225 protein-coding genes, 12 tRNA genes, 9 rRNA genes, 1 pseudogene, 3 riboswitches and 3 other annotated features (1 of these 253 running past the window's edge) are annotated in these 230686 nt (G+C 45.5%); of the genes and pseudogenes, 55 read left to right on the forward strand and 192 right to left on the reverse strand.

Annotated elements, in window-relative coordinates:
• Positions 1 to 747, reverse strand: the 5' portion of a protein-coding gene (locus ACQ4XT_RS03780; RefSeq protein WP_446852568.1) for an alpha/beta fold hydrolase. It extends 18 nt beyond the left edge of the window; only the first 747 of its 765 coding nucleotides appear in the window; the start codon lies at positions 745 to 747; its stop codon lies off the left edge, out of view.
• A gap of 155 nt (positions 748 to 902) precedes the next feature.
• Between ACQ4XT_RS03780 and ACQ4XT_RS03785 the strand changes: the two genes are divergently transcribed.
• Entirely contained in the window at positions 903 to 1481 is a 579-nt protein-coding gene (locus ACQ4XT_RS03785; RefSeq protein ID WP_446852569.1) for an SCO family protein, read from the forward strand.
• A 55-nt stretch (positions 1482 to 1536) separates the two neighbouring features.
• Here the strand turns inward: ACQ4XT_RS03785 and ACQ4XT_RS03790 are convergent, their stop codons facing one another.
• Positions 1537 to 2439 (reverse strand): DUF1002 domain-containing protein, encoded by a 903-nt coding sequence (locus ACQ4XT_RS03790; protein ID WP_446852570.1) that lies wholly within the window; start codon positions 2437 to 2439, stop codon positions 1537 to 1539.
• 364 nt (positions 2440 to 2803) lie between these two features.
• Here ACQ4XT_RS03790 and ACQ4XT_RS03795 point away from each other — a divergent pair, with 364 nt between their 5' ends.
• Together ACQ4XT_RS03795 and ACQ4XT_RS03800 are read left to right on the forward strand one after the other, a co-directional pair.
• Positions 2804 to 3190, forward strand: coding sequence for a DoxX family protein (locus tag ACQ4XT_RS03795; RefSeq protein ID WP_226594324.1), 387 nt, complete (start codon positions 2804 to 2806; stop codon positions 3188 to 3190).
• Positions 3191 to 3235: 45 nt separating this feature from the next.
• Positions 3236 to 3757: a type 1 glutamine amidotransferase domain-containing protein gene (locus ACQ4XT_RS03800; protein WP_446852571.1), complete on the forward strand. Its 522-nt coding sequence runs from the start codon at positions 3236 to 3238 to the stop codon at positions 3755 to 3757.
• Between the two features lie 37 nt (positions 3758 to 3794).
• Here ACQ4XT_RS03800 and ACQ4XT_RS03805 read toward each other — a convergent pair whose 3' ends face one another.
• Together ACQ4XT_RS03805 and ACQ4XT_RS03810 are read right to left on the reverse strand one after the other, a co-directional pair.
• The gene (locus ACQ4XT_RS03805; protein ID WP_446852572.1) at positions 3795 to 4961 is read right to left on the reverse strand and encodes an acyl-CoA dehydrogenase family protein; all 1167 of its coding nucleotides are present in this window, start codon (positions 4959 to 4961) and stop codon (positions 3795 to 3797) included.
• A 654-nt stretch (positions 4962 to 5615) separates the two neighbouring features.
• Positions 5616 to 5819 (reverse strand): annotated as a pseudogene (locus ACQ4XT_RS03810) (helix-turn-helix transcriptional regulator); the annotation flags it as partial.
• Positions 5820 to 5950: 131 nt separating this feature from the next.
• Here ACQ4XT_RS03810 and ACQ4XT_RS03815 point away from each other — a divergent pair.
• Entirely contained in the window at positions 5951 to 6802 is an 852-nt protein-coding gene (locus ACQ4XT_RS03815; protein ID WP_446852573.1) for a dimethylarginine dimethylaminohydrolase family protein, read from the forward strand.
• Between the two features lie 127 nt (positions 6803 to 6929).
• Here ACQ4XT_RS03815 and ACQ4XT_RS03820 read toward each other — a convergent pair whose 3' ends face one another.
• Positions 6930 to 7400 carry an acyl-CoA thioesterase gene (locus ACQ4XT_RS03820; protein ID WP_446852574.1) on the reverse strand — a complete coding sequence of 157 codons (471 nt, stop codon included), beginning with the start codon at positions 7398 to 7400 and terminating at the stop codon, positions 6930 to 6932.
• Between the two features lie 138 nt (positions 7401 to 7538).
• Positions 7539 to 7718: riboswitch (cobalamin riboswitch) on the reverse strand.
• Between the two features lie 138 nt (positions 7719 to 7856).
• A riboswitch (purine riboswitch) is annotated at positions 7857 to 7958 on the forward strand.
• Between the two features lie 132 nt (positions 7959 to 8090).
• Between ACQ4XT_RS03820 and ACQ4XT_RS03825 the strand changes: the two genes are divergently transcribed.
• Both ACQ4XT_RS03825 and ACQ4XT_RS03830 read left to right on the forward strand, forming a co-directional pair.
• Entirely contained in the window at positions 8091 to 8678 is a 588-nt protein-coding gene (locus ACQ4XT_RS03825) for a xanthine phosphoribosyltransferase (RefSeq protein WP_446852575.1), read from the forward strand.
• Entirely contained in the window at positions 8675 to 9967 is a 1293-nt protein-coding gene (locus tag ACQ4XT_RS03830) for a nucleobase:cation symporter-2 family protein (protein ID WP_446852576.1), read from the forward strand. Before ACQ4XT_RS03825 ends, ACQ4XT_RS03830 begins: the two co-directional genes overlap by 4 nt.
• Positions 9968 to 10060: 93 nt before the next feature.
• Here the strand turns inward: ACQ4XT_RS03830 and ytvA are convergent, their stop codons facing one another.
• From ytvA to ACQ4XT_RS03845, 3 genes are all read right to left on the reverse strand, one after another.
• Positions 10061 to 10852 carry a YtvA family blue-light photoreceptor gene (ytvA, locus tag ACQ4XT_RS03835; RefSeq protein WP_446852577.1) on the reverse strand — a complete coding sequence of 264 codons (792 nt, stop codon included), beginning with the start codon at positions 10850 to 10852 and terminating at the stop codon, positions 10061 to 10063.
• A 95-nt stretch (positions 10853 to 10947) separates the two neighbouring features.
• Positions 10948 to 11517 carry a nucleotidyltransferase family protein gene (locus ACQ4XT_RS03840; protein WP_446852578.1) on the reverse strand — a complete coding sequence of 190 codons (570 nt, stop codon included), beginning with the start codon at positions 11515 to 11517 and terminating at the stop codon, positions 10948 to 10950.
• A complete protein-coding gene (locus tag ACQ4XT_RS03845; protein WP_446852579.1) occupies positions 11514 to 12362 on the reverse strand; it encodes a LysR family transcriptional regulator in 849 nt (282 codons plus the stop codon). Before ACQ4XT_RS03845 ends, ACQ4XT_RS03840 begins: the two co-directional genes overlap by 4 nt.
• A gap of 105 nt (positions 12363 to 12467) precedes the next feature.
• Between ACQ4XT_RS03845 and ACQ4XT_RS03850 the strand changes: the two genes are divergently transcribed.
• Positions 12468 to 13673, forward strand: a complete 1206-nt coding sequence (locus ACQ4XT_RS03850) for an MFS transporter (RefSeq protein WP_446852580.1) — start codon at positions 12468 to 12470, stop codon at positions 13671 to 13673.
• 278 nt (positions 13674 to 13951) lie between these two features.
• On the opposite strand, the gene ACQ4XT_RS03855 is transcribed toward ACQ4XT_RS03850, so the two are convergent.
• Both ACQ4XT_RS03855 and ACQ4XT_RS03860 read right to left on the reverse strand, forming a co-directional pair.
• The gene (locus tag ACQ4XT_RS03855) at positions 13952 to 14425 is read right to left on the reverse strand and encodes a GNAT family N-acetyltransferase (protein ID WP_446852581.1); all 474 of its coding nucleotides are present in this window, start codon (positions 14423 to 14425) and stop codon (positions 13952 to 13954) included.
• Positions 14426 to 14479: 54 nt separating this feature from the next.
• Positions 14480 to 15370 carry a LysR substrate-binding domain-containing protein gene (locus tag ACQ4XT_RS03860; protein ID WP_446852582.1) on the reverse strand — a complete coding sequence of 297 codons (891 nt, stop codon included), beginning with the start codon at positions 15368 to 15370 and terminating at the stop codon, positions 14480 to 14482.
• Between the two features lie 111 nt (positions 15371 to 15481).
• Here ACQ4XT_RS03860 and ACQ4XT_RS03865 point away from each other — a divergent pair, with 111 nt between their 5' ends.
• The 3 genes from ACQ4XT_RS03865 to ACQ4XT_RS03875 all read left to right on the forward strand — a co-directional run bounded on the left by ACQ4XT_RS03865 (position 15482) and on the right by ACQ4XT_RS03875 (position 18130).
• On the forward strand, positions 15482 to 16474 hold the full coding sequence (locus ACQ4XT_RS03865; protein ID WP_446852583.1) for a YeiH family protein: 993 nt from the start codon (positions 15482 to 15484) through the stop codon (positions 16472 to 16474).
• Positions 16475 to 16655: 181 nt separating this feature from the next.
• The gene (locus ACQ4XT_RS03870) at positions 16656 to 17558 is read left to right on the forward strand and encodes a DMT family transporter (RefSeq protein WP_446852584.1); all 903 of its coding nucleotides are present in this window, start codon (positions 16656 to 16658) and stop codon (positions 17556 to 17558) included.
• Between the two features lie 17 nt (positions 17559 to 17575).
• Complete coding sequence (locus ACQ4XT_RS03875) at positions 17576 to 18130, forward strand: cysteine dioxygenase (protein ID WP_446852585.1); 555 nt, start codon at positions 17576 to 17578, stop codon at positions 18128 to 18130.
• A 30-nt stretch (positions 18131 to 18160) separates the two neighbouring features.
• Here the strand turns inward: ACQ4XT_RS03875 and ACQ4XT_RS03880 are convergent, their stop codons facing one another.
• The 10 genes from ACQ4XT_RS03880 to ACQ4XT_RS03920 all read right to left on the reverse strand — a co-directional run bounded on the left by ACQ4XT_RS03880 (position 18161) and on the right by ACQ4XT_RS03920 (position 29094).
• On the reverse strand, positions 18161 to 19312 hold the full coding sequence (locus ACQ4XT_RS03880; RefSeq protein WP_446852586.1) for an AI-2E family transporter: 1152 nt from the start codon (positions 19310 to 19312) through the stop codon (positions 18161 to 18163).
• Between the two features lie 60 nt (positions 19313 to 19372).
• Complete coding sequence (locus ACQ4XT_RS03885) at positions 19373 to 20284, reverse strand: DMT family transporter (protein ID WP_446852587.1); 912 nt, start codon at positions 20282 to 20284, stop codon at positions 19373 to 19375.
• Between the two features lie 111 nt (positions 20285 to 20395).
• A 5S ribosomal RNA gene (gene rrf, locus ACQ4XT_RS03890) occupies positions 20396 to 20509 on the reverse strand.
• A 90-nt stretch (positions 20510 to 20599) separates the two neighbouring features.
• A 23S ribosomal RNA gene (locus tag ACQ4XT_RS03895) occupies positions 20600 to 23515 on the reverse strand.
• A 170-nt stretch (positions 23516 to 23685) separates the two neighbouring features.
• Positions 23686 to 25250 (reverse strand): 16S ribosomal RNA (locus ACQ4XT_RS03900).
• The 16S, 23S and 5S rRNA genes sit together here, the layout of an rRNA operon.
• Before the next feature lie 384 nt (positions 25251 to 25634).
• Positions 25635 to 25727, reverse strand: coding sequence for a small protein YxzF (gene yxzF, locus ACQ4XT_RS20530; RefSeq protein WP_514132554.1), 93 nt, complete (start codon positions 25725 to 25727; stop codon positions 25635 to 25637).
• Between the two features lie 63 nt (positions 25728 to 25790).
• Complete coding sequence (locus tag ACQ4XT_RS03905; RefSeq protein WP_446852588.1) at positions 25791 to 26810, reverse strand: thiazole biosynthesis adenylyltransferase ThiF; 1020 nt, start codon at positions 26808 to 26810, stop codon at positions 25791 to 25793.
• A 21-nt stretch (positions 26811 to 26831) separates the two neighbouring features.
• A complete protein-coding gene (locus ACQ4XT_RS03910; RefSeq protein ID WP_446852589.1) occupies positions 26832 to 27632 on the reverse strand; it encodes an SDR family NAD(P)-dependent oxidoreductase in 801 nt (266 codons plus the stop codon).
• 193 nt (positions 27633 to 27825) lie between these two features.
• Positions 27826 to 27981, reverse strand: a complete 156-nt coding sequence (locus ACQ4XT_RS03915) for a hypothetical protein (RefSeq protein ID WP_202410145.1) — start codon at positions 27979 to 27981, stop codon at positions 27826 to 27828.
• Positions 27982 to 28320: 339 nt separating this feature from the next.
• Positions 28321 to 29094, reverse strand: a complete 774-nt coding sequence (locus ACQ4XT_RS03920; protein ID WP_446852590.1) for a 3D domain-containing protein — start codon at positions 29092 to 29094, stop codon at positions 28321 to 28323.
• Between the two features lie 394 nt (positions 29095 to 29488).
• On the opposite strand from ACQ4XT_RS03920, the gene ACQ4XT_RS03925 reads away from it, so the two are divergent.
• A complete protein-coding gene (locus ACQ4XT_RS03925) occupies positions 29489 to 30547 on the forward strand; it encodes a class I SAM-dependent methyltransferase (protein WP_446852591.1) in 1059 nt (352 codons plus the stop codon).
• Positions 30548 to 30720: 173 nt separating this feature from the next.
• Here ACQ4XT_RS03925 and ACQ4XT_RS03930 read toward each other — a convergent pair whose 3' ends face one another.
• Complete coding sequence (locus ACQ4XT_RS03930; protein ID WP_446852592.1) at positions 30721 to 31488, reverse strand: MerR family transcriptional regulator; 768 nt, start codon at positions 31486 to 31488, stop codon at positions 30721 to 30723.
• A gap of 227 nt (positions 31489 to 31715) precedes the next feature.
• Between ACQ4XT_RS03930 and ACQ4XT_RS03935 the strand changes: the two genes are divergently transcribed.
• Entirely contained in the window at positions 31716 to 32186 is a 471-nt protein-coding gene (locus ACQ4XT_RS03935; RefSeq protein ID WP_446852593.1) for a DinB family protein, read from the forward strand.
• Positions 32187 to 32318: 132 nt separating this feature from the next.
• On the opposite strand, the gene ACQ4XT_RS03940 is transcribed toward ACQ4XT_RS03935, so the two are convergent.
• Positions 32319 to 33011, reverse strand: coding sequence for a Type 1 glutamine amidotransferase-like domain-containing protein (locus ACQ4XT_RS03940; RefSeq protein WP_446852594.1), 693 nt, complete (start codon positions 33009 to 33011; stop codon positions 32319 to 32321).
• Complete coding sequence (locus ACQ4XT_RS03945) at positions 33008 to 33916, reverse strand: formate/nitrite transporter family protein (RefSeq protein ID WP_446852595.1); 909 nt, start codon at positions 33914 to 33916, stop codon at positions 33008 to 33010. The genes ACQ4XT_RS03940 and ACQ4XT_RS03945 overlap by 4 nt, the downstream gene beginning before the upstream one ends.
• Before the next feature lie 112 nt (positions 33917 to 34028).
• On the opposite strand from ACQ4XT_RS03945, the gene ACQ4XT_RS03950 reads away from it, so the two are divergent.
• Positions 34029 to 34202 (forward strand): hypothetical protein, encoded by a 174-nt coding sequence (locus ACQ4XT_RS03950; RefSeq protein ID WP_446852596.1) that lies wholly within the window; start codon positions 34029 to 34031, stop codon positions 34200 to 34202.
• A 130-nt stretch (positions 34203 to 34332) separates the two neighbouring features.
• Here ACQ4XT_RS03950 and ACQ4XT_RS03955 read toward each other — a convergent pair whose 3' ends face one another.
• Genes ACQ4XT_RS03955 through ACQ4XT_RS03965 form a run of 3 tightly spaced genes read right to left on the reverse strand, consistent with a single transcriptional unit; the run spans position 34333 to position 36671 of the window.
• Positions 34333 to 34785, reverse strand: coding sequence for a DUF4064 domain-containing protein (locus ACQ4XT_RS03955; protein ID WP_446852597.1), 453 nt, complete (start codon positions 34783 to 34785; stop codon positions 34333 to 34335).
• A 16-nt stretch (positions 34786 to 34801) separates the two neighbouring features.
• Positions 34802 to 35758, reverse strand: a complete 957-nt coding sequence (locus tag ACQ4XT_RS03960; RefSeq protein WP_446852598.1) for an ABC transporter permease — start codon at positions 35756 to 35758, stop codon at positions 34802 to 34804.
• Complete coding sequence (locus tag ACQ4XT_RS03965; protein WP_446852599.1) at positions 35751 to 36671, reverse strand: ABC transporter ATP-binding protein; 921 nt, start codon at positions 36669 to 36671, stop codon at positions 35751 to 35753. Before ACQ4XT_RS03965 ends, ACQ4XT_RS03960 begins: the two co-directional genes overlap by 8 nt.
• Positions 36672 to 37601: 930 nt before the next feature.
• On the opposite strand from ACQ4XT_RS03965, the gene ACQ4XT_RS03970 reads away from it, so the two are divergent.
• Positions 37602 to 38744 (forward strand): conserved virulence factor C family protein, encoded by a 1143-nt coding sequence (locus ACQ4XT_RS03970; RefSeq protein ID WP_446852600.1) that lies wholly within the window; start codon positions 37602 to 37604, stop codon positions 38742 to 38744.
• Between the two features lie 9 nt (positions 38745 to 38753).
• Entirely contained in the window at positions 38754 to 39185 is a 432-nt protein-coding gene (locus tag ACQ4XT_RS03975) for a BrxA/BrxB family bacilliredoxin (protein WP_446855569.1), read from the forward strand.
• Positions 39186 to 39221: 36 nt separating this feature from the next.
• On the opposite strand, the gene ACQ4XT_RS03980 is transcribed toward ACQ4XT_RS03975, so the two are convergent.
• The 3 genes from ACQ4XT_RS03980 to ACQ4XT_RS03990 form a co-directional block, all read right to left on the reverse strand.
• On the reverse strand, positions 39222 to 40412 hold the full coding sequence (locus ACQ4XT_RS03980; protein WP_446855571.1) for an MFS transporter: 1191 nt from the start codon (positions 40410 to 40412) through the stop codon (positions 39222 to 39224).
• 112 nt (positions 40413 to 40524) lie between these two features.
• The gene (locus tag ACQ4XT_RS03985) at positions 40525 to 40977 is read right to left on the reverse strand and encodes a GNAT family N-acetyltransferase (protein ID WP_446852601.1); all 453 of its coding nucleotides are present in this window, start codon (positions 40975 to 40977) and stop codon (positions 40525 to 40527) included.
• Entirely contained in the window at positions 40974 to 41207 is a 234-nt protein-coding gene (locus ACQ4XT_RS03990; RefSeq protein ID WP_446852602.1) for a hypothetical protein, read from the reverse strand. The genes ACQ4XT_RS03985 and ACQ4XT_RS03990 overlap by 4 nt, the downstream gene beginning before the upstream one ends.
• A gap of 109 nt (positions 41208 to 41316) precedes the next feature.
• Between ACQ4XT_RS03990 and ACQ4XT_RS03995 the strand changes: the two genes are divergently transcribed.
• Both ACQ4XT_RS03995 and ACQ4XT_RS04000 read left to right on the forward strand, forming a co-directional pair.
• Positions 41317 to 41598 (forward strand): lipoprotein, encoded by a 282-nt coding sequence (locus ACQ4XT_RS03995; RefSeq protein ID WP_446852603.1) that lies wholly within the window; start codon positions 41317 to 41319, stop codon positions 41596 to 41598.
• 101 nt (positions 41599 to 41699) lie between these two features.
• Positions 41700 to 41846 (forward strand): hypothetical protein, encoded by a 147-nt coding sequence (locus ACQ4XT_RS04000; RefSeq protein WP_446852604.1) that lies wholly within the window; start codon positions 41700 to 41702, stop codon positions 41844 to 41846.
• A 44-nt stretch (positions 41847 to 41890) separates the two neighbouring features.
• Here the strand turns inward: ACQ4XT_RS04000 and mscL are convergent, their stop codons facing one another.
• Positions 41891 to 42382: a large conductance mechanosensitive channel protein MscL gene (gene mscL / locus ACQ4XT_RS04005; protein ID WP_146818208.1), complete on the reverse strand. Its 492-nt coding sequence runs from the start codon at positions 42380 to 42382 to the stop codon at positions 41891 to 41893.
• Between the two features lie 188 nt (positions 42383 to 42570).
• The gene (locus ACQ4XT_RS04010) at positions 42571 to 43689 is read right to left on the reverse strand and encodes an IscS subfamily cysteine desulfurase (RefSeq protein ID WP_446852605.1); all 1119 of its coding nucleotides are present in this window, start codon (positions 43687 to 43689) and stop codon (positions 42571 to 42573) included.
• Between the two features lie 97 nt (positions 43690 to 43786).
• Between ACQ4XT_RS04010 and nadB the strand changes: the two genes are divergently transcribed.
• The 5 genes from nadB (at position 43787) to ACQ4XT_RS04035 (ending at position 48168) form a co-directional block, all read left to right on the forward strand.
• Complete coding sequence (gene nadB / locus ACQ4XT_RS04015; protein WP_446852606.1) at positions 43787 to 45352, forward strand: L-aspartate oxidase; 1566 nt, start codon at positions 43787 to 43789, stop codon at positions 45350 to 45352.
• Positions 45333 to 46184, forward strand: coding sequence for a carboxylating nicotinate-nucleotide diphosphorylase (gene nadC, locus ACQ4XT_RS04020; RefSeq protein ID WP_446852607.1), 852 nt, complete (start codon positions 45333 to 45335; stop codon positions 46182 to 46184). The genes nadB and nadC overlap by 20 nt, the downstream gene beginning before the upstream one ends.
• On the forward strand, positions 46181 to 47281 hold the full coding sequence (gene nadA, locus ACQ4XT_RS04025; protein WP_446852608.1) for a quinolinate synthase NadA: 1101 nt from the start codon (positions 46181 to 46183) through the stop codon (positions 47279 to 47281). Before nadC ends, nadA begins: the two co-directional genes overlap by 4 nt.
• Positions 47282 to 47390: 109 nt before the next feature.
• Positions 47391 to 47573 (forward strand): H-type small acid-soluble spore protein, encoded by a 183-nt coding sequence (locus ACQ4XT_RS04030; protein WP_115824538.1) that lies wholly within the window; start codon positions 47391 to 47393, stop codon positions 47571 to 47573.
• Positions 47574 to 47688: 115 nt separating this feature from the next.
• On the forward strand, positions 47689 to 48168 hold the full coding sequence (locus ACQ4XT_RS04035) for a hypothetical protein (RefSeq protein ID WP_446852609.1): 480 nt from the start codon (positions 47689 to 47691) through the stop codon (positions 48166 to 48168).
• Positions 48169 to 48209: 41 nt separating this feature from the next.
• Here the strand turns inward: ACQ4XT_RS04035 and ACQ4XT_RS04040 are convergent, their stop codons facing one another.
• Together ACQ4XT_RS04040 and ileS are read right to left on the reverse strand one after the other, a co-directional pair.
• Positions 48210 to 48824, reverse strand: coding sequence for a PH domain-containing protein (locus ACQ4XT_RS04040; protein WP_446852610.1), 615 nt, complete (start codon positions 48822 to 48824; stop codon positions 48210 to 48212).
• 111 nt (positions 48825 to 48935) lie between these two features.
• Positions 48936 to 52025 carry an isoleucine--tRNA ligase gene (gene ileS, locus ACQ4XT_RS04045; RefSeq protein WP_446852611.1) on the reverse strand — a complete coding sequence of 1030 codons (3090 nt, stop codon included), beginning with the start codon at positions 52023 to 52025 and terminating at the stop codon, positions 48936 to 48938.
• Between the two features lie 98 nt (positions 52026 to 52123).
• Positions 52124 to 52351, reverse strand: a binding site (T-box leader).
• Between the two features lie 737 nt (positions 52352 to 53088).
• On the opposite strand from ileS, the gene ACQ4XT_RS04050 reads away from it, so the two are divergent.
• The 11 genes from ACQ4XT_RS04050 to metH all read left to right on the forward strand — a co-directional run bounded on the left by ACQ4XT_RS04050 (position 53089) and on the right by metH (position 67705).
• Entirely contained in the window at positions 53089 to 53865 is a 777-nt protein-coding gene (locus ACQ4XT_RS04050; protein ID WP_446852612.1) for a class I SAM-dependent methyltransferase, read from the forward strand.
• A gap of 66 nt (positions 53866 to 53931) precedes the next feature.
• Positions 53932 to 55263: a cytochrome ubiquinol oxidase subunit I gene (locus ACQ4XT_RS04055; protein ID WP_446852613.1), complete on the forward strand. Its 1332-nt coding sequence runs from the start codon at positions 53932 to 53934 to the stop codon at positions 55261 to 55263.
• 32 nt (positions 55264 to 55295) lie between these two features.
• Positions 55296 to 56321, forward strand: coding sequence for a cytochrome d ubiquinol oxidase subunit II (locus tag ACQ4XT_RS04060; RefSeq protein ID WP_446852614.1), 1026 nt, complete (start codon positions 55296 to 55298; stop codon positions 56319 to 56321).
• A 487-nt stretch (positions 56322 to 56808) separates the two neighbouring features.
• A complete protein-coding gene (gene glsA / locus ACQ4XT_RS04065; RefSeq protein WP_446852615.1) occupies positions 56809 to 57777 on the forward strand; it encodes a glutaminase A in 969 nt (322 codons plus the stop codon).
• Positions 57767 to 58213: a DUF4385 domain-containing protein gene (locus tag ACQ4XT_RS04070; protein WP_446852616.1), complete on the forward strand. Its 447-nt coding sequence runs from the start codon at positions 57767 to 57769 to the stop codon at positions 58211 to 58213. Before glsA ends, ACQ4XT_RS04070 begins: the two co-directional genes overlap by 11 nt.
• Positions 58214 to 58296: 83 nt before the next feature.
• Positions 58297 to 58629: a hypothetical protein gene (locus tag ACQ4XT_RS04075; RefSeq protein ID WP_446852617.1), complete on the forward strand. Its 333-nt coding sequence runs from the start codon at positions 58297 to 58299 to the stop codon at positions 58627 to 58629.
• A 55-nt stretch (positions 58630 to 58684) separates the two neighbouring features.
• Positions 58685 to 59074: a flavoprotein gene (locus tag ACQ4XT_RS04080; RefSeq protein ID WP_446852618.1), complete on the forward strand. Its 390-nt coding sequence runs from the start codon at positions 58685 to 58687 to the stop codon at positions 59072 to 59074.
• Positions 59075 to 59203: 129 nt separating this feature from the next.
• A riboswitch (SAM riboswitch) is annotated at positions 59204 to 59315 on the forward strand.
• 796 nt (positions 59316 to 60111) lie between these two features.
• A complete protein-coding gene (locus ACQ4XT_RS04085; RefSeq protein ID WP_446852619.1) occupies positions 60112 to 61230 on the forward strand; it encodes a methionine biosynthesis PLP-dependent protein in 1119 nt (372 codons plus the stop codon).
• Complete coding sequence (metC, locus tag ACQ4XT_RS04090; protein ID WP_446852620.1) at positions 61227 to 62453, forward strand: cystathionine beta-lyase; 1227 nt, start codon at positions 61227 to 61229, stop codon at positions 62451 to 62453. The genes ACQ4XT_RS04085 and metC overlap by 4 nt, the downstream gene beginning before the upstream one ends.
• Complete coding sequence (locus tag ACQ4XT_RS04095; RefSeq protein WP_446852621.1) at positions 62410 to 64269, forward strand: bifunctional homocysteine S-methyltransferase/methylenetetrahydrofolate reductase; 1860 nt, start codon at positions 62410 to 62412, stop codon at positions 64267 to 64269. Before metC ends, ACQ4XT_RS04095 begins: the two co-directional genes overlap by 44 nt.
• Positions 64250 to 67705, forward strand: coding sequence for a methionine synthase (metH, locus tag ACQ4XT_RS04100; RefSeq protein WP_446852622.1), 3456 nt, complete (start codon positions 64250 to 64252; stop codon positions 67703 to 67705). Before ACQ4XT_RS04095 ends, metH begins: the two co-directional genes overlap by 20 nt.
• 270 nt (positions 67706 to 67975) lie before the next feature.
• Here the strand turns inward: metH and ACQ4XT_RS04105 are convergent, their stop codons facing one another.
• The 3 genes from ACQ4XT_RS04105 to ACQ4XT_RS04115 are packed head-to-tail and all read right to left on the reverse strand — an operon-like array spanning position 67976 to position 70932.
• Positions 67976 to 68953 carry an NAD(P)/FAD-dependent oxidoreductase gene (locus ACQ4XT_RS04105; protein WP_446852623.1) on the reverse strand — a complete coding sequence of 326 codons (978 nt, stop codon included), beginning with the start codon at positions 68951 to 68953 and terminating at the stop codon, positions 67976 to 67978.
• Between the two features lie 18 nt (positions 68954 to 68971).
• Positions 68972 to 69982: a FecCD family ABC transporter permease gene (locus ACQ4XT_RS04110; protein ID WP_446855575.1), complete on the reverse strand. Its 1011-nt coding sequence runs from the start codon at positions 69980 to 69982 to the stop codon at positions 68972 to 68974.
• Positions 69973 to 70932, reverse strand: a complete 960-nt coding sequence (locus tag ACQ4XT_RS04115) for a FecCD family ABC transporter permease (RefSeq protein ID WP_446855578.1) — start codon at positions 70930 to 70932, stop codon at positions 69973 to 69975. Before ACQ4XT_RS04115 ends, ACQ4XT_RS04110 begins: the two co-directional genes overlap by 10 nt.
• A 191-nt stretch (positions 70933 to 71123) precedes the next feature.
• On the opposite strand from ACQ4XT_RS04115, the gene ACQ4XT_RS04120 reads away from it, so the two are divergent.
• The 6 genes from ACQ4XT_RS04120 (at position 71124) to ACQ4XT_RS04145 (ending at position 78821) form a co-directional block, all read left to right on the forward strand.
• A complete protein-coding gene (locus ACQ4XT_RS04120) occupies positions 71124 to 72089 on the forward strand; it encodes an ABC transporter substrate-binding protein (RefSeq protein WP_446852624.1) in 966 nt (321 codons plus the stop codon).
• Between the two features lie 106 nt (positions 72090 to 72195).
• Positions 72196 to 72519, forward strand: coding sequence for a PadR family transcriptional regulator (locus tag ACQ4XT_RS04125; RefSeq protein ID WP_446852625.1), 324 nt, complete (start codon positions 72196 to 72198; stop codon positions 72517 to 72519).
• Positions 72512 to 73690 carry a chromate efflux transporter gene (gene chrA, locus ACQ4XT_RS04130; RefSeq protein ID WP_446852626.1) on the forward strand — a complete coding sequence of 393 codons (1179 nt, stop codon included), beginning with the start codon at positions 72512 to 72514 and terminating at the stop codon, positions 73688 to 73690. Before ACQ4XT_RS04125 ends, chrA begins: the two co-directional genes overlap by 8 nt.
• 129 nt (positions 73691 to 73819) lie before the next feature.
• Positions 73820 to 76615, forward strand: a complete 2796-nt coding sequence (locus ACQ4XT_RS04135) for a sensor domain-containing phosphodiesterase (protein WP_446852627.1) — start codon at positions 73820 to 73822, stop codon at positions 76613 to 76615.
• A 4-nt stretch (positions 76616 to 76619) separates the two neighbouring features.
• Complete coding sequence (locus tag ACQ4XT_RS04140) at positions 76620 to 78254, forward strand: thiamine pyrophosphate-binding protein (RefSeq protein WP_446852628.1); 1635 nt, start codon at positions 76620 to 76622, stop codon at positions 78252 to 78254.
• 93 nt (positions 78255 to 78347) lie between these two features.
• Positions 78348 to 78821 (forward strand): PCYCGC motif-containing (lipo)protein, encoded by a 474-nt coding sequence (locus ACQ4XT_RS04145; RefSeq protein ID WP_446852629.1) that lies wholly within the window; start codon positions 78348 to 78350, stop codon positions 78819 to 78821.
• A gap of 66 nt (positions 78822 to 78887) precedes the next feature.
• Here the strand turns inward: ACQ4XT_RS04145 and ACQ4XT_RS04150 are convergent, their stop codons facing one another.
• From ACQ4XT_RS04150 to ACQ4XT_RS04180, 7 genes are all read right to left on the reverse strand, one after another.
• The gene (locus ACQ4XT_RS04150) at positions 78888 to 79268 is read right to left on the reverse strand and encodes a VOC family protein (protein WP_446852630.1); all 381 of its coding nucleotides are present in this window, start codon (positions 79266 to 79268) and stop codon (positions 78888 to 78890) included.
• A gap of 89 nt (positions 79269 to 79357) precedes the next feature.
• Positions 79358 to 80110 carry a sulfite exporter TauE/SafE family protein gene (locus ACQ4XT_RS04155; RefSeq protein WP_446852631.1) on the reverse strand — a complete coding sequence of 251 codons (753 nt, stop codon included), beginning with the start codon at positions 80108 to 80110 and terminating at the stop codon, positions 79358 to 79360.
• Between the two features lie 19 nt (positions 80111 to 80129).
• On the reverse strand, positions 80130 to 80513 hold the full coding sequence (locus ACQ4XT_RS04160; RefSeq protein ID WP_446852632.1) for a hypothetical protein: 384 nt from the start codon (positions 80511 to 80513) through the stop codon (positions 80130 to 80132).
• A gap of 96 nt (positions 80514 to 80609) precedes the next feature.
• Positions 80610 to 81116: an RNA polymerase sigma factor gene (locus ACQ4XT_RS04165; RefSeq protein ID WP_446852633.1), complete on the reverse strand. Its 507-nt coding sequence runs from the start codon at positions 81114 to 81116 to the stop codon at positions 80610 to 80612.
• 33 nt (positions 81117 to 81149) lie between these two features.
• On the reverse strand, positions 81150 to 83144 hold the full coding sequence (locus tag ACQ4XT_RS04170; RefSeq protein ID WP_446852634.1) for a DUF6449 domain-containing protein: 1995 nt from the start codon (positions 83142 to 83144) through the stop codon (positions 81150 to 81152).
• Positions 83119 to 84018, reverse strand: coding sequence for an ABC transporter ATP-binding protein (locus tag ACQ4XT_RS04175; protein WP_446852635.1), 900 nt, complete (start codon positions 84016 to 84018; stop codon positions 83119 to 83121). The genes ACQ4XT_RS04170 and ACQ4XT_RS04175 overlap by 26 nt, the downstream gene beginning before the upstream one ends.
• Positions 84011 to 84388, reverse strand: coding sequence for a GntR family transcriptional regulator (locus ACQ4XT_RS04180; RefSeq protein ID WP_446852636.1), 378 nt, complete (start codon positions 84386 to 84388; stop codon positions 84011 to 84013). The genes ACQ4XT_RS04175 and ACQ4XT_RS04180 overlap by 8 nt, the downstream gene beginning before the upstream one ends.
• 214 nt (positions 84389 to 84602) lie before the next feature.
• Between ACQ4XT_RS04180 and ACQ4XT_RS04185 the strand changes: the two genes are divergently transcribed.
• Complete coding sequence (locus ACQ4XT_RS04185) at positions 84603 to 85403, forward strand: DUF2935 domain-containing protein (protein WP_446855581.1); 801 nt, start codon at positions 84603 to 84605, stop codon at positions 85401 to 85403.
• Between the two features lie 82 nt (positions 85404 to 85485).
• Here ACQ4XT_RS04185 and ACQ4XT_RS04190 read toward each other — a convergent pair whose 3' ends face one another.
• Complete coding sequence (locus ACQ4XT_RS04190) at positions 85486 to 86082, reverse strand: flavin reductase family protein (protein ID WP_446852637.1); 597 nt, start codon at positions 86080 to 86082, stop codon at positions 85486 to 85488.
• A gap of 137 nt (positions 86083 to 86219) precedes the next feature.
• Here ACQ4XT_RS04190 and ACQ4XT_RS04195 point away from each other — a divergent pair, with 137 nt between their 5' ends.
• A complete protein-coding gene (locus tag ACQ4XT_RS04195; RefSeq protein WP_446852638.1) occupies positions 86220 to 87635 on the forward strand; it encodes an alanine/glycine:cation symporter family protein in 1416 nt (471 codons plus the stop codon).
• A gap of 190 nt (positions 87636 to 87825) precedes the next feature.
• Here ACQ4XT_RS04195 and ACQ4XT_RS04200 read toward each other — a convergent pair whose 3' ends face one another.
• Both ACQ4XT_RS04200 and ACQ4XT_RS04205 read right to left on the reverse strand, forming a co-directional pair.
• Positions 87826 to 88407, reverse strand: coding sequence for a cell wall hydrolase (locus ACQ4XT_RS04200; protein ID WP_446852639.1), 582 nt, complete (start codon positions 88405 to 88407; stop codon positions 87826 to 87828).
• A gap of 137 nt (positions 88408 to 88544) precedes the next feature.
• Positions 88545 to 88982: an OsmC family protein gene (locus ACQ4XT_RS04205; RefSeq protein ID WP_446852640.1), complete on the reverse strand. Its 438-nt coding sequence runs from the start codon at positions 88980 to 88982 to the stop codon at positions 88545 to 88547.
• A gap of 208 nt (positions 88983 to 89190) precedes the next feature.
• Here ACQ4XT_RS04205 and ACQ4XT_RS04210 point away from each other — a divergent pair, with 208 nt between their 5' ends.
• On the forward strand, positions 89191 to 89772 hold the full coding sequence (locus tag ACQ4XT_RS04210; protein ID WP_446852641.1) for a CDP-alcohol phosphatidyltransferase family protein: 582 nt from the start codon (positions 89191 to 89193) through the stop codon (positions 89770 to 89772).
• Positions 89773 to 89785: 13 nt separating this feature from the next.
• On the opposite strand, the gene ACQ4XT_RS04215 is transcribed toward ACQ4XT_RS04210, so the two are convergent.
• The 8 genes from ACQ4XT_RS04215 to ACQ4XT_RS04250 form a co-directional block, all read right to left on the reverse strand.
• A complete protein-coding gene (locus ACQ4XT_RS04215) occupies positions 89786 to 90649 on the reverse strand; it encodes a Crp/Fnr family transcriptional regulator (protein ID WP_446852642.1) in 864 nt (287 codons plus the stop codon).
• 814 nt (positions 90650 to 91463) lie between these two features.
• Entirely contained in the window at positions 91464 to 92420 is a 957-nt protein-coding gene (gene uvsE, locus ACQ4XT_RS04220) for a UV DNA damage repair endonuclease UvsE (RefSeq protein ID WP_446852643.1), read from the reverse strand.
• A gap of 839 nt (positions 92421 to 93259) precedes the next feature.
• Entirely contained in the window at positions 93260 to 94201 is a 942-nt protein-coding gene (locus ACQ4XT_RS04225) for an NERD domain-containing protein (protein ID WP_446852644.1), read from the reverse strand.
• A gap of 87 nt (positions 94202 to 94288) precedes the next feature.
• A complete protein-coding gene (locus ACQ4XT_RS04230; protein ID WP_446852645.1) occupies positions 94289 to 95113 on the reverse strand; it encodes an aldo/keto reductase in 825 nt (274 codons plus the stop codon).
• 113 nt (positions 95114 to 95226) lie between these two features.
• Positions 95227 to 96066: an SAM hydrolase/SAM-dependent halogenase family protein gene (locus tag ACQ4XT_RS04235; protein ID WP_446852646.1), complete on the reverse strand. Its 840-nt coding sequence runs from the start codon at positions 96064 to 96066 to the stop codon at positions 95227 to 95229.
• 75 nt (positions 96067 to 96141) lie between these two features.
• Entirely contained in the window at positions 96142 to 96630 is a 489-nt protein-coding gene (locus tag ACQ4XT_RS04240; RefSeq protein WP_446852647.1) for a DUF1189 family protein, read from the reverse strand.
• Positions 96631 to 96644: 14 nt separating this feature from the next.
• A complete protein-coding gene (locus ACQ4XT_RS04245; protein WP_146818124.1) occupies positions 96645 to 96893 on the reverse strand; it encodes a YuzB family protein in 249 nt (82 codons plus the stop codon).
• 33 nt (positions 96894 to 96926) lie between these two features.
• Positions 96927 to 97859, reverse strand: a complete 933-nt coding sequence (locus ACQ4XT_RS04250) for a bifunctional riboflavin kinase/FAD synthetase (RefSeq protein WP_226594469.1) — start codon at positions 97857 to 97859, stop codon at positions 96927 to 96929.
• 145 nt (positions 97860 to 98004) lie between these two features.
• Between ACQ4XT_RS04250 and ACQ4XT_RS04255 the strand changes: the two genes are divergently transcribed.
• Positions 98005 to 98544 carry an HD domain-containing protein gene (locus ACQ4XT_RS04255; protein ID WP_446855583.1) on the forward strand — a complete coding sequence of 180 codons (540 nt, stop codon included), beginning with the start codon at positions 98005 to 98007 and terminating at the stop codon, positions 98542 to 98544.
• Between the two features lie 38 nt (positions 98545 to 98582).
• On the opposite strand, the gene ACQ4XT_RS04260 is transcribed toward ACQ4XT_RS04255, so the two are convergent.
• The 3 genes from ACQ4XT_RS04260 to ACQ4XT_RS04270 form a co-directional block, all read right to left on the reverse strand.
• Positions 98583 to 100076 (reverse strand): UDP-N-acetylmuramoyl-L-alanyl-D-glutamate--2,6-diaminopimelate ligase, encoded by a 1494-nt coding sequence (locus ACQ4XT_RS04260; protein WP_446855585.1) that lies wholly within the window; start codon positions 100074 to 100076, stop codon positions 98583 to 98585.
• 265 nt (positions 100077 to 100341) lie between these two features.
• A complete protein-coding gene (locus ACQ4XT_RS04265; protein ID WP_446852648.1) occupies positions 100342 to 102408 on the reverse strand; it encodes a heavy metal translocating P-type ATPase in 2067 nt (688 codons plus the stop codon).
• A gap of 14 nt (positions 102409 to 102422) precedes the next feature.
• Positions 102423 to 102761 (reverse strand): ArsR/SmtB family transcription factor, encoded by a 339-nt coding sequence (locus tag ACQ4XT_RS04270; RefSeq protein ID WP_446852649.1) that lies wholly within the window; start codon positions 102759 to 102761, stop codon positions 102423 to 102425.
• Between the two features lie 202 nt (positions 102762 to 102963).
• Here ACQ4XT_RS04270 and ACQ4XT_RS04275 point away from each other — a divergent pair, with 202 nt between their 5' ends.
• On the forward strand, positions 102964 to 103623 hold the full coding sequence (locus ACQ4XT_RS04275) for a type 1 glutamine amidotransferase domain-containing protein (RefSeq protein ID WP_446852650.1): 660 nt from the start codon (positions 102964 to 102966) through the stop codon (positions 103621 to 103623).
• Between the two features lie 37 nt (positions 103624 to 103660).
• Here ACQ4XT_RS04275 and ACQ4XT_RS04280 read toward each other — a convergent pair whose 3' ends face one another.
• Complete coding sequence (locus tag ACQ4XT_RS04280; RefSeq protein WP_446852651.1) at positions 103661 to 103891, reverse strand: hypothetical protein; 231 nt, start codon at positions 103889 to 103891, stop codon at positions 103661 to 103663.
• Positions 103892 to 104051: 160 nt separating this feature from the next.
• Here ACQ4XT_RS04280 and ACQ4XT_RS04285 point away from each other — a divergent pair, with 160 nt between their 5' ends.
• Positions 104052 to 104471: a VOC family protein gene (locus ACQ4XT_RS04285; protein ID WP_446852652.1), complete on the forward strand. Its 420-nt coding sequence runs from the start codon at positions 104052 to 104054 to the stop codon at positions 104469 to 104471.
• 49 nt (positions 104472 to 104520) lie between these two features.
• Here the strand turns inward: ACQ4XT_RS04285 and ACQ4XT_RS04290 are convergent, their stop codons facing one another.
• From ACQ4XT_RS04290 to ACQ4XT_RS04310, 5 genes are all read right to left on the reverse strand, one after another.
• Complete coding sequence (locus ACQ4XT_RS04290) at positions 104521 to 105645, reverse strand: NAD(P)/FAD-dependent oxidoreductase (protein WP_446852653.1); 1125 nt, start codon at positions 105643 to 105645, stop codon at positions 104521 to 104523.
• Positions 105646 to 106424: 779 nt separating this feature from the next.
• Positions 106425 to 106649, reverse strand: coding sequence for a hypothetical protein (locus ACQ4XT_RS04295; RefSeq protein WP_446852654.1), 225 nt, complete (start codon positions 106647 to 106649; stop codon positions 106425 to 106427).
• Between the two features lie 62 nt (positions 106650 to 106711).
• Positions 106712 to 107095 carry a carbonic anhydrase gene (locus tag ACQ4XT_RS04300; protein WP_446852655.1) on the reverse strand — a complete coding sequence of 128 codons (384 nt, stop codon included), beginning with the start codon at positions 107093 to 107095 and terminating at the stop codon, positions 106712 to 106714.
• A gap of 84 nt (positions 107096 to 107179) precedes the next feature.
• The gene (locus ACQ4XT_RS04305) at positions 107180 to 108889 is read right to left on the reverse strand and encodes a DNA-binding protein (protein WP_446852656.1); all 1710 of its coding nucleotides are present in this window, start codon (positions 108887 to 108889) and stop codon (positions 107180 to 107182) included.
• A gap of 90 nt (positions 108890 to 108979) precedes the next feature.
• Positions 108980 to 109912: an MBL fold metallo-hydrolase gene (locus tag ACQ4XT_RS04310; RefSeq protein ID WP_446852657.1), complete on the reverse strand. Its 933-nt coding sequence runs from the start codon at positions 109910 to 109912 to the stop codon at positions 108980 to 108982.
• 554 nt (positions 109913 to 110466) lie between these two features.
• Between ACQ4XT_RS04310 and ACQ4XT_RS04315 the strand changes: the two genes are divergently transcribed.
• The gene (locus ACQ4XT_RS04315; protein ID WP_446852658.1) at positions 110467 to 110826 is read left to right on the forward strand and encodes a hypothetical protein; all 360 of its coding nucleotides are present in this window, start codon (positions 110467 to 110469) and stop codon (positions 110824 to 110826) included.
• A gap of 105 nt (positions 110827 to 110931) precedes the next feature.
• On the opposite strand, the gene cydC is transcribed toward ACQ4XT_RS04315, so the two are convergent.
• Both cydC and cydD read right to left on the reverse strand, forming a co-directional pair.
• Entirely contained in the window at positions 110932 to 112641 is a 1710-nt protein-coding gene (cydC, locus tag ACQ4XT_RS04320) for a thiol reductant ABC exporter subunit CydC (RefSeq protein ID WP_446852659.1), read from the reverse strand.
• Entirely contained in the window at positions 112638 to 114365 is a 1728-nt protein-coding gene (cydD, locus tag ACQ4XT_RS04325; protein WP_446852660.1) for a thiol reductant ABC exporter subunit CydD, read from the reverse strand. The genes cydC and cydD overlap by 4 nt, the downstream gene beginning before the upstream one ends.
• A gap of 1288 nt (positions 114366 to 115653) precedes the next feature.
• Here cydD and cudC point away from each other — a divergent pair.
• Together cudC and ACQ4XT_RS04335 are read left to right on the forward strand one after the other, a co-directional pair.
• Entirely contained in the window at positions 115654 to 116208 is a 555-nt protein-coding gene (cudC, locus tag ACQ4XT_RS04330) for a choline uptake/conversion transcriptional regulator CudC (protein ID WP_446852661.1), read from the forward strand.
• A gap of 153 nt (positions 116209 to 116361) precedes the next feature.
• Positions 116362 to 117951, forward strand: coding sequence for a high affinity choline transporter 1 (locus ACQ4XT_RS04335; protein WP_446855587.1), 1590 nt, complete (start codon positions 116362 to 116364; stop codon positions 117949 to 117951).
• An 86-nt stretch (positions 117952 to 118037) separates the two neighbouring features.
• Here ACQ4XT_RS04335 and ACQ4XT_RS04340 read toward each other — a convergent pair whose 3' ends face one another.
• The 9 genes from ACQ4XT_RS04340 to ACQ4XT_RS04380 all read right to left on the reverse strand — a co-directional run bounded on the left by ACQ4XT_RS04340 (position 118038) and on the right by ACQ4XT_RS04380 (position 125365).
• Positions 118038 to 118556 (reverse strand): P-loop NTPase family protein, encoded by a 519-nt coding sequence (locus ACQ4XT_RS04340; protein WP_446852662.1) that lies wholly within the window; start codon positions 118554 to 118556, stop codon positions 118038 to 118040.
• 4 nt (positions 118557 to 118560) lie between these two features.
• A complete protein-coding gene (locus ACQ4XT_RS04345) occupies positions 118561 to 119271 on the reverse strand; it encodes a nucleotidyltransferase domain-containing protein (RefSeq protein ID WP_446852663.1) in 711 nt (236 codons plus the stop codon).
• Positions 119268 to 119711: an NUDIX hydrolase gene (locus ACQ4XT_RS04350; protein ID WP_446852664.1), complete on the reverse strand. Its 444-nt coding sequence runs from the start codon at positions 119709 to 119711 to the stop codon at positions 119268 to 119270. The genes ACQ4XT_RS04345 and ACQ4XT_RS04350 overlap by 4 nt, the downstream gene beginning before the upstream one ends.
• A gap of 2 nt (positions 119712 to 119713) precedes the next feature.
• Positions 119714 to 120946: an MFS transporter gene (locus ACQ4XT_RS04355; RefSeq protein ID WP_446852665.1), complete on the reverse strand. Its 1233-nt coding sequence runs from the start codon at positions 120944 to 120946 to the stop codon at positions 119714 to 119716.
• Positions 120943 to 121992 (reverse strand): ArsR/SmtB family transcription factor, encoded by a 1050-nt coding sequence (locus ACQ4XT_RS04360; RefSeq protein ID WP_446852666.1) that lies wholly within the window; start codon positions 121990 to 121992, stop codon positions 120943 to 120945. Before ACQ4XT_RS04360 ends, ACQ4XT_RS04355 begins: the two co-directional genes overlap by 4 nt.
• Before the next feature lie 209 nt (positions 121993 to 122201).
• Entirely contained in the window at positions 122202 to 123155 is a 954-nt protein-coding gene (trxB, locus tag ACQ4XT_RS04365; protein WP_446852667.1) for a thioredoxin-disulfide reductase, read from the reverse strand.
• Between the two features lie 104 nt (positions 123156 to 123259).
• A complete protein-coding gene (gene arsC / locus ACQ4XT_RS04370; protein ID WP_446852668.1) occupies positions 123260 to 123682 on the reverse strand; it encodes an arsenate reductase (thioredoxin) in 423 nt (140 codons plus the stop codon).
• Between the two features lie 27 nt (positions 123683 to 123709).
• Positions 123710 to 125005 (reverse strand): arsenic transporter, encoded by a 1296-nt coding sequence (locus ACQ4XT_RS04375; protein ID WP_446852669.1) that lies wholly within the window; start codon positions 125003 to 125005, stop codon positions 123710 to 123712.
• A gap of 12 nt (positions 125006 to 125017) precedes the next feature.
• Entirely contained in the window at positions 125018 to 125365 is a 348-nt protein-coding gene (locus ACQ4XT_RS04380) for an ArsR/SmtB family transcription factor (protein ID WP_115893303.1), read from the reverse strand.
• Positions 125366 to 125691: 326 nt separating this feature from the next.
• Between ACQ4XT_RS04380 and ACQ4XT_RS04390 the strand changes: the two genes are divergently transcribed.
• Both ACQ4XT_RS04390 and ACQ4XT_RS04395 read left to right on the forward strand, forming a co-directional pair.
• A complete protein-coding gene (locus ACQ4XT_RS04390; protein WP_446852670.1) occupies positions 125692 to 125976 on the forward strand; it encodes a phospholipase in 285 nt (94 codons plus the stop codon).
• A 411-nt stretch (positions 125977 to 126387) separates the two neighbouring features.
• Positions 126388 to 127536 (forward strand): FtsW/RodA/SpoVE family cell cycle protein, encoded by a 1149-nt coding sequence (locus ACQ4XT_RS04395; protein WP_446852671.1) that lies wholly within the window; start codon positions 126388 to 126390, stop codon positions 127534 to 127536.
• A gap of 78 nt (positions 127537 to 127614) precedes the next feature.
• On the opposite strand, the gene ACQ4XT_RS04400 is transcribed toward ACQ4XT_RS04395, so the two are convergent.
• The 7 genes from ACQ4XT_RS04400 to sigW form a co-directional block, all read right to left on the reverse strand.
• Positions 127615 to 128148 carry a hypothetical protein gene (locus ACQ4XT_RS04400; RefSeq protein WP_446852672.1) on the reverse strand — a complete coding sequence of 178 codons (534 nt, stop codon included), beginning with the start codon at positions 128146 to 128148 and terminating at the stop codon, positions 127615 to 127617.
• Between the two features lie 117 nt (positions 128149 to 128265).
• Complete coding sequence (glmS, locus tag ACQ4XT_RS04405; protein WP_446852673.1) at positions 128266 to 130068, reverse strand: glutamine--fructose-6-phosphate transaminase (isomerizing); 1803 nt, start codon at positions 130066 to 130068, stop codon at positions 128266 to 128268.
• A 495-nt stretch (positions 130069 to 130563) separates the two neighbouring features.
• A complete protein-coding gene (gene glmM, locus ACQ4XT_RS04410) occupies positions 130564 to 131913 on the reverse strand; it encodes a phosphoglucosamine mutase (RefSeq protein ID WP_446852674.1) in 1350 nt (449 codons plus the stop codon).
• 58 nt (positions 131914 to 131971) lie between these two features.
• A complete protein-coding gene (locus ACQ4XT_RS04415) occupies positions 131972 to 132967 on the reverse strand; it encodes a CdaR family protein (protein WP_446852675.1) in 996 nt (331 codons plus the stop codon).
• Positions 132960 to 133772 (reverse strand): diadenylate cyclase CdaA, encoded by an 813-nt coding sequence (cdaA, locus tag ACQ4XT_RS04420; RefSeq protein WP_089652931.1) that lies wholly within the window; start codon positions 133770 to 133772, stop codon positions 132960 to 132962. The genes ACQ4XT_RS04415 and cdaA overlap by 8 nt, the downstream gene beginning before the upstream one ends.
• 181 nt (positions 133773 to 133953) lie before the next feature.
• Positions 133954 to 134610 (reverse strand): zf-HC2 domain-containing protein, encoded by a 657-nt coding sequence (locus ACQ4XT_RS04425; protein WP_446852676.1) that lies wholly within the window; start codon positions 134608 to 134610, stop codon positions 133954 to 133956.
• 15 nt (positions 134611 to 134625) lie between these two features.
• Positions 134626 to 135189: an RNA polymerase sigma factor SigW gene (sigW, locus tag ACQ4XT_RS04430; RefSeq protein WP_146818059.1), complete on the reverse strand. Its 564-nt coding sequence runs from the start codon at positions 135187 to 135189 to the stop codon at positions 134626 to 134628.
• Positions 135190 to 135350: 161 nt separating this feature from the next.
• Here sigW and ACQ4XT_RS04435 point away from each other — a divergent pair, with 161 nt between their 5' ends.
• Positions 135351 to 135545, forward strand: a complete 195-nt coding sequence (locus ACQ4XT_RS04435; protein ID WP_446852677.1) for an aspartyl-phosphate phosphatase Spo0E family protein — start codon at positions 135351 to 135353, stop codon at positions 135543 to 135545.
• Between the two features lie 11 nt (positions 135546 to 135556).
• On the opposite strand, the gene rocF is transcribed toward ACQ4XT_RS04435, so the two are convergent.
• The 15 genes from rocF to ACQ4XT_RS04510 all read right to left on the reverse strand — a co-directional run bounded on the left by rocF (position 135557) and on the right by ACQ4XT_RS04510 (position 143723).
• Positions 135557 to 136459 (reverse strand): arginase, encoded by a 903-nt coding sequence (rocF, locus tag ACQ4XT_RS04440; RefSeq protein WP_226594381.1) that lies wholly within the window; start codon positions 136457 to 136459, stop codon positions 135557 to 135559.
• A 302-nt stretch (positions 136460 to 136761) separates the two neighbouring features.
• Positions 136762 to 136834, reverse strand: a tRNA-Ala gene (locus tag ACQ4XT_RS04445).
• A 3-nt stretch (positions 136835 to 136837) separates the two neighbouring features.
• A tRNA-Gly gene (locus ACQ4XT_RS04450) sits at positions 136838 to 136912 on the reverse strand.
• Between the two features lie 16 nt (positions 136913 to 136928).
• Positions 136929 to 137001: transfer RNA gene (locus tag ACQ4XT_RS04455), tRNA-Lys, on the reverse strand.
• A 185-nt stretch (positions 137002 to 137186) separates the two neighbouring features.
• Positions 137187 to 137261, reverse strand: a tRNA-Gln gene (locus ACQ4XT_RS04460).
• 108 nt (positions 137262 to 137369) lie between these two features.
• A tRNA-Tyr gene (locus tag ACQ4XT_RS04465) sits at positions 137370 to 137455 on the reverse strand.
• A gap of 16 nt (positions 137456 to 137471) precedes the next feature.
• Positions 137472 to 137547: transfer RNA gene (locus tag ACQ4XT_RS04470), tRNA-Thr, on the reverse strand.
• 12 nt (positions 137548 to 137559) lie between these two features.
• Positions 137560 to 137635 (reverse strand) — tRNA-Val (locus tag ACQ4XT_RS04475).
• Positions 137636 to 137641: 6 nt separating this feature from the next.
• A tRNA-Glu gene (locus ACQ4XT_RS04480) sits at positions 137642 to 137716 on the reverse strand.
• Positions 137717 to 137737: 21 nt separating this feature from the next.
• Positions 137738 to 137809 (reverse strand) — tRNA-Thr (locus tag ACQ4XT_RS04485).
• A 3-nt stretch (positions 137810 to 137812) separates the two neighbouring features.
• Positions 137813 to 137887: transfer RNA gene (locus ACQ4XT_RS04490), tRNA-Asn, on the reverse strand.
• A gap of 43 nt (positions 137888 to 137930) precedes the next feature.
• Positions 137931 to 138044: ribosomal RNA gene (gene rrf, locus ACQ4XT_RS04495) — 5S ribosomal RNA — on the reverse strand.
• 90 nt (positions 138045 to 138134) lie between these two features.
• A 23S ribosomal RNA gene (locus ACQ4XT_RS04500) occupies positions 138135 to 141050 on the reverse strand.
• A 412-nt stretch (positions 141051 to 141462) separates the two neighbouring features.
• Positions 141463 to 143027 (reverse strand): 16S ribosomal RNA (locus ACQ4XT_RS04505).
• Between the two features lie 474 nt (positions 143028 to 143501).
• Positions 143502 to 143723, reverse strand: a complete 222-nt coding sequence (locus ACQ4XT_RS04510) for a hypothetical protein (RefSeq protein WP_446852678.1) — start codon at positions 143721 to 143723, stop codon at positions 143502 to 143504.
• Between the two features lie 118 nt (positions 143724 to 143841).
• Between ACQ4XT_RS04510 and pdaB the strand changes: the two genes are divergently transcribed.
• The gene (gene pdaB / locus ACQ4XT_RS04515; RefSeq protein ID WP_446852679.1) at positions 143842 to 144600 is read left to right on the forward strand and encodes a polysaccharide deacetylase family sporulation protein PdaB; all 759 of its coding nucleotides are present in this window, start codon (positions 143842 to 143844) and stop codon (positions 144598 to 144600) included.
• Positions 144601 to 144646: 46 nt separating this feature from the next.
• Here pdaB and ACQ4XT_RS04520 read toward each other — a convergent pair whose 3' ends face one another.
• A complete protein-coding gene (locus ACQ4XT_RS04520) occupies positions 144647 to 145246 on the reverse strand; it encodes a KinB-signaling pathway activation protein (protein WP_446852680.1) in 600 nt (199 codons plus the stop codon).
• A gap of 140 nt (positions 145247 to 145386) precedes the next feature.
• On the opposite strand from ACQ4XT_RS04520, the gene gerD reads away from it, so the two are divergent.
• Positions 145387 to 146040, forward strand: coding sequence for a spore germination lipoprotein GerD (gene gerD, locus ACQ4XT_RS04525; RefSeq protein WP_446852681.1), 654 nt, complete (start codon positions 145387 to 145389; stop codon positions 146038 to 146040).
• A gap of 50 nt (positions 146041 to 146090) precedes the next feature.
• On the opposite strand, the gene salA is transcribed toward gerD, so the two are convergent.
• From salA to spoIIE, 87 genes are all read right to left on the reverse strand, one after another.
• Entirely contained in the window at positions 146091 to 147143 is a 1053-nt protein-coding gene (gene salA, locus ACQ4XT_RS04530; protein ID WP_206948251.1) for an iron-sulfur carrier protein/transcriptional regulator SalA, read from the reverse strand.
• Between the two features lie 81 nt (positions 147144 to 147224).
• Positions 147225 to 147950, reverse strand: coding sequence for an N-acetylmuramoyl-L-alanine amidase CwlD (gene cwlD, locus ACQ4XT_RS04535; protein ID WP_446852682.1), 726 nt, complete (start codon positions 147948 to 147950; stop codon positions 147225 to 147227).
• 119 nt (positions 147951 to 148069) lie between these two features.
• Positions 148070 to 148918: a VOC family protein gene (locus tag ACQ4XT_RS04540; RefSeq protein WP_446852683.1), complete on the reverse strand. Its 849-nt coding sequence runs from the start codon at positions 148916 to 148918 to the stop codon at positions 148070 to 148072.
• A 206-nt stretch (positions 148919 to 149124) separates the two neighbouring features.
• Positions 149125 to 149517, reverse strand: coding sequence for a 30S ribosomal protein S9 (rpsI, locus tag ACQ4XT_RS04545; protein ID WP_075038155.1), 393 nt, complete (start codon positions 149515 to 149517; stop codon positions 149125 to 149127).
• Positions 149518 to 149535: 18 nt separating this feature from the next.
• Positions 149536 to 149973 (reverse strand): 50S ribosomal protein L13, encoded by a 438-nt coding sequence (gene rplM, locus ACQ4XT_RS04550; protein ID WP_146818442.1) that lies wholly within the window; start codon positions 149971 to 149973, stop codon positions 149536 to 149538.
• A gap of 215 nt (positions 149974 to 150188) precedes the next feature.
• Positions 150189 to 150929: a tRNA pseudouridine(38-40) synthase TruA gene (gene truA, locus ACQ4XT_RS04555; protein ID WP_446852684.1), complete on the reverse strand. Its 741-nt coding sequence runs from the start codon at positions 150927 to 150929 to the stop codon at positions 150189 to 150191.
• Between the two features lie 15 nt (positions 150930 to 150944).
• Positions 150945 to 151742: an energy-coupling factor transporter transmembrane component T family protein gene (locus ACQ4XT_RS04560; RefSeq protein ID WP_226594769.1), complete on the reverse strand. Its 798-nt coding sequence runs from the start codon at positions 151740 to 151742 to the stop codon at positions 150945 to 150947.
• Positions 151735 to 152607: an energy-coupling factor ABC transporter ATP-binding protein gene (locus tag ACQ4XT_RS04565; protein WP_446852685.1), complete on the reverse strand. Its 873-nt coding sequence runs from the start codon at positions 152605 to 152607 to the stop codon at positions 151735 to 151737. Before ACQ4XT_RS04565 ends, ACQ4XT_RS04560 begins: the two co-directional genes overlap by 8 nt.
• Positions 152583 to 153422, reverse strand: coding sequence for an energy-coupling factor ABC transporter ATP-binding protein (locus ACQ4XT_RS04570; protein WP_446852686.1), 840 nt, complete (start codon positions 153420 to 153422; stop codon positions 152583 to 152585). The genes ACQ4XT_RS04565 and ACQ4XT_RS04570 overlap by 25 nt, the downstream gene beginning before the upstream one ends.
• Positions 153423 to 153611: 189 nt before the next feature.
• The gene (gene rplQ / locus ACQ4XT_RS04575) at positions 153612 to 153971 is read right to left on the reverse strand and encodes a 50S ribosomal protein L17 (RefSeq protein WP_160916742.1); all 360 of its coding nucleotides are present in this window, start codon (positions 153969 to 153971) and stop codon (positions 153612 to 153614) included.
• A 45-nt stretch (positions 153972 to 154016) separates the two neighbouring features.
• Entirely contained in the window at positions 154017 to 154961 is a 945-nt protein-coding gene (locus ACQ4XT_RS04580) for a DNA-directed RNA polymerase subunit alpha (RefSeq protein ID WP_089654419.1), read from the reverse strand.
• Between the two features lie 180 nt (positions 154962 to 155141).
• Positions 155142 to 155537 carry a 30S ribosomal protein S11 gene (gene rpsK / locus ACQ4XT_RS04585; protein WP_146818455.1) on the reverse strand — a complete coding sequence of 132 codons (396 nt, stop codon included), beginning with the start codon at positions 155535 to 155537 and terminating at the stop codon, positions 155142 to 155144.
• Positions 155538 to 155567: 30 nt separating this feature from the next.
• Positions 155568 to 155933, reverse strand: a complete 366-nt coding sequence (gene rpsM / locus ACQ4XT_RS04590; RefSeq protein WP_146818457.1) for a 30S ribosomal protein S13 — start codon at positions 155931 to 155933, stop codon at positions 155568 to 155570.
• A 24-nt stretch (positions 155934 to 155957) separates the two neighbouring features.
• Complete coding sequence (gene rpmJ, locus ACQ4XT_RS04595; protein ID WP_002509257.1) at positions 155958 to 156071, reverse strand: 50S ribosomal protein L36; 114 nt, start codon at positions 156069 to 156071, stop codon at positions 155958 to 155960.
• Positions 156072 to 156099: 28 nt separating this feature from the next.
• A complete protein-coding gene (gene infA / locus ACQ4XT_RS04600) occupies positions 156100 to 156318 on the reverse strand; it encodes a translation initiation factor IF-1 (RefSeq protein ID WP_008636026.1) in 219 nt (72 codons plus the stop codon).
• Positions 156296 to 156631 (reverse strand): KOW domain-containing RNA-binding protein, encoded by a 336-nt coding sequence (locus tag ACQ4XT_RS04605; RefSeq protein WP_035511657.1) that lies wholly within the window; start codon positions 156629 to 156631, stop codon positions 156296 to 156298. The genes infA and ACQ4XT_RS04605 overlap by 23 nt, the downstream gene beginning before the upstream one ends.
• 16 nt (positions 156632 to 156647) lie before the next feature.
• Complete coding sequence (gene map / locus ACQ4XT_RS04610; protein WP_220586236.1) at positions 156648 to 157394, reverse strand: type I methionyl aminopeptidase; 747 nt, start codon at positions 157392 to 157394, stop codon at positions 156648 to 156650.
• Positions 157391 to 158044, reverse strand: coding sequence for an adenylate kinase (locus ACQ4XT_RS04615; RefSeq protein WP_226594762.1), 654 nt, complete (start codon positions 158042 to 158044; stop codon positions 157391 to 157393). The genes map and ACQ4XT_RS04615 overlap by 4 nt, the downstream gene beginning before the upstream one ends.
• A gap of 43 nt (positions 158045 to 158087) precedes the next feature.
• Positions 158088 to 159380, reverse strand: a complete 1293-nt coding sequence (gene secY, locus ACQ4XT_RS04620; protein ID WP_115895003.1) for a preprotein translocase subunit SecY — start codon at positions 159378 to 159380, stop codon at positions 158088 to 158090.
• Positions 159380 to 159820 carry a 50S ribosomal protein L15 gene (rplO, locus tag ACQ4XT_RS04625; RefSeq protein ID WP_206948245.1) on the reverse strand — a complete coding sequence of 147 codons (441 nt, stop codon included), beginning with the start codon at positions 159818 to 159820 and terminating at the stop codon, positions 159380 to 159382. The genes secY and rplO overlap by 1 nt, the downstream gene beginning before the upstream one ends.
• 30 nt (positions 159821 to 159850) lie before the next feature.
• Positions 159851 to 160033 (reverse strand): 50S ribosomal protein L30, encoded by a 183-nt coding sequence (gene rpmD / locus ACQ4XT_RS04630; protein WP_089654426.1) that lies wholly within the window; start codon positions 160031 to 160033, stop codon positions 159851 to 159853.
• An 18-nt stretch (positions 160034 to 160051) separates the two neighbouring features.
• Positions 160052 to 160546, reverse strand: a complete 495-nt coding sequence (rpsE, locus tag ACQ4XT_RS04635) for a 30S ribosomal protein S5 (protein ID WP_326315280.1) — start codon at positions 160544 to 160546, stop codon at positions 160052 to 160054.
• Positions 160547 to 160569: 23 nt separating this feature from the next.
• Positions 160570 to 160932, reverse strand: a complete 363-nt coding sequence (gene rplR / locus ACQ4XT_RS04640; protein WP_115895005.1) for a 50S ribosomal protein L18 — start codon at positions 160930 to 160932, stop codon at positions 160570 to 160572.
• A 35-nt stretch (positions 160933 to 160967) separates the two neighbouring features.
• Positions 160968 to 161504, reverse strand: a complete 537-nt coding sequence (gene rplF, locus ACQ4XT_RS04645; RefSeq protein WP_089654428.1) for a 50S ribosomal protein L6 — start codon at positions 161502 to 161504, stop codon at positions 160968 to 160970.
• Between the two features lie 30 nt (positions 161505 to 161534).
• Entirely contained in the window at positions 161535 to 161933 is a 399-nt protein-coding gene (rpsH, locus tag ACQ4XT_RS04650; protein WP_089654429.1) for a 30S ribosomal protein S8, read from the reverse strand.
• A 30-nt stretch (positions 161934 to 161963) separates the two neighbouring features.
• On the reverse strand, positions 161964 to 162149 hold the full coding sequence (locus ACQ4XT_RS04655) for a type Z 30S ribosomal protein S14 (RefSeq protein WP_035511674.1): 186 nt from the start codon (positions 162147 to 162149) through the stop codon (positions 161964 to 161966).
• A gap of 26 nt (positions 162150 to 162175) precedes the next feature.
• Positions 162176 to 162715, reverse strand: coding sequence for a 50S ribosomal protein L5 (gene rplE, locus ACQ4XT_RS04660; RefSeq protein ID WP_446852687.1), 540 nt, complete (start codon positions 162713 to 162715; stop codon positions 162176 to 162178).
• A 26-nt stretch (positions 162716 to 162741) separates the two neighbouring features.
• Positions 162742 to 163053 carry a 50S ribosomal protein L24 gene (rplX, locus tag ACQ4XT_RS04665; protein WP_035511676.1) on the reverse strand — a complete coding sequence of 104 codons (312 nt, stop codon included), beginning with the start codon at positions 163051 to 163053 and terminating at the stop codon, positions 162742 to 162744.
• A 40-nt stretch (positions 163054 to 163093) separates the two neighbouring features.
• Entirely contained in the window at positions 163094 to 163462 is a 369-nt protein-coding gene (rplN, locus tag ACQ4XT_RS04670) for a 50S ribosomal protein L14 (RefSeq protein ID WP_035511677.1), read from the reverse strand.
• Between the two features lie 42 nt (positions 163463 to 163504).
• Positions 163505 to 163768, reverse strand: a complete 264-nt coding sequence (gene rpsQ / locus ACQ4XT_RS04675; RefSeq protein WP_035511679.1) for a 30S ribosomal protein S17 — start codon at positions 163766 to 163768, stop codon at positions 163505 to 163507.
• Between the two features lie 24 nt (positions 163769 to 163792).
• A complete protein-coding gene (gene rpmC, locus ACQ4XT_RS04680) occupies positions 163793 to 163993 on the reverse strand; it encodes a 50S ribosomal protein L29 (RefSeq protein WP_008636054.1) in 201 nt (66 codons plus the stop codon).
• Entirely contained in the window at positions 163983 to 164417 is a 435-nt protein-coding gene (rplP, locus tag ACQ4XT_RS04685; RefSeq protein WP_027953416.1) for a 50S ribosomal protein L16, read from the reverse strand. Before rplP ends, rpmC begins: the two co-directional genes overlap by 11 nt.
• An 18-nt stretch (positions 164418 to 164435) precedes the next feature.
• Entirely contained in the window at positions 164436 to 165077 is a 642-nt protein-coding gene (gene rpsC / locus ACQ4XT_RS04690; protein ID WP_035511682.1) for a 30S ribosomal protein S3, read from the reverse strand.
• A 3-nt stretch (positions 165078 to 165080) separates the two neighbouring features.
• Entirely contained in the window at positions 165081 to 165422 is a 342-nt protein-coding gene (rplV, locus tag ACQ4XT_RS04695; RefSeq protein ID WP_035511684.1) for a 50S ribosomal protein L22, read from the reverse strand.
• Between the two features lie 20 nt (positions 165423 to 165442).
• Positions 165443 to 165721: a 30S ribosomal protein S19 gene (rpsS, locus tag ACQ4XT_RS04700; protein WP_035511685.1), complete on the reverse strand. Its 279-nt coding sequence runs from the start codon at positions 165719 to 165721 to the stop codon at positions 165443 to 165445.
• A gap of 57 nt (positions 165722 to 165778) precedes the next feature.
• Positions 165779 to 166612, reverse strand: a complete 834-nt coding sequence (gene rplB / locus ACQ4XT_RS04705) for a 50S ribosomal protein L2 (RefSeq protein ID WP_146818467.1) — start codon at positions 166610 to 166612, stop codon at positions 165779 to 165781.
• A gap of 36 nt (positions 166613 to 166648) precedes the next feature.
• Entirely contained in the window at positions 166649 to 166936 is a 288-nt protein-coding gene (gene rplW, locus ACQ4XT_RS04710; protein ID WP_146818469.1) for a 50S ribosomal protein L23, read from the reverse strand.
• A complete protein-coding gene (gene rplD / locus ACQ4XT_RS04715; RefSeq protein WP_089654433.1) occupies positions 166936 to 167559 on the reverse strand; it encodes a 50S ribosomal protein L4 in 624 nt (207 codons plus the stop codon). Before rplD ends, rplW begins: the two co-directional genes overlap by 1 nt.
• A 21-nt stretch (positions 167560 to 167580) precedes the next feature.
• Complete coding sequence (rplC, locus tag ACQ4XT_RS04720) at positions 167581 to 168216, reverse strand: 50S ribosomal protein L3 (protein ID WP_446852688.1); 636 nt, start codon at positions 168214 to 168216, stop codon at positions 167581 to 167583.
• Between the two features lie 32 nt (positions 168217 to 168248).
• Entirely contained in the window at positions 168249 to 168557 is a 309-nt protein-coding gene (rpsJ, locus tag ACQ4XT_RS04725) for a 30S ribosomal protein S10 (protein ID WP_089654435.1), read from the reverse strand.
• Between the two features lie 571 nt (positions 168558 to 169128).
• Positions 169129 to 170319, reverse strand: a complete 1191-nt coding sequence (gene tuf / locus ACQ4XT_RS04730; protein ID WP_089654436.1) for an elongation factor Tu — start codon at positions 170317 to 170319, stop codon at positions 169129 to 169131.
• Between the two features lie 127 nt (positions 170320 to 170446).
• Positions 170447 to 172525: an elongation factor G gene (fusA, locus tag ACQ4XT_RS04735; RefSeq protein ID WP_115824706.1), complete on the reverse strand. Its 2079-nt coding sequence runs from the start codon at positions 172523 to 172525 to the stop codon at positions 170447 to 170449.
• A gap of 42 nt (positions 172526 to 172567) precedes the next feature.
• Positions 172568 to 173038, reverse strand: a complete 471-nt coding sequence (gene rpsG, locus ACQ4XT_RS04740) for a 30S ribosomal protein S7 (protein ID WP_160916734.1) — start codon at positions 173036 to 173038, stop codon at positions 172568 to 172570.
• 52 nt (positions 173039 to 173090) lie between these two features.
• The gene (gene rpsL, locus ACQ4XT_RS04745) at positions 173091 to 173510 is read right to left on the reverse strand and encodes a 30S ribosomal protein S12 (RefSeq protein ID WP_089654439.1); all 420 of its coding nucleotides are present in this window, start codon (positions 173508 to 173510) and stop codon (positions 173091 to 173093) included.
• Positions 173511 to 173604: 94 nt separating this feature from the next.
• Positions 173605 to 173856 (reverse strand): 50S ribosomal protein L7ae-like protein, encoded by a 252-nt coding sequence (locus ACQ4XT_RS04750; protein ID WP_089654440.1) that lies wholly within the window; start codon positions 173854 to 173856, stop codon positions 173605 to 173607.
• Between the two features lie 143 nt (positions 173857 to 173999).
• Entirely contained in the window at positions 174000 to 177611 is a 3612-nt protein-coding gene (rpoC, locus tag ACQ4XT_RS04755) for a DNA-directed RNA polymerase subunit beta' (RefSeq protein ID WP_446852689.1), read from the reverse strand.
• Positions 177612 to 177683: 72 nt separating this feature from the next.
• Positions 177684 to 181211: a DNA-directed RNA polymerase subunit beta gene (gene rpoB / locus ACQ4XT_RS04760; RefSeq protein WP_446852690.1), complete on the reverse strand. Its 3528-nt coding sequence runs from the start codon at positions 181209 to 181211 to the stop codon at positions 177684 to 177686.
• 311 nt (positions 181212 to 181522) lie between these two features.
• Positions 181523 to 182128, reverse strand: a complete 606-nt coding sequence (locus ACQ4XT_RS04765; protein ID WP_446852691.1) for a class I SAM-dependent methyltransferase — start codon at positions 182126 to 182128, stop codon at positions 181523 to 181525.
• 152 nt (positions 182129 to 182280) lie between these two features.
• Positions 182281 to 182646 carry a 50S ribosomal protein L7/L12 gene (gene rplL, locus ACQ4XT_RS04770; RefSeq protein WP_160917558.1) on the reverse strand — a complete coding sequence of 122 codons (366 nt, stop codon included), beginning with the start codon at positions 182644 to 182646 and terminating at the stop codon, positions 182281 to 182283.
• A 50-nt stretch (positions 182647 to 182696) separates the two neighbouring features.
• Positions 182697 to 183197 (reverse strand): 50S ribosomal protein L10, encoded by a 501-nt coding sequence (rplJ, locus tag ACQ4XT_RS04775; RefSeq protein WP_446852692.1) that lies wholly within the window; start codon positions 183195 to 183197, stop codon positions 182697 to 182699.
• A gap of 42 nt (positions 183198 to 183239) precedes the next feature.
• Positions 183240 to 183387: a sequence feature (ribosomal protein L10 leader region), on the reverse strand.
• Between the two features lie 51 nt (positions 183388 to 183438).
• On the reverse strand, positions 183439 to 184134 hold the full coding sequence (gene rplA, locus ACQ4XT_RS04780; protein WP_146818485.1) for a 50S ribosomal protein L1: 696 nt from the start codon (positions 184132 to 184134) through the stop codon (positions 183439 to 183441).
• Between the two features lie 117 nt (positions 184135 to 184251).
• Entirely contained in the window at positions 184252 to 184677 is a 426-nt protein-coding gene (rplK, locus tag ACQ4XT_RS04785) for a 50S ribosomal protein L11 (protein WP_035511717.1), read from the reverse strand.
• A 152-nt stretch (positions 184678 to 184829) separates the two neighbouring features.
• A complete protein-coding gene (nusG, locus tag ACQ4XT_RS04790; RefSeq protein WP_146818487.1) occupies positions 184830 to 185366 on the reverse strand; it encodes a transcription termination/antitermination protein NusG in 537 nt (178 codons plus the stop codon).
• Positions 185367 to 185495: 129 nt separating this feature from the next.
• Entirely contained in the window at positions 185496 to 185672 is a 177-nt protein-coding gene (gene secE / locus ACQ4XT_RS04795; protein ID WP_446855589.1) for a preprotein translocase subunit SecE, read from the reverse strand.
• 40 nt (positions 185673 to 185712) lie between these two features.
• Entirely contained in the window at positions 185713 to 185862 is a 150-nt protein-coding gene (gene rpmG / locus ACQ4XT_RS04800; protein ID WP_074736204.1) for a 50S ribosomal protein L33, read from the reverse strand.
• Between the two features lie 79 nt (positions 185863 to 185941).
• Positions 185942 to 186598, reverse strand: coding sequence for an RNA polymerase sporulation sigma factor SigH (gene sigH / locus ACQ4XT_RS04805; RefSeq protein ID WP_089654448.1), 657 nt, complete (start codon positions 186596 to 186598; stop codon positions 185942 to 185944).
• Between the two features lie 81 nt (positions 186599 to 186679).
• Positions 186680 to 187189, reverse strand: coding sequence for an NYN domain-containing protein (locus tag ACQ4XT_RS04810; protein ID WP_226594750.1), 510 nt, complete (start codon positions 187187 to 187189; stop codon positions 186680 to 186682).
• Between the two features lie 3 nt (positions 187190 to 187192).
• Positions 187193 to 187936: a 23S rRNA (guanosine(2251)-2'-O)-methyltransferase RlmB gene (rlmB, locus tag ACQ4XT_RS04815; RefSeq protein WP_446852693.1), complete on the reverse strand. Its 744-nt coding sequence runs from the start codon at positions 187934 to 187936 to the stop codon at positions 187193 to 187195.
• Positions 187936 to 188340, reverse strand: coding sequence for a Mini-ribonuclease 3 (locus tag ACQ4XT_RS04820; protein WP_446852694.1), 405 nt, complete (start codon positions 188338 to 188340; stop codon positions 187936 to 187938). The genes rlmB and ACQ4XT_RS04820 overlap by 1 nt, the downstream gene beginning before the upstream one ends.
• 4 nt (positions 188341 to 188344) lie before the next feature.
• On the reverse strand, positions 188345 to 189745 hold the full coding sequence (cysS, locus tag ACQ4XT_RS04825) for a cysteine--tRNA ligase (protein ID WP_446852695.1): 1401 nt from the start codon (positions 189743 to 189745) through the stop codon (positions 188345 to 188347).
• Entirely contained in the window at positions 189735 to 190391 is a 657-nt protein-coding gene (gene cysE / locus ACQ4XT_RS04830) for a serine O-acetyltransferase (RefSeq protein WP_146818519.1), read from the reverse strand. The genes cysS and cysE overlap by 11 nt, the downstream gene beginning before the upstream one ends.
• Positions 190392 to 190469: 78 nt before the next feature.
• Positions 190470 to 190689, reverse strand: a binding site (T-box leader).
• 44 nt (positions 190690 to 190733) lie between these two features.
• Complete coding sequence (gene gltX, locus ACQ4XT_RS04835; protein ID WP_446852696.1) at positions 190734 to 192203, reverse strand: glutamate--tRNA ligase; 1470 nt, start codon at positions 192201 to 192203, stop codon at positions 190734 to 190736.
• 57 nt (positions 192204 to 192260) lie between these two features.
• Positions 192261 to 193451 carry a bifunctional 2-C-methyl-D-erythritol 4-phosphate cytidylyltransferase/2-C-methyl-D-erythritol 2,4-cyclodiphosphate synthase gene (locus ACQ4XT_RS04840; protein ID WP_446852697.1) on the reverse strand — a complete coding sequence of 397 codons (1191 nt, stop codon included), beginning with the start codon at positions 193449 to 193451 and terminating at the stop codon, positions 192261 to 192263.
• Between the two features lie 98 nt (positions 193452 to 193549).
• Positions 193550 to 194644 (reverse strand): PIN/TRAM domain-containing protein, encoded by a 1095-nt coding sequence (locus ACQ4XT_RS04845; protein WP_446852698.1) that lies wholly within the window; start codon positions 194642 to 194644, stop codon positions 193550 to 193552.
• 154 nt (positions 194645 to 194798) lie between these two features.
• Positions 194799 to 195872 (reverse strand): DNA integrity scanning diadenylate cyclase DisA, encoded by a 1074-nt coding sequence (gene disA / locus ACQ4XT_RS04850; protein WP_206948234.1) that lies wholly within the window; start codon positions 195870 to 195872, stop codon positions 194799 to 194801.
• A complete protein-coding gene (radA, locus tag ACQ4XT_RS04855) occupies positions 195873 to 197252 on the reverse strand; it encodes a DNA repair protein RadA (RefSeq protein WP_446852699.1) in 1380 nt (459 codons plus the stop codon).
• Between the two features lie 258 nt (positions 197253 to 197510).
• Positions 197511 to 199970, reverse strand: coding sequence for an ATP-dependent protease ATP-binding subunit ClpC (gene clpC, locus ACQ4XT_RS04860; protein ID WP_446852700.1), 2460 nt, complete (start codon positions 199968 to 199970; stop codon positions 197511 to 197513).
• Between the two features lie 18 nt (positions 199971 to 199988).
• Entirely contained in the window at positions 199989 to 201059 is a 1071-nt protein-coding gene (gene mcsB, locus ACQ4XT_RS04865) for a protein-arginine kinase McsB (RefSeq protein ID WP_446852701.1), read from the reverse strand.
• Complete coding sequence (gene mcsA, locus ACQ4XT_RS04870) at positions 201059 to 201607, reverse strand: protein-arginine kinase activator protein McsA (RefSeq protein ID WP_446852702.1); 549 nt, start codon at positions 201605 to 201607, stop codon at positions 201059 to 201061. Before mcsA ends, mcsB begins: the two co-directional genes overlap by 1 nt.
• 20 nt (positions 201608 to 201627) lie before the next feature.
• Entirely contained in the window at positions 201628 to 202092 is a 465-nt protein-coding gene (locus ACQ4XT_RS04875) for a CtsR family transcriptional regulator (protein ID WP_089654461.1), read from the reverse strand.
• A gap of 166 nt (positions 202093 to 202258) precedes the next feature.
• Positions 202259 to 202951, reverse strand: a complete 693-nt coding sequence (locus ACQ4XT_RS04880; protein ID WP_446852703.1) for an MgtC/SapB family protein — start codon at positions 202949 to 202951, stop codon at positions 202259 to 202261.
• Positions 202952 to 203035: 84 nt separating this feature from the next.
• A 5S ribosomal RNA gene (gene rrf, locus ACQ4XT_RS04885) occupies positions 203036 to 203149 on the reverse strand.
• Positions 203150 to 203239: 90 nt separating this feature from the next.
• Positions 203240 to 206155, reverse strand: a 23S ribosomal RNA gene (locus ACQ4XT_RS04890).
• A 170-nt stretch (positions 206156 to 206325) separates the two neighbouring features.
• A 16S ribosomal RNA gene (locus ACQ4XT_RS04895) occupies positions 206326 to 207890 on the reverse strand.
• Positions 207891 to 208267: 377 nt separating this feature from the next.
• Complete coding sequence (gene lysS / locus ACQ4XT_RS04900; RefSeq protein WP_446852704.1) at positions 208268 to 209758, reverse strand: lysine--tRNA ligase; 1491 nt, start codon at positions 209756 to 209758, stop codon at positions 208268 to 208270.
• A gap of 219 nt (positions 209759 to 209977) precedes the next feature.
• Complete coding sequence (gene folK, locus ACQ4XT_RS04905) at positions 209978 to 210475, reverse strand: 2-amino-4-hydroxy-6-hydroxymethyldihydropteridine diphosphokinase (RefSeq protein WP_446852705.1); 498 nt, start codon at positions 210473 to 210475, stop codon at positions 209978 to 209980.
• Positions 210472 to 210837 (reverse strand): dihydroneopterin aldolase, encoded by a 366-nt coding sequence (gene folB / locus ACQ4XT_RS04910; protein ID WP_146818712.1) that lies wholly within the window; start codon positions 210835 to 210837, stop codon positions 210472 to 210474. The genes folK and folB overlap by 4 nt, the downstream gene beginning before the upstream one ends.
• The gene (gene folP, locus ACQ4XT_RS04915) at positions 210830 to 211663 is read right to left on the reverse strand and encodes a dihydropteroate synthase (RefSeq protein WP_446852706.1); all 834 of its coding nucleotides are present in this window, start codon (positions 211661 to 211663) and stop codon (positions 210830 to 210832) included. Before folP ends, folB begins: the two co-directional genes overlap by 8 nt.
• A gap of 123 nt (positions 211664 to 211786) precedes the next feature.
• Positions 211787 to 212713 (reverse strand): cysteine synthase A, encoded by a 927-nt coding sequence (gene cysK, locus ACQ4XT_RS04920; RefSeq protein WP_446852707.1) that lies wholly within the window; start codon positions 212711 to 212713, stop codon positions 211787 to 211789.
• A gap of 150 nt (positions 212714 to 212863) precedes the next feature.
• Complete coding sequence (hslO, locus tag ACQ4XT_RS04925; RefSeq protein ID WP_446852708.1) at positions 212864 to 213754, reverse strand: Hsp33 family molecular chaperone HslO; 891 nt, start codon at positions 213752 to 213754, stop codon at positions 212864 to 212866.
• A gap of 5 nt (positions 213755 to 213759) precedes the next feature.
• On the reverse strand, positions 213760 to 214551 hold the full coding sequence (locus tag ACQ4XT_RS04930; RefSeq protein WP_446852709.1) for a type III pantothenate kinase: 792 nt from the start codon (positions 214549 to 214551) through the stop codon (positions 213760 to 213762).
• Between the two features lie 129 nt (positions 214552 to 214680).
• The gene (gene ftsH, locus ACQ4XT_RS04935; protein ID WP_206948378.1) at positions 214681 to 216705 is read right to left on the reverse strand and encodes an ATP-dependent zinc metalloprotease FtsH; all 2025 of its coding nucleotides are present in this window, start codon (positions 216703 to 216705) and stop codon (positions 214681 to 214683) included.
• 117 nt (positions 216706 to 216822) lie between these two features.
• Positions 216823 to 217362 carry a hypoxanthine phosphoribosyltransferase gene (gene hpt, locus ACQ4XT_RS04940; RefSeq protein WP_115824762.1) on the reverse strand — a complete coding sequence of 180 codons (540 nt, stop codon included), beginning with the start codon at positions 217360 to 217362 and terminating at the stop codon, positions 216823 to 216825.
• Positions 217363 to 217373: 11 nt separating this feature from the next.
• The gene (gene tilS, locus ACQ4XT_RS04945) at positions 217374 to 218765 is read right to left on the reverse strand and encodes a tRNA lysidine(34) synthetase TilS (RefSeq protein WP_446852710.1); all 1392 of its coding nucleotides are present in this window, start codon (positions 218763 to 218765) and stop codon (positions 217374 to 217376) included.
• Between the two features lie 157 nt (positions 218766 to 218922).
• Positions 218923 to 219843: a serine/threonine protein kinase PrkT gene (prkT, locus tag ACQ4XT_RS04950; protein WP_446852711.1), complete on the reverse strand. Its 921-nt coding sequence runs from the start codon at positions 219841 to 219843 to the stop codon at positions 218923 to 218925.
• Positions 219824 to 220561 (reverse strand): vWA domain-containing protein, encoded by a 738-nt coding sequence (locus ACQ4XT_RS04955; protein WP_446852712.1) that lies wholly within the window; start codon positions 220559 to 220561, stop codon positions 219824 to 219826. Before ACQ4XT_RS04955 ends, prkT begins: the two co-directional genes overlap by 20 nt.
• A 64-nt stretch (positions 220562 to 220625) precedes the next feature.
• Entirely contained in the window at positions 220626 to 223073 is a 2448-nt protein-coding gene (gene spoIIE, locus ACQ4XT_RS04960; RefSeq protein ID WP_446852713.1) for a stage II sporulation protein E, read from the reverse strand.
• Positions 223074 to 223350: 277 nt separating this feature from the next.
• On the opposite strand from spoIIE, the gene ACQ4XT_RS04965 reads away from it, so the two are divergent.
• Both ACQ4XT_RS04965 and ACQ4XT_RS04970 read left to right on the forward strand, forming a co-directional pair.
• Positions 223351 to 223427 (forward strand) — tRNA-Met (locus tag ACQ4XT_RS04965).
• Between the two features lie 20 nt (positions 223428 to 223447).
• Positions 223448 to 223519, forward strand: a tRNA-Glu gene (locus tag ACQ4XT_RS04970).
• A gap of 738 nt (positions 223520 to 224257) precedes the next feature.
• Here ACQ4XT_RS04970 and ACQ4XT_RS04975 read toward each other — a convergent pair.
• The 8 genes from ACQ4XT_RS04975 to spoVT all read right to left on the reverse strand — a co-directional run bounded on the left by ACQ4XT_RS04975 (position 224258) and on the right by spoVT (position 230139).
• Positions 224258 to 224644 carry a S1 domain-containing RNA-binding protein gene (locus ACQ4XT_RS04975; protein ID WP_089654586.1) on the reverse strand — a complete coding sequence of 129 codons (387 nt, stop codon included), beginning with the start codon at positions 224642 to 224644 and terminating at the stop codon, positions 224258 to 224260.
• A gap of 78 nt (positions 224645 to 224722) precedes the next feature.
• Positions 224723 to 225106: an FtsB family cell division protein gene (locus ACQ4XT_RS04980; RefSeq protein WP_446852714.1), complete on the reverse strand. Its 384-nt coding sequence runs from the start codon at positions 225104 to 225106 to the stop codon at positions 224723 to 224725.
• A 15-nt stretch (positions 225107 to 225121) separates the two neighbouring features.
• Positions 225122 to 225709 (reverse strand): spore cortex biosynthesis protein YabQ, encoded by a 588-nt coding sequence (gene yabQ / locus ACQ4XT_RS04985; protein ID WP_446852715.1) that lies wholly within the window; start codon positions 225707 to 225709, stop codon positions 225122 to 225124.
• On the reverse strand, positions 225706 to 226011 hold the full coding sequence (yabP, locus tag ACQ4XT_RS04990; protein WP_220586281.1) for a sporulation protein YabP: 306 nt from the start codon (positions 226009 to 226011) through the stop codon (positions 225706 to 225708). The genes yabQ and yabP overlap by 4 nt, the downstream gene beginning before the upstream one ends.
• Positions 226012 to 226194: 183 nt before the next feature.
• Complete coding sequence (locus tag ACQ4XT_RS04995; protein WP_089654590.1) at positions 226195 to 226458, reverse strand: RNA-binding S4 domain-containing protein; 264 nt, start codon at positions 226456 to 226458, stop codon at positions 226195 to 226197.
• 1 nt (position 226459) lies between these two features.
• Complete coding sequence (gene yabN, locus ACQ4XT_RS05000; RefSeq protein WP_446852716.1) at positions 226460 to 227926, reverse strand: bifunctional methyltransferase/pyrophosphohydrolase YabN; 1467 nt, start codon at positions 227924 to 227926, stop codon at positions 226460 to 226462.
• Positions 227923 to 229509 carry a putative polysaccharide biosynthesis protein gene (locus tag ACQ4XT_RS05005; RefSeq protein ID WP_446852717.1) on the reverse strand — a complete coding sequence of 529 codons (1587 nt, stop codon included), beginning with the start codon at positions 229507 to 229509 and terminating at the stop codon, positions 227923 to 227925. Before ACQ4XT_RS05005 ends, yabN begins: the two co-directional genes overlap by 4 nt.
• Before the next feature lie 93 nt (positions 229510 to 229602).
• Positions 229603 to 230139 (reverse strand): stage V sporulation protein T, encoded by a 537-nt coding sequence (spoVT, locus tag ACQ4XT_RS05010; protein WP_089654593.1) that lies wholly within the window; start codon positions 230137 to 230139, stop codon positions 229603 to 229605.
• Positions 230140 to 230686 lie beyond the last annotated feature (547 nt).

Below are 230686 nucleotides of genomic sequence, written 5' to 3' on the forward strand. Positions count from 1 at the left end.
AAAACGGATCAATGCGTCATTGAAACGGTCATAATGGGTAGCGGGAGTCTGATGATAGGCATGCTCAATAACTTCCATTTTCACATAAGGACAAACGCTGTAGTATTTGGAATGTTCATTAATCCAAAATTCTTTATTGCCATATACGAGCAACAACGGTTGAGTAAGCTTATTCAACCTCCCGCTGCAATCAAACGATAAGGCGCGATTGTAATAGGTGTGCCAACATTCCGGATCAGACTTCGCCATATGTTCATTCAATTCACGTTTTATATCAGTATCTTTGAAATGTGAATGGCTGAGTAATTTGGCAAGCGTTTCCGGACTTTTATTTACCCAGTACATCCCTCCTAAAAACTCAAACCGCAGTCCACCTGTCGCCACCTTTGGAAATCCTCCGGCAAGAATGACTGCTTTCGTCCGTTCAGGAAAGGTAAGTGCGAACTCCTGGGCAATCATCCCTCCACATGAATATCCAACGACCACAATTTGTTCGAGATTCAAATGATCAATGAGCTGGACGACCTCCCTTGCGTACATGGATACATCAGGCGCATGAGAAATCACTTCAGAATCCCCGTTCCCACTGAGATCTGGAAAGATGACACGAAACTCCCTTGCGAGGGAGTGCTGCATCTTGAATACCTTTCTCCCCATTCCAGGAGGATGGATAAAAACGATGGCTTCCCCATTTCCTCGATCATCATAAAATAATTGCGCCCCGGATTTTTCTGTGAAATAAGGCATGGCTCTTCATCCCCTAACCGATCATTCATGGACCTTAGCATTCCCATAGAGACTGAAATTATGTCCATTTACCGAATATATTAAGGTTCGATTGACCTTACTCTAGTGCAGGCGTAAACTAGACCTGTATCATTATGTCCGGAAGGGGAAACCAGATGAAACGTTTTCTATTACTTAGCCTATTCGCAGGAACGGTCGTCTTCTTGGCGGCTTGCGGATCGAATGAACTTGAGAATACGCTGGATTGGGAAGTCCAGTCTTTTGAAGGAACGACACAAGAGGGAGAAAGCTTTTCCACCGATGATATGGAAGGAGAAGTGTGGCTGGCGAATTTCATCTTTACTAACTGCAATACGGTCTGCCCGCCCATGACCCGTAATATGGTAAAAATTCAAGAGCAGTTAAAAGAAGAAGGCGTCGATGCTGAAATTGTATCTTTCAGTGTAGATCCGACGGTAGATTCGCCTGAAGTATTAAAAGAGTTTGGTAAGAAATATGGGGTGGATCATAGCAACTGGTCGTTCATCACCGAATATACACAAGAAGAAATTTCAAAGTTCGCTCAAGAGAGCTTCAAAACTTCTGCAGTAAAAACGGAAGGGAATGACCAGGTTATTCATGGGACAGCCTTTTATCTGATTAATGAAGAAGGTATGGTCGTGAAGAAATATAAAGGGGACACAGAAGTCCCGTTTGAACAAATTGTTGAAGACACCAAAACCATTGCTAACTAAAAAGAACCTCCCCTCCGGATAAGGAGCGGGAGGTTCTTTTAAATCAGAAAACACCCTAATTGAAAAGGGAATTGATGAAGTTACTTAAGGATTTAAAGAAGTCCCGCACGGCATTCCTCAGGTTGTTCCAAAACCCATCGTCATTAATTAAATCCTGAATATTCCCTGTCAGGTCATCCAACTGGTTTTGAACCTGATCGAAGTTGATATTTAAATTTCGCATCTGTTCAAACAAATCAATCAAACGCTGACGGTCTTCTTCACTCAGTTCAATGTTCAAGGATTGGAGTTGATCTTGGACGATCTGTTCCACTTCTTCGCGTGTCGCTGGGTCCTGCTCAGCGATCTGCTTCTTGATTTCAGTTAGAAGTTCACTGATTTTATCCCGATCGACACCTTCCTCTTCTGCGATATCTGTGGCAATATCAAGCTCATCACTCGCGACTTTCATTCGATCTTCATCAAGCTTCACACCTTTAGCGTCGTAAGCTTTATAGATGCCTGTCAGCGCAGAGTGACCACTGACTTTGACAGAGGAAGCAACAAGCACATCCGCATTCTCTACACCTGCGGTCAGCAATGCGTTTGTGTACATTTCTTTCGTTACCTGTGTTATGTTATCAGGTGTTACGATCTCAATATTCAACCCTTCTGCATTATCCTGGTGAATGATTTTGACAGATGAGTACATATTCGAATTCGGGTTTCCCCCGATATAATTGGCAAGATCCTGGCCATTGACCGTAAACTCATCAACCTGGTCATGCTGGTTGACTTCAAGCAGATCAGACACTTCAGCTTTCTGAGCTTCAGACAAGGCTTCTCCATAAACGACGATAGGCAGACCTAACTTTTCATTAATGCCCTGGTCCCCTGTCGAAGCGGAAATGCTCGAAGGTAATGCAAACGCTGTAAACAAAACGACGATCAACATCCATAGACTGACACGTGTTTTCATGTTCTCGACCCCTTGTAAAATGGTAGATTCCCCCTTACGTTATGCGGAACCTCCCATCTATTATACCCTACGCATAGATACGCGGGTTGTCATAATAGACGTACGAGGGATAGAAAAAGTTTCAAACTCACCGCAACATTTCTTTTTGAAGGTATTTAATTATATGGCAGGATACTTGAAGACCCCGTTTCGAGACTTTTATTGAGTGGGCGGGGCTGCGGGGAATAGCTCGCTTCCCTACCACCCCTGACTACAAATGCGGCAAACGAACCACGGTTATCTTAAAACCGTGTCTCCATGGATAGGGAGCTCTTACGCAACTATTTAATAGGATGGATAAACGAAAGAAAGGATGGACGTTGTTATGAAGATTGCACGCCAAATCGGACTTTATGTATTTGCTATCGCTCTGTTTTACGCAGGAGTCACCCACTTCATGTATGACCACGGCTTTGCCCGCATGCTTCCCTCCTGGGTACCGCTTAAATTAATCATTGTATATGTGACAGGAATCACGGAATGGCTACTAGCTCTCCTGCTTGTTTTTCCTCAAACTCGGAGAGCGGCCGGGTTCGCTACGGCTGCTTTTCTATTCATCGTCTGGCCTGCTAATTTTTATGCGGCTATTTATGGAATTCCGGCTCCATGGAGCGAAGAAACCAATCAGACTGCTTTATGGATCCGTCTCCTCTTCCAACCTTTGCTTATTTGGTGGGTGCTCGCCGTATCCAAAGATTCGAAAGAGGTGTAGCCATCTGATAAAATGGGGATAGTGAATAGGACAAGGAGGTTGTATATGCGTTTAGAAGGTAAGAAAGTCATCCAACTGGTCAGTAAAGACTTTGAAGATCTTGAACTTTGGTATCCGGTTCTCCGTCTTCAGGAAGAAGGAGCAACTGTTCATCTTGTGGGTGAAAAAGCAGGTGAAGAACACCCAGGGAAATATGGAGTCCCTGCAACTGCGGATTATGCATTTGAGGACATTAATCCAGCTGATTACGATGGAATTCTTGTTCCAGGGGGATGGTCTCCCGATAAGCTCCGCCGTTATGAAAAAGTCATTGAAATGGTCCAGCACATGGACAATGAACGCAAACCAATCGGTCAAATCTGCCATGCAGGGTGGGTGCTTATTTCTGCCGACATCCTGAAAGGGCGAAAAGTGACAAGCACACCGGGAATTAAAGATGACATGATGAATGCAGGTGCAGAATGGTTCGACGAAGCAGTCGTCCAAGACGAACACATAGTTTCTGCCCGTCGTCCGCCTGACCTGCCTCCATATGCCAAAGCTTTCGCCGACTTACTCGCTGACTAATCATAGAAAAAACCAGAGCTGTAAAAGCTCTGGTTTTTTAGTGGTCTTCCGCAATCGCTTGTTTCGCAAGCATCGACACAACCGCATCATCCATGGGTGGGTTATGCAACCCTGCCCGTACATCACGGTAATATTTTTCAAAGGCATAAGCTTTAGATAACCCACGCCCCCCTGCAATTCGCATCGCTAGATCGACGACTTCATTTGCCGTATTCGTTACCGCCAGCTTAACAGCAGCAAGTTCTGATCCCATCTGATCCCGTTGCTCTGGTTCTTCATCCCATTTTCTTGCAACTGAATATAGGAAAGAATGGGCCTGCAGCAATTTCCACTCCATTTCGCCAATCTTGTCTTGAATGTGAGACACTTCAGAAATTGGTGTGTCCAGACTATTTGGTTGAAAGTCTTTTGCAAAAGCAACCGCATCGTTACGAGCGGCTACGGCAATTCCTAAATAACAGGCTGGAATGTGCAAGAGCCATCCCTTTGGCGAGGATTTGCTTCCACTTTTCAGTTCTACAAGGTCGGATTCCTGCAGCTCCACTTCATCCATCACAAGGTCATCACTCGCTGTCCCCCTCATCCCAAGGGTGTCCCATGTTTTATCAACAGATAACCCTGGTTGATGGCGGTCAATTAAAAACCACCCAACCGTATCCTTGTCTTCGATATAAGCAGAGACAATGTAATAATCCAAATGCTCAGCCATGGAGGTGAATGATTTCCTTCCATTTAAAATGTACACGTCTCCACGACGAACCGCTTTGGTCTCTGGTACTCCTCCCCTTGTCGGACTTCCGGTTGCCGGTTCTGTCGCAGCCCTGTTGACCACTTTTTGTTCTGAAACAACTTCATTTACAAGGCGATCATAAGACTTCTGCTCCCATAATCGTTCCTGAGAAAGTTCCATCATGATTCCCATGTGCCATCCAATTGACAAAGCGACAGCTCCATCACCTTCTGCAATTTTTTCCTGCATCAGCAAGAATTCGTATAACGATAATCCTTCTCCACCTTCAGATTCCGGCAAGGACATCGATGGGTATTTCTCATCTTTAATGACTTTTAACGTCTCATAAGAGAAAGAAGCTTCACGATCCGTTTCTGGAATATGTTTGCGCGCCTCTTCTGCGATCCGATCTGCCTTTTCAAACAATTCCTGCTGTCGGTCGTTTTTTATCCAACGTTTCCATACACCTGCCAACCCAACCACTCCCGATTCTTTATTATAATTAAATCATACCTGACAACTCGGGATGAAGCCAATGCCATGCTTGTCTAATTCGCTCCCTTACAACATACCCTATGTACAAAAAATCATTCTGTATCAGCATGTGTCTCTTTGTATGTAATTTTTGTCCAAATCTCACTTTTAACCAATACTACCCCCGACATTTCCCGGGAAATGTCGAAAAAACGTTCATCTGTTCTCCTAAACAAAAACATCAAAACCAGAAGAAGCCCATCCCCCATTTTTTTAATGTCTTTTCGCTAAAATGACCATCGTTAAAAATACCGTCACAATGTTTAACGACAAAAGGACGCTGAGTAGGTCAACAGAGCTTAACCTAACCACCTGTAATACAATCATAAGATGATAGACAGCCATTAATCCCATCATGATAAAGAAAGAATAAAATACTGCCTTATGTCTGATCCACTTCATACGTTCATCCTTCTGTTTGAACTGAGGATATAAGTAACTCATACTGAAAGATAAAATCCCCAAAGAAACCATGGTCCATATCATAGACGGCCATTCGCCACCCATCGCCCCCACAAAAATTAAAAAACCTGCCAATAGCAAGAAAAATACTCCGATAACTTTAAAAAAGTTAGAAGTGAAATCCATCTTCATTCCCCCCTCCTTTGATTCATAGATAAATAAATCTTCAATTCGAACACCAAATACCCTCGCGATTTCAAATGCAAGCGGCAAGGAAGGGGAATATCTGTTTTTCTCAATGGATATAATCGTCTGACGGGATACCTGCAAGATCTCAGCTAATTTGTCCTGAGATAACCCCTGTTTTTTTCTACCCTCCATAAGCCGGTTCTTCATATTACCCCTCCAATTAATTACAGTTTAAAGTAAAGTTACCTTTACGTATAGGTAACTATACACAGGGCTTTATTGTTTTATTCTCTACACTCCGGGGAAGAAAGGGGATATGAATAAAAGGAGGATCTAACATGGTTGGTATAGCTTCGGAAAACAGTGTTCAATGTCACACCGAATATTCACCGCTGAAAAAAGTCGTGGTCGCCAAGCCTTCTTATATGAAAATTACTGACATCATCAACGAAACCCAAAAACATTTTCAATACCAGAACATAAACGCCCAAACAGCTCTCCAGCAACATGATCATTTCGTACAGGTTTTAGAAGATCATCAGATTGAAGTCATCCAACTTCCAAGTCAGCCGGATCTTCATGAACAGGTGTTTACAAGAGATATCGGGTTTACCATTCATCATCGACTGTTTATCAGCTCTATGAGTGAAAAGGTCCGGAAAGAGGAAACAGATGTCCTCCGGAGCTGGGCGAGAGAGAATTATATCGAGGTAGAAGAGGACCTCCCTTCATCAATTGAAGGTGGAGATATAGTTGTAGACGGAAAAACGGTATGGGTCGGTGAAACAAAAAGGACATCCGATAAAGCCATACGCGAGCTTCAATCACGGCTCCATGATCTTCAGGTCATCCCTGTCCCTTTGAGAGAAGACATCCTTCATTTGGACTGCGTATTCAACGTAATCGATCAATCTACTGCAATCCTTTATCCTCCTGCTTTTACAAAAAACAGTTTGAAAGCCATCTCTGCACGATACAAAGTAATTGAAGTCACCAAAAAGGAGCAATTCACCATGGGTCCGAACGTTCTTTCCATTGGAGACCGTAAAGTGATCAGCCTCCCTCAAAACGAGCAACTAAACACACAGTTAGAGAAATATGGGTTTCATGTGATACCTGTAGACCTTTCAGAAATCATCAAATCCGGAGGATCATTCCGTTGTTGTACATTGCCATTAAAACGAACATAAAGGCAGTCCGCTTCTTTCAAGGCGGGCTTTTTTTGAGTGGAAGAAATCAACACAAGTATAAATAAGACACCACTAAATGTGGTGTCTTTGCATTTATTTATTGGTTTTTCATAACACTTAATACCTGTCATCTAAGGGCAGGCCTGCTTTTTCGATGTTCCCTCCTCGATGGAGCTGTTTCAAACAATTGTTTATCTTCCTCTGTCTCAGGTATAACGGGCGGCACCGGTGTCGGTCTCCCTTCGACATCTACAGCGACCATCGTTAAAAATGATTCGGTCGTCATTACCTTTCTGCCTTTAAGTAAATCATCAGCAAAGACTTTCACATACACTTCCATTGATGTACGCCCCGTGCTTGTCACACAAGCTTCTAACGTCAATGCATCCCCTACTTTAGCTGAAGATAAAAAATCCACAGAGTCTATGGAAGCTGTGACAACCACACAGTTTGAATGTTTCATAGCGGTAAGGGCAGCAATTTCATCGATATATGAAAGGACTTTCCCTCCGAAAATAGTATCCAGGTGATTCGTATCTGGTGGCAGCACTAATCTTGTTTGAGTCATTCTAGAATAACGAACAGGTAAAGGTTCCATGAATGGTGTCCTCCTTCTTGAAAGTGACTATCCCTCAAAGGGAGAGTTTACAAAGCGCATTCTCCCCTTCGTTCATGGAACCGAAAAAGGCTCTTGATAGATCCAATACACGTAACATCCTCCTATCTCCCGTAGGAATTCATGTTCTTCCTTATGGCAGGTCTCCTGGCTCAGGTTCATCAGCACATAGCCCTTCCCATTAAAAAACAGTGGGTCATCTATGCACCTCCCCATTACAGTGGCGGGACCGCGTTGGCTTTTCACCAAACTTCCCTTTTCAGCTTCTAAAACGAAGCCACCATAAGGCAGTAAAATTTTTTTTAGAAAAGAGAAACTCTCTTCCCATCCACTATCTCCCAAACAAACCACCATGTCAACACGAACAAAACCATAAATATTGTCCATTAATTCCCTGGATAGGGGTTGATTACGAACAATAAACTGATATAATATCCATATCATTCGAATATAAGTTTTCATATAATAGCGGGGATAGGGCCCGCAAGTTTCTACCGGTTTACCGTAAATAGACCGACTATGAAAAGCAGCACAAGACACCGGGACTTTTCTGTCCACGGTTTCATTGTCTTTGTCTACGTCAAGCACGAAAAGACTTGCTTTCCATAGAGGAAACAAGCTTTTCGTGCTTTTTTGTTACATCAATACTTAACCTAGAAAGGTGCGTTGGATATGGATCGTTTGAAAAAGAAAATCGTGGAAGAAGGGAAAGTTCTATCTCCTTCCGTTATTAAAGTCGATGCCTTCTTGAATCATCAGATAGACCCTTTACTCATGAAAGAAATTGGGGAAGAGTTTGCGAACCGTTTCAGAGATTTGGGGATTACGAAGGTACTGACATTAGAGTCCTCAGGAATTGCACCCGCTCAAATGACAGCCCTCAGCCTGGGGGTTCCTGCAATCTTTGCAAGGAAGAAGAAATCGTTGACCATGAAAGATCACCTTTACACATCAAAGGTACACTCGTTTACAAAGCAGGAAACAAATGAAATATCCATATCGAAAGATTTCATGGAGGAAGGAGATCACGTCTTGATCCTTGACGACTTTCTAGCGAATGGGCAGGCTGCGAAAGGGCTGATTGACCTTGTAGAACAATCAGGAGCTTCCATCGCCGGTGTGGCAATCGTTATAGAGAAAGGCTTTCAAAATGGCGGGCGCCTTTTACGGCGCCAAGGAATAAAAGTAGAATCCCTCGCCACCCTTTCATCCCTTGAGGACAGTACGATCACGTTTGAAACACAGGAGGTATCCTCATGAAAACAACCGCTTTAGCCATTCAACACTTATTGGCGATGTATGCCGGGGCGATTCTCGTTCCATTGATTGTCGGTGGAGCTCTTGGACTGAATTCTGAACAACTTACATACCTTGTCGCCATTGATATTTTAATGTGCGGAGTGGCGACCATTTTGCAAGTCGTCCGCAATCGTTATTTCGGTATCGGCCTTCCTGTCGTCCTTGGCTGTACATTTACAGCCGTCGGTCCGATGATTGCCATTGGGGGTGAATTCGGGGTTTCGGCTATCTACGGCTCCATTCTCGTTTCCGGATTGTTCGTCATCCTGATCAGCCGCTACTTCGGGAAACTTGTTCGATTCTTCCCACCTGTCGTCACAGGGACCGTTGTAACGATTATTGGAATTACATTAATTCCTGTTGCCATCAACAACATGGGCGGAGGCCAGGGGGCGGAAGACTTTGGTTCCCCTGCTAATCTTGCTCTTTCCTTTGGAACGCTTTTATTCATCATCCTTCTTTATCGTTTCACGAAAGGATTCATGCGCTCCATCGCCATTCTGATTGGTATTTTAGGAGGCACTCTGGTTGCTGCTATCTTTGGGAGAGTCGATTTCTCCGCCGTCCATGAATCTGGAATCTTTCATATGGTCGAGCCTTTCTACTTTGGGACACCGACCTTTCATTGGTCTGCTATTTTAACAATGATTTTAGTAGCCATGGTATCTCTCGTGGAATCTACTGGCGTTTACTTCGCATTAAGTGAAATGACAGAGAAGAATTTGAATGAAAGAGATCTAGCTAGCGGTTATCGGGCGGAAGGATTAGCGATTCTTCTCGGCGGTGTGTTCAATGCCTTTCCTTACACCGCTTTTTCTCAAAATGTCGGGCTCATGCATATGACAGGCGTAAAATCCCGAAGAGTTATTTTCGTCATGGGCGGCATGTTAGTTGCCCTGGGCTTCATTCCCAAGATTGCTGCCTTTACGACCATCATCCCTACCGCTGTGCTAGGTGGTGCGATGATTGCGATGTTCGGAATGGTCATCTCCCAGGGCATTAAAATGCTCAGCCGTGTCTTGTCCGAATCTCATGAAAACTCCATGATTGTCGCTTGTTCTGTAGGCATAGGTTTAGGAGTTACCGTCGTCCCGGAATTGTTTGCCAAACTACCTGAAAGCATACAAATCCTTACTAGTAATGGTATCGTGGCAGGCAGCATGACGGCGATCACACTCAACATCGTATTCCATATGCTCCCGACACGCAAAACAAAAGAAGTTCACTTATTACACAAAAGGAGCGCTTAGTCCCTGACCAGGTCATACAGATATTGGAAAACACTTCTCCTCAAACAAAAAAGCAGCGCCTTCCATTTAAGGAATGGAAGGCGCTGCTTTTCATTATTGTTGTTCTCTTAAAGCTTTTAAGGCTTGTTTCACTGTGGCATATGTCTGAAGCGATAGCTCACTAAAGTCTGCGTAAGGGGCACTTTGAATGGCAAATGTAGGTTTGATCCCTGTGATGACGAGTTTTGTTCCCATCAGGTCCAACAGCTGATTCATCTGATAGATGCCCATATGAACCGCTTCGTTATAAGAGTGCACAGCAGACATGTCCAAGATCAAGTAATCCTCTTTCGTTTCTTTTACGTGGTGACTGACCGCTTTCAGCATCTGCTGAAGCCTGTCATCATCAATAGTCCCCACAAGCGGAAGTACGGAGATGTTATCCTGTACGGGCACAATCGGCGTCGATAACCTTTTCACCTCTGACAAATAGTGCGCGATCAGTTCTTCCTGTTCCCGACGCTTTGTCACATCTTTTTGCACACCAACAAAATACACCTGATCCATCTGCTCGATGTACACCGGAAAAATATGTAATTCATTCCAGAACATCGTTCCGTCCTTACGATAATTTTTTATTTCTACTTGCACAGGCGTGTGTTTAGAAAGACCTTCACGCAGTCGTTCTACATGCTTCGGGTTTGTTTCATCCCCTTGCAGGAAGCGACAGTTACGTCCTAGAATTTCCCCACGTTCATAACCAGTCAGGTCCAGAAACCCCTGGTTGCAATAAATCATTGGGTTATCCTCCTGCTCTGGATCCGTTATAACGACTCCAGCACCAACATGGTCGATCGCCGCTTTTATAAATTCATTTTGTTGAATCTCTTCTAATCTAGCAAACATGAGCTCTTCCGACACGTTAGAACATCCCCTTCAAGATTGGAATGAATTACTTTAATAATAAAATGAATTCTACCAATCATGCAAGTACCATCCTTTTACCATGGCAGAATCTTAAGCTCCGGCCAGCGTTTTTTCCATTTTTCAGCCTTATTCCAATAAACTTCTTCCGGTATCAAACGCTTATTCGGACGGATGATTCCTTGAAAAAGATCCTCTAAACCGAAAGGAGCATAAATCTCGTATTCTCCATTCCTCTTTCGCTTGACCCCGACAGAGGAAGCTGTCGTCGGCCATGTATCAATGGCATCTTTGACAGATGTGTACGGTTTGATCGACTGATTGAACTTCTCTTCATACCAAAGATGAACAAGGGCTTCGTTCGTTACATCAATAGAAAAAGGCAAGTCCCTACAGTCATCATTCCATCGTTTTTCGAGATTCTTTTCTTCTTCAAGCGTGCCGGCAGCGTCAAAATAAATCAAATCTGCATCCCCTATACCATAGTCAGCGGGATAACCAAATTGGTAGTTCCACACGCTTTGAGTGATTACACCAGCACCGATCCAACACTCCTTGCCAAACGAATGAGCCACTTCGAACAACGGGCGGACGAAGGGGCTCCACTCATCGATGACCACGACCAAATGATTTTCTCTTTTGTTCATTCGCTTACCTCGTTTTGGATATGTTCAAGGAACGCTTCAACCTGGGGCAATGCTCTACCTCCCTGTTTCACACATGCCCAAGTTTCCCGGGCCATCGCCCTTCCCTCTTCCTCTAGAGGCAAACAACTATAGGCGTCCTTTTCCTCTTGAATGATGCTTTCAGGAAGGACCGTCATTCCGAGACCCCGCTTCATCATTTGTTTGGCTGTTTCAAAATGATCCACCTTGATTGAACGTTTGACCAAGATGCCGGTTCCCCGCGCCATCCAATTTTCAATGAGCTTCTGAAAACCTGGATCACTCTTAAATTCAATCAGGGGCCGCTCTCCTTTTCCCATAGGCACGGTATCTAAGAGGAAAAGAGAATCACTCAATAGATGGACGGATTCGTAGTCATCAATTGGTTCCCCTCTTACAATGGCAATATGAAAGGAGGAGGCGGATTGTCGTATTTCTTCACTGACTCCTGTCACAAGATCGATCGTTACATCTGGGAATGCTTTTGTGAATGATTGCAGGACATCAGGAAGAAAATGCTGGCTGTATAAGGAAGAAGCTCCGAGCGAGAGCGTACCGGCCACTTTCCCTTCCACTTGTGCCAATTTTTCTCTCAACACATCCTCCTGAGCCAGCACATGCTCTGCATGAGTCAAGACAACTTCTCCAAAAGGCGTTGGAAGTAACCCTTTCGGAGTACGAAGAAAAATCTGCCCGTCCAGATGTTCTTCTATGTATTTCAAACGCTGCGTGATGGCTGGTTGGGAGATTAATATAGACTTAGCCGTTTTTCGGATGGTTCTAAATTGATTCAAATTGAGCAGAAGCTGATAGTCCTCAATCTTCATGAACAGTCCTCCCCATAAAAATTTCTTATCACTTATAATTATAATGCAATATTATCCAAATCACTAAAAAACGAGTACGATAACTGTAGATAGAGGAGGGAGAACATGAACAAAGCGAATACAAGAAGATTGATGAGTGGGTATTTTTTATATGAGAGTGGTCGTGCGATGTACTTCGTCCTCATCACATGGTTTTTATATCAATGGACGGAAGATGCTTTTTACACAGGGTTGTTCGTCAGCTTCGGATTTATTCCCGGGCTTTTTTCAAACGTTATTTTCGGGGTTCTGGTCGATCGAACCAACCGGAAAAAGCTCGCTCTCCTTGCAGGTGTCATAAGCATCATCTGTTTAGTCTTATTAATAGGAACATTTTGGGTTGAGGTAGAACATCCGTGGCTTATGATAGCCGCCCATATGTTCATGCAAACCGCAGGATCCTTATTCCGCCCTTCATTACAAGCTCTTGTGGCTGAAGTATTTCCAAGGGACTCTCTTCCTCGGATCTTTTCATGGTCAGGTTCCTCTACCGTTGCTGGAAGTTTAACGGGAGCGGCTGCGGGCGGAGTGTTGGCCGGACTTACAGCTGTTGAAACCTCGTTAATTGTCGTTGTCCTTTTATATGTGGGGGCTGCAGTCACCATTCAGATGATTCGTTACACGCCGGTCGAAACAAATCACTCCAATGAGTCCCTCTCCTTTTGGGATGAGATGAAAGAAGGATTCGCTTATGTACATCAGAACCGGATGCTTTATGGGTTGTTCGTCATGCTTATGCTTGGACAGCTCACCTTCCACACGACTTTGGGATTTTTAAGCGTTTATACAAGTTCACATTTAAAGCAGAGTGCGCTCGTCTACGGAATGCTCGACAGCACGTTCTCCATCGGAGGTATTCTTGCTGGACTTATCGGAACATGGTGGTGGGCAAAGTGTCAGAACCGCATCGGCGTCTGGTCGCTCCTCTTAACAGCTTCAGGGCTTGCGATCGTTAGTTTCACTACTCTCGTGCCTGTGGCTTTCCTCGGCTTTCTTTTGATCGGTCTTGGTACATCGTTTGTGCGTGCTTTATTGCAGTCTGTGCAGCAAATGGCCACGGATTCCCGTTTTCATGGACGCATGTCCAGCCTGCGCATGCTTTGCAATCAAACATCTGTCGTCGTGACCGGTCCTATCTTCGGTGTTCTTGCTTCTTCCCACGGAGCGCCTGCCGTTTTCCTCTGCCTGCTCATTCCGGTTACAGGTGGAGTCATCTGGGCTCATGTCCAGTCCAAACAGCCGAGATTTAAGCAGATCACGAAGTCCGCTTAAATACGCCCAGCAAAAAGGTATGCTTCTCTATGTAGGAGCATACCTCGAGTGGTGTTATGCAGCTCTGCTTATCTCGTCTCTTCCTTCGGTGCGCGATATACCTTCTCGACCTCAACTCCCAGCGTCTTCAAATAGTCGACAATCTGGTCTAGTCTCTTCATTTTTTCACCTCAGTATTTGAAATAAGATTTGGCATAGAAACACATCCATCTTCATTACGAACGGGATTGTACAAACGTTTCAATTTTTTCTATAAAAGACGATACCCGTAGTTCCTACTACTTATGCACCTTTTTAAACATTTGCACATTTTTTATCGATATTCCTCGAATCCATTTCACCTGTTCCTTCTTAATGGCATATCCTCGTTTCTGAAAAAACGGTCTCGCGACGTCACTAGCTTCGGTCGTAAGCACCTCTACCCCTTCTTTTGCTGCCTGTTCCTCTAAAAGGTGGAGCAGTTGAGTGGCCATACCTTCCCCCTGCCTATCTGCGGCTACATACAAAAAATCGATGTGAGATCCTACAAGGCTGGCAAAACCTATAATGATGTCATCAGCGTCCTTTGCGACAAGTGAGTAGGCATCAAGAAAACGGTGATGAAGAAGAGGTTGATCATTAATCCCTTCCGCCCAAGCTGACAATTGTCCTTGATTGTAAAACCGGGGGGATATATTCAAGATTGATGTTCTGACCATCCTAACCACATGGCAAAGATCTTCCTTTTGCAGTCGTTCGATGAACCAAACCAAACTTTCCTCTCCTTTCTATCATAACAAAGTCCCACCCTAATGAATGTAATGGTTTTATGACAATTCATACAATTTCATGACGTGCTTTATGAAGACTTGAGCATCTTCCGTAATTTCCTCTTCATTGGATGGAGTGACGATGGAAAAGGATCGCGTTGTAGAGTGAATATAAGGGAGATGCATGATTAACTCCGCAGCGTCCGTATGTTCCACAACCGTTTTTGAAATAAAAGAAAGCCCCAGACCTTCCTTCACTCCTTGGACTACTCCATGATTGCTTCCAATCGTAATTGTCTTTTTCGGTCGAATGTTCGATGATTCCAACATATAATCCAGCATAGCTCTCGTCCCCGACCCACCCTCACGTGTAATCCATGTATGGTCCTGTAAATCTTGAAATGTCACCTCTTTACACTTTCTCAAAGGATGAGTTCCAGGAACAATCACGACCATTTCATCTTCCATGAATGGAATGGAACTCAATCCCTGCTCCGTCACTTTCCCCTCCACAAGTCCTAAATCAAGCTCATGCTGCTGCACATCCCGGTTGATTCGTTTGGAATTGGCAATCCGGACCTGCAATTCGACCGCTGGATACATGTCATCAAAAGCTTTTATAATCGAAGGAATAATATACTCTCCCACCGTGTAACTCGCACCAATATGGATATGTCCGCCTACCTGATCGTGGAATTGCTTCACTTCATTCCTTGCTTTCTCCAGCAGCCCCAGAACCTGTCTCGCCCTTCGATAAACCATCTCCCCTGTAGCTGTCACTTCGAAATGTTTCGGCGAACGATCAATTAACGACGTTTGAAAAAAACGCTCCAGATTCTTGATATGCGCACTAACCGTTGGCTGCGACAAATTCAAAAGCGCAGATGCTTTCGTGAAACTTTTCTCATCAATGGCGGTGATGTAGGTTTTCAATGCTTCTAAATCCAAAAGAACCGCTCCAATCATTAGTTTTTTCTATGATTAACATTATAAAGTTTTATTTTACGAATAACTACCCGGAGCGTATGATAGATGAAGGAAACAAAGGAGGTCCCATCGATGAACGACACTTATAATCAACCTCTTCTAAAAGGAATCGGATTTACAGCCATCGTTGCTGCTCTCGGATTTCTACTCGCCATGCTTCCGCTGCTGAACCAGGTCGGTCCTCTTGCGTCAGCTATTCTCCTAGCCGTTTTGTACCGCCATTTTTTCGGCTATCCAGAGAGCATGCGCACAGGAATTCAATTTTCAGCAAAAAAATTATTGCGTCTAGCGATTATTTTGTTCGGATTAAAATTAAATATCAACGTCATTCTTCAAGAGGGCTTTCCTCTTTTATTAAAAGGAACAGTTGTCATCGTATTTGCGATCGGACTTATGCTCTTTTTAGCCAAACTATTTGATGCCGACCGATCGATGATGGCACTTCTCGGGATTGGAACAGGTATATGCGGAGCATCTGCCATTGCTGCCGTCACTCCCATCTTAAAAGCCAAAGAAGAGGACACGGCCATAAGTGCAGGCGTCATATCCGTAGTCGGTACATTATTCGCCATTGGATACACGCTCATCCGCCCCCTTCTACCGGTGGATGCAGAAGCTTATGGAATGTGGGCGGGGATCAGTTTGCACGAAGTGGCGAACGTTGCCCTCGCCGGAGAACCCGCTGGAGATGAAGGCCTTGGAATGGCGCTCGTCGCCAAGCTCAGTCGCGTTTTTCTGCTTGTACCGTTCAGCCTGCTGCTGATCTGGTTTATGAAAAAGAAAGGAACAGAAGAAAGCCGTGCTTCCATCGCTTTCCCGTGGTTCCTTATTGGTTTCGTCCTGATGAGTTTATTCGGAAGTTTTGTGAATGGAACCATTCTTACTATTCCTGAAGCAGCCATGAATGCCGTGTCGACGCTGACTTCCTTCATCTTAACGATGGCCATGGTTGGTCTGGGTCTTAGCGTAAGCTTACATGATGTCAGACACCGTGCTTTAAAACCTATGCTCTTATTGATTGTGACATCCATTTTGCTCTCACTTCTCACATATTGGATCATTTGAAAAGTCTAAGGATTCCTTAGACTTTTTTTGTTCGTCATTTCCTGTCTAATGATCAGATTATTCGTCGAAAAAGTATCGTATCCAAGTCATTCTGTTACGATAGAATGGAAGATTGGGGGCTCATGCTTGTCCTTGTCCTGCATATAGTAAAGGGAGACTATATGAGGAAGGAACACGATCTATGAGTTCTTCAGCGCGAATCGGAGCTTCGCTCTATGCATTCCTCTCCATAACCTTCTGGGGTGTGTCTTTCGTTTCCACCAAAGCCGTTTTAGGAAAATTGGATCCTTTTTCACTGCTTGTCATCCGGTTTGGAATTGGAGCGATCTTTTTATTATTGATGGTACTTTTATTCCGATATCCTTTGAAAATACATATCAAGTACCTTCCACATGTACTCATCTTAGGAGTCCTCGGAGTATTCATCCATCAAGTGATCCAGGCGACCGCCCTGCTGACCATCCACGCGTCCGATGCAGGCTGGTTAATTTCATTCTCCCCGGTGTTTACCGTATTTTTGTCTTTTATTTTCCTGCAGGAGAAGCTTACCCTGAAGAAAATTGCTGGCATTACGATTGCCATCACGGGTGTTTTCATGATTACAACCATCGGGAGTGGCCAGACCTTCAGCTTCTCCTTGAGCATTGGTTATATTCTTATGATCGCAAGCACATTGAATTGGGCCGTCTATTCCGTCCTTTTAAAAAAATTATCCGTCCCTGTACCTTCTCTTGTCCTGACCTTTTATATGAGCACCACAGGGTTCTTCTTGACCTTTCCCTTCTTCATCAGGAACCATGGGGTGGACCAATTACGTGCACTTTCACCCGAGCACTGGGCCCACCTGCTTTTTCTCGGCATTTTTGTGTCGGCCATCGCCTATTGGTATTGGGCAAAAGCATTAGAGGTGATGCAGGCAACGCAGGTCTCCGTTTTTCTATATTTCGAACCACTGGCTACACTCATCGCTGCCTTCATCCTGCTGAATGAAAAATTCATTGCCTCTTCTCTTTTTGGAGGCCTTTTGATCATCACAGGTGTCATGATCGTCCAGGGAAGATTTTCATTTAGAAAACATGTTTAATAAGGAGGATTTCTACTATGAAGATGATCACACGAGTAAAAGAAGCATTTGAGAAACTTGATGATCATTCCCCCGAAACACTGAAGAAAACATTGATGGAGCTGGACGTCAGTTTAGAGGAATTAGCCCCCTATTTAGATGACCCTGAAGGCAAGCCCTATTACCGCCAAATGATATACGAAGATGATGATGTGGAAATGATTGTCATGAATTGGGCAGATATTGAATGTGCGCCTCACGACCACGGACAGTCCACAGGCTGGATCCAAGTTATGAATGGAACAACAAAGCAAACGGTTTATCAAGCCCATGGTGAAGCTTTACCTTTGCCTCTCTTCACAGAATTCAAGGAAAATGGAAGCCTCTTTTTCGCCCCAGAAAAAGGGATTCATAAAATGGGCAGAGAAGGGACAGCACCACTTGTGACCCTGCACCTCTATTCTCCACCTATTCGTGGCATGCGCGTCTATGATCTCGAAACCTGTGCAGCCTGCGTCGTATCCAGTGACTGCGGAGCATGGTGGCCGGAAGAACAACGGCAGCGTTTGAAAGAAATCAAATTACAAAAATAAAGAAGGAAGTGGCTGAGCCCACTTCCTTCTTTATTGAATTTTATATTGATTTTCTTCCTCCACAAACCGGTTATACCGCTTTTGAAACCAGTAATAAACGTGGGAGACGATGACCTTCAAAATCGCATAGCCAGGAATAGCTAAAATGATCCCGACAATTCCAAATAAATGACCCGCCGTCAATAAAACAAAGATGATGGTAACAGGATGAATGTGCAAACTTTTCCCCATGATCTGCGGAGAAATGAATTTCCCTTCCAGCAACTGTACAATCGTCCAAACGACGACAAGTTTCACAACCATGAAGGGTGACGTCACGATCGATATAATCAACGCAGGTGTTATCGCTATAACAGGGCCCAAGTATGGGACCACACTTGTCACACTGGCAATCGCAGCAAGTAACAAAGCATACTCCAGTCCGATAATCAAAAAGCCGATGTACATCATAATGCCGATGCAAAAGCTGACGATGATCTGTCCTTGAATGTACGCCGACAGTTGATGATCAATGCCTTTAAATACACTGGACACTTCCGGACGGACCTTCGGTGGGAACAGTCTTATGATAAAGGACGGGAGACGATGCCCATCTTTCAGCAAATAAAAGAGAATGAACGGCAACGTTACAAGCGCTACGACGACGTTCGTCACGGTTGAAATAATATTCGTAATCCCTTCTACCGTCTCAGAGGCGTAAGAAGAAATATAATCAGGGATCTGATTCAATATTCCATCCACGTCTTCAAATAGATTCGTATAGTAGACAGAAAAAATCGAATTCCTCAACCACTCATCGATGGTATTAATCAAATCTTGTAAGTAGCGGGGAAGCTCTTCAGCCAGACTGATCAATTGCTTCTCAAGAAACGGAATGATGAGGACCACAAGCATCGTGATAATCCCAACCAGGGCCAGGAGAGTAATCAAAATTCCCCAGATCCTTTTTATTCTCCATGATTCAAGCAAATTGATGATCGGCCTCAGTAAATAATAGACGACAATAGAAAGAATTAGCGGCAAGGCTACCGTTTTAACAAAAATTAAAAAAGGATCGAAGATGAACCCTACACTTGAAAAGACAAGGATGTTCAAGCCAATCAGCAGGAGTACACCTAAGATGAATAAAAGTTTCCGACCTCCGAAAAAGCGGATGACCGGTGTGGAATCCCAGCGGTTCATAAGCATTTCCCCTCAAAAGCATCGTTAATCACATTCTATCACATACATAAAAAACGAACCTTAACCTGCTTTCTTCCCTACAAATGAACGATTTACACGTTTTTTTCGCGTGGACAGATAAACCCCTGCAAAAATTACAACAAGACCAATGACCAACTGACTTGTGACCGGCTCATTAAGAAGCAGGTGTCCCCAGAAAAGAGCGGTCATAGGAACAAGGTAAGTAACCATACTCGCAAACTCGGCACTCCCTCGATCGATCATATAATAGAAAAGTAAGTGAGCAATTCCAGAACCAACACACCCTAAACCGATCACGCTGATTGCAAAAGTAACGTTCAAACCCGTCCCTATAGAGGTAAACAGAGTCGGTTGTGTCAATAGAATACCCGTTAGACCAACCATCGCTCCTACGAGAAGAGCGATACTGGTTAGAAGAATCACATCAAATCCCCGTAAGTGCTTTCGTGTAAAGTGTGAAACAAACCCATAGCATGAGGTTGCAAGAAGCATTGTTCCAATACCGATGAAATGATTGGACCGTACACTCCCAACCTCAAAACTAGTCAATATAAGAATGCCTATAAAACCTATTACAATTCCAGCCCACTGCCATTTATTTAAAAGAACTGAAAAAACTAGAAAACCAATCAAACCCGTCATAATAGGGGTAGTGGCATTGAGAACAGCTGCGGTATTACTGGTCACCACTGTCTGGCTTAAGGCAATCAACCCCCATGGAAGACCGGCATTGAACACACCGACGATCACCAAAAGACCCCATGGGATCGACGGGGGGAGTTGATGTTTCCTCCACTTATTAAAAACAAACGGAAGAAGAACAACAACTCCAGCAAGACACCTGAAAAAGACAGTCCCCCACACTCCAGCTGTCCCGATCAACGTTTCTATAAAAACAAAAGATAATCCCCATATCAAACTTAAAGAGAGTAAAGCACCGTACAGTTTCATCGTGTTGGCCCCCTTCCGTTCCTATCAATATTTCTATACTTTACCAAATCCATAAGAAACGCACAATACAAAAATAACCCTTCAGGAATATTCCTGAAGGGTTATGAAGTGATGTGGCGGCGTCCTACTCTCACGGGGGTAAACCCGACTACCATCGGCGCTGAAGAGCTTAACTGCTGTGTTCGGCATGGGAACAGGTGTGACCTCTTCGCCTTCACCACCACATCAATATAAAGTTTGAGGTGAACCCTCAAAACTGGATAAGGAAACATCTTGTTTGAAAAGCAATTGTCATTCACGAATGATGATAATCAGATAGATAAGTCATCGATCCATTAGTATCCGTCAGCTCCACGTGTCACCACGCTTCCACCTCGGACCTATCAACCTCATCGTCTCTGAGGGATCTTATTTGCTTAAAGCAAAGGGAAATCTCATCTCAAGGGGGGCTTCATGCTTAGATGCTTTCAGCACTTATCCCGACCACACGTAGCTACCCAGCGATGCTCCTGGCGGAACAACTGGTACACCAGCGGTGTGTCCATCCCGGTCCTCTCGTACTAAGGACAGCTCCTTTCAAATTTCCAACGCCCACGACGGATAGGGACCGAACTGTCTCACGACGTTCTGAACCCAGCTCGCGTACCGCTTTAATGGGCGAACAGCCCAACCCTTGGGACCGACTACAGCCCCAGGATGCGATGAGCCGACATCGAGGTGCCAAACCTCCCCGTCGATGTGGACTCTTGGGGGAGATAAGCCTGTTATCCCCGGGGTAGCTTTTATCCGTTGAGCGACGGCCCTTCCATGCGGAACCGCCGGATCACTAAGCCCGACTTTCGTCCCTGCTCGACTTGTAGGTCTCGCAGTCAAGCTCCCTTGTGCCTTTACACTCTGCGAATGATTTCCAACCATTCTGAGGGAACCTTTGGGCGCCTCCGTTACCTTTTGGGAGGCGACCGCCCCAGTCAAACTGCCCACCTGACACTGTCTCCGGACCGGATCACGGTCCTGGGTTAGAATGTCCGTACAGCCAGGGTAGTATCCCACCAGCGCCTCCACCGAAGCTAGCGCTCCGGCTTCCAAGGCTCCTACCTATCCTGTACAAGCTGTACCAACATTCAATATCAGGCTACAGTAAAGCTCCACGGGGTCTTTCCGTCCTGTCGCGGGTAATGTGCATCTTCACACATAGTATAATTTCACCGGGTCTCTCGTTGAGACAGTGCCCAAGTCGTTGCACCTTTCGTGCGGGTCGGAACTTACCCGACAAGGAATTTCGCTACCTTAGGACCGTTATAGTTACGGCCGCCGTTTACTGGGGCTTCGGTTCAACGCTTCGCATAAGCTAACGCATCCCCTTAACCTTCCAGCACCGGGCAGGTGTCAGCCCCTATACTTCGCCTTACGGCTTCGCAGAGACCTGTGTTTTTGGTAAACAGTCGCTTGGGCCTTTTCACTGCGGCTCCTCGGCAGAGGAGCACCCCTTCTCCCGAAGTTACGGGGTCATTTTGCCGAGTTCCTTAACGAGAGTTCTCCCGCTCACCTTAGGATCCTCTCCTCGCCTACCTGTGTCGGTTTGCGGTACGGGCACCTCTTTCCTCACTAGAGGATTTTCTTGGCAGTGTGAACTCAGGAGCTTCGGTACTTTATTTCCCTCCCCATCACAGCTTGACGTTGCCGGACGGATTTGCCTATCCGACCGTCTCACTGCTTGGACGCGCACATCCAGTGGCGCGCTCTCCTTATCCTCCTGCGTCCCCCCGTCGTTCAAACGGAAAGGAGGTGGTACAGGAATATCAACCTGTTGTCCATCGCCTACGCCTTTCGGCCTCGGCTTAGGTCCCGACTAACCCTGAGAGGACGAGCCTTCCTCAGGAAACCTTAGGCATTCGGTGAAAGAGATTCTCACTCTTTTTTCGCTACTCATACCGGCATTCTCACTTCTAAGCGCTCCACCAGTCCTTACGGTCTGACTTCACGGCCCTTAGAACGCTCTCCTACCACTGATCATAAGATCAATCCGCAGCTTCGGTGGTGTGTTTAGCCCCGGTACATTTTCGGCGCAGAGTCACTCGACCAGTGAGCTATTACGCACTCTTTGAATGATGGCTGCTTCTAAGCCAACATCCTGGTTGTCTAAGCAACTCCACATCCTTTTCCACTTAACACACACTTTGGGACCTTAGCTGGCGGTCTGGGCTGTTTCCCTCTCGACCATGAACCTTATCACCCACGGTCTGACTCCCAGAACAAAGTCTATGGCATTCGGAGTTTGACTGAATTCGGTAACCCGATAGGGGCCCCTCGTCCAATCAGTGCTCTACCTCCATGACTTTCTATTCTGAGGCTAGCCCTAAAGCTATTTCGGAGAGAACCAGCTATCTCCGTGTTCGATTGGCATTTCACCCCTACCCACACCTCATCCCCGCAATTTTCAACTTGCGTGGGTTCGGGCCTCCAGTCAGTGTTACCTGACCTTCACCCTGGACATGGGTAGATCACACGGTTTCGGGTCTACGACCGCATACTCACTCGCCCTATTCAGACTCGCTTTCGCTGCGGCTCCGCTTCTGCTGCTTAACCTCGCATACGGTCGTAACTCGCCGGTTCATTCTACAAAAGGCACGCCGTCACCCATTAACGGGCTCCGACTACTTGTAGGCACACGGTTTCAGGTTCTCTTTCACTCCCCTTCCGGGGTGCTTTTCACCTTTCCCTCACGGTACTGGTTCACTATCGGTCACTAGGGAGTATTTAGCCTTGGGAGATGGTCCTCCCGGATTCCGACGGAATTCCTCGTGTTCCGCCGTACTCAGGATCCACTCCGGAGAGAGAAAGATTTCGACTACAGGGCTGTTACCTGCTCTGGCTGACCTTTCCAGATCGATTCGCCTATCTTCCTCTTTGGTAACTCCAATGGAGTGTCCTACAACCCCAGAAAGCAAGCTTTCTGGTTTGGGCTGATTCCGTTTCGCTCGCCGCTACTTGGGAAATCGCGTTTGCTTTCTCTTCCTCCGGGTACTTAGATGTTTCAGTTCCCCGGGTGTGCCTGCCTATACCTATGTATTCAGTATAGGATACTGTTCCATTACGAACAGTGGGTTTCCCCATTCGGAAATCTCCGGGTCAAAGCCTACTTACGGCTCGCCGGAGCATATCGGTGTTAGTCCCGTCCTTCATCGGCTCCTAGTACCAAGGCATCCACCGTGCGCCCTTATTCACTTAACTATCTTCGTGAAAAGACGTTTACAATTTCAATTAGATGTCTTGTCATCAAATGTCTCATCGTTAGATGAAACAATGATTCCTTATCCAGTTTTCAAGGTTCACAAGTTGAAAGATCGTTTGATCTCTCAAAACTGAACAACCAACACAGTACGTTTCCGTAATATCCTTAGAAAGGAGGTGATCCAGCCGCACCTTCCGATACGGCTACCTTGTTACGACTTCACCCCAATCATTGGCCCCACCTTCGGCGGCTGGCTCCAAAAAGGTTACCTCACCGACTTCGGGTGTTGCCAACTCTCGTGGTGTGACGGGCGGTGTGTACAAGGCCCGGGAACGTATTCACCGCGGCATGCTGATCCGCGATTACTAGCGATTCCGGCTTCATGCAGGCGAGTTGCAGCCTGCAATCCGAACTGAGAATGGTTTTATGGGATTTGCTACACCTCGCGGCTTCGCTGCCCTTTGTACCATCCATTGTAGCACGTGTGTAGCCCAGGTCATAAGGGGCATGATGATTTGACGTCATCCCCGCCTTCCTCCGGTTTGTCACCGGCAGTCACCTTAGAGTGCCCAACTGAATGCTGGCAACTAAGATTAGGGGTTGCGCTCGTTGCGGGACTTAACCCAACATCTCACGACACGAGCTGACGACAACCATGCACCACCTGTCACTTGGTCCCCGAAGGGAAAGCCCTATCTCTAGGGTTGTCCAAGGATGTCAAGACCTGGTAAGGTTCTTCGCGTTGCTTCGAATTAAACCACATGCTCCACCGCTTGTGCGGGCCCCCGTCAATTCCTTTGAGTTTCAGCCTTGCGGCCGTACTCCCCAGGCGGAGTGCTTAATGCGTTAACTTCAGCACTAAGGGGTGGAAGCCCCCTAACACCTAGCACTCATCGTTTACGGCGTGGACTACCAGGGTATCTAATCCTGTTTGCTACCCACGCTTTCGCACCTCAGCGTCAGAAACAGACCAGAGAGTCGCCTTCGCCACTGGTGTTCCTCCACATATCTACGCATTTCACCGCTACACGTGGAATTCCACTCTCCTCTTCTGTCCTCAAGTTCCCCAGTTTCCAATGACCCTCCACGGTTGAGCCGTGGGCTTTCACATCAGACTTAAGGAACCGCCTGCGCGCGCTTTACGCCCAATAATTCCGGACAACGCTTGCCCCCTACGTATTACCGCGGCTGCTGGCACGTAGTTAGCCGGGGCTTCCTCGTTAGGTACCGTCAAGGTACCGCTCTATTCGCACGGTACTTGTTCTTCCCTAACAACAGAACTTTACGATCCGAAGACCTTCATCGTTCACGCGGCGTTGCTCCGTCAGACTTTCGTCCATTGCGGAAGATTCCCTACTGCTGCCTCCCGTAGGAGTCTGGGCCGTGTCTCAGTCCCAGTGTGGCCGATCACCCTCTCAGGTCGGCTACGCATCGTCGCCTTGGTGAGCCGTTACCTCACCAACTAGCTAATGCGCCGCGGGCCCATCTGTAAGTGATAGCGAGAAGCCATCTTTCAACTTTCCTTCATGCGAAAGAAAGTATTACCCGGCATTAGCCCCGGTTTCCCGGGGTTATTCCGATCTTACAGGCAGGTTGCCCACGTGTTACTCACCCGTCCGCCGCTCGTTCCACGAGCTTCACCCCGAAGGGATCCGCTCGCTTCCCGCGCTCGACTTGCATGTATTAGGCACGCCGCCAGCGTTCGTCCTGAGCCAGGATCAAACTCTCCATAAAAGTTAAGTTTGACTTGCTCATTTGCACACCGAATGTGCATGTTTCAAATCTCTTCTATAAAGAAGAAATGTTTTGACGTACTGGTTGGTTCGTTCAGTTTTCAAAGATCAAATGTTTTGTTTGCCGCTTCAAAACAGCGACTTAATTAATATATCATGTGTAGTTGTTTTCGTCAACAACTTTTTATGATTTATTTTGTTAAGCCGTTTGCGGCTTGCCGCTCTCTTAACGCGACAAGTAATAATATATCATGGCATTTTTAATCACGCAATAGGTTTTTCAATACTTTTTTAGTTTTTTAGATTAATAGAATGAGATTTATCTTTTTCTTCCTTATTATATATAGAAAGAAAAAATAAAAAGCGAGCAGATCACTGCTCACTTTTAGTAACGCCCTTTTCTTTTTCTCATGATTTTTCTAATAATCGGATATACCACCGGTCCATATTTGAACACTCGTTTTAATAGTCGTGCCATGGTGCACTCTCCTTATTAGTTGTTGCTTTATCCATTCCCTTTTCTCTCCCTATACAAACCACATCAACCACCAACAATTTTATGATACAACGTTTTTGCTTCCTTTATATCCTTTGTCCCGTGAATCAACACGCGTCCATCCCTGAAGAAAACCATGCGGTGAAGTGAGTTTTTATAGGATAACAAAAAAGGATTCTCCTGAACATCTCCATCCGGGAGCCGTTTTTTCAATTCTTTCAAATCTCTCTGCTCCTTTTTAGCTGGGCGTATCTGTACAGTGTCTCTTCCACATAAAACAGCAACCTTTGTCATTTCGTTTCCCAATAAAAATGGGTAGGATGGTTTTCCTCCACAGGACGGGCAGTCTTCCCTTTGGATTCGTCCGGTTTTAATCGTTGTATAGTCATTCGTCCAAAGATCAAAAGTGACAAGACCTTTGCGGACGGCGTGGACATCTCCTACCAGAACTTTTAATGCTTCCGTCACCTGATGGGCGGCGACCATTTGAACCGCAGGGCTGATCACACCGACCGTATCACAAGTGGCCCCACCCAGAGGGACACTTTTCATCAAACATGAGAGACAAGGGGTCGCACCCGGTATAATCGTATAACTCATCCCATGACTCCCTACGCATCCCCCATATATCCAGGGGATTTGGTATTTTTGGGTGAAATCGTTGATGAGCATACGTGTTTCGAAATTATCTGTTCCATCTATAATCAAATCGATGTCTTCTGAGTATTTTTCAAGCTCTTCTGCTTGAACATCATCCACTACCGCATGAATGTGAACCTCACTATTAACTTTTTCAAGCCGTTCTTTGGCAGCGATCGCTTTAGGCAGACGGTTTTTCGCATCTTTTTCTGTGAAGAGCTGCTGTCTCTGCAAGTTACTGAATTCTACGTAATCCCGATCAATGACAGTTATTTTTCCGATTCCTGCTCTTACAAGCTGCTCCGAACTGCTTGTTCCCAGAGCACCAACCCCTATCATGAGCACGTGCGACTCTTTCAGACGGCGCTGCCCTTTCTCTCCTATTGGATTAAAAAGCTGTTGTCTTGAGTATCGTTCTCCCGACAAAGGGCTCACCTCCTTTTTTCATTATCTCATGACGCTGCCTCCAGATATTTTCAAAGATTCACCGACAATATTGGTCGATGCCGCTGATAATAGGTAGACAATGGACCTCGCCACTTCATCGGGTTCACTCAGCTTTCCTGAAGGAATCCCTTGTTCGGCAGCTTTCCTTTGTTCTTCATAACTCCTTCCTTCCCTTTCCCCTTTTGAACGAATAGCTTCCTGCCCCATCGCTGTGTCTACATATCCGGGACAGACGGCGTTCACACGAACACCATGTTCAATGGCTTCGTGAGCGAAAGACTGGGTGAAGCCTATAATCGCAAATTTCGAAGCGCTGTATGCTGTACCGGAATGTGTACCTCTTAACCCAGAAAGGGAAGATACATTTACGATGCTCCCTCTCCCGCTGACTTTCATATCTTTATAGACTTCCTGGGTGAAAAGGACGATGGAAAAATAGTTGAGCTCCATCACTTTACGTAAGTCTTCCTCTTTTAGATCTTCCAGCGGACCTCCACCTATGATACCTGCCGAATTGACAAGTCCTGTCACAGGCCCTATCGCCTGCCTGGCGTCTCGCACTACGTTCCCACGATCCGTTTCATCGTTCAAATCAGCAGGGCTTATAAAAACTTTCATTTCTCCATTTATCGTAGCACATTCCTCTTTTAGTGAGACCAGTTTCTCCTCGTTCCTGCCTGTAATAGTCACTTGACCTCCAGCACGGACGATTTCTTTAGCGGTTTCATATCCAATCCCACCTGTCGCCCCTGTCACGAGAATGTGTTCACCTTTTAATGCTTCGCCAGAAAAAATGTTCATTATTTCGCCTCCTTAGCGGATACGATAACCGAACCTTCATATATGTAAACCTTCCTCCGGAAAATAAAAAATCAGCGCTTCATGACTGATCTTGTCAATGAAACGCTGATCCAAGGGACAACTTGTTTTAAATAGTCGACCATGTTTATTCTTTTTTTGTTACTTCTCATAGCTACCTCCACGACTTCTAATGCTATTTCCGCTTGTTAGTCTGCTTACGGAAAGAGAATAGAACCTTTCCACTCCGTGTGCGCTTCACGCCTTTAGCCTTGGATTGGACTTGTGCTTCCGGGCTGTTTTTATAATCCTGATCGAACAGTTCACGGGCTTTTGAGTATAGCAGAGTCATCGTGGTGTCCTCCCTTCATTTTTAGTATATAAAACGATTCCCCTTGATATTATTAGTAAAACTTCGTAAACGCAAGAAAAAATTATGTTTTATACGTTTTTTTCTAACGATAGAGCTTATTTAAGGAATCATCATTGCTGAACAATATCCGCACGGGTTGATTTTTAAACCTATTTGTGTGGAAAAATGTCGTTTTTTATATTTTACAACGGTGGGCATCCAGTATAAAAGGGGAAATTCCTTTGATGTCTATCCAATTTTTTAAGAGGGAGTTTTAAAAGGCATACCAGCGGAAAAACAAAAAGAGACGATCCCCTAAAAGGATCGTCTCCATTTATATTATTCATATACTTTTACTTCTACACTTTTACGTCCGAAGTCAAGAGCATCAGAACGATCTGCCATAAATACATCGATGCGGTTACCTTGGATTGCACCGCCGATATCGCCGGCGATCGCTTTACCATAGCCTTCTACATAAACTTCAGAACCTAGTGGAATTACGTTCGGATCCACGGCAATAACTTTTTGATCTGGGTTGGCTCTCAAATCAATACCAGTATAAGTTGTGCCTGAGCAACCTTCACAGAATGCTGTATACGCTGTCGCTTCCATATTCAATGTTTTAACGACACCATCTTCTGCTGGTTGGCTGGAAGTCTGCTCTGCTTCTGCCTCTTCATTGCTTGAGCTCTCTTCAGATGTGGTTTGTTCTGCAACTGCTGCTCCATCAAGAGTTAGTTTCTCTCCAGGGTAGATCAGGTTGGAGTTAAGGTTGTTCCAAGCTTTCAGTTCCTGCACGCTTACATTATTCGCTTGTCCAATGCTGTAAAGCGTGTCCCCGGATTGAACCGTGTGGACGCTGCTGGAAGTTTGGGATTGAGCATTTGCGTTTTGTTCTTCATTAATAGAAAGGACTTGATTAGGGAAAATCAGATTAGAGTTCAAACCGTTTTCTTCTTTTATATCATTCACAGATACACCATTGTTTTGAGCAATGCTCCAAAGCGTATCTCCTTTTTCTACTTTAATTTCATCTGCACTTACTGCTGTTGCTGTTACTGCCGAAACCGATGCGACCGCCGCCAAAGAAACAATTGTTTTTTTCATCATGTTTAATTTCCTCCTTGGTAAACAGCTCTCGCTCAGCCCTCGGCTAAGCGCTGTCTCAAAATCACAATTCCTACTGTAACACGTACAGCTCATATGCCAATAACAGGAACACAACAATAACTTTTCAAACATTACATCATCTTTACTTCAGTGTAATAATGCGGTTGTAATGGATAAATGTACCTATATTACTGCAAGAGTTGTTTCATTAAAGCCATATGTACAGGAACCAATACTCGAATTCATGTATATTTGGGAATATATGTATGACCTGGTACACCAGTTCTTGTAAGACCTGTACATCTAAACAGTGATTTTTTGATCGGGTAATTATTGTAAACGCTTTCAATAGCGGTTATAGTTGTACTAAATGATATGGAGAGGTGATTGGTCCATGCTAGGGGAAGCTGCGGTCAAAGATTCGAGGAAACCCAAGCCCTATAGTGAAGAGCATATGGACGAAACGTTTTCCCATCCGCAATATCGTATCGACCTTAGACGTTATTCAGAGAAAGAGTTTAACAAGTTTGTTCGTGTAAATACGGTATCTGATTGGTCCCTTTTGTCATGGAAGGATGTAGGTAAACCTTTTGAAGTCAAGAATTACTCCAAAGAACGGACAGAATGGGAGCAGGAAAATGCTCAAGTGATGGATCCGCACACTTCATGGACCTATTTCAACAAGTCCTTTCATGAGTGGTTCATCAAAGATGTCCCACAGGAGAAGAAACATGGTAAAAAACAGTTCATGCAAAGCCTCGCTTCATTTAAGCCAGGACAAGTAAAACAAGCGATCGGTAATCTAGTTCAATTGCAGTTATGGAATTATGTCCATAGAATCCAGGATGGAATCTGGGACCCACGCGGGAAAAGGGCCCTTTTTGAAGGTTTACATGTAGACCGCCCACGTATCCTCTTTCTAGGAGCGGCGGAAGGTTACGAAGCGATGCAGCTCGGAGCCATGTATCCAGGAGCAGAGATTGTCATGGTCGATTATGATGAGTTTTGCAAGACGACGCGGTTTGGAGAATTCCCCGAACATTATCCTTTCTTAGGTGAAAACCCTAAAACTGGACAGTGGAAAGTCACTTATAAAGATGATTTGAACATTGAATATGTGGTTGACGATATACGGAACCTTGATTTTGGAAAAGAATTCGATATCGTCCTTTCCGTGGGCCTGTTGGAACATTTTCCTGATGAATACAAGCCGGAAGTCGCTGACTGGCACCGGCGCTTTCTGAAAGAAGGGGGCTATGCAATTCTGACCACCCCACGGAACCAGCTTCGATCCCGCCTTTATTATTATGTCATGGCCGATGTGATGAATCATACTTACCGGGAACTCATGACTGTAGAACAGATGGGACTCTATATGTATGAAGCAGGATTCGACATCCTGAGACACGGCTACATCAAAGTGCATAACGGGCTTATTTGCCGCCCGCGATAAATTGGAATAATCTGTATGACCTGGTACGGCAGAAAATGGAACAGTCTGCTATATGAAATACACACATAAACAAAACCAGCCCTCACCGTTTTTGACGGTGAGGGCTGGTTTTTGGTTATCTGGGAATAATTGTATGACCTGGTCATACAATTATTCCCCTCCCCACAAGGCGATTAACTTTTTTCATGTTGGTCGCAGTAAATGTGCATGGCTTTATTGAGGAAATCGGCGTATCCCTTTTTCCATTTGTCGATATTTTTAGTGAAACGAGGGTCGTTGACGTACATGTCCGCTAGCCCTCTGAAAATACCCAGGTCGCACTCATAAAAGTAATCGGTAATGTGCTGACGTTTTTTATCAATTAACTGCTGAACATCCGGATCAGAAGGGGCACGATCCATTAATTTTACAAGCTCACGATCAATTTCATCTCCTTCTTGTTGAATCTTCTTCCAATCCTCCGTTGTATATTGAGATGTTTTCTGTTTGGATTGTTTGTAAGCTTCCGTATCCCCCCAGCGTTTTTCCACCTCTTTTTCGTACTTTTTCTGATGAGCTTCAATTTCACTTTTATCAAACGGACGAAAACGGTCTTCATTTTTCATACAATCTTCTCCTTCCAACGATTCGAGCGTCTGATCTACCGACCGGATTAATCGCTCCAAACGTTTTTTCTTTTCTTTTAAAATCTCACGGTGGCGCACCAATGCCACAGCTTCATCAAACTCAGGGTCATCCAGAATCTCCTTGATTTTTTTCAAAGAGAAATCCATTTCTTTAAAGAAAAGAATCTGCTGCAGGCGTGCCAACTCTTTTTCACTATATAAACGGTAGCCTTTTTTACTTACATAGCTCGGCGACAACAAATCGATGTGATCATAATGGTGCAGTGTGCGCACACTGACCCCTGTCATCTCCGCCATTTCTTTCACTTTATACATCGGTGATCACCTCATATTTAACGATAAGCTATGACGTAACGTCAGAGTCAATTCTTTCTATAAAAAATTCACTACGCCCTTTTGGATGTAGGTCTTTTTATTTAGGAATCAAATTAAACCTTGGGGCGATTTTCGTCGTTTCATGTAGTTTTTCGCTTTGGAAAGGGATTTAGTCGAACGTCGGAGAATAGAAGGAAGAATAACAATTTTAATAAGGTTGTGTTCCTATGAATATGTACTGTCAGAGCGCTTTTCATCAATTAGAAATCGTTATTGCATCCATTTCCGAAATGGTCGGTCAGTTATCAGAAGAAGATTTGACCCTAAGACCGACGGAGGGAAAGTACTCCATTGGGGAATTGCTTGAACACATTGCAGCAATCCCTGCGGCTGATGGGCACATCACAGAAGGGGCTTCAAAAGAAGAGATGGAGCACTTCTATGAAACGATATCCATGAAAACAAAAGATCAAATCTTAAAACGTCTATTTGAAAACTTTGCGCAATTAAAAACACAATTTGAAAACTACACCGAAGAGCACCTGTACACAGAAACCACGTCCTGGTGGGGTGTGACCAACACACGATTTGAATGGCTCGTCCAGACGGTCGCGCATATGTACCACCACCGGGGGCAATTGCACGCCATGTTAGTCCACACCTATAAGAAAGACCCGGAGATCCTGTTGTTCGAGTAGCTACCAAAAATAACAGGAAACTACCGTACCAGGTCATCCATATTATGGATGACCTGGTACACCTTATTCTTCCATATACTCCACTGACTAAAAAACTCCCTCGAGCTTGATATCAAGCTCGAGGGGGGATCATCAGCCTAAATATGTCATTTCCAGGTCATTTTCTTCAACTTCATCAGCTTCCACCCTTACATAGTAGCCCTTCGCTCCTTTGCGGGAGCTTACATTTTTCACTGGGTCTGTGTTTATGAAATGAACAGCCGCTCCGTCATCCAGTGCATAGCCTGGACGGATCGCACCATCTTTTATAAGAGATGTGTACGCTGGTTTCCGCTGTTCCTCCCCGTCATAATGAGGGCAGCAGCTTCCTGGAAGAAATCCAAGGCATTCTAATGGTTCCAGCTGGTCGCCGTAGGAATCCGTCACTCCTTCGTCAAACCAGCAAATAGCCCCTGCACTGATACCCGCAAGGACCACACCTTGCTCCCATGCTTCTTTCAGAATTTCATCCAGGCCCCACTCCCGCCAAAGTACGAGCAGGTTTTTCGTCGATCCTCCACCTACATAAATGATATCCTGTTCGAGCACAAATTTCCGTAAATCTCTCGTTGGTGGCTTGAATAAGGACAAATGTGTGGCTTCCGCTTTTTCTTTGAACGCTTCATAAAAGCGTTCGATGTAACTGTCCGCATCCCCGCTGGCCGTCGGTACAAAACAGATTTTCGGCCTATCTTTTTCTACTTGATTTAACACGTAATCGTCTAACAGTGGGTTTTCAGGCTCCATTGAGAAGCCACCGCCCCCCATAGCTATGATTTGCTTCATTGTTTGGCCCCCTTCTTATTCTTGTTTCTTCCCAGGGAGGTTTGAATGTCCTCTTTGTATGCATAAGAAAACAATAAGGATACCAATATCGCCCCTCCAATAAGGTTGCCGATACTGGCAGGTACAAGGTTGAAAAAGATATATTCATACCATGTGTACTTATCAGAAGCTAAAAACCCCATACTGAAGTACCCCATATTTGCAGCACTGTGCTGGAAATTACCTGCTACAAAAAGAACAACAGGTAAGGTGGTTCCGAGAATTTTACCCGTCAAATCCCTGGCAGAGGTCGTCAGAAAGGCCGCCATTCCAATGAGCCAGTTGGCAAGTACACCGGATATCAGAACCTGAAACCACCCTTTGACTCCATGGTCCATGAATTTCATTTTATGATCCAAATACATTTCAAGCTCAGGATAAAATGTACTGGCGAATGATCCTGACCACTGGATCAGTACAGCTACCAGAAAGGCTCCGATGATATTCCCAATATAAGAGGACAACCAGAATTTATAGATGTTCGTTTTCATCAACCCTGCCTTATTAAACAAATACGAGGGTAAAAGAACATTGATTTCTGTAAAAAGCACGGCCCCTGATATGAAGACCATCGAGTATCCTGCCGCAAACCCAAGCCCGGATAAAAGGTGGTAGATTCCTTTCGTCTCGACTCCAACGGCAAGAAGTATGGAAAAGACGGCTCCGAATGTCATAAAAGATCCGGCCGTCAATGCGAGTAAAAATTGAGCGCGGAAGGGCTTGTTTAAATGATCCCTCCCCTTTTCCCCAAACTCATCTACGATTTGGGATGGAATATAAAATTGTCTCCCAGGACGATCTATTTTCTGATTTGAATCGTTGTTTTCATTTACATCTGCTTCCTGTTGGTTTTCCTGATTTGCCACGGTCATCCCTCCAATGATTCTCACATTCCCGTTTCTTTAAAAATGTAATCTCCCCTGTATAACCTGATGCGTTTGAGAAATGGTAAGAAAAACAAGGAAAAGAGGAATGATGATGCCTAGAGATGAATTCTGCCTCGCTTGTGATGGAGAAGGTCTGTTAATGGATGATGAAGAGTGGCGCTATACTTGTAAGGTATGCGGCGGAAGTGGTCTCCGCCCGCAGGAAGGAAACGTCTATGACCGTCAGAGTGCAGATGTGGATGCAATGAATCGGTACTTGGATTAATCACCAGAGTTTCTCGTCCAGCTAAAAAGCGCTCAGCTTCAGCCGGGCGTTTTTTCTTCGTTTAAGCAGCTAAACTGGCGGTGGATGATAAACCAAAAGACGCGGCTTTAGAGCCACGCCTTTTCCCTGCTTAATAACTGATTGCTTCGTCGGTTGCGGTCTTCTTTGGTTTGCGGACGAGTGCAACAATTCCGGCAATCAAATACGCCACCCCGCCGAATAATCCCATAAAGACAGTCGCAAACGTGAAGATAATCGCAGAAATAATTAAAATGATTCCTGCTGCTTTCGGCTTCTTATTCCCTTTAAGGAACACAGCTGCCAGAATACCTAAGCCGATCGCAATTAAAGAGGCAATTAAGACAAACATCGCAAATGATCCCATCATTTCGAACATTTGGGTCATATCCGTGGAACTCAATTCCCCTTCCATCTGCACTTCCGGGGAATTCATGAAGTTTTCAATTTCTTGTTGTATTTGCGGATTATCTGCAGAGTTTAACAATACACCACTCAACAGAACAGGAAGTCCAAAAAGAACAATTCCGATGATGGTAAGAACGATTTCTACCGTGCGTTTCATTTCCTTCTCCTCCTTTTTATGCTCCTGCTACGTCACGTTTTGTAAAGAAGCCCCATGCTAAAGCCATGAATAGTACATAATATACCGCTAAAACGGCGATGGAAAACCCAAGAGAAGTTCCTGATACGAATGGTGTCCCGGACATGTATTGGCTCAAGTCCGTATTCGCAAACAGGATATATTTCGCCCACTCTTTTTCCATGAAGAAAACGATAATTGAGCTTCCAGCCATCATGAGGAAGATCGCCACCCCGATAGCAAGAGATGTATTTCTAAATACAGCGGCGATCATGAACGCGAACGTAGCCATCATAATTAATTCTACAAAACTCAATAAGTATTGTGAAACGGTAAATGAAAAGATTCCGGCATCTTTGACTTCACCAGCCTGAGTATATACATACGTCTGTGAAAAGCTGTCCATTCCGAACAATAAAGATCCCACTAAAAAGGACAAGATGTATAAGGCTAGTAGCATAGTGAACGCATACATGACAACGGAGACATATTTCGCAAGCAGGATTTTCGACCTTGATATTGGACGAATCAATAAGAGCTTGATTGTACCCCAGCGAAATTCATTGGCTGTAATACCTGCAGCAACAATAATAGTGAATAAACTTACCAGCGCGACAAATGTCCGGTTGTCACGGACAAAATCCCAAGCATTATAAGCCGTTGGCTTCAGGTCATTCTCAATGCGGTATTGATTCATTTCAACATTGGTATATGCCGGGTACTCAATCTCTGGCGGCTGTTCTCCCGCGGACATCAATTGCTCATTCTGCTGCTGAAGTTCCTGCTTCCAATTGTCACCGGTCGGAGCTTCTCCACCAGTAATGCCCGGGTCGACTTTAAGCAAAGCCCCTATTCCAATAATTGAAACCACTAACAGGATAGCCATGATCCACGTCGCCTTTTGGTTATAGAGCTTCATATGTTCATTTTTGATTAGTTGAAAAAAGTTACTCAATGGCTCCCTCTCCAATCAAATCCAAGAATTTATCTTCAAGCGTTGAGCGGTTGACGTTGACACTGTAGATTTGAATACCTTTTTGTACTAGGGCTGCAACAACGGTTGGAATTTTTTCCTTTTCCACTGTGAAAGTCAGGAGCTCTTCCTTAAGGCTCACATCCTTGCCAGTCATTTCTTTAAGAGCGACCATCGTTTGATCTACAGGGGTTGCTTCAATGGATACTTCTTTTTCCTCCGTTTGCTGCAGAGCATCCTGAACGGTCTGGATGGAAATCAATTCTCCATTTTTTATGATACCGATCCGATCACACATCATCTCCATTTCAGAAAGAATATGACTCGACACAATCACGGCTACTCCCTCTTCCTCTGCCAGCCTCCGGATGTATGCACGTATTTCTCTGATCCCGGAAGGATCCAACCCATTTGTAGGTTCGTCGAGGATAAGTACGGATGGTTTATGTAAAAGGGCTTGAGCAATTCCTAGGCGCTGCCGCATCCCAAGCGAATATTTCCCCACTTTTTCCTTCATCCGCTTTTCTAATCCAACAAGCTTGACGACTTCCTTTATACGTTCCTCCGTAACTCCAGGCATCATACGGGAGTAATGGACAAGATTTTTCCACCCGCTCATAAATGGGTACATTTCCGGATTTTCTACAATTCCGCCTACGTGACGGATCGCTCCTTTATAATTGTTCTGTACACTTTGTCCTTGAATGATCACATCCCCATCCGTCATTTTCATCAACCCGACCATCATTCGGATTGTTGTTGTTTTACCTGCACCGTTAGGCCCAAGAAACCCAAACACTTCCCCGCCGTAAATATCAAAATTCAAACCTTTAATAATCGTTTTTTTGCCAATTGTCTTTCTGACATTCTTCAACTGCATAACTGGCTCGGCCATTCTTCCCCCTCCTTTTTATCAACACACCTACTCTACGGTACAAAACCAATCTGGTTTCACAAATCATGAAAAATTTTACATTGTTCAAGTATATGGCAGCATTGTGGGAAGACTTGATTTCGAGATGTATGTGTGGATTTAGGGGCTCCGGGAAAAGGTTCGCTTTCCGTGGGCGAGTGATGAGCCTCCTCGAGCTAACGCTCTGCGGGGTCTCATCTACCACGCACTTCCCGCAGGAGTCTCACCGTTTCACTCCGCCCCTTTACCAAATGAGGTTCTCGAAATCCCTCTTATAGTAACCTGCCTAGTTGTGTTGTGAAATCCTGCTTAATCTGCATCGGCCTATGATTCTTAACTACAAAAGCTCTTATTACTGGAAGGTAGTTTCGAGAATGTCTTACGAAAAGTGGGCGGAGGGGAATGGCGAGACTCCTAACTTAAGTGTGCAGGCGCCTTGATCAGCGGCGTATGGACTGGACGGAGCTGGCGGAGATAAAGGAAACACGAAGAACGGAGGGATTCGATGTTGACTTATCGTACAGAAGCGAGGGAAGTCTCACTAGCCGCTAGGCGCCGGAACCGGATATCGTAGAGGAAAAAAGTGCAGGGTGAGACCCCACAGGACGCAGTCCGAGGAGGCTCAAAGAATAGTTGAAGTTCGATTAAGTTCGGCACGTCCTGTGCCAACATCGAACGACCCCACCTCGTGTGGGGCCCCGCGGAAAGCGAGCTATTCTCCGCAGCCCCATCCACTCAACAAAAGTCTTGAAACTGAGTCTTCAACAAACAGAAGCTTTAGTGGGACAATGGAGGGTGGGTACGGATGCGTGGATGAGCTTGGGAATTTTTGATAAGATGGAAGCATGGAATGAGGGCAGATCCCTCGGAACCGGATGGTAAGATGATCAGACTGTTAGGGGGTTATATTCAGTGAAAATCGTATCCATTGAACCGACACCTAGTCCGAATTCAATGAAGATTAATCTAAACGAAACCTTGCCGGACGGCGAGACTCACAATTATAAAAAAGACGATGAACAGAAGGGCGTGCCTGACTTTGTCCAGCATCTTTTTGAAATTGAAGGGGTCAAAGGCCTTTACCATGTGACTGACTTCATCGCTTTAGAAAGAAATGCGCGTGTTTCCTGGGAAGTGATTCTTCCGGAAGTAAGGAAGGTTTTCGGATCGGAAGCAGCCGAAGATGTATCTTTACAAAAACAGGAAGAACGGGATGAACACTTCGGGGAAGTCCGTGTGTTCGTGCAGATGTTCCGCGGCCTGCCGATGCAGGTGAAACTTGAGGAAGGCGAAGAGGAAACGCGTGTAGGGCTTCCTGAACGTTTCATGGAAGCAGCTATGAAAGCAGCGCCCGCTTCTCCGAACATGATCATGGAGCGTAAATGGGTGGAGCTGAACCCACGCTATGGCGACGTGGCTGAAATTGGTGAACAGGTAAAAGAGGAACTTTCGGCAAGTTATGACGACGAACGACTGGAGTCTCTTGTTAAACAAGCGTTTGACCAAGGATCGGTTGATGTCGAACCAAAGGAAGAAAAGGCGAAAATCAGCTTAGAAACGCTGGATCATGACGACTGGAAAGTTCGCTATGCGGCACTAGACCGAATGGATCCGACAGCAGATGACTATCGTCTGCTTGATAAAGCTCTGGATGATGAGAAGGCATCAATCAGACGCCTCGCGACCGCCTATCTTGGTATGATTGAAGAACTCGAAACACTTCCGTATCTCTATAAGGCACTCAATGACAAATCAGTCACTGTAAGACGAACAGCAGGTGATTGCATTTCGGACCTCGGTTTTAAAGAGGCTATGCCAAAAATGATGGAGTCACTTTCTGATTCCAACAAACTCGTCCGTTGGCGTGCAGCAATGTACTTGTATGAGCTTGGCGATGAAACCGCCCTCCCTGCCTTGAAAGAAGCTGCTGATGATCCGGAGTTTGAAGTTCGTCTGCAGATCAATATGGCTATCGAAAGAATTGAAGGCGGCGAAGAAGCTAAAGGATCCGTTTGGCACCAAATGACTCAAGCGACTAAGAAAAAACAACAATAGGAGGCTATGATTATGAATCCATATGAAGCGTATATGAAAGAAATCTCCCAGCCGATGCGTGATGAATTGACGAACGCAGGCTTCACAGAATTGACAACCCCTGAGGAAGTGGACACATTCATTAGCGAAACGAAAGGAACGTCCCTTGTCGTTATCAACTCTGTCTGTGGATGCGCAGCTGGACTGGCACGTCCTTCTGCCCGGGAATCGCTCAACAATGAAAAACGACCGGACCATACTGTTACTGTCTTCGCTGGCCAGGATCGCGACGCCACCTCACGCATGCGTGACTATTTGGAAGGCTATGAGCCATCCTCGCCTTCCATGGCTCTTTTGAAAGATGGAAAGGTTCTCCACTTCATCCCTCGTGAAGAAATCGAGGATTATGAAGTCGAAGAAATTGTAGCCAACTTAACGAACGCTTATAACCAGTACTGTTAACAAAAAGCGCCTTCCATCATCATGGAAGGCGCTTTTTCATGCGGTCTTGGTTTGATCCCCGCTTTTTTCAGGCTTAATGAATACGAGAACAATCAACAGAAGAAGACCACCTAAGGCCCCGCTGGCGATATAACTGATATTCAAATATTCTTTCATTAGCAGCGACATCATCGGCGGGCCTGCAGCTACTCCTATAAACCTTGATGAACTGTAAAAAGACGTAATCGTCCCACGCTCTTCTTTTTCAATCCCTTCTGTGATGAGGGCATCAAGGGTCGGGAGCATGCCGCCGATCGCCGTTCCTAATATACTCGTTACAACTAGAAGCAGAAACAACTTCTCATTGACGAAACCGACAAAAATGACGCTTGCCGATACCATAATCAGTGCAATGACAAGCACCCATTTCATGACGGTTGTGTCTCCTTTGATTTTTTTCCCGGTCACAAAGGCTGACACACATAACGTGAACAGTGGAATGGCAAGGACGAATCCTTTCTTCACGCCTTCAATGTTATGTGTTTTTTCAAGGATATCTGACATAAAGAACAACACCGCAAACAAAACGAGCATGGCGTAAGCCCCTAATAAAAAAACCGGATACAACCATTTCCCTTCCTGCTTGAAAATTTCCTTTGTCTTTTTCAAAAATTGCTTGAACGGCTGTGGTTTTTCCTTTTTCCCTTTAGGAACTTTTATAAAAAAGAAAACGAGAACAATGGAGATTAAACTGAAAAAGGAAATCGAAAAGAATGGCAAAAACCATAAAAACACAGCAAAAAGAGAACCCAGGATCGGACTCAGAACTTTCCCGAACGTATTTGATGTTTCAATGATACCAAGACAGGAGCTCGCTTTTTCGTCATCATCTTTATATAAATCTCCAACGAGAGGCAGAATAATCGGGGTCGCCCCGGCTGCGCCAATCCCTTGAAGAATTCGTCCAACCGTAATCCAGAGAAAGGGATCATCCAATTTCCATGAAGAAAATCCGGCGATCAGCCCTCCAATGAATGCAAGGACTAGACTTGGTAGGATGATTAACTTTCTGCCGAAACGATCGGATAAGTAGCCGGCAACAGGAATAAGGATAATGGCCGCTACGGAATAGCTGGTGATGATTGTGCTTGATTGAAAAGATGTGATGCCTACCTTTTTCTCGAAAATCGGCAATACTGGAATCAGCATGGAATTTCCGAGCGTCATCACAAGGGGAATGGAAGCCATACTAACAAGGCACCAACGGCTTACTTTGTTTTCCAATGCAATTCCTCCTACGTATTCATAAATGTAGGATGCCCTATTTCATTGGATTCACGATGAGAAAATCTGGATATACTCATGTGGCTTTTATGTAAACTTTTATAGACTCACCAGCTATGCCAAAGGCTTCCCCTTCCTGTTCCCAACCATATTTCTCATAATATCCTTCCAGGTCAGTAGCCAAATAAATAAAATCGTAACCTAACCTCCCCGCTTCCTCACTGGCATGACGCAGCAGCTGTTTCCCGACCTTTCGTCCTCGATGATCTGGATGGACATACAGACACGCAAGCCATGGACAGAGGTCCTGGCGGCTGTTCATATCATTTCTGAGTAGAGCATACGTGCCAATGATTTCGTTCTTGTCCTTGAGGATATAAAACTGTGGCAGATCATCTCCATTTTTTAATGATTGACGGATGCAGTCTTCATACAGCATGAAGTTATCTTCATTTCCCCACTGCTCCCAAAAAAGATCGATGGCACGGTCCACCAAGTCTACTCCCTCTTGCAAATGAATCACTTTCATTCCCTTATCCCCTTCGCTTTACCAAAAATATTGGTGATTAGAATAGCCATCAGTATAGGCAGAATCAACATGATCGCTGGCATGATTTTCACAAGAATCGACGGGTCTTCTCCGCCATTGATCATCCATGGATCAGGATCCTGAAGAAAGGTCAGAACCAGACCAGTTCCCCAAGAAACAAGCCCATAGCTTAGAATCAACGCAAAAAGGAACACGATAAATTTTTTCATTAGATCACCTCTACCTTTTATACGAAGACCATAGTCTCAAGTTTCAAACTTCCGTTTCATAGGTGTCTTCACCGGGGATAAGAGTTACAAACAGGAAGGAGTTGGAAAAATGAAAAAATGGTTGATCATTCTCGGTATGTCAACTGTATTCACTCTAGCCGGCTGTGGTGGGGAGGACGACGGGGACATGGAAGAAGATCAGAACGAAAACCAGGAAGAAATGGAAGACACAGAAGAGAATTCGAATGATACTGAGAGCGATATGGGTGAAGATGATACAGAATCCGAAGATAACATGGATGAAGAAAATGGAGATATGGAAGGAGACGATTCCACCGATACCGAAGGAAATGGTCAGGATGATGATGCCATGGATGATGAAGAACAATAACAGCTGATTTCATTACCATAAAATTACACTATATTCACTTCCCCTTAACATAGGACGGGTATCTTTTATACGTAACTCACTTTGGAAAGGGGATTTTTTACATGTTGAAGAAATGGATGTTGGCGTTAGGTATGGTATCTGTTTTGACCCTTGCTGCTTGTGGTGGAGAAGAAGACGGTGAAATGGAAGAAGAACAAACAGAAGAGCAGGAACAAAGTGACACAGAGAGCGAAGACAGCACAGAATAATATTTGAAAAACAAAAGGCGGATCCTTTTTAGGATTCGCCTTTTTTATTTGATCCGCCATTTCGTCTTCACTTGTTGGCGCGGTGAAGGATTGGCTTCAAGTGAAGATGAACAATTCGGGCAGATGATGGCTTGAGTGGGAATTGGCATACAGCAATACGGACACTCTTTTTTCGTCATTCCATGCAAAGGGTGCTGGTGAGGTTTCTTCCAGCGGTTGATTTGCCGGACGACGAGAAAAACCGCAAAAAGAATGATGATAAAACGGACAGAAGCCGTAACAAACAGACCATAATTGATGGTGGCTGCTCCCGCTTCTTTAGCAGCCGTAAGCGAAGGGTAAACCGATCCATCCAGACTGAGGAACATATTCTCAAAGTTCATTTTTGTGTACAAAACCCCAACAGGCGGAAGTAAAATATCAGTCACAAGTGAATCAATAAATCCACTGAAAGCGGCACCCAGGACCATCCCAACTCCCATATCAACGGCACTTCCACGGACGGTGAACTGTTTGAATTCATGCAACAATCCCAAACCAGGCTCCTCCTCTCACCCATCATCCTATGAGCAAAAAGGACAAACTATGATTCAGAAGGAAAACCTTCATACCTGGCACCGTTTTTCCTGACTAAGGGTTTCCTCCCTGGTTGTAACCGGGAAGGGTAAGAGGGAAATCTATTCAACAGCTCCACCATATGTACAGGTGCAGTCTTCAAAAAAATTCACCGAGACACGGTCGGTTTACGTAAACCATTTAGGAAAAGAGCAAGATCCCTTATCTGCTCATTCGTCTGATGATGACTGAAAGAAAGACGGATGAAAGACTTGGCCTCTTCCACATCATACCCCATCGCGATCAATGTACCTGGCGACTCCTGACTGCCTGCCTGGCAGGCGCTCCCTGTGGAAAAATGAAAATCACGTCGATTCCCTTCGAGCATCGCCCATTGTCCTTCCATCTCCGGTAGAAGCAGACCGATGATCGGTACAGCATGATCCGCTGTGTCTCCTACGATCTGCCACTCTCCCGCTCTAAGAAACGCCTTTTTCAGTTCCATAATCTTCGACTCGATTCTATGCCTCGCGTTCACCATTTTTTCAGCGGCTACCGTAAATCCCGCAATGCCTGGTGTGTTGACAGTCCCTGCTCTGACTCCCCCTTCGTGCGTGCCCCCCGGACTTTTCGGAGCAAACGAAAGTGACGGCCGAATATAGACCGCTCCTATCCCTTTCGGCCCGTAAAGTTTGTGTGCACTCACCGAGAGACTATCGACATAAGGTGCCACTTCCTCCACCGGCACTTTTCCAAAGGATTGAACACAATCACTGTGAAAAAGAATCCCATACGAGCGGCAAACATCAGATAGGCTGCGAATCGGCTGCACCGTTCCAATATCGGAATTCACATGTTGGATCGCCATGAGAACAGTATCCTCTTGGACTGCCCTTTCCACATCTTCCACATTGACGCTTCCCGCTTCATTCAGTGGCACCCTGGTGACCTTATAACCCTCTCTTTCGTATTTGTGAATAACGTTCCGTACAGAAGAATGCTCGGCATCCGTGGTAATGATATGCCTCCCACTTCCCGCTTTCAGAAGAGCGTGGATCGCAAGTTCATTACTTTCCGTGCCTCCACTCGTGAAATAAACCCCTTCCTTCCCCACCCCCATTAGCCCTGCTATTGTAGTTCGGCATTGTTCCAACAATGCATGAGCTTTTGTTCCGGAATCATGTAAGCTTTTCGTATTGGCAAAATAGTTACGAGTCGCATGAGTATATGCCTCGAGCGCATCCTCATCTACCGGGCATGTCGCCGCATAATCAAAGTACCCCTCCACATTTCTCTCTCCTTTTTGATCCAAATCTCTTGTCAATAGTGTAACAGTGTGTAAATATAAGTGTAAATACACATGTATATTTACGGAGGTTAAATTCATGGTTCGGACCGCAGATATCATCATCATTGGTAGTGGCGTAGCGGCCCTACAACTCGCCCGGCAACTTGCGGCGGACAAAAATGTGATTATTATCACAAAGTCCTCGCTCGGTCATGGAAATTCCCGTTTAGCTCAAGGTGGAATTGCTGCAGCTATAGGGGACAGTGATCACCCCTTTTATCACTTCATGGATTCAGTCGTTGCTGGAAGGTCAATGAATAACCATCAAGCGACACTGATGATGACGGAGGAAGCTCCGCAAATCATCCGGGAACTGGAAATGGATGGTTGCGCTTTTGATTATAAAGAAAAGGGTATTCTTGCACTTGGCAAAGAAGGCGCCCATACACAGAACCGAATCATCCATGGAGGCGGAGACCAAACAGGAAAAGTTCTTATGGATTACATGACACAATCCCTCCCCCCTCACGTCGAAATTCTTGAAAACCATTTTGTATTTGAGTTGATGACAAACGAAGACGGAAGTTGCTTTGGGGTGAAAAGTAAGGATGCGTACGGGATTCACGAATTCCATGCTCCCCACACCGTCCTTGCGACAGGGGGATGTGGACAATTGTATGCATCCACATCCAATGCCTCTTCTGTCACGGGTGATGGGATGGCGCTCGCCTATCAAGCAGGCGCAGACCTTACCGACATGGAATTTATTCAGTTCCATCCTACCCTTCTGTACATACAAGCAAAGCCGGTGGGGTTGATTTCGGAAGCGGTGCGCGGAGAAGGGGCAGTGCTCGTTGATGAAATGGGAACACCAATCATGGAAAACGTTCATCCTCTTAGAGACCTTGCGCCCAGGCATGTGGTTTCGCAAACGATTTATCAAAAAAGGAAAACCGGTGAAAACGTCTATTTGGATATAAAGGGCGTAGACAGGTTTCAAACAAGGTTTCCCCATATCACAAATTTATGCCTGCAGTACGGGGTGGACCTGAATGAAGGACAGATTCCAGTAGCTCCCGGCTGCCACTTCTCCATGGGTGGAGTGAAAACGGATAGGGTCGGAAGGTCAACCGTCGAGGGTTTGTATGCTATTGGGGAAGTCGCCTGTACAGGTGTACATGGAGCCAACCGGCTGGCTAGCAACTCACTTCTTGAAGGACTCGTTTATGGAAAAAGACTGGCCAAACATTTGCAAAATAGCTCGGATTATTTTTCTCGACCTAAGGAAGCCAACAATTTAAGAAAGCCCCTCCCTTTCCAACTCCCCTCCAAAACCGAGATCCAGGAGCGGATGATGGAAAACGTCGGCATCATGAGGGACGGACAAAGGTTAGTCTACCATCTGCAGTGGTTGGAATCGTTCGTTCGACCATCCGAATGGAGGAACTATGACCTAAGTATGCTCACATTCGAGCAAATGACGAAAATGTTCATGCTGCAAACATGCTGGCTGATCACCCGATCCGCCCTCGAGCGTGAGGAAAGCCGAGGCGGCCATTACCGAAGCGATTTTCCTGAAGAGCAGTGGGAATGGCAAAACAAACAAATTATCAGACAAAGAACATTAGAAATGAGGGAAGCTCATGAATCCATGGAGACGTAAACAACAGCTAGAAGCCTTCTTTACGGAGGATATTGGGGAACATGATTACAGTACCGACTTTTTATTTCCAAAAAATCACCATGGCAGACTGACCTTTACATCGAAAACAGAAGGCATTTTTTGCGGAGCAGACATCATCACCGATGGCTATTACCTGCTGGACTCTGCCATTACCGTCAAACTCTATATTCATGACGGAGAATGGGTGCGTACAGGTGAAGCGATTGCCACCATCGATGGTCCTGTGGGTGAGCTATTAAAAGGGGAACGCGTTATTCTCAACCTTATTCAACGCATGAGCGGAATTGCAACGCTGACAAACAAGGCCGTTGAAGCCTTAAATGATGAAAAAATTAAAATCTGTGACACACGTAAAACCACCCCTGGATTGCGCTCTTTTGAGAAGTACGCCGTCCGGACCGGCGGCGGCTACAACCACCGTTTCGGCCTATACGATGCCGTCATGCTGAAAGATAACCATATTGCGTTTTTTGGTTCGGTTCGTGAAGCTATCGCCCGAGCGAAAGCATCTGTCGGTCATACCGTCAAAATTGAAGTGGAAACAGAAACGGAAAACCAGGTCATGGAGGCTGTAGAAGCAGGTGCCGATATCATTATGTTCGATAACCGGACGCCCGCAGAAATCAAATACCTCTCCACATTAGTCCCTCCTTCGATTACAACAGAAGCATCCGGAGGAATCACCCTTGAAACCTTACCCGATTACCGCGGACTTAAAATTGACTATATATCCCTCGGATTGTTGACCCATTCCGCCAAAGCTCTTGATATCAGCGCCCGTGTAGCCACAACAAAGGAGGAAATAAGATGAACCTTTTTGAAACGATTGAACAGAATACGCTGCCTGATCGTTATAAGACGATGAAAACGACAGACCTTGAAGAGAGAGTGCTCCAAATAAAGAGAGAAATGGGAGAGAAACTTTTCTTACCTGGACACCATTACCAAAAAGATGAAGTGATCCAATTTGCTGATGCACGTGGGGATTCATTAAAACTCGCTCAGTTATCCGCGTCCCAACATAAAGCGGAAGCTATCGTTTTTTGCGGCGTTCATTTCATGGCGGAGACAGCAGACATTTTGACGCGGGAGGACCAGCACGTCTACCTTCCAGATATGCGCGCAGGATGTTCGATGGCGGATATGGCGAATATCCAACAGACGGAAAAATCCTGGGATCGTCTCATGGAACTTTTTGATGATACCATCCTGCCCCTAACCTATGTAAATTCAACAGCAGCCATTAAAGCTTTTGTAGGAAAGAATGGCGGAGCCACCGTCACTTCTTCGAATGCCGCAGATATGCTGAAGTGGGCGTTTTCCCAGAAAGAACGAATCCTTTTCCTGCCTGACCAGCATTTGGGAAGAAATACGGCCTACGACCTCGGCATCCCGCTCGATCAGATGGCAGTCTGGGATCCGATTGTAGAAGAACTGATCTATGACGGCCCTTTGGAGGCTGTCAAAGTGATCCTATGGAAAGGACACTGCTCTGTTCATGAAAATTTTAGAGTTACTAATGTGGAACAGGTCCGTGCCGATCATCCTAATATGAAAATCATCGTCCACCCGGAGTGCAGCCGTGAAGTTGTAGAGCTTTCTGATCTCTCAGGGTCTACTAACGCCATCATCCAGGCGATTGAGAACGCTCCACCTGGAAGTGAATGGGCCATCGGAACTGAAATGAACCTCGTCAATCGCATCATCCAGGAACATCCGGAGCAGCACATCATTTCATTGAACCCGAGGATGTGCCCGTGTCTGACGATGAACCGGATCGACCTCCCCCACCTGGCCTGGTCGCTTGAATCATTAGCAGAAGGTCGGCCACAGAACTTGATACGAGTCGAGTCTACTGTTGCTTCTGATGCCCGAAAAGCATTGGACCGGATGTTGGTGCGGGCGTGAATGGAGGACGAAAGTGCCCTAACTCCCAACGAAAGTGACTTAACGTTTTTACGGAGAATACCGCAGCCCATTCTTGAGAATATTACGTTTAAAAGGAGGGGTTGTTGAGATGAACAAAGAACGCGCAAAAGAAATCTTTAAATCTGAAGACATGATTCCGGTCATGCACGAAGACCGTGAAATTTACATCGAAGAGGTTATTGAACGTAATGAAATGGCGCGCATTCACCCGACAGATCAGCCGAATATCGTTCAAAAGGTTCCATTATACGAATTGAAAGAACAAGAATAGGTCAGAAGCCGCACTCACTACTGAGGCGGCTTTTCTTTTTAAGGTGTGTACATCCTTCGCTCCTTGCGTAATAATGGAAATATAAGGAATGTAAATTACATAGTAGGAGGATTATATGAGGAAGTTATTGTGGGTAGCCTGCCTGTTCTTTGCGGCCGCTTGTTCTGAAGGTGAAACAGAAGAACCCTACACGGTTGAAGATGCGAAAAAAGATGGACATGTGATTGTTGAACATCAATCCGAACAATTTGATCAAATAAAAAGCGGGGCATTGGAAGTTGGAAACATAAAAAAAATGTCCGCTTTTATTAACAACGTAGAACAAGGGGTGGAAGACAATGTTGACGTATCCATCTTCAGTCCTGACGGCTCCCATTATCAAAACTCCTTCTCCTACGATGGAGAGGCCGTCCGTTTCGTCAACAATTACGGTGCCTATCCGTCCTCTCCTGCTGGCACATTCGATTGTGAATACGTGACTCGCCGCGGGCCAATGGTGTATGTGAGCAACTGCCAATCAGAAGAAGGGGAAGATCTCTCCACTCTGCTAAGCTTTGTGGGTACTGAAAAAGCATTCAGAGAAGCTGGAAATTAAAGAAAACCCGGATCATGCGATTAACATGATCCGGGTTTTCTTTAATTCTGAATATATTTCTCAAACACATCATCAAAGTCTTTGCGTGTATTCTCTTTGTATTTTTGTGTGAACCAATCATACGCAAAAGTAGCCGCTTCACTGAATTCTTTCGAAATATCATTTTCATGGAACCGGTTGTCATGGATAAGATCCTGTGCCATTCCAATGCTGTCTTTCGCAAAAGCCGCCTGACGCTGATTTTCCTCCTGGATTTGAGAGATGGACACAAGGGATTTATACAAGTCCGCAATCGCTTCTCCTTCATCCTTGGCGATGTCGATGCTCATGTACTGATCACCGATGTAAAACTTGATTTCTAAATCCAGATCGATCGTCCCCGCCGTCTCCACAGATACACTGCGAATTGGATGCTGGTAATAGTCATAGCGTTTGATGTTACGTTTACTGCTTGTCGCTTTGTCACCATCGAGGTGGATAAGCGCACGGTTCGTAAAGCAGTATTCATCACTTTTTGACTTGATTAAAAAATGGATTTTCTCCCCGTCTTCCGTTAATACAAAATCATCGGACTGCGCTTTATCAAAATCTTCTTTTCTGATGATCTTTCCAATGTCACTCAAACCCAGTGCATCACTCGCCATTTTCTTGAACATGGTTATACCTCCTGAATGTTCGTATTCGTTGTTTACTTCGATACTACACACCCAAATCCTTTTGCTGAAAATAAAAAACTGGAGCATTGAATGCTCCAGTTTTTTCAACTACTACTTTTGAAGCGCTAGTTTCAGCTGGTAATCACCGACTGTGTACTCTTTCATCGCTTCTTTTTCACCGACCGTCAAATCATTCACAAGAACATTTTCACGGATCAGCTGTTCATTTTGCTGGATCGCTTCTTTTACGTCTGCGTCTCCATCAAGGGCGATGTCGACACGAAGATCGATTGGAAGATCCTGCTGTTTACGTTCATCCTGGATGACGCGGATCACTTCACGCGCGAGGCCTTCAAGACGAAGCTCTTCTGTGATGTTCGTATCAAGCACAACGTGGAAGTCCTGGTTGGATCCCATGGACAGTCCAGCATCCGCGACGCGTTCTACGTTCAACAGATCCATCGTCACTTCGACTTCTCCATCTCCCGTCGGCACCACAACTTTTTCATTCTGGACAATTTTCGCTGCTTCTTCGTCTGAAAGCTTTTCAAGATAGCCTTTCACAACGCCGACGTTTTTCCCTAGGACAGGTCCTGCCGCACGGAAGTTCAGCTTCACTTCATAACGGACAAGATCATCAGAAGATTGCTTCACGACCACTTCTTTGACGTTGATTTCATCACGGATGATGCTGCTGTATTCTTCGAGCGCTTTTCCTTGATCCTGGTTGACCGGGATGACGACAAGCTCAGATAACGGCTGTTTTGTCTTGATGGATTCCGTATTACGGACACCACGAGCAAGCTCAACCACTTGCAGGACAGCATCCATATCTTTTTCAAGCTGTGTGTTGACAAGTGTATCGTCCACTCTCGGGAAGTACGCCAAGTGCACACTTTCACCCGTCAAGTTTTGATAGATGTCATCAGCAAGAAACGGCGTGTAAGGAGCCATCAGCTGACTCAGCTGTGCCAACACTTCGTGGAGTGTGTGGTAAGCCGCTTTCTTGGACTCTGTCATGCCTTCTTCCCAGAAACGGTCACGGGAACGACGGATGTACCAGTTACTCACTTCATCAACATACTTCTCAAGAGCTTTCGCAGCTTTTGTGAAGTCATAGTCGTTCAACGCTTCTTCTACGACACCCGTCACACTGTTGAGGCGGGAAAGCACCCAGCGGTCAAGCAGTGTCTTTTCGCCCTCTTCATTCTTATCGAACGTATAGCCATCGATATTGGCATACAACGTGTAGAAACCGTGCGTGTTCACGAGCGTGTCGATGACTTTCGATTTCGCTTCGATGACGACACGTTCAGAGAAACGCTTGTTATTCCATGGTGCACTGTCAGCTAGCAAGGCCCAACGGAAAGCGTCGGCACCAAATTTCGTAACAAGATCTGTCGGGTTCAAAGCGTTCCCTTTACTCTTGGACATCTTACGTCCTTCTTCATCAAGGATGTGACCCGTGGAAAGGACACGCTTGTATGGAGCTTTACCTGTGAACAATGTGGAAACAGCAAGCAGACTGTAGAACCATCCACGCGTCTGGTCGATTCCTTCACAGATGACATCCGCAGGGAACTGCTTCTCGAACTGATCTTTGTTTTCGAACGGATAGTGCTGCTGGGCAAATGGCATAGACCCGGAGTCGAACCATACGTCGATAACTTCTGGTACGCGGTTCATCGTGCCATTACATTTTTCACACGTTACCTGGACACGGTCGACATAAGGCTTGTGAAGCTCGACATCACCGATATCGCCGATCGCTTTTTCTTGTAGATCCGCTTTGCTGTGCGGTGCGTACTGGTGGTCACAAGAATCACACATCCAGATTGGAAGTGGTGTTCCCCAGAAACGGTTACGACCGATGTTCCAGTCGACCATGTTTTCAAGGAAGTTACCGAAGCGGCCATCTTTGATGTGGTTCGGATGCCAAGTGACTTCCTGGTTGTTCTTGATGAACTGATCTTTCAGTTCGGTCGTCTTGATAAACCAGCTCTCGATTGCGTAATAAAGCAATGGAGAATCACAACGCCAGCAATGCGGGTAGCTGTGCTCGTATTTCTCTTTATGGAAAAGGAGTCCTTCATTGGCCAGGTATTTCACGATATCGACGTCGCAGTCTTTGACGAAACGTCCTTCAAATGGAGGGATATCCTCTGTATATCGGCCTTGACCATCTACGACATTGAAGAAGGACAAGTTGTTTTCCTTCACCAAGTTGTAGTCATCCTCACCATAAGCTGGTGCGATGTGAACGACACCTGTACCGCTTTCGGCGTTGACGAAGTCTGCTTCGACTACGAAGTGACCACGTTCAGGCTTCACGAACGGGAACGGCGGCTGATATTCGACATCCTTAAATTCGCTCCCTTTATGCTTGGATACGACTTCGTACTCTTCCCCAAGGTTCTTCTCAGCAAGAGCTTCCGCAACGATGTACACTTCGCCATCTTTCTTCGCCTTGATATAATCAAGGTCCGAGTGAACAGCAAGCGTTACGTTGGCTGGCAATGTCCATGGCGTTGTCGTCCAGCCAAGGAAGAATTCATTTTCAGAACCTTTCACTTTGAACTTCGCCGTTGCGGAAAGGTCTTTGACATCTTCATAGCCCTGTGCCACTTCGTGGGAGCTCAATGTCGTCTGACAACTTGGGCAGTATGGTGTAACACGGTGACCTTTAGAAAGCAGGTTACGCTTGTGAAGGTCACTCAGGATATACCAGACACTTTCAATATAACGATCCTGTAGAGTCACATACGGATCATCCATATCGAGCCAGTAACCGATGGATTCCGTAAATTCACGCCATTCTTTTTCATAGTTGAAGACACTTTCTTTACATTTCTCGATGAACTTCTCGACGCCGTACTCTTCGATCTGCTGCTTTCCGGAGATGCCAAGCTGTTTCTCGACTTCAAGCTCAACCGGCAGACCGTGTGTATCCCAGCCGCCCTTACGAAGTACTTGATAGCCCTGCATCGTTTTATAACGTCCGACAAAGTCCTTGATTACGCGGCCAAGGACGTGACCAGCGTGAGGAAGGCCGTTTGCTGTCGGCGGTCCTTCGTAAAAAACAAATGTTTCTGCACCTTCGCGCTCGTTCATGGAGCGACGGAAGACGTTTTCTTTATTCCAGTAATCTTTGACACGATTTTCGCGGTCTAAAGCCGCTTCTTTCGTATTGACACTGCGCATTCCTTCCACCTCTTACCCTTTGATTTTTTGTATAGAAAAATGATTACAAACTTCCTAGTGAAGGCAGGAACAAAATAAAAATCCGCCCCTGCTGTAATAACAGGGACGGATTTGATTCCGCGGTACCACCCATATTCCGCGCAATGCATGCACGGCTCTCGGTTCACATAACGGATAACGGCCGCCCACCGGTTCCACTTACTCTGTATCATTTCAGCAGAACTTCTCAGAGATGATCTTCAGCTATTACCCGTCATCGCTTCACACCTGCCAGCGACTCTCTTGAGATCGGAATAAAAGCCTACTCTTCCCGTCAACGAAACTATACGTATCTTCTCCATATCCTACAATGTAATCTTTTGTATGTCAAAGCTTTCTTACCCTCATCCTCGCCCATTTTTCAAAACCTTATACGTATTCACTTTATCTTATCGCTTTCTATAAAAATTCCATATTATCGCAAATCACCCGTTTTGCTTACAATAAAAATAACCCCTGTTAAATATTGAAGATAAGCTCCCGATTGTGGAAGACTCAGTTTCGAGACTTTTGTTGAGTGGATGGGGCTGCGGGGAATAACTCGCTTTCCGCGGGAGCGCGGTGAGCCTCCTCGGACTGCGTCCTGTGGGGTCTCACCCTGCACTTTTTTCCCGCAGGAGTCTCGCCATTCCCCTCCGCCCACTTGCTGGAAGAAATTCTCGAAACTCCCTTCCATCAATAGGAGCTTTTATGGTTGAGAATCCTATATCAATGCGGTTTAAGCAGGATTTATAACAGTTTTAGGCAAGGTAATATAAGAGGGGTTTCGAGAACCTCATATGGTAAAGGGCGGAGGGAAACGGTGAGACTCCTGTGGGAAGTGCGTGGTAGATGAGCCCCCGCAGAGCGTTAGCTCGAGGAGGCTCATCACTCGCCCACGGAAAGCGAACCTTTTCCCGGAGCCCCTAAATCCACACAAACATCTCGAAATCAAGTCTTCCACAATCCTGCCATATTCTTTAATAGCTGCAAGCACAAATCAGCATTTAACAGAAGCAGAATATTAAGAAAGAAGGGATTTCATATGTCAGATGAAGTAAAACGTCATGTTCAGGAAGTATTTTCGAAAAACAAGCAGGCGTATGTCGACAGTACGACCCATAAAAAGCAATCGGATCTCGATGCTATTGTAGAGTGGCTGAAGCCCGGTCCTTCCCACAAAGCATTGGATATCGCTACAGGAGGAGGACATGTCGCAAAAGCATTGAGCAGCCATTGCCGAACGGTTTTCGCCACAGACCTCACAAAAGATATGCTGCAAAACACCGCCCGTCACTTGAATTCTCAACAAAATATTGAATACGTCGTCGCAGATGCCGAACAACTGCCTTTTCTTGATGAGAGTTTCGATTTGGTCACCTGCCGTATAGCCCCCCACCACTTCCCTTCTCCACATCAATTTATTGAGGAAGTGGAACGCGTTTTAAGAGAGAACGGACGGTTTTTAATGATCGATAATGTAGCACCTGAAAAAGATGAATTGGATGAGTTTTATAATCAATTTGAGAAAAAGCGTGACTACAGCCACGTCCGCGCCCTTAAAGTCAGTGAATGGGAAAAGCTTTTCCACACCCACCAGTTGAACGTCAAAAAGCACCTGACTCGGAAGAAGGTCATGCCTTTTTCAGACTGGGTATGCCGTACATTAGAAAACGACGCAGACCAAAAAGCCGTTGAAGAACTTTTCAAACAAGCGCATGTGAAAGCAAAGAGCCACTTTTGCATTCAAGAAGAAAACAACCGCGTTCAATCATTCGCCATCGATGAGTATATGGTAGTCGTAGAAAAACATTCCTCCTGACGAATAATCCACCATCACATTGGAAAAATAAGCGAGGTATTGAATTCGCATGTGAGGTGGAGATCAATGGATATCGTCGTAATGGCCCGGGCCTTGTTCGGAACGTCGCTTGGGTTTCATATTATTTATGCAACGATCGGTGTTGGACTTCCGGTCATGATCATCATCGCGGAAGTCCTTCACTTTATTAAGAAAGATCCGGATTATGCACTGATGGCGAAACGCTGGACGAAAGGTTTCGCTATTTTACTCGCCGTTTCGATTGCTTCAGGAACCATTGTCGGTGTCATGATCTCCCTCTTGTTTCCAGACTTTATGGAGATCGTCGGACAAGTCATCGCACTCCCATTCCAAATGGAGATCTTCGCTTTTCTTATTGAAGCCGTGTTCATGTCGATTTATTTATATGCGGCCGACCGTCTGCCGCCGACATTGAGACTTGTCAGCATTATATCTGTCGCACTTGGAGCAACCGCATCGGCCATCTTAATCACCGATGTCCATGCGTGGATGAACACACCGGCAGGTTTTAACATTACACCAGATGGTGAGATCACAGATGTAAATACGTGGGCCGCCTTTTTCAATCCAAGTTTCGGTGTCACCGCCATCCACGTGACTTTGTCTGCTTATATGACCGTTGCCTTTCTCGTTGCTTCTATTGCCGCGCTCCGACTCATGAGAAGCAAAATCACGAAAGCTGAGCGTGCCTACCATAAAAAAGCATTGACCATCGCTCTTTACTTCGGCGCCCTCATGTCCCTTGCGACAGCAATTAACGGTCATGAAACTGCCCAGATGCTTCATGAGTACAACCCACGTAAATTGGCAGCGGCCGAGGGACTTTTCGAAACTCAGCGCTACGCTCCATTATCCGTTGGTGGATATACTTCTCTTGAAGATCAGCGGGTGAAATATGCGGTGGAAATCCCCTACGGTCTAAGTTTTCTTGCTGGTGACCGATTGGATACAGAAGTGATGGGACTCAATGAATGGCCTGAAGAATTATGGCCCCCACTCTACGTCCACATCCTCTTTAATGTCATGGTCGGGATTGGTACGGTCCTCATTTTAATTGCGTTCCTTGCTTTGTTCTGGAAACACGTCCTGAAAAAAGAGTTTCCAAGCTGGCTCCTGGCTACACTAGTTGTCAGTGGACCGCTTGCAATGCTTGCCATTGAAGCCGGTTGGTGTTTCAGCTGTATTGGACGTCAGCCATGGACCATCAATGAAGTGCTGCGGACAGATGAGGCAGCAACCAAATCCAACAGTGTCGGTTTTCTTTTCTACCTTTTCATGACCCTGTATATTACTTTGCTGTTTGTCACTGGATTCGTGATGAGATATTACTTCAAACGAAACCCGGTCCGTAAAGATTTGGATGCGCGGGAAGCGTAAGAAAACATCATCCCAGAAAGGACGTACAACCTATGGAAGCATCAACATTAGCGATTACGATTTTGTGGAGCTTGCTTTTCGTTTATTCCATCCTCGGGTCTCTCGACTTCGGCGCCGGATTCTGGGGCATGATTTATGGAAAAAATGAAGAAAAAAGTGCCTCCCAAATCGCCAACCGTTTTCTTTCTCCCACATGGGAAGTGACCAACGTCTTTCTCGTCATTTTCGTCGTATCTGTGGTCACTTTTTTTCCGTTCGCAACGACTCTGCTCAGTAATGTATTGCTCGTTCCTGTAGGACTCGGGGTTCTGCTTTTGACGATTCGGACGACGTTCATGGTTTTCCAGCATCATGCGGATCGATATAAGGACTTGCTCCGGCTGACCTCCGGTTTTACCGGATTGATCATTCCGGCACTTCTTGTCAGTATCCTACCGATTACCTTGGGAGGTTTCGTCAGTTTTGAAAGTGGCTATCCTCGCCTGGAGTACGGAGAATTGCTCACCCATCCGACTTTGTACATGCACATCTTGTTCGGATTATCGACCGAGCTGTTCATCTCAGCTATTTTCCTGATGGACTATGCTAAGGAAGCGGAAGACTGGAACGCATATGACACCTTCCGCAAACATTCCTTATGGCTTGGGCCTGTCAGTATCGCCATTGCCATGCTGACGATCGGCACATTCCCTGGAGAGGCTTCATGGATTGTCGATAACATCCAGGAGCACTGGGTCGCGTTCGGTTTGTCCCTTCTGTTCTTTATCATTGGTTATGCATTTCTCTTCATCAGAAAAAAAGACGGCCGACGCGGACTGGCACGTCCTGCTGTCATCATGGTTGGCTTACAATATGCCATCGCAATTTATGCCTACGGGGCCGCACACCTGCCTTACTTGATTTATCCGGATATCACCATCGAAGACGGGTTTACAAACCCCGATACGTTCTACCAGATGCTGATCGTCTATGCTGTCGGATTTGGCATTCTCATCCCAGCCTTCTACCTTTTCTGGCGCCTCTTCCTCAAAGACCGCCGCTATTTAAAACAGGAATAACACATAACGGCACCCTCCTTCTGGGGTGCCGTTTCTTATGCTCTTCATTAGCACACCAATGGTTTATCTCGTTTCTAAATAAGGGTACATACTACAAGACTATTAATATTCAACAATAGAGCAGGAGTGTTGGGAACTCAGTTTCGAGATGTTTATTGAGTAGATGGGCTGCGGGGAATAGCTCGCTTTGCTATATCAGAGTCTCGAAACCACTTCCAGAATAATCAGCTATTCCGTTTGATTGAATTATAAGATTAAAACTCCCATGCCTGAGTACATAAACTCTGAAAGCATGATAGAGAGCGTTTTATGCTTTTATCAATCGAGACGGAAGACAAGCCCACTTGGAAAGGGGTTCGTTTCTCACATACTTCGAATGGGGTGGTTGGGAAGCTACCCCTGACTCTCAATTTGGCAAACGAACTCCGGTTATCTCACAACTGAGTCTTCAACAAATGAGATCTTATATGAAGAAAGGTGAACTTCTATGCAGGAATTGACGAATGATTATCTTGAAGAAGCTATCCAAGACAGCCGCCCGTTCGCTTCATCCGGGAATGTTAACATGAGCCTCCCTGAATACGACGAAACAATCAAAGATTACCTGGGGGTGACCATTATCACTACAGACGGTGAAAGTTTTGCGGCTGGTGATAATGACAAGTATATTCCGATGCAGAGCACCTCGAAAATCATCGGCCTTATGCTTGCTTTACAGGATTTCGGAAAAGAGCGTGTGTTCCAAACGGTGGGCATGGAACCGATGGGGGACTTTTTCAATTCCATCAGCCAGTTGGAGTCTTACGATACGAGTAAACCTTTTAACCCAATGATCAATGCTGGAGCTATCGCTGTTTCTGCTCTGATCAAAGGGCAAAGCGTGGATAAACGTTTCAACCGTTATATGGACTTCTTACGTAAGGTGACAAATAATGATCAGCTCGAAATGAGTGAAGAAGTTTACGAAGCCGAAAAGGCGAACGGTGCACGGAACCGCTCCCTCGCCTATTTCATGCAGAGTACCGGGACATTGGTTACTGATGTGGAAGAAGCGCTCGATCTTTACTTTCGTATGAATTCCGTCATGATGTGCTGTTACGATTTCGCCCGTGTCGGTCTGTTTTTAGCAAAAGGAGGATTGGACCTTGAAACAGGTGAAAAGCTCATTCCCTCCCACCACTTGCGCACAGTAAAAGCAATCATGATGACCTCAGGGATGTACAATTCTTCCGGTCATTATGCAGTGGAAGCCGGTTTCCCTTGTAAAAGCGGAGTATCTGGAAGCATCATCGGTTCATCCCCTGGACGTATGGGAATCGGCGTCGTAGGACCGGCCATTGATGAAAAAGGGAATAGTACTGCAGGAGGCGCCTTGATTAAAAAGCTCTCCCAGGACCTTGAACTCAATATGTTTGGTGTAGAGAATACAGAAAGGAAGTATGAAGATGGCGTTTGATTATGATCTCGATTTTGATAATATCGACTTTCGCAAAAATCCTGAGAAGTACCGGGTCGGCCGTGGCGAACAAGGGGTATTGCTCGTAGAACCATACAAAAGTGAAATCCTTGCTCACTGGCGCTTCAAGACACCAGAAATCGCCCGGGAATCATCGGATAAAATCTATCAGATGTTCCTCGACTACAAAGAAGCGGATGACTTTGTGGGTATGGATATGGCCCGAAAGTTCCTTCAGATGGGCTACACCCGGTCGCGCAGATACGCGAATTATAAAGGCGGGAAAAAGTATGACAATGACGGAGAAATAAATGATCGCGACATCGACGACGAGAAAGCAGAATCCGCAAAGATATTCGAGGGAAAATGGGTGCTGGCCCGAGAGGATGAAGATTATTTAAAGAAAAAGAAAGCCCATCAGAAAGAATATGGATAAAACGTTGACAATTTTATGTAAGGAACGTAGGATATCATTAACCCTAGTAAACGAATCGGATTAATGATGTGAGGAGTGTCCACGTGAAAACATACCCACTTCTGATTAACCTGCTGTTCATGATTATCTCCTGGGCCATCGGGGTTTACTTCCTATCTGTCATCTATACTCCGACGATCATCATCCCCCTCTTCAATGACTTCATCTGGATTCGCGACTACAAAGGACTTCTCGGCTTGACGGCTATTTTCACCGTCCTAACGATTCCTTTGGTGACTTTCCTATATAAAAAACGCGGACAAATGAAGAAAAAGACGACCTGGTACGGGATGAATGCAGTCACCCATCTCCTTTGGCTCGGCACGCTTGCTTTGCAAGTCAAAACCGTTCTCTACAATTTAGGAATTTGTCATTAATTTACAGGATTTCCACCTTCTCTGTCGAACCATTTGAGATAGAGGAGGCAGAGATATGGATTTTCAAACCTTTTATGAAGAGTACAAACGAAGGGCCAGCCAACATGATTTGGACTACTTAAAAAAAGTTACATCCCGAGACCTCGCCGCAAGAGAAATCCGTCATGGTGAATCGGTGGATTACTCGTATGAAGAGTCGATCGAAGGATGGCACCAAGCATTCGAACATTTCAAAGATCAAGATATGGACTGGATCTACACCGATCATTCTGTTACCCAGCTTCATGAAAACACACAGCTTGCGGCCTTCTGGGTTTCGATCCGTTTAAACGGAAAACTTCTGGAAACATCCAACCTCTTTTTTGATACCTTCAAGAAACTGAATGGAGAATGGCGCCTCGTCCGCTCCTATATTGAAGCTGGAGTACAAAACCCATCTCTTTAAGTCTGCTTATCATAAGGAGGCTTTTTTCTCATTCCCGAAAAAGTTTTCAAAAAAATTCTAGTTAGCATATTGTCAAAACATTCTGAGTAGTGTAGAGTAATCAGCAATTAGAAAAAATCACAATTGAATCTCTTATCAAGAGAGGCAGAGGGACTGGCCCGACGAAGCCTCAGCAACCACTGGTTCGACCAGAAAGGTGCTAACTCCAGCAAGTTGTTTTGACCAACTTGGAAGATAAGAAGAAGAACCGTACCCACAAAAGTCTTCTTCTTCAAGAAGGCTTTTTTTATTTTTATTGAATAGTCGTTATAAAAGTATATGGCAGGGTTATAGAAGGCTTAATTTCGAGACCTTCGTTGAGTGGATAGGGCTGTGGGGAATGACTCGCTTTCCGCGGGAGCGCGATGAGCCTCCTCAGGCTTACGCCTTGCGGGGTCTCACCTAGCACTCTTTTCCCGCAGGAGTCTCCCCATTCCCCTCCGCCCCTTTGTTATATCAGTGTCTCGAAACCACTTCCCGAAAATCAGCTATTTAGTTTGATGGGAGTTTAAGGATAAAACTCCTATGCTCAGGTATTAGAATCCTGAGAGCTTGACTTTTATGCCTTTAACAACCGGGATTATGGAAGAAAATCCAATTTGTTAAAGAGGTTCGTTTCTCACATACATCGAATGGTGTGGCTGGGAAGCTGCGAGACTCTGGTGGGAGAAGGATTTAGGCGATATCCCCCAGGACGCAGTCCGAGGAAGCTCGGCGCTCCCCCACAGGAAAGTGTTCAAATGCGGAATCGCCCTGGTAGACACGACTGGCTTAAGCAGAACAGCAACGGAATGTGCTTTTCAATCCGGTGCTATTCTGCTTATGACGCGAGTGTCTGGGCGATGGAGCTAGACGAGTAGCTTCCCAGCCACCCCTGACTCCCATTGTGGCAAACGAAACCCGAAATCATATCGAAACTGAGTCTTCAACTAAAGAGAGCTATGCGGTAATGGGAGAGGATTTAGTTTGAACCAATAATTTATAAAGGATGTGTTGTTATGTGTCCACATAGGGAAACGAAATTCGTTCAGACAGGGAATCAGCGTCATGAACCTACGGGGGCAATTAATCCTCCCGTTTATTTTTCCACCCCGTATCGACACCCTGGTTTAGGAGAGTCCACTGGTTTTGATTATACGCGAACCGGTAATCCTACTCGGCAAATTCTAGAGTCTTCGATAGCTGATATCGAAGGTGGTGATGCAGGATTCGCGTTCAGTTCCGGGATGGCGGCTATCCAAACCGCTCTATCCCTTTTTAAAAAAGGGGATGAAATCATTGTTTCTGAAGATTTATACGGCGGGACGTTCCGTTTGTTTGAACACATGGAAGAGCGTTACGACCTCCGCTTTCATTATTGTGAAAGCAATAACCTTGAAGGGGTCTGTGACTACATCAATGAGCGGACAAAAGCCATATACGTGGAAACCCCGACAAATCCACTGATGCACACGGCTGACATCAAGCAAATTTCAACCGTCGCGAAGTCCCACAATCTGCTGTTGCTTGTCGATAACACGCTTTATACACCGGTATTGCAGGAGCCTATTAGAGAAGGCGCCGATGTGGTCATTCACAGTGCTACAAAATATTTAGCCGGTCATAATGATGTCCTTGCCGGGATCCTTGTGAGTAAAGGAAAAGCTGTAAATGAAAAGCTGGCTTTTCATCAGAATACATCTGGTGCTGTTCTCTCTCCTTTCGATTCATGGCTTGTCATGCGCGGGATGAAGACCCTTCCTCTTAGGATGCGTCAGCATGAGGCCAACGCCAAAGCCGTTGTCGCCTTCTTCGAAGACCACCCGCATGTGTCGGATATATTCTATCCGGGCAAAGGCGGAATGGTGTCGTTCAGACTTCAATCCGAAGAATGGATTGATCCATTTTTACGGAACTTGAACCTGATCAGTTTTGCCGAGAGTCTCGGAGGTGTGGAGAGTTTTATCACCTACCCTGCGACTCAGACTCATGCGGATATCCCGGAAGAGAAACGGACCAGCTACGGTGTGTGTAATCGACTGCTTCGTTTTTCTGTCGGTGTCGAGCACATTGATGATTTAATTCAAGACCTTGACTATACCCTCGCCCAACTACCAAAGGAGGAATCTGTACGATGACTGATCATTCTTTACAAACACGATTGCTGCACAGTGATTATAAGTTCGATCCGCACACCGGCGCAGTCAGTGTCCCGATCCAACAGGCATCCACGTTCCATCAGCAGGATTTTGACAATCCAGGCGTCTATGATTACAGCCGTTCAGGTAACCCGACCCGAAAAGCGCTGGAAGATACCATCGCAGGACTTGAAAGTGGAAATCATGGCTTTGCGTTCGCCTCTGGAATGGCCGCAATTTCTACAGCTTTCATGCTTTTATCAAAAGGAGACCATGTCGTCATCACCCAGGATGTTTATGGGGGGACTTTCCGTATGATCCACGATGTTCTTATTAGATTTGGAATCGATCACACATTTGTTGATATGACGGATCTCCATGCGGTAGCGACGGCAATACAGCCAAATACGAAACTTTTATATATTGAAACACCTTCCAACCCGACGCTTGAAATTACAGATATCCGTGCCGTCGCAAAGTTAGCGAAAGCGAACGATTGTTGGACATTCGTCGATAACACGTTCATGACACCAGCCCTGCAGCGTCCGCTAGAACTTGGTGCGGATCTCGTCCTGCACAGCGCGACGAAGTTTATCGCCGGTCACAGTGATGTGGTCGCAGGTCTTGCTGCTACCAAAGATGAAAAAATTGCAGATCAGCTCGGTTTTTTACAAAATTCATTCGGATCCATTCTCGGCGCACACGATTGTTGGCTCGTGCTTCGCGGCTTGAAGACTTTACATTGCCGAATGACACAATCGTCAGCATCTGCTGTCAAAATCGCAGAAAAATTAAGCGCTCATCCACTCGTGGAGCAGGTGTATTATCCCGGCTTCCGTTTTCATCCGGGGAGCTCGACTCAAACCTATCAGGCACAAGGATCCGGAGCTGTATTATCCTTCCGTTTACGGGATGAAGAAGCCGTCCGTCAGTTTACGAATCATGTGGAACTGCCCGTCTATGCGGTGAGCCTCGGAGCGGTCGAATCCATCCTTTCCTACCCCGCACGGATGTCGCATGCTTCTATGCCGAAAGATGAACGTGAAAAGCGTGGCATCACGGATGGTCTCCTTCGTTTATCTGTCGGACTTGAGAACCCGGACGATTTGATCAACGATTTCTATCAAGCCTTAGAAAAACTTGAGTCTCAAACATTTTTCTCAAACAGGAGGTTGAGCGATGGATTTACGCCAAGCATTCAAACATCACACATTGATCGGTGACGGAGCAATGGGGACCCTTCTCTACTCCTATGGCATCGATCGATGTTTTGAAGAACTCAACCTCTCTCATTCGGAAGAGGTCTTAAACGTCCACCGCGCTTATGTGGATGCCGGCGCCGATGTCATTCAAACCAATACGTATGGGGCGAACTATATTAAGCTTGAGCGCTACGGCCTTCAGGAGCAGGTAAAAGAAATAAATACAGCCGCCGTTAAACTTGCCAATCAAGCGGCAGGCGACGATCAATATGTCGTCGGAACAATCGGAGGTGTCCGCGGAGCCCGTAAACAAGCGATCTCAACAGAAGAAATCAAACGCAGCTTCAGGGAGCAGCTGTACTGTCTTCTTTTTGAAAAAGTCGATGGCCTCCTGCTTGAAACCTTTTATGATTTAGAAGAGCTGACGACCGTTTTGAAGATTGCCAGAAAGGAGACAGAGCTCCCGATCATTGCTCAAGTATCGATGCATGAAGCAGGCGTATTGCAGGATGGCACACCTCTTCCTGATGCGTTGAAACAGCTGGAAGGGTTTGGAGCGGATGTTGTCGGGGTCAATTGCCGACTGGGACCTTACCACACAATACAATCATTAGAGGATGTTCCGCTTCCGGAAAAAGCAGTGCTGTCTGCCTACCCGAATGCCAGTTTACCAGCCTACCAGGACGGGAGACTCATCTACCCGACAGACCCGGCATATTTCCAAAAAAGCGGCCAGTCACTTTATGAACAAGGGGCGCGCCTGATCGGTGGCTGCTGCGGCACCACCCCTGAGCACATCGAAGCGATTGCCGCTAGAGTGAAAGGCAAGCAACCGATTCAAAATAAAGTCGTCCCCATCAAAGAAAAAACAGAAGTACGCGTTTCAAAATCGGAAGATCAACGCCCCCATTTACACGAAAAGGCCAAAAAAGGGCGATCCATCATCGTTGAACTTGATCCGCCGAAAAAGCTGAAGACGGAGCGCTTTTTAGAAGGTGCCAAAGCCTTGCACGAGGCAGGTGTGGATTCTGTCACTCTTGCAGATAATTCCCTCGCTTCTCCGAGAATCAGTAACACGGCGATGGCCTCCATTATCAAACAAAAATATGATGTCGACCCTCTCGTCCACATCGCTTGCCGGGATCGTAACTTACTAGGACTGCAATCCCATTTAATGGGGCTGCACGCCCTCGGCATCCGTCAGCTGCTTGCCGTGACAGGCGACCCGACGAAGATCGGCGACTTCCCTGGTGCAACATCGGTTTATGATTTGAACTCCTTTGATTTAATCCATTACATCAAGCAAATGAACAAAGGGATTTCCTTTTCCGGAAAGAATTTAGGGGAAAGCACCTCCTTCTCAGTAGCCGCTGCGTTCAACCCGAATGTGCGCAACTTGAACCGTGCGGTTGGACGAATGGAGAAGAAAATCAAATACGGAGCCGATTACTTCATCAGCCAGCCTGTCTTCAATGAAGAACAAATTATAGAAGTTTATGAATCAACCAAACATATCCATGCACCGATTTATATTGGAATCATGCCATTGACAAGCGCTCGGAACGCTGAGTTTTTACACAATGAAGTCCCTGGAATCACGCTTGCTCCTGAGGTACTGGAGAAAATGGAGCTTGCCGGTTCAGATAAAGAACAAGCACAGGCAGAAGGTCTCAGCATCTCGAAATCCCTCATCGATACAGCCCTCGACCTGTTCAATGGCATCTATTTGATCACACCATTTTTGCGGTATGAAATGACCGTTGAATTGACGAACTATATTCAACAGCAAACAGCAGAAAGAGAAAGGAAGATTTCCAATGGCATCCACATCGTTTAACGAACAACTCAAAGAACGCATTCTCATTCTCGATGGTGCTATGGGGACGATGCTGCAGGAAGCCAACCTCTCCCCTGATGATTTCGGTGGAGAAGAATACGATGGTTGTAACGAATACTTAAACCTGACTTATCCTGACCTGCTCGATACGATTCACTCCCGCTATCTTGAAGCAGGAGCGGATATCATTGAAACCAATACATTCGGGGCGACTGACCTCGTCCTGGACGAATATAACCTTGGCCATTTGGCAGAAGAGATCAATATCGAAGCCGCTAAGATCGCAAAAAAAACAGCGGCCCGCTTCCATACACCAGACCGTCCGCGCTTCGTCGCTGGTGCCATGGGACCGACAACGAAAACTCTTTCTGTAACCGGCGGAACGACTTTTGAGGCACTAGCCAAAGCCTATGAAGAACAAGCGCGGGGGCTCATCACAGGCGGCGTCGATCTTCTTTTATTAGAGACGTCCCAAGATATGCTCAACGTTAAAGCCGCTTTCCTCGGTATTACACGTGCCAAAGAAGGACCGGGAAAAGACCTGCCCCTGATTGTTTCCGGCACGATCGAACCGATGGGGACGACACTCGCCGGGCAGAGCATTGAAGCCTTCTACCTTTCGCTTGAACATATGAACCCAAGCGTTGTCGGCCTGAACTGTGCGACTGGGCCTGAGTTCATGCGTGATCACCTGCGATCCTTATCAGATCTCGCAACGTCCGCCGTCAGCTGTTATCCGAACGCCGGCCTTCCGGATGAAGAAGGCCATTATCACGAAACACCAGCATCACTCGCTGCCAAGGTCGCTGGTTTTGCTGAAAAAGGCTGGCTGAATGTTGTCGGTGGCTGCTGCGGTACGACTCCGGATCATATCCGCGCCATTGCGGAAGCTGTTAAAGGTTTCAAACCACGGGTCACACCTTCCGGCCACGCCCACGCTGTTTCCGGCATCGAACCATTGATTTACGATGACCCCGGCGATCGCCCGATCCTTGTCGGTGAGCGGACGAATGTCATCGGTTCCCGGAAATTCAAGCGCTTGATTGCTGAAGGAAAATTTGAAGAAGCTTCAGAAATCGCTCGTGCCCAAGTGAAAAAAGGTGCCCAGGTCATCGACATCTGCCTCGCCGACCCGGACCGGGATGAGATTGAAGATATGGAAGCTTTTATGAAACAGGTCGTCAACAAAGTCAAAGTCCCACTCGTCATCGACTCGACCGACGTGGACGTCATTGAAAAAGCACTCACCTATTCTCAAGGAAAAGTCATTATCAACTCCATCAATTTAGAAGACGGAGAAGAACGTTTTAAAGAAGTGCTTCCGCTCGTCAAACAATACGGAGCGGCCCTCGTCGTCGGAACAATTGATGAAGAAGGGATGGCCGTAACGGCAGAAAGAAAGCTTAAAATTGCTAAACGGTCCCACGATATTCTTGTAGAAGAGTACAACATCAGCCCACAGGACATCATTTTCGATCCGCTCGTCTTCCCTGTCGGAACAGGAGATGAGCAGTATATCGGTTCAGCGGAAGCGACGATCGAAGGCATTCGGATGATCAAAGAGCACCTGCCTCTCTGTCAGACGGTCCTTGGAGTCAGTAATGTTTCCTTCGGTCTCCCTCCGGTCGGCCGGGAAGTTTTAAACGCCGTTTATTTGTACCACTGTACGAAAGCAGGCCTCGACTATGCCATCGTCAACACTGAAAAGCTTGAGCGCTATGCCTCCATCGATCAGGAAGAAATCGATTTGGCGGATGAGCTGCTTTTCAAAACGGATGATAAAACGCTCGCTTCTTTCACTGCTTTTTACAGGGGAAAGAAAAAAGAAACCAAAGTGCCAACATCAACGATGACTCTTGCTGAGCGCCTCGCTCATTATGTGGTAGAAGGTACAAAGGAAGGATTGCTGCCGGACTTGGAGAAGGCCCTCTCGGAATACGATGCGCCACTCGCCATCATTAACGGGCCGTTGATGGACGGCATGGCCGAGGTCGGCCGCCTGTTTAACGACAACCAGCTGATCGTAGCAGAAGTTTTACAGAGCGCGGAGGTCATGAAAACATCGGTCGCTTACTTGGAACCTCATATGGAAGCAGATGATTCGTCAAATAAAAAAGGAAAGGTCCTCCTTGCCACTGTAAAAGGCGATGTGCATGACATTGGCAAAAACCTGGTGGAAATCATTTTGAGCAACAACGGCTTTGAAGTCGTCGACTTGGGAATCAAAGTGACGTCTGCCGAACTGATTCAGCAGATTAAAAAGGAACAGCCGACCATTGTTGGACTATCCGGATTGCTCGTAAAATCGGCCCAGCAGATGGTGCTGACTGCCCAGGACTTGAAACAGCAGGATATCTCTCTTCCGATTCTTGTTGGCGGAGCGGCATTGTCACGAAAGTTTACGCACACGAAAATTTCGCCCGAATATGACGGCCCTGTTCTGTATGCGAAAGATGCGATGGATGGCCTTTCGATCTCTAATCAGCTCAGTAACGATGAGCAGCGTGATCATTTTTTACAGGAACAAGAAGAAAAACGAACGGCTGCTCTAACCCGTGCGGCGAGTACCGCTCCTACAGACCGTGGCGGAACCGCTGTGGCTGTGAAACCAAAATCGACGGTGTCCACAACAGTACCCGTGTTCAAACCGCATGATCTTGATAAACACGTGATCCGGGACCATCCGGTCGCCCATATTGAACCGTACATCAACATGCAGATGCTCATCGGACACCATCTAGGCCTAAAAGGAAAATTCGATAAACTGCTCGCGGAAGGAAACAAGAAGGCTGTTCACCTGAAAAGTGTCGTCGATGGTTTGCTCACACGCGCGAAAATGGAAGGATGGATCCAGCCCTCCGCCATGTACCGCTTCTTCCCCGCCCAATCCGACGGTGATGAGGTGCTCATTTATGATCCACGCGATCATCAGACGGTCATTGAGCGATTCACCTTCCCTCGACAAAACAAAGAACCATTTCTCTGTTTGGCAGACTACTTGCGCTCTGTCGAAAGCGGCGAAATGGACTATGTCGGATTCTTTGCAGTTACGGCTGGAAAAGGCATACGCAAACGTGCGGTGGAACTGAAAGACCAGGGACACTACTTAGAAAGCCATGCCCTGCAGGCGCTTGCCCTCGAAACAGCTGAAGGTCTCGCCGAGCAGGTCCACCAGAAGATCCGCGACAAATGGGGATTCCCTGACCCGACCGACTTCACGATGCAGGAACGCTTTTCTGCTAAGTATCAAGGGCAGCGCTACTCTTTCGGTTACCCGGCCTGCCCTGAGCTTGAGGATCAGAAAAAATTATTCCAGCTCATCCGGCCGGAAGAAATCGGCATCGAGCTTACCGAGGAATGCATGATGGAGCCGGAAGCGTCGGTCACGGCAATGGTTTTCGCCCATCCGGAAGCGCGTTACTTCAATGTAATGTGATGGTTTAGCGGGGAATTATAGGTATAACAGTGACTTTGGAGCATTTAACGGTGGGTTTTGGCCATTTATCAGTAGGTTTAAAGCATTTATCGGTGGCTTTTGGTGATTTTTCAGTGGGGTGGTCGCTTTTATCAATATCCTATTGAAAACTTATTAGCGGGTTTCTCACTTTTATTAGCAACTTATGGACGTTTATTAGCATCTGACCATTCAACTCATCCCTATTAAAAAAACGCCGAACGACAGCACCTGCTGCGTTCGGCGTTTTTCTTATTTATGCTTATAGATCACTGTACTATAAACTTGCGACTTCGCTTTTGGATCCAAATGTTTGGCGGCACTATTCACAGCTGCCATCGCTTCATTGAATCCAGAAGCAATGAGCATCGTTTTCGCTGGATAAACAGCCGCGTCGCCTGCGACGAATACCCCTTCCATACTGGTACACATATCTGTTGAAACGGGGATTCTTCCTTTATCTGTTTCCAATCCCCATTGGTCATATAAGCTCTTATCAATGCGCAAGCCTTCGTAGACGAGGATATGATCGACCTCGAGCACCGAACCGTCTTGAAGAACCGCTTCTTTTAAATCTTCTTCGCCTCGCAGCTCTTCAATTTTCTCATTTTTATGAATGTGAACAGAGGAAGCCTCGACCTTCTCAACATCCTGTTCATAAACCGCTTTGAACTCATCGCCACGATTCAGAAGGTGGACTTCGTCTGCCACCCCTTCAAGCGCGAGCGACCAGTCGATACCGACACGGTTTTGCGAGACGACCGCAACTTTCCGGCCTCTGAACTGTTCGAGGTTTTGAATGGTGTAGTGAATCTGCTCCCCGTCATAATGCTCGCTGCCTCTCACTTCAAGCGGCTGCATATCAAACGTTCCAAGCCCTGAAGCAACAATCACTGTTTTCGTATGATGTGTTTGACCGTCATCTGTTGCCAACAATAAGGTGCCGTCTTCCTTTTTCTCAAAAGATGTCACTTTCACACCCGTCACAAAAGCAGGATCGATCATCTCCGCCTGTTCTTTAACATTCGCGACTAGTTCTTCACCAGTAATGCCCGGGAATCCGCCCACGTCATAGATTTCCTTCTCCGGATAGAAAAAGGAAACTTTGCCTCCGACCTGAGGCTGGTACTCAATCACTTTTGTCTTTAAATCTCTCATTCCACTATAAAAAGCAGCATATAAACCTGTCGTTCCTCCACCTATTACGGTTACATCGTACAACTCTTCCATGGACGTGAACTCCTTTTTCTATTGAGTTTTCATAAGCAAATAGACAAAATAAGGGGTGCTGACAATCGAAACGACAATCCCCACAGGAATCTCTGCAGGGGCGATGATATTTTTTCCGATCGTATCAGCCACCACTAAAAATATCGCTCCAATCAATGCAGCAGTCGGAATCATCCGCTGATGCCCAGGTCCGACGATTCTGCGGGCGATATGCGGGGCCACGAGCCCAAGGAAGGCAATCCCTCCCCCAGCCGCTACAGATAATCCGGCAAGACCGACAGCGAGCAGTAAAAACGTCCGACGCGCTTTTTCCACTTGAATACCGAGTCCCATCGACATCGAATCTCCTAAATTCATGATGTTCAGCGTACGAGATTTATAGATCGTCCACCCAATCATCAAGAGGATGGGAGGCACAATGGCCAGCACGAGATTCCAATTTCCCATCCATAGATCCCCGGCCAACCAGATGAGCGCCTGATTGAAATCCTGCGGGTTCATTTTCACTTGAAAAATAATGAGGACAGCGCTGAAACCTGCATTCACGCCAATCCCGACAAGGATAAGACGGATGGGATTGACTCCTTTTTTCCAAGCCAGGGCATAAACAAGGAAAGCCGCGAGAAATGCTCCGACGAGAGCAAACAATGGCAAAATGTAAATGCCTAAACCGCTCACCATCGCCATCGACTGTTGGAAAAAGAAAATATATAAAATGACGGCAAATCCTGCGCCTGTATTAATTCCGAGAATACCAGGGTCGGCAAGGTCGTTTTGCGTGACGCCCTGGAGAATCGCCCCGGAAACGGCAAGGCCTGCACCGACAAATAACGCAAGAACCATGGACGGAAGCCTGAAATTGAAAAGCACCAATTCCTGGCGGTCGGTTCCTTGTCCGATGAATGTCTTCAGAACGTCCAGAGGGGCGATGTTAACGACGCCCATATTCAAACTGATGAGGACCATGAAGCATAGGAAAAGAACCAGCACAGCCATCACGAAAGAAAAACGTGCCTTTTTCACAAGGATCCCCTCCCTTCACCACGAGCAAGGTAAAGGAAAAATGGGACCCCGATACATGCCGTGATCGCTCCGACAGGTGTTTCGTAAGGCGCGTTAGCCAGCCTTGCTCCGATATCTGACAGGACAAGCAGCAAGCTTCCGAGCACCGCCGAGACGGGGATGATCAGCCTGTAGTCAGATCCCACGAAAAAACGAGCAATGTGAGGGATAACAAGACCGATGAAACCGACGGTCCCTGCAACAGAAACAGCCGCTCCTGTTAATACGAAAACGACGATGACACCGAGAGCTTTAACAAGGAATGTATTTTGACCAAGACCTTTGGAAACCTCATCCCCGAGACTTAAAATCGTAACAGATTTAGAAATCAAAACAGCCAGGGTCAATCCGACCGCTCCTGCAACCAGCAGGATTTGGACAGAAACCCAGTCCGTTGCGGCTAATCCCCCGGCATACCAGAAGCTCATTTGTTTTGCCACCTGAAAGTGTAAGGAAATGGCCGATGAAAGAGAACTGAGCATACCCCCGATAGCGACACCAGCAAGAGCTAACTTTGCAGGTGTCAGACCACCTTTAGAAAAGGAGCCTACCGCGAAAACGAGAATCACTCCGAGCCCTGCGCCAACAAAAGCGGCAGCTGTCATTCCGATGTTACTGACGACAGGGAAAAAGACGATCGTCAAAATCAAAGCAAACGCTGCACCGTGCGTGACCCCCATAATGGACGGTGAAGCAAGAGGGTTTCTCGTCAGACCCTGCATGACCGCACCCGATACAGCTAAAAACGCACCGACAAGGGCTCCTGCTAGAGCCCGCGGCATGCGCAGTTCGCGAATGACGGCATGGCTCGTTGACTCCGGAGCAAAAGCGAACATAGACTCCCAAACCGTACCGATGGAAATATCGGTCACTCCGACAGCAATCGATAAGGCCATGGTCACAGCTAATAGAATCATGCCTCCTGTAAAAAGAAAGGCCGCACGCCATACTTTTCTCGTTACTTCATTCCACTCTTTGTTTGCTTCTCTTGTTCGTTCTTCCACTGCCAGCGACCCTCTCTACCTATGTATCTACTATAATAAATTGACACATTCAATGATAATGATTATCATTATCTTATCACACATTTCTTAGGAGGAACAAATAAATGTCGAAAAAAGTAACCCTTTACATAACCGGTTTACTGCTCCTCGTCCTATTAGTTACAGGATGCAGCAGTGACGGTGAAGATCCATCATCCACAAGTGGCGATTCTGATGAAGCCACAAACGAGGAAACGAGCGAACGTACACTTACACATGCGATGGGCGAGATTACACTTGAAGAGAAGCCTGAGCGCATTCTTGCTCCTTATTTAGAAGATTCACTTGTGGCTTTAGGAGAAAAGCCTGTCGCCCAATGGTCCATCGGTGAATCGGTCCTGGATTACTTGCAGCCACAGCTGGAAGGCGTACCGAAAGTCGGCTGGGATCTCCCTGTGGAACAAGCCATTGAACAAAACCCTGATCTCATTATTTTCAGTGCCCCTTCCGCTTTGCAGAACGGAAGCTACGAAGACTATTCCAGCATTGCCAAAACGTACGTGTTCGATGAGGAAACAGGTGCCGATTGGAGGAAGCAACTGACAACGATGGGGGAAATCCTGAACAAACAGGACGAAGCGGAACAAGTGCTGTCAGACTTTGACCAAAAAGTAGAAGAAGCCTCTGCAACAATCAAAGAAAACATCGGGGATGAATCCGTCGCGTTTGTCTGGACGATGGGCGAGCAGTTCTATGTTTTTGATGAAAACCGTTATGGCGCAGAGATTTTCTACAATGAAATGGGAATCGCTAAACCGGAATTCCTGCAAAGTCTTCCTGAAGAAGGCGAACAATGGAACCCTGTTGCTCTTGAAAAACTTGGGGAGTTGGATGCGGATCACGTATTCCTCATCGGGAATGAAGGCGAGCCTGGCTTCGAAATTCTCGAAAACAGCTCCGTATGGCAGAACACCCCTGCTGCCCAAAACGGCCAGGTGTACGAGGTAAACGATCCGAGTCACTGGACGATTGACGGTGTAATCGCCCATGAGATGAGCATCGATCAAATGGTAGACACGTTAAGTAAATAGAACGTAAAGATTCGCGCAAACTTCGTAAAGTTTGCGCGTTTTTTATTGTCTTTCCTTCCACATTATCGTATATTGATATCGGAATTCGATATAGGAGGTGCTTCCCGTGCTCAGAGACTTTTTCTTAGGTTCAATTAAAATCCACATTCTCTATCACGCAAGCATTGAACCCATCTATGGAGCGTTTCTTATGGAAGAGCTTGCTTCCCACGGCTATGACATCAGCCCAGGAACCCTCTACCCTACCCTGAAGCAGCTCCACAAAGACGAATTGCTTGAGAAATACGAGGAAAAAGTGGAAGGAAAGATTAGAAAATATTACGTCATAACGGATAAAGGAAGGCAAGTGCTTGCTGAAGGTAGAGAGCAAGTCCGTGAGCTGGCGGAAGAAATCTTAGGAAAAGATTGGAGGAATTTCAGTCATGAGTAAACCCAAAGGTTCTCTCTTGGAAATATTTAAAGCATCAACAAAGCTTGGATTTACTTCATTCGGTGGTCCTGTGGCCCACCTGGCTTACTTCAAGGATGAGTATATCGATAGAAAAAAATGGCTCGATGATAAAACCTACGCGGACATCATTGCCCTTTGTCAATTTCTACCCGGACCCGCGAGCAGTCAGGTTGGAATTGCCATTGGTATGCTCCGTGGTGGGTTGCTTGGCGGAATCATCTCATGGATCGGTTTTACAGTACCATCGATTATCGTTCTCGTTCTTTTTGCTCTGTTATATCAATCGTTCGACCTCTCAGATGCGAACTTCATTCACAGCTTGAAGGTCGTAGCAGCAGCTGTCGTCCTGCATGCATTGATTGGTCTTGGAAAAAAACTGACGCCGGACCGGCCTCGGATTGCCATAGCGTTAGTGTCTGCACTTATTTTACTTCTTTACCCATCCGCCTGGATGCAATTGTTGATCATTCTCGCTGCTGGGTTATTCGGTTGGAAAATGTTTTCAAGTATGGTGGAATCTAAGATCCAGCCATTTCCTGTGACGTTTTCGAAAAAAGTCGGTGTCGCTTCTCTAGGCGTATTGGTCGCTCTTCTTGCCTTTTTACCGATTCTTGCAAGAAACACCGAAAGCATGCTGATTCAACTATTCGATACGTTCTTCCGTGTCGGTTCCCTCGTCTTTGGTGGCGGTCATGTCGTCTTACCGATGCTTGAACGTGAAGTGGTGCCGACCGGATGGCTGACAGCGAATGAATTTCTTGCCGGTTATGGAATGGCACAGGCGGTTCCAGGACCATTGTTCACATTCTCCAGTTACCTTGGTACGATGATTGAAGGCATTGCAGGTGCCCTTGTGGCAACCGCAGGTATTTTCCTTCCCTCCTTCTTGTTTTTGATGGCGGCTCTGCCATTTTTAAACGAACTCAGAAAGCGTCCGGCCTTCCAAGGCGTTCTTACAGGCGTAAACGCAAGTGTTGTCGGCATTCTACTTGCTGCTTTTTATGACCCTGTGTTGAAAAGTTCGATTATAGATGGAGCCGACTTTGCTCTTGCTTCCATTCTTTTTGCTCTTTTACACTTCTTCAAAGTCCCAGCCTGGGCCATCGTTTTGATTGGTGTCGGTGCCGGCGCTATTTTGAATTTATTGTAAGAAAACAGGCGCAAAAGTCCCCTTTTGTGCCTGTTTCTTTGTTTTTTTGTAAAATTTACGCTTCAATTGCAGGAAGTTCGTTATAATAGTCGAACTTTATCAAAATATGACAACTATGGAGGTTTTTCAATGGCTGAAGAACAAACTAGATATTCACGTCTCGCACAAATCACACAGCTCATCAATACCGAGCATGATTTACGCGATGTATTAGAACACGTGGTCACAGCCATATCTGAAGAAATTATGCGGTGCGATTCTGTCGGCATTTATCTGCCGCGAGAGGATGGTACTTATCAAGGCTATGTCGGAAAACCGGCCTTGATCAATGGAATGACACTTGATATGCACATCGTTGACCCGGAGTATGATCTCCTCGCGAAAGAGGTCATCGAAACAAGAAAAACCATTTACATACCCGATACATCCAAAGATGATCGTCCAGATCAACGGGCCATCCATGCGTTTAAAATCAATTCACTGCTCGTCGCCCCGATTTCTTATGAAGATGAACTCTACGGCCTCGTGTTTTTATTTGATTATGGGATACCGATGAATTTGACAGAATCAGAAATCGAATCCGTGAAAGCATACGTCAACATGGCCGCTGTCGCTATCAGAAATGCAAACAACCTGACACGTAAAGAGAAATTGATCAGCGAAAAACAACTGCTGCTCAATGTCACCCGTGACCTTTCCTTATGCTCTTCTTTACAGGAAGCGTTGGATAAATGCTTCTATTATTTAGGAGAAGTTCTGGATAACCCAAATATCGGTGCCCACTTCATTGACCCCATTGCAGAACACAAACTGAAACCTGCAAGTCTGAGTAAAGAAAGCGAGTGGACGGAAGAAGACTGGAAAGAAACTCACCAGAAAGTCCAATTTAACCATAGGGAGGATCCTGTTTTCCAAGAAGTGATTCATACGAAGACCTCCATTCTAGTCCCGGATGTTTTTGAAGATCACCGGACGAACAAGGCGATCTGCGAAAAGTTTGGAATGAAAGGCTTATATATGATCCCTCTCGTCTCACTTGGAGAAGTGCTTGGTGCGATTGCCATCGTGAACTTGAAAGAATCCGGTCAAGTCTACTCTGACTCCGCCCGCCAATTGGCTGAATCAATCGTAGATACAACCGCACCCGTCCTTTTCAACCTGCTCTATATGGAGAAGCAGGAAATGATTATTCAGGACCGCACATCGGAATTGATTGAGAAGAATGATGAGCTGGAAGAAGCCATTTCGGAACTGACGCAGATCAGTCGCGAAAAAGACTTGATTCTGAATTCTGCGGGAGAAGGAATTTTCGGAATCGACCTGGATGGGCATATCACCTTCGCCAATCCTTCCGCAACCGAGTTGTTGGGGTACGATAATGAAAAGGAAATCATAGGGGCTCCTTATTTCCATATCTTCGATGATCAAAAAACATTCCTGGAACATTACGAACAAAAGGACGGGCATGCAGACAAAGATCACTTTTTCTTTAAAAAGTCCGGGGGTACTTTCCCCGTGGAATATGTCATCACCCCTAAATTAGAGAACGACCTTACCACGGGTTATGTGGTCACTTTTAAAGATGTAACCTCAAGAAAACAAATGGAAGAAAAAATTAAATACCACGCCTATTATGACAGCGTGACAAATGTACCGAACCGTGTGCTGTTCCAGGATCGACTCAATCAAGCTCTTCAATATGCGGAACTGGCAGATAAACCGATCGCCATTCTTTTCCTTGATCTTGACCGCTTCAAGAAGATCAATGATACATTCGGCCATAGCTTCGGGGACAAGGTCCTCCTGAATGTGGCAGAACGTCTCCAAAAAGCAGTCCCCAACGGAGCGACCGTCTCAAGACAAGGCGGGGACGAATTCATCATTCTCCTCCCGACGATCGAGCGGGAAGAAGGAGCTGTGAAATGTGCGAATAGAATCCTCGAAGCCTTCCATGCTCCTTTTGTGATCGAGGATCATGAAATATCCATCAAAACAAGTATCGGGATCAGCCTTTTCCCTGAGAACGGGGACACAGCTGAGACATTGATTAAACATGCGGATGTCGCGATGTACAAAGCAAAAGACCTGGCCGGTAATCAATATCAGCTATTTTCACCAGAAATTGAGAGCCGAACTTTTGAACAGATTCAGCTTGAAAATGACCTTTTCAAAGCATTACAGAAAAATGATGAGTTTGAGCTGTATTTTCAGCCAAAATTTGATGTACGCACAGATAAGCTCATTGGTATGGAGTCGCTGATTCGGTGGAATCACCCACAGCTCGGCACCCTCCCTCCCGGCCAATTCATTCCTCTCGCAGAGGAAACCGGCCTCATTACAAACCTTGGAGAATGGGTCATACGAGAAGCTTGTCAGCAAATGAAAAGATGGGTTTCTTCTGGTTATACGGAATTGATCGTATCCGCTAATTTATCTCCTCAACAATTCAATCAACAGAACCTTGTGCTTACGGTGGCTGAGATACTAAAAGAAACCGCCCTACCCGCTAAGCACCTTGAGCTTGAACTAACGGAGAATTTAATCGTTCATAATACGGAGCACACCTTAAAAACGATCAGCCAATTGAAAGAACTCGGTGTCCAAATTTCCATCGATGATTTCGGTACCGGCTATTCTTCGCTTGGCTATTTAAAAGATTTTCCTGTCGACACTTTGAAAATCGACAAATCTTTCATTAACGATGTCACAACGAATCGGAACAATGCGGCCATTACTAAAACCATCATTACCCTTGCCGACAGCCTGCAGCTCAACGTGATTGCAGAAGGGGTTGAAAAAGCTGATCAGGCCGCTTTCCTTGCAGAGCACGGTTGCCATTGGATTCAAGGGTTTTATTACAGTCATCCGCTGCAAGCAGAAACATTTGAAGATCAATTTCTAAAATCAATGATAAAAAGGGGATAAGGCTATGAAATCTGTTCGCGCTGTGTTGGATTATTTTGTTGCTGGTGAGGTATCTTATATTTTCGGAATACCAGCTGGATCTGTAAATGCTTTCTTTGATGAACTTTATGATACTCCTTCCATCACACCTATCGTGACTAAGCATGAAGGTGCCGCGTCTTATATGGCAGCTGCTTATGCAAAATATTCAAACTCCCTCAGTGTTTGTATCGGAAGCAGCGGACCAGGAGGAACAAACCTTGTGACAGGGGCAGCGAATGCGATGCGTGAACATCTCCCTGTCCTATTTTTGACAGGAGCGGTTCCTGTTGACACGGTTGGTTTGAACGCTTCTCAAGAATTACATGCCGACCCGCTCTACCACTCTGTCACGAAATACAGTCAGAGGGTCGATCGTGCAGAAGACCTGCTTCCCGAAATTCACAAAGCCGTGGAAATCGCTATGACAGGAGTCCCCGGCCCCGTCCACATTGCCATGCCGATCGATGTTCAACTGACTGATATTCTAGAACCAGCCATTCCTACGTTCCCACAACGAACGCCATTGCTTCCGACAGATGAAGTTGTCTTGGAAACAGCCAAGACACTCGCATCAAGTGAAAGTGGCTTCCTATTCGTAGGACAAGGGATTCGCGGAGCCGTGGATGATGTTCTTGAACTAGCTGAAACCTTAAACTGGCCGATTGTCACAAGTCCGCAAGCCAAAGGGTTCATACCAGATAACCACCCTCTGAAGAGAGGAATTTTCGGTTTTGCCGGACATGAAGAGGCTTCCGATCTGATCAATCATGGAAAAGAAGAAACGGTGCTTGTGCTCGGATCAAGTCTCGGGGAAACAGCCACGAACAATTGGAACCCAAATATCATAAAGAACCGGACTCTTATTCAAGTGGATTATGATGCGACCGTTTTTAACAGAAAATACCCCGTCGACCAGCCGCTTCATGGAGACATCGATGTAACGGTTTCTTCTTTAATCACAGCCTTAAACGGGTTAGGCGTTAAGCGCGCACCTCTTCCTGCTTTGGATTTCACAGTGCCTGATGTAACCGAAGAGTTTAATTCGCAAAACGTCTTATGGTCCCTTCAGGAAAAGCTGCCTGAGGATACTCGTTTCACAATCGATATTGGTGAATTCATGGCTTACGTCGTCCACTACATGGGAGTGAAAAGTGAAGATTCCTTTGATATCAACGTTCATTTTGGAGCGATGGGAAGTGGAATCGGTAGTGCCATTGGAGCAAAACTGGCAGACCCAGAACGTCCAACCGTAAGCATAACGGGGGACGGCTGTTTCTTTATGCACGGTATGGAACTTCTGACAGCGAAAGAATACGACATCCCTGTTCTATTTATCGTCATGAACAACTCAAGACTCGGCATGGTCCATCATGGACATACCCTTCAATACAAACGCGCCCATGAGCGCTTTGGACAAGAAGAAGTCAACATCTCCCAGATGGCTGCATCACTCGGAGTGCCGAATGCACGCATTGAATCCATGGAAGATCTCAATGACGAGAACTTATCAGCGATTCTAAACACCGAAGGGCCTGCTGTCTTGGAGGTAGCTCTCGTTGATGATAACGTCCCTCCTATGGGCGACCGCGTGAAATTCCTATCTTCTTTCGGTAAATAAATGTGACTGATCGACGAACTTTATAGAAAAGCATTGAAACTTCATGCCACCCTCTTTATGATGAAACTATCAATATGAAGAGGGTGCCTTTTTATGAAAAAAACTTTATTCCTAATCCTGACACTTTTGATCGGTACCGCGCTATCCGGATGCTCTTCGGAATCCGAAGAGGAAGCACATATCGAACACGTTAACGGCGACATTAGAGAAGAGACAGCCTCTGTGACGACACTTCCATCATTCATGGATGAAAAACCACAGGAAATGCACGACATCTATATGGCTGCCGCCCAGAGCCAAGAGTTGCTTGAGAACATCCCATGCTACTGCGGATGCGGCGAGAGTGTAGGACACCGGGACAACTATGACTGCTTTGTAAACAAAACCAATGAAGATGGCAGCATTGTCTGGGATGACCACGGCACAAAATGCGGCGTTTGTATGGAGATTGCCGCACAATCGATCATTGATTATCAGGAAGGCAAATCAATAAAAGAAATCCGCGAAAAGATCGACTCCACCTACGAAAATGGCTACGCAGAGCCAACACCGACGCCAGCTTTATAATTAAAAAAGAGACCAGAAAACTCTGGTCTCTTTTTGATTTCTCTATGATTCAATTGAACTTCTCTCTTACTTATTTTCCATGACAGCAAAGTAGTGATCTTCATTGTCCGCAAAGTTAAATACCCTGCCCGTCGGCATTTGAACAATTTCTCCTACGGTCACTTTTTTATATAGCAGATCACGATGTAGCTGCTCAAAATGATCGGTGAAAAACATTAAGGAAGGTGGAGCAAGGTTGAGGTCTGGAGACATCTTTGCAACCACTTCTTTATTGTGAAGGACAATCGTTGTTTCCACTCCCTCCTTGGGAGCAACCTCAATCCATCTCATTCCTTCCCCATTATTCTCTTCAGAAATCACCACGAACCCTAATTTCTCTGTCCAAAAATTTACGGCTTCATCCTGGTCATTCACATACACCATAATTTGACCTACTTTACTAAGCACAATTCTTCACTCCCTACCAGTGATCCTTTCCTATTCGCTAGTTGGAGTGGGAATCCCTCTTATTATAAAAGTCTTTCAGCAAACCATTTTTATGTAAAGAAAAATAATCGGATCGCCATGGCAATCACGGCGACGATCAGGAACCTTTGAATACATTTGTCTCCGTGCTTCACCGCAAATTTACTGCCTAAAAACGCTCCGATGCTTGTCCCAACAGCCAGTGTAATTCCGTAACCCCAATGGATTTGATCATTGACGACGAAAACCACTAAGGCTGACAGTGTGTAAACAGCAACGACAAAAACCTTGATACTATTTATCTTCACTAGAGATAAACCTGTCACTAAGGTCAGTGCTGCTATGATCACAAAACCTACCCCTGCTTGGATGAATCCTCCATAGACACCTATTAAAAAGAAAATTAGAGCCAAACCTATCTTTTTCAACGAGGAGTCCTGGCCGCTTGCCGCGGACAGTTTTTTGTGAGGTTTCCATATCATAATCACTAAAACTACAATCATCACAATCGATAGGATACGGTTGAATAGGTCATCCGGGATATTCACCGCAATTTGTGCGCCAACAATGGAACCAATGAGAGCAGGTATCGCTAGTAGAAGACTGAACTTGCCATCAAAATAGCCATCTTTACGATAAGAGATAATGGCGACAATGTTCTGTGCCATCAACGCAATCCGGTTTGTACCATTGGCTACAGCGGAAGGCAGGCCAAAGAAAATGAGTATGGGCAGCGTTAAAAGCGACCCTCCCCCTGCGATGACGTTAATGAAGCCTGCTCCAATCCCTACCCCTAAAATAGCGAGAAAAGATAGAATCGTCACTTTCTCCCCTCCTTTCTATTTAATCGTTTGCGCCTGCACGATCGATATAATCGGCTACTTCATCCAAGTTCGTCGTTTCCAACACAATTCCTTCTTGGTCCAAGATAAAGTAAGTCGGGAAGTTTGTGATTTCTTTTCCATGAGCTTGAATGGATGTTTCTTTCTTCACTTGAATATCCACCTGCGTAAGGTCGATGGCTTCATTCGCCTGCATTTTTGCTACAAGATCATACATACGTTGATATTCCGGATCAGCATCTCCTTCAGTCGGAACCTTCTCCACAAACGCTTGAAAGTGAATGTCCCCTTCCCTCTCAGGTAAAGGCAGGGACTGTTGGTTACTCTGACACCCCATCAACAGGAACAATAAAAGGATCCAATACCAAAGATACGTCTTCTTCAAATCATCCACCTCCTTCTTGCTCTATTATCATACAAAAAAATATAACATTCATCGTCAAAAAAAGCAGAACCTCCGTTTTGAGGATCTGCTTTTTCATTACGCTGTAAAATAATGGTGCCTTTCTTCTCCCAGCTTCCCCTTCATGGCCTGCCTTGCCCGGTGAAGTCGTGATTTGACGGCCGCCTGTGTAATTTGAAGCGTTTGGGCGATTTCCTTTTCCTGCAGTTGTTTATCGTAACTTAGTTGAAACACCGCTCGAAGCTTAGGGGATAATGTGCTGATCCGCTTCTTGATGTCTTCTTCTAGGTGGCGGCATTCACAAATGTGCTCGACATCCGAATCCGCGTTTTCATAGACAGGTTGAGGTACCGGCACCTCTTCGATTGGCAAAAGGACGGCCTTCTTTTCTTTACGTAGAAGATCGATTGCTTTCCGGTGAGCGATGGTGGAGAGCCACGCCCCCACCTTCCCTTCTTCACGGATTTCATCAAGTTTATCGTACGCTTTTATAAAGGTTTCCTGAAGGATATCTTCCGCTGAACAAGGGTTCTTTGTCACTTTTAAAGCTGTGTAATAAACACGATGATAATACTGTTCATACATCTCACAAAAGTCCATCTTCCTGTATCTCTCCCTTTATTCGAAGTGTTCCATTATAAAGTTCGGGGCTTCCCCTTCATCGAAGCTTAAGAGGGCGTACTCATTGGTGTTACGTTCATCAAAGTAGAAAGCAACAATATACTTCCCATCTTCTTGGTTCTCTCTCCCTTGCAGGAGCGCTTCAACATGATTTTCATCAGTAATCTCAAGAGGTTCTGCATCCACTTCTTTCAACTGATCAAACACGTAATGAACATAGTCATGAGCAAAATCACGTTCCTCGGGCCACTTGTAAACTTCGGTTCGCTGTATGTCTTCTGCTTGAATCATCATTGGTTTATAAAACCCTTCCTGTTTCATCCATTCAACAGTATTTTCAAACGAAGGGTAAATTTGAACATGATAAGGGTTCTCCCTCATTCCATCGACAGTAAAGGATACTCCTGAAGACAGTCCTCGTGGTGTCACCATCTGTTCATAGGATAGTTGACCGATATCCTCGTTTATTGCTTCCATAAACGCCGAAATTTTTTCAGGATCGTAAAGGTCTTCTCCTCCTGGTCTGGTTCCAGGGTGAATCAACAAATGATCGATGTTTGAAGGGTCAAGACCTAAGACCGGATATCGAATATTCTTGTATTCTTCCGTTTCATACACAGACTTTTTCTCTTCTCGTACGGCCTCTTCATCTACCCGGTACTGACGGTAAACTTCACTTCCATCCTCGAGCTGATAGACGAAGAAGAAATAGTCTTCTCCACGACTTAATGGATCACTGACTTCTATGAGTTGTTCATGAAGCTCCAAGGAAGACTGGATGGCCTCTTCTGACGTAATGAAAGGAATCTCCGTATTTTGATCAGTAAGTTGTTGGTAATGCCAGTAACCGCCGCTGATGTAGACTTTCTCAACTTCACTTTGTGCTGGGATATAAGCCTCGTAATTCTTCCACAGAAGCGGAATGACTGCGACCAGGATTCCTGCACCCAAGCCATAGCCAACCCACCGTTTAAAGTGTCTCCAATTGAAAACTCTCCAGGTCTTTTCGAGCAGCATAGTAGCTGCGGCAAACCCGAAGGTGCCTCCAATCACATATCCTGCGATCATCCAGCTGTATGCATATTGAGAGACCGTAAAGTACATTCCACCGAATAAAGCGAAACAGAACGTTACACCGAATGTAAACACAGGATTCAAAGCACTTACAGCAAGCGCACGGCCGGCAGATTCGATCGGACGTTTTTTATACAGATACAAGGACACCCCATAAAAAGCAACTGCGACGAAACCATAGATCAACAAAGCAATCATTTCAACTGGAACCTTCACTTGGTCAGGGCCATAACCTCCGAACTGCAAAAGGTCCGCGAGGGGTGAGAAGTATTGAAAGGAACTTTCCAGAACCATGTCAGCCGAATATCCCTTGATATAAGTACTAAGGTGAAAGGAAATTAGCGCATACAAACCAGCTGGTAAGAACAATAGGATATAAGTAAGAATCCCCTGCACCGCTGACAAGCCGGTAAGAGTTCCAACAAAAACCCCAGCCATGAAAATAAGAATCGACATGGTCGCAAATAACCAAAGCCAATAGCTTGCATTAGTCATGGTATAGTATTCCGTCACATCTGTTACTCCACTTGCGATGAGGAGAATCAGATAGTTTAGTAGAATCGGCAAAAGTAAAAGAATCATGCCGGAGAAAATATGATGATTAAAAAGTTTCCCTCTTCTCATTGGAAAACTATGAGCAAAATTTGAAGCTCCCTTCACGTGTAGATAACGGAATAAAAAAACCGCCATCAGAAGAGGCATCACTAGCAGAAACAAAACCTGAAGCTCAAAAGCGAACACTTGACCGAATAAACCGCGATCATCAGTGATTATTGGTTCTTCTCTGCTTAATTCCATAAACAGCTGCATCGGAACAATGAAAAACAACCCTAAAAAGTAAACGATACTGATCCATCCGACATTTCGGAAATCCTGCTTGATGATCTCTCTATTAAACGAGGATGTTTTCGAACGCATACCCTACACCTCCCATTTCATAGATAAAGATTTCCTCAAGCGTAAGTGGAAGCCTGTCATAGACGAGCGGGCGGTGTTTTTTGATTTCAGCTGAAATGTCAACTTCTCTTCCTCTGACAATCAGCAACCAGACACTGCCCCGTTTTTCTTTGTGAAGAATATCCAGATCTGCTTCCTCCGGATGGAAGGAATGATCATCGAAAGCGACCTGGATTTTATGGACATCAGCTTTCAAATCATCTAAATCACGTTCAAGAAGGATTTCTCCTTTATGTAGAATTCCGACATGGTCACAAATATCTTCGACTTCCCTTAAGTTGTGGGAAGATATTAAAACGGTCATCTCCCGTTCAGCCACATCCTGAATGATCAAGTTGCGGACTTTCTGCCTCATGACAGCATCAAGTCCATCGAATGGCTCATCGAGAATCAAAACATCAGGCATCGCCGACATCGCCAGCCAAAAGGCGACTTGACGCTGCATCCCTTTAGAAAACTGACTGATTTTCTTTTTATCATCCAGTTGAAAGACATTCTTTAATTTTTCATATCGTTCTTCGTTCCAACTGTCGTACATGGAACGGTTATAATCCGCCATTTGACGCGTCGTGTACTGAGGCAGAAAGTAGAGACTGTCCGGAATGAAAACCATCCTTTGTTTGACGGATTCATTCTCAAACACATCTTCCTCCAAAACATGAACCTGACCACTGTTCTGTTTGAGAATACCAGTAAGGATCCTCATTAGTGTTGTTTTCCCTGCACCATTGGAACCAAGAAGACCGTAAATGGATCCCTTATTTACACGAAAAGAAACATCCTTCAAAATCTTGGTTCGATCAAACGATTTGCTGACCGTATGAACCTCAATCATTCTGCTGACCTCCTTCAACTTCACGGAGAAGAGCTGCGATCTCTTCTGATGTCATTCCTAAATAAATCGCTTCCGCAAACAGCTTCTTTAACTCTTCTCTCACTTTTTTCAACTCCTCTTCATTGTCGACTTTTCCAGAAGAATGTACGAAGCTGCCCTTCCCCTTTAACGAGTAGATATACCCTTGCGTCTCCAACTCACGATACGCTTTCTGAATCGTATTTGGATTGATCGTCAACTGTTGGGCAAGTTCCCTCACAGAAGGTAGTTTTTCGTCTTCTTTCAGAACGTCATTGATAATCAGTTGCTTCAGCTTTTCCACGAGCTGCTCGTAGATCGGCTTGCGGCTCCTGACGTCCAACTCAAACATCCAGCCACCTCCAACGGTGTGTTCTATCTGTATTAACTGTATTATTACTCCTAGTACAGTAGTATATAGGAGGATCTTCCATTTGAGAAGTCCCTTTTTTTATTTTTTCCAAAGACTCTCAAATTCTGCTCTTGAAAACATGACTCTTTTCATGAAAAAAACAAAGTTTGAATAAGATGAAAGGGATGACCTAAGAAAAAGAGGGTGATTGAACGTGAAGGACTATGCAGAACAAGCAAATTTCGAGCATCTGTTCTGGTTGCAAATTCTTGGAGATCACGCCCGTTTTATACGGGATTCTTTGTACGCTTCCGAAGAGGAAACATTAAATCAAGCGCGGGATTATGTCACTCAATGGGATGATCTTTTAAAAAAAGTTCGTGGTAGCAAAGTTCAGGACATGGTTGGGTTTTCAAAGCAAGTCGGTGAAGAAACAAGGGGATTTCACAAGTTTAAACTCAACCTGATTGAACGTTCTCTTTTTGGTAAAGTAAAGATCCATTTAAGCCCGACCTTCCTCAACCACATGGTCAATGAAGTAGAAGAGTATTTGCTTGTGCTTGGTTTTTTAGGAAAAGGGGATGTTCCTCCGTTATTTCATGAGCTGCACCACCACATGCTGTGGTTGATGGATGCTTCAGGACATGCAGGAGCCATCCACGATGAAATGGATGCTGTGGAAAAAAAGCTTAAGGATAAAAGTGATACGTTCCGGCAACATTTCGATCAGTTCTACATAAAAGCCGTGGAGATGAAAGGGTATCTAAGAACAAATCAACACTCCTTTCCTGCCTTGAGACGATTGAACAATGAAGTGGATCTGGAAATGAAACTCTTCCGCACATTTTTAGATGAATTAGAAGAGATGGAAATAAATGAGGTCGTACTCGGAACTTTCTCCCCCCTCATGGCTGACCACATGGCAAGAGAAGAATGCTACTACCTGTACAAATTAGCAGAAACCACAAATGGCGAATATCCAACCTGCGATCCTACTAAACCCCGGGTGGAGTGAATTGCCATAATCTGTATGACCTGGTACACCAGTAAATGTAAAAAAGCCGCAGAGCCTTCAGTAATGGCTTGCGGCTTTTCTTTTATTTGGGAAGGTCGTCGTTGGGGAGTGAAAAGAAATCACGGATGTAGCTGTAATCTCCAGCCATTCGGCCGAGAGGCTTCATTTCATGCGGATCCACTTTGTCTTTTTCTACATAAACGTGATCTTGAATGTGGTAGCCGACCAACCTTCCTAAAACCAAATTCCCTTCACCGATTTCGATCACTTGATCGAGCTTACATTCCATGTGAATGGGTGATTGTTTCACTCTTGGCACGGAAACAAAATCCCCGTCTTCGAAATCTGTACCTGCCACCTGAAACTCATCGACATCAGGACCATACCTTTTACTGCTTTCATGCATCTGATTAGCTAAAGATTCTGAAACGACATTGATAATAAACTCCTTTGTTTCTTTAATGTTTTTCAAAGTGTCTTTATCTCTGTCCGCACTCCCTACAGAAAAACATAGCGTGATCGGATTCATGGAGGCTACCGTAAAAAAACTGAACGGAGCCAAATTTCGTATGCCATTCTCGCTTAATGTCGAGACCCAGGCAATCGGACGCGGCACTACTGCCCCTTTAATCAACTTACTCATGGAACGATTATGAAATTCTTCTTTACCAATAATCACCTGATATCCCTCCTCTATCTCTCTAGTGTATGGCTTTATCTCCTAACTCTCATCTTCCCTGCTCAACTTATGCGTTTAACATTATATGTAAAGGGAATATATGGGTATCTTACAGTTTGTCGAAAGGGGATCTTTCATTGGGAGATTTATGGAATAGTATCAAAGAGGGGATCACCACGATTTCCGACTTTTTATGGACGTATCCATTAGCAATCATTTTAATCCTTGGCGGGATCTTCCTTACCATTCGAATTAAGTTTTTCCAATTCCGCTTTTTTGGACACGTTCTCCACCAAACCATCGGGCAAATTTTCAAGAAAACGAAAAAGAAAGGAACCATCACTCCATTCCAGGCTTTCACTTCAGCATTAGCCTCTACAGCAGGGGCAACAAATATCGTCGGAGTACCTGTCGCGATTTCTTTAGGTGGACCAGGCGCTTTGTTCTGGATGTGGCTGGTCGCATTAATCGGAATGGCCACAAAGTATAGTGAAATATTATTGGGCATGAAATACAGGGAAAAGAACGAGAAAAACATTTGGGTCGGAGGACCGCAATATTACATAAAAAAGGCCCTGGGTTGGAAGTGGGTCTCCACCGCCTTCGCGTTCTTCCTAATGATTGAGTTAATTCCGAGTACAATGGTCCAGTCCAATTCCATCGCTACTCAAACGGAGGGTGCTTTCGGGTGGCCTGTGGAAATTACCGGGATCGTCATGTGTGCAGCGATTGCCATCGTCGTTTTTGGCGGCATCAAAAGGATTGCCAAGGTCACCGATAAGATGGTGCCAGGCATGGTTCTCATTTACCTCGCTGTCTGTCTATACGTCATTTTTGCCAACATCGATCAAATCCCCAACGTATTCGGATTGATCTTCACCCACGCTTTCACACCGATATCCGCAACTGGTGGTTTTGCCGGTGCTGCCGTTGCCCAAGCGTTACGCTGGGGAATTGCGCGTGGTCTGTATTCTAATGAAGCAGGTCTCGGAACCGCATCGATTGCCCACGCGGCAGCAAAAACAGATCACCCTTCCCGCCAGGCGTTATGGGGGATCTTCAGCGTATTCGTTGATACCATTGTCATTTGTACCGTGTCTGGTTTGACCGTCCTTGTCACCGGCGCATGGCAGGAAGTCGGTGGCAGTGATGCATCGAATATGATCAACGTGGCAATTGGCTCTGAATTCGGAGATGCTTTCGGAGGAAGTTTCATTACAGTATTTTTACTCTTTTTCGTTATTACGACCATCGGCGTCCTCGTTTTTTACGGGGAAAAACAAGCGGAATACCTGTTCAGCTTACGGGCGGCCAAAATTATGCGGATCGTCTACATCGCAGCCGTATTTGTAGGAGCAATTGGAGGACTGCAATTCGTCTGGCAGTTCCTGGACTTAATTTTAGCCTTCGTTCTGCTCACAAACATCATCCCTTTACTGTTCCTGCATAAGGAAATTGCTGCTTTAACGGATGACTATATAAACCGTGTGTACAAAAAGCGCACGAAGAAAAGAAAGGTCCAGCTGTTTCATGAGGAAGAAGATGCGAGTTAAACGTATCGTTTTTAAAAAGGAGATTCCTATCTAGGAGTCTCTTTTTCCTTCTTTGACCAACTGTTCCTTAAGCGAATGGAATATATTGTAATGATCGCGTGCATATGGAGCACCATTCGCCTTCGTACGATCCATTGTAAAAAAGGGCACAAAAAAACAAGCACCTTCATAAGGTGCTTGTTCAGATGGTTTATCTTAAGAAAACGTGGTCGCCGATGACTGTAGTCACTTCTTTGCTGCTCAAATAGTCACTTTGCGCTTTATCAGGGTTATAGAAAAATAGAGACTCTCGGTCGAACCCTTGATAAGCAACAGCTTCATTAACCGCACGTTTTGACTCAGCGCTTGCTGGCTGATTAATTGTCCCGTTAAGAACAGGAGAGAATTGAATGCCGTCATAGATTACGCCATTCAATGAATCTGGGAAAAGGTCACTTTCCACACGGTTCAAAACAACTGTGGCAACCGCAACCTTACCAGCGTAGCTTTCACCTTTCGCCTCCGCTTCTACTAGACGGGCCAGTAAATCTTTTTCAGAAGCACTAAGCGCCACAGGAAGCTGCAATTGCTCCCCAGGGTAAATTTCTGCATTCTCTTTATTGTTCATCGCCTGCAATTGTTGAGCAGAAACGCCATGTTTCATAGCAATTTTATAAATAGAATCGCCCTTTTGGACGGTGTGAGTATTGGCATGTGCAAAACTTTCGACAGGGAAGGAGAAAGCGAGCAAACTTACGGCAGCCAATCCTGTCAGCAAGAATTTTTTGAACATTTATCATCTACCTCCTTATCTGGTTCCCTAATAAGGTAACATAGGAGGAATGAGCGATTCATTATTAATTCTTTCCATCGTTTCCAAGGAAATTCCCAACATAAAAAGAGGCCCCTGAAGGAGCCTCTTCGCATTCGTTACGCTTTTTGCCAATCGACATTTAGTTTAATTCCCGCCGCTTTCAAGGTCGTGAAAACAGGGCAGCGTTGATCGACGATTTCCTGAAGTTCTTCGATCCGTTCCTGGGATTCCGAAGTTTCTACGTCCGCTTTGATATTCACCGTGTCAAAGTACGGCTTTACATCCGCCGTTCCCATTAACCCGCGCATATCCAATGTTCCATTGATATCAAAGGAAATACTTTGGAGATCGAACGACATTTCCTTCGCGACCATTTGAGCAACGACCGTTTCACACCCTGCGAGCGAACCTAACATCGTTGCAAGAGGATCAGCACCTTCATCTGTTCCTCCCATTTGCTTCGGTTCATCAATCGTAAATGAATGTTTTCCAGCCTGGATCTCCGATTTCATCCCTTGGGAATTACTCGTGATTGATACTTTATGTTCAGACATGTCCGATTCCTCCTTGTTGTTCGTTACAGGGATACTATACACCCTGAACATTTGTTACAAACCCCATGTGCTCACCAATGTAATCTGGCTTACATAAGAAGCAGTTTTTTTCGATTTGCAGGGAACGTGTGCTATCGTCTAAAGGGAGAACAATTAGGGTAAAGTGGTAACAAGACGTTGTTATTATTTGCTAAAGCAGGTGTTTTTTATGCTCGATACACACGCAAGAAAATTCGTTCAGCCGTCCATCGAACGTACCGCTTCTTATTTTCTGCAAAAAGGTCGAACGGCCAACGAAATTACAGTGCTCGCCTTGTTCGTCGGGCTTGCCACAAGCGCACTTTATGTGCTCGGTTTTCCGATTTTAGCAGTTGTATTTTTGTGGCTTTCCGGATTTTTAGACGCCGTTGATGGGACGATGGCTAGAAATACAAAAACCTCCCCTTTCGGAACCGTGATGGATATTACATTCGACCGAGTCGTTGAAATCGGGATGATTGTCGCCATTGCTTATGTTCATCCAGAGGTTTTATGGCCGCTTCTCCTTCTCAGCGTTTCCATTATCGTTTCCATGACCATCTTTTTAGTCGTAGGGGCCGTATCGGAAAAGGCAGGAATCAAATCCTTTTATTATCAAGCAGGACTAGCGGAGCGAACAGAAGGATTCGTTCTGTTCAGTGTGATGCTCTTATTCCCATCATTCCTTTTCTGGTCAACGCTTTTGTTCTTTGCGATTGAATTGTTTACAGGATTCCAGCGGTTCATGGAAGCCAAACGGATATTAAAATAAAACCCACCTTGGCTTATGTAACCACTAAGCCGAGATGGGTTTTTGCTTTTTCTGCATGGATGGATAATACTTGGTCCTTTTTCAAATAGCCTTCCTTTTTTAAACGACTGATTTCCGTACTCGTCGTTTCCCTTGTCGCCCCGATCATCGTCGCGATGTCCTGATGAGTCAACTTCATCTCAACGGTCTGCCACTCCTGATGACGGCGGCCGCTTTTTTCGCTTAGCATGAGCAGCAAATATAGAATTCGTTCCCGCACCTCACCCAAAGCAATTTTCTCACTTCTCCTGTAAAAATCGTTCAACTTTGACGAAAGCAACTGAACGAGACGAAGAGTGATTTTCGGGTACTTTTCCATAAATCGTTCAAACTCTTCCCGGCTCATCAGACAAACATATGTATCGGTCATTGCCTCCGCGTACATTTCATAATCCGTCAGGGTCAGCGTTGAAGCCTCGCCAAATAGATTCCCGTCTTTCAAAATGTCGAGGGTGAACTGTTTCCCTTCTTTATTTGTCCGATATAATCGGATTTGACCTTTTTTCAATATATATAAATGCTCAGCTGGGTGTTCAGGAGAGAGGATGACTTCACCCTTCCCTACTTTTTTCATTTCACTGATCGCATCGACATCCATCAGCTCTTCTTTTGTTAATTCTTCAAATAAATTCACTTCGGATAAGAGGGTCTGTTTATCCATCATTCCACCCCTTTCGGTTAAATTACCCACTACGAAAAATCCCCAATCCCTTGATATGACTGAAGAAAAAACAAAATAAAAGTAATGTTTCATCCGTTGTTTTTCTTCCTCGGATTCTTCAAGTTTTTTCAAAAGTGATAGGTTAAATTTTTTCTGAGGTTCTTGTTGCTCAAGCATTTGGCTTTGCTGTTAAATCATTTTATCGATTTCACTCTCGATTCGTGATCTCTTTCGTGATTTTATTATCGTTACCCTTTCATCATAAGAATTTTAACGATAAAGAACAATTATTTTCGCCTTTTTGGTGAAATGTGATTGACAGCAGCGCGGAAAGTGGTTCCAATGGTTGTGAGCTCGAGTAATATCCACTTTCCAAGAAGATCTGAAATGGAAAGGAAAGTGATAAAGAGCGAAGGAAGGAGTGATTTCTAAAAAAAATAAATTTTCTGTTTTTCTCTCTAGGGAATCGGAATCCAGGGAGATATAATGAAAGGGAAATAAGCAGAGAGGAGGAAGTTCAATGGAATTCGAGAAAAACAAAAATGGATTCAAATTCAAGATGTCGAAAGAATTCTTTAAGATTTTAGTGTATGGAAGTGGCGCGGGGTTATGGATGTTTTTTGGAATGTGAAAATGGAAGGTACAGGCATACCTCCCATCTTCGTAGCTCGTATGAACTTTATGTAGTATGAGTGTACCACAGATTTATTTGCAGGAGGTGGAGGAATTCCACCTCTTTTTAATGATTATTTATAAACTGAAAACGTTACGTTTGAAGTTTCCAGATCGGATGAAGTTACTTCATTCAATCTGGATTTTTTAACTAGAAGGAGTGCAAATGAAATTGTAGAATTCTGTTTGATATTTTTCAATAAGCTTTTTATAGATTTTGTGCCATTTTTTTCTTTGGTTATTGGATAATAAGTGACATGAAAATACTTATATTTTCCACTCCCAACAATATACTTGATTGGAGCATGCGCATGCAAAACTAAACGTCCAAAGTCGCTTCCCCTACACGCTTCACACCACGAATGCTTGAGAAGTCTTCGACAAGCTTCCCTAGGGCGCGGTCCTTTTCTTTCGCTTCAATCATAAAGTCTACAGGGGTGCCGAGAGCCTTCAATTCTTTCAGGAGAGGACGAATGAAATCAGCATCCACAAAATCGGCATGACTCCTGTACGCCTTTTCCGACTTTGGCGACGAAATGTGAATCTTCGGCGGGAGACCAAGCCTGTCCCACGTTTTATAAAAGCGCGGCAGAATGTCAGACAGTGGCTCATTTTCCGTGTGATTGGCCATGTAATGATGATAGTCGAACATCATTGGGATCTCTTCTTTCTCACAGACCTCAAGGGTTTCCGTTGTCGTATAGGTTTTATCATCATTTTCAAGAGTCATCTGTTTCTTGATTGGACCTGGGAGCTTCTTAATATTTTCATGAAAACGAGCAACGGCCGCTTCTTTATCTCCGTACGCTCCTCCTACATGCAAGTTGATATGTGATTCGTTGTGAAGCCCCATCGCTTTAAGCATCGCATAGTGGTACTCCATATCCTGGACGGCATTGTCTGTCACATGTGGACGATCACTTGTAAAAAGGGTGAATTGGTTCGGGTGAAAACTTGTCCGCATGTTATGTGCTCGTACCAGTTCGCCAATTTCCTCGAAAAGATGGCGAAAAGGCTCGATGTAATCCCACTCCACCTCATCATGAGTCGCAAGGGGAATGATGGATGAAGAAAAGCGGTACAGATGGATCTCTCTCGCAATGTTGTAATGGATGATTCTGCGAGTGCGCTCCAAATTCATTTCCGCAATATTGTGGAGCTGCTTTATGGCTGCTTCATGGCCTAATTTTTTATAACGTGCAAACGTCATCGTCTTCGCAGGTGTCGCCTCCCATAGATCGAGCGCATGCGATACGTAACCAAACCGGATGATCATACAAAAGCTCCTTTACCGAAAAAGTGATACCTTTATGTTCCCCATATTTGTCGGGAATAACATAAGGGTCGGTTTGTGGAAGGTTTGGAGGCCGGGTATTCGTACCTTGCGCGCGACTCGCTCTTCCTGCGCGCGACTCGCTCTTCCTGCGCGCGACTCACTCTCCCTGCGCGCGACTCACTCTTCCTGCGCGCGACTCACTCTTCCTGCGCGCGACTCGCTCTTCCTGCGCGCGACTCACTCTTCCTGCGCGCGGCTCGCTCTTCCTGCGCGCGACTCACTCTTCCTGCGCGCGGCTCGCTCTTCCTGCGCGCGACTCACTCTCCCTGCGCGCGACTCGCTCTTCCTGCGCGCGACTCACTCTTCCTGCGCGCGACTCGCTCTTCCTGCGCGCGACTCACTCTTCCTGCGCGCGACTCACTCTTCCTGCGCGCGACTCACTCTCCCTGCGCGCGACTCACTCTTCCTGCGCGCGACTCGCTCTTCCTGCGCGCGACTCACTCTTCCTGCGCGCGACTCACTCTTCCTGCGCGCGACTCACTCTCCCTGCGCGCGACTCGCTCTTCCTGCGCGCGGCTCGCTCTTCCTGCGCGCGGCTCGCTCTTCCTGTGCGCGACTCACTCTCCCTGCGCGCGACTCACTCTTCCTGCGCGCGGCTCGCTCTTCCTGCGCGCGGCTCGCTCTTCCTGCGCGCGACTCGCTCTTCCTGCGCGCGACTCGCTCTTCCTGCGCGCGGCTCGCTCTTCCTGCGCGCGACTCACTCTCCCTGCGCGCGACTCGCTCTTCCTGCGCGCGGCTCACTCTTCCTGCGCGCGTAAAGTGGTACCCAAGCTATTGAACTAGAGTACATACCTAACATATCTTCCTCCACCTACAGTAGACTTTGCATATGCAGACAAAATCCGGTAAACAACATGTCTGGAGCTTATCCTTAAGAAATCCTGTCCTTCTCTAATGCTCATTGTTTTAGAAACCAGAATAGCATACTCTTTAAGGGCGAGTTCATAAGCATTGAGCGAGTCACAACCGCAATGCTTACACTTCCATCGCCTAGGTGTTTTCCTCATGAAATACTTGCCACACTCAGGACACCTCACGCCTTTCTGTAAATCGGAATACTCCAAGTTGAATCGCTTCATGTATTTAGGGACAAGCTCTTGATGAGCGTCAGCAAGCGCACGCCCGACACGCATCATATCAGCCTGAGTCAGAACTTTCTCCTGATAAAACTCCTTCTTCCTTTCAATCGCACCGACCAACGATGTAGCGCGTATCACTTTCTCATGAATACGAGAGTCTGAAGAGTCAAATTCAAGTACGCACCTTCGATTCGTAAAGACAACTAGAAAATCGACCGGCACACTAAGCCCCATATGCCTCAGCAACCATTCTTCGAGCAAATCTTTTTGCCGCTCTGCCTGCTCCACGGGATCCTGAAATCCTTCCAGATCGCGACGCATTTCTTTTTTCTTGCGGTTAATGGATATTTGACCTTTCATGTTTTTAGATTCAATGATCAGTATGAATGTAGGGAACAAGATTAGAGTATCGATTTGGAAAAAGTGGTGGCCATCATAAAGGCGGAGATTGTGAAGGAAGGAATAAGGTTCTTTCAAGTAGTCGAGGTGAAAATCGAGGAATTGTTCGCCGTTCCAGCCTGCTTGTTTGTTGGAGAGCATTTCTTCCACTTGGGGGATTACAGGGTGATGAACTTTGAGGCGACGCAGCAGCATTTCTAAATGGTTAATATCAGGCGGGGTGACACGGGGTTTTATGATCATGAGTAAGCTCCTTTCTCCTTTATTAAAATGCATCCTACCCCCTTTGTCCATAAAAAAGACTGCCCCCAAAGGGCAGTCTTCCTCTATTTATCGTACGTTCATTTCAGATGGTTTCGGGCCTTTACGCTCGCCGCGGTCCAACTTATTGATCGCAGCCATATCGTCAGCTGTCAGGTCAAAATCAAACACGTCGAAGTTTTCTTCGATACGTGATGGTGTGACAGACTTCGGAATGACGACCGTGTCATTCTGCAGGTGCCAGCGGATGATGACTTGCGCTGGTGTTTTGCCGTGCTTTTCAGCGATGGACTGGATGGTATCGTTTCTCAATACTTCTCCACCTTGCATCAGCGGGCTCCATGCTTCAAGTAGAATGCCATTGTCACGACAGAAGTCTTTCAGTTCGTTCTGTGCCAGGAATGGGTGGCACTCGACCTGGTTGACCGCCGGCTTCACTTCACACTCGTCAAGCAGACGCTGCAAGTGATCGATATCAAAGTTACATACGCCGATCGCTTTGACTTTGCCGTCTTTTTGCAGCTGTTCAAGCGCTTTGTATGTTTCTACGTAATCATCATATTCTGGTGTAGGCCAGTGGATCAAATAAAGGTCCACATAGTCTAAACCAAGTTTATCGAGGCTCGTTTCAAAAGCCTTTAATGTATTTTCAAATCCCTGGTCTGTGTTCCAGACTTTTGTCGTAATGAACAATTCGTCACGAGCTACATCACTCTGGCGGATCGCTTCACCGACTTGTTTTTCGTTCCCATAAATAGCAGCTGTATCAATCGAACGGTAGCCTGTTTCAATCGCTTTTGTAACGGCTGGGACCGCGTCTTTTTCTTCGACTTGCCAAACACCAAAGCCTAGTTGAGGCATTTCAATGGTGCTATGTAGCGTAACTGTCTTCATTGATCATTCTCCTTTTCTCGTAAAGGTTTTACATGGGTAAGTGTAGCACAGCGAATCCCCACAAGCTTTTATTTTGCTCATGGACATAAAAAACTCCCCGCAGAAGCGGGAAGCTATTTTTCAAAATGGATGGTCCAATTCGAACCTGTACGTATATTGTAAGCCCTGGCAAATGAGCCTTGGTTGATGGCCACCGCTAAGTTATCAAGACTGTTCACATAGACGAGCGGTTCTCCTTTATGAGTATCTGCAAACGAGCGACCGAAAGTCATGGAATTATGATAAACTTCATCTCCATTATGCAGAATAGACACGTTCAGCGTATCTCCGTAATGAACCCCCATCTGCTTGAAAAAGTCCCTCGGAATGTTCGTCCACAGGTTGCCAAAACGGATATCGAGGATATCAATAATGCCTGAGACCCTGGATTCTTCAACATCAGGATCTTTGACGGAAATACGCTCAATGGAGCCTGGATCAAGGGCAGGTCCTACTTCTTCAAAGGTGATGACCCCGGCTGCCAGACGTGCCCCGGTATAGGCATACACATCTCTGCCATGAAACGTGTAGGACTCTCCGGACCTTGGCAGGCGGTTCACTTTTTCATCGATTTCCCTAACCTCAACGATTCCTTCGGTCCGGGCGATATGGGTCAGTGTTCCATTATCCGGGGTAATGACAAAATGGCCGGATCCTGTTTTCACACCAATACTCTTTCGCGTCGACCCTACGCCGGGATCGACGACAGAAACGAATACCGTCCCTTCTGTCCAGTAAGCCATCGTCTGCCACAACCTGTAAGACCCTTCCCAAATATTGAAAGGTGGGATGTCATGCGTCAAATCGAAGATCGACAATTGATGATCTACAGAATGCGCCACCCCATGCATGGCACTTACGGCTCCATCACTGATTCCAAAATCTGATTGCAAAACTAACGCTCTCGTCATCATACCCCCACCTTTTTCATTAAATAATGAATATTCTAACATATAAAAAAGACAAATAGAAAAAGTACCCGCAAGAACTCATGGTTTCGCTGGTACTTTTGGATAAACCGTAATCATTCGGTACATGTAGTAAACGAAGACCGCCATAAAAATGAGAGCGCTGACGGCGTTGGATACGGTCATATATTTCAATAATACGCTTAAAATCAGAGGCAGCGTACAAGCATAGGCGGTCAATTTCCACAACTGCTGGTAGGCAAGTTTCCGGGAAAGAGCTTTTCGCATAAGCAGGCTTCCACCGGCAAGAATGGATACTCCGACAAGGATAAGAAAAACGATCAGCAGAGGGTAGAAAACGAGAAACTGTGCAATGTACATCCCCCGTGATACCTCTGTCAGATTCGTCTCCAAATACAAAATCGATGTAACCATGTCCGGTAAAAACAGGAGCAGCAGCAATACGAACAAATAACCGATCGTATGGGTGATGCCTTTCCGGTTCAAGTGGAACATCGCTTCTTTTTTTGGCAAACGCAAGCTGTTGATCAGTGAATCAAAAAAACCCATGTTCTTCTCCTGCCTTATTCAGCGTAAATCGCTAATTCTTCTTCGATCTTCGTACGGATTTTCTGTAACGCTTCTTCGGGTGTTTTTCCAAACACCCGCTGATTATTGACTAGGGCGTAAGGGCGGAGGGCACACATGCCGCAGAAGGATAGGCATTCACTGATGAGTACCGCCACTTCCGGGTATTCGGACTCAATGATGCTTTCAATATCCATTTCATTGATTAAGTTTCCATCACAAACTTCAACAACGACAATTCCCATGGTGCTTCCTCCTTTCTAAGATGTCAGTATTGTTTATAATCCTAAAATCGCACGTGCATTCTTTTCATCCTGGTGCATTTGTTCAATCAATGCATCCATCCCGTCGAAATTCTCTTCATCGCGCATATGGCGCAGGAATTGGACGGTTACTTTTTGGTCATACAGGTCTCCGGAAAAGTCCAGGAGATATGCTTCCACCTTATAGGAATCCCCATTGACCGTTGGACGATAGCCGGCACTAATCAACGTGTAGTAATATTCAGGAGCTTCCTGGACTTTTTTCACAAGGCCGAGGTAGACCCCGGGTTTCACTTTGACATATTCATCAATCCCTCCGACGTTCAATGTCGGAAAGCCTAATTGTCTGCCAAGCTGCTCCCCTTTTTCCACAACTCCTGTGATTTCAAAAGGTCGTCCAAGCATCGCCTGAGCAGCTTCCATCCTTCCTTGTGTCACGTGTGTGCGGATATCCGTACTGCTCACTTTCCTGTCGTGAAGCTGGACACCTGGGACGATTGAGACACCGGCACCGATTTGCTGACACAGCTCTGCCAGGCCTTCAGCGTCCGACCCTCTCCCTTTACCGAAACGGAAGTCCTCACCGACGATTACATGACGGACGTTCAAACGGCTCAAGTGCTGAAGCACGAATTCTTCAGGAGATGTCTTTGCATATTCTTTTGTAAAATGGACGTGATAATAACGATCGACACCGAACTGCTCCAAGCGGGTTTGGCGGTCTTCAATCGTTGATAATGAATATTTGAATGATTCATCGCCTCTCAGGACCCATTTCGGGTGATCAGAAAAACCGTACACAGCGATTTTATCTTCCTCTGTCGCGAGTCTTTCTGCCTCCTGTAAAAGAGACTGATGCCCTAAATGCACACCATCCATCTTCCCGATGATCAATACGACGGGCTCTGAGTTGTGAGGCGGTTGTCCTTGTACTTCAATCATTTCCATTTGCAAAGCATCCCCTTCAACCTGTTGATTAAACCTATTAATTATATAATATCCATTCTTATTTAATCAAGCTTTATCACTTTTTGCAATCATTCTGCCCCTTTATTTGTTATGATGAACAAAAAAAGAAGGGGGTGGGTAGTTGATGATTGAAAAAGCGAAAGCATTTGCAGCCAAAGCCCATCAGGGGCAGAAGCGTAAAAACTCTTCGGAAGACTATGTGGTCCATCCTATCCGGGTTGCGGAAATCTTAGAACATGCAGGTTTCCGTGAAGAGGTGATTTGTGCCGGCTACCTCCATGATGTGGTTGAAGATACTCCCTACACCCTCCAGGATATTGAAGGTGAATTCGGTTTGGATGTCAGAGATCTCGTCGCCGCACATACAGAAGATAAAAGCAGGTCGTGGCAAGAAAGAAAACAGCATACGATCGACACCGTCAGGGAAGGTTCGTTTGAATTGAAAGCGTTGATTATAGCTGACAAGCTAGATAACTTACGCTCTCTGCAAAAAGACATTAATACCTATGGCAACGAAGTTTGGAATAACTTTAACGCAGGTGCCGATGCACAAAAATGGTACAACCAATCCATCGTTGAAGGAATGACAAACAGACTGGATTCAAGCGAGGTCCCGGATTATTTTGATGAGTATATACAACTTGTTAAACAAACGTTTGATTAACAGAAAAAATCCAGTCTCAGGAACCGAGACTGGATTTTTTATTGAGCGACTGATGGGAAAAAGCTCTCGATGATTTTTTCATCAGAGTGAGGAACTTCTTCCCCTTTGACGATTTGCGAATTGTTGATGCAGCCACTTGTCAAAAGAATAATATCTCCTTCTTCCCCCAACTGCATGGATTTACGAACGCCTGCTTCTCTGGTCAATGTTGGGTGAATATTCGAAGCGCTTGGATTAGTAAACCCAGTCAACACCTGATCGACCACCGCTTGAGGATCATGATAGCCCGGGTGATCGACCGTGACAATCACTTCGTCCGCTTTTCCTTCAATCGCTTTCGCCATTTTCGGCATTTTATTAAAATCCCGAATGCCAATGCCTGCGATCATAACGATTAAACGTCTATGATCAAGCTTCTTAACCTCCTCCAGCAACCTGTTTAAGGCTACAGGAGTATGCGCATAATCTAAAATCACTTTCTGGTTCATCGGTGTTTCAATGACCTGAAATCTTCCTTCAGGCCCTTCCAAGTTTGGAAGCACGTCCAATACTTCCTCCCAAGAATAGTTCAAATGGAATGCCGTAGCGATGGCAGCCAGTACATTTGCAACATTGTAGGTACCATAGACGGGAACGTAGACTTTTTTCGTATCCCCCTTATAGGTAAGATCGAACAAAGACCCCTTTTCCATCACTTCAATGCTTTCCGCTGTCAGATCAGCCTGAGGGTGACCTTCAACACTGTATGTCAGAAGGCCATCATTCCCCATCGCCAACAGTTCCGATGCCATTCCGTCATCATCAATATTAACGACACGGTGGTTCGCCTGTTTGAACAAACGCATTTTACATTCTCTGTAATGATCGATGGTCCGGTGGTATTCCAAGTGCTCTTCAGAAAAATTCGTATGAACGGCCACATCATATTGGATCCCTTCCACCCTGCATTGATCGAGAGCAATCGATGAAACCTCCATAACCGCTCCTTCATCATCCAAGTTTCTTAAATCACGGAAGATCCGGTGCAGGTCTAGAGACTCAGGTGTGGTTGGCGTGCTTTTCTTATATTGTAATTTTCGTTTTGATGACCAAATTCCTGTCGTGCCGATCGATCCAGTCGGAAGGCCGAGCAAGGTTAATAAAGACCGGATATAGGCCGTAACAGTCGTCTTGCCATTCGTTCCTGTTACCCCAATGGTTTTCAGTTCATCATCTGCAAAGCCGAAGAACTCCTTTGAGAAAACAGACATGAATGAACGGACATTTTCTACAAGTAAGAAAGTTGTACGGTCATAGACCCTTGAGAGCTCATCCAACACTGTTTCATCACTGCCAATGATCGTAGCAGCTCCCAGGGCGATGGCTTCTTCAATATATTCATGACCATCAAAGTTCTCCCCTTTCAAACAAAAGAAAGCAGCTGATGGTTCGACTCTTTTTGAATGAAAAGCAAGACTTCTCACCTCTTGTTGAAGGGGACCGTAAATATGTTTGATATGAAGTTTTTTTATATGTTCGAATTGTATCTTCATAGTCATTATCCTCACTCTTTATATATGGTTTATCGTCGTCTTTTCGTAGCAAAAGTATGTATGGCAGTCGGGGTGTTTTGCCGGAAACAAAGCCACTATTTACCGTACGACCATGAGGTACGTTTCCCTTAATCTACCTCGTCGCAAACGCAAAAGACACCCTCAAAACAAAAAGGGTCCACTCAGCCTAGATTTCTTCCAAATAAAACCACACCAGGTCATCCAGTATTTGGATGTTCTGGTGTGGAATATAGAGCTGGATCCATCATTTATCTTTCATGAGGAGGATGGTCAGGCTGATGAGTGTGACGAGAATCGTTGCCCCCATATCAGCTAGAATGGCGAACCATAAGGTGAGCCATCCTGGGATTGTAAGAAGAAGGGCGATCACTTTCAACCCAAGGGCAATTCCGATGTTCCATTTCACGACGGCATTCACTCGTTTCGCGATCCGGAAGGCATTCGGCAGCTTACCGAGGTGGTCCTGCATGAGAACGATATCGGCGGTTTCAATCGCACTGTCCGTTCCTTTCCCCATCGCAATTCCTAAATCAGCCATTGCAAGAGCAGGCGCATCATTAATGCCGTCTCCAATCATGGCGAGTTTGGAATTTCTTTTTAATTCATCAACTTTTTCTACTTTTTGATCCGGCAAAAGCTGCGCATGAACATCGGTGACACCAATCTCTGCAGCCACTTTTGCAGCTGTCTTTTCATGGTCTCCGGTCAGCATGATCGTGTGTTTGATACCCAAGGAATGGAGACGTTTCATTAGCGTCCGGCTTTCCTCCCGCACTTCATCTGCCACTCCGAACATACCGAGCACGTCTTTCTCGTCAGAAATGATGACAAGAGTGAACCCCTCTTCCTTGAGTTTGTCAATGTCTGCTCTTACATCCTCTGAGATCGTTAAATGCGTCAGTGTCTGTTCGCTTCCAACATAGTATGTCTTTTCATCAATGGCCGCTCGGACGCCTTTTCCGGGAATCGTATCCACAGAGGAAGGCTCTAATGAGCTTGCTTTTTGAACGTGCTTTTCCTCAAGGATCGCTTTCGCAATCGGGTGAGAGGAATTTCTTTCGACGGCAGAAGCAACAGAGAAGAACCTCTCTTCTTCATACGCATGCACGGCGTGGACCTTTGGCTCTCCTTTTGTAAGCGTACCCGTCTTATCAAAAGCAATGCTCTCGATTTTGCCAAGCTGTTCAAGAAAAGCACCGCCTTTAACAAGGATACCGTTCCTCGCATTTTTGGTGATTCCTGATAAAATCGCAATCGGCGAGGATAAAATCAGGGCACAAGGGCAACCGACAATAAGGACCGCCAGCCCCTGATAAAATGATCCTCCCCAAGAAGCAGAGAAAAGGAAAGGCGGAATGACCATTACGAGGCCGGAGATCACCATGATCAGCGGTGTGTAGTATTTAGCAAATCGGTTGATGAAAAGCTCTGTCGGCGTCTTTCTCTCCTGCGCTTCTTCCACTAATTGAAGAATTTTAGCGAGGGAAGAGTCGTTGTAAGCCTTCGAGATCTCAACCTTCATCAACCCTTCATTATTAATACTTCCTCCAAAAAGCTTTTCACCAGGCTTTTTGTCTACAGGCAGTGATTCCCCTGTAATGGCTGCTTCATTCACGGAACTGTAACCAGCCACTATCACACCGTCTGATGGTATTTTCTCGCCTGCCTTGACGAGAACAAGGTCCCCCTCTTTTAAGTCTTCAATCCCTACAATTTCTTCCGTGCCATCAGCCAGAAGTCGTGTCGCTTGTTTAGGTGCGACCTTTAATAATTGCTCCATTGAACTCCGAGCTTTTTCCATTCCGAGACCTTCTAAATATTCATTCAGCCCGAACAGAATCGCTACAAGAGTGGCTTCTTTCCATTCTCCGATAGCCACAGCCCCGATGAGAGCAATCGTCATCAGCGTATCGATGTTAAACTTCAACCGGATTAAGTTTTTCAAGCCTTTCCAGAATGTCTGATAACCACTGATCGTAATTGCAGCCAAATACATGCCGATCAAGACAAAAGGAGCGACCATTCCTTCCAATAAAAAGGTGGCACCGAAGATGAGTGAGGAAATAATAACGAGCTGTTTCATATTCGGTCCATGACTATGATCGTGTTTCCCCTCATCATCAACAAGAGAAGCACCATCAGATTTCAGGATCCGCCGGACTTTCTCCATGTCGATGCCATCTTGAACTCTCAATTTACTCGATGAAAACTGAAGTTCAGAGTCTCCCCCGTGGTTGAGCTTGCGGATTTCTTCTTCCATCTCCGCTGCGCAGTTTGCGCATGATAAGCCTTGCAGTTTGTATTCCTTCATTCTCTTTCTCCCCTTTAATGGTGAAGAGCGTGATTGATGGTTTGTTGCAATAGATCGATGACGTGTTCATCATCGTGGGAATAAAATAATGTCGTACCCGCTCTTCGATACTTCACCAAGCGTAAATTCTTTAGAAACCGCAGTTGATGGGAAACGGTCGATTGGCGAAGTTCTAATGTATCGGCGATTTGATTCACGGACATTTCTTGTTCACATAGTAAATGCAGGATTCTGATTCTTGTCGGATCGGACAACGCTTTGAATGTTTGAGAAACGACGAATAACGTCTCTTCATCCAGTTCATTGGCGTGCTTTTTTTCCTGATCCTCTGGTTTATTTTTATCATCACTCATGAAATCGACACCTTCCTTATATGCGCATATATTCATATATACACTTATCGTATGCGCCGCATTCCATTTTGTCAATGTGTGCTCGCCCATGTTTTATCTAAATTAAAACGGGAAATTTAATGTATGTGCGACAAAGCAGAATGTTTGGCACTCTCAAATTTTAAATACTACAATGACACCTACTACCAAAAGGAGGACAATCATGTCTAAAAAAGTACTAATGGTCGTTACGAACCACGAAAAGATTACGGATGAGCAGCCGACAGGAATTTGGTTATCCGAATTCGGCGAAGCCTATAACGAGTTCAAAAAACACGGCTATGAAGTGACAGTAGCAAGCCCGGAAGGCGGCCGTGCCCCTGTTGATCCAGGTAGTGTCAGCGAAGATGAACCACAAGAGATTTTAGATACGAAACCACATTTAGAAAATACAACACCGATTGCTGATGTCGAAGCGGAAGACTACGATGCGATCTTCTTACCGGGCGGTCACGGAACGATGTTTGACTTTCCGGATAATGAAAAACTTCAAAAACTGCTTCGTAACTTTTATGAAGCGGATAAAATCGTGGCAGCCGTCTGCCATGGTCCCGCAGGTCTTGTCGGAGCTACATTATCTAACGGTGAACCATTGGTTAAAGGGAAACGCGTCAATGCATTTACCGACGCCGAAGAAGTGGAAACAACGCTGGATCAACATATGCCATTCCTGCTTGAGAGCAAGCTGAATGAGCTGGGAGCAACATTCGTGAGTGGTCCAAACTGGTCCGAGCATTTTGAAGTGGACGGCAACTTGATCACCGGTCAAAATCCACAATCTACAGAAGTCGTTGCCAAAGAAGTCGTAAAACAACTGAATTAATATGTAAAGGGGTCCTGAAGTACAGGACCCCTTTTTCTTATTCATCGTCGTCTTTCCAACGGCCGAACAAATACGCGTACAGCTTTTGGGCTACACACACATATGAAGCAAGCCAGAAAAGCAACAAGCCGATGACGATCAACCCTTTGATCCACGTCAATCCAGTAACAATAGTATAAATCGATGTTCCGAATAAAAGTAGACTGACAACCACGTGCAGAGCAGCGGATGACAGGATCTTGAAACTATTGCTGATCCAGGCAGGCATATAAAATCACCTCCTGCTCTACTTTATGTGATAGAGAAAAATCAGCTTGTACGTTTTGATAGATTCTGCGAAAAAGGGCTTTTACTTAGGACCGCCTAACAGCTGCTTGGGCATTCGTATGTTAAAATGGTTCTGGAATTTGCAGTAGAGGAGAATGAACGTGGAAAAAAGACTGGATCATATCGGAATTGCTGTCCGAAATATCGAAGACAGCATCACTTTTTATACCAAAATCCTTGGCGGCACTTTGATTGACCGTTACCGAAGTGAAGCGCAAGGAGTAGAAAGTGAAATTGCCATTATCGATATTAAAGGTGATCGTACAGAATTATTGATGCCAACGAATAATACAACCTCCCCCATCGCTCGTTTCATTAAACAAAAAGGAAAAGGGGTTCATCACATCGCCTATGATGTCGGCGATTTGGATCAGGCGCTGGAAGAATTAGAGAAGGAAGGCATACGGACCCTGGAATGGTCATTACGGACCAATAAACACGGCCGCCGTCTCATCTACTTAAACCCAACTGATACAGAAGGAACCATTATCGAGTACTGCGACTACCCTGAAAAACAATGAAAAAACATGGCAGCCTAATCAGGCTGCCATGTTTTTCAAGTGGAGACATTTACTCTGCTCCAAGTGCCTCTGATACATCATAATCCGCTGGATCAAGCTCGGTTTCTTTTCCAAGTACCAGTCGGGCAAGCTCTGCACCAACGTAAGGGCCGGAGGTAAGACCTGAAGCCCCGAGACCATTGGCGACATATAAATTTGACCATTCAGGGATGCCACCGAACACCGGCAGCGACCCAGGCGTAAATGGTCGGAAACCGACACGTGTCTCAGCAAACGTGCTGTCGGAAAGTCCGGGAGCCACTTCTAAGGCCTTATCAAACACATAATGAAGACCACCTACGGTCGAGCGTCCATCAAAACCTGCATCGGTTTCATGTGTGGCCCCAATGACCACACGCCCGCCCCCGAAGGAAAGCATGTACTGATTATTCGGTGGCATAATAACAGGCCAATCTTGCGTTTCTGTATCAGGAAGGTCCAAATGGACAATCTGTGCTTTTTGAGGGTGGACCAGAAAATCAATGCCCAACGGCTTCAAAATCGGTTTCGCCCATGCACCAGCTGTCACAAGCACTTCATCCGCTTCATAGCGGACGCCATCCACCTCGACAGCGGTAACCTTCCGACCTTCTTGAATCAGGCTAGCATCTCCTTGAATCCTTTGAACCCCAAGTTTCTCAGCTACTCGAAGAAGCGCATCTCTTAACTCACGCCCATTAACGCGGGCCGCACCACTGACGTGAATCGCATCGTACCCATCCGCGAGCGGTGGAAACATTTTCTTTGCTTCTTCCGAGGAGATTCTTGTGATTTCACCGATTTCAGGAGCCCCGTCTTCTCTTCGCTTCAACGCGCGCTCCATAGTTTTTTCTAATTTAGCTTCATCTCTTTGGAGACTGATTGCCCCTACGCGGCGATAGCCCGTCCGCGTTTCTCCTTCCGCTTCAAGCTGACGGATCAGTTCAGGATAATAACGAGCGCCGCCTTTGACGAGCCGGTACCAGCGCTTGTTACGGCGTTGAGCGAGCCACGGGCAGACAATTCCTGCTGCTGCTTCTGTCGCCTGTCCTTCATCCTTGCGGTCAATGATTTTCACATCTACGCCTTCTTTTGCTAAGTGATAAGCGGTGGATGCGCCCAGCACTCCCCCGCCGACAACGATATATTTTTTCATAGGTAAACACCTTTTCATTCGTATTTTCATTTCCTTGACCATTGTATAAAAAAAGAAACCTCCACTCAAATCCCTATTCAACAATATGGCAGGATTGTGTAAGAATTGATTTCGAGATGTTTGTGTGGATTTAGGGGCTCCGGGAAAAGGTTCGCTTTCCGTGGGCGAGTGATGAGCCTCCTCGAGCTAACGCTCTGCGGGGTCTCATCTACCACGCACTTCCCACAGGAGTCTCACCGTTTCCCTCCGCCCCTTTGCCATATGAGGTTCTCGAAATCCCTCTTATAGTACCCTGCCTAAAACTCTTTTAAATCTTGCTTAAACCACGTTGATATAGGCTTCTCAACCATAGAAGCTCCTATTGCTGGAAGGTAGTTTCGAGAATTTCTTCCGGCAAGTGGGCGGAGGGGAATGGCGAGACTCCTAATATAAGTGTGCAGGCGCCTCGATCAGCGGCGTATGGACTCGACTGAGCTGGCGGAGATAAAGGAAACACGGAGAACGAAGTGATTCGATGTTGACTTATCGTACAGAAGCGAGGGAAGTCTCACTAGCCGCTAGGCGCCGGAACCGGATATCGTAGAGGAAAAAAGTGCAGGGTGAGACCCCACAGGACGCAGTCCGAGGAGGCTCACCGCGCTCCCGCGGAAAGCGAGCTATTCCCCGCAGCCCCGACCCACCTCACAAACGTCTCGAAACTGAGTCTTCCAGAAAAGGGAGCTTTAGTGGAAGAAGGGAAGCAAAGGCAAACCCCGGAGTGTGGACTCCGGGGTTTGGATTTAAGCATAGTGATTTAAGTTACACAAATACTTATAGCAGGCTTCGATGTTGCTGACGCAGTCATGAATGCCGTCACTTTCAATTTCGATTAAAGCAAAAGGATTCAACGTAATGGTATAGGAGGCGATGCGTATTTTCGGGTTCTCCTCCGTTAAAGTCTGCAGTTCTTCATAAACCGGATCCCGCTCTTTTTCAACGAAATCAAACCAGCTCGCTTGCTCCATACCGCCACTCCTTCGCGAATGTTCTACTTAAAAACTATTCGCCATCAGGAAGAAAAATCCTCTTATTCTGTAATCACTTCTACTTCCCACTGGTCGTTGACATATAAGCCAATGGCATCCACATTGAATCCCCAGGACTTCACAAGGTCTACAGATTCTTTGATTTGACCAGCTTTCACCTCGCGATCTACAGGGTTACCTGCGCAATTGTAATGGCCGACAATGGCCACTACGCCTGACCCGTGCTTGTCTACGGAAATGCCAATTTTCGTTTTGACAGCAGCCAGCTGATCTTCAGAGCCTTCCAGCAAGAACTTGGTCGGGCCTGCTTCTGTAATCATGTCGATATATTCCGTCCCATAACGTTCCTGCATCCAGTGGATGACGGGAAGCTGCACACGTCCATCCATACAATTGATTGCTGTTGCAAATGTTTTTTCTGCCATTAAAAATCCCTCCAACTATTAAAATTCTATATTTATTTTATCATAACAAAAAAGCAGCAGGAGCGGGTGCCCTGCTGCTTCTCTTCAATTGATGCCTTGAATCTGCATTTCTTCTACAGTCCCTGTTCCGTTATCACGGATACGTGCCTGAATGTTTACTTGGTCTCCTTCTTTCAGGAAAATGGCAAGCGGCGCCTTGCTTGTATTGACCGTATAGATGGTCGTTTCCCCTTCCAATAAAAATTGGACAGACTGCCTGGAATCGGTAGAGGTGACAAGGACGCGGTTAATTGTTCCTGACTTCTCTGTCAGATCGACACCTTGACTTCCCTCGACGCTGCTCGGGTCCTGGGCGATTTGCAGACGGTATGCGTTTAATGTCTGCTTGGCTGTATCTCCAAAAACTGCAAAGTCTGAATCTGCAGCTTTAATATACGCATATTGCTTGAACAGACCGTTTGGATCAAGGACATTTACGATCCATGTCGGATGGCCATCCACGTTATAGAGAACCGGCATTGTTCCTGTCCAGTTTTTCTCAGGATACTGCTTGTTTACAATCTGTACGGCTCCTTTGCTGTCCATGATCCCCTGGTTTTGCTGGCCGTTGTAGTAAGTGAGGGACCCTGTCCGGGCATTGATCAACGTATAACCAAGGGCAGAATCAATGTTTTCTTTCGGTGAAGCCATATCTGTAAAGTAGAACATTTCACCTGCTTCATTGAAGATCGGTGTGACACTACTTTCTGTTCCTGACTCATTCGGGATCTTTACATCCTTTTTCCCAAAGATCGAATTCAACCATCCATTTACATATTTACCAAAGTATTCATTCTCAATTGCTGCAAGTTCAGAACTTACTGATCCTTCAACGAAATCAGGAGCATTGGAAGATTCAAAGGTTTCCATATCGCCTGAAACTGGATCGACAATCGCCACTTTTATATCATTCATATCCGGACGGTTGGAAAACAGCAGCGGCTTATAGATGGTTTGAACATACCACGGTTTACCATCGTCATCGACTTCAATCTGAGCGTCTCCGCTTTGGATATAATCCGGATGCTTCCCATAAACGACACGCTGCACATTATGATTGAAGAAGCTTGAGTTTGTGTACTTCATTTTGCTCTGGACGAACTCCGGCTGTGCATTGATATTCGTAGCTGTAATCGTAAAGTATCCTTCTGTCTCTTTCCCTCGCAGATAACGCCAGAAGCTTGAAAACTCGACGGGCGCTACATAAGTGATTTCGCCATCAATTTGCTGGGCTTGTAGTTTTCCTAAATCGTAGAATTGCGTATTCGGCACAACACTCATGGCTTTTTGCACTTTGTTCCGTGCAGATTCAGGCGCAACAGAGATCGGTGTGTTTTCTTCATTCAAAGGACGAGCTTCCTCCTCCTCTGATTTTGAAATGCTGTCATAGCTGTCCTGCAAAGCTAAAATGCTGTAAATGAAAACACCAATGACCGCGACCGCTACGGCTAAAATAACGATTCCTGACAGTGAGCGGTGCATCGTTTGATATTGCACCGGTACTTTAGCTCCTCCGTATACTAACGGAACAAAAAGAACTGCGACAATCACATTAAAAATCAACATATTCGGCACTGTAATCGTCGGCATAAACGCATAAACCACGAAGAACATCACGATGAGGCCGAAAACCAGGACCCCTATTGTCGTTTTCAAGATTTTCTTTCTTCTCATTCGATTTTTCACATAGACGATGATCGACAACGTCAAAAATAATAGAAACGATAATACCGTTGTCATTACTATTCCAATCATTATGTATCCCCCTTCTTGTCCTTATTACTTACGTTCGAATACAGCGTTATGTTTCAATTATATGTGCAATCATGAGAAAAAGCAGAACAATTACGTTCTGCTTTTCTTTTTCAAGTAGTCGGCAAGACCCATGGAACAAACTTCTATATCCAGTTTCAGAATATCATAGACCTCATGATTCTGCGGGATTCCTTTTTCCTCTAAATAGGACGAGACACGTTCATGAAGCCGCTCTTGAACGCCGTCCAATCCTTGACCTTGCTCTAAAGCATCCTTTGCTTCACTCACAAACACAGGAACCCAGCCACTGACTTGGTCAAACGTTTGATCAGGATTATCCGTCTTCCCGAAATGACCGAAATAGAGACAAGAGGGATTCATATTACGAAAACGACTGATGCAATCGAGCATCGCATCCGGATCGAACTGATTCGGTGAAGTTGTGGGCAGGTAAAATGTCAGTCCATGGTCTTCAGTCTGGTGATAACGAATTCCTGCCGTATCCCCTGTGAAAATTCCGTTACTCTGTGAATCATGAATGCCAAGATGGTGTTTCGCATGTCCTGGAGTATCATAAAACGTGAGTTTACGGTTCTGCGAAAGCGTAAGCGTGTCTCCGTCGGTCTTTGTTTCCAGCCTCTCTTCCGGTATAGGAAGAATCGGATCAAACAATTCATCAAACGCTTCCCCATAAACCGCCTTCGCTCCTTGAATCAAACGCGAAGGATCCGCGAGATGCCGCTTCCCTTTTTCATGGACGATGACCCGGGCGTTCGAGCATTCCTGTAACAGCAACCCCGCTCCACCCGCATGATCCAAATGAATATGCGTCAAAATTACGTACGCTACTTTTTCTTTTGGAATCTCCAACTCTTCCAAACCAGCAAGCACTCTCGGCACAGAAGGGCTCGGTCCTGTTTCCACAACCGTAATGTCATCCCCTAACAAAACGTATGTACCTGTCCGCCCTTCAAACCCCATGTCATAACCATCAATCAAAAACACATCGTTTCCTAAATCCATCGGCGCTCTCTTCTTCAATTCCTTCACCTCACCTTATGAATTATCTCTAGTGTACTAGAATTTAACAAATAATGATAACGCTTTCTTTAATGGGCATGTTTCTTTTTGTAGATTCATAAATGCTTCCTTTTCTTTAAGATTCAGTTTCGAAGACTATTTAGGCGGAGGGAAACGGTGAGACTCCTACCTTAAGTGTGCAGGCGCCTCGATCAGCGGCGTATGGACTGGACGGAGCTGGCGGAGATAAAGGAAACACGAAGAACGGAGTGATTCGATGTTGACTTATCGTACAGAAGCGAGGGAAGTCTCGCTAGGCGCCGGAACCGGATATCGAAGAGGAAAAAAGTGCTTGGTGAGACCCCACAGGACGTAGTCCGAGGAGGCTCAGCGCCCGCCCCATGGAAAGCGAACCTTTTCCCGCAGCCCTAAATTCTCATACACATCTCGAAACCGAGTCTTCAAGAATCCTGCCCTATCCTTTAATAACTGAGGTTAAATGGATTGTCACACTTTTGGGCTGGGTGAATATCATGGATTTTGAGGAGATGGTTAAAATGACAGAAGAACGAAAGATGCACCAACAAGGTCATACGAAGCCTTCCTATGAGCAGTGCAATAAAATGAAGTACTACCATGTCATGGTCCAAACCAAAGATGGACGCAGCTTTGATGGAGTCATCACAGACGTGAATCACGATAAGATGACAATCTTAGTAAGTGAAGACGTTATGGTGGATGAGGATGGAAATGCCATGGAGGAACGCCAATACGGATATGGACGCCGCCGGGCACGCCGCTTCCGTCGTGAAGTCCTTCCAATAGCCGGGCTAGCTACTTTAGCGTTATTCCCTTACTTCGCTAGTCCTTACCCCTATTACTACCCATATTCATACGGATACCCTTACTACTACTAAGTAAGCAATAATCTCGTATAGACCGGATGTTCACTTATCTCAATTACATGGAATAAAATACCGTACCAGGTCATCCATATTATGGAATATCCGGTACGGCATTTTTTATGTGCGGAAGATGTTTTTTTCGATTTGTTTCATTTCGTAGAAGTGTCCTTTCTTTTGCATAAGTTCGTCATAAGAACCTGCTTCTGCGACTTCCCCTTCTTCCATGACGATGATTTGGTCCATCTTTTCCAGGCCGCTCAAGCGGTGGCTGATGAGGACGACGGTATCCTGAGATGCGCGTTCATACAAGTGTTTAAAGATCATTCGTTCGGTCAGAGCATCGACAGAAGATGTCGGTTCATCGAGCAACCAGAGACGCTTTCCTTTCAGAAAAGCTCTAGCTATGGACAAGCGTTGACGCTCCCCACCCGAAAGGTTCTCCCCTTTTTCGAAAACCGGTTGGTCCAAGTCAAACTCCAATCCAACCTCTTTCAGCACGAGCTTCATTTCTTCATCTGAGAGGTTATCACCGGCAAGCTGAAGGTTTTCACGTATGGTCCCATAAAAATAATGGTTCTCCTGAAGTACGACGTTGCTGTTCTCCCAAATGCTCTCTTCTGAGAGATCACTAATATCCATACCATTGACCATCAGCTCACCCGCAGACGGAAGTTGGAATTTCATGAACAGCTGCAGGAGGGTTGATTTCCCTGATCCACTGGCTCCGACAATGGCGGTTTTACTGCCTGCTGGAATGGACACGTCGATTTCTGTGAGCGCCTCTCTTTCTTCTTCCGGAAAACGGTAACTGACATGATCTACTTCTATGCCTGGGGCAAGGTCCCCATCCAGGTTACAGGACCCTGGGCCATGATCTTCTTCCTCCACAATGGAAAAAAGCCGCTCCGATGCTCGTTTGCTATCATCCAGGTGGCTTGGCAGAACAGCCATTGGTGCTGCGTTTTCAAAGACGGTCAAAGAAATCATCACGAGCATGGCCAGAAACAACCCGTTCAAATCTCCTTCCGCCACAAGAACAGCCCCAAGCCCTGTGACGATCCACGAGACAAGGAGTGTCGCAAACGTGTTCCAGGAGTGACTGGAAAGCATCTGAGAACTGTCCCGTTCATCCTCTCGAATATAATCTTCGGACGACTGCTGCAGCTTTTCTTTCTTCCCTTCCAGCTGCTGATAGATTTTCAGGTCACGGAAGCCGTACAGCCATTCAGTGGCTTCGGTCGATAACTCCCCGCGTGCCTGTCTTACGCGGCTGGCTAGTTTCCGCTGTTTCACCGTGTACCAAGCTGGAATCAACAGCCCTGTAACGACGAGCCCTAAAAGAAGAACGATGGCTATGGAAATAGAGAAGATGGATGTGAAAACAATCGTCCCTAAGAAGATGATGACAAGGACGACCGGTGGATAATACACACGTAAAAAGAAGTTTTGCAGACTCTCCACGTCCCCGACAATCCGTGAAAGCAAATCTCCGCTCCGGTATTTCTGAAAAATCCTCGGTGCATGAGGTTCTAATTTTTTATAAAAAGCAAGCCGCAAGTTGCTTAAGATGGTAAAGGTAGCCCTGTGGGAGAAGTACCTTTCAGCATATCGCCCCAGTGCTCTCGCAAATCCGAAAAGCTTTAAAAAGGCGATGAGTACCGTCAAGGCGTACAACGGAGGGATGAGTGCCGCCCTGGAAATCAAATAACCACTGGCACCAAACAGTCCGACCGCTGACATACCAGCAAGAAAACCGAAAACGATGGAAAGCACAATGTCCCTTTTTTCCAATACAACTAAATGGATGACTTCCTTCAATTCTTTCATGCGGAGTCCCCTCCTTGCTGGACGGTCACCATGTCCCTGTATTCCTTCACCGTTTCAAGTAATTCTTCGTGCGTACCTTTTCCTAATAGATGACCACGATCGAGCAGTAGAATTTGATCAGCCTTTTTGATCGTATGCAAACGGTGAGCAACAGTGATGAGCGTCGCTGTTTTCGCAAGTTCCTCAAGAGAGGCTTGCAACACCCGTTCCGTTTTCAAATCCAGTCCTGTTGTCGGCTCATCAAACAAAATGACGGAAGGCTTTTTCAAAAAAGTACGGGCAAGAGCGAGGCGTTGTTTCTCGCCTCCAGAAAGCCCGCGTCCCGCTTCGCCGATCAGGGTGTCGTACCCTTTTTCCAATGAAGTGATCAAATCGGCGATGCCTGCTTTCTCAGCAGCCTGTTGAATTTCTTCCCTAGAATGATTTCCCCGCCCGCCAATCGCGATGTTTTCAAAGATCGTTCCTGAAAATAAATACGGATGCTGGGAAATGTAGCTCACCTGAGAAAACCATTCCTTTTCCTCATAGTCAAAGAGGGAGCGATCATTGATTTTGACAGCTCCAGAAGATGGTTTAGCAAGTCCGGCTAAAAGGTGCAGCAGTGTCGATTTCCCCGCACCACTTTTACCAACGATGGCAGCCTGGTTATACGGTTTGATCGTTGCCGTTAAACCCTCCATGGCAAACCCTTTTTCATAAGAAAAGCTCACTTGTTCGAGCTTAATTTCAGGAGGCTGGTCACTTTGAATCTTTCCTTTTCCCCACTGGATTGGTTGCTCTTCTTTTTCAAGTTCTTCCGTAAGCTTGTTGGCAGCTCCTGAAGCGCCTCTCCCTGTATGAAAAGCACTACCGAAGTCTTTCAGCGTCAAATAAAACTCAGGAGCAAGAATCAGAATAAAAAAGGCGGTGAAAAAGGAAACACTCTCATAAACGACGAGCCGGATGGCAATCTCCAATGCGATTAATCCGATGCTGAGCATGGAAATGAACTCAAGCATCAAGGAAGAGACAAAGGCGACTTTCAACACTTCCATTGTTGCATCACGGAAACCAAGACTGCTCGACTCAATCTCTTCCTTTTGCTGCTTGGAACGTCCGAAAAGCTTTAGTGTCGTCAAACCTTGAAGCGTATCAAGAAACTTTCCGGAGAACGTGTTCAACTTCTCCATCTGCTCTTCTGATTTCTTTTTTGTCATCACGCCGATGATCGCCATAAATAACGGAATAAACGGAGCTGTGATCATCATGATCAGCCCTGAATAGATATGCTGGGTGAACACTACGATAAGAATCATCAATGGGATGATCATCGTCTGGATCATTTGTGGAATATAACTGCTGAAATACCCGTCAATCTCGTCTACGGAATCCATCAGCACACTGACTTTCCTTCCCGATTGTCCTTGTAAGGAGGCTTGAACGGGGTTACGCGCGTACTTCTCAATAATCGATTGACGGAAATAACGCTTCGCTTTGGAAGCAAGCTTTATGCCTGTCCGCCCGTTCAGCCATGTAAACAGCGTCCGTCCAGCGAGCACAAATAGCAATCCTGCAAGAAGTGGCAGGATATCCTGAAAACGTTCCTCACCAAGAAAAATCCGATCGACAATCGCAACGAAAAAATAAGATTGACCTACGATTGTGGCACCAATCAACACGGATGTGAGGACCAACAGCATGAAAACTTTTCGATCTGAGAAAGCTAGTCTGCTGAGGTGCTTCATTTATATAAAACCCCTTATAAGCCATTTTGTGAATGATTTCACATTGATATCATTATAATGCATGAAGCCGATGATTGCTAAAAATAAAACCGATGATTCTATGACAATTCTATAACATCGTCTCCTTAATAAACAGCTACCATACGTAACCGGCAGGCATCATTTTTTGGCACCTTTTCTGTATCATTCCCCTCTATGTAAGGAAGGAGACATTTTAATATTTTGGAAAAAGCTTTCATGAGCCCCTGTCCTTTTTCAGAATCAAGAAATTACTTATTTGTGACCTGCGGTGCTGTCGAAGAAAGCCCCACTTTCAAGGGTGGACGAAATGAAAAAAGCCTACAGGTTTCGTCTCCTGAAGGCTTGGAAGAATGCATAATTATGTTGAAAGAGTCCTTGTGCGCTTCGTTTTACTGCAGATGCTGCCGTTTCATCTGCAGTCATCGTTTACGAAGTGCGCCCAGGTTAAGCAGCGCGTCGGTATAGAGAAAGAAGTTCTTTCAATTAAAGGGGATGTGTTTGGAGATTATATCAAGCTGAGGTCCTCGCAGCTTTTATGTCATATTCATGTCTTGTTTGGTCTAATGTCCTCTATCTTCGGTTTCACGGCCTGCAATCTTCGTTGTTTTTCTATTTGTAAAATTACACCTCATGACCATTCTAGAGAATTCGTTGGGCAATGTTTTCCGCAGCGAATATTTCCTGCTACAATCTTTGTCTTTTTGCGGTCGCTTGACCAGTGAGAACCAGCCAGAGCATATATAAGAGAGTGAGCAAGCATAACGGCCTCCTCTTTACATTGGTTATTTCAATCTTTAAGACAAGCTCGAAATCTTCTTCTGGGAGAGATAGGGAAGTTTTGAATCTTATTAGGTTTCACCAAAAAGTATTCCTTCGTCTCTCTCTTTTCATGTCATCAAATGATTACCAGTTGCCCTGCTGTACTTCTTAGCTTACACGTCTGCAGAGTCGATTGATCCACCTCCAGATGATTTTCACAATCAACAAGTGACCCGTCCCATTCACCGTTGATTCCTTCCTTTTGCGATATCGTTAATTTTGTTAATAAAAAATTTAACTTTTTGAATACTTTTTACGTTAACAAGCCTTGGTAAGCTTGTCAAAGTGAAATTTTTTTTAAATCGGCTATAACCTATGAGATGATAGGGCTTAAGGCGATTTTTTTCTAAAATGGATTTTGACAAGCGATTTTTATTCGTTAAGATAAAGTCTGTAAAGAAAAAATTTAATAAAGTTAATTGCTTTTACGCCTGTGAGGAGGTTTTTAATGACAAATCATCATGAAGAAAGCTCCCGACAGACCATTGAGCACGCGAAAGGACTTGTGATCGATTCCATTGCGGAAACGATGGATTTGTATGGAGTGACCCGGAGTGCAGGGACCTTATATGGGACGATGTACTTCGAGGATGATATGACGTTGGATGAAATGCGTGAAAAACTCGGAATGAGCAAGCCGAGCATGAGTACAGGAGTGAAGAAGCTCCAGAATTACAATATTGTGAAGCAGACATTCCGAAAAGGAACGCGCCGGCAGACGTTTGTCGCTGAGAAAGACTTCTTTAATTTCTTCTCCAACTTTTTTACAAAGAAGTGGTTAAGAGAAGCTAAAACCAACTTGGACGCGATCAAAGATGCCCAGAAGGAATTGAATAATGTCATCGAGGATTCCGAAGCGGACGAAGTTGTAAAACAAGAAGCAGAACAAGTCTATCAGCAACTCGAAGCATCCAAACCTTATTACCATTGGCTGCAGAAGCTCGTCGATTCTATTGAGAGCGGAGAAATTTTCGATTTTCTTCCTGCCGACCAAGAAAAATAAGATACCGCCTCTCTGAATAACATTTTAACTGTCTGTTATTCCAGGGAGACGTATGGACTTTATAATTTACAGAATATTCAGATAATAAAAGGAGTGATGTCATTGCAATCGAATCAACAACCATCTTTTTTCGCTAAAAACAAAGCCGCAATCATGCTCGGGACACTTTTAGGTGTTTTCGTCCTCTATATGGCCCTCACTAATGAAAACATTCAATGGGGCGGATTTATCGCCATGATTGTTTTCTATGCCCTCGTCTATTACATCGGTGCAGTCTTCGCTACAAATAAATCCGGAACTCTAGCAGACATGATGGTCGCAAACCGGAGCTTACCCCTTGGGATCGCCATGTTCACAATGGCCGCTACATGGGTTGGTGGTGGATATGTCAATGGTACAGCAGAATTCACATACAGCGATGGCCTCGTATGGGCACAAGCTCCATGGGGATACGCATTAAGTCTGATTATCGGTGGTATTTTCTATGCTCGTAAAATGCGCCGCTATGAATTCCTCACCATTATTGACCCACTGGAACAACGTTTCGGTAAAAAAATGGCCGGTGTTCTATACATTCCTGCTTTACTTGGAGAAATGTTCTGGAGTGCTGCGATTCTAACCGCTCTCGGCACGACATTTGGTACCATTCTGAACATTGACTTTACTACATCCATCATTCTTTCAGGAATCATCGCTATTGCTTATACCGTAGCCGGAGGGATGTGGGCTGTCGCCTATACCGACGTATTCCAAATGGCTATTCTATTAATCGGCCTCATTTTAGTCGTCCCATTCACTTTAGGTCACGTCGGTGGTATTGATAATGCATGGAGTAACTATTCAGCAGAATTCGGATCGTACGCCAATTTATTTCCACCGTTGAACGGATGGCAGGATCCTGCATGGGGCAATTGGTTCTGGAATTGGATTGACTACGCCCTCCTCCTCATTTTTGGTGGTATTGCGTGGCAAGTATATTTCCAGCGTGTCCTTTCAGCCAAAAATGAAAAAACAGCGATGTGGTTATCCATCACCGCAGGAATCATCTGCATCATTGCAGCCATCCCTGCCGTTCTGATTGGAATTGTCGGTGTGAATATGGACTGGGCAAGCATGGGACTTCCAACTCCCGAGAACCCAGCCGTCATTCTTCCACACATTCTAAGGTATTTGACACCTGAACTCGTATCCGCAATCGGACTCGGAGCTCTAGCAGCGGCGGTCATGTCCTCTATGGACTCTTCCATACTTTCTGCCTCTTCCATGGCATCCTGGAACGTGTATCGTCCACTGCTTAAACCGAACGCAAGCTCTGAACAGTTGAAAAAAGTAATCAAGCGTACGATCATCATCGTCGGTGTCGGAGCTATGATCATCGCATTAAATGTCAAAAGTGTATATACGCTGTGGTATTTAGCATCTGATCTTGTGTACACCATTCTTTTCCCACAGCTCACGATGGCTCTCTTTTATAAAAATGCGAACCTTTACGGATCGATTGCCGGCTTCTCTGTCGCTTTATTCCTTCGTTTAGGCGGCGGTGAACCTGCAATGGGACTACCGGCATTCCTGCCGTATCCAATGATCAATGCTGACGGAATCGTCCTCTTCCCATTCCGTACACTTGCTTGTATTGCAGCGTTCGTTATGATTTTCGTTGTTTCCGAATTAACGAAGAAAAAATGTCAGCCTATGCCTCTTCTCATGCCTGAGGAGAGAGAGCAGGAGAAAAAGGCTTCCTAATAGAACAAGAGCGCTCCAATCGTTAAATTGGAGCGCTTTTTTCATGTAATGAATCCGTTCCCCTAACCTATTTGAGAACCCCACATCTATGAAAGGTGATCAAGGAACTTCTGTATATCTTTTTTCGATCTTAATTGAATGACACGCTTCTCACGGCCGATTTCCTGAAACGACAAGAGCCTCTCCTGCATGTTCTTTCTCCGTTTCCGATAGGTCGTTACAATAAATTTCAGAAAGTCCGCTTCCATTCTTTCACTGCACCCTTCCCCAAGATCCGGGCGAGTGCTTCCCCGATGGGTCCACCAGCGCTTCAAGACCCGAAATAGACAGATCATTAGAGGCAGTTCCAAGTAAATGATTGTGTCCGCCCGCTCTGCGCGTATTTCATACGTAGGTCTATAATTTCCTTCTATAATCCACTGGTCTTTTTCTACCACTTCTCTCTGCCTAGCCGAGAAGTCCTCCAATGTTGCTTCCTGCCAGCCCGGCTCCCAATAAAAACGATCGAGATGGTACACGTCGATATCAAGCTTCTCTCCTAGTTTTTTTGCAAATGTTGATTTGCCTACGCCTGCAGAAACACCAAGCACCATAATTCTCTTCACTAGTCTACCTCCTTTTCGTTTTTCCAATTGAAAACCCTTCGAACAACCGTCCTCCGTAAGGGATTAGCACCTCATCTAACAGTTCAACGACGCCTTCCTTCTCGCCGTTTTTGTAAAAACGCTCAAAGCGTTGGATCAACCGTTCTGCAAAAGCAGCATCATAGTTTCGGAGCGACCGTGCCATCCATTTCGAGGACCCGCTCCACTGGCCATTCGCTCGCAAATAAAACTCACTCGTTTGTTCTGCTAGCTTTGCTGCAATGAAAAGAGCTTCCCCACGGTCTGTGGTACCAATGAAATCGTCCAGTGCATCCGTAAGGAAATACCGCCTATGCAAGAGAGTTTCTTCAGACCAGGAGGGTGGCCCCTTCTTCAGTAGATCAGCCGCTTCATTTTTGACAGCTTCCAGACGAGCATCCCATTTAAGGATCTGCCCTTCTGCCACCATCCTGGGCATTGATGGTTGCCCACGCTCACAATCACTATTGAAAAAACCACGATATGTGGACCAATTATGTACAAAGACCTCTACCGGCCAAGTATCCGCATAAAAAGACTCACGAAAAGAGGCATCTACATCCGAATCAAAAATCACGACGTCCAAATCCGACGTACATGTTGCCTCTCCCCTTACGACGCTTCCGGCAAGAAGAGCGGCATCACAACCCCGAAAACACTCTGAAATCACATGACTTGCCGCCTCAAAAGCCTTCATCCACTCACCCTTTCCAGAATGATTCGTGCTCGCTTGTCGATATTCTCAGGGAGGGATTCTCGACTGAAATATCTCAGCTCCAACGTTTCTTCATCATCTGCTCTGAGTTCTCCACGAATCTCAGAAGCTACGAAACAAGCAATCACATTAAAGACCTCATCCCCATTCGGGTATTGGTAGAAAAAGTCTTCTCCTGAAAACGTGGCGACCTGCTGCACATCTTCAGCTACAAGTCCCGTTTCTTCTCCCAACTCCCTGATGGCCGTCTGCTCGAGAGTTTCTCCGGGCTCCATCGCCCCGCCAGGCAGCCCCCATTCTTTTGTATCCTTCCGGTATTGAAAAAGCAGCTCCCCACGATCGTTTCCGACGAGTATCGTGGACCCCGCAACGACAAGCGGCTGTGTACCAATCATTCTCCTCATTGTTTGTACGTAGTCCATTTTCATCCCTCCCCATCTATCTTTTTCAAGGAAGGATGCAAGTAAAGGAAAGAAGCGATGGTGGAGACACTTCCTCCAATAGCGATGGTCAGGGATGTGCTTATGTATTCACTGATGATTCCAGCCGCCAAAGCAGCTACTGGCATCAACGCCCACGTCATGAACCGGCTTGTCGCCTGCACCCTTCCTAGTAAGTGTTCCGGCGTTAGCTTTTGTCTTAACGTTACAATACATGGACTGCTGATGGAAGCACAAATGGTCCCGACAGCGTTCAAAAGGGCTAGAGCAATAAAAGAGTGATAGAAACTGAACAGGAGGATGGAAAGGCCTCCGAGAGCGCCACACCCAAACAATAGTGTGCGATAAGCAACCCTGCTCCTCAGAACAGGAGAAAGCACCGCTCCTCCAATGGCTCCTAGACCGCCAATGGAAAGAAGCCAACCGATCGAGACCCCTGAAAAACCAATGTCAGCTTTCAAATGTACAATCAACATCGTCAAAAAAAGAGTGGTGCCAAATACAGAAAAGAACATAGCGATATTTGTATAGAGTAAAGGTTTCTGATGGATCACAAAGCGGAATCCTTCGCTCATCTCCTGGCTGAACGAACGCTTTTCCCCTTTCACGCTCTCTTCTTCCAACCGCAAGCTCCCAACGACCAGAAATCCGATGAAGAATGAAAGACTATTCAAGATCATCCCCACTCCAGGATTGTAAATGGTCACTATCCAACCGCCCAGCCCTGGGGCAAGGAAGACAGCCGTGTGAAGCATCCCCGTGTTCCACGCATTCACAAGATCGAGATCCTGCTTTCTTACGAGTTTCGGAATCGATGCAAACTGAGAGGTTTGATAAAGCTGACCAAGCACACCAATGACGAAGGCCGCTGCGTAGAGAACATAGATAGTGATCATTTCATAAAGAAACAACACCCCTATGCTTCCGAGTAAGAGAAAACGGAAAAAATCACAAAATAGTAAAATCCGCTTCCGGTCCAACCGGTCAGCAAGCACACCTGCGAGGGGCTGTAACAAGACCGGGATCCGCTCAATTGCAGCAACAATTCCCATACTGAGCGGCGAACCAGTAAGTGCCAGTACCATCAAAGGGAGCGCAATCAAATAGATTTGATCTCCGAAAAAGGATACTAGATTACCTCCAATGAAACGGAAAGCCTGACGGTTGGATTTGAATGACGGCTTCTCCTTGGACTGCCATACCTCTGCATCGTTCATTTTTCATCTCCCAAAAATAACTCCAATTCCTTCGGCAGCATTTCCCATGCCCGTGGGCTTACATGATAACGGGGGCCATAAGCGACGATGAGCCGGGCAGATTTCAACAACTTCAGATGGTGATAGACAGTGGTTTTACCCATCCCGACCTCCTCGGTCATCTCTTTCAAGGTACGCCCTCCACCCATCAAAATCTTAAGCATACGCAAACGATTCTCATCTCCAAGTGCCTTGAACTTCTGCACGAGCATTTGATCCGGAACATAAGGGTCATTCGGATGGATGCTTTCATTGGCCACAGGGTAATAGAAGATTTTCGCCCCTTCAATATCGGCCTCCACGTTCCACGGACGATAAATAAATTGGGGGACCATGATGACTTTATAAACACTAGGTTCCGGCACGTAGCGAATTCCATGGGTCGCCCATTCCACAAAGTCCTCCGCTTCCAATTTCTCCAGTCGCTTATTTTTAGAAAGAGCATCACGTTCTAGAATGCCTCCTAGCTTCACCTTATCCGGCTCGACAACCGATTCATACCAGCCTGTCATCACCTCTTGGATATGTTTTTTCAAGTTACTCATACCCACCTGACTAATGTACGCAATGTATTGAGGAAAGAAAGCATTGTCCTTGGATACATTTTGAAGCCGTACCACCGCCTTCTGATCTCCTCGAGAAGCTAGCCTTCGATCATCTTGATGGTCTCTTCCTAGATAAGGAATAGCGATATAACGAAACTCTTCTTCCTCTAGTTCAGTTACGAAATCATTGAACTCCTCCACTGAATCCATGTCCCTCTCATGAAGCAAAAGCAAGATGGTTTTCCACGTATTGTGTTCCTGCACCGTTTCTAAATGATCCAACATTTCCACGGACAACGATTGCTTAATCGCCTGCCATTGTTTCTCCGTATAGTCCAACGTGTCCAGCAGGCGTTCATTCGTAATAGCAGCGATGCCCAGTGCCGCTTCCCACAGAAGGGAATGCTTCACTTCCACCTGATACGTCTCTCTTTTTCTTGAACTCATAGAAAATACTTCCATTTCATCACCTCTCGCAACTATTCTATACTTGTAGAATTTATAATTCAATATATATTGAATTAATTTTCAAAAATTTTTAAAAGCAATCTTCCAATATATGTATGACCTGGTACACCATTATTTAGGTGATCCAATCAAAGTGACTTAACCTATTTCTGGTACAAAAAGAGCATCGATCTGTAAAAACAGATCGATGCTCACTCTAATAATCAGGATAAGTTTTCGCTCCAGTCAATTGTCGCTTCTCCTTCAAGGAAACGCTCCGTATCCATTGCTGCCATGCAGCCTGTTCCTGCAGCGGTTATGGCTTGGCGGTATTTTTGATCCTGGACATCGCCACAGGCGAAGATGCCTGGAATATTCGTGTTGGTCGTTCCGGGATCAACGATAATATAGCCTTTTTCATCCATATTCAGCTTCCCTTTCACAAATTCCGTGTTCGGATTGTGACCGATCGCAACGAATATCCCATCGGTTTCAATGACTTCTTCTTCTCCGGACTCGTTGTCACGGACCTTGATGCCACTGATCTTCATGCCATCAGACACCATCTCGACCGGTGTTTTGTTCAACGCCCACGTCACTTTATCATTTTCTTGCGCACGTGTCTGCATGATTTTCGATGCGCGAAGATCATGACGACGGTGGATCACTTGCACTTCGCTCGCAAATTTTGTAAGGAAGGTCGCTTCTTCCATCGCGGAGTCCCCTCCACCAATAATGACGACTTTCTTTCCTCGGAAAAAGAACCCATCACAGGTCGCACATGTACTGACGCCTTTGCCGAGGTTTTCCTTTTCACCTGGAATGCCGAGCATTTTGGCAGAGGCACCGGTAGAGATGATCAACGTTTCCGTCTCCACTTCACCTAAGCCATCGACTTGAAGCTTGAATGGACGTTCTCCCACCTCTACATCTGTCACCCATCCGCGCTTGAAAGTCGCGCCAAAGCGTTCGGCCTGCTTTTTCATGTTATCCATGAGCTCAGGTCCCATAATGCCATCAGGGAATCCGGGGAAATTCTCTACTTCCGTTGTAAGCGTCAATTGACCTCCAGGTTCCGGACCTTCGATGACGAGCGGTTCCATATCCGCTCTTGCTAAATATACTGCTGCCGTCAGTCCGGCAGGTCCTGTGCCTAGAATAATGGATTTATAAGCCATTCAAACTCCTCCTTAAGCAAAAGGTCTCCTCCTTAGAGGTATAACCTTATTTCATGCGAGTCATGCCTATTTCCACTATATTCAGTTCAGCTTCCGGTGTTTTTTTACTCACCAGTTTCAGCGAACTTCTGGATACGTGCTTCGATTTCGTTGCGTACACGTTGGAAGAATGCCCACTTCTCTTCTTCCGTTCCTTCCGCTTTCGCCGGATCATCGAATCCCCAGTGGAATCGATTAACATGTGGAGGGGTCATCGGGCACTTATCGTTCGCATCTCCACAAAGGGTAATCGCATATTCAGCATTGTTCAGAATATCAGGGTCGATGATGTCAGATGTTTGATTGGTAATATCTACATCGACTTCGTTCATTGCCTTAACTGCATTCGGGTTCAAACCGTGCGCTTCAATCCCTGCTGATTTCACCTCATACTTATCGCTCAAATATTTCTTTCCGAACCCTTCCGCCATTTGGCTGCGGCAAGAGTTTCCTGTGCATAGAAAATAGATGACTGGTTTGTTAGACATGTAGCATTCTCCTTTTGTTTATAAAAATTAAAGAATTAATAACCATAGATATAGTCCGACAAGCGTTATGAATAAGGTCGGCACGGTTAATATGATTCCCACTTTAAAGTAGTATCCCCATGAAATCTTGAAGCCTTTCATGGATAAAACGTGAAGCCATAATAAGGTCGCTAGAGACCCGATTGGTGTAATCTTCGGCCCAAGGTCTGATCCGATGACATTGGCATAAATGAGGGCTTCCCTCATCGTTCCTGTCGTATTCGTATCAGCAATGGCAAGAGCATCAATCATTACGGTTGGCATGTTATTCATAATGGAAGAGAGAATGGCCGCAATGAATCCCATTGAAACTGTCGCTGTGAACAAGCCTTGATCAGCTGTATATTGAATGACATTCGCAAGGATATCGGTCAAGCCAACATTTCGAAGCCCGTAAACAACCACATACATCCCCACAGAAAAGAAGACAATCGCCCATGGAGCACCTTTAATCACTTCTCCCGTCTGAACGGCTGAACTCCTTCTCGCCATCAATAGGAAAAAGATCGCGACAATCCCGGCAATGATGGAAACAGGAATCCCCAAAGGCTCACTTGCGAAATATCCAATCAAAAGAACAGCAAGAACGCCCCATGACATGCGGAACATTCTATTATCCTGTATGGCTTCCTTCGGCTTTTTCAATTGAGATAAATCGTAATTGTCGGGAATACTCTTACGGAAAAATAAGAATAAGACAAGAATACTTGCAGCCAGTGAGAACAAGTTCGGAACAATCATCCGTGACGCATACTCTACAAACCCAATTTCGAAGAAGTCTGCGGACACGATGTTCACCAGGTTACTGACAATCAGTGGCAAAGATGTCGTATCAGCGATAAAACCACTCGCCATAATGAACGGCAGGATCATGGCTTCTTTGAAATTCAGATTCCTGACCATCGCAAGGACAATCGGCGTTAAGATCAATGCCGCTCCGTCATTTGCGAACAGTGCAGCAACGACAGCTCCAAGCAAGGTCACATAAATGAACATCCGCTTCCCGTCACCCTTGGCTACACGGGCCATGTGAAGAGCTGCCCATTCGAAAAATCCAATCTCATCCAGAATCAATGAAATAATAATAATCGCAATAAAGGCTAACGTTGCGTTCCAGACGATGTCTGTAACGGCAAGGACGTCTTGAAGATCAACGACATCAAAAATCAGCGCAAGAATGGCACCCGCACACGCGGACCAACCAATTCCAAGATTCTTAGGCTGCCAAATGACAAAGACGAGCGTAAGTACAAAAATAATCGTAGCAATCAGTGCTAAACTCAAAAAACAATCCCCCTAGCTATCGCATTGGATCCGCAATCCCGCTTCTTCCAATGCTGTCAGTTTCTCTTTTTGGTCCGGGATCTGTTCCAGGACCTGCTGGATGATAGGGTATGTGGCATGTTCTCTGTTCAAGGAATAGAAAATCCACTGCCCTCTTCGTTGTTCTTTCACCAAACCAGCATCACGCAGTTTTCTGAGATGCTGACTGATTGAAGGCTGGCTCATCTGCAACACTTCCACAAACTCACAAACACAACATTCACTATCTTTCACCAAACCAAGAATAGTCAGCCGCGTTTTATCTCCTAAGAGCTTCAACGTTTGTGCGGCTTGTTCCAACTCAATGATTGTCTTTTCCATCAGAATCACCTCATCCCCCATTATAATATAAGCATATGCTTATATATGCAATAGAAAAATTAAAAAAGCCTCCTGCAATCAGGTGCTCAGCAATTACGCTGCCGGATTACACACTTCCGCACATTCACCGCAAGCTTTGGCACAATCCTGCCAGTGCTGATAATCATGTTTCTGTCATTCATCTACACAAGTCTGGAAAATTTTCGCGCAAACCCCTGCTAACTTAGAAGAGGGTTTTATAAACCTAGTAAGGGTACGAGACCATACCAAACTCGCAGCCTCATCATAGAATAGTTGTAGCCAATCTTTTGATGGAGGAGAACCACATGTATAGAAGAAGAGGACCGGTACAGAGACCCGGGTTCTGTGTCTTTCCCGGCTACAACTACTGTGGGCCAGGATGCAGCGGACCTGGAGAACCAGTCAATGCCGTGGATGCGGCCTGCAAAGCTCATGATGAATGTTATCGTCGCCACAGAGATTACTGCGCTTGTGACCTTGAATTCATCAACCAGCTTGAAAGATTACAGAACCCTTATACTCCAGAGGGGCGTCACGCAAGAACACTGTATAAATATATGAGAATCCAGCGACTCTTCACCTGTTTCTAAAATATGCACAACCCCAATCACCGTTCTTTTGGTGATTTTTTATTTGTCTTTAAACTATTTCTATGGCTTATGGAACCATATCGGAAGATTGCGCGACTGGGTATAAAGAATCGTTTTTTACTTTTATCGAATAGGGTGGAAGCTCGCCATTATTCCAAAGAAAAGCGTGGACTTTCCCATTCCCACTGTCTTCCAGTTAGGCAAACAGCCTCCGATTATCCTGGAACGGAGTCTTCAAAAGCAGGTCGATTATTGATACAAAAGTGTTACATTTCCATGTCCATGAAAGAAAGGAATGCTTTATAATCGAAGAATAAGGAAGAGTTCACTTTTCAAACGTGTTACATGTGCTTATAATAGTCAACAGCACGCTTTTTCGCTTCGCCAACATGAGAGGATGTATAACCAAAAATGAAATTCGAAGAAAGATTCGATTGGCAGCTCTTTTTTATTATGTGTTGTTTCATAGCCGTCAGCGCAGTCGCTCTTTTCAGTGCCCAGCAAAGCACACAATATAATGATAACTTTGTACTCAAACAGCTGGTCTGGTATGGACTTGGTGGCATCGTCATCGGTTTTATGCTTCTTGTCGATCCCGAAGATTTCAAAAAAATCAGCTGGTACTTATATGGTTTCGGCATCATCCTTTTAATTGCCTTGATTGTCGCACCACCATCCATTGCTCCTGTTATCAAAGGGCAGAAGAGTTGGTTTGCGATGCCAGGATTGTCTTTGCAACCTGCAGAGCTTGTAAAGATATTCACCATTCTTGCCCTTGGACGGATTGCCGTTGATCATAATCAAAAGCACCATTCATCGGTGAAAATGGACTTGTTCCTCCTGTTGAAATTAGGAGCGGCTACCGGCCTTCCTGTTCTTTTGATTATGCAGCAGCCTGATTTAGGGACAAGCCTTGTGTTTATCGCCATCTTAGCAGGATTCGTCCTAATTTCAGGGATTTCATGGAAAATCATATTACCGATTTTCACCATGATTTCAGCTCTTGGAACAGGGTTAATCTGGCTTGCACTCAAAGCCCCTGAGCTTCTTGACCGCTATTTAGGGGTGAAGGAGTACCAGCTCGGGCGTATCTACTCCTGGTTCCAGCCGACCAAGTATGAAGATTCTTCCGGATACCATCTTGTCAAAGCGATGAGAGCCATTGGTTCCGGCCAGTTGTATGGAAAAGGGTTCGGCGAGCGGGAAGTTTATTTACCAGAAGCCCAAACCGACTTCATTTTCAGTATCATTGCAGAAGAATACGGTTTTCTCGGTTCTTGTATCGTCATCATCCTGTTCTTTCTGTTGATCTACCGCTTCACAACGATCGCTTTTAAAGCGAACAGCAATTACAGCTCGTATGTAATGGTCGGGATCATCAGCATGATAGCATTCCACGTTTTCCAGAATATTGGGATGTCTGTGCAGCTGCTGCCGATCACGGGAATTCCACTGCCGTTCATTAGTTATGGAGGAAGCGCCTTGCTCGGAAACTTGATGGCGCTCGGCATTGCTTTTTCCATATCCTATCACCATAGGACCTATATGTTTGGAGAATAGAGAAACACCACGCAAAAAGGAGGCGTCCTGGAACGCCTCCTTTTTGTTTAACCTTAAAAACATGCCCCTCTTCCACAATCATTCACTATCGATAGTATTGGCGATTTCCACTAATTCATCAGGGAAAAAGTGATCAGAAACGCGTTGATCCATGCTCAACCTGTACTGCCAATGCTCCGTTTCAAAAACAAAAACGTGAAAACCCGGGACTTTCACGAACATTCCTTTTCCTCCAGTCTCCAACCTCACCTGTTCTATGATCCGCTTCTCATGAATAAATAGTTTATTTTCTGCAGGTCGGATGTCTATATTAAAGTGATTTTCAGGTACATGCTCATTCAAGTACTCCACATTTAATTCCACATTCTTGTTTCCACCTAACCGATTAACCTTGGCCAGTACATGCGTAAATGTCAAAGACGGAAGTTTTTTAGGAAGGGATACTTTTTTATTCATTTGCTGTTCAAATTCCTTGACTGCTTCTTCCAAAGACTTATATCCATATTCAGCATAGAACTCTTCAAGGGGTCTGGGCTGATCCACTTGGGCGTATACGGGCGTATGAACAGCCAATAGACAGGTGAATAATAAAGCTATTGTATATTTCTTCATACAAACACCTCTAACTGCATCTGATAGATGTATTTTCCCCAGGTTATCTATCCCCTATCCAGAGGCAGGGAAGTAAAAAAGCTGACACCCTCAACGGGATGCCAGCTTTTCGAATCTTTATTCTACCGTAACACTCTTGGCAAGGTTACGTGGTTTATCTACATCACAGTCACGGTGAAGCGCTGCATAGTAAGAAATCAGCTGCAATGGAATGACAGAAACGAGTGGTGTCATCAGATCATGCACATGTGGAATGACGAAAGCATCGCCATCTTTATTCAAGCCTTCCATGCTGATGATCATGCTGTTTGCGCCACGCGCCTCCACTTCCTGGACATTTCCACGGATGGAGTAGTTGACATTTTTCTGAGTTGCAAGGGCAATGACAGGCGTACCATCTTCAATCAAAGCGATCGTTCCGTGCTTCAATTCGCCGCCAGCGAAACCTTCCGCCTGAATGTATGAGATCTCTTTCAACTTCAGAGAGCCTTCCAATCCGACGTAATAGTCGATGCCACGGCCGATGAAGAAGCAGTTACGAGTTGTGGATAGATACTCGCGCGCCAAATCTTCCAACTTCTCTTTTTGATCAGTTAAAGCTTCCATAGCAGTTGCCACAATTCCAAGCTCCTGCATAGGGTCGAAACTAAGTTCAATGCCCTTCGCACGTGCTGTATCAACAGCTAGAATAGCAAGGACAGCCATTTGCGCTGTATAAGCTTTTGTAGAAGCTACAGCAATTTCTGGGCCTGCGTGCAGGTGCATCGTATAGTCTGCTTCACGGGAAAGGGTGGACCCTGGCACGTTTGTGATCGTCAGCGCCGGGTGACCAAGTTCTTTTGTTTGGACAAGGACAGAACGGCTGTCTGCCGTTTCACCACTTTGAGAAATGTATACGAACAACGGTTTCTCAGAAAGTAGTGGCATGTTGTAAGAGAATTCACTAGCTACATGAACTTCTACTGGAATGTTTGCGAGTTTTTCAATGAACTGTTTACCTAAAAGTCCCGCATGATAACTCGTACCTGCAGCGATGATGTAAATACGGTCACACTCTTTCATCGCTTGGCGGATTTCAGGGTCCAGCTTGATCTCGTCATTCTCGTTTTGATACTCCTGAATGATTTTACGGATGACGAACGGCTGTTCATCGATCTCTTTCAGCATAAAGTGAGGATACGTTCCTTTTTCGATATCTGTAGTATCCAATTCAGCTGTGAATGGTTCACGCTCAACCTTTGTACCGTCCGGCTTTTGGATTTCCACACCATCACGGCGAACAATGACGGTTTCTTTATCCTCAAGCTCAAGGAATTGATCCGTTACGTGAAGAGCTGCCATGGAATCACTGGCTACAACGTTGAAGTCATCACCGAGTCCAACTAACAGAGGGCTCTTGTTCTTAGCGACATAAATCGTATCGTGATCTTCACGGTCAATCATTGCAATCGCATAAGAACCAGTCAAAAGCTCGACAGCTTTACGGAAAGCTGCAGCTACATCGTTCATTTCATTATTCAGGACTTCAATCAATTGAACGATGATTTCTGTATCTGTTTCACTCTTGAACTCTACGTCGCTCAAGTACTCATCACGAACATCCACATAGTTCTCAATGACGCCATTGTGAACGATTGTGAAGCGTCCGGAAGTACTTTGGTGCGGGTGGGCGTTTTCTTCGCTAGGAGCGCCGTGTGTAGCCCAGCGTGTATGGCCGATGCCGTGTGTCGCTTTGACATTTTCATCGACAGCCTCACGCAAGGATGCAATACGACCTTTTACTTTCGTCACTTCCACCCCGTTTTCGTTCAATGTTGCGATTCCAGCTGAATCATAACCACGGTATTCAAGCTTTTCCAAACCATTCAATAAAATCTCTTTTGTATCATTCTGTCCGATATATCCTACAATTCCACACATAATTGTTGTCCTCCTATTATCGGAGAAGGGCAATGAATGCTTTGTAGACTTCCAAGGGGCATTCCGCTGCCCCTCTCCCGTTATTCTTTATTTAATCACTTCGTCCAGAATGTTTTGTACGAAAAGTCACCTTCCCGTTTTACATTCGGACATTCGGTTGAAGTGTGGCAACCGGGAGGCATCCGCCGAAAACTCGATGAACCCCCACCTCGTCAACTGTGTTCATTTTAAGACGTAGCACACAGTCCTGGCGCTTTATAAATAAGGAATGACCTCGATCCTCCTTAACTATTTCAAAATAAAGTCCCTCTTGTCTGTTTTCCAGTTGTAAGCTATCTAAAACTTGAATTTCGACATTTTTTTCAAGGACATGTTCAATTCTACACAGACCACTCAGATGGGTCAATAAAAATTGTAACCGTTACAGAAATGTAAGGGCCCTGTAATAGGATATGCGCAGATCACCCCCATGTGCGACCTGCGCAAGCCCTGAAATTACTCCTTCAAACCAAGCTCTTCTTCAACGACTTGGACCACTTTATCACAATACTCTTCGCACTGTGCTTCCGTCGGTGCTTCCACCATAATCCTTACTAGGGGTTCTGTACCGGATGGGCGCACAAGAACTCGTCCACTTTCCCCCATCTCCTCTTCTACAGCCTGGATGGCTTCCTGGATTCTAGGGTGCGTTTGAACTTTATTTTTATCAATGACACGGACATTCTTCAATACTTGAGGGAACTTTTCCATTTCACTGGCAAGCTCTGATAGTGGTTTGCCTGTCTCTTTCATGACGTTAACCAGTTGAAGAGCCGACAGCATACCGTCACCCGTTGTGTTGTGATCAAGGAAGATGATATGTCCGGATTGTTCCCCGCCAAGGTTATAACCACCGCGGCGCATTTCCTCCATGACATAGCGATCCCCTACGGCTGTCTTGTCACTCTTCATTCCATTCGCTTCTACTGCTTTATAGAAACCAAGGTTACTCATAACTGTAGAGACAACTGTCGAGTTATTCAACGTACCATTATCATTCATGTGCTTGGCACAAATGTACATGATTTTGTCTCCGTCCACGATATTCCCTTTTTCATCAACCGCAATGAGACGATCGCCATCTCCATCAAAAGCAAGTCCTACATCCGCTTTCTTCTCTTTCACAAGGTCTTGCAATGGCTCTGGGTGTGTAGAACCGACACCATCATTAATGTTCAGACCATCCGGGGATGATCCGATTGAAGAAATATCCGCTTCAAGATCTGCAAACAAGTGGGATGCGAGAGATGAAGTGGCTCCGTGTGCACAATCGAGTGCGATGTGGAGTCCTTCAAAATCATAATCAACGGTTTGCTTCAAGTGTTGCAAGTACTTCTGCCCACCCTCAAAGTAATCATTGATTTGACCAAGATCGGCTCCTGAAGGCCTTGGAAGATCATCTTGCTCTGCATCAATCAATGCTTCAATTTCCTGTTCTTGATCGTCCGTCAATTTAAAACCATCTGGACCGAAGAATTTGATGCCATTATCTTCAACAGGGTTGTGGGAGGCAGATATCATAATTCCCGCTTCTGCCTGCAATGCTTTTGTTAAAAAAGCCACGCCTGGTGTGGAGATGACCCCAAGACGCATGACCTCTGCGCCAATTGACAATAACCCGGCAGCGAGTGCTCCTTCAAGCATCTCACCAGAGATTCTTGTGTCACGTCCAATCAAAACCTTCGGACGTTCAACACCTTTAGTAACGACATAACCGCCGTAACGGCCAAGTTTAAATGCAAGCTCCGGTGTTAATTCCTTATTCGCGACGCCTCGTACGCCGTCTGTGCCAAAATATTTACCCATAATCATTCGACCTCTCTTTCTATACTTTCCATTGATCTATGCTCTCACGATTGATTCGTTATGGTTGATCTGAGCCGTTTCCGCCATTTCCCGCTTCGCCTTCAACGACTTCAATGTCCACTTCAATCGTTTCGGGTTGAACAGAAGTTACTCCTTCAGGGAGGGGAATATCGACTTCCACCGTTTGATTTTCTGTCACTTCTGATACATCGACTGGTACTTCAGGGAGCGCTTCAATGCCATCGAGTACTTCCTTCGGTCCGGAAATGGTGACTTCTTCTGTTTCCGTACTGACCGATTCAATCAGTACCCCTTCCGTATTTCCTCCACGAGCAGCGACATTTAATGGAACGCTTTTCGTGCGGGTGGAGATCGGAACAGATACGTTCACAGTCGTTGGGTCCACGAGGACATTCAACTCATTCCCCTGATTATCATAAACCTTCACAGGAGCTTCCTGCGTTTCAATCGACTCTGTAGCCCCTCCGACATCTATGATCGCTTTCACAGAGGCTACACGCTCAATGACCGATGAAGCTCCCGTAATGGCAACTTCTGAAGGATCCACTTCTGGTTCACCAAGCTCAAGCGCACTATCCAGATTTCCTTGGTTGATATAATCAATGTTCACTTCATAATCTTCGGTTATTTTTTCCTCAATCGTCACTTCAATGATTTTTGGATCAAGTGTGACTGCAAGCTGGTTGGATATCCCTGAGTGCTGTAAGGACACCTCATGTGTACCCGGACCAAGCCCATTCAAATCTACAAAAACCGTAAAATTCTTCTGTCTGGAAACAGGAGCAACAGCAGAGGTCGGCCCCTCTACAGAAACAGAGACTTCTTGAGGGATTCCACTGACCACATATTCTTCACTATCAAACCTGATTTCCAACGGAATGTTTTCCATCACTTCCATGTCAGAGGATGATTGGTTGAAGAACAAAGAGTCAGAGTCCATATTGTTATCCACATTCACCGTCACCCAAAGAAGACCAGCAAGCATAAGGGATATAATTCTTATAAACCATACACTTTTGAACCAATTATCCATTCTTCTTCCCCCTCCAGTTCCAACTTTTCACCGCAGGGGCGGAGTAATCCAATTCTGTACGTAAAATCTCTTCCAGTTTCACTTGATCAAGGTCGCGATGCAATTCCCCGTTCTTCGTACAGGAAATAGCTCCTGTCTCTTCAGAAACGACGATCGTTAAAGCATCTGTCACCTCACTGATTCCCATAGCCGCTCTGTGCCTCGTCCCAAGTTCCTTCGAAATAAAAGGACTCTCTGAAAGTGGGAGATAACAGGCAGCAGCGACAATTTCATCATTTTTAAGTATGACCGCGCCATCATGAAGAGGCGTGTTCGGTATGAAAATATTCGTAAGCAATTCGCTCGACAAATGACCGCCTACACGGATGCCTGTTTCTACGTAATCCCCCATACCTGTATCACGTTCAATCGTAATCAATGCACCGATTCGGCGTTTGGCCATATAGTTACAGGATTTAATGATGGCCTGTAAGGTTTTCTCGGTGTCTTCTTCTTCTGACGTATTCCTGCTGAAGAAACTTCCCCGTCCCAGTTGTTCTAAAGCTCTTCTGAGTTCAGGCTGGAACAAAATGATGATCGCGAGGAAACCCCACGTAATCGCTTGTGACATCAGCCACCTTAATGTGGTCAGTCCAAATAAATTACTCAACAACCATATACCCAGAATAACGAAAATACCTTTTAATAGCTGAACGGCCTTCGTTCCCTGGATCAGCATGATTAATTTATATACAACAAACCAGACAAGGGCGATATCCACGGTAATCAAAAAATAATCTAAAACATCCAATCCCCCATCAAGCATGCCTACACTTCCTTTTAGATATAATAAAACTTAAAAATTCACATTTACCATTATATCACATAACCTTTCCCGTATATATGGAGAACATACCGTCCTGACGACAGACCTATAGGGTTCTGGACCATCTGGGTTATTTCATTCAATAAAATAAAGCAAGGAAGCGTTGGCCTCCTTGCTTTATTTAATCCGACTCAAATGAGAAAATTGCCTTGAAAGTTTCCTTCGTATGATACCAGACCCATTCGTAAACCTGGTTCACTTCGGTCAATTCCCCTGAATAGGCCCTGAGATTGTTCCGGTCAAGCTCATCATTTTTTCCTCCCTGTCCGGATGGGTCATTAAGAATGTCCCCATTGATCAGGGTAATGTCCCCATCGACTTTTCCATCAATCCTCAAGTCTCCGTTTCTGACGACTAAATCCCCTTCAACCGTAACCCCTTCCGGTACAATGACGGTATGATCACGTATTTCCAGGTTCTCCTGCTTCGATACTGTTACTTGCTGGTCCTGGTTCCATTCGGTAAAAATACCACCGAACATGAGTATAAAGAAGACGGCAGCAGCTGTAAGCAAAGGGTGCCTCTGGAACTTACGAATATAGTTCTTCCGTTTCTTCTCTTTCGGCAAATTCGCCATCACATTCGCAGTAAAACGAGGCGGCGCAGAAACAGGTGTGGTGTTCTTGATCAGAGTGGTCGTTCTCTTTAACTCATGAAAGTGATGCTGGCAGCTTTGGCAGCTTTGTAAATGATCTCTCAGTCGTCTCTCTTCTTCTTTATTTAATTCACCATCCAGATACTTGTGCATAAGTTCAATGGCTTCTCTCTTGCAATTCATTCCCTCTCAACTCCTTCACACATGTCGAAGCCTCTTACGTAAAGCCTCTCTACCTCGATGGACCCTTGTCTTAACCGTTCCCACTGGAATATCCAGCACCTCCGCAATTTCTTGAAGAGCAAGCTCATCTAAATAACGAAGTACAATGACACTGCGATATTTAGGAGGAAGCGCTAATATTTCTTTGTGGATATAAGACTGTAATTCAAGGCTTTCCACTTCTTCTTCAGGTAGAGCCTGGTCAGCAGCTAATTGCGAATACATGTCTAACCCTTCCGTCCCCTTCACTTCTGCATCCAGATGATAGTCCGGCTTTTTTTTACGGATCCGGTCAATCGACAGATTCGTTGCTATTCTGTACAACCAAGTAGAGAATTTCCGTTTCTCATCAAACGTATGAAGATTCGTGTAGGCTCTGATAAAGGCTTCCTGGGCCAGGTCTTCAGCTTCATACGAGTTCCCAACCATTCGCAGACAAATATGAAAAACTTTATTCTGATAAAAAGAAACAATGTCTTCGAAAGCGGATTGATTGCCCTTCTTCACTTCTTTTATTTTTTGCTTAATCATGGTTTCCATCTTCTAATACCTCCGCTATACGTGCGGTCGTTAACCTTTACGGATGACCTCGCCACAAAGTTTCATAAATTTTATATTTTTTTAGCTAATATAAGTTTAACTTTTTTTAGTATCGGTTATAAAGCTGTAAATGTAAAAAATTTCTTAGGAGGAAATTTAATATGCAGCGAGTGTCCGCTTTGAAGAAAGAAATCGAAGCTTGTCGTATGGAAATGATTCGCTTAGCCAGCCTCCATAAGTTGAGCTCGCCGGAAGTCGTACAAGTGAGTGTGAAATTAGATCACCTGTTAAATGAATACGATGAAGCAACCTATAAAAAACAGCAACCCACCTTGCAAAAAGCGGGTTACTGCTAGGGATCGTTTATTTATTTCAAGCTCTCACCAAATAGAGAACCCATTAAACCTACCGCTACGCTAGCGGTTTTATTTTTTTCATCGAGAATCGGATTTACTTCTACGAATTCCGCGGATGTGATCATCCCTGACTGATGAAGCATTTCCATAGCCAGGTGACTCTCACGGTAGCTTAATCCACCCATTACCGGTGTCCCCACGCCAGGAGCTTCATTAGGATCCAGTCCATCAAGGTCCAGGCTTAAATGAACCCCATCGGTACGATCTTTCAAATAATCCACTGTCTCTTCCATCACTTGCGTCATCCCCATACGATCAACTTCATGCATCGTATAGACTTTTATGCCCTTCTCTTCAATAAGCACTCTTTCTCCTTCATCAAGAGAACGAGCTCCGATAATCACTATATTTTCTGGTTTAATCTTCGGTTCATAATCATGGATACTCGTCAATTTTTCATGACCGATCCCTAAGCTTACAGCTAATGGCATCCCATGAATGTTACCAGAAGGCGAGCTGTCACCTGTGTTTAAATCGCCGTGAGCATCATACCAGATGACACCAAGGTTTTCATAATGTTTCGCAACTCCTGCAAGAGTCCCCATAGCTATACTATGGTCTCCCCCAAGTACAAGTGGGAAACGTTTATTTTCTACGACTTCATCTACCGCTTTTGCCAGACGACGGCTTCCTTCGGCAATTTCATTCAAGTTACGTAAATTATCCTGTTTTTCATCTGTATTATGTTTTGGGCGAGGAATCTCAATGTCCCCTAGATCTTCAATGTTATATTTCAATTGCTCTAGACGTTCAACCATACCTGCATAACGAATAGCACTTGGGCCCATATCCACGCCTCGACGCATCTGTCCAAGGTCCATAGGTACACCGATAACTGAAAGCTGTTTATTCATCAAAGTTCCTCCTTTTTTCTCTACTATAATTGTATCCGTTTTTCCCGTTATGACTCAACTGGACATGTTTGTGCATATATATACGAAAACCAGTATGAAAACGTATGTAATCATGCATGTTTACAAGGTTTCGAATTATTTTACATATTATGGGTTTGTTTATATGGAGAAGTATTTAACTTTTTGTAACCCCTCATTAGATAAGGGTGTCGAACCTCTACATATGACAAACAGACCGGATTGATATAGAGGATGAAACAATAAAAAACCTGACATCAATCATTGATGTCAGGTTTAAAGAGTGGAGCCTAGCGGGATCGAACCGCTGACCTCCTGCGTGCAAAGCAGGCGCTCTCCCAGCTGAGCTAAGGCCCCGTATGGAGCGGGAGACGGGATTCGAACCCGCGACCCCCACCTTGGCAAGGTGGTGTTCTACCACTGAACTACTCCCGCATATAAAATTGAAAGATGAGCCATGAAGGATTCGAACCTTCGACCCTCTGATTAAAAGTCAGATGCTCTACCAGCTGAGCTAATGGCTCGTATGAAACATAATGCTCGTTATTTTATAAGCCGTGTGCTCGTCACGTTGATAGATTTTTCGGTGAAGCATACGCTCCTCGCAAAGCCTACAATGAAGAAATTCCAATGATGCTTACGGCTTCTCTACCAGCTGAGCTAATGGCTCATAATATAATAACATCCAGTATAACATCTTCTTAAGAAATGGCTGGGCCAGCTGGATTCGAACCAGCGCATGACGGTACCAAAAACCGTTGCCTTACCGCTTGGCTATGGCCCAACAGTTACAAAAATAGTATTGACCATCTAAAGATCATTATACAAGATATGTTTATTTTCATAAAAAATAGCTGATCATGAATGTCAGCCGTTATCGTCAATGAAAAAATGGTGGAGGGAGTAGGACTCGAACCTACGAACCCGATGGGAGCGGATTTACAGTCCGCCGCGTTTGGCCAACTTCGCTATCCCTCCACTTTGACTAAATAAGTGGTGCCGGCCAGAGGACTTGAACCCCCAACCTACTGATTACAAATCAGTTGCTCTGCCAGTTGAGCTAGGCCGGCTTATAAATTTAATGGTGGAGGATGCAGGGTTCGAACCTGCGACCCCTTGCTTGTAAGGCAAGTGCTCTCCCAGCTGAGCTAATCCTCCAATAAGTGGTGACCCGTACGGGATTCGAACCCGTGTTACCGCCGTGAAAGGGCGGTGTCTTAACCACTTGACCAACGGGCCATGTGTTTGATAGTTTCTCAGAGCTTCCAGCCGGATTTGAACCGGCGACCCCTTCCTTACCATGGAAGTGCTCTACCACTGAGCTATGGAAGCAAGTGGCTCCAACGGTAGGATTCGAACCTACGACCGATCGGTTAACAGCCGATTGCTCTACCACTGAGCTACGTTGGAATAATGTTCATTCATCAAAAGCATTAATAAGGAAAGAGAATCAATGTGGCGGCGTCCTACTCTCACGGGGGTAAACCCGACTACCATCGGCGCTGAAGAGCTTAACTGCTGTGTTCGGCATGGGAACAGGTGTGACCTCTTCGCCTTCACCACCACATCAATATAAAGTTTGAGGTGAACCCTCAAAACTGGATAAGGAAACATCTTGTTTGAAAAGTAACTGTCATTCACGAATGATTCTAATCAGATAGATAAGTCATCGATCCATTAGTATCCGTCAGCTCCACGTGTCACCACGCTTCCACCTCGGACCTATCAACCTCATCGTCTCTGAGGGATCTTATTTGCTTAAAGCAAAGGGAAATCTCATCTCAAGGGGGGCTTCATGCTTAGATGCTTTCAGCACTTATCCCGACCACACGTAGCTACCCAGCGATGCTCCTGGCGGAACAACTGGTACACCAGCGGTGTGTCCATCCCGGTCCTCTCGTACTAAGGACAGCTCCTTTCAAATTTCCAACGCCCACGACGGATAGGGACCGAACTGTCTCACGACGTTCTGAACCCAGCTCGCGTACCGCTTTAATGGGCGAACAGCCCAACCCTTGGGACCGACTACAGCCCCAGGATGCGATGAGCCGACATCGAGGTGCCAAACCTCCCCGTCGATGTGGACTCTTGGGGGAGATAAGCCTGTTATCCCCGGGGTAGCTTTTATCCGTTGAGCGACGGCCCTTCCATGCGGAACCGCCGGATCACTAAGCCCGACTTTCGTCCCTGCTCGACTTGTAGGTCTCGCAGTCAAGCTCCCTTGTGCCTTTACACTCTGCGAATGATTTCCAACCATTCTGAGGGAACCTTTGGGCGCCTCCGTTACCTTTTGGGAGGCGACCGCCCCAGTCAAACTGCCCACCTGACACTGTCTCCGGACCGGATCACGGTCCTGGGTTAGAATGTCCGTACAGCCAGGGTAGTATCCCACCAGCGCCTCCACCGAAGCTAGCGCTCCGGCTTCCAAGGCTCCTACCTATCCTGTACAAGCTATACCAACATTCAATATCAGGCTACAGTAAAGCTCCACGGGGTCTTTCCGTCCTGTCGCGGGTAATGTGCATCTTCACACATAGTATAATTTCACCGGGTCTCTCGTTGAGACAGTGCCCAAGTCGTTGCACCTTTCGTGCGGGTCGGAACTTACCCGACAAGGAATTTCGCTACCTTAGGACCGTTATAGTTACGGCCGCCGTTTACTGGGGCTTCGGTTCAACGCTTCGCATAAGCTAACGCATCCCCTTAACCTTCCAGCACCGGGCAGGTGTCAGCCCCTATACTTCGCCTTACGGCTTCGCAGAGACCTGTGTTTTTGGTAAACAGTCGCTTGGGCCTTTTCACTGCGGCTCCTCGGCAGAGGAGCACCCCTTCTCCCGAAGTTACGGGGTCATTTTGCCGAGTTCCTTAACGAGAGTTCTCCCGCTCACCTTAGGATCCTCTCCTCGCCTACCTGTGTCGGTTTGCGGTACGGGCACCTCTTTCCTCACTAGAGGATTTTCTTGGCAGTGTGAACTCAGGAGCTTCGGTACTTTATTTCCCTCCCCATCACAGCTTGACGTTGCCGGACGGATTTGCCTATCCGACCGTCTCACTGCTTGGACGCGCACATCCAGTGGCGCGCTCTCCTTATCCTCCTGCGTCCCCCCGTCGTTCAAACGGAAAGGAGGTGGTACAGGAATATCAACCTGTTGTCCATCGCCTACGCCTTTCGGCCTCGGCTTAGGTCCCGACTAACCCTGAGAGGACGAGCCTTCCTCAGGAAACCTTAGGCATTCGGTGAAAGAGATTCTCACTCTTTTTTCGCTACTCATACCGGCATTCTCACTTCTAAGCGCTCCACCAGTCCTTACGGTCTGACTTCACGGCCCTTAGAACGCTCTCCTACCACTGATCATAAGATCAATCCGCAGCTTCGGTGGTGTGTTTAGCCCCGGTACATTTTCGGCGCAGAGTCACTCGACCAGTGAGCTATTACGCACTCTTTGAATGATGGCTGCTTCTAAGCCAACATCCTGGTTGTCTAAGCAACTCCACATCCTTTTCCACTTAACACACACTTTGGGACCTTAGCTGGCGGTCTGGGCTGTTTCCCTCTCGACCATGAACCTTATCACCCACGGTCTGACTCCCAGAACAAAGTCTATGGCATTCGGAGTTTGACTGAATTCGGTAACCCGATAGGGGCCCCTCGTCCAATCAGTGCTCTACCTCCATGACTTTCTATTCTGAGGCTAGCCCTAAAGCTATTTCGGAGAGAACCAGCTATCTCCGTGTTCGATTGGCATTTCACCCCTACCCACACCTCATCCCCGCAATTTTCAACTTGCGTGGGTTCGGGCCTCCAGTCAGTGTTACCTGACCTTCACCCTGGACATGGGTAGATCACACGGTTTCGGGTCTACGACCGCATACTCACTCGCCCTATTCAGACTCGCTTTCGCTGCGGCTCCGCTTCTGCTGCTTAACCTCGCATACGGTCGTAACTCGCCGGTTCATTCTACAAAAGGCACGCCGTCACCCATTAACGGGCTCCGACTACTTGTAGGCACACGGTTTCAGGTTCTCTTTCACTCCCCTTCCGGGGTGCTTTTCACCTTTCCCTCACGGTACTGGTTCACTATCGGTCACTAGGGAGTATTTAGCCTTGGGAGATGGTCCTCCCGGATTCCGACGGAATTCCTCGTGTTCCGCCGTACTCAGGATCCACTCCGGAGAGAGAAAGATTTCGACTACAGGGCTGTTACCTGCTCTGGCTGACCTTTCCAGATCGATTCGCCTATCTTCCTCTTTGGTAACTCCAATGGAGTGTCCTACAACCCCAGAAAGCAAGCTTTCTGGTTTGGGCTGATTCCGTTTCGCTCGCCGCTACTTGGGAAATCGCGTTTGCTTTCTCTTCCTCCGGGTACTTAGATGTTTCAGTTCCCCGGGTGTGCCTGCCTATACCTATGTATTCAGTATAGGATACTGTTCCATTACGAACAGTGGGTTTCCCCATTCGGAAATCTCCGGGTCAAAGCCTACTTACGGCTCGCCGGAGCATATCGGTGTTAGTCCCGTCCTTCATCGGCTCCTAGTACCAAGGCATCCACCGTGCGCCCTTATTCACTTAACTATCTTCGTGAAAAGACGTTTACAATTTCAATTAGATGTCTTGTCATCATTTGCCTCATCGTTAGATGAAACAATGATTCCTTATCCAGTTTTCAAGGTTCACGCCCTTATTCAGGGTTGAATATAAAACACAAAATAGATTCTTGTGTTTAGGTGTAACATTTAAATGGTGGAGCCTAGCGGGGTCGAACCCCCGCCCCCCTTCCGTCAAAGGGGGGCCCCCCCCCCCCGGGCCAGGCCCCTTTTTTTTTTGGTGGGCGTGTGGGGGTTTGCACCCCCCCCCCCCCCCTTTTCCGGGGCGCCCTCTCCCCCCCTCCGCCCCCCCCCCCCCCAATTGAAGGAAGATCATATATTCATAGTTTGATCTCTCAAAACTGAACAACCAACACAGTACGTTTCCGTAATATCCTTAGAAAGGAGGTGATCCAGCCGCACCTTCCGATACGGCTACCTTGTTACGACTTCACCCCAATCATTGGCCCCACCTTCGGCGGCTGGCTCCAAAAAGGTTACCTCACCGACTTCGGGTGTTGCCAACTCTCGTGGTGTGACGGGCGGTGTGTACAAGGCCCGGGAACGTATTCACCGCGGCATGCTGATCCGCGATTACTAGCGATTCCGGCTTCATGCAGGCGAGTTGCAGCCTGCAATCCGAACTGAGAATGGTTTTATGGGATTTGCTACACCTCGCGGCTTCGCTGCCCTTTGTACCATCCATTGTAGCACGTGTGTAGCCCAGGTCATAAGGGGCATGATGATTTGACGTCATCCCCGCCTTCCTCCGGTTTGTCACCGGCAGTCACCTTAGAGTGCCCAACTGAATGCTGGCAACTAAGATTAGGGGTTGCGCTCGTTGCGGGACTTAACCCAACATCTCACGACACGAGCTGACGACAACCATGCACCACCTGTCACTTGGTCCCCGAAGGGAAAGTCCTATCTCTAGGATTGTCCAAGGATGTCAAGACCTGGTAAGGTTCTTCGCGTTGCTTCGAATTAAACCACATGCTCCACCGCTTGTGCGGGCCCCCGTCAATTCCTTTGAGTTTCAGCCTTGCGGCCGTACTCCCCAGGCGGAGTGCTTAATGCGTTAACTTCAGCACTAAGGGGTGGAAGCCCCCTAACACCTAGCACTCATCGTTTACGGCGTGGACTACCAGGGTATCTAATCCTGTTTGCTACCCACGCTTTCGCACCTCAGCGTCAGAAACAGACCAGAGAGTCGCCTTCGCCACTGGTGTTCCTCCACATATCTACGCATTTCACCGCTACACGTGGAATTCCACTCTCCTCTTCTGTCCTCAAGTTCCCCAGTTTCCAATGACCCTCCACGGTTGAGCCGTGGGCTTTCACATCAGACTTAAGGAACCGCCTGCGCGCGCTTTACGCCCAATAATTCCGGACAACGCTTGCCCCCTACGTATTACCGCGGCTGCTGGCACGTAGTTAGCCGGGGCTTCCTCGTTAGGTACCGTCAAGGTACCGCCCTGTTCGAACGGTACTTGTTCTTCCCTAACAACAGAACTTTACGATCCGAAGACCTTCATCGTTCACGCGGCGTTGCTCCGTCAGACTTTCGTCCATTGCGGAAGATTCCCTACTGCTGCCTCCCGTAGGAGTCTGGGCCGTGTCTCAGTCCCAGTGTGGCCGATCACCCTCTCAGGTCGGCTACGCATCGTCGCCTTGGTGAGCCGTTACCTCACCAACTAGCTAATGCGCCGCGGGCCCATCTGTAAGTGATAGCGAGAAGCCATCTTTCAACTCTCCTTCATGCGAAAGAAAGTATTACCCGGCATTAGCCCCGGTTTCCCGGGGTTATTCCGATCTTACAGGCAGGTTGCCCACGTGTTACTCACCCGTCCGCCGCTCGTTCCACGAGCTTCACCCCGAAGGGATCCACTCGCTTCCCGCGCTCGACTTGCATGTATTAGGCACGCCGCCAGCGTTCGTCCTGAGCCAGGATCAAACTCTCCATAAAAGTTAAGTTTGACTTGCTCATTTGCACACCGAATGTGCTTTGTTTCAAATTTCTTCTATAAAGAAGAAATGTTTTGACGTACTGGTTGGTTCGTTCAGTTTTCAAAGATCAAATGTTTTGCGTGCCGCTTTGTCAGCGACTTAATTAGTTTATCACTTTCGGTTGTTTGTGTCAACAACTTTTTTGTGATGTTTTTTTCGGTGTCGTTTTGGCGACATTTAATAATTTATCATGTCTGCCTCGCAGTGTCAATAACTTTTTTTCAAAGAAATTCGTTTGTTTCCGCTGCGCTGTTTTGTTTTCCGACAACGTTTAATAATATATCACAGGCTAAAAAAGAAAAGCAATGCTTTTCGTGAAATTCATTGAAAAAAGTTATTTCATCGGGCAAAGGTGCATAATAAAAGCCCTGATCTACCTTCAGGGCTTAGTTTGTGACCTTTAGCATTATTGATAAGCTGAAATGATTATAGATTAATTCTGCTTCTTTCTCCTGGGCATATACTGTAAACACTCTTCCCTGGTTGCAAATCTGCGGAAGATCTGAAAAAGAACTTCATACCTTTCTTCCATCGCTCTTTTAAGTCCTTGATCGATTCTGTGGTCTCCGAGGTCAAACGTGATTTCTTCCATTTCTCTCTTTAACAAATATTCAATTTCACGACGTTCCTGTTCATTAATCATTAAACCATGCACCTTAAAGGACCTCCCTTTAACAACTCTCTATATTTTTACCCTAAATCTTGTGTTTTTAGCATAGGTTGTCCTTTTTTTCATATGTATAGAACATATTGGAAGGAAGGTGAATCGTGCAATGAGTTTCTACACTTGGAAAGCTGAGCGGATGAAACGCTATGGAGTTGTGGTGGCTTTGGCCTTTTTTTGCGCCCTCTTCTTGTGGATCGGACAGTGGAGTCAACTCCCCGTCTTTTCTAATGAAGGTGAGCCCCGTGCTTTGACACAAGGAAGCGAAAAAAATTCAAACGTTGCACTGACATTTAATATAAGCTGGGGAACAGAGAAGGTCCACGATGTATTGAAGCAGTTAGAAGCCAACAAGGTCCAGGCCACTTTTTTTGTCAGTGGTGAATGGGCGGAGCGTCACCCCGATATTATCAAGGAGATTCATGAAGGAAAACACGAAATCGGGATGATGGGATATAAATACGAAAGTTACCTTGAACAAAAGCCCGCACAAGTACAACAAGACATGAGCCAAGCAAAGGACGCTTTTGAGAAACTGGGTTTTGAAGACATTAAATGGATCCGCCCGCCTCATGGTCATATGGACAAAGAGGTTTTGAAAATGATTGAAAAAGAGGGAATGCAGGCGGTCCAATGGAGCATCAATCCGAGGGACTGGGAAAATCCAGGCACGAATACCATCATAGACACCGTTCTTAATGAAGGTTCAGAAGGAGATATCATCTTAATGCATGCTTCTGATTCAGTGAAACAAACGGCGAAAGCTCTTGAGGTCATCCTGCCCGGCTTGAAACAAAAAGGATTGAAATTCGTAAGCATTACTGAGCTGGTCAGTGGCGCAGAATCAGAGACCACTCAAATTGAATAACCCATAAAAAAAACAACCACCGCGCTTCTTGTGCGGTGGTTGTTTTTCAGGCAGCTTTTTCCGACGTTTTTGTTATACGGTGAAGTAAAAGGAGTTGATACGCATTGCAGATGAACAAAGGAATAATCATCAACCATACATAATCACTGCCCTGGGCTCGTAAAGCAGGAACCCACTCGACACTTGTAACGACGATCATAAAAAACAGGGCAGGAATAAATGCATGCCGCTTCGTTTCCTTTGCCTTTATATAAGCAACGATGACCGATAGACCAAGAAGACCTAAGGCTGTCCATAAAAACGGCCAGATGGACGCGTTTTCTGCTGCCTGATATCTAAAGTACACAAGGTCAAAGAGCGTAAATACGATCAAGAAGATTTGGACCGGGGTCCATAAAGAACGAAATATGCCCTTTCCAAACTGATTGACTGTCAGGTAGGCGAAGAAACCCATCTGACTAATGATGCTGAATATAAATCCAAGGCCCGCAAAAAATAACAATAAGCCAAAGAGCTCAAAAAGTTGGAACGGCTTCAGCACTTCAGCATACGAATCATATTTAAAGATAAAACTGATGATCAACGTCGTCAAACCGCCGATCCATAAGGTCGTTAAGAACAACCTTACCCATTTACGACTATTCACGGAAGTTCCCCCTATTATACAAAAGACTTTTCCACCGTATTTTACCACGAAGCCGAGCTTTTTTCCTCCAGTCTTCGTATAATTTCTGTCGAATCGCAGATAGTAAACGTAAGGAGAACTTAAGAAAGGGGACATGCAAAATGTCCAAACTCCGATTCTTATGTCCCGTCCTAATCCTTGTACTCCTCGCTGCTTGCAGCGGCGCATCAAGTGCAAGTGAACAGACGGATTATGATACAACGAAGAAGATGATCGTTGATATTCTGAAATCGGACGACGGGAAGAAAGCGATGACTGAAGTCCTTTCTGATGAGAAAATGCAGCAGCAGATGGCTCTTGAGTCAGAAGTTGTATCGCAGGCTGTCCAAAAGACACTCGTTTCTGAAGAAGGAAAAGCTTTTTGGAGTAAATTGTTCTCCGATCCAAAGTTCGTCCAAGAATTCAGTAAAGTCCTTGAAGATCAGCAGAAAAAGCTGATGAAAGGATTAATGAAAGATGCTGAGTACCAAAAATTGATGATTGAGCTTTATAAAAACCCTGAAATGATGAAGGAAATGGTCACAGTCATGGAAGGGCAGCAATTCCGTGCGCATCTGCAGAAAACCATAGAAGAGACAATAAACAGCCCTGTTTTCCAAGCGAAAATGAGCGAAACCTTATTGAAAGCAGCGGAAAAAATGCAGAGTGGCGGCGGTGGGAAGTCTGATTCCTCCGGCGAAGGCGGAGAAAACAGCAGTGAAGAACAATCCGGCGGTGGTAGCAGCGGTGAAGGTGAAAAAAGTCAGCAAGGCTAACCACAAGCCAAAAAAACACGCACTTCTCTAGAGAAGTGCGTGTTTTGCTATTAATACTTATCGATTACTTTGGCAGCCATATTACGGTAAATGACCCCGATTGGATGATCTGCCTGGTAGACGGATGGCGCGAAAACATCCTCTTCTTCGTATGGCTGTTGAAGCGGCACGTGTCCAAGAACACCTGTCTGAAGAGTTTCTGCGAGCTTCACGCCGCCTCCTCGACCGAAGACGAACTCTTTGTTGCCTGTCTCTTTACTTTCAAAATAAGCCATGTTTTCAACGACACCAAGGATCTCATGTTCCGTTTTTAGGGCCATTTGACCAGCACGTGCAGCTACAAATGCGGCCGTCGGGTGCGGAGTCGTTACGATGATTTCTTTAGATGACGGAAGCATAGAGTGTACATCCAATGCCACATCACCAGTTCCTGGCGGCAGGTCAAGAAGCAGGTAATCGAGGTCGCCCCATTCCACTTCTTTGAAAAAGCTCGTCAACATTTTGCCGAGCATAGGTCCGCGCCAGATGATTGGAGAGTTATCTTCTACAAAGAAACCCATCGATACAAGCTTGACCCCGAATCGTTCTACAGGGATAATCTTTTCCCCGCGTACGACCGGCCGTTCCTCTACACCCATCATGTCCGGGACACTGAAGCCATAGATATCTGCGTCAATGATTCCAACTTTTTTACCAAGGCGTGTTAAAGCTACAGCAAGGTTAACTGTGACCGTGGATTTCCCTACGCCACCCTTACCACTCGCAATGGAGATGAACTTCGTCCCTGTATTTCCACCTAAAAGAGAAGCTTCCTGCTCCTGTTCCGCTTCAGGCTGGAACCTTTGGATCACATCATCTGGAAGCTGATCGAAACGCAAGCCTACCGTTGCCGCTCCGCCGCTTTTCAGTTCATTGACAATTTTCTGCTGCAATTCCATCTGTTCAGCCGTATTTGTCTTTCCGATCAATATTTTAACGCTGACATGGTTTTTTTCTTCCTTGATTTTTATCTCTTCAACTCCACCGGTTTCTTCCAACGTTTTATGTAAAAACGGATCTTCGATTGAATGGAGGATTTCTAGTACTTTTCCTTCTGTCAACAAGCCGGTTCACCATCCTTAGAAATATGTTTCACTATGGCTAGTATAACATATATGAAACGCTTTCTAAGTGATTTGCTTCAATCAGTCTTCAGAAGGGAGCTCTCTTTCTGTCACATACCGGAGCACTCCTTGATAGATAGACGCTGACATTTTTCTTTGGTAATCATTATCCTTTAACAATTCCCGCTCCCCTGGGTTTGATAAAAATCCCGCTTCCACTAAAACCCCTGGGGCTTTCGCGTGTTTTAAAATATAAATACTGGACAAACCAAAAGCTCCACGATCCGTATTCCCTATATTCTCCTTGATTTCGGATTGAATGAATTTGGCCAAGGTTTTGCTTTCCTCATTTTTTGGATAATAAAAGGTCTGGGCCCCGCTCCATTTTTCAGATGGAATGGCATTCAAATGTAAACTGATGTATAAATCCGCTTCTTTTTCTTCAATGTACTGAACCCTGTTTCGGACGTCTTCCGCCTGCCTGCGCCGCGCTTTTTCCGCTTCATCTGATGCAAGATCATTGTCATCATCCCGGGTGAGGTAAACGAGCGCACCCGCTTGCTGCAAATAATCACGAAGGTATTCAGCCATTTGCAAAGTAATGACTTTCTCTTCCGTACCATCTTTACCAGAAGCACCAGCATCAGGTCCCCCATGTCCTGGATCCAGTACAATCACTTTCCCGGACAACGGAGACGACCATACTGTCCACGCATCCTTTGCTTCCTGAATCGGATAGGACACAGCGCACACCATTACAATGATCCCTGCTAACCATAAAAATGTTTTCCCTCTAGGTTTTCGCATGCCTCACACTCCCTTATACTCCTCCCTTTTTCACTATATGGGACAGGGGGGACAAATATGTGAAAGCATGAGAAAGCTTTTTAACTGTTAGGAATCCTGTAAATCGTTATATATCAAATTCACACATGCAACCGAATCCAATGATTTGATGGGTCCATGGTGTAGATGACTCCTTCTTTCTCATCGACAGAAGCTCCCATTTGCCGGATTCTATGGACCGCCTCTTTCCCAGAGTGATCCTGAGGAAAATGAATATCAAACCATTTCAATCCTGCTGCATGATCTTCTGGAGGCGGGGCACCGGCACCCTTCCATGTGTTGAGCCCGATATGGTGATGGTATTTTGCAGAAGAAATAAACAAGGCTTCATCACCAAGCCGGCTCACTACATCGAATCCTAAACCTTCACAATAAAATTGCTTCGCTTTTTCAAGATCAGAAACATGAAGGTGAATATGTCCCATGACTGTCCGATCCGGCATCCCCATCCACCCGGCGTTGGTTACGAAACGGAACAACTCCTCAAAGTCCAATGGGTCAACAGCCATCTTCACCTCACTACCGGACCATTTCCATAATGATGAGGGACGGTCGATATACACTTCCACACCATTTCCATCAGGATCAGAAAAGTAGATGGCTTCACTAACGAGATGATCTGCCGATGCCACCTGGATGTTGTTCCTGATCAAGTGTTTGACCAAATCAGCAAGATCCGCCTTATCCGGCAAAAGGAGCGCAAAATGATACAGACCCGTGGCTTTTCTATTTGGTGGTCTAACATCCTTATCCTCCTCAAGGACAAGAAGCGGCTTTTCTTCCCCAGCACTTAAATAAACAGCACCATCGGACTGCTTCCATATTTGAAAACCGATGATGTTTGTATAAAACTCTATGGATCGCTTCAAATTCATAACCCTCAAAGTGACCTGTGTGACATGAGTGTTTTCTTTTTCATGAAAAAGCATGTGTACCCCTCCATACGGATATCTTTTCCCTCAGTATATCGGAATGGGAATTCTACAGGTATTCATATGCTTTTAAGCATGTCCGCACCCATTCGCGAATTTCAATACCCGGCTCACTTGTCAGCACCCAAAGTCACTACCATAAGTTAAAAGCAAAAAAAAGACTCCCAACCGAGTCGGTTGAGAGTCTTTGGTATAAGCATCGATTAACGCTTGGAGAATTGTGGAGCGCGACGTGCACCTTTAAGACCGTATTTCTTACGCTCTTTCATACGTGCGTCACGAGTCAATAGACCAGCGCGCTTCAATGGTGTACGGTATTCAGGATCCGCTTGTAACAATGCACGAGCGATTCCGTGACGGATTGCACCTGCTTGTCCTGTGAATCCACCGCCATCTACGTTTACATATACATCATAGTTACCTTCAGTTTCTGTAACAGCTAGAGGCTGTTTCAGAATCATACGAAGCGTTTCATATGGGAAAAAGTCTTCAGCATCACGTTTGTTTACTACTACACGACCAGTTCCTGGAACAAGACGTACACGAGCTGTTGAGCTCTTACGACGACCAGTACCTGAGTATTGTACTTGTGCCACTAAGATTACCTCCTTTGATTATCCGCGAAGTTCGTAAACTTCTGGTTTTTGTGCTTCATGCTTGTGGTCCGCACCAGCGTAAACATGAAGTTTCTTGCCCATCTTACGTCCAAGACTTCCTTTTGGAAGCATCCCTTTAACAGCAAGCTCTAGCATTTGCTCAGGGTATTTCGTACGCATTTCGTTAGCCGTACGGGATTTCAAACCACCTACGTGGTTAGAGTGACGATAATAGATCTTATCGTTGATTTTGTTACCTGTAAGTTGGATCTCACCTGCATTGATGATGATGACGTGGTCACCTGTGTCAACGTGTGGTGTGTATGTTGGTTTATTTTTACCGCGAAGGATCGCAGCAACTTCGCTCGCTAAACGGCCGAGTGTTTGCCCTGCAGCATCCACAACATACCATTTACGTTCAACGTTGTTTTCATTTGCCATGAAAGTTGTGCGCATATCGGTTTCCCTCCTGAAATGTTTGATTTCTCATAGACTTCGTTACTACTTTATCATTTATCTCAAATACGATTAGTTTTCCGGGGCTAACCGTGGTACAGAAATAAAATGCCATAGAATATAATATAACACCTTGTAACTATATGTCAAGGGCATGCACACCTGGATTCGTTGTTTTTTTAAAAGAGTGCCTCATTTTCAAGGGACCACCCCATCTAATAAAACACTTCCCATAAAAACAACCCTTGCGGGGGTGCCGTCTTCCCTGCTTCATTACGGTTTTTCGCTTCAATGATCCGCTTTACATCTTCAGGGTCACGTTCGTTCCTTCCAATCTCTAACAGAGTTCCGACAAGAATCCGAACCATATTATAAAGGAATCCTGAGCCTCGGAAGACAAATACCATGTCATTCCCCTCTTTTGTTACCTCTGCTTTATAAATCGTCCGAACCTTGGTGCCTTTGATGTCCGTCTTTGGTGAACAAAAAGAGGTGAAATCATGCTCTCCCTCTAGGTGTCTGCATGCTTCTCTCATCCTGTTGATATCGAGTTCTGCGCGGACATGGTGAGTATAATGACGGCGGAAGAGATCCGGCTCATGAGCTTGATGGACATAATAGCGGTACTCTTTTCCCTTCGCATCATATCTTGCATGGAATTCTTCAGATGCTTGCTCAGCAGAAACGACTTGAACATCATCCGGGAGAAGCGAGCCCAATGCTCTCTTCCAATTTGCCATAGGAATATGAAGGGGAGTATCAAAGTGAATCACCTGACCGACCGCGTGGACACGTGCATCCGTACGTCCAGAAGCGACCACTTTCACCTGATCTCCTTTATGCATTTTCCTTAACGCTTTTTCAAGCTCTGCCTGAATGGTATTCCCATTAGGCTGAACCTGATAGCCGGCGTAATTCGTCCCATCATAACGGATGACCATACGAATTCTTTTCATAAAAAGTTCCTCCCGTCAGCTTCTCGTCATGAATAGGGCGATGACTAATAGAGCGAACAGGACATACAAAGAAATATCAAGCTTGGATATCCTCAGTTCCCTGAGCTTCGTACGACCTTCCCCTCCTTGATAACCACGTGCTTCCATAGCCATAGCAAGCTCCTCTGCGCGTTTGAATGCACTTACGAACAATGGGACTAAGAGTGGGACAATCGCCTTCACACGGTCCTTTAACGCGCCTGTACGGAAATCCACGCCTCGGGAGGCCTGGGCTTTTGAAATTTTCTCTGTCTCCTGCATCAATGTGGGGATGAAGCGGAGAGAGATCGACATCATCAACGCCAGTTCATGGACAGGGAATTTCACTTTTTTCAAGGGACCTAACAACTCCTCGATCGCATCTGTAATTTCAATCGGAGTTGTTGTTAACGTAAGGAGCGAGGTCACAAGAATGAGGAGGAAGAACCGCAATGAAATGGCTCCCCCCTGAACAAGACCTTCTCTGTAGACATCCCAGCCCAATATAGAAAACACGACGTCCCCTTCCCTCGTGACAATCAAATGGAGAAGGAACGTAAACACAATGAGGAACCATACCGGTTTCAAACCTTTCATAATGTAGCGGAATGGCACCCGGGAAAGCAAGGCACTTCCTACAGCAAAGAGTGCAAGTACCCCGTAGCTCATAACAGAGTTAGCAAAAAATACGATCACAACATAAAAGAAAATGATAGCGATTTTTGAACGGGGGTCAAGGCGGTGGATCACGGAATCTGTCGGTATATATTGGCCGATAATCAAAGAACTACTCATGATCGCTGACCCCTCTCACTTTGCGGGCTAATTCTTTTGCTAACTCAGCTATGGTCTGTCCTTTATATTCAAGTTCAATCCCATACTCTTTCTCCGCTTTACTCAAAAAGGCGATAACTTCTGGTACATCCAGCTGGACTTTCTCAAGGTCTTCTTTCTGGCGGAAAATCTCCAGTGGTGTCCCTTCCTTGTAAAGTTCCCCCTGATTCATAATTAAAATATAATCAGCATAGGCAAGAGCATCCTCCATACTATGAGTGACCAGGATGGTCGTCAGTCCCTTTTCATGATGAAGGTCATGAAACATGTCCATCACTTCTCTCTGGCCGCTGGGATCAAGCCCTGCGGTCGGTTCATCTAAAACAAGAACCTTAGGATCCATCGCCAGCACCCCCGATATAGCTACACGACGCATCTGGCCACCACTCAAGTCGAATGGCGATCGGTCGAGCAAATCTTCAGGAAGCTGTGTCGCTTTAATCGCAGCTTTCGTGCGTCGCTCAATTTCTTCTTGGGGCACACCGAAATTCTGCGGACCGAAGGCAATGTCTTTGGCCACGGTTTCTTCAAACAATTGATGCTCAGGATATTGAAAAACAACGCCAACTTTTTCACGCAGGTCTCTTAAGCGCTTGTTTTTCACTCCAGCTTTAATGGTATGATCACCCAGGTGTATTTTCCCTTCGGTTGGCTGCAACAGGCCGTTTAAGTGCTGGATCAATGTCGACTTCCCTGATCCTGTGTGGCCGATGACAGCTACAAAAGATCCAGATTCGATCGAAAACCTCAGATCATTCAGTGCTTTGTGTTCGAATGGACTGTTCGGTTGATAAGTATAGCTTACGTGGTCAAACGAGATGTGCATAAGTCCTCCAACAACTCCTGGTGATTGAGTGGCTCACGAGATAGGCTTAAACCTTCTTCTTTAAGGTGATCAGCCATTTTACTTACAAACGGAGTATCCAAGCCAATTTCAGTCAACTGTTCTTTTCTAGAGAATACATCTCTAGGTGTTCCTTCCATCCAAACTTCTCCACCATTCATGACAATCACTCTTGAAGCCATCGTCACTTCTTGAAGGTCATGGGTGATGGTCACTAATGATAGATCCCTTTCACGCTGGACGTCGCTTACAGTCTGCATGATTTCTTTTCTACCTTTTGGATCAAGCATGGCGGTTGCTTCATCAAGAATAATGAATTCAGGTGATACAGCTAGGACGCTGGCGATAGCAACCCGCTGTTTTTGACCTCCGGATAATCGGTGGGGTTCATGCCTCTCGTATGCTTCCATGCGGACAGAGTCCAGGCTTTCTTTGATGCGCTCAACCATAAGTTCCCGGGGCATGCCGTGGTTTTCCATTCCGAACGCAACGTCATCTCTGACCGTGGTCCCTACAAACTGGTTATCAGGATTTTGAAAAACCATCCCAACTTGTTTTCTGATTTCCCACACCGTCTCAGGTGTCACTTTCATTCCATCGACGATAATTTCCCCTTCCTGAGGAAACAAGAGTCCATTCATTAATTTTGCAATCGTCGATTTGCCTGAACCATTGTGACCGATGATGGCTACCCACTCGTCCGGACCTATGGTAAAGCTCACGTCCTTTAATACCCAGGGCATGTCTTCCTGGTATTTAAAAGACACATGACGAAACTCGACTTGTCTCTCTCCCATCTGTGTTCCTCCTCTGCTCAACTGACTATTTCCCAGGAAATATGACATCATTTCCTATCAACCAAAGGATGGGTCATCTAAAAATCGACGCCATCCACACGATATTCCCTTGTATTTGGGTATAAAAAAAGGGCTGGATGTAACCTCACGATGAGATTCAGTCCTGCCCTTTAACCCTCATGGTATTCATTAAACTAGTTCAATGATCGCCATTTTAGCTCCATCACCTTTACGCTCGCCTAGCTTAAGCACGCGAGTGTAACCACCTTGACGGTCTTCATAGCGTGGACCGATGTCAGAGAATAGCTTTTGCAAAGCTGTTTGCTCCCCATCTTCGTCGGCTTGCGCATTGTAAAGGAATGATTCAGCTTGACGACGGGCATGTAGATCGCCGCGTTTCCCTAGTGTAATCATTTTTTCTACAACAGATTTAAGCTCTTTCGCTTTAGCTTCTGTTGTTTCCAAACGTTCGTGAATGATCAAGTCTGTCGCTAAGTTACGAAGTAGCGCCATACGCTGATCTGTTGTACGTCCTAGTTTTCTAGCCATTGATAATCCCTCCCTTATCTGAATCTCTTAGATGTGTTCTATCAATCAATCGTCTTTTCTTAGACCTAATCCCAGTTCGTCCAACTTGTGCTTCACTTCTTCAAGTGACTTGCGACCAAGGTTACGTACCTTCATCATGTCTTCCTCAGACTTATTCGCAAGTTCCTGCACTGTGTTGATGCCAGCGCGTTTCAAGCAGTTGTAGGAACGGACAGATAGATCAAGTTCTTCGATCGTCATTTCTAGAACTTTTTCTTTTTGGTCCTCTTCTTTTTCAACCATGATTTCAGCTTTTTGAGCTTCATCAGTAAGGCCTACAAAGATATTGAGGTGTTCCATATAGATTTTAGCTCCAAGAGAGATCGCTTCTTCCGGACGAATGCTGCCATCCGTCCATACATCCAACGTCAACTTGTCAAAGTTAGATGTTTGACCGATTCTAGTGTTCTCTACTTGATACGTTACACGGGATACCGGTGTAAAAATAGAGTCAACTGGAATAACGCCAATTGGTTGATCCTCATGGTTATTTCCTTCAGCCGGACGATATCCTCGGCCGCGTTCTGCTGTAATACGTGCACGGAAGCTGGAGTTGCTATCTAATGTTGCGATGTGAAGATCTGGATTAAGAACTTCTACATCACTGTCGTGCGTAATGTCAGCCGCTGTAACTTTTCCTTCACCCTGTACATCAATCTCCAAAGTCTTTTCTTCGTCGGAATAAACCTTCAAAGCTAGTTTCTTTAGATTAAGAATGACTGTGGTTACGTCTTCGACGACACCTTCAATAGTTGAGAACTCATGAAGGACCCCGTCAATTTGAACTGATGTGACAGCAGAGCCGGGAAGTGAGGATAATAGGATACGACGCAAGGAGTTCCCTAGAGTTGTACCATACCCACGCTCAAGCGGTTCTACGACGAACTTACCAAAAGTAGACTCATCGCTGATCTCGACCGTTTCAATCTTTGGCTTTTCAATTTCGATCATTTACACTAAACCCTCCTTCAAAACGTCGAAACCCCGGTTAGACAATAGGTCTAACCGAAATTCCTCAGGTAGGCAGTCCCGATAAAAAGACAACTGCATATTTTCTCTGTCTACGACGGTGATGATATAAAAGCTATCATAACCCATTATAGACAGGGTGACAAATTCTATTCAGAACTATTATACGCGACGACGTTTTGGTGGGCGGCAACCATTGTGTGGTACTGGAGTTACGTCACGGATTGCCGTAATTTCAAGACCTGCTGCTTGTAGAGAGCGGATTGCTGCTTCACGACCAGCACCAGGGCCTTTAACTGTTACTTCAAGAGTTTTCATACCGTTGTCCATAGCGTCTTTCGCTGCAGCTTCAGAAGCCATTTGAGCAGCAAATGGAGTAGATTTACGGGAACCTTTGAAACCAAGGGATCCGGCACTGCTCCATGCGATAACGTTACCTTGAACATCAGTGATCGTTACGATTGTGTTGTTGAAAGTAGAGCGGATGTGTGCCACACCGGTCTCTATATTCTTTTTCACGCGACGCTTACGACTACGAGTGTTTCCTTTACGTGCCATATAGTTAGCTTACCTCCTTTGTGATGCTTATTATTTACGTTTGTTAGCCACGGTACGACGTGGTCCTTTACGTGTACGAGAGTTGTTTTTCGTTTTCTGTCCGCGAAGTGGAAGTCCACGACGGTGACGGATTCCGCGATAAGAACCGATCTCGATCAAACGTTTGATGTTAAGAGAGTTCTCACGACGAAGGTCACCTTCCGTGTTGTGTTGTTCCACTGCTTTACGGATTTTACCTAGTTCGTCTTCTGTAAGGTCGCGAACGCGAGTGCTTTCAGAAACGCCAGCTTCAGCTAGTACGTCTTTGGCAAGGGATTTACCGATACCATAAACGTAAGTTAGGGATACGACTACTCGCTTGTCACGAGGAATATCTACACCTGCAATACGTGCCATAAGTTACGTGCACCTCCTTCAGTTTTAGCCTTGTTTTTGTTTATGCTTAGGGTTTTCACAGATAACCATGACTTTACCTTTACGTTTGATGACTTTGCATTTTTCGCAAATTGGTTTTACAGAAGGCCTTACCTTCATCATCCATACCTCCTTTAAGATCGGAGTTTTATTTATAACGGTACGTAATACGTCCTTTAGTTAAGTCATAAGGGGAAAGTTCTACCGTTACCTTGTCTCCTGGTAAGATTCGAATGAAGTGCATGCGAATTTTACCGGAAACGTGAGCTAAAACGGAGTGACCGTTCTCGAGTTCAACCTTGAACTGTGCGTTCGGTAAGGTTTCAACGACGGTCCCTTCTACTTCAATTACATCGTCTTTCGCCATCGAGTTGATCTCCCTTCTTCAAATCAGTCACTGCTTCATTGACATATTTTGATACGGCAAATCGAAGCTTGCCATTTGTGACACGACCAGTTTCCAGAAGGCTGTCCTGGACTTCCGGAGAGATGAAATCCATAAGCTCAACATGTTGCAAATTCTTTTTCTTTGGTCGATCATACTTACGTTTCTCTCCGTCGGCAAGCAGCACAAAGCGGCCATCCAGTACATCGATTACTACCGCGTACTGTCCTGCCTCACGCCCCTGCACAATACGAACAATTTGACCTATTCGCGGACTCGACTCAGATTCGTTCAAAAACGATCACCTTCATTTAGGATTTTGTAAGGATTTCGTATCCTTCATCCGTAATTGCAATCGTGTGCTCAAAGTGAGCGCACTTTTTACCATCTTGAGTGACTACCGTCCAATGGTCGCCTAGCGTCTTCACATAGCGAGAGCCTGCGTTCACCATCGGTTCTACAGCCAATACCATTCCAGGCTTAAGACGTGGTCCTTTGTTTGGCGGGCCGTAATGAGGAATTTGAGGATCCTCATGAAGCTCCTGCCCTACGCCGTGTCCCACATATTCTCTTACGATTGAAAACCCTTCAGGTTCAACGAAGCTCTGGATTGCATGGGATATATTTGAAAGGCGTACACCTGGTTTTGCTTCATCAAGTCCTTTAAACAATGATTGCTCAGTAACTCTCAACAATTCCATGGTTTCATCATCGACGGTTCCGACCGGATACGTCCAGGCCGAATCTCCGTGATAACCTTTATATTTGGCACCAATATCGATGCTGATGATATCACCTTCGTTCAACACCCTGTCTCCAGGGATGCCATGAACGAGTTCTTCGTTGACAGATGCACAGATACTTCCACGGAATCCATTATAACCTTTAAAAGATGGGATTGCATCCATACTGCGTATGAATTCATCTGCAATCTTATCCAATTCCCCGGTTGTTATACCTGGTTGGATCTTTTGTTCCAACTTTTGGTGCGTCAAGGCGACGATCCGCCCTGCTTCTCGCATAATATCTAATTCCCGTGAAGTCTTACAAATAATCATTCAGCCAGAGCTCCCAGCTTTTGATCGATGTCTTGGAATACTTCGTTGATATCTTTGTCACCTTCGAATGATACCAAGTACCCTTTCTCTTGGTAGAAATCAAGCAGAGGTTGCGATTGCTCAACATTGACCTCCAGGCGCTTTCTTACGGTGTCAGGCTGATCGTCTTCGCGCTGAATCAACTCAGAGCCATCGTGATCACACTTGCCGTCTTCTTTCGGCGGGTTGAAGACCACGTGATAGGTAGCACCGCACGTTGGGCAGATGCGTCGTCCAGTAAGACGCTCGATGAGTTGCTCCTTAGGAACATCGATATGAAGAACATAGTCCAATGACTCTTCCATATCAGTCAAGAGGTTCTCAAGGGCTTCTGCTTGGGCGATTGTTCTTGGGAAACCGTCTAAAAGGAATCCTTTTTTACAATCGGGTTTACTTAGACGCTCACGAACGATTCCGATGGTCACTTCATCGGGAACCAATTCGCCTTTGTCCATATAGGATTTGGCTTCTTTGCCCAGTGCTGTTCCTTCTTTGATAGCTAATCGGAACATATCTCCAGTTGAGATATGAGGGATGTCATATTTTTCGACTATCTTCTCAGCCTGAGTACCTTTACCGGCACCAGGGAGACCCATCAGAATTAAATTCAACGTGTTCCCCTCGCTCTCATTTATTCATTAGCTTTCACACTAATTATTTAATGAATCCTTGATAGTGGCGTTTTACAAGCTGACTTTCCAGCTGCTTCATAATTTGAAGGGCAACCCCTACAACGATCAGCAGGCCGGTTCCTCCGATTTGGATGCTTGGCGGCAACTGCGCAGCAGAGCCCAAGATGATCGGTAGGATAGAGACAGCTGCTAGGAAGATGGATCCTACAAACGTCAAGCGATACATCACACGAGTCAAGTACGTTTCCGTATTTGCTCCAGGACGAATCCCCGGGATATACCCGCCTTGCTTCTTCAAGTTTTCAGCCATTTGTTCCGGATTAACCTGAACAAATGTATAGAAATAAGTGAAGGCAATGATCAACGCTACATAGATAATCATTCCAGGCCAGTTTTGATAATCAAATATATATTGAATGACGGAGGCGACTTCACTGTTCTCAAAGAGACCAGCAACGGTTCTTGGTGCGATAATGAAAGATATCGCAAAGATGACCGGGATGACTCCTGCAGCATTCACTTTTAGTGGTAAGTGAGTGGAATGCCCACCTACTGGCGAACGGTTAACCAAACGTTTTGCATATTGAATAGGAATTTTACGAAGGGCTTGTTGGATGAAGATGACTCCCACAACAACCGCAATAATAACAAGTACAATCAGAGCGATGATGACCAAGTTAATGAACAACTCTTCTCCGGCACCGGAGATGTATTGATCATACAACTGGTTCACACCGGTCGGGATTGCAGCAACAATTCCTGCAAAGATTAGAATGGATATACCATTTCCAACGCCGTGTTCAGTGATTTGCTCACCAAGCCACATTAGAAACGCTGTACCGCCTGTCAAGACAAGAGCAATGATTAAGAATTTCGTAACCCCTGGATCAGCGATCAATTGACCACCAGCCAGTGCATTAAAACCTATAGACATGCCGATGGCTTGAATGAAAGCGAGCACGATCGTTCCATAGCGGGTAAACTGAGCTAATTTTCGACGGCCGACTTCACCTTGCTTCTTCCATTCCGCAAACTTAGGAACGACGTCCATCTGCAACAATTGCATGATGATGGAGGCAGTAATGTAGGGCATGATCCCCATAGCAAAGATGGAGAAGTTTTGTAATGCCCCGCCTCCGAATGTGTTCAGGAAACCGAACGCATTCTGTTCATCCATGAAATTGATGGCTTCTCTATTTGTAAAAGGAACCGGGATGAATGTTCCCAGGCGAAAAACAATGAGCATCAACAAAGTGAAAATAATCTTCCGTCGAATATCACCCACGCGCATAAAATTGGAGATTGTCCGGAACATTAAATCACCTCAGTTTGACCGCCCGCTGCTTCAATTGCTTCTTTCGCGGAAGCAGAGAACTTGTGAGCTTTCACTGTAAGTTTCTTTTCGATTGAACCTTTAGCTAGTACTTTGATTCCGGATTTTTGGTTGCTTACCACACCAGACTCAAGCAATAGCTCAGGAGTAACCTCTGTGCCTTCTTCGAAGCGATTCAGTGCATCAAGGTTGATAATCGCAAATTCCTTACGGTGAACGTTAGTGAAACCACGCTTAGGCAGGCGTTGGAAAAGTGGCATTTGACCACCCTCGAAACCTGGGCGTGTTTTGCTTCCTGAACGCTGGCCTTGACCTTTGTGACCACGTCCGGAAGTTTTACCGTTACCAGATGCCATACCACGACCTACGCGGTTACGTTCTTTACGAGTACCTTTAGCAGGTTTTAGTTCATGCAGTTTCATGCGTTGCACCTCCTTATATCTTTTGTAGAATTAAACTTCTTTAACCGAAACTAGGTGAGACACCTTATTAGCCATACCTCGGATCGCTGGGTTATCTTCAAGTACGACAGTTTGACGGATCTTGTTCAGACCTAGCGCCTTGACAGTAGAGCGCTGATCTTGCGGTCTACCAATAACACTGCGCGTGAGGGTAATTTCTAACTGTTTAGCCATTTTATTTCCCTCCTTATCCTACAGTTCTTCTACTGATTTACCACGAAGTTTAGCGACGTCTTCTGCACGCTTAAGCTCGCTAAGTCCAGTGATTGTAGCACGTACCATGTTGATTGGCGTGTTAGAACCAAGTGACTTAGATAGGATGTCTTGAACACCTGCAAGCTCAAGTACCGCACGGACAGGTCCACCAGCGATAACTCCGGTACCTTCTGCTGCTGGTTTCATAAGAATGTTACCTGCACCAAAACGTCCATTGATTTCGTGTGGAATTGTCGTGTTCTTCACTGGTACTGTGATTAGATTTTTCTTAGCATCATCAATGGCTTTTTTGATCGCTTCCGGTACCTCTTGGGCTTTCCCTGTACCGAATCCGACATGACCATTTTTATCTCCTACTACAACCAAAGCAGCAAAACGGAAACGACGTCCACCTTTAACTACCTTAGCTACACGGTTAATGGTAACTACGCGTTCTTCAAGATCAAGTTTGTTAGGGTCGATGTTTGTAATCATTTATGTCCCTCCTTTAACTATTAAAATTCTAGGCCGGCTTCGCGAGCGGCTTCAGCTAGTGCTTTCACACGTCCATGATACAAGTAACCTCCACGGTCGAATACAACAACTTTAAAACCGTTGTCGATCGCACGCTTAGCCACTAATTCACCGACTTTTTGAGCAGCCTCGACATTGCCTGTAGCATCAAGGTTGAAGTCATTGTCGACAGTAGACGCACTTGCTACTGTTACTTGGCTTTCATCGTTGATTAGCTGAGCATAAATGTGTTTGTTAGAGCGATATACGTTCAAGCGTGGGCGTTCAGCGGTGCCAAAGACATTCTTACGAACGCGTGCATGACGCTTTTTACGTACGACATTTTTATCTGCCTTCGTGATCATCAGGGTCACTCCTTTCTATACGTTAGCTACGAATCTTACTTAGCTGTTTTACCTTCTTTTCTGCGTACATATTCGCCTTCGTAGCGAATTCCTTTGCCTTTATAAGGCTCTGGAGGACGGATCGCACGGATTTTCGCAGCTACAGCACCAACAAGTTCTTTGTCGATTCCTTTAACTGTTACTTTCGTGTTGGATGGTACCTCGATTTCGATACCTTCGTGGTTATCGACTTCAACAGGGTGAGAGTAACCAGCGTTGATTACAACATTTTGACCCTGTTTCTGCGCACGGTAACCTACACCGATGATTTCAAGACTCTTCTCATAGCCTTTAGAAACACCTTCAACCATGTTACCGATCAGGCTGCGTGTAGTACCGTGAAGAGCACGGTGTTCTTTGTGGTCGCTCGGACGAGCTACAGTAAGAACGTTGTCCTCAACTTTAACTGTGATGTCCTTGTGGAATGTACGAGTCAATTCCCCTTTAGGACCTTTAACTGTAATCGTGTTGTTATCCTGGATGATTTCTACACCTTCAGGAATTTCAAGTGATTTTAAACCTACGCGAGACATATGTTTGCACCTCCTGTCTGATCTGTTTTTTTACCAGATGTAAGCTAGAACTTCGCCACCGATGGCTTGTTCGCGAGCTTCTTTATCTGTCAATACACCTTTTGAAGTGGATACAACGGCTACACCTAGACCGTTAAGAACTTTCGGAAGTTCTTCAGCGTTAGCGTAAACACGTAGACCTGGCTTACTGATACGCTTAACACCAGTAATTACACGCTCATTGTTTTGGCCGTACTTAAGGAAGATGCGAAGAACTCCTTGCTTGTTGTCTTCAACAAATTCGTAGTCACGTACAAAACCTTCACGCTTAAGGATATCAGCGATTTCTTTTTTAACGTTGGAAGCTGGAAGCTCAAGCTTCTCGTGACGCACCATGTTAGCGTTACGAATACGTGTCAGCATATCTGCAATTGGATCTGTCATTGTCATAACTCATTAACCTCCTTCCCTGTTTCGGGTTTACCAGCTGGCTTTTTTGACACCAGGGATTTGACCTTTATATGCAAGTTCACGGAAACAAATACGGCAAAGCTTAAACTTACGAAGTACGGAGTGCGGACGTCCGCAGCGTTCACAACGCGTGTATTCGCGCACTTGGTACTTCTGTTTACGCTGTTGCTTCGCGACCATTGATTTTTTAGCCACTATTTTCCCTCCTTATAGTTAGCTCATTATTTTTGGAACGGCATGCCGAATTGAGCTAGAAGTTCACGTGCTTCTTCGTCAGAGTCAGCTGTAGTGACAATAACGATATCCATACCACGCACTTTGTTTACTTTATCGTAATCGATCTCTGGGAAAATCAATTGCTCTTTAACACCAAGCGTGTAGTTTCCACGACCGTCGAAAGCTTTCTTAGAAATACCACGGAAGTCACGCACACGTGGTAGAGATACGGCAATCAGTTTTTGGAGGAACTGGTACATGCGCTCTCCACGAAGTGTAACTTTCGCACCGATTGGCATACCTTCACGTAAGCGGAATCCTGCAATTGATTTCTTCGCTTTTGTGATGACTGGCTTCTGTCCAGTGATCAATGTTAGTTCTTCTACAGCTGTGTCAAGTGCTTTCGCGTTTTGAACAGCGTCACCTACACCCATGTTGACAACGATTTTCTCAACTTTTGGTGTTTGCATGATGGAATCATATTCAAATTTGTTCATCAAAGATGAGATAACTTCTTCTTGATATTGTTTCTTTAGTTCGTTCATCGTGTGGCCCTCCTTTCTTCTATGGCTTATTTATCTAGTGCTTCACCAGATTTTTTCGCGATACGAACTTTCTTACCGTCCTCGACTTTGTAACCAACACGTGTCGGCTCGCCAGTTTTAGGGTCGATCGGCATTACGTTGGATACGTGGATCGCAGCTTCTTGTGTTAGGATTCCACCCTGTGGATTTTCCTGAGAAGGCTTCGCGTGCTTTTTCACTTCGTTCACACCTTCAACAAGGACACGATCTTTCTTCGGATAAGCTTCAAGGATTGTACCTTGTTTGCCTTTATCCTTACCAGTAATCACCATTACTTTGTCACCTTTTTTTACGTGCATTCTTCGCGCACCTCCTTAACAAGGCATTTCATTCAGGCTTTTATAATACTTCTGGAGCTAGAGATACAATCTTCATGAATTTAGCATCACGAAGTTCACGAGCTACCGGTCCAAAGATACGAGTACCGCGTGGTCCTTTGTCATCACGCACGATTACTGCTGCGTTTTCATCAAAACGGATGTAAGAACCATCTTTACGGCGCACTCCACTCTTAGAACGTACGATAACAGCTTTTACAACTTCACCTTTTTTAACAACGCCTCCTGGTGTTGCCTGCTTCACAGTAGCAGTGATGATATCACCAATGTTAGCTGTTTTGCGGCCGGATCCACCCAATACTTTAATGGTTTGGATTTCACGAGCACCAGAGTTATCTGCGACTTTCAGACGAGATTCCTGTTGAATCATAACATGTAACCTCCCTTCGGATTAACTCCGAGCGAACTTTATTTAGATAATGACAGACTCTTCAACAACTTCTAGAAGACGGAAACGCTTAGAAGCAGACAATGGACGAGTTTCCATGATGCTTACGATGTCGCCGTTTTTCGCTTGGTTGTTTTCGTCATGCGCTTTGAACTTTTTGGAATACTTTACGCGCTTGCCGTAAAGTTTGTGGAACTTATAAGTTTCTACTAGTACGGTGATGGTTTTATCCATCTTGTCAGAAACGACACGGCCAGTATAAACTTTACGATTATTACGTTCAGTCATGTGAGGGTGACCTCCTCTCATCTATTAGTTATTTACGCCTAGCTCACGTTCACGAGCAACAGTCTTCATACGTGCGATGGACTTGCGAACTTCACGGATACGTGCAGTGTTCTCAAGTTGACCTGTTGCCAATTGGAAGCGTAGGTTGAAAAGTTCTTCTTTAAGAGACTTAACTTTTTGTTCAATTTCGGCAGTGGTTAATTCACGGATCTCATTAGCCTTCATTGATTTCACCACCAATTTCTTCACGTTTTACGAATTTTGTACGGATCGGCAGTTTGTGTGAAGCAAGACGCAACGCTTCGCGTGCAACCTCTTCAGATACACCTGCGATCTCGAACATGATTTTCCCTGGCTTCACGACAGCTACGAAACCTTCTGGAGCACCTTTACCGGAACCCATACGTACTTCTAGGGGCTTAGCAGTATAAGGCTTATCAGGGAAGATTTTAATCCAAACTTTACCGCCACGCTTCATGTAACGAGTCATCGCGATACGCGCTGCCTCGATCTGGCGGGCTGTGATCCATGCAGGATCAATTGCTTGCAAACCATATTCACCGAATGCTACTTCAGTACCGCCTTTTGCACGGCCTTTTAAGCTAGTACGGTGTTGACGACGATATTTAACACGTTTAGGCATTAACATAATGCTTTTCCCCCTTCCTTACTTGTCAGTTTTAGTTGGAAGGACTTCTCCACGATAGATCCACACTTTAACACCAAGCTTACCGTAAGTGGTGTCAGCTTCTGCAGTTCCATAATCGATGTCTGCACGAAGTGTGTGTAGTGGTACTGTTCCTTCACTGTAATATTCAGCACGAGCGATATCCGCGCCACCTAGACGACCAGATACTTGGGTACGAATACCTTTAGCTCCTGCACGCATAGCGCGTTGGATTGTTTGTTTTTGAGCACGACGGAAAGATACGCGGTTTTCCAATTGACGTGCGATATTGTCAGCTACAAGAGTAGCGTCAAGGTCTGGCTTTTTCACTTCAACGATGTTGATGTGAACGCGTTTACCAGTAAGTTGGTTTAGAGCTTTACGAAGTGCTTCTACTTCGGAACCGCCTTTACCGATAACCATTCCTGGCTTAGCTGTGTGCACAGTAATGTTTACACGGTTTGCTGCGCGTTCGATTTCTACCGTAGAAAGAGCAGCATCTTTAAGACGATTTTCAACATATTCACGAATCTTAATGTCTTCATGTAACAAGTCTGCATAGTCTTTGCCAGCGTACCACTTGGATTCCCAATCGCGGATAACGCCGATACGAAGACCTACCGGATTAATTTTTTGACCCACTGATTATCCCTCCTTTTTTTCTGATACGACCACTGTGATGTGGCTTGTGCGTTTGTTGATTTGGCTTGCGCGGCCCATAGCGCGAGGGCGGAAACGTTTAAGAGTTACGCCTTCGTTTACAAACGCTTCGGAAACGTATAGGTTTTCCGGGTCCATTTCATAGTTGTGTTCTGCGTTAGCAATCGCGGAGTTAAGAAGTTTCTCAACTACTGGAGATGCGCCACGCTGTGTTAGACGTAGTGTAGCTAGAGCTTCACCAACATTTTTTCCTCGAATTAAATCAATTACCAAACGAGCTTTACGAGGAGCGATACGAACGGTTTTAGCAACTGCTTTAGCTTGCATTAGAGTGCCTCCTCTCTATATTAACGTTTTGTTTTCTTATCGTCGCCAGAGTGTCCCTTGAACGTACGGGATGGCGCGAATTCACCTAGTTTGTGACCAACCATGTCTTCAGTCACATAAACTGGTACGTGCTTACGACCGTCATAAACGGCGATTGTGTGTCCGACGAAGTTAGGGAAGATCGTAGAACGGCGAGACCAAGTCTTTACGACCTGCTGTTTATTATCTTCGTTCAACTTCTCGACTTTTTTCATTAAGTGATCATCTACAAAAGGTCCTTTTTTCAGGCTGCGGCCCATGAATAAACCTCCCTTCGCGATTGAGAGACGGGTTTTACTGCCCGCCCGACAATCCCGTTATTTTTTACCGCGTCTACGCACGATATATTTATCAGACGGCTTGTTGCGTTTTCTCGTTTTGTATCCAAGAGTTGGTTTACCCCATGGAGATACTGGAGATGGCATACCGATTGGTGCGCGTCCTTCACCACCACCGTGTGGGTGATCACTAGGGTTCATTACGGAACCACGTACTGTTGGGCGCTTACCTTTCCAACGAGAACGTCCAGCTTTACCTACGCTGATTAGTTCGTGTTCAAGGTTACCAACTTGACCGATTGTTGCACGGCAAGAACTTAGTACCAAACGAACTTCACCAGAAGTTAGACGTACAAGCGTGTATTTCTCTTCACGACCAAGGATTTGTGCAGAAGCACCTGCAGAACGGACAAGCTGTCCTCCGCGTCCTGGCTTAAGTTCTACGTTGTGTACGATTGTACCAACTGGAATGTCTTTCAACTGAAGAGCATTACCTGGTTTGATATCTGCACCTTCACCAGAAATAATTTCCGTTCCAACCTTCACACCTTTTGGAGCTAGGATGTAACGTTTTTCACCATCAACATAATTGATTAGTGCAATGTTAGCGGAGCGGTTCGGATCATATTCGACTGTAGCAACGCGTCCAGGTATTCCATCTTTGTCACGCTTGAAGTCGATAATACGATACTGACGCTTGTGGCCTCCGCCCTGATGACGAACTGTCAGCTTACCCTGGTTGTTACGTCCACCTTTTTTGTGAAGTGGAGTGACAAGGGAGCGTTCAGGTTTGTCAGTTGTGATCTCAGCGAAATCAGATACTGACATGTGTCGACGACCGTTAGTAATTGGTCTGAACTTTTTAATCGCCATCTTTATTTCCCTCCTTCATATTTCAATTCGTGTATTTTATGCTTCGAAGATTTCTAGTTCTTCGCTGTCCTGAGTCAATGTGATGACTGCTTTCTTACGATCGGAGCGGTAGCCGCCGTAACGACCCATACGCTTGAACTTACCTTTAAGGTTCATTGTGTTGACTTGTGCAACTTGAACGCCAAAGATTTCTTCAACTGCTTTTTTAATTTCAGTTTTGTTAGCTTTCGGGCTAACTTCAAACGTATATTTCTTTTCTCCCATAAGATCAGCAGAATGTTCAGTAATGACAGGGCGCTTGATAATATCGCGTGGTTCTTTCATTATGAGAGCACCTCCCCTGCTTTTTCAGCTGCTTCCTTAGTAAGGATCAGCTTGTCATGCGTTAGCAAGTCTAACACACTTACTTGCTCTACAGGAAGACTCTTCACTGTAGGGATGTTGTTAGATGATAGAGTTACATTTTCGTCTGCTTCAGCAGTAACGATCAATGCTTTCTCGTTAACATCTAGTGCTTTTAGAATGTTTGCAACTTCTTTTGTTTTCGGAGCATCAAGAGATAGGCTCTCAAGAACAATGATGTTTTCTTCTTTCACTTTAGAAGAGAAAGCAGATTGAAGTGCCAAACGACGTACTTTTCTTGGCATCGTGTAGCTGTAGCTGCGTGGTGTAGGACCGAAAACAGTTCCGCCACCTACCCATTGTGGTGAACGGATAGATCCTTGACGCGCACGGCCTGTACCTTTTTGGCGCCATGGTTTGCGTCCGCCGCCACTAACTTCAGAACGTCCTTTTACTTTGTGTGTGCCTTGGCGAAGATTCGCACGCTGCATCAACACAGTTTCGTGTAAAACGTGAGTATTAGGTTCAATTCCAAATACAGATTCATTTAGTTCGATTTCACCAACATTAGAACCGCTTTGGTTTAATAGTGCTACTTTAGGCATGACATATCCTCCCTTCGTTTATTATTTGCTAGCCTTAATTGCACTTGTAATCTTAACGTAAGATTTTTTCGCGCCTGGTACATTACCTTTGATAAGTAGTAGATTACGCTCAGCGTCCACTTTTACTACTTCAAGGTTTTGTAGAGTTACTGTTTCGCCACCCATTTGTCCTGCAAGACCTTTGCCTTTGAAGACTTTGGACGGGTCAGCACCTTGTCCCATTGAACCGGAACGACGGTGGAAACGGGAACCGTGAGTTTTAGGTCCAGTAGATTGGTTGTGGCGCTTGATAGCACCCTGGAATCCTTTACCTTTAGAAGTTCCTGTAACGTCAATTGCTTCACCAGCTTCGAAAATATCAACTTTAACCTCTTGACCTAGTTCAAAGTCATCAAGGTTTGTATTACGGAATTCACGAACGTAGCGCTTAGGTGTTGTGCTTGCTTTGTCAGCGTGCCCTTGAGCAGCTTTCTTCAAGCGGTTTGACTTTTCATCAGCAAAACCAAGTTGGATCGCTTCATAACCGTCATTTTCTGTTGTTTTCTTTTGAAGAACAACGTTTGGCTCAGCCTGAACAACTGTTACTGGGATCAACTCGCCATTTTCAGAGAAAATTTGAGTCATGCCGACTTTTCGTCCTAAGATTCCTTTCGTCATCCGTTACACCTCCTATTATCTTTACGATTTATTTATAGTTTGATTTCGATATCCACACCAGATGGTAGATCCAAACGCATTAGTGAATCAACGGTCTGTGGTGTTGGATTAACAATGTCGATTAGACGTTTGTGTGTGCGCATTTCGAACTGCTCACGAGAGTCTTTATACTTGTGAGTCGCACGAAGTACAGTATATACAGAACGCTCTGTCGGAAGCGGGATCGGACCAGATACATTAGCTCCGGAACGCTTCGCAGTGTCTACGATCTTTTCTGCGGACTGATCAAGTACTCTGTGATCATACGCTTTTAAACGAATACGAATTTTCTCTTTTGCCATTATTTTCCCTCCTTCTTCGCCCATTTTTGAAATAGACATTCTCCGCGAAAAAAACTTGACCACTAGCCATGGCAAAGGGGCCGGGTGTGTCAACAACCTTTCGCTTCATCGCCTTTTATGACCAACATTATTCATTATATAGAAGAAATGCAGTCATTGCAAGGATAAATCCATAATTTTTTCATCACGGACACTTAAAACATTATACTAGCGTTCACCACTTTTTTCAAGGGGATAGCTAGTATTCATAGGCTTTCCGCCAAATGTTTCCGACTACATCTTTGAAATCCATTGTCCATTTAAACAAATATGACTGAGGATATCAACCATCTCTGTGTAAAGAATAATTTTCTAAACATTCTTAAAAAAACCGGATCCTTATATGCTTGTCAGTGACTGAATTATAAAAGCCGATAAACGACAAGACGGATAACCTTATTATTTTGCTCTGTCGGCAAGCTATAGCGATGACTATATTCTTTGGAAGGAATTCAATAGCATGATTGTATATCTTCATTAAAAAAGAGCAACAGCCAGAAGCTGTTGCTCTCTATATAGGATAGAACTGAAATTACTTAGTGATTTCAGAAACTACGCCAGAACCTACTGTACGTCCACCTTCACGGATAGAGAAACGAGTTCCGTCCTCGATCGCGATTGGGGAGATAAGTTCTACAGTCATTTCAACGTTGTCCCCAGGCATAACCATTTCTACGCCTTCAGGAAGTTGAATAACACCAGTTACGTCCGTAGTACGGAAGTAGAACTGTGGGCGGTAGTTAGAGAAGAATGGAGTGTGACGTCCACCTTCGTCTTTAGCTAGTACATAAACTTCAGCTTTGAAGTTTGTGTGTGGAGTGATAGAACCAGGCTTAGCTAGTACTTGACCACGGTTGATGTCTTCACGCTTAACACCACGAAGAAGTGCACCGATGTTGTCTCCAGCTTCAGCGTAATCTAGAAGCTTACGGAACATTTCAACACCAGTTACAGCAGTTTTGCTGGACTCTTCAGCCATACCGATGATTTCAACTTCGTCACCGACTTTAACTGTTCCACGCTCAACACGACCAGTAGCAACTGTACCACGACCAGTGATAGAGAATACGTCCTCAACTGGCATCATGAATGGCTTGTCAGTGTCACGGTCTGGAGTTGGAACATACTCGTCAACTGCGTCCATTAGATCGTAGATTGCTTGCTCATACTTCTCTTCACCTTCAAGAGCTTTAAGAGCAGAACCGCTGATTACTGGTACGTCATCACCATCGAAGTCGTACTCAGAAAGTAGATCGCGAACTTCCATTTCTACTAGTTCAAGAAGCTCTTCGTCGTCTACCATGTCAACTTTGTTCAAGAATACAACGATAGCTGGTACACCTACGTTTTTAGAAAGTAGGATGTGCTCACGAGTTTGTGGCATTGGACCGTCAGCTGCAGATACAACTAGGATCGCGCCGTCCATTTGAGCAGCACCAGTGATCATGTTCTTAACGTAGTCAGCGTGACCTGGGCAGTCAACGTGTGCATAGTGACGAGTTTCAGTTTCGTACTCAACGTGTGCAGTGGAGATTGTGATTCCACGCTCACGCTCTTCAGGAGCACCGTCGATCATGTCATATGCCATTGCTTCACCAGAACCAGAACGCTTGTGAAGTACAGTCGTGATCGCTGCAGTTAGAGTTGTTTTACCGTGGTCAACGTGTCCAATTGTACCAATGTTAACGTGGGACTTGGACCGGTCAAATTTTTCTTTACCCATTGTATATTTCCTCCTTTAGATAAGTAACAAGTTTGGTTTTCAAGATTTATGATGCAGCTTAGGAGTAAGCAAGAGTCACTCCTAAGCTTACAATACAAGTTATACTTTAACTCGTCTAAAAAATCAATTATTCACCAGCATTTTTCTTAATGATTTCCTCAGAGATGCTCTTCGGAACTTCTTCATAGTGGTCGAAGTGCATTGTGTACGTACCACGGCCTTGAGTGTTGGAACGCAACGCAGTTGCATAACCGAACATCTCAGATAGTGGAACGAATGCTTTAACCACTTGTGCATTACCACGAGTTTCCATACCTTCTACACGTCCACGACGGGAAGTTACGTCACCCATGATGTCGCCCATGTATTCCTCAGGAATAACAACTTCTACTTTCATCATTGGTTCAAGTAGAACAGGCTTACACTTGTTTTTCGCCTCTTTAAGTGCCATGGAAGCGGCAACTTTAAAGGCCATTTCGTTGGAGTCGACATCGTGGTAAGAACCGTCGTAAAGAGTCGCTTTGATGTCTACCATAGGGTATCCAGCCAATACACCGTTTTCCATAGACTCTTTAATACCTTGTTCTACAGATGGAATGTATTCACGTGGTACAACACCACCGACGATCTTGTTAACGAATTCGAAACCAGCGCCTTCTTCGTTTGGCTCGAACTCAACCCATACGTGACCGAATTGTCCACGACCACCGGATTGACGTACGAACTTACCTTCCACTTGTGCACTACCGCGGAATGTTTCACGGTAAGCAACTTGTGGAGCACCAATGTTCGCTTCAACTTTGAACTCACGCTTCAGACGGTCAACGATGATGTCCAGGTGAAGTTCACCCATACCTGCGATGATCGTTTGACCAGTTTCAACGTTTGTTTCAGTTTGGAACGTTGGATCCTCTTCAGCTAGTTTACCAAGAGCGATGGACATCTTGTCTTGGTCAGCTTTAGATTTAGGCTCGATAGCAACTGAGATTACCGGATCAGGGAATTCCATGGACTCAAGAATAACAAGACTCTTTTCGTCACATAGCGTATCACCCGTACCTGTATCTTTAAGGCCTACCGCACCTGCGATATCCCCTGCATACACAGTGGAGATCTCTTCACGAGAGTTTGCGTGCATCTGCAGGATACGACCTACACGTTCACGCTTATCTTTCGTGGAGTTTTTCACGTATGAACCAGCATTCAATGTACCGGAGTATACGCGGAAGAAAGTAAGTTTACCTACATAAGGGTCTGTAGCGACTTTAAATGCCAAAGCAGAGAATGGCTCGTTGTCGTCAGGCTTACGTACAACTTCTTCTTCTGTTTGTGGTACGTGACCTTCAATTGGAGGTACATCTAGTGGAGATGGTAGATAATCGATAACACCATCAATTAGAAGTTGAACTCCTTTGTTCTTGAAGGCAGAACCACAGAATACTGGGTAGAATTCAACACTTAGAGTTGCTTTACGGATGGCATCCTTAAGCTGGTCGTTTGTGATTTCTTCTCCCTCTAGATACTGCATCATCAAGTCTTCATCAAGTTCTGCAACAGCTTCTACTAGCTTGCCACGGTACTCTTCAGCTTGATCTTTGTAGTCGTCAGGAATCGGGCGTGCTTCAGCACGTGTTCCCAAGTCGTCCATGTAGTAGTATGCTTCCATCGTTACTAGGTCGATGATTCCTTCGAACTCATCTTCCGCACCGACAGGAAGTTGGACAGCTGCTGCATTCGCTCCTAGACGGTCTTGCAAAGTGCCTAGGGAGTAGATGAAGTCAGCTCCGATTTTGTCCATTTTGTTAATGAAGACAATACGTGGAACACCGTATGTGGTAGCTTGGCGCCAAACAGTTTCTGTTTGAGGCTCAACACCAGATTGTGCGTCTAGGACAGCTACGGAACCATCAAGTACACGCAGGGAACGTTCAACTTCAACAGTGAAGTCTACGTGTCCTGGAGTATCGATGATGTTGATACGGTGACCTTTCCACTGAGCAGTCGTAGCGGCAGAAGTGATTGTGATTCCGCGCTCTTGTTCCTGCTCCATCCAGTCCATTTGGGAAGCTCCTTCGTGAGTTTCACCAATTTTGTGGATACGTCCTGTGTAGAAAAGAATACGCTCTGTCGCCGTTGTTTTACCAGCGTCGATGTGAGCCATTACCCCGATATTCCGAGTCTTTTCCAAGGAGAACTCTCTAGCCATGCATCTTTCTCCTTCCTGTTTGAACCTTTATTTTTTTTGTGATTACCAGCGATAGTGAGCGAATGCTTTGTTCGCTTCCGCCATCTTGTGCATTTCTTCGCGACGCTTCACAGAAGCACCAGTGTTGTTAGCTGCATCAAGAATTTCGTTAGCTAGGCGCTCTTCCATCGTTTTCTCTCCGCGAAGACGCGCATAGTTTACGATGAAACGCAAGCCTAGAGCCTGGCGACGTTCTGGACGAACCTCAACAGGTACCTGATAGTTGGAACCACCTACACGGCGAGCACGCACCTCCAATACAGGCATTACGTTCTTCATTGCTTGATCAAATGCTTCCATAGCGTCATTGCCGCTACGTTCTTGAACAAGTTCAAATGCTTTATAAAGGATTTTCTGTGCTTTACCGCGCTGACCGTTAACCATGATTTGGTTGATCAAGCGAGTAACAAGCTTAGAGTTATACATTGGATCTGGTAACACATCACGTTTAGCTACTGGACCTTTACGTGGCATATGTTCCCCTCCCTTCTTCGGTGTTTTTATTTAAGCGATATTTGCATATCGATTATTTTTTAGCTTTTGGCTTTTTCGTACCGTATTTGGAACGACCTTGCATACGGCCATCAACACTTGCTGTGTCAAGAGCACCACGTACAACGGTGTAACGTACACCTGGCAAGTCTTTAACTTTACCGCCACGGATAAGAACAACACTGTGTTCTTGAAGGTTGTGGCCTTCACCAGGGATATAAGCGTTAACCTCAAGCTGGTTAGTTAGACGAACACGTGCATACTTACGTAGGGCAGAGTTCGGCTTCTTAGGTGTCATAGTTCCAACACGTGTACAAACTCCACGTTTTTGTGGAGAAGAAAGGTCAGTCATACGCTTCTTATAGCTGTTGTAACCTTTGTTCAAAGCTGGAGAGTTAGACTGCTTTGTTTTGCTCACGCGTCCTTTGCGTACCAATTGGTTAATTGTTGGCATGTTTGTATCCTCCCTTCGTACTTTTTTAATACCACACATCCAGGTGGTTCATAAAAAGGCAAAAAACAAAGCTTTCGCGCAGAACGCCAAAACTTTATTGCTTTATCGCCACTGTAGCCGCACCAACATCAATACCACATGCATTCCCGAGCTCCTCCATCGAAGGTACCCGTGTGTGAGGAATGTTCAGTTGTTGGGCTAATTTAGCTACTTTAAGTGTCATCGACTGATCAGCATCGTCAGCCGTTATGACTTCAACCACTTCACCATTTTTCATGGCTTTCAGTGTTTGTTTGGTTCCAATGATTATATCGGATTTAGCCTGTGCTACTTTTTCATAAGACATCTTCATATCCTCCAAAGTAACAAGGATAAATGGAAGCACCTTGATTATATTATCACTCACCCAAATGCATGTCAACTGCATCCGGGTGAGTTTTTTTGGTGCTTCCTTTAATTTTACACCTTGTTAACATCTACTTCTTTATTTTAAGAATGGGTGACTTCTTCCGTCACTTCTGGAACCTCTTGTCTTTGTTGCTCGGATTGCGCTTGAATCTTGCGGTATCGAGTCATACCCGTACCTGCAGGAACAAGCTTACCGATAATAACATTTTCTTTCAACCCTAGCAACTCATCGCGCTTACCTTTAATAGCTGCGTCTGTAAGGACACGTGTTGTTTCCTGGAAGGATGCAGCAGATAGGAAGCTGTCTGTTTCAAGAGACGCTTTGGTAATACCAAGGATGACTGGACGGCCGACTGCCGGCTGGCCACCTTCCATAAGCGCTTTTTGGTTCGCTTCTTTGAATTGGTGAATTTCAAGTAGAGAACCTGGAAGTACATCTGTATCACCAGAATCAAGGACACGTACTTTACGAAGCATCTGGCGTACCATGACTTCGACGTGCTTATCGGAGATTTCAACCCCCTGCATTCGGTAAACTTTCTGCACTTCTTTGAGAAGGTATTCTTGAACGCCGTCAAGTCCCTGTACGGTCAGCAATTCTTTAGGATCAATAGAACCTTCAGTCAGAGGTTCACCTGCTTTGACCTCATCTCCAACCGACACTTTCATACGTGCACCATATGGAGCCGTGTATGAACGTGATTCTACAGCACCTTGAACGACAATTTCCTGCTTCTCTTTGACTTCATTGATTTCGTGTACCGTACCATCAATTTCTGTGATAACGGCTTGACCTTTCGGATTACGTGCTTCCACGATCTCCTGGATACGCGGAAGACCCTGCGTAATATCGTCTCCGGCTACACCACCTGTGTGGAAGGTACGCATAGTAAGCTGGGTACCCGGCTCACCGATGGATTGTGCAGCGATGATTCCGACTGCTTCACCGACTTCAACTTCATCACCTGTTGCAAGGTTACGGCCATAACACTTCTTACAAACACCGTGTTTCGTATTACATGTGAATGCCGTACGAATGATGATTTCTTCAATGCCGGCATCAACAATTTGACGTGCGACATCTTCAGAAATAACGTCGTTTCTTTCAAGCATGATAACGCCGGTTTCAGGATGTTTCACTGTCTGGAATGCTGTACGTCCGATAAGACGGTCGATCAATGGTTCGACCACTTCGGTTCCCTCTGTCAATGCAGCTACAGGGAGACCTCGGTCCGTTCCACAGTCATCCTCACGAACAATAACATCTTGCGCTACGTCTACAAGACGACGAGTCAAGTAACCAGAGTCGGCTGTCTTAAGGGCCGTATCGGCAAGTCCTTTACGGGCACCGTGTGTAGAGATGAAGTACTCGAGTACCGTCAGACCTTCACGGAAACTGGACTTGATCGGAAGTTCGATGATTCGTCCAGCCGGGTTGGCCATCAGACCACGCATACCAGCAAGCTGCGTAAAGTTAGAGGCGTTACCACGGGCTCCGGAATCACTCATCATGAAGATCGGGTTACGCGGGTTCAAGGACTTCATCAGACGGTTCTGAATATCATCTTTAGCCGCAGACCAGATTTCGATGACGCGATCGTAACGTTCTTCTTCTGTGATTAGACCACGACGGAACTGTTTCAAGACTTTATCTACTTTCTCCTGTGCTTCATCAAGGATTTCCTGCTTCTCTGGAAGTACGACAACGTCGGATACACCGACAGTGATACCGGCCTTCGTGGAGTAAGCAAAACCAAGATCCTTCATGCGGTCAAGCATCTTAGACGTTTCACTGATGGAGAAACGCTTAAACACTTCAGCGATGATATCACCAAGGATTCCTTTCTTGAATGGAGATACTTCTTCACGCTTAGCAATTTCTTCACGGATATCTGTACCTTTTTCAATGAAGTAATGGTCAGGAGTCTTGATTTCCAAGTTCTCTTTCGTCGGTTCATTGATATATGGGAATGAATTCGGCAGCATTTCGTTGAAAATCAACTTACCTACTGAAGTTAGTAGAAGCTGCTGATTCTGTTTTTCAGTAAATGTTTCGTTATTCAGAGAGCTAGCCTGAACTGCTACACGAGTGTGCAGGTGGGCATAGCCGTTTTGATATGCCATCAAAGCTTCGTTCAAGTCTTTGAAGAACATACCTTCACCAATCGCGCCTTCTCTTTCAAGAGTCAGGTAGTAGTTACCTAATACCATGTCCTGGGAAGGTGTAACGACCGGCTTACCATCCTTAGGGTTAAGGATGTTTTGAGCAGCAAGCATCAAAATACGCGCCTCTGCCTGAGCTTCTGAGGATAGTGGCACGTGTACGGCCATTTGGTCTCCGTCGAAGTCGGCGTTGTATGCGGTACATACAAGCGGGTGCAGACGAATGGCACGACCTTCAACAAGAGTCGGTTCAAAGGCCTGGATACCCAAGCGGTGCAATGTTGGTGCACGGTTGAGTAGGACCGGGTGTTCTTTGATGACATCTTCAAGGACATCCCACACTTCGTGGTGCACACGCTCAATCTTACGCTTCGCTGATTTGATGTTATGGGCAAGACCTCGGGATACGAGTTCTTTCATAACGAATGGTTTGAACAATTCAAGGGCCATTTCTTTCGGAAGACCACACTGGTACATCTTCAAGGATGGACCTACGACGATAACAGAACGTCCGGAGTAGTCAACACGCTTACCTAGCAAGTTTTGACGGAAACGTCCTTGCTTACCTTTCAGCATGTGAGAAAGGGATTTAAGCGGGCGGTTTCCTGGTCCTGTTACTGGACGGCCGCGACGACCATTATCAATCAAGGCATCGACAGCTTCCTGAAGCATACGCTTCTCGTTTTGAACGATGATTGTCGGTGCGCCAAGATCCAACAATCGCTTCAAGCGGTTGTTACGATTGATCACACGACGATACAAGTCATTCAAGTCAGAAGTTGCAAAACGTCCACCATCAAGCTGGACCATTGGACGAAGTTCCGGCGGGATGACCGGAAGCACGTCAAGGATCATCCATGATGGATCGTTCCCTGAGTTACGGAAGGACTCCAGTACTTCAAGACGCTTGATTGCACGTGTACGACGTTGTCCTTGAGCAGTCTTCAGCTCTTCTTTCAACGTATCCACTTCACCATCAAGGTCGATATCGAATAGAAGCTTACGGATTGCTTCCGCACCCATAGCCGCCTGGAACCCTTGTCCGAATTTCTCACGATAAGAGCGGTACTCTTTTTCAGAAAGCAATTGCTTCTTCTCAAGAGCCGTCTCTCCTGGGTCCGTCACGATATAGGCTGCGAAATAGATCACTTCTTCCAAGGCTCTTGGAGACATGTCTAACACAAGACCCATACGGCTCGGGATCCCTTTGAAGTACCAAATGTGAGAGACAGGGGCAGCTAGCTCAAGGTGCCCCATACGCTCACGGCGAACTTTCGCCTTAGTTACTTCAACGCCACAGCGGTCACATACGACACCCTTATAGCGGACGCGCTTATATTTTCCACAGTGACATTCCCAGTCTTTCTGCGGGCCGAAGATTCGCTCGCAGAAAAGACCGTCTTTTTCTGGTTTCAACGTACGATAGTTGATGGTTTCTGGCTTCTTAACCTCACCGTAGGACCAAGAACGAATCTTATCCGGTGAAGCCAGGCCTATTTTCATATACTCAAAGTTATTTACATCTAGCAAGGGGCCTACCTCCCTTTCAGTATCCAGGTTTTACCCTAAACTTAGAACACGAGCAGCAGCAGTGTTTCTATCTTAGTCGTCTAAGTTCAAATTCTCGGATTCTTTGGTTTGCTCTTCTTCGATATCGCGCATTTCGATCTCTTGTTCATCACCAGAAAGGATCTTCACATCCATACCTAGACTTTGCAATTCTTTGATCAGAACCTTGAACGATTCTGGCACTCCAGGTTCAGGGACGTTGTCACCTTTAACGATGGCTTCGTACGTTTTCACACGTCCAACGACATCATCTGATTTAACAGTCAAGATTTCTTGAAGAGTATAAGCAGCACCATATGCTTCAAGTGCCCATACCTCCATCTCACCGAAACGCTGTCCACCGAATTGTGCTTTACCACCAAGCGGTTGTTGCGTAACCAATGAATACGGTCCAGTTGAACGGGCGTGCAATTTATCGTCAACCATGTGCGCAAGTTTGATCATATACATGACACCGACAGATACTCGGTTATCAAACGGATCACCTGTACGTCCGTCATATAGGATCGTCTTCGCATCACGAGCCATACCGGCTTCTTGCAATGTTTCCCAAACGTCTTCCTCGCGTGCACCATCAAATACTGGTGTGGCAATTCTTTCACCCATCAAACGAGCAGCCATACCCATGTGAAGCTCCAGTACCTGACCGATGTTCATACGCGACGGAACACCTAGTGGGTTCAACATGATGTCAACCGGTGTACCATCCGGAAGGAAAGGCATATCTTCTTCTGGAAGAATCTTAGAGATAACACCTTTGTTTCCGTGACGACCGGCCATCTTATCCCCTTCAGAAATCTTACGCTTCTGAACGATATAGACACGGATTAACTGGTTCACACCTGGTGGAAGTTCGTCACCGTCTTCACGGTTGAAGATCTTCACATCAAGGACAATTCCGCCTGCACCGTGAGGCACACGCAAGGAAGTGTCACGGACTTCACGGGCTTTTTCACCGAAGATCGCATGAAGAAGACGTTCTTCTGCAGATAGTTCTGTCACACCTTTTGGCGTAACTTTACCAACAAGCAGGTCTCCATCACTAACTTCAGCACCTACACGGATAATTCCGCGATCGTCCAAGTCACGAAGAGCATCTTCACCAACGTTCGGAATGTCGCGGGTGATTTCTTCCGGTCCAAGTTTCGTGTCACGAGCTTCAGACTCATATTCTTCAATATGAATGGATGTGTACACATCATCTTTAACGAGGCGTTCACTCATGATGATGGCATCCTCATAGTTGTAACCATCCCATGTCATGAAGGCAACAAGCGGATTTTGACCCAGTGCCAGTTCACCCATATCCATGGAAGGTCCGTCAGCCAGGATTTCACCTTGCTTAACGCGATCTCCTTTAGAAACGATCGGGCGCTGGTTGTAACAGCTTCCCTGGTTAGATCGAATGAATTTCTGCAAACGGTAACGATCAAGGTCTCCTTCGACCTCTTTGCCATCCACTTCAGAAATGCGGCGCACGCGAACTTCTTTCGCTTCTACACGCTCAACAATTCCTTCGTGTCTACAAATGACTGCAGCACCAGAGTCTTTACCAGACACATACTCCATACCTGTACCGACAAGCGGTGCATCAGGTTTGAGCAATGGTACTGCTTGACGCTGCATGTTCGCACCCATCAGGGAACGGTTGGAGTCATCGTTCTCTAGGAAAGGAATACATGCGGTCGCTGCAGATACAACCTGTTTCGGTGATACGTCCATGTAGTCGATACGGTCACGACTAACAACAGTGTTCTCACCACGGAAACGGGCGATAACTTCTTCATCTGTAAAAGCTCCATCTTCTTCAAGCTTAGCGTTCGCCTGAGCGACAACGTAATTGTCTTCCTCATCAGCTGTAAGGTAATCGATTTGAGCTGTTACTTTGTTCGTATCAGGGTCAACACGACGGTAAGGTGTTTCGATGAAACCAAACTCATTCACTTTCGCATAAGAGGAAAGGGAGTTGATCAAACCGATGTTTGGTCCTTCCGGCGTTTCGATCGGACACATACGACCATAGTGGGAGTAGTGTACGTCACGAACTTCAAATCCTGCACGCTCACGAGTCAGACCACCAGGTCCCAATGCTGAAAGACGGCGCTTGTGCGTCAATTCTGCTAACGGGTTCGTTTGGTCCATGAACTGAGACAATTGCGAGCTTCCAAAGAACTCTTTAATGGATGCAATAACAGGACGAATATTAATTAATTGTTGTGGTGTGATGGAAGATGTGTCTTGGATCGACATACGCTCACGAACCACACGCTCCATACGGGAAAGACCGATACGGAACTGGTTCTGCAGCAATTCACCAACAGAACGCAGACGGCGGTTTCCAAGGTGGTCGATGTCATCTGTTCCACCAACATCGTGCAACAAGTTGAAGAAATAGCTGATAGAAGAAAGAATATCCGCAGGAGTAATGTTCTTCACGTCACGGTCAATGTTTGCATTGCCGATGACATTGATGGAACGTTCACCTTCTGGGTCCGTCGGATCAACGATTTTGACAGACTGAACCTGGATAGGATCTTCAAGGACTCCGTCTACCGGGTCCAGCGTTTCTTCACTCAATGTTCCCTCTTCATCATCAAAATGTGGAATCAGCTTATTCAATAGACGACGATCGATCTTGTCCCCTTTTTCAGCGATCACTTCGCCTGTCTCTTCATCCACTAGCGTTTCTGCCAGCGTCTGATTGAACAAGCGATCTTTGATGTGAAGCTTTTTATTCATTTTATAACGACCAACACGAGCTAGATCATAGCGTTTCGGGTCGAAGAAACGGGAAACAAGCAAGCTTTTCGCATTTTCCACTGTCGGCGGCTCGCCAGGGCGTAGACGCTCGTAGATTTCAAGCAACGCTTTCTCTGTGTTTTCCGTATTGTCTTTTTCCAACGTGTTCTTCAAGTATTCGTTATCACCAATAAGATCAATGATCTCCTGGTCTGTTCCAAATCCTAAAGCACGTAAAAGCACGGTGATCGGTAACTTACGAGTACGATCGATACGGACGTGCACCACGTCTTTCGCATCGGTTTCAAACTCAAGCCACGCTCCGCGGTTCGGGATGACGGTAGCTGTGTAACCTCTCTTACCATTCTTGTCAATCTTCTTGTTAAAGTACACGCTAGGAGAACGAACAAGCTGAGAAACGATAACACGCTCTGCACCATTTATTACAAAGGTACCTGTGTCTGTCATAAGCGGGAAATCACCCATGAATACTTCTTGCTCTTTCACTTCTCCTGTCTCATTATTTAAGAGACGTACTTTCACACGAAGTGGTGCGTTATATGTTACATCGCGATCCTTTGACTCATCGACTGGATACTTTGGTTCGCCAAGGCTGTAGTCCACAAACTCCAGTGACAAATTACCTGTGAAATCTTCGATTGGGGAAATATCCTGGAACATTTCCTTCAAACCTTCTTCTAAGAACCAATCGTAAGAAGCGGTTTGAATTTCAATCAAGTTCGGTAATTCTAATACCTCACTGATGCGTGCATAACTTCTGCGCTGGCGGTGTCGTCCATACTGAACTAGTTGACCTGTCAACTGATTCACCCCTCAAATCAAGCATTTTAATAACGAAAAAAGGGTCCGGCAAGACATGCCGAACAGGCTTGCGGTTGATCTTGCCACAAGCACTATTTAAACATCCGTTTTACAACGAATGGTGATTCTTCATTTCTCTCTAACGTTAGACAAAAAAGAAAAAGGCTTTTCATACATAAAAACCTCATTTACTTTCAGTGTTCGATTTTACCATTCTGACCATCTATCAACTTTTTATACACTTTTCTAAAAAAAGACTTGACAGACTTCAGATATATTGGCATTTTTCAATACTAGCACAACTAGTAGGGCTAGTCAAACTTTTTAGCTTTAAGGATGTAATACCCTTTTTGCTTTACCATGACCTCTGCATTTCCGAACAATTCTTCAAGTTTCTTCTTTGCAGAAGGCGCCCCCTGTTTCTTTTGAATCACGACCCACAGCTCTCCTTCAGTAAGTAGAGCTTCCTTCGCTTCTTCAAACATCTTGTGGACGACTTGTTTTCCGGCTCGGATAGGCGGGTTTGTTAGGATAGCAGCAAACCTCTGATCTTCTAACCCTTGCAAACGATCACTTTCTTGAATCGTGACGTTCACAACTTCATTACGAGAGGCATTCTTTTCAGCAAGTCCAAGAGCTCTCTCATTGACGTCGACCATGAATACATGGCGGCCTGCGTAAGCTTTAGCTAGAGACAAACCAATCGGCCCATACCCACACCCAAGGTCAAGAATGTCACCATGAACATCTGGTTCTTGAAAGGTTTCGATCAACAAGCGCGATCCGAAATCCACTTCTTTTTTAGAAAAGACAGCATTATCCGTTGTGAATGTGAAGACATGACCAAGCAACTCAAAGTTCCACGTCTTTTCTTCACTGCCCGTCGTTGTTTTCTTCGAATAATAATGCTCCGACATAACCCGAACACCTTCTTTTTCATCTATTGAAATGGCAAGGTTTATTCCTGATTCTAGCAAGTCTGGCAAAACGTGCGTGTCCTTGCTAAATATGCCTGTTAAGAAAAAGAAAGCCCGCCGATAAATCAGCGAGCTTTACTTTAAACATTCTCTTACTTAACTTCGACAGAAGCGCCTGCTTCTTCAAGCTTAGACTTGATTTCTTCAGCTTCTTCTTTAGAAACAGCTTCTTTGATTGTTGCCGGAGCACCATCAACCATTTCTTTTGCGTCTTTAAGACCAGCACCAGTGATTTCACGTACTGCTTTAACTACTTTGATCTTAGAAGATCCAGCAGATTCTAGTACTACATCAAATTCAGTTTGCTCTTCAGCAGCTTCGCCACCTGCAGCAGGCGCGCCAGCAGCAACTGGAGCTGCAGCAGATACACCAAATTCTTCTTCAATTGCTTTAACTAGATCGTTAAGCTCAAGAACAGACATTTCCTTAATCGCTTCGATAATTTGTTCGTTAGACATGAGAAATTTCCTCCTTAGTTTTTGTTGTTATAGTTTAAACGAACGCTAACTTACGCGCTTTCTTCTTCTTTTTGATCCGCGATCGCTTTTGTAGCGTAAGCGAAGTTGCGGATAGGTGCTTGTAGTACGCTTAGGAACATAGATACAAGACCTTCGTAGTTTGGAAGGTTTGCAAGTTCTTTGATTTGCTCAAGAGTTGCAACTTGTCCTTCAACTACCCCACCTTTAATCTCAAGGCTATCATGATCTTTAGCGAAGTTGTTCAATACTTTAGCCGCAGCTACAGCATCGTCTTCATGGAAAGCGACAGCTGTCGGTCCTTGAAGGACTTCGTTAAGTTCAGATAGTTCGACTTCGTCAGCAGCACGACGGACCATTGTGTTTTTATACACTTTGAAATCTACGCCTGCTTCACGAAGCTGGGTACGAAGTTCAGTAACTTCTGCTACATCAAGTCCGCGGTAGTCTACAACGACTGCAGATTTACTGTTGCGGAACTTCTCAGCCAAGTCAGATACAATCTGTTTCTTCTGTTCGATAACACTGCTCATTGTTCCACCTCCTATTGACTTTTCATCATACCGTTCGAAGGTTTTACTCGTAAAAAAACACCCCCACATAGACATGGAGGTGTTTCAATAGAGCAGGGCAGATCGCGCTGCTCTATTTATATCACACACCTCGGCAGGAATTTAAGCGGAAAGCCGCACCTGCTGTCTACGGTATAACGTATTCATTTATACAACGCTACCTAGTATATAACGTAGATAACGGAAAGTCAACACTTTTTTATTACTTCGTGTAACCAGAAACGTCTACTTTGATTCCAGGTCCCATCGTAGATGAAACAGCAGCGTTACGCATATAAGTTCCCTTAGATGCTTGTGGCTTCGCTTTAACAAGTGTTTCAGTGATTGCTGCGAAGTTTTCAGCCAGCTTGTTCTCATCGAAAGATGCTTTTCCGATTGGAACGTGGATGTTCGCTGCTTTATCAACGCGGTATTCTACTTTACCAGCTTTGATTTCGTTAACAGCTTTTTCTACTTCGAATGTCACTGTACCTGTTTTAGGGTTCGGCATAAGACCTTTTGGTCCTAGTACTCGACCTAGTTTACCAACTTCAGCCATCATGTCAGGAGTTGCTACTACGACATCAAAATCGAACCAACCTTGGTTGATCTTGTTGATTAGGTCTTGTTCACCTACGTAGTCAGCACCTGCTGCTTCTGCTTCTTTCGCTTTATCACCTTTAGCGAAAACAAGCACACGCTGAGATTTACCTGTACCGTGCGGAAGCACCATAGCGCCACGGATCTGCTGGTCCGCTTTCTTAGGATCTACACCTAGACGGAATGCTGCTTCGACAGTTTCGTCAAAGTTCGCTTTTGAAGTTTCTTTTACAAGCTTGATGGCTTCTTGCACATCGTAAGCTTTTGTACGGTCAACAAGCTTCGCTAGCTCTTGTTGCTTTTTTGATTTCTTAGCCATTATTAATTTCCTCCTCGTTGTGGTTTTAACGGATTTTCCTCCCACGAATAAAGGTTGCGAAAGAGTCACAAGCTCCATTTCCGCAACCTTTTCCTATCTCCATGTGACGCTGTGGGATTAATCTTCGATCGTGATTCCCATGCTGCGCGCTGTACCTTCAACCATGCGCATTGCAGCTTCAACGTCAGCAGCGTTCAAATCAGGCATTTTCGTTTCTGCGATTTCGCGTACTTGGTCGCGCTTAACAGAAGCTACTTTGTTACGGTTCGGTTCACCGGAACCTGATTCAACTCCTGCCGCTTTCTTAAGAAGAACAGCAGCTGGTGGAGTTTTTGTAACGAATGTAAAGGAACGGTCCTCATAAACCGTAATTTCTACTGGAATGATCGTACCTGCTTGTTCCTGTGTACGAGCGTTAAATTCCTTACAGAATCCCATGATGTTAATACCTGCTTGACCTAGTGCTGGTCCAACCGGCGGTGCTGGGTTCGCTTTACCTGCAGGAATCTGAAGCTTTACAACATTAATAACTTTTTTAGCCACGAGACACACCTCCTTAAAGTCCGTGATGTGGTAATAGGGTTCAACCCCTCCCACTCATTGCGATATCTACGCAATCGCCCTCTTTTGGGGCGCATATAGAACATAAAAATTCTAGCATCTTTATTTCCAATATGCAAGGGGAGAGATGAATTTTATAATTTTTCGATTTGGGTAAAGTCTAACTCTACCGGAGTTTCACGTCCGAACATATTCACGTGGACTTTCACTTTCTGCTTGTCCGTATCAATATATTCAATGGATCCTGTGAAGTTTGCGAAAGGTCCGTCTGTTACTTTAACACTTTCCTTCACTTCGAAGTCAACCTCTGCTTTCGGCTGTTCGTTCATACCCATGCGCTTAAGAACCGTTTCTACTTCTTCAGGCAGGAGAGGGATCGGCTTAGATCCGGAACCGGTGGATCCTACGAAACCAGTTACACCCGGTGTATTACGTACCACGTACCAGGAATCATCTGTCATGACCATTTCAGCCAATACATAGCCGGGAAATACTTTTTTCTTTGCCACTTTCCTCTTGCCATTTTTAATTTCTGCTTCTTCGTCCTCGGGAACAAGAACACGGAAGATTTTGTCTTCCATTCCCATTGATTCCACACGCTTCTCCAGGTTGGTTTTCACCTTGTTCTCATAACCTGAATAGGTGTGCACTACATACCATCTTTTTTCCATATTCGCAGGACAAGTGCTTGCCCTTCCCTCCCTTATACTAGAGTTGATGAATATTACTCCAACATGAAAAAACCCGCGGGACGGGTTTTTTGTAAGTCTATCTCCTATTATAGCATAAAATCCACTCTACTATTCTTGAGCGATGAGTTCAATCACTTGGGAAATCCCAAGATCTACAATAGCGAAGAATACAGCTACGAAAGCGACAGTCAAAATAACTGTAACCGTGTACTTCCACAGTTCCTGACCTTTAGGCCAACTCACCTTCTTCATCTCTCGTGCTACATTCTTGAAGAACTTAAACATGCTGTAATACCCCCAAACTTGCGCCAACTGGCTTCCTTCTCTATTTCGTCTCGCGATGTAAAGTATGCGTTCCGCACTTTTTACAAAACTTGCGGACTTCAAGACGTTCGGATTGGTTGGATCGATTTATATATGAACTATAATTCCGACTTAAACATTCTGTACAAGCTAATATGACTTTTTTTCTCATTATCCGTCACCTCAATCTAGAGAGGTTTACACATACTCACTAAATGTAGCACTCTTACCGATTACTGTCAATGCAGCTTTCATAGAGTGATTTCATTGATTTCCAAATATTTTTCGAGCTTTCTCTTCACACGTTGTAAAGCGTTATCAATAGATTTCACGTGTCGATCGAGCTCAACCGAAATCTCCTGGTAGGAACGTCCATCCAAGTAGAGGGTCAGCACTTTTTTCTCTAAATCACTTAATAACTCCGACATTTTCTCTTCCATGTCTGAAAACTTTTCTTTATTAACAATCAATTCTTGTGGGTCGATAGCTTTTGAACCAGCGATGACATCCAATAATGTCCGATCCGATTCCTCATCATAAATGGGCTTGTCCAAAGAAACGTAGGAATTCAATGGGATATGCTTCTGTCTTGTGGCAGTTTTAATTGCGGTGATAATTTGACGGGTGACACATAATTCTGCAAAGGCTTTGAAGGATGATAACTTGCCTTCTCTGTAATCGCGGATGGCTTTGTAAAGACCGATCATCCCTTCCTGGACGATATCCTCCCGGTCTGCGCCAATGAGAAAGTAAGTCCGAGCTTTCGCGCGCACAAAATTCTTGTACTTATTGATCAAATAATCCAGCGCCTGGACTTGTCCTTGATTAATCCGTTCAACGACTTCTTCGTCATCAAGCTTGCTAAGATCCAAATCGTTGGTGCTTTTCTCCGTTTGTAAGATGCTCACACAGGATCCCTCCGACCGTGCTACCTCAATATAGCAATATTATACAGTACGATTCTGAAAAGCGTCAACAAGTTGTCAGAATTATTTATCTCCTCGCCGCCATTTCTCAAAAAGTTCCCTGACCTCTTTATTAATTGGTATTTTAGATTGATAGGGATATTGATTCTGGCTTTCGACATCTTTCTCTATTTGGTTTTCTATATTCTTCACTTCGATATACAGCTCTCTTGCTGATTTTCTGAAGGCTCCCTGCCCGAAAATGGTGCGTTGTTCCGCATAATCTGACGTCGCTACATAAACTTGAGTACGAACGTCATTCAATTCTCCAGCCAGTTTTTCGATCCGTTCATCAGCGGTTTCATTTTCTTTTGTAAAGATGACTTCCACTTTGTAATTTTTTTGTTTTTTTTCAACTCCCCGGACATGATAAGCATCAAAAACAACCATGATCCGGTCCCCGGTATAAGATTGATACTCCGCCATCATTTCTATAAGGAGATCCCGGGCCTGCCCGAGATCTTTCTCCTTTAAATTTTTCAATTCCGGCCAAGCGCCAATCATGTTATATCCATCGACGATTAAGACGTTCATGCCTTACTCCCCTAACGGATGACGCTTCCTATAGACTTCGTACATCAACAGGGAAGCCGCTACGGACGCGTTCAAAGAAGTCACTTCTCCAGCCATCGGCAGGCTGACCGTCCAATCGCATTTATCTTTCGTTAATCGGCTCATGCCGCGGCCTTCACTTCCAATGACGAGGGCAATCGGCATGTTCCCATCAAGCTGGCGATAATCTTCTGTGCCGACAGCATCTGTTCCGACCACCCAGACAAACCTTTCTTTTAACTCATCAATGGTCCTCGCAAGGTTCGTTACACGAGCAACCGGAATATATTCGATCGCCCCTGTCGACGTTTTTGCAACGGTTGCCGTTAAAGACACCGAACGCCTTTTCGGAATGATGACCCCATGTGCTCCTGCCGCATCTGCCGTCCGCAGAATGGAACCGAGGTTATGAGGATCTTCAATTTCATCACAAATAATGAAAAATGGAGGCTCGTCCTTTTCTTCCGCTTTCGCAAATAAATCTTCCAAATCACTGTATTCATACGCAGCTACAGAAGCAATAACCCCCTGGTGGTTTCCATCAGCGAGCTGGTCTATTTTCTTCTTCGGCACTTTTTGGACAATGAGTCCCTGTTCTTTGGCCAGCTGTTCAAGCTTTTTATACGCCTGGTGCTGCAGCTGATCCGATACCATCACTTTATTGATCGGTCTGCCTGACCGGATGGCTTCCTGGACTGAATTCTTTCCGATGATCCATTCTCCATTCATTACGCTTCACTCCTTTCTTCAACAATTTGAATGGCATGCTGTATCAATGTTTCCAGCCGCTCCGTTTGTCCGGATAAATATAAATATCCCAACACTGCTTCGAATGCGGTCGAATATCGATAGGTCTGTACATTGGTATTCTTAGGGACGGATCCGGATTTTGCGTTCCGTCCCCTTCTAAGCACACCTTCTTCTTCTTCCGTGAGCCTTCCTTCTTCCTGCCATACACGGACGACACCCGCCTGCGAAACAGCCGACACGAACTGGATCGCTGCCTGGTGAAGGTGTTGAGGCATAACCTCTCCTTTTTCAAGCAGATGCTGCCTGACGTAAAGTTCATAAACAGAGTCGCCCATATAGGCGAGGGCAAGACTCTTCATCTGTTTCGCATTTGCGATCGCCATAGCCTTACCCCCGCTTCCATCTCGTGCCCTGAGATGTATCTTCAAGGATGATGTTTCGATCTTTCAACTCATCACGAATTTCATCGGCACGCGCGAAATCACGGTTCTTTCTAGCTTGTTTACGCTCTTCGATCAGAGCATCCACTTCCTCATCCAGCAGTTCTTCCTGCGCCTGAAGCTGAATACCGAGAACACCTGTCAATTCTTCGAACAACTCTTCAAAAGCCGTTAAGACCTTTTCATGAGTCTGGTCCTCCTGTAAATAAAGGTTCGCAGCTTTAGTTAAATCGAACAAGACGGAAATCGCATTCGCTGTGTTGAAGTCATCATCCATTTCCTTAATGAACTGCTCTTTAAAACCAGCCACTTTATCAAGCCATTCGCTTTGATCTTCTTCCAAACTCATCGTGGAATTCTTCCGGTGCTGGATGTTCTCATACGCATTCTTGATGCGATCAAAGCTGCTTTTCGCCCCTTTCAACAACTCATCACTGAAGTTGATCGGATGCCGGTATTGCACACTCAGCATGAAAAAGCGGATCACTTGAGGGTCGTGCTTCTTCACAAGGTCATGGGCAAGGATGAAGTTTCCGAGGGACTTCGACATTTTTTCATTATCAATATTAATGTACCCGTTATGCATCCAGTAACGGGCAAAAGATTCCCCGTTATGTGCTTCTGATTGCGCGATCTCATTTTCGTGGTGCGGGAAAGTCAAATCCTGCCCGCCTGCGTGGATATCGATCGTTTCGCCAAGATATTTCTTAGCCATTGCCGAGCACTCGATATGCCAGCCCGGGCGCCCGCTCCCCCAAGGACTTTCCCAAGTGATTTCGCCTTCCTTCGCATCTTTCCAAAGGGTGAAATCAAGCGGGTCTTCTTTTTTATCCCCCACTTCAATGCGGGACCCTGACCTTAACTCATCAATGGACTGGTGAGAAAGCTTTCCATATTGATCGAAGGACCGCGTACGGAAATACACGTCCCCTCCCGCTTCATAAGCGAACCCTTTGTCAATCAACCCCTGGATAAAGCTGATAATCTCATCCATGTTTTCCGTGACACGCGGATGATCCACGGCTTCTTTCACGCCTAGTGCACCGACATCTTCTTTGTAAGCCGTAATGAAACGATTGGCGATATCTGTGACCCCTTCACCCATTTCATTTGCTGCTTTAATCAACTTGTCATCGACATCCGTAAAGTTGAGCACATAGTGCACATCATAGCCTCTGTATTCAAAATATCTTCTGACCGTATCAAAAACAATGGCCGGTCTTGCATTGCCGATGTGAATGTAGTTATAAACCGTCGGACCGCAAACGTACATTTTCACTTTTCCTTCTTCCAGCGGCTGGAACGGTTCTTTTTTTCTTGTCAGTGTATTGTATATGTTAATTGCCATGTTGGTTCACTCCTTTGGTTTCCTCCAATTGTTTGCGCAGCTCCGCCATTTCTTTCTCGATCTCGTTCAAACGGTCGTACACAGGGTCGGGAAGTTTATGATGGTCCAGATCCTTCTTTTGGACCTTCTTACCATCTTGGATGACAACATGACCAGGGATACCGACAACTGTCGAATTGTTCGGAACATCGTGGAGCACGACAGAACCGGCCCCTACTTTTGAGTTCTCCCCAATCGTGATCGACCCCAGCACTTTCGCTCCCGTGGCTACTAATGAGTTATCAAGAAGAGTGGGATGTCTTTTGCCTTTTTCTTTCCCCGTCCCTCCGAGCGTCACTCCTTGAAATATCGTCACATTATCTCCAATCTCACACGTTTCCCCGATGACAACCCCCATGCCGTGGTCGATGAAGAAACGACGCCCGATTTTCGCTCCGGGATGGATTTCAATGCCTGTCAGGAAGCGGCTCCACTGGGAAATGAGCCGGGCAAGGAAGAAAAACTTCCGTTTGTGACAAGCATGGGCCACCCGGTGTGCCCATATCGCATGCAGTCCTGAATACGTCAGGATCACTTCAATATAAGAACGAGCAGCAGGATCTTGATCGAACACCACATCGACATCTTCTTTAAACATTTTGAACAGCCCCATACTTGCTCCCCTCCTTGTACTGAAACAGAAGCGGTCCCAATAAAAATAAAAAACGCGCCTTTGTGCCAATGGCACAGAGACGCGTCGAACGTGGTTCCACTCTGTTTGGGATCGGCTTTTACGCCTTTCCCCGCTTCACCCTTGATAACGGAAGGTACCCGCTTCAGCATACTTCGTTCTGCCAAAGACTCCGAGGTGCATTTCAAAGGCTTCTCAACGAATCACTTCCAGCCATGGTGATTCTCTCTGTAGAAGAGAGGGGCCTCTTACTTCTCCTCATCAACGTTTCGTATAGGTATCTCTACTATATGATATTCTTTCCCACTTGTGAACGAATTAAGCTTGCAACTTGTTTAATACATCATTCAGACGGACCGTTACCGTTTCTAAACCAAGCAAATGAATCGCGTTTGGAAGCTCTGGGCCATGGGTTTGACCTGTGGTGGCTACACGGACAGGCATAAACAACTTCTTCCCTTTATGCCCCGTCTCCTTCTGAACCGCTTTGATTTGCTTTTTAATGTTTTCTGGTGTGAATTCTTCAAGCTCATGAAGGTTTTTCTTGAACGTTTCCAATACTTCCGGTACTTGTTCCCCTTCAAGGACTTCCATCGCAGCTTCATCATACTGAATTTCCTGCTTGAAGAACAATTCGGTCAGCTCGACGATTTCGGCTCCGTAGCTCAATTGTTCCTGATAAAGGCTGATCAGTTCGCGCGACCACTTGCGATCTTCCTCGCTCATATCTTGAGACAAACGTCCAGCCTCAACTAAATGAGGAAGGGCAAGATCGACTACGCGGTCCAGGTCAGACGCTTTGATGTACTGATTGTTCATCCACTTCAGTTTCGCCGGATCGAAAACCGCTGGTGAAGTAGATAGTCGATCTGCATCGAAGATCTCAACAAGCTTGTCCTGGGTGAAAATTTCTTCTTCCCCGACTGGTGACCAGCCTAATAAAGTGATGAAGTTGAAGAGAGCTTCTGGAAGATAACCAAGGTTTTTATATTGCTCAATAAACTGAAGAATGTGCTGATCACGCTTACTCAGTTTTTTGCGCTCTTCGTTTAGGATCAAAGTCATATGACCGAACTTCGGAGGTTCCCAATCGAAAGCTTCATACACCATCATTTGTTTCGGTGTATTGGAAATATGCTCTTCCCCACGAAGAACGTGTGTGATTTTCATTAAGTAATCATCAATCGCAACAGCGAAATTATACGTTGGTGTTCCGTTCTGCTTAACGATGACCCAATCACCAAAATCGCTGGATTCAAAAGTAATGTCACCACGGACGATATCGTTGAACGTGTACGTATGGTTTTCAGGAACGCGGATACGAATACTAGGCTTGCGGCCCTCCGCTTCAAATGCTGCGATTTGTTCCTCTGTAAGGTCGCGGTGCGCACCAGAGTATTTTGGCGCTTCCCCTCGTGCCATTTGCGCTTCACGTTCTGCTTCAAGCTCTTCTGATGTCATATAGCATTTGTATGCAAGACCGCGTTCCATCAATTCGTCGACATATTTCTTATAAATATCCAGACGTTCCATCTGACGGTAGGGACCGTATTCGCCCCCTTTTTCTGAACTCTCGTCCCATTCGATTCCCAACCAATTCAAGTAGTCGAGCTGGCTCTTTTCTCCACCCTCGACGTTTCGCTTTTCATCCGTATCCTCAATACGAATGATTACCTTTCCACCTGCATTTTTCGCATAAAGGTAGTTGAATAGAGCCGTCCTTGCATTACCAATATGAAGGTGCCCTGTTGGACTTGGTGCATAGCGCACCCGTACTTCGTTAGACATAATTGTTCTCCTTTCCTATTCCGGTCTATATCCTTGACTTATTTTATCATTTTTTGTTTAGGAATGCTGATTATTTTGCAAAAGGACCACTGCTTGTGCGGCAATTCCTTCTTTCCGACCCGTAAAACCTAGTTTTTCTGTAGTCGTTGCTTTCACGTTGATCCGTCCCGGTTCCACTCTAAGGAGGGAAGCGATATTTTCACGGATTTGCTCAATATAAGGAGCCATTTTAGGGGCTTGGGCAATGACCGTACAATCCATATTCCCAAGTTCATACCCATGCTCTGTCACAATATCCCACACGTGCTGAAGCAATTTGCCGGAGTCTGCATCTTTAAACGCAGGATCTGTGTCTGGAAAATGTTTACCGATATCCCCTTCGCCAATCGCTCCAAGACACGCATCTGCGATTGTGTGCAGGAGAACATCTGCATCTGAATGCCCAAGAAGACCCTTCTCATGAGGGATTTCAATTCCTCCAATGATGCAGGGTCGTCCTTCCGTCAATTGGTGTACATCAAATCCTTGGCCGACACGAAACATAGGGCCATCCTCCACCTTTCCATTTCTTTGATTACTCAAGTAAGCTTGGGCTTTATGTAAGTCCTCAGGGGTCGTAAGCTTGATATTGTCATAGCTTCCCTTCACGATGGCCACTTCTTTGTCCAACCGCTCGACGAGAGAAGCGTCATCTGTGCCGTAGTATCTGCTTTTCCTTGCTTGTTCATGCGCTTCATAAATCAAATCATAAGAAAAGGCTTGAGGCGTCTGAGCCGCCCATAGAGTGCTTCTATCCAATGTATCCAAACCTAGATCCGACTTCTGCTTGATCGTATCCGTCACAGGTACAGCAAGAAGAGCGGCTTCTTTTTCGCAGGCCGTCACAGACAATTCGTGTAAGAGCTCCCGGGGTACAAACGGGCGCGCTCCATCATGAATAAACACAGGAAGTTCTCTGTGCCTGACAGCTTCCAGTCCTGCAAATACACTATCCTGACGTTCCGCTCCACCATCAACGAGGTGAACGGAGTGACGGAGCGGATATTCTTGTAAAAGTTCCTCCATCTGAGATCGTTCACGTTCATTAGTTACTAAAATCAACTCTTCACACCACTCATCCTGATCAAAGACGGAAAGAGTGTGACAGATCAACGGTTGGTCACCGATTTTCAAAAACTGCTTATTGCGACCAGCGAGCATCCGCTTGCCCTGTCCCGCCGCAAGTATGATAGCTGTATATTTTTTCATGCGTATCCATCCTACGTTTGTTTAGACGTTCATAAAACAACAAAAGCGATAACACGCATGTTATCACTTTTGTCATTCTCTATTTGTTTATACCGTTTTTACAAGGCTTTTTCAAGTGATTTCGGCTTTGCAAAGATCATACGACCGGCCGATGTCTGCAACACACTGGTGACTACAACTTCAATCGTCTTTCCGATAAAGTCTTTCCCTTCTTCGACGACGATCATTGTGCCGTCATCCAGGTAGGCGACCCCTTGATTCTGCTCTTTCCCATCTTTAATGACTTGGATTGTCATCTCTTCTCCAGGAAGCACGACCGGTTTCACAGCATTCGCAAGATCATTAATGTTCAAGACTTGGACATTTTGAAACTCACAAACTTTATTCAAGTTGAAATCGTTGGTGACAACAATTCCGTCCATGACCTTCGCAAGTTTCACAAGCTTACTGTCTACTTCCTGAATGTCTTCGAAATCACCTTCATAAATTTCAACATTTACAGGCAGATCTTTTTGAAGGCGGTTCAAGACATCCAATCCACGACGACCACGGTTTCTTTTCAGGCCATCGGATGAATCAGCGATGTGCTGCAATTCTTCCAATACGAATTGTGGGATCACAATCGTTCCTTCAAGGAAATGTGTATCACAAATATCCGCGATGCGGCCATCAATGATGACACTTGTATCTAAAATCTTTCGTTTCGGTACCAAAGCAGGATCGACCGTAGAATCTCCTTGAAGTTCATCTTCCGGCTTCTTGTCTTTCTTTGAAACCAAGTTCAAGAATTCGTCTTTCCGCTTAAAACCAACTTGAAAACCGAAGTAACCTAATAAGAAGGTTAAAAAGATCGGGACGACCTGGTTAACCACTTGAATCTGGATATCTTGTACAGGGATATTGATCAAGTAGGCAATGATCAGCCCAACAATCAAACCGAGACTTCCGAACAGCAAGTCCGCTACCGGTGCCCGGACGAGGGTATCTTCGACCCACCTTAAAAAATCGACAATATAATCCACAATCCAAAAAGTAAATAAAAATAATATAAGTGCTCCTAGTACGGCCCCTAAGACAGATTGCATCCAATTCTGCCAGGTCAGCCCCATGGTTGTAAACAGCTCTGGAAAATAGAGGTAACCGATGGTTCCGCCGGTTATGACAATAAACAACTGTACGATACGTTTAAGCACTTGTATTCACCTCCTCAAACACAGTATGACCAAACCTAACAACCATTAACCATATAAAAAAGGAATGATGGTTTATAACTTAGCATAACTTCCAAATTAAGTCAATGAGTAAACAAATTATCATATCACATTGTTCACAAATAAGTCAATATTCTTATATATGTCGATCTACGAACAACTGTTCTTGTATGCGGTCAAGGCCATCTCTGATTTTCATCGCACGGATCTCTCCGACACCATCAACTTCAACCAGCTCTTTCGGAGAAGCCTGGATCAGTTCTTCCAGCGTACCGAACCTCTCGACCAAGTGTTCAATAATGAGTACGGGGAGTCTGGGAATCCGGCTTAAAATACGGTACCCTCTTGGAACGATAGGGTCCGACAACTTCGTATTGGGTGAATACCCCATAAGTTTCAATACCTGCTCATCGGAGAGAAGTTCCGTATTGGTGATTTCCTGCATTTTTCTCAATATATAATAGGGTTCATAATCAGGACGCTTACTGTAATCACGCAGGAGCAATGTGGCCTCATCTTCAATATTCGAAACTAATTCCGTTAATTGCAGTTGAATCAAACGCCCCTCTGTACCAAGCTCATTTACATAGTTCAAAATCTCTGTCTTCGTCCGAAGAACCATTTCAATCCGGTGAACGACCTGGACAACTTCAGAAAAGGAAACCATGTTTTCAAACTCCATCGCACCGAGGTTTGTCACGCTTTGATCGAGCACATTTTTATACTTTTCCAGTGTCTGAATCGCCTGATTCGCCTTTGTCAAAATGACACCAATATCTTTCAGCGAATAACGGAGAGAGCCTTTATACAAAGTGATCACATTACGGCGTTGAGATATAGCTATAACGAGAGCCCCCGTTTGTTTAGCCACACGTTCGGCCGTCCGGTGTCTCATCCCCGTTTCCGTGGACAGAATATCCGGGTCCGGCATCAATTGTGCATTGGCATAAAGAATGCGCGTCCCTTCGTCATTTAAAATTAACGCCCCATCCATTTTCGCCAATTCGTAAAGGTGGGCGGGCGTGAAATCAGACTGGATATGGAACCCGCCATCCACGAGATCGCGCATATGATCGCCGTATCCGAGCACAATCAATCCTCCTGTTTTTGCACGCAGGACGTTATCAATACCATCTCTCAGTGGTGTGCCAGGGGCCACCAGCTGAAGAATTTCTCCGATTCCATTTTCGTTGATTTCATGCCATTCCATTTATGAATCCCCCAGTGTTACCTTCATCGCCTCCTGAACGGTACTGACACCGATCACTTCGATTTGAGAAGGAGGCGTCCAGCCATCCATGTTCTTCTTGGGAATGATGACCCTTTTGAAGCCTAATTTTGCAGCTTCCTGGACTCTTTGCTCAATTCTTGCAACTCTTCGTATCTCACCCGTCAAACCAACTTCCCCAACGACGACATCATCTCCATTTGGAGATTGATCCCGAAAACTTGAGGCAATGCTGATCGCCACAGCTAAGTCAATCGCCGGCTCATCCAACTTCACTCCACCAGCGACTTTTACGTATGCATCCTGGTTCTGAAGCAGGAGCCCTGCTCTCTTTTCCAACACGGCCATTAAAAGTGGAACCCGGCTGTTATCAAGGCCTGTAGCCATCCTTCTCGGGTTTCCGTAAGCCGTAGGAGAGATCAGCGCTTGAATCTCTACAAGAACCGGCCTTGTCCCCTCCATAGAAGCAACCACTATCGAACCCGCGGCCCCTTGTGATCGTTCTTCCAGGAAGATCTCAGAAGGGTTCAGCACCTCTTCCAAACCTTTCTCCTTCATTTCGAAGATCCCCATTTCATGAGTGCTTCCGAAACGGTTTTTCACACTTCTTAGAATTCTGAACGTATGATGCCGCTCCCCTTCGAAGTAAAGGACGGCATCCACCATATGTTCAAGCAGACGGGGGCCCGCAATGGAACCTTCTTTAGTAACATGCCCCACGATAAAAATTGGAATACCTTTGCTTTTAGCGATTCTCATTAAATGACTCGTACACTCACGTACTTGAGAAACGCTCCCTGGAGCAGAAGTGACGTCTTCTTTAAAGATTGTTTGTATGGAGTCTATAACTACAAACTTTGGTTCAATGTTTTCAATCTGGTTGATAACATCCTGTAAGTTCGTTTCCGATAGAACATAGAGTTCATCGGATGTAATATCCAAACGTTCCGCTCGAAGCTTCGTTTGTCTGGATGACTCCTCCCCGGATATGTAGAGGACGGGAAAGTCTTTTTTTGCGATCTGCGCAGAGACTTGGAGTAAAAGAGTGGATTTACCGATTCCCGGATCTCCGCCGATCAAAACTAAAGATCCCGCTACGATTCCTCCACCTAAAACCCGGTTAAACTCGGGCATATCCGTCGGCATACGCGGTTCTTTTTGAGACTTGATCTGTGTGATTTTTTCTGGTTTCGTTGTTGCGGAAGTGGAGCTCGTCTGAAACACATGTCTGGAATTCGCCGGAGCAGCCGCCATTTCTTCGACCAGCGTGTTCCATTGATTACACCCCGGGCATTTTCCCATCCATTTAGGTGTCTCATACCCACATTCCTGGCAAACAAACTTCGTTTTTCTTTTTGCCAAGACTATCTCGCTCCTTATTCTTATTATTTTATACGTAAAAGATTGTGAAGAAGTTTCACAATCTTATCAATCATATTAAATCATTCTAGTAAAATCATAGCGGAAGATGAAAAAAATCGGAAGGCAAACCCTTCCGATTTTTCTTAGGCTCTGTTCACTTTATGATAGGTTTCGGTGAAATAGAAGAAGGGGAGCAGCCCTTCCTCCGTGTTCTTTCTACCTTCTGTAAAACAAGCCTTCCTGCTACTATACAACTATTTAATTTGTTGACTCTTGCTGCGTGTGGACGACAAAGTTCTTATCGTCATCAAGATCGATTTTCACACTCTGCCCTTTGGCAATGTTCTCTTTTAAGAGTTCTTCAGAAAGCAGATCTTCAACATTCTTCTGAATAGAACGGCGTAATGGACGTGCTCCGTACTCTGGATCGAACCCTGATTCCGCAATGTGCTGGATAGCAGCATCAGACAAGACGAAGTCGATCTCTTGTTCTTTCAGGCGTTTACGCAATTCTTCGACCATCAATGTTACGATATCTTTCATGTGTTTTCTCTCCAGGGAGTGGAACACAATCGTTTCATCAATACGGTTCAAGAATTCCGGACGGAAAGCTTTCTTCAACGCATCCGTAACTTTAGACTTCATGTCTTTGTAGTCCTGATCCGTATCACCCATAGAGAAGCCAACATATTTATTCTGCTTCAATTCTTGAGCTCCTACGTTGGAGGTCATGATCAGAACTGTGTTACGGAAGTCAACGACGCGTCCTTTGGAATCGGTCAGACGACCATCTTCAAGAACCTGGAGTAAAATGTTGAACACTTCCGGGTGCGCTTTTTCAATTTCATCAAGCAGGACGACAGAGTATGGCTTGTTGCGTACTTTCTCTGTTAATTGTCCGCCTTCCTCATAACCGACGTAACCTGGAGGTGAACCGACAAGACGGGACGTGCTGTGTTTTTCCATGTATTCGGACATGTCAATCCGAATCATCGCATCTTCTTCTCCGAACATGCTTTCTGCTAACGCACGAGCAAGCTCTGTTTTACCGACCCCTGTAGGTCCAAGGAAAATAAATGAACCGATTGGACGTTTTGGATCTTTAAGTCCGGCACGGGCGCGGCGGATCGCTTTGGAAATTGCTTTGACCGCTTCTTCCTGGCCGATTACACGGTTATGAAGCGTATCTTCAAGATGGAGAAGGCGTTCGCTCTCATCTTTCGTCATCTTGGAGACAGGCACTCCTGTCCATGTGGATACGACAGAAGCAATGTCTTCAACTGTAACCTCGGAATCTTCCTGGCCTTGTTTTTCTTTCCACTCATCTTTCGTTTGTTCCAACTCATCTCTCAAGCGCTGTTCACTGTCTCTTAAAGAAGCTGCTTTCTCAAATTCCTGACTCTGGACAGCTGCATCCTTCTCTTTTCGCACTTCCTCAAGCTTCTGCTCTAACTCTTTCAAGTTCGGTGGAGCAGTATAGGAGCGAAGACGAACTTTGGATGCAGCCTCATCGATCAGGTCGATCGCTTTATCCGGTAAGAAACGGTCTGTGATGTAACGATCAGAGAAACGGACCGCAGATTCGATTGAATCATCTGTAATCGTTACACGGTGGTGGGCTTCATAACGGTCGCGCAGGCCTTGTAAGATTTGGATGGATTCATCAAGATTCGGTTCATCCACTTGAATAGGCTGGAATCTGCGCTCAAGTGCCGCATCCTTTTCAATATATTTACGATACTCATCAAGGGTGGTTGCACCGATACATTGCAATTCACCACGGGCAAGAGACGGCTTAAGAATATTGGATGCATCAATGGCACCCTCTGCACCACCTGCACCGATCAACGTGTGAAGCTCGTCAATGAACAGGATGATGTTCCCCGCCTGACGGATCTCTTCCATCACTTTTTTCAAACGGTCTTCAAATTCACCACGATACTTGGTACCCGCAACGACAGTACCCATATCAAGAGTCATTACTCGCTTATCACGAAGGATTTCAGGGACTTCATTATTCATGATCTGCTGAGCCAGACCTTCGGCGATGGCTGTTTTACCAACACCAGGTTCACCGACAAGAACCGGGTTATTTTTCGTACGACGGCTCAATACTTGAATGACACGCTCGATTTCTTTACTACGACCGATGACAGGGTCAATGTTGCCCTCTTTCGCAATCGCTGTAAGGTCACGGGCAAGTGAATCGAGGGTCGGCGTATTCGCATTCGCCGCCTGAGCACCTGTTCCTCCACCACGACGATTTTGACCCCCTGTGGACTCATTATTTCCAAGGAGTTGTAAAACTTGTTGACGGGCTTTGTTCAAGCTCACACCCAAATTATTCAGTACACGTGCAGCTACGCCTTCTCCTTCACGGATCAATCCAAGAAGAATATGTTCTGTTCCCACGTAAGAGTGTCCCAGTTTACGAGCTTCATCCATGGAAAGCTCAATAACTTTTTTCGCACGAGGTGTATAATGAATCGTTTGGGAAACTTTCTCTCCCTTACCGATTAATTTCTCTACTTCCTGCTGGATTTTTGAAGACTCAAGACCTAATGCAGTCAGAGCCTTAGCAGCAATGCCTTCTCCTTCACTGACTAACCCTAAAAGGATATGCTCTGTACCGATGTTATTGTGACCTAATCGAACAGCTTCTTCCTGTGCCAGCGCCAATACTTTTTGTGCTCTTTCTGTAAATCGCCCAAACATCATGGACATTCCCTCCTAACATTATTCTTCATTTTCTAATTGAAGTCGTTCGCGAATTAAAGATGCTCTCCTTATATCCCTTTCATCAGGGGATAAAGTAGACTTAGCGTATTGTTGCAAGAATCCGGGCTGTGTAAGAACCATCAATTCATTTAAGATCGTACGCGGGATATGATCGATGAATCCTAAATCGATGCCCAATCTCAGATCAGAAAGGCATTTCGCGGCCTCCTTAGATTCTATGATTCGACTATTGGTCAAAACACCATAGGAACGAAAGATACGGTCTTCCAAGTGAATACTCGAACGGGTCATCAATGCCTCTCTGGCTTTCCTCTCCTGTTCAATCAGCTGCTTTACCACACTGTGAAGATCTTCAACAATATCCTCTTCTGATTTACCAAGGGTAATCTGATTGGATATTTGATAAATATTCCCCAGAGCTTCACTGCCTTCTCCGTAAATGCCTCTTACAACAAGACCCAGCTGGTTAATGGCCGGCGTCATACGGTTGATTTGATTAGTCATGGAGAGGGCGGGCAAATGCATCATGACAGAGGCTCTCATCCCCGTACCCACATTGGTCGGACAGGCGGTTAAGTACCCCCGTTTCTCATCAAAAGCATAATTCACTTTTTCTTCGAGCCAATCATCCAATTGGCTAGCTTGTTCAAGTGCTTGATCCAACTGAAAGCCAGGGAAATATAACTGTATGCGAATGTGGTCCTCTTCATTAATCATGATTGATACTTGTTCATTTTGTGAAATGAGAGACGCCGACTTATCCGCTTTCTCAGCTAAATGTGGACTGATCAAATGTTTTTCTACCAGTACTCTCTTTTCAATCGGCTGTAAATCTTTCATTTGGACCAGCTCAAAATCTTTATAATCTCTGAAAGACTCCTGTTGGAACTCTTCTTGAAAAAATTCCAATACTTTATTCAAAGTCTCTTCAGAAGCAATGATAGGAAAAGGATGCTGGGAAAAGTTACGAGCAAGTCGTATACGGCTGCTGAGTACAATATCGCTGTCCGGACCCTCTTGTTTCATCCATGGACTGATTGCTTCATTCATGAATTGCTGCAAAGACATTACTCATCACCATCCTCCCTATGATGCAGTTGACTTTCTAAAGATCTGATCTTATCTCTAACTTTCGCTGCCTCTTCGAATTCTTCCTGCTCAATTAATTGTCGAAGATTAGTTTTATATTCTTCCATCTCTTTTTTAAGGTGCAAGTTGCCACCTTCACGTTTGGGAATCTTACCATCATGTCTGGTGTTCCCACTGTGAACACGGCGCAGAATGGGATTCAGACGTTCATCGAACGTTTTATAGCAGTCCGCACAACCAAACTTTCCGATCCTTGCAAACTCCTCGTAGCTGAGCCCGCAATTAGGACATTTAAGTTTTGGTTTTTGACTATATGAGTGAGCGCTCTGCCCTTTTAAAGGAGAAGGTCCCTCGGAATGAAATAGACCTGAAAGGAGATCATTCAAGGTGAAGTTCTCTTCCCCGTAATTCATGTACCCATTTTCTTTCGCACATTTTTCACATACATGGACTTCTGATTTTTGACCATTAATCACCTGCGTCAAATGGACGGTAGCAGGACGCTGATGACATTTCTGACACTCCATCTGAATCTCTCCCTTCTCGCTCAACACTTATATTTAAGGGTGAATAGCATGGCTGTCATGATTCGCGCGCGTACTTCATCACGAAGTGGTAAAGAAAAAGCAAGGACGTCGCGATCGATGACACTTGCCATCAGTTTGCTTTCACGATCAGTGATGATCTCATAGTCTACCAACCGCTCAAGCACATCGATGGCTTTCGATTGGGAAACATGGGGATTGATGAGCTCCATCACCTCTTCAATCATTTCCGATCCTTTGCGGTGTTGGATTCGGCTGATACGAATATATCCGCCGCCTCCTCTTTTACTTTCCACTATATAACCTTTTTCCACAGTAAAACGTGTCTTAATCACATAATTGATTTGAGAAGGTACACAATCAAATTTCTCGGCAAGTTCACTACGCTTGATCTCAATTGCCTGGTGCCGATTTTCATCTAAGATCTCCTTGAGATATTCTTCAATAACATCAGAGATATTCCTCATGCTCCCTCCCCCTCTTTTGACTTTGACTATCTTTGACTTTAATTTTATTATACTCATTTTCTTTTGTCATGCAACTTGTTTGTTTAGGAGAATTACATCTTCTATGTTTCCCCTTTTCCCCATGAAATAAAACAAAAAAGCTGCACAGAATCAACTGTGCAGCCCTTTAATACTGATGTCCGCATTCTTCTACACCATCCATCAAAGACAGACGCTCTAAAAGAAGGGATCGATTATACCTTTGTCCTTTATTCAGTTCAACGACTACTTTCTTTTGGCTTTGGTCCAAAGCAACAATATCTATTTTCCTGATTTCCAGGTTCATGTGTTCAAATACAGTTAATACATTATTGACCGGTGCATCCTTAGCGATGGTCACTTGGTAAATATTTTTCCGATTCCCATTAAACTTTTCTTTTTCTATTTTATTGAGGAAGACTAAGCTCATAAGCACGAAAATCGTTGTGACCGTTGCCACATCATACATTCCTGCACCAACGACAAGACCAATCCCTGCCACCGTCCATATGGATGCTGCTGTTGTTAATCCTCTGATCGTCATCCCATTGACGATAATTGTTCCTGCTCCTAAAAACCCAATACCACTAATGACATAGGACGGGATACGAGCTGGATCGAAACGGACATGTTCATATTCATCAATGAACGTTTCAAATCCATACAAAGAAAGGAGCATCATCATACAAGCCCCGACGCCCACAAGGATATGGGTCCGGAATCCCGCCGAATGATTTTTAACTTCCCTTTCAAATCCAATCAACCCTGAAAGAATAAGTGCAAAGAATAACCGGAATATAAACAAAAGAATGTCATCATGAAAAAAATATGACCAGTTCAATCTACCCCTCCTTTCTTTATGTCTATGTTTAAGGGAGTTGATATAGAAAAAAACCAGAAGAATGATCTTCTGGTTTTTCAAATGACGTGGCGGCGTCCTACTCTCACGGGGGTAAACCCGACTACCATCGGCGCTGAAGAGCTTAACTGCTGTGTTCGGCATGGGAACAGGTGTGACCTCTTCGCCTTCACCACCACATCAATATAAAGTTTGAGGTGAACCCTCAAAACTGGATAAGGAAACATCTTGTTTGAAAAGCAATTGCCATTCACGAATGATTATAATCAGATAGATAAGTCATCGATCCATTAGTATCCGTCAGCTCCACGTGTCACCACGCTTCCACCTCGGACCTATCAACCTCATCGTCTCTGAGGGATCTTATTTGCTTAAAGCAAAGGGAAATCTCATCTCAAGGGGGGCTTCATGCTTAGATGCTTTCAGCACTTATCCCGACCACACGTAGCTACCCAGCGATGCTCCTGGCGGAACAACTGGTACACCAGCGGTGTGTCCATCCCGGTCCTCTCGTACTAAGGACAGCTCCTTTCAAATTTCCAACGCCCACGACGGATAGGGACCGAACTGTCTCACGACGTTCTGAACCCAGCTCGCGTACCGCTTTAATGGGCGAACAGCCCAACCCTTGGGACCGACTACAGCCCCAGGATGCGATGAGCCGACATCGAGGTGCCAAACCTCCCCGTCGATGTGGACTCTTGGGGGAGATAAGCCTGTTATCCCCGGGGTAGCTTTTATCCGTTGAGCGACGGCCCTTCCATGCGGAACCGCCGGATCACTAAGCCCGACTTTCGTCCCTGCTCGACTTGTAGGTCTCGCAGTCAAGCTCCCTTGTGCCTTTACACTCTGCGAATGATTTCCAACCATTCTGAGGGAACCTTTGGGCGCCTCCGTTACCTTTTGGGAGGCGACCGCCCCAGTCAAACTGCCCACCTGACACTGTCTCCGGACCGGATCACGGTCCTGGGTTAGAATGTCCGTACAGCCAGGGTAGTATCCCACCAGCGCCTCCACCGAAGCTAGCGCTCCGGCTTCCAAGGCTCCTACCTATCCTGTACAAGCTGTACCAACATTCAATATCAGGCTACAGTAAAGCTCCACGGGGTCTTTCCGTCCTGTCGCGGGTAATGTGCATCTTCACACATAGTATAATTTCACCGGGTCTCTCGTTGAGACAGTGCCCAAGTCGTTGCACCTTTCGTGCGGGTCGGAACTTACCCGACAAGGAATTTCGCTACCTTAGGACCGTTATAGTTACGGCCGCCGTTTACTGGGGCTTCGGTTCAACGCTTCGCATAAGCTAACGCATCCCCTTAACCTTCCAGCACCGGGCAGGTGTCAGCCCCTATACTTCGCCTTACGGCTTCGCAGAGACCTGTGTTTTTGGTAAACAGTCGCTTGGGCCTTTTCACTGCGGCTCCTCGGCAGAGGAGCACCCCTTCTCCCGAAGTTACGGGGTCATTTTGCCGAGTTCCTTAACGAGAGTTCTCCCGCTCACCTTAGGATCCTCTCCTCGCCTACCTGTGTCGGTTTGCGGTACGGGCACCTCTTTCCTCACTAGAGGATTTTCTTGGCAGTGTGAACTCAGGAGCTTCGGTACTTTATTTCCCTCCCCATCACAGCTTGACGTTGCCGGACGGATTTGCCTATCCGACCGTCTCACTGCTTGGACGCGCACATCCAGTGGCGCGCTCTCCTTATCCTCCTGCGTCCCCCCGTCGTTCAAACGGAAAGGAGGTGGTACAGGAATATCAACCTGTTGTCCATCGCCTACGCCTTTCGGCCTCGGCTTAGGTCCCGACTAACCCTGAGAGGACGAGCCTTCCTCAGGAAACCTTAGGCATTCGGTGAAAGAGATTCTCACTCTTTTTTCGCTACTCATACCGGCATTCTCACTTCTAAGCGCTCCACCAGTCCTTACGGTCTGACTTCACGGCCCTTAGAACGCTCTCCTACCACTGATCATAAGATCAATCCGCAGCTTCGGTGGTGTGTTTAGCCCCGGTACATTTTCGGCGCAGAGTCACTCGACCAGTGAGCTATTACGCACTCTTTGAATGATGGCTGCTTCTAAGCCAACATCCTGGTTGTCTAAGCAACTCCACATCCTTTTCCACTTAACACACACTTTGGGACCTTAGCTGGCGGTCTGGGCTGTTTCCCTCTCGACCATGAACCTTATCACCCACGGTCTGACTCCCAGAACAAAGTCTATGGCATTCGGAGTTTGACTGAATTCGGTAACCCGATAGGGGCCCCTCGTCCAATCAGTGCTCTACCTCCATGACTTTCTATTCTGAGGCTAGCCCTAAAGCTATTTCGGAGAGAACCAGCTATCTCCGTGTTCGATTGGCATTTCACCCCTACCCACACCTCATCCCCGCAATTTTCAACTTGCGTGGGTTCGGGCCTCCAGTCAGTGTTACCTGACCTTCACCCTGGACATGGGTAGATCACACGGTTTCGGGTCTACGACCGCATACTCACTCGCCCTATTCAGACTCGCTTTCGCTGCGGCTCCGCTTCTGCTGCTTAACCTCGCATACGGTCGTAACTCGCCGGTTCATTCTACAAAAGGCACGCCGTCACCCATTAACGGGCTCCGACTACTTGTAGGCACACGGTTTCAGGTTCTCTTTCACTCCCCTTCCGGGGTGCTTTTCACCTTTCCCTCACGGTACTGGTTCACTATCGGTCACTAGGGAGTATTTAGCCTTGGGAGATGGTCCTCCCGGATTCCGACGGAATTCCTCGTGTTCCGCCGTACTCAGGATCCACTCCGGAGAGAGAAAGATTTCGACTACAGGGCTGTTACCTGCTCTGGCTGACCTTTCCAGATCGATTCGCCTATCTTCCTCTTTGGTAACTCCAATGGAGTGTCCTACAACCCCAGAAAGCAAGCTTTCTGGTTTGGGCTGATTCCGTTTCGCTCGCCGCTACTTGGGAAATCGCGTTTGCTTTCTCTTCCTCCGGGTACTTAGATGTTTCAGTTCCCCGGGTGTGCCTGCCTATACCTATGTATTCAGTATAGGATACTGTTCCATTACGAACAGTGGGTTTCCCCATTCGGAAATCTCCGGGTCAAAGCCTACTTACGGCTCGCCGGAGCATATCGGTGTTAGTCCCGTCCTTCATCGGCTCCTAGTACCAAGGCATCCACCGTGCGCCCTTATTCACTTAACTATCTTCGTGAAAAGACGTTTACAATTTCAATTAGATGTCTTGTCATCAAATGTCTCATCGTTAGATGAAACAATGATTCCTTATCCAGTTTTCAAGGTTCACAAGTTGAAAGATCGTTTGATCTCTCAAAACTGAACAACCAACACAGTACGTTTCCGTAATATCCTTAGAAAGGAGGTGATCCAGCCGCACCTTCCGATACGGCTACCTTGTTACGACTTCACCCCAATCATTGGCCCCACCTTCGGCGGCTGGCTCCAAAAAGGTTACCTCACCGACTTCGGGTGTTGCCAACTCTCGTGGTGTGACGGGCGGTGTGTACAAGGCCCGGGAACGTATTCACCGCGGCATGCTGATCCGCGATTACTAGCGATTCCGGCTTCATGCAGGCGAGTTGCAGCCTGCAATCCGAACTGAGAATGGTTTTATGGGATTTGCTACACCTCGCGGCTTCGCTGCCCTTTGTACCATCCATTGTAGCACGTGTGTAGCCCAGGTCATAAGGGGCATGATGATTTGACGTCATCCCCGCCTTCCTCCGGTTTGTCACCGGCAGTCACCTTAGAGTGCCCAACTGAATGCTGGCAACTAAGATTAGGGGTTGCGCTCGTTGCGGGACTTAACCCAACATCTCACGACACGAGCTGACGACAACCATGCACCACCTGTCACTTGGTCCCCGAAGGGAAAGCCCTATCTCTAGGGTTGTCCAAGGATGTCAAGACCTGGTAAGGTTCTTCGCGTTGCTTCGAATTAAACCACATGCTCCACCGCTTGTGCGGGCCCCCGTCAATTCCTTTGAGTTTCAGCCTTGCGGCCGTACTCCCCAGGCGGAGTGCTTAATGCGTTAACTTCAGCACTAAGGGGTGGAAACCCCCTAACACCTAGCACTCATCGTTTACGGCGTGGACTACCAGGGTATCTAATCCTGTTTGCTACCCACGCTTTCGCACCTCAGCGTCAGAAACAGACCAGAGAGTCGCCTTCGCCACTGGTGTTCCTCCACATATCTACGCATTTCACCGCTACACGTGGAATTCCACTCTCCTCTTCTGTCCTCAAGTTCCCCAGTTTCCAATGACCCTCCACGGTTGAGCCGTGGGCTTTCACATCAGACTTAAGGAACCGCCTGCGCGCGCTTTACGCCCAATAATTCCGGACAACGCTTGCCCCCTACGTATTACCGCGGCTGCTGGCACGTAGTTAGCCGGGGCTTCCTCGTTAGGTACCGTCAAGGTACCGTTCTATTCGCACGGTACTTGTTCTTCCCTAACAACAGAACTTTACGATCCGAAGACCTTCATCGTTCACGCGGCGTTGCTCCGTCAGACTTTCGTCCATTGCGGAAGATTCCCTACTGCTGCCTCCCGTAGGAGTCTGGGCCGTGTCTCAGTCCCAGTGTGGCCGATCACCCTCTCAGGTCGGCTACGCATCGTCGCCTTGGTGAGCCGTTACCTCACCAACTAGCTAATGCGCCGCGGGCCCATCTGTAAGTGATAGCGAGAAGCCATCTTTCAACTTTCCTTCATGCGAAAGAAAGTATTACCCGGCATTAGCCCCGGTTTCCCGGGGTTATTCCGATCTTACAGGCAGGTTGCCCACGTGTTACTCACCCGTCCGCCGCTCGTTCCACGAGCTTCACCCCGAAGGGATCCACTCGCTTCCCGCGCTCGACTTGCATGTATTAGGCACGCCGCCAGCGTTCGTCCTGAGCCAGGATCAAACTCTCCAAAAAAGTTAAGTTTGACTTGCTCATTTGCACACCGAATGTGCTTTGTTTCAAATCTCTTCTATAAAGAAGAAATGTTTTGACGTACTGGTTGGTTCGTTCAGTTTTCAAAGATCAAATGTTTTGTTTGCCGCTTCAAAACAGCGACTTAATTAATATATCATGTGCAGTTGTTTTCGTCAACAACTTTTTATGATTTATTTTGTTAAGCCGTTTGCGGCTTGCCGCTCTCTTAACGCGACAAATAATAATATATCACGGGATCCAAAACCACGCAATAGGTTTTTCTTAAAAAGATAATTCAGATTATTACTCTTCCTATAATAAGTGATACAACGGATAAAAAACAATCCCTCCAGAAGTATCTGGAGGGATTAAAAAGCTTATGATTCACGATTTCTCATTTGTGGGAACAGCAGAACGTCACGAATAGATGGAGAGTCTGTCAGGAGCATGACTAGACGATCGATTCCGATTCCTAAACCGCCTGTTGGAGGCATCCCATATTCAAGAGCCTCAATGAAGTCTTCATCCATCATATGTGCTTCATCATTTCCTTCTTCTCTTTCTTTCAGCTGAGCTTCAAAACGTTCCCGTTGATCGATCGGGTCATTCAACTCAGAGAAAGCATTCGCATGTTCGCGTCCAACAATGAACAATTCGAATCGATCCGTAAATCTTCCATCCTCAGGATTCTTCTTCGCAAGAGGAGAGATTTCGGTCGGGTGCCCATAAATAAAGGTAGGCTGAATTAATTTTTCCTCTACGCGCTGTTCAAAGAATTCATTCACAATATGACCAAATGTCATCGTATCTCCAATATCAATACCATGTTCTTTAGCAAGCTCTTTCGCTTGATCATCAGACATTTGCTCCCAGAAGTCCACGCCTGTGTGCTCTTTGATAGCATCTACCATATGAAGTCGTGTCCATTCTGGCTCGAGATCAATTTCTTGTTCATTGTAAGTGACTTTCGTTGTACCAAGAACCTCTTTAGCGATATGAGCAACCATGTTTTCCGTCAGATTCATGATGTCATGGTAATCAGCATAGGCTTCATACAGCTCAATCATCGTAAACTCAGGGTTGTGACGAGTAGAGATTCCTTCATTACGGAATACACGTCCGATCTCATATACTTTTTCCAACCCACCTACTATCAAGCGCTTCAAGTGCAACTCAATAGCGATACGCATATACAACTGCATATCCAGTGCATTGTGGTGTGTAATGAAAGGACGGGCGGAAGCTCCCCCTGCGATCCCGTGCATCAATGGAGTTTCTACTTCTAAGAAACCTAACCCATCTAGGTAACGGCGCATAGATTGAATGATCTTACTGCGCAGAACAAACGTGTCTCTGCTATCAGGATTCGTAATAAGGTCTAAGTAACGCTGACGATAACGCTGCTCGACATCCTGCAATCCATGGAATTTTTCAGGAAGTGGACGTAGAGACTTCGTAAGCAATTGATATTCCGCCGCTTTCACAGAAAGTTCTCCTACGTTGGTCTTGAACATCACACCTGTAACTCCTACGATATCTCCTAAATCCGCAGACTTGAAGAGGTTGTCGTAAGCTTCCTCCCCAATTTCATCTTTACGAACATAAAGTTGAATTTGGCCGGTAAGGTCCTGAATATGTGCAAAACCCGCTTTTCCTTTTCCACGCTTCGTCATGATTCGTCCAGCGATGGTTGTTGGGAACTGCTTTTCCTCGAGTTCCTCTTTCGTATATTGATCGTACTTCTCTATTAAGTCTTGGGCGTAATCCGTGCGGTCGAATTTGTCACCGAACGGGTCGATGCCCTGCTCGCGGTGAGTATTCATCTTATCGCGACGCACCCGCATATGTTCATTGAGTTCTTCTGTCATTGCTATCACTCCATTCCCTGATCTTTTTGGGTACTTACCGTTACAATAACAAAAACTGCCAGCATAGGACTGGCAGCATCTAACTATCGTTTAGTATAAAAAAGTACTATGGGCGTGTCAATGTTGAAAGGGTAAGGATTCTTGCATTTCCCCCTCTCGTTCAACTCCCATTGAATACAAATGTATTGTGCACCTTCGATTTGACCTTACAGACTATTACTAAATTCTTCCCCACTCACTCATGCTTCTCACTTCTTCTGAAGGGAGCAACCCTAGAACTTCTCCCGCTGTTTGTTGTAAGTGAGGGAGGTAAGCTTTAGCATCTACATCTGCTAACGGGACCATAACAAACGCCCGTTCGTGCATATGGGGATGGGGAATCGTTAATTGCTCTGTTTTCATATATTCCTGATTATAAAGCAGAATATCGAGGTCAATCGTACGCGGCCCCCATTTTATCACACGTTTTCTCCCCAGCCCCTGTTCAATGCTCTGGCAGTACTCCAGCAATAAGGAAGGGGATAATTCTGTTTCCACTTGAATGGCCATATTTAAGAAGTCGTTTTGTTCTGTGTATCCGACAGGGGCTGTTTCATAGACCGATGATTTTTTTAGGACGGTTATATCCTCATGCTCTTCAAGTAGAGAAACAGCGTCTTTAAGATAGGATTCCCGTGGTGAAATGTTCGAACCTAAAGCAATATAAGCGATATTCATTTTTCCGGTCTCCGATAGATCTCAATCGCCACGGATTTATAATGTCCCGGAATTGGAGGATCAGGCTTATATACTTTTACGAGGCACCCTTCCAACAGCGGGAACTCAGTGAAAAGTTCACTCGCTATCTTTTCCGCCACTGTTTCAACGAGTTTGTGGTGTTTCCCTTCCACTGTTTTTTTAGTGACCTCGTAAATGGCACCATAATCAATTGATTTTGTCATATCATCCGATTCAGCTGCCGGCTTCAAGTCCAACTCAAGCTCAAGATCCACATAGAAACGTTGTCCAAGTTTGTTCTCTTCCGGAAAGAGACCATGATATCCCCAAAACTCCATTTGATTCACATATATTTTATCCAATTCCTTCACCCTTCCCGAGCATAGCATCCATCATTTTTGTCATCCGTACAATCGGCTTTACATCATGTACCCTCACAATATCCATGCCTTGAGCCACTCCATAACAGACGGTTGCACCTGTTCCTTCCATCCGTTCATCTTTCGGAAGGTCCAGGGCTGTACCGATAAATGATTTCCTGGAGGTACCTAACAAAACCGGGTAACCGAGTTCCTTTAATGCTGCCAAGTTTCGCATGACCTCCAAGTTTTGTGCTTGGCTTTTTGCAAAACCGATACCTGGATCAAGGATGATATTCTCATCCTTAACACCCGCATCCTTGGCTGTTTTAATGCTTTTTCGGAGGTCATTTTTCATGTCTTCCATTAAAGACGTGTAATTTCTATCTGACCGGTTATGCGTAAGGATGATCGGTACACCATAACGGGCAGCAACATCAGCAATAGCAGGTTCCTTACGCGCCCCCCATACATCATTGATGATCGACGCACCCGCCTTCATCGCCTTTTCAGCCACTTCTGCTTTATAAGTATCAATGGAAATAGGAAGATGAACGGCCTTTTTGACGGCCTCAATCGCAGGGACGATACGCGCCAGTTCCTCCTCAGCCGTTACAGGCTGATGACCGGGGCGAGTGGATTCACCACCGATATCAATGATATGTGCACCTTCTTCCTCCATCATCTTCGCTTGTTTTACAGCGTGATCGAGATTGAAGTAAAGCCCTCCGTCAGAAAAAGAATCGGGTGTGATATTTAGAATCCCCATCACAAGAGTTTCCTTTGTTAAATCGAACGTTTTTTCAGAAGTCCTTAATTTGGTGTGCATTGGTTTCCCTCGTTTCCATCATTCTCTTCCCCTATCTTACATCATTTCAAAATTTCTATCACACGTGCACGGTTAGAAACACAAATAAAAAACTGCACCTCATGGAGGTGCAGTTGTCTAACCTTATTCTTCGTCGAACTGATAAAGCGGAGTAGATAGATAACGCTCACCATTACTAGGAATGACCGCTACAACCTTCTTCCCTTTACCAAGCTTTTTGGCCACCTGCTTCGCCACATGGATAGCGGATCCGGAAGAAATCCCTCCCAGAATCCCATCTTTTCTTGCAGCTTCTCTAGCAGCTTCGAACGAATCCTCTTTCGTAACTTTAATGACTTCATCATAGATTTCCGTATTCAAGATACCAGGCACAAAACCTGCTCCGATTCCCTGGATCTTGTGTGGACCAGGATCTCCACCGGATAAGACCGGGGATTCTTCCGGTTCAATCGCATAAATTTTAATGTCCGGATATTTTTCCTTTAACACTTTACCTGCGCCCGTAATGGTTCCACCTGTTCCGATACCAGCAACGAATGCATCCAGTTGGTCACCCATTTGCTCGACAATTTCAGGCCCAGTTGTTTTTTCGTGAATGAGTGGGTTCGCTTCATTGTTGAACTGTTGAGGCATAAAATAGCCCTTCTGCTCTTGAAGTTCTGCTGCCTTTTTAATGGCACCTTTCATTCCTTCACTCCCTGGAGTGAGAACGAGTTCTGCCCCATAGGCGCGCAGTAGGTTACGGCGTTCTTGACTCATCGTGTCCGGCATAACGAGTATGGCTTTGTAACCTTTAGCTGCAGCGATCATAGCCAGACCAATCCCCGTATTCCCGCTCGTCGGTTCTACAATGGTATCGCCCTCTTTAAGGCTGCCGTCTTTTTCAGCTTCTTCAATCATTGAAAGAGCAATACGATCTTTTACGGAACTGCCCGGATTCATGTATTCCAGTTTCAGATAAATATCTGCACTGTCTTCCTCTGCACTTCCGTTCAGTTTGACCATTGGAGTTTGCCCGACTAATTCGCTTACGTTATTTACGATTCTCAATACACTCACTCCCAAAACCAAGTATTTTAATAGGATTTAAACCTAATGTACTGAATAAGAATACAATTGTCAAACATTTCAATCATGCTTCGTTAAAGGAAAAGGCGAAACCGTGGTTTCGCCTTTTATTATATCATTATCGGTTTTAGATTATGAAGTGGAATCCGTGTCTTGAGATTGCAGCTCCTTTAGGTCTTCTACGTTGAACTGGTAATCTTCATTACAGAAGTGGCACTTCGCTTCTGCTCCCTGATCCTCATTGATCATTCGCTCTATTTCTTCATTACCGAGACTCGCAATGGCCATTTCCACGCGCTCTCGTGAGCAGTGACACTGAAATTTCACTGGGACCGTGTCCAGTACGCGCACATTTTCTTCTCCTAGAACTGTTTGCAGAATTTCTTCAGGAGTTTTACCGTCGCGTACGAGAGAAGAAATTGCAGGCATTTCTGAGAGTCTCTTTTCAATTTGGCTCGTTGTCTCATCATCAGCTCCCGGCATCATTTGTACAATAAATCCTCCGGCAGCAAGAATGGAGTAGTCCGTATCTACAAGCACTCCAGCTCCAACAGCTGAAGGTACTTGCTCAGAATTTGCAAAGTAATAAGTGAAATCTTCACTGATCTCACCAGAAACCAGTGGAACTTGACCTGTAAAATGGTCTTTCATCCCCAAATCCTTCACGATACTCAACGTCCCTGACGTTCCAACTGCTCGGGCCACATCCAACTTCCCTTGGGCATTCGATTCAAAATCAACATGGGGGTTTTTGATGTATCCACGAACTTCCCCTTTAGAGTTGGCATCTGCGATAATGGCGCCGGCTGGTCCATCTCCTTCGACCTTCACTGTAAGCTTATCATTACCCTTAAGCATCGCTCCCATCATACCACTGATGGTTAACGTACGTCCTAGTGCTGCTGAAGTCGTTGCCCACGTATCTTGTCTGCGTCTAGCCTCTTCGACAGTTTCTGTTGACTGAATGGCATAAGCCCTGACCTGTCCGTCGAAACCTATGGCACGCACTAAATAATCTGACATGCTATTCATTCTCCTTTAAACGCTTTTTTCTCTTTGTTCCTTTGATATATCTTATGAAGACCTTTCAACGTCAAGTAAGGATCGACATGATCGATCGTCCTTGATTGACCGGCGATTAAATTGGCAAGACCACCGGTAGCGATAACCGTCGGTGTCTGTTCGGATGTTTCCTTCATTCGACGCACGACTTCATCGACCTGACCTACATATCCATAGTAGACGCCGGACTGCATGGCTTCGACTGTACTTTGACCAATCACATGTTCCGGACTCTTAATTTCGATTTTTGGCAGTTTGGCTGCTTTCGCGTAAAGAGCTTCCATTGAGATATTGACCCCTGGGGCAATGGCACCCCCAAGGTATTCCCCTTCAGCATTAATATAACAATAAGTTGTGGCTGTTCCAAAGTCGATGATGACTAAAGGAAGAGGATACTCATCAATGGCACCTACCGCATTGACCACTCGATCGGCACCGATTTCATTAGGGTTTGGGTATTTCATCGGCAATCCGTGATCCACCATCCCCTCCCCTATAATCATCGGCTGCTTTTTAAAATAATACCGAGACATACGATCAAGTGCAAACATGATCGGTGGTACGACGGACGAAATGATGACACCGTCCATATCTTCAAAACTCAACCCTTCATGATCGAAGAGTGATTTAATCAACATTCCGAACTCGTCTTCTGTTTTATGACGATCGGTTTTAATCCTCCACTGATACTTTAAAGAGTTATTTTCAAATACGCCTAACACAGTATTGGTATTTCCCACATCAAGGACAAAATTCATACATGAAGCCTCCCGTGTCATTTCCTTCGGCTACCATCATATCACAAGAACCTGCCGTTACGCTCTTTCAGGACACAGAAAAAGCCACACCTCCCGTTTCAGGATTGATGTGGCTTTGCTCATGAACCTTTAAGAACGACGATCCTCTGAATCAGATGGACCTTCATCTTTTTTTTCTTCCTTCGTTTCTTCATGAGTCTCTGTCTCTTCTACTTGTTCGTCTTCTTTGGACTGAATGGTCACACGGACATCCTCATTGTTGGAAGACGTGTTGTTCTTGATTTTCGCATTGTGTTCACGTGCGATTTCTTCAAGCTCTTCATCTGTCGGAAGACGACCTTTATCAAATAGAGAACGAATTTGAGTTGCATCGAGTGTTTCGACATCTAGTAATGTCTTCGCAATTAACTCGAGCTTATCTTTATTTTCAGTAAGGATCGTTTTTGCACGGTCATAACAGTACTGAATGAAGTTCTTCACTTCCTGGTCGATTTCATAAGCAATCTGGTCACTGTAGTTCTGTTCGTTCTGGATGTCACGTCCAAGGAAGACCTGACCACCAGAATTAGAGCCGAACTGAAGCGGACCAAGTTTTTCACTCATTCCATACTCTGTAACCATTTTGCGTGCAATACTGGTAGCACGCTGGAAGTCATTATGAGCACCAGTACTTACTTCGCCAAAGATGATTTCTTCAGCAACACGACCACCGAGTAATCCTGTAATCTTATCGAACAATTCTGGTTTCGTCATGAAGTAACGATCTTCCTTAGGAAGCATAACGGCATATCCACCTGCCTGCCCACGAGGAACAATTGTAACTTTATGGACCATGTCCGCATCATCAAGCACCATACCGATTACCGTGTGTCCACTCTCGTGGTGGGCAACAATATCGCGTTCTTTCTTAGAAATAACACGACTCTTCTTGGCTGGCCCTGCGATTACACGGTCAATCGCTTCATCTACGTCATCCATGTCGACTTTCTTCTTATCTCCACGTGCTGCTACAAGAGCGGCTTCGTTCAATAAGTTTTCCAAGTCGGCACCAGAAAAACCAGGTGTACGTAGTGCAATCGTCTTCAAGTCGACATTCTCAGACAACGGCTTGTTCTTGGCGTGTACAGCAAGTACCGCTTCACGGCCTTTGACATCTGGACGATCGACTGTGATTTGACGGTCGAAACGACCCGGACGTAGAAGGGCTGGGTCCAGAATGTCCGGACGGTTAGTCGCAGCGATGATGATGATCCCTTCATTGACACCGAAACCGTCCATTTCAACAAGCAATTGGTTCAACGTTTGTTCACGCTCATCGTGACCTCCGCCAAGACCAGCTCCACGTTGACGACCTACAGCATCAATTTCATCAATGAAGATGATGCCTGGCGCGTTCTTTTTCGCATTTTCAAACAAGTCACGGACACGGGATGCACCGACACCGACGAACATTTCAACAAAGTCAGAACCACTGATGGAGAAGAATGGTACTCCCGCTTCACCAGCTACCGCACGTGCAAGCAATGTTTTACCTGTACCTGGAGGTCCAACTAATAGGACACCCTTAGGAATACGGGCACCGACAGCAGAGAATTTACGAGGATCTTTTAGGAAGTCAACGACCTCAACAAGTTCCTGCTTCTCTTCATCTGCTCCGGCAACATCTTTGAAACGCACTTTTTTCTTTTCTTCTGAGTACATCTTCGCCTTACTCTTACCAAAGTTCATGACACGACTTCCGCCGCCCTGCGCCTGGTTAAGCAAGAAGAAGAACAAAATAAAGATAATGACGAACGGGATGATGGACGTCAGGAAAGTTACCCATGCGCTGGGCTGCTCTTCCTGCTCAACCGTCAGATTACTCTGTTCTTGAGCTGTCTGAGTAATTTGAGCAATGACTTCATCATTAGCTGGAAGTTGCGCGACGAAAGTTTCGCCCTCTTCCGCTCCCTGCTCTTGACCAGTTACACGAATCACCCCATTGACAGGCTGAATCGTCATTTCCTGGATTTCACCATTATTCAATTTATTGTAGAATTCATTGACATTATATTCTGTTTGCGGATCACCTTGACCTCGGAATAGACCGACCACGCCGATAACCACGAGGAAGATAAGTAAGTAAAATATGGTATTACGAAAGATCCGGTTCATTGCCTACCTCCTCCCAAACGAGAAAAACTATAGTAAATACTACCATACCAAAAACGGCCGACACAACTAATTACCCTTGACATGAACACTTTCAAACTTGCCACTGCAGGTTGACTTTTAACCTCCATAAACCTCAGGCTTCAACACTCCGACGTACGGAAGGTTACGATACTTTTCTTCATAGTCCAATCCATACCCGACAACGAATTCATCAGGAACTTCGAACCCAACTGTATCTGCTTTAATATCCGCGCTTCGTCCCGTCGGTTTATCAAGCAGGGTAACGATTTTAATGGACTTTGCTTTGCGGTACTTGAATAAGTCCACGAGATAGGCAAGTGTTCGACCACTATCGATAATATCTTCAATGATCAAAATGTCGCGACCCTCAACCTTCGTATCAAGGTCTTTAACAATTTTGACTTCTCCTGAAGATTCCATACCTCCGTGATAGCTGGAAACATCCATGAAATCCATTTCCAAATGGGTTTCCATGCGTTTCAGCAAATCAGTCATAAACGGAAGGGCGCCTTTCAATACCCCGATCGCCAAAGGAAAACGATCTTCATATTCTTTCGAAAGTTCCGCTCCCAGCTCTTTACACTTTGCCTGAATTTCCTCTTCAGAAATCAAGACCTTTTCAATTTCGTTATGCATGATTGCTCCTCCTACGTGTCTGCTTTGTTTTTATAATGTAACCGAAGCCATGGACCTGATGAAAGGCTAGTACGCTCCCCGCCTTTTTTCAAACCGACGACCCAAAGGATCTTTCCTGCTTGATCTGTAACGATCGGCCAGGTAAGGCGCAGACGGGCCGGGATCTTTTGGTCGATAAAAATATCTTTTACTTTTTTCGAGCCGTTCATCCCTCTCAGTTGCATTCGATCTCCCTCCCGCCTCGTCCGCACGACAAGGGGAAGTTTTACGTGATGCGAATCACATAGATACGTATAAGCATCTTCTGTACCGTCTCCACTGAACCAATCCGCCCTGATTTGTGCTCCATCAGGAAGTTGAAGCTCCTCCCCCATATCAAGTATGAAGGAGTACCCCTTCCATTCTTCTTTTGAAAAAGAAAAAGTGATGTCATCATAGGCACGGATGATTTTCAACCCTTCCGGAAAGTCCAGGGAAGCATTCGGTTTTTCATCATTTAAAAGGTTCATGAACATTTCTTCATGCAAGTAAGAAATGTCTTCGTTTTGGTTCACATACAGATAGTTCAATATTAGATGAAAGGCTGTCCTTTGTAAAGCAAGCGGGAATGTTTTGAAAGTTTGTTTTGATAATTGTACGAATTTCTCAACATTTGAAGAAAAATGGACAGTTTCCAAGACTTTTTGGGCCTGCTCATTTATGTATGATCTTTCTTCTCTCGCTCTCTCGCTCCACACCTGCATATGCTTATGAAATTGGGGGTTGCTTTCTTTTATAAAAGGCAAGAGGTGCTGCCTAATTGCATTACGAGTGTACTCCGTTTCCTCATTGGACGGATCCATCCTCACCTCTAAGGATTGATCTTTCAGATAAGAAGCGATTTGATCTTTGGAAGCCGTAAGGAATGGACGGATGATCTTACCACAAGCGAAACGCCTTGTGGCAGGCATGCCCTGAACCGCCTCCGGTCGTGCACTGCGCATAAGCTGCATCAGTATCGTTTCTGCCTGATCGTCACCGTGATGCCCCATAGCAAGTGCATCCGCTTCATAGGCATACATCATCTTTTCAAAGAACGCGTACCTCAATTCCCTCGCCGCTTCCTGCGTACCTTTCCCTGTATCTTTCTTATACGCAGGGACATCCACAGAAGTCCCAACAAATTCGACGCCCCATTCTTCGCACATGTTCTCCACAAAACGAAGATCCGCTTGAGATTCCTCTCCTCTCAATTGATGATCGACAGAAAGGACAATCAAACGAAGGGAAAGCTTTTGCTTCATCGCACACAGAACATGCAAAAGAGCGACCGAATCCGGCCCCCCGGAAACAGCCACCAATAGGGTTTGATGCGGCTGGATCATTTGGTGTTTCGAGATGAAAGTATGGACAGCATGATCCATCAGGTGTTTTCCCCCTGTCTCTGTCTGTATATCTCTTCCTATCGTATCACTATTCGTAAGCACTTCAAAAGATAAGCATCTATTTCCCAGTTATTTTTGTAAAGGAGAGGACCCCCTCTCTCCGATCCACCCGATCTCCTCTTATAAGGTGAATTCATTAGAAGAAGAAACTAACAATCGAAACCGCAAAAAACACACCGGTTGCGACCGTTAAAGCAGCAAGTTCGACATTCTCAGCTTTTTTGTTCTGCACGCGCCTCTGTCGGGACGAATCAGGGCGGGTTTCACGTTTCATCAGCACGCCGGAAAGGTGGTCTTTCATTTGTGTGGCATTTTGTATATTCCCTTTCCAACATTGTTGAATCACCCGTTTATAGGGTTTCAGAACAGGAGATGAGGCCAATTTATTTTCCAGCGTCTTTTGTGGATGGCTCCCTTTTTCAAACCTCGCCGGGTGGCCCATTTCCATCATGATCATCGTAACGGCAAACAAATCATAAGTAGGTTCTGCTTTTCGGGAGCCCATGTTCCAATAGCCCCGATCATAAAATTCCGTGTATTCTTTAATAGCCCGTCCTGTAGCCGTCACTCCCCCCACATCGATCCAACGGACTTTTGAACCGGAAACTAACAAATTGTCCGTCTTCAAATCACCAAATACATACCCCGCCTTGTGGAGGTTTTCAAGGTCTGCAAGTAATTGAACAGCCAGAATGCCGATCCAGTCCTTGGCCTTCCCTTTCAAAAATTCTGTCACCGGTTTTCCTTCTACGTATTCCATCACATAAAAAGGGAACGTACGCCCCGACCGATCCACCCAGTCATCCACATCAACAAAAGAAGGCCCAAGTTTCACCCCTTGGACCTTACTGAATTTTTTGAGCATATTCACTTCCAACATCATTCGGGAACTATCTTCGCCAATCTTAAGGGCATATGTATCCCCTTGATGGGAACGACATAAAAAAACAGTTCCGCAGGCTCCAGCACCCACTTTTTTGATGATGGTATAAGCACAACCGCTCCATTTACCGGTTACTCGACTACCAGGGGATAAGTCAAAAACCTGTTTCTTCATATGGATCTTCCTCATTTCTCAACCGCTCATCGAGAGGTTTCCCTGCAAACGCATAAAGCGCCTCTTTTAAGGCAGGCCCCGTCGGCGTGTATCCTCCACTGTTCAACTTGGAGAAGATCCCATGTATTTCACCCAATTCCGGTGTCCATCCCACCATTTTTGTAATGGTTTTTTTCGGGTCCGGAAAAGCATACACACTGAATTGGTTTGATCCAGATCTCGCATTTAAACTAAGGGATAAATCGAAAAGAGCATCCTTCACAGTCGGCAGCTTATGGTGCATACTTGCACTGGTATCCACCAGTACAAGCACCTCAAGGTCGCAGCTCTCTCCGAGTTCATCCACCACTTCCACCACTTCTCCCCGCTGCTCCGGGGGAAGTTCTTCAATGGTTTGTTTTTTACCGAGGATCTCTTGTAATTCTTTATTAACAACCCCTTGAATCGTTTGGGTCATGGCTTGTCTCGTCACCATTTGCACGGTTTGGGACAAACTTTTCTGATATACAATTTGACTGACGCCTCCACCTGCTTCGGCAATCGCTTCTACTTCTTCAAGCCCTTGTGGCCTGCCATTTTGCCGGTCGTCAAGAACGCCAATCACATTGACCGTTATTCCCTGGTTCCTCGCAAGCGCTGCGACGACGACAGGGTCTTCTCCATGGTTCGAGCATCCATCCGTCAATAAAAGAATCTGCTTTAATCGGCCTGGTTTCATTGTGCATATCCCTCCTGATTCGTTGCTTCCATCATCGCCGAAAAGGAGGAATTCTATACTAAGGTCAGGCCTCTTTTTTCACCGAAGGAATTGACTTCCACTCCGGCATATAACGGTCGATCCGCGCTACGATAATGGTCATATCATCCACGATCGATCCAGATTGAGTACGTATCACCTCTTCTAATAAAAGATCAGCCATCGCTTGCGGATCTTCATCTGAAATTTCCCTGATCTTCCGCTTGAGCCACATGTCCACATTCCCGATTTGCTTCGGACCTTCTAAAATTCCGTCACTCATCATAATCAGGAAATCTCCTGCCTTCAATTGTTCACTCCTCATATCCACATCGACATCCGGGATGATTCCCATTGGCAGGTTTCCGGCCTCGACGGTGAAAATTTTATCTCCTCGTTTTATATAGCTCGGCGTACTGCCGACCTTAATGAACTTGGACGTCGCCTGGTGCAGGTCAATCACCGCTAAGTCCAACGTTGAAAAAATTTCATCATTTGTCCGTAAAGACAATATGGAATTGATCGACTGAATGGCTACAGACTCCTGGATACCTGATTGTAGAATCTGTTTCAACAGCCTCAGCGTTTCCATACTTTCCTCATGAGCACGTTCCCCGTTACCCATTCCATCACTGATTGCTAATGCATATTTCCCCCTTCCAAGCTCCATCATTGTAAAGCTGTCCCCTGAAACGAACCCTCCCCCCTTAGCGGCATGTGCCACTCCTGATTCAATCGAATAATGTTTCGCTGATCCAAATGATAAATAACACCTTCCATGTGGATATGGAGAGATTTCTTCCATTGTGACAACAATGGTTTCTCCGAGAATATCCGAAAGGACTGGTGCTATGATTTTCGCTCCTTCCCCTCTATAATTATCAATCTCTACAATTAATTCGAGATCCATGTTCCCCGCATCCAAGGAATAGATTTCTAATTTTTGAATGACCATCCCCATTCGTTCAAGTGCATGGTAGATCACCTGTTCTTTATGTTCATGATGCTCCCGTTCTTTCACAATTTCTTTTGCGAAATTATTCATCACATCAGAGACGCCCCGGAGCTGCTCAGCTACAAACTTCCGGCTTTCCTGCACCTGACGCTTCAATTCTTTGTTGGCATGATAAAAAGACAATTCATGATTCATCGTATCAATCAACTTTTGCGGTTTGACGCAATGCTGATCGACGTTCTTTCGCATGACACGGCTGGGCTCCCCTCTTTCGTCCAACTCATGCATAAGATCGGTCATTAAGTTATGGGTGTCGTCAAATAGATTGACCCAGCATTTTTCTTTCTTAAAACATGATTGGCAGGTTTTTTCCGTGACATGACTTAAAAAATAGTCCACTTCCTCGGTGTCCCCGCTATCCTCCTTTGGAGACTCTAAATGAGTGAAACTTTTCGATAAAGCCTGAAAAACGTCCGAAAACTTCCCGACCCTGACAGCCGTGACGTCTCGCACTTTTTGTAAGTATTTTTGCTGTTCCGAATGATGTTCATCCGTCCCCGGAACGTACCTGGATAATTGTTTGACCCAGGAATTTGGAGTCAGCATAAATAAAGCCACTGCCCAGGCCGAAGCCCATAGCGAAGATGGAAGATCAGCTCCACTGCTTACATAGAAACCGATCAGTAAAGTACCGACGATGAGTCCAGCGCTCACCCCGGCTTTTTTCCCCTCTTTTAATAACCCTCCTAATAAGCCTGAAAAAGCGAGCAGGCTCATTTGATAAATGTGATCCATATTGGATAAGCTTAAAACCAGCCCGGTCACTACACCGACCGTTGACCCAATCGCCGCCCCGGCAATATAGGCCATCAAAATAACTAAGTATCGAGCAAAAATATCGACGACGGCAACGCCCTGTACCTGCCAGCCGATCATCCCTGTTAAAACCGAGGCTAATAATATGATTAAACAGACAATCTCTTCATTTGTTAACGACGGTTGATATCTTTGTGGTGTTAAAAGCGGAATGCTTTGCATAAAGATGAGTACAAGGATAAAAGCTAGTACTCCTTCTGCCACCATCAAAGTAAGTTCATAGAGCTGCCAACGATCCAGCAGAGCGAGACTCACCGTTCTCGGAATCAAGCTTGCCATCAATGCGATCATCGGCAGCCATTTCTGGGGGTGACTTGTTTTGCGCAATGCCAGACTCAAGAGCAAAAAAGTCGTCGACGCCCCTACAATAAAACCCGCGTGACCGTAGCTGTATGTAGAAGCTCCGGCAGCCATCATAATTGTGACGGGTATGACAAGCGGACGCTTTAACCACCAGATCACCGCTAAAAATGCTACGCCAAAAGGGGCCATGGACGATAGAATGATAGCTCGTCCTAATAATAACGCCAGCACCATGTGGAAGACCCCTTTGTTTGCCATAAAGGAAAACGTACCGAATGAAGCCTTTTGTAACCCTCTCACGATCCCGGATCCTCGGACGGTTGATTGACGACTTTCTCGTTTTGATACAGTTCCTAACATTTTTATCACTCCTTCTTTGTGAAACCTATTAAACCACACCCAGAACAAGCATTTTGTCAAAACAACAGGAGAGCAGAAACAAAAACTTCGATGGTTTTCACAAGAAGAAAGGTCGTTTCTACAAAATCTCCCCACACGCAGCCCTCTCCTTTCCAAAAATCTTCCTCATTCCCTAGCGAAATAGACAGAGTTATCTGATATTTTTATTTCTTGTTGACACTTTATTTAACATGGTGTAATATATTTTTTGTGCTTCCGAGAGAGCATTCAACAAAATGGCGGTGTAGCTCAGCTGGCTAGAGCGTACGGTTCATACCCGTGAGGTCGGGGGTTCGATCCCCTCCGCCGCTACCATTATTTATTCCATACATACTGGCCCGTTGGTCAAGTGGTTAAGACACCGCCCTTTCACGGCGGTAACACGGGTTCGAATCCCGTACGGGTCATCAGAAACATTCTTGTCCTAAAAAAGTCGCGTCTCTAATACAGAGACGCGACTTTTTTCTTTATTTATACTTATTAAGAATATGGCAGGATGGCGGAAAAGCGGTTTCGAGATGTTTGTTTGCGTTTAGTGGCTCCGGGAAACAGTTCGCTTTCCATGGGGCGGGCGGTGAGCCTCCTCAGGCTATGCCTTCCGGGGTCTCACCTGTCCCACACGTCCCATAGGAGTCTCACCCTTTCCCTCCGCCACTTGGCCGTATAAGCGTCTCAAAACCACTTCTAGAATATGCAGTTATTCAGCTTAACAGGAATCTAAGGTTAAATCTCCCCCGCCCAGTTTCATGAATCTTGAAAGTTTGATACCGAGCATTCTATGCTTCTAGCTTCTAACAGTCAGGTAGCGGAAGACATTCAAGCTTGGTAAAGGGGTTCGTTTCTCACATTCAACTAATGGGGCGGTTGGGAAGCTGGGAGACTCCCGCGGGAATGGATTGGCTGGAGAGACCCCACAGAGCGGAGCTCGAGGAGGCTCTCCGTCATCCCCGCAGGAAAGCGAGCGGCTTCCCAACCACCCCTGACTGCCAACAAGGCAAACGAACCCTGATTATCTCAAAACGGAGTCTTCCACAATCGGGAGCTTTAGTTGAAGAAATGAGTGCATACAAAAAAGCAGATCCGATAAGGATCTGCTTTTTATTTATGAAGACGTGCACCTTTTACTCATTGTCCTAGACAGCAAGCTATCCTCTTTTAGCACCTCGACCTCCACGTTTGGATTCCGTGTGCTTCTTCAGTGATGCTAGACGCTCGTCACTATCCTTGATAAAACGGTTCATTTTCTGTTCGAATGATTCAGCCGGCTTACGAGGTTTCTGTGGGCGACGACCGTAGTTCTCTTTTGCTTTCTTAATGGAAAGACCAATCTTCCCATCATCTCCGACATTAATGACTTTCACATCCACCTGGTCTCCCTGGCTTAAATGCTCATTAATATCTTTTACGTAGTTATCGGCAACTTCACTAATGTGAACTAGACCCGTCTTACCATCTGGAAGCTCGACGAACGCTCCGAAATTAGTGATACCCGTTACCTTACCCTGCAGCTTGCTGCCTACTTCAATTGACATAAAAAAAATGCTCCTCCTTAAGTTTTCGATAAAAAAATTATCCTTCTTATATATTATATATAAGCTTTGAAAAGAGTGTCAATAAGACGGGTCCTCATTAGGCATTTTAAATATAATTTCTCCTTCTTTTGAGAAGAAATAGTTCGTCCGCGCAATTTGCAGCACGTACTCTTCATCCTTAAGAAGTTCAATTTCCTGCTCTAAACCTTTTTCCTCTTTTTTCAAAGCGTTCATCTCTTGCTGCAGCTGTTCATATTTCTCCTGCTTATCTGCATACAAGGACTGTTGTTTCATAGAATAAAACACCATGGAGCCAGCAACGATCGACACTAACAGGGCAAACATAACGAGACGGCGGACTAATCGCTTTTTCTTACGTTGGTGTCTGTCCATATAGGCATCGTAGTGCTTCATGTATGTAGAATCCAGACGTGCCACAGACTCCTTTTGTCTCTTTGCCATGAAAGTAGGCCTCCTTTACTTCTTGATTCGTTTCATCCAATTGTTCATTGTATTCTTCATTTTATCCAGAACCCCTGCTAAATCCCTTAAGTATTTTTTCATGTTTTTCGGCAAGAGTCGCCAAATGATTCGAAAAATTAGCCGGATCGGATAAAATACGACAAGAAACAATATAATGATACCCTTTAAAAGTATCTTATAAACGCCAAGAAGTAAAGAAATTATAAGGAAAATGATGGATTTCGAGGGGATGAAAATTAAATAATACACGGTCTTCTTTAAGAAGCGGAAAACAGCCAGGCTGATCCGGATCCACATTTCAAGTGTTCTTAAGTAAAGTTTCTGAAACAATGCACGATACGCGGCAAATCCACATACGATTGCCACGAAAACATAAACCCGCAACTCTCCATAGTTGGCAAGATACAATAAATAAAAAAGAAAAGAGGCTTGAAAGAGCCAAAAGCTCAGTTGATAAATGATTTCAAGCCATCCCCTCTTTCTTTTTCCGAAAAAGCGCTCAAACGTATCCAATGAAGCGCCGACAAACATCCCTCCCCCAATCATGGCAACAATGGTTATGAATTGAGTGGTGAGGGTCATTTGAACAGCTTGCTAAACAGGCCTTTAGCTTTCTCCCCTTGATGCTCGTCCAAGTAGGTCATTTCATACATTTTCCCTTTGATTGCCACGACTCCAGAATCCAGGTCGAGGTTTTTCATTTGAAGGTTTTGCCCACGGACAACAAGATACCCCATCGATGTCTGCAGGAGGAATTCTTCACTATCGAAGCTATCCACTTCTTTTACACCTGAGATTTCTATATTTCTTCTATTCCATACTTTCACATTATGCTCTACCGGTTGCTGACTGCGTATCCCTTGATTCTTTTCATAACCTTCCATCTCATCACAGCCCCCTTCTCTAGTACAAGCTATGAGAAAAAAGAGGAGATTAGAACTTTAGAATATGGAAGCGCCTTGGGAAGCCCCGATCAGATGTTTTACGTGCCAGGCATCGATGAGAGCCACCCCGGATGAAAACAATCATCATTAAAAAACCACTGCCGAAACTGGCAGTGGTCTTTGTCAGGATTGATTGACAGGTTCTTCTTTTTTTATTTCATAAAGAGTCGCAGCTTCATTTTTCGTGACATTCTCTTTTAATGATTTCACTTCAATCGTCAGCACTTTCTGGCCAAATTGAATGGTCAGCTCGTCTCCCACCGCTACGTTACTTGCCGCTTTACTTTGAGCGCCATTGATGCTGATACGCCCTTGATCAGCCACTTCTTTCGCAAGTGTACGTCTTTTGATCAAACGGGAGATTTTCAAGAATTTATCCAAACGCATGTTATTCCGCTCCTTTATGTTTTTCTTTCGCTTTTACCCATAATTCCTCTAATGAATGTAAATCATAATCTTTTAATTGCTGTCCTTCTGCTTGTGCTTCCTTTTCCATGGATGAAAGACGGGTTCTGAATTTACGGTTCGTCCGCTGCAGCGCATTTTCACTACTGATCTTGTAGTGTCTGGCTAGATTAACGATTGCAAACAGCCAGTCTCCGAACTCCTTTTCCATCTCATCACGGTCTTCGAGATCACGCGCTTCCTTGAATTCCTGCCACTCTTCTTCCACTTTTTCAATGACAGGAGCAACAGTATCCCAATCGAATCCTACTTTAGCTGCTTTCTTCTGCAATTCATCCGCTTGAAGCAGGGCGGGAAAACTCTCGGGAACGGAATCCAGAATGGAATCCGGCTGCTCTCCTTTTTCCACTGCTTTGATGGCCTCCCAGTTGGTGATCACTTCATCAGAGGAATCTACTGTGATTTCACCGAAGACATGAGGATGCCTGCGAATCATTTTTTCCGTTATGGATACTATTACGTCATCAATTGTAAAATATCCTTCATCTTCCCCAATTTGGCTGTGCAGCATGACTTGAAGCAGCACATCACCAAGCTCTTCTACCATATGGTCGTCGTCCATGCGGTTAACGGCATCAATGAACTCATAGGCTTCTTCAATCATATATTTCCTTAGTGATTCGTGCGTCTGTTTGCGATCCCAAGGACACCCTTCCGGACTTCTCAGAATCTTGATGACTTCTCTCAGGCGGAAAAATTTGTGGTTGAGAGACTCTTTTTTTACAGGGGGGATATAAACACTGGTTAGATTATTCACTTCCACGCGGCGGTCGAGCTCTTCCAGAGGGACTGTCACAATCTCTTCGTGTTCACTCCCTGCAGCTGTGACTATGGTTACCGGGTATTCTGCCGGTAAATCTTCAAGCAATGTCAATTTGACTTCTGATGCGATTAAAGAATCGTAAACCTGACACAGAATCAAATGATTTAAAAACTGAAGCTCTTCCCGCTTTAAATCTGTAGCGTCTGCAAACTGAAATCCCTCAATCGGGTCGATTTCAAGCGCTGTGAACGTGGCATCAAGAAAGCTTTGGCCGCCTTTGATATGGAGGGAGACTTCCCCTCTGTCCCGTGCCTGAATCAGTAATTGAACCGTTCGTTCGGCAAGCATCGGATGTCCAGGGACGACATAGGTTAGATCCTGTCTACGAGAAAAGGCAAGGAGACGGGAAACAATTTCTGTGTACACATCTCCAAATTGATCATGGGATTCATATACAGAATCAAAACTTTCAAATGTGATTCCTTCTTTTTGCAACGCTTGGATGACTGGGTGGTCGAGGGTCCGCGCATAGAGGTGGTCTTTGTTTTGTGTCAATTCACGATAGACCCCTAGTGGGAGCTGCTCTAAATCTGCAGCCCCTAGTCCGATAATTGTTATGGTGTTCATTGGTCCATTCCTTTCGGCGAAAGTTTCCATACGACCTTACGAAAAGGCATGACATGTAATTCTTCATTTGTGAAGCTGCCCGTTCTAAGGAGAAGAACAGCATAAATCAAAGCACCAAATCCTGTGACAGACAACGTGTACAGGAATAAAGGTAACCTTGCATCTAAGTCAAAAAACAGGAAGGCAAGCATTTTAGCAAGCCATAGTCCGAACATCATTCCTACAAGAGAAATTAGGATTCCCTTCCAAGGGAGCCTGATCCATTTTTCCCAAGGAACTTCATGTCTTAAGGTTACGATATTTCCGATTAAAACAAAAGCGACAGCCATCACCGAAGCCATTGCAGCTCCTTTTAAACCAAAAAAAGGAGTGAAGAACATATTTCCAGCCCATTTCATAATCAGCCCTCCGGCAATCATAACAGCTGTTTGTTTCATATAACCTAGCCCCTGCAGTATGGAAGAAAACGTAATAGAAAGAGAACTTCCGAGGATGACGAGCATCAGAATTCTTAAAGCACTTGTTCCTTGATTGTCCTGGAAAAAGGACTGATTAATGGCTGGGAATAAGAAAATCAGGCCCGCCGTTGCTCCAACACAAAGGAATACGGTCATTTTCACAGCGCTGACCACTGACTTTTTCACTTTTTCAGGATTTTGATTCATTCTTGACCTGGTGACAGAAGGGATCAGAGCAAGAGCAAGCGAAGAAGCAAGAACCGTCCCTAATTGAATGAGTGGCTGTCCTCTGTCGAATACCCCTTTCAACATACGCGCATCTTCAAGATCCATCCCTGCTTTTTGTAGATTTGGGACCAATGTCAAGGCATCAACGAGCTGCAAAGACAAAAGCAGCATGTAGTTTAAACATATAAGGAGACCGTGCAGAAAAATTGTCCGTTTATACGAAACCTGTTTGTCCCATCTTCGCCATGTCCACATATTCCTCTTTTTCATTAACCAATAAAAAAGGACGGAAAACGCAGCGACTGCACCTGCCATTGACCCAAGTGATGCCCCTATTCCTATTGTATAAACATCCGTTCCCCGCATGACTAAAACAGCGGAACCAATAATGATTCCCACTCTGAAAACTTGTTCGATAATTTGAGATACAGCTGTCGGCCCCATTTCATTTTGTCCCTGGAACGCACCTCGAACGATCGAAACAAACGGAATAAAAAGAAAAACAGAAAATGCCGTTTTTAAGGAAGTTGTTAACTTTTCATCACCCATCACAGAAGCAATCCATGGAGATGACAGAAATCCAGCAACAAAAATCAGTCCAGATGCCATCATCACCCACAAGAATACAGGGAGGAAAAACGACGGAATGGATAAAGGGGATGATTCATCGCCTATGTCTGAAACGACTTTTGAAATAGCTGCCGGGAACCCGTACAAGGCAAGGATAAGAGCGATCCCGAGAATGGGATACACTTGTTGATAGACATAAAAGCCAAGATCTCCGGTTAAGTTCTGAAGCGGCACCCGATAGCCCGCACTGATGACCTTACTGATTAATCCGGCTAGTGTTAGAATGAATGCTCCTTGTAAAACAGAGCGTGAACGTAATTTGGTCATTTTGGACCCTTTCTAATTTATATGTATTCAGAACATTCATTATATCATAGGAAAAGGTCAGACCCCGTACCCGCTTGGATCTGACCTTACTTGCTACTCCATTTGTTTGGCTAAAAAACTAGCGGCTGTCTGCACAGCTTTACTGACCCCGTCTTCTAATGGAGAACCTTCTTTATTGAAGGCGACGACGCAGCCGATAGGGTCTCCTTGCGCAATGATAGGATAAATAAGATATGAGATCACATCTTCTTCCTGCCCCCGAGTCAATTCAACCGGCTCCGGATGCTTCTCAAAAGACATTGTTCTAGAATCCATGACTTCCTCAATCTTAGACCCAATCGATCGATTCATATAATCCTTTTTCGCACTTCCCGCCACCGCTATATATTCATCACGATCGCAAATCAACACAGGAGCTTCTAAAGACTCACTGAGCGCTTCTGCGTATTCTTTTGCAAAATCACCCAACTCGCTGATAGGTGAATACTTTTTAAGTATGACTTCACCCTCACGGTCTACAAAAATCTCTAATGGATCACCTTCACGGATCCTCAGCGTACGGCGGATCTCTTTCGGGATAACAACACGTCCTAAATCATCAATACGGCGTACAATACCAGTTGCTTTCATTCTTTATGCTGCCTCCTTTTCTGTGATGACTGCCTATCTATACCTGTTGAAGCGCAAGCAGAACAAGCGGGTGATTAAAGATAGTATGATACAGCAATAAAAACCTATACACCCTTTGGATGGATTTTTTCATAAAAAATGTAAACTTAGAATGTGGAGGTGCCTTGGGCAGCTTCGACAAGCATATGCGAAACATCTTTTGTGAGGTGCTTTTCCTCACAATGATGATTTGCATATGACCTCGAGAAGCTAGGCACCCGAACTGGACTTCACCGGATGTGGAGGCGACCGTTTAGACACGACAAGCATAAGACAAGGCACGCAATGGAGTGGTCTTTCTCCATGGAGTGGATTGTCTTATGTCTCGAGTGTCTGGGAGCCGGAACTGGACGATTTAAAATATGGAGGTGCCTTGGGCAGCTTCGACAAGCATAAGCAGAGCATCTTTTGTGAGGCGCTTTTCCTCACAAAGGTGAAGGGAGATGTTCGACTAAGAACGCAACGTCCTGTTGCAACGTCGAACGACCCCACTTCCTGTGGGGCCTCG

This window comes from Halobacillus sp. 12SKB, from assembly GCF_052941655.1.

Bases quoted from the DNA above. Each gene is read 5' to 3' on its own strand.
- ACQ4XT_RS04540 (WP_446852683.1), bottom strand. From the start codon at position 148,918: ATGCTTTTTCATGAAAAAGAAAACACTCATGTCACACAGGTCACTTTG.
- ACQ4XT_RS04230 (WP_446852645.1), bottom strand. From the start codon at position 95,113: ATGAAGACAGTTACGCTACATAGCACCATTGAAATGCCTCAACTAGGC.
- ACQ4XT_RS04120 (WP_446852624.1), top strand. From the start codon at position 71,124: ATGTCGAAAAAAGTAACCCTTTACATAACCGGTTTACTGCTCCTCGTC.
- ACQ4XT_RS04980 (WP_446852714.1), bottom strand. From the start codon at position 225,106: ATGGCAAAGAGACAAAAGGAGTCTGTGGCACGTCTGGATTCTACATAC.
- ACQ4XT_RS04315 (WP_446852658.1), top strand. From the start codon at position 110,467: ATGACAGAAGAACGAAAGATGCACCAACAAGGTCATACGAAGCCTTCC.
- ACQ4XT_RS04170 (WP_446852634.1), bottom strand. From the start codon at position 83,144: ATGCGTTCGAAAACATCCTCGTTTAATAGAGAGATCATCAAGCAGGAT.
- rplN (WP_035511677.1), bottom strand. From the start codon at position 163,462: ATGATTCAACAGGAATCTCGTCTGAAAGTCGCAGATAACTCTGGTGCT.
- ACQ4XT_RS03790 (WP_446852570.1), bottom strand. From the start codon at position 2,439: ATGAAAACACGTGTCAGTCTATGGATGTTGATCGTCGTTTTGTTTACA.
- mcsA (WP_446852702.1), bottom strand. From the start codon at position 201,607: ATGGAGTGTCAGAAATGTCATCAGCGTCCTGCTACCGTCCATTTGACG.
- ACQ4XT_RS03985 (WP_446852601.1), bottom strand. From the start codon at position 40,977: ATGAAAGTGATTCATTTGCAAGAGGGAGTAGACTTGGTGGACCGTGCC.
- nadB (WP_446852606.1), top strand. From the start codon at position 43,787: ATGGTTCGGACCGCAGATATCATCATCATTGGTAGTGGCGTAGCGGCC.
- ACQ4XT_RS03880 (WP_446852586.1), bottom strand. From the start codon at position 19,312: ATGAACCGCTGGGATTCCACACCGGTCATCCGCTTTTTCGGAGGTCGG.
- ACQ4XT_RS04295 (WP_446852654.1), bottom strand. From the start codon at position 106,649: ATGGAGCAAGCGAGCTGGTTTGATTTCGTTGAAAAAGAGCGGGATCCG.
- rplV (WP_035511684.1), bottom strand. From the start codon at position 165,422: ATGCAAGCTAAAGCAGTTGCTAAAACCGTTCGTATCGCTCCTCGTAAA.
- rplA (WP_146818485.1), bottom strand. From the start codon at position 184,134: ATGGCTAAGAAATCAAAAAAGCAACAAGAGCTAGCGAAGCTTGTTGAC.
- cdaA (WP_089652931.1), bottom strand. From the start codon at position 133,772: ATGCTTGATGGGGGATTGGATGTTTTAGATTATTTTTTGATTACCGTG.
- ACQ4XT_RS04225 (WP_446852644.1), bottom strand. From the start codon at position 94,201: ATGATCATAAAACCCCGTGTCACCCCGCCTGATATTAACCATTTAGAA.
- ACQ4XT_RS04095 (WP_446852621.1), top strand. From the start codon at position 62,410: ATGGATTTACGCCAAGCATTCAAACATCACACATTGATCGGTGACGGA.
- metC (WP_446852620.1), top strand. From the start codon at position 61,227: ATGACTGATCATTCTTTACAAACACGATTGCTGCACAGTGATTATAAG.
- rplR (WP_115895005.1), bottom strand. From the start codon at position 160,932: ATGATCACGAAGGCAGATAAAAATGTCGTACGTAAAAAGCGTCATGCA.
- ACQ4XT_RS03830 (WP_446852576.1), top strand. From the start codon at position 8,675: ATGAAAACAACCGCTTTAGCCATTCAACACTTATTGGCGATGTATGCC.
- ACQ4XT_RS03935 (WP_446852593.1), top strand. From the start codon at position 31,716: ATGAATATGTACTGTCAGAGCGCTTTTCATCAATTAGAAATCGTTATT.
- ACQ4XT_RS03785 (WP_446852569.1), top strand. From the start codon at position 903: ATGAAACGTTTTCTATTACTTAGCCTATTCGCAGGAACGGTCGTCTTC.
- pdaB (WP_446852679.1), top strand. From the start codon at position 143,842: ATGAGTTTCTACACTTGGAAAGCTGAGCGGATGAAACGCTATGGAGTT.
- metH (WP_446852622.1), top strand. From the start codon at position 64,250: ATGGCATCCACATCGTTTAACGAACAACTCAAAGAACGCATTCTCATT.
- ACQ4XT_RS04995 (WP_089654590.1), bottom strand. From the start codon at position 226,458: ATGCGTTTGGATAAATTCTTGAAAATCTCCCGTTTGATCAAAAGACGT.
- rpmG (WP_074736204.1), bottom strand. From the start codon at position 185,862: ATGAGAAAAAAAGTCATATTAGCTTGTACAGAATGTTTAAGTCGGAAT.
- ACQ4XT_RS04300 (WP_446852655.1), bottom strand. From the start codon at position 107,095: ATGGCAGAAAAAACATTTGCAACAGCAATCAATTGTATGGATGGACGT.
- ACQ4XT_RS04040 (WP_446852610.1), bottom strand. From the start codon at position 48,824: ATGTTCAAGAAAATGGCGAGTGATGCACTGGGTTTGAGTGACATTGGA.
- ACQ4XT_RS04840 (WP_446852697.1), bottom strand. From the start codon at position 193,451: ATGAAAAAATATACAGCTATCATACTTGCGGCGGGACAGGGCAAGCGG.
- rplQ (WP_160916742.1), bottom strand. From the start codon at position 153,971: ATGGCTAGAAAACTAGGACGTACAACAGATCAGCGTATGGCGCTACTT.
- rpsH (WP_089654429.1), bottom strand. From the start codon at position 161,933: ATGACAATGACAGATCCAATTGCAGATATGCTGACACGTATTCGTAAC.
- ACQ4XT_RS04210 (WP_446852641.1), top strand. From the start codon at position 89,191: ATGCTCGATACACACGCAAGAAAATTCGTTCAGCCGTCCATCGAACGT.
- ACQ4XT_RS04435 (WP_446852677.1), top strand. From the start codon at position 135,351: ATGCAGCGAGTGTCCGCTTTGAAGAAAGAAATCGAAGCTTGTCGTATG.
- cudC (WP_446852661.1), top strand. From the start codon at position 115,654: ATGACAAATCATCATGAAGAAAGCTCCCGACAGACCATTGAGCACGCG.
- ACQ4XT_RS04235 (WP_446852646.1), bottom strand. From the start codon at position 96,066: ATGATGACGAGAGCGTTAGTTTTGCAATCAGATTTTGGAATCAGTGAT.
- ACQ4XT_RS03925 (WP_446852591.1), top strand. From the start codon at position 29,489: ATGCTAGGGGAAGCTGCGGTCAAAGATTCGAGGAAACCCAAGCCCTAT.
- ACQ4XT_RS04175 (WP_446852635.1), bottom strand. From the start codon at position 84,018: ATGATTGAGGTTCATACGGTCAGCAAATCGTTTGATCGAACCAAGATT.
- hslO (WP_446852708.1), bottom strand. From the start codon at position 213,754: ATGTCAGATTATTTAGTGCGTGCCATAGGTTTCGACGGACAGGTCAGG.
- cydC (WP_446852659.1), bottom strand. From the start codon at position 112,641: ATGAAAGAATTGAAGGAAGTCATCCATTTAGTTGTATTGGAAAAAAGG.
- ACQ4XT_RS03795 (WP_226594324.1), top strand. From the start codon at position 2,804: ATGAAGATTGCACGCCAAATCGGACTTTATGTATTTGCTATCGCTCTG.
- ACQ4XT_RS04000 (WP_446852604.1), top strand. From the start codon at position 41,700: ATGTTGAAGAAATGGATGTTGGCGTTAGGTATGGTATCTGTTTTGACC.
- ACQ4XT_RS04200 (WP_446852639.1), bottom strand. From the start codon at position 88,407: ATGTTCAAAAAATTCTTGCTGACAGGATTGGCTGCCGTAAGTTTGCTC.
- secY (WP_115895003.1), bottom strand. From the start codon at position 159,380: ATGTTCCGGACAATCTCCAATTTTATGCGCGTGGGTGATATTCGACGG.
- uvsE (WP_446852643.1), bottom strand. From the start codon at position 92,420: ATGATCATCCGGTTTGGTTACGTATCGCATGCGCTCGATCTATGGGAG.
- prkT (WP_446852711.1), bottom strand. From the start codon at position 219,843: ATGAAGAAACAGGTTTTTGACTTATCCCCTGGTAGTCGAGTAACCGGT.
- rplL (WP_160917558.1), bottom strand. From the start codon at position 182,646: ATGTCTAACGAACAAATTATCGAAGCGATTAAGGAAATGTCTGTTCTT.
- ACQ4XT_RS04070 (WP_446852616.1), top strand. From the start codon at position 57,767: ATGGCGTTTGATTATGATCTCGATTTTGATAATATCGACTTTCGCAAA.
- fusA (WP_115824706.1), bottom strand. From the start codon at position 172,525: ATGGCTAGAGAGTTCTCCTTGGAAAAGACTCGGAATATCGGGGTAATG.
- ACQ4XT_RS04165 (WP_446852633.1), bottom strand. From the start codon at position 81,116: ATGTATGAACAGTATTATCATCGTGTTTATTACACAGCTTTAAAAGTG.
- rplX (WP_035511676.1), bottom strand. From the start codon at position 163,053: ATGCACGTAAAAAAAGGTGACAAAGTAATGGTGATTACTGGTAAGGAT.
- ACQ4XT_RS04275 (WP_446852650.1), top strand. From the start codon at position 102,964: ATGTCTAAAAAAGTACTAATGGTCGTTACGAACCACGAAAAGATTACG.
- gltX (WP_446852696.1), bottom strand. From the start codon at position 192,203: ATGTCTAACGAAGTACGGGTGCGCTATGCACCAAGTCCAACAGGGCAC.
- ACQ4XT_RS04280 (WP_446852651.1), bottom strand. From the start codon at position 103,891: ATGCCTGCCTGGATCAGCAATAGTTTCAAGATCCTGTCATCCGCTGCT.
- ACQ4XT_RS04270 (WP_446852649.1), bottom strand. From the start codon at position 102,761: ATGAGTGATGATAAAAATAAACCAGAGGATCAGGAAAAAAAGCACGCC.
- ACQ4XT_RS04560 (WP_226594769.1), bottom strand. From the start codon at position 151,742: ATGAGTAGTTCTTTGATTATCGGCCAATATATACCGACAGATTCCGTG.
- rpsJ (WP_089654435.1), bottom strand. From the start codon at position 168,557: ATGGCAAAAGAGAAAATTCGTATTCGTTTAAAAGCGTATGATCACAGA.
- ACQ4XT_RS04390 (WP_446852670.1), top strand. From the start codon at position 125,692: ATGTATAGAAGAAGAGGACCGGTACAGAGACCCGGGTTCTGTGTCTTT.
- yabN (WP_446852716.1), bottom strand. From the start codon at position 227,926: ATGAACACCATAACAATTATCGGACTAGGGGCTGCAGATTTAGAGCAG.
- ACQ4XT_RS04355 (WP_446852665.1), bottom strand. From the start codon at position 120,946: ATGAACGATGCAGAGGTATGGCAGTCCAAGGAGAAGCCGTCATTCAAA.
- ACQ4XT_RS04050 (WP_446852612.1), top strand. From the start codon at position 53,089: ATGTCAGATGAAGTAAAACGTCATGTTCAGGAAGTATTTTCGAAAAAC.
- rplM (WP_146818442.1), bottom strand. From the start codon at position 149,973: ATGCGCACAACTTTCATGGCAAATGAAAACAACGTTGAACGTAAATGG.
- ACQ4XT_RS03875 (WP_446852585.1), top strand. From the start codon at position 17,576: ATGAAGATGATCACACGAGTAAAAGAAGCATTTGAGAAACTTGATGAT.
- disA (WP_206948234.1), bottom strand. From the start codon at position 195,872: ATGGAATGGCATGAAATCAACGAAAATGGAATCGGAGAAATTCTTCAG.
- rplJ (WP_446852692.1), bottom strand. From the start codon at position 183,197: ATGAGCAGTGTTATCGAACAGAAGAAACAGATTGTATCTGACTTGGCT.
- ACQ4XT_RS04240 (WP_446852647.1), bottom strand. From the start codon at position 96,630: ATGGGTTTTTTTGATTCACTGATCAACAGCTTGCGTTTGCCAAAAAAA.
- ACQ4XT_RS04930 (WP_446852709.1), bottom strand. From the start codon at position 214,551: ATGAATTTTGTCCTTGATGTGGGAAATACCAATACTGTGTTAGGCGTA.
- truA (WP_446852684.1), bottom strand. From the start codon at position 150,929: ATGAAAAGAATTCGTATGGTCATCCGTTATGATGGGACGAATTACGCC.
- rplC (WP_446852688.1), bottom strand. From the start codon at position 168,216: ATGACGAAAGGAATCTTAGGACGAAAAGTCGGCATGACTCAAATTTTC.
- infA (WP_008636026.1), bottom strand. From the start codon at position 156,318: ATGGCGAAAGACGATGTAATTGAAGTAGAAGGGACCGTCGTTGAAACC.
- ACQ4XT_RS04140 (WP_446852628.1), top strand. From the start codon at position 76,620: ATGAAATCTGTTCGCGCTGTGTTGGATTATTTTGTTGCTGGTGAGGTA.
- ACQ4XT_RS03915 (WP_202410145.1), bottom strand. From the start codon at position 27,981: ATGACTCTGCTATACTCAAAAGCCCGTGAACTGTTCGATCAGGATTAT.
- ACQ4XT_RS03845 (WP_446852579.1), bottom strand. From the start codon at position 12,362: ATGAAGATTGAGGACTATCAGCTTCTGCTCAATTTGAATCAATTTAGA.
- spoVT (WP_089654593.1), bottom strand. From the start codon at position 230,139: ATGAAAGCAACTGGTATTGTACGCCGTATTGATGATTTAGGACGTGTT.
- ACQ4XT_RS04310 (WP_446852657.1), bottom strand. From the start codon at position 109,912: ATGGATTTAGGAAACGATGTGTTTTTGATTGATGGTTATGACATGGGG.
- ileS (WP_446852611.1), bottom strand. From the start codon at position 52,025: ATGCGCAGTGTCAATACGAAAGAAGCGGCTTTAGACCGCGAAAATCGT.
- tuf (WP_089654436.1), bottom strand. From the start codon at position 170,319: ATGGGTAAAGAAAAATTTGACCGGTCCAAGTCCCACGTTAACATTGGT.
- cysS (WP_446852695.1), bottom strand. From the start codon at position 189,745: ATGGCAATTAACATATACAATACACTGACAAGAAAAAAAGAACCGTTC.
- ACQ4XT_RS03850 (WP_446852580.1), top strand. From the start codon at position 12,468: ATGAACAAAGCGAATACAAGAAGATTGATGAGTGGGTATTTTTTATAT.
- ACQ4XT_RS04215 (WP_446852642.1), bottom strand. From the start codon at position 90,649: ATGCTTGAGCAACAAGAACCTCAGAAAAAATTTAACCTATCACTTTTG.
- rpsL (WP_089654439.1), bottom strand. From the start codon at position 173,510: ATGCCAACAATTAACCAATTGGTACGCAAAGGACGCGTGAGCAAAACA.
- cydD (WP_446852660.1), bottom strand. From the start codon at position 114,365: ATGAAGCACCTCAGCAGACTAGCTTTCTCAGATCGAAAAGTTTTCATG.
- rplW (WP_146818469.1), bottom strand. From the start codon at position 166,936: ATGAAAGAACCACGCGATATTATCAAGCGCCCTGTCATTACTGAACAT.
- ACQ4XT_RS03990 (WP_446852602.1), bottom strand. From the start codon at position 41,207: ATGAAAAAATTTATCGTGTTCCTTTTTGCGTTGATTCTAAGCTATGGG.
- clpC (WP_446852700.1), bottom strand. From the start codon at position 199,970: ATGATGTTTGGGCGATTTACAGAAAGAGCACAAAAAGTATTGGCGCTG.
- rplB (WP_146818467.1), bottom strand. From the start codon at position 166,612: ATGGCGATTAAAAAGTTCAGACCAATTACTAACGGTCGTCGACACATG.
- ACQ4XT_RS04115 (WP_446855578.1), bottom strand. From the start codon at position 70,932: ATGATTCTATTAGCTGTGACCATGGCCTTATCGATTGCTGTCGGAGTG.
- spoIIE (WP_446852713.1), bottom strand. From the start codon at position 223,073: ATGTTAGGAACTGTATCAAAACGAGAAAGTCGTCAATCAACCGTCCGA.
- trxB (WP_446852667.1), bottom strand. From the start codon at position 123,155: ATGGCTTATAAATCCATTATTCTAGGCACAGGACCTGCCGGACTGACG.
- ACQ4XT_RS04570 (WP_446852686.1), bottom strand. From the start codon at position 153,422: ATGGGAGAGAGACAAGTCGAGTTTCGTCATGTGTCTTTTAAATACCAG.
- rpmJ (WP_002509257.1), bottom strand. From the start codon at position 156,071: ATGAAGGTAAGGCCTTCTGTAAAACCAATTTGCGAAAAATGCAAAGTC.
- rpsM (WP_146818457.1), bottom strand. From the start codon at position 155,933: ATGGCACGTATTGCAGGTGTAGATATTCCTCGTGACAAGCGAGTAGTC.
- ACQ4XT_RS04580 (WP_089654419.1), bottom strand. From the start codon at position 154,961: ATGATCGAAATTGAAAAGCCAAAGATTGAAACGGTCGAGATCAGCGAT.
- ACQ4XT_RS03865 (WP_446852583.1), top strand. From the start codon at position 15,482: ATGAACGACACTTATAATCAACCTCTTCTAAAAGGAATCGGATTTACA.
- ACQ4XT_RS04105 (WP_446852623.1), bottom strand. From the start codon at position 68,953: ATGGAAGAGTTGTACGATGTAACCGTAATAGGTGGAGGAACGACAGGT.
- rpmC (WP_008636054.1), bottom strand. From the start codon at position 163,993: ATGAAGGCTAATGAGATCCGTGAATTAACCACTGCCGAAATTGAACAA.
- ACQ4XT_RS04250 (WP_226594469.1), bottom strand. From the start codon at position 97,859: ATGGAAATGATTGAAGTACAAGGACAACCGCCTCACAACTCAGAGCCC.
- arsC (WP_446852668.1), bottom strand. From the start codon at position 123,682: ATGTCTAACAAACCAGTCATCTATTTTCTATGCACAGGAAACTCTTGC.
- ACQ4XT_RS04060 (WP_446852614.1), top strand. From the start codon at position 55,296: ATGGAAGCATCAACATTAGCGATTACGATTTTGTGGAGCTTGCTTTTC.
- mcsB (WP_446852701.1), bottom strand. From the start codon at position 201,059: ATGTCTTTGCAGCAATTCATGAATGAAGCAATCAGTCCATGGATGAAA.
- ACQ4XT_RS04415 (WP_446852675.1), bottom strand. From the start codon at position 132,967: ATGGATAATTGGTTCAAAAGTGTATGGTTTATAAGAATTATATCCCTT.
- rplE (WP_446852687.1), bottom strand. From the start codon at position 162,715: ATGAACGAACTAAAGAAACAATATCAAGAAGAAGTTATCTCATCTTTG.
- ACQ4XT_RS04255 (WP_446855583.1), top strand. From the start codon at position 98,005: ATGATTGAAAAAGCGAAAGCATTTGCAGCCAAAGCCCATCAGGGGCAG.
- folK (WP_446852705.1), bottom strand. From the start codon at position 210,475: ATGAATATCGCTTATATTGCTTTAGGTTCGAACATTTCACCACGGGAA.
- ACQ4XT_RS04875 (WP_089654461.1), bottom strand. From the start codon at position 202,092: ATGAGGAATATCTCTGATGTTATTGAAGAATATCTCAAGGAGATCTTA.
- ACQ4XT_RS04205 (WP_446852640.1), bottom strand. From the start codon at position 88,982: ATGTCTGAACATAAAGTATCAATCACGAGTAATTCCCAAGGGATGAAA.
- rpsG (WP_160916734.1), bottom strand. From the start codon at position 173,038: ATGCCACGTAAAGGTCCAGTAGCTAAACGTGATGTGTTACCAGATCCA.
- ACQ4XT_RS03820 (WP_446852574.1), bottom strand. From the start codon at position 7,400: ATGGAACCTTTACCTGTTCGTTATTCTAGAATGACTCAAACAAGATTA.
- ACQ4XT_RS04305 (WP_446852656.1), bottom strand. From the start codon at position 108,889: ATGATTGGAATAGTAATGACAACGGTATTATCGTTTCTATTATTTTTG.
- hpt (WP_115824762.1), bottom strand. From the start codon at position 217,362: ATGCATAACGAAATTGAAAAGGTCTTGATTTCTGAAGAGGAAATTCAG.
- rplP (WP_027953416.1), bottom strand. From the start codon at position 164,417: ATGTTAATGCCTAAACGTGTTAAATATCGTCGTCAACACCGTACTAGC.
- glsA (WP_446852615.1), top strand. From the start codon at position 56,809: ATGCAGGAATTGACGAATGATTATCTTGAAGAAGCTATCCAAGACAGC.
- ACQ4XT_RS03800 (WP_446852571.1), top strand. From the start codon at position 3,236: ATGCGTTTAGAAGGTAAGAAAGTCATCCAACTGGTCAGTAAAGACTTT.
- rpsQ (WP_035511679.1), bottom strand. From the start codon at position 163,768: ATGACTGAACGTAATAATCGTAAAGTTTATACTGGCCGTGTCGTTTCT.
- ACQ4XT_RS04810 (WP_226594750.1), bottom strand. From the start codon at position 187,189: ATGAACGTCTTAATCGTCGATGGATATAACATGATTGGCGCTTGGCCG.
- ACQ4XT_RS04180 (WP_446852636.1), bottom strand. From the start codon at position 84,388: ATGTTTGAGTTGGACGTCAGGAGCCGCAAGCCGATCTACGAGCAGCTC.
- ACQ4XT_RS04565 (WP_446852685.1), bottom strand. From the start codon at position 152,607: ATGCACATCTCGTTTGACCACGTAAGCTATACTTATCAACCGAACAGT.
- rocF (WP_226594381.1), bottom strand. From the start codon at position 136,459: ATGAATAAACAGCTTTCAGTTATCGGTGTACCTATGGACCTTGGACAG.
- ACQ4XT_RS04035 (WP_446852609.1), top strand. From the start codon at position 47,689: ATGAGGAAGTTATTGTGGGTAGCCTGCCTGTTCTTTGCGGCCGCTTGT.
- ACQ4XT_RS04335 (WP_446855587.1), top strand. From the start codon at position 116,362: ATGCTCGGGACACTTTTAGGTGTTTTCGTCCTCTATATGGCCCTCACT.
- rpsS (WP_035511685.1), bottom strand. From the start codon at position 165,721: ATGGGCCGCAGCCTGAAAAAAGGACCTTTTGTAGATGATCACTTAATG.
- tilS (WP_446852710.1), bottom strand. From the start codon at position 218,765: ATGGATCATGCTGTCCATACTTTCATCTCGAAACACCAAATGATCCAG.
- ACQ4XT_RS04030 (WP_115824538.1), top strand. From the start codon at position 47,391: ATGAACAAAGAACGCGCAAAAGAAATCTTTAAATCTGAAGACATGATT.
- ACQ4XT_RS04750 (WP_089654440.1), bottom strand. From the start codon at position 173,856: ATGTCTTATGAAAAAGTAGCACAGGCTAAATCCGATATAATCATTGGA.
- rpsK (WP_146818455.1), bottom strand. From the start codon at position 155,537: ATGGCACGTAAAGGAAACACTCGTAGTCGTAAGCGTCGCGTGAAAAAG.
- ACQ4XT_RS03815 (WP_446852573.1), top strand. From the start codon at position 5,951: ATGGTTGGTATAGCTTCGGAAAACAGTGTTCAATGTCACACCGAATAT.
- yabQ (WP_446852715.1), bottom strand. From the start codon at position 225,709: ATGACCCTCACCACTCAATTCATAACCATTGTTGCCATGATTGGGGGA.
- lysS (WP_446852704.1), bottom strand. From the start codon at position 209,758: ATGACAGAAGAACTCAATGAACATATGCGGGTGCGTCGCGATAAGATG.
- ACQ4XT_RS03840 (WP_446852578.1), bottom strand. From the start codon at position 11,517: ATGAACAAAAGAGAAAATCATTTGGTCGTGGTCATCGATGAGTGGAGC.
- ACQ4XT_RS04245 (WP_146818124.1), bottom strand. From the start codon at position 96,893: ATGGGAATTGTCGTTGTTGAAGTTTGTGATGGAAACTTAATCAATGAA.
- ACQ4XT_RS04350 (WP_446852664.1), bottom strand. From the start codon at position 119,711: ATGGACTACGTACAAACAATGAGGAGAATGATTGGTACACAGCCGCTT.
- ACQ4XT_RS04820 (WP_446852694.1), bottom strand. From the start codon at position 188,340: ATGGCGATCGCAAATGCGAAACAGATGAAGAGTCTTGCCCTCGCCTAT.
- yabP (WP_220586281.1), bottom strand. From the start codon at position 226,011: ATGGAAGGTTATGAAAAGAATCAAGGGATACGCAGTCAGCAACCGGTA.
- ACQ4XT_RS04400 (WP_446852672.1), bottom strand. From the start codon at position 128,148: ATGAAGAAATATACAATAGCTTTATTATTCACCTGTCTATTGGCTGTT.
- nusG (WP_146818487.1), bottom strand. From the start codon at position 185,366: ATGGAAAAAAGATGGTATGTAGTGCACACCTATTCAGGTTATGAGAAC.
- ACQ4XT_RS04975 (WP_089654586.1), bottom strand. From the start codon at position 224,644: ATGTCAATTGAAGTAGGCAGCAAGCTGCAGGGTAAGGTAACGGGTATC.
- ACQ4XT_RS04425 (WP_446852676.1), bottom strand. From the start codon at position 134,610: ATGAATTGCAAGAGAGAAGCCATTGAACTTATGCACAAGTATCTGGAT.
- ACQ4XT_RS04085 (WP_446852619.1), top strand. From the start codon at position 60,112: ATGTGTCCACATAGGGAAACGAAATTCGTTCAGACAGGGAATCAGCGT.
- ACQ4XT_RS03870 (WP_446852584.1), top strand. From the start codon at position 16,656: ATGAGTTCTTCAGCGCGAATCGGAGCTTCGCTCTATGCATTCCTCTCC.
- folP (WP_446852706.1), bottom strand. From the start codon at position 211,663: ATGCACACCAAATTAAGGACTTCTGAAAAAACGTTCGATTTAACAAAG.
- ACQ4XT_RS04290 (WP_446852653.1), bottom strand. From the start codon at position 105,645: ATGAAAAAATATATCGTTGTCGGCGGGGGAGTGCTGGGCGCATCCACC.
- ACQ4XT_RS03950 (WP_446852596.1), top strand. From the start codon at position 34,029: ATGCCTAGAGATGAATTCTGCCTCGCTTGTGATGGAGAAGGTCTGTTA.
- ACQ4XT_RS04955 (WP_446852712.1), bottom strand. From the start codon at position 220,561: ATGAAACCAGGCCGATTAAAGCAGATTCTTTTATTGACGGATGGATGC.
- ACQ4XT_RS03885 (WP_446852587.1), bottom strand. From the start codon at position 20,284: ATGAAACTGTACGGTGCTTTACTCTCTTTAAGTTTGATATGGGGATTA.
- ACQ4XT_RS03920 (WP_446852590.1), bottom strand. From the start codon at position 29,094: ATGATGAAAAAAACAATTGTTTCTTTGGCGGCGGTCGCATCGGTTTCG.
- cwlD (WP_446852682.1), bottom strand. From the start codon at position 147,950: ATGCGAAAACCTAGAGGGAAAACATTTTTATGGTTAGCAGGGATCATT.
- ACQ4XT_RS04360 (WP_446852666.1), bottom strand. From the start codon at position 121,992: ATGGAAGTATTTTCTATGAGTTCAAGAAAAAGAGAGACGTATCAGGTG.
- ACQ4XT_RS03980 (WP_446855571.1), bottom strand. From the start codon at position 40,412: ATGGCTTCCATTCCCCTTGTGATGACGCTCGGAAATTCCATGCTGATT.
- rplO (WP_206948245.1), bottom strand. From the start codon at position 159,820: ATGAAACTGCATGAACTAAAACCTGCTAAAGGTACTCGTAAAGAACGT.
- rlmB (WP_446852693.1), bottom strand. From the start codon at position 187,936: ATGAATGGAGAATGGATCATCGGAAAGAATTCAGTCCAGGAAGCCATC.
- ACQ4XT_RS03940 (WP_446852594.1), bottom strand. From the start codon at position 33,011: ATGAAGCAAATCATAGCTATGGGGGGCGGTGGCTTCTCAATGGAGCCT.
- ACQ4XT_RS04055 (WP_446852613.1), top strand. From the start codon at position 53,932: ATGGATATCGTCGTAATGGCCCGGGCCTTGTTCGGAACGTCGCTTGGG.
- ACQ4XT_RS04145 (WP_446852629.1), top strand. From the start codon at position 78,348: ATGAAAAAAACTTTATTCCTAATCCTGACACTTTTGATCGGTACCGCG.
- ACQ4XT_RS04265 (WP_446852648.1), bottom strand. From the start codon at position 102,408: ATGAAGGAATACAAACTGCAAGGCTTATCATGCGCAAACTGCGCAGCG.
- ACQ4XT_RS03930 (WP_446852592.1), bottom strand. From the start codon at position 31,488: ATGTATAAAGTGAAAGAAATGGCGGAGATGACAGGGGTCAGTGTGCGC.
- sigW (WP_146818059.1), bottom strand. From the start codon at position 135,189: ATGGAAACCATGATTAAGCAAAAAATAAAAGAAGTGAAGAAGGGCAAT.
- chrA (WP_446852626.1), top strand. From the start codon at position 72,512: ATGAGTAAACCCAAAGGTTCTCTCTTGGAAATATTTAAAGCATCAACA.
- ACQ4XT_RS04345 (WP_446852663.1), bottom strand. From the start codon at position 119,271: ATGAAGGCTTTTGAGGCGGCAAGTCATGTGATTTCAGAGTGTTTTCGG.
- gerD (WP_446852681.1), top strand. From the start codon at position 145,387: ATGTCCAAACTCCGATTCTTATGTCCCGTCCTAATCCTTGTACTCCTC.
- ACQ4XT_RS03955 (WP_446852597.1), bottom strand. From the start codon at position 34,785: ATGAAACGCACGGTAGAAATCGTTCTTACCATCATCGGAATTGTTCTT.
- ACQ4XT_RS03965 (WP_446852599.1), bottom strand. From the start codon at position 36,671: ATGGCCGAGCCAGTTATGCAGTTGAAGAATGTCAGAAAGACAATTGGC.
- ACQ4XT_RS04380 (WP_115893303.1), bottom strand. From the start codon at position 125,365: ATGGAAAAGACAATCATTGAGTTGGAACAAGCCGCACAAACGTTGAAG.
- rpmD (WP_089654426.1), bottom strand. From the start codon at position 160,033: ATGGCTAAACAGTTAGAAATTACCCTCACGCGCAGTGTTATTGGTAGA.
- ACQ4XT_RS04395 (WP_446852671.1), top strand. From the start codon at position 126,388: ATGAAATTCGAAGAAAGATTCGATTGGCAGCTCTTTTTTATTATGTGT.
- yxzF (WP_514132554.1), bottom strand. From the start codon at position 25,727: ATGGCACGACTATTAAAACGAGTGTTCAAATATGGACCGGTGGTATAT.
- ACQ4XT_RS03825 (WP_446852575.1), top strand. From the start codon at position 8,091: ATGGATCGTTTGAAAAAGAAAATCGTGGAAGAAGGGAAAGTTCTATCT.
- ACQ4XT_RS05005 (WP_446852717.1), bottom strand. From the start codon at position 229,509: ATGACCAAATTACGTTCACGCTCTGTTTTACAAGGAGCATTCATTCTA.
- secE (WP_446855589.1), bottom strand. From the start codon at position 185,672: ATGTTTAAGTTCTTCAAGAATGTAGCACGAGAGATGAAGAAGGTGAGT.
- ACQ4XT_RS04135 (WP_446852627.1), top strand. From the start codon at position 73,820: ATGGCTGAAGAACAAACTAGATATTCACGTCTCGCACAAATCACACAG.
- ACQ4XT_RS03995 (WP_446852603.1), top strand. From the start codon at position 41,317: ATGAAAAAATGGTTGATCATTCTCGGTATGTCAACTGTATTCACTCTA.
- nadA (WP_446852608.1), top strand. From the start codon at position 46,181: ATGAACCTTTTTGAAACGATTGAACAGAATACGCTGCCTGATCGTTAT.
- ACQ4XT_RS04080 (WP_446852618.1), top strand. From the start codon at position 58,685: ATGGATTTTCAAACCTTTTATGAAGAGTACAAACGAAGGGCCAGCCAA.
- map (WP_220586236.1), bottom strand. From the start codon at position 157,394: ATGATTATTTGTAAGACTTCACGGGAATTAGATATTATGCGAGAAGCA.
- glmS (WP_446852673.1), bottom strand. From the start codon at position 130,068: ATGTGTGGAATTGTAGGATATATCGGACAGAATGATACAAAAGAGATT.
- ACQ4XT_RS04765 (WP_446852691.1), bottom strand. From the start codon at position 182,128: ATGTCGGAGCATTATTATTCGAAGAAAACAACGACGGGCAGTGAAGAA.
- rplF (WP_089654428.1), bottom strand. From the start codon at position 161,504: ATGTCTCGCGTAGGTTTAAAATCACTTGAAATTCCTGAAGGTGTAGAA.
- ytvA (WP_446852577.1), bottom strand. From the start codon at position 10,852: ATGTTTGCTAGATTAGAAGAGATTCAACAAAATGAATTTATAAAAGCG.
- nadC (WP_446852607.1), top strand. From the start codon at position 45,333: ATGAATCCATGGAGACGTAAACAACAGCTAGAAGCCTTCTTTACGGAG.
- ACQ4XT_RS03910 (WP_446852589.1), bottom strand. From the start codon at position 27,632: ATGAACATTTTTTCTGGCGAAGCATTAAAAGGTGAACACATTCTCGTG.
- ftsH (WP_206948378.1), bottom strand. From the start codon at position 216,705: ATGAACCGGATCTTTCGTAATACCATATTTTACTTACTTATCTTCCTC.
- ACQ4XT_RS04260 (WP_446855585.1), bottom strand. From the start codon at position 100,076: ATGAAGATACAATTCGAACATATAAAAAAACTTCATATCAAACATATT.
- glmM (WP_446852674.1), bottom strand. From the start codon at position 131,913: ATGGGTAAATATTTTGGCACAGACGGCGTACGAGGCGTCGCGAATAAG.
- rplD (WP_089654433.1), bottom strand. From the start codon at position 167,559: ATGCCTAAAGTAGCACTATTAAACCAAAGCGGTTCTAATGTTGGTGAA.